The organism is Streptomyces tubbatahanensis (genome assembly GCF_022699385.1).
In the GTDB taxonomy this organism is placed as follows: domain Bacteria; phylum Actinomycetota; class Actinomycetes; order Streptomycetales; family Streptomycetaceae; genus Streptomyces; species Streptomyces diacarni.
The window spans coordinates 5579929-5762500 of the sequence record NZ_CP093846.1; the positions used below are offsets into that span (position 1 = coordinate 5579929).

At 71.5% G+C, this 182572-nt stretch carries 158 protein-coding genes, 3 tRNA genes and 1 pseudogene (2 of these 162 running past the window's edge); 129 read left to right on the forward strand and 33 right to left on the reverse strand.

The genetic code is table 11. The features are described 5' to 3' along the window. Positions 1-866: the 3' portion of an acyl-CoA carboxylase subunit beta gene (locus MMF93_RS24140; RefSeq protein WP_242754730.1), read on the forward strand. Its footprint begins 748 nt before the window's first position; only the last 866 of its 1614 coding nucleotides appear in the window; its start codon lies off the left edge, out of view; the stop codon is at positions 864-866. 11 nt (positions 867-877) lie between these two features. Next, positions 878-1135 carry an acyl-CoA carboxylase epsilon subunit gene (locus MMF93_RS24145; protein ID WP_242754731.1) on the forward strand — a complete coding sequence of 86 codons (258 nt, stop codon included), beginning with the start codon at positions 878-880 and terminating at the stop codon, positions 1133-1135. 137 nt (positions 1136-1272) lie between these two features. Here MMF93_RS24145 and MMF93_RS24150 read toward each other — a convergent pair whose 3' ends face one another. Continuing rightward, the gene (locus MMF93_RS24150; RefSeq protein ID WP_242754732.1) at positions 1273-1497 is read right to left on the reverse strand and encodes a hypothetical protein; all 225 of its coding nucleotides are present in this window, start codon (positions 1495-1497) and stop codon (positions 1273-1275) included. A 559-nt stretch (positions 1498-2056) separates the two neighbouring features. On the opposite strand from MMF93_RS24150, the gene MMF93_RS24155 reads away from it, so the two are divergent. From MMF93_RS24155 to MMF93_RS24215, 13 genes are all read left to right on the forward strand, one after another. Continuing rightward, a complete protein-coding gene (locus tag MMF93_RS24155) occupies positions 2057-6283 on the forward strand; it encodes a sensor histidine kinase (protein ID WP_242754733.1) in 4227 nt (1408 codons plus the stop codon). 9 nt (positions 6284-6292) lie between these two features. Continuing rightward, entirely contained in the window at positions 6293-6706 is a 414-nt protein-coding gene (locus MMF93_RS24160) for a roadblock/LC7 domain-containing protein (RefSeq protein ID WP_181856416.1), read from the forward strand. A gap of 67 nt (positions 6707-6773) precedes the next feature. Beyond that, a complete protein-coding gene (locus tag MMF93_RS24165) occupies positions 6774-7187 on the forward strand; it encodes a DUF742 domain-containing protein (protein ID WP_242754734.1) in 414 nt (137 codons plus the stop codon). Positions 7188-7245: 58 nt separating this feature from the next. Then, entirely contained in the window at positions 7246-7854 is a 609-nt protein-coding gene (locus MMF93_RS24170) for a GTP-binding protein (RefSeq protein ID WP_242754736.1), read from the forward strand. Positions 7855-8207: 353 nt separating this feature from the next. Then, complete coding sequence (locus tag MMF93_RS24175) at positions 8208-11501, forward strand: nitrate- and nitrite sensing domain-containing protein (RefSeq protein WP_242754737.1); 3294 nt, start codon at positions 8208-8210, stop codon at positions 11499-11501. A gap of 10 nt (positions 11502-11511) precedes the next feature. Beyond that, entirely contained in the window at positions 11512-11925 is a 414-nt protein-coding gene (locus tag MMF93_RS24180) for a roadblock/LC7 domain-containing protein (protein WP_037792627.1), read from the forward strand. Between the two features lie 95 nt (positions 11926-12020). After that, a complete protein-coding gene (locus MMF93_RS24185) occupies positions 12021-12860 on the forward strand; it encodes a DUF742 domain-containing protein (RefSeq protein WP_242754738.1) in 840 nt (279 codons plus the stop codon). After that, positions 12841-13437, forward strand: coding sequence for a GTP-binding protein (locus MMF93_RS24190; RefSeq protein ID WP_242754739.1), 597 nt, complete (start codon positions 12841-12843; stop codon positions 13435-13437). Before MMF93_RS24185 ends, MMF93_RS24190 begins: the two co-directional genes overlap by 20 nt. A gap of 156 nt (positions 13438-13593) precedes the next feature. Then, positions 13594-14379 (forward strand): fumarylacetoacetate hydrolase family protein, encoded by a 786-nt coding sequence (locus tag MMF93_RS24195; RefSeq protein WP_242754740.1) that lies wholly within the window; start codon positions 13594-13596, stop codon positions 14377-14379. Next, positions 14369-15898 (forward strand): glutamate--tRNA ligase, encoded by a 1530-nt coding sequence (gene gltX / locus MMF93_RS24200; RefSeq protein WP_242754741.1) that lies wholly within the window; start codon positions 14369-14371, stop codon positions 15896-15898. Before MMF93_RS24195 ends, gltX begins: the two co-directional genes overlap by 11 nt. 179 nt (positions 15899-16077) lie before the next feature. After that, positions 16078-16149 (forward strand) — tRNA-Gln (locus MMF93_RS24205). A 39-nt stretch (positions 16150-16188) separates the two neighbouring features. After that, positions 16189-16261 (forward strand) — tRNA-Glu (locus tag MMF93_RS24210). A 35-nt stretch (positions 16262-16296) separates the two neighbouring features. Continuing rightward, positions 16297-16369, forward strand: a tRNA-Glu gene (locus MMF93_RS24215). Between the two features lie 48 nt (positions 16370-16417). Here MMF93_RS24215 and MMF93_RS24220 read toward each other — a convergent pair. After that, a complete protein-coding gene (locus MMF93_RS24220; protein ID WP_242754742.1) occupies positions 16418-17071 on the reverse strand; it encodes a MerR family transcriptional regulator in 654 nt (217 codons plus the stop codon). A gap of 96 nt (positions 17072-17167) precedes the next feature. Here MMF93_RS24220 and MMF93_RS24225 point away from each other — a divergent pair, with 96 nt between their 5' ends. Then, complete coding sequence (locus MMF93_RS24225; protein WP_242754743.1) at positions 17168-17662, forward strand: DUF4188 domain-containing protein; 495 nt, start codon at positions 17168-17170, stop codon at positions 17660-17662. A 107-nt stretch (positions 17663-17769) separates the two neighbouring features. Here MMF93_RS24225 and ndgR read toward each other — a convergent pair whose 3' ends face one another. Further along, complete coding sequence (gene ndgR / locus MMF93_RS24230; protein WP_114015937.1) at positions 17770-18486, reverse strand: IclR family transcriptional regulator NdgR; 717 nt, start codon at positions 18484-18486, stop codon at positions 17770-17772. Positions 18487-18653: 167 nt separating this feature from the next. Between ndgR and leuC the strand changes: the two genes are divergently transcribed. The 4 genes from leuC (at position 18654) to MMF93_RS24250 (ending at position 22083) form a co-directional block, all read left to right on the forward strand. Beyond that, positions 18654-20078: a 3-isopropylmalate dehydratase large subunit gene (gene leuC / locus MMF93_RS24235; RefSeq protein WP_242754745.1), complete on the forward strand. Its 1425-nt coding sequence runs from the start codon at positions 18654-18656 to the stop codon at positions 20076-20078. A gap of 32 nt (positions 20079-20110) precedes the next feature. After that, positions 20111-20704 (forward strand): 3-isopropylmalate dehydratase small subunit, encoded by a 594-nt coding sequence (leuD, locus tag MMF93_RS24240; protein ID WP_242754747.1) that lies wholly within the window; start codon positions 20111-20113, stop codon positions 20702-20704. 361 nt (positions 20705-21065) lie between these two features. After that, positions 21066-21320 carry an SCO5555 family protein gene (locus tag MMF93_RS24245; protein WP_242754749.1) on the forward strand — a complete coding sequence of 85 codons (255 nt, stop codon included), beginning with the start codon at positions 21066-21068 and terminating at the stop codon, positions 21318-21320. 124 nt (positions 21321-21444) lie between these two features. Beyond that, a complete protein-coding gene (locus tag MMF93_RS24250; protein ID WP_242754750.1) occupies positions 21445-22083 on the forward strand; it encodes an HU family DNA-binding protein in 639 nt (212 codons plus the stop codon). A gap of 456 nt (positions 22084-22539) precedes the next feature. Here the strand turns inward: MMF93_RS24250 and MMF93_RS24255 are convergent, their stop codons facing one another. Beyond that, positions 22540-22743 carry a hypothetical protein gene (locus MMF93_RS24255; protein WP_242754752.1) on the reverse strand — a complete coding sequence of 68 codons (204 nt, stop codon included), beginning with the start codon at positions 22741-22743 and terminating at the stop codon, positions 22540-22542. Between the two features lie 171 nt (positions 22744-22914). Next, the gene (gene cofC, locus MMF93_RS24260; protein WP_242754754.1) at positions 22915-23586 is read right to left on the reverse strand and encodes a 2-phospho-L-lactate guanylyltransferase; all 672 of its coding nucleotides are present in this window, start codon (positions 23584-23586) and stop codon (positions 22915-22917) included. Positions 23587-23857: 271 nt separating this feature from the next. Here cofC and MMF93_RS24265 point away from each other — a divergent pair, with 271 nt between their 5' ends. From MMF93_RS24265 to MMF93_RS24275, 3 genes are all read left to right on the forward strand, one after another. Next, a complete protein-coding gene (locus tag MMF93_RS24265) occupies positions 23858-24712 on the forward strand; it encodes a lysophospholipid acyltransferase family protein (RefSeq protein ID WP_242754756.1) in 855 nt (284 codons plus the stop codon). Next, entirely contained in the window at positions 24709-25773 is a 1065-nt protein-coding gene (locus MMF93_RS24270; protein WP_274709502.1) for an NAD(P)H-dependent glycerol-3-phosphate dehydrogenase, read from the forward strand. Before MMF93_RS24265 ends, MMF93_RS24270 begins: the two co-directional genes overlap by 4 nt. A gap of 111 nt (positions 25774-25884) precedes the next feature. Then, complete coding sequence (locus MMF93_RS24275) at positions 25885-27021, forward strand: D-alanine--D-alanine ligase family protein (protein ID WP_242754759.1); 1137 nt, start codon at positions 25885-25887, stop codon at positions 27019-27021. Between the two features lie 79 nt (positions 27022-27100). Here the strand turns inward: MMF93_RS24275 and MMF93_RS24280 are convergent, their stop codons facing one another. Both MMF93_RS24280 and MMF93_RS24285 read right to left on the reverse strand, forming a co-directional pair. Then, positions 27101-27610, reverse strand: a complete 510-nt coding sequence (locus MMF93_RS24280) for a DUF3515 domain-containing protein (protein ID WP_341483305.1) — start codon at positions 27608-27610, stop codon at positions 27101-27103. 20 nt (positions 27611-27630) lie between these two features. Beyond that, on the reverse strand, positions 27631-27864 hold the full coding sequence (locus MMF93_RS24285; protein ID WP_114015926.1) for an Lrp/AsnC family transcriptional regulator: 234 nt from the start codon (positions 27862-27864) through the stop codon (positions 27631-27633). A 244-nt stretch (positions 27865-28108) separates the two neighbouring features. Here MMF93_RS24285 and MMF93_RS24290 point away from each other — a divergent pair, with 244 nt between their 5' ends. Then, on the forward strand, positions 28109-29158 hold the full coding sequence (locus MMF93_RS24290; protein WP_242754761.1) for a thiamine-phosphate kinase: 1050 nt from the start codon (positions 28109-28111) through the stop codon (positions 29156-29158). 14 nt (positions 29159-29172) lie between these two features. Continuing rightward, a complete protein-coding gene (gene thiD / locus MMF93_RS24295) occupies positions 29173-29988 on the forward strand; it encodes a bifunctional hydroxymethylpyrimidine kinase/phosphomethylpyrimidine kinase (protein WP_242754763.1) in 816 nt (271 codons plus the stop codon). 84 nt (positions 29989-30072) lie between these two features. On the opposite strand, the gene rpmB is transcribed toward thiD, so the two are convergent. After that, a complete protein-coding gene (rpmB, locus tag MMF93_RS24300) occupies positions 30073-30258 on the reverse strand; it encodes a 50S ribosomal protein L28 (protein WP_016470082.1) in 186 nt (61 codons plus the stop codon). 296 nt (positions 30259-30554) lie between these two features. Here rpmB and MMF93_RS24305 point away from each other — a divergent pair, with 296 nt between their 5' ends. The 9 genes from MMF93_RS24305 to mutM all read left to right on the forward strand — a co-directional run bounded on the left by MMF93_RS24305 (position 30555) and on the right by mutM (position 40168). Further along, positions 30555-32219, forward strand: coding sequence for a DAK2 domain-containing protein (locus tag MMF93_RS24305; RefSeq protein WP_242754765.1), 1665 nt, complete (start codon positions 30555-30557; stop codon positions 32217-32219). A gap of 216 nt (positions 32220-32435) precedes the next feature. Continuing rightward, a complete protein-coding gene (recG, locus tag MMF93_RS24310) occupies positions 32436-34631 on the forward strand; it encodes an ATP-dependent DNA helicase RecG (RefSeq protein WP_242757745.1) in 2196 nt (731 codons plus the stop codon). A 158-nt stretch (positions 34632-34789) separates the two neighbouring features. Beyond that, a complete protein-coding gene (rsmD, locus tag MMF93_RS24315) occupies positions 34790-35389 on the forward strand; it encodes a 16S rRNA (guanine(966)-N(2))-methyltransferase RsmD (protein ID WP_242754767.1) in 600 nt (199 codons plus the stop codon). A gap of 53 nt (positions 35390-35442) precedes the next feature. After that, positions 35443-35922, forward strand: a complete 480-nt coding sequence (coaD, locus tag MMF93_RS24320; protein ID WP_242757746.1) for a pantetheine-phosphate adenylyltransferase — start codon at positions 35443-35445, stop codon at positions 35920-35922. A gap of 130 nt (positions 35923-36052) precedes the next feature. Continuing rightward, on the forward strand, positions 36053-37258 hold the full coding sequence (locus MMF93_RS24325) for a cell division initiation protein (RefSeq protein ID WP_242754770.1): 1206 nt from the start codon (positions 36053-36055) through the stop codon (positions 37256-37258). Between the two features lie 222 nt (positions 37259-37480). Further along, positions 37481-38038, forward strand: coding sequence for a YceD family protein (locus tag MMF93_RS24330; RefSeq protein ID WP_242757747.1), 558 nt, complete (start codon positions 37481-37483; stop codon positions 38036-38038). A 2-nt stretch (positions 38039-38040) separates the two neighbouring features. After that, positions 38041-38214: a 50S ribosomal protein L32 gene (gene rpmF / locus MMF93_RS24335; protein WP_016470089.1), complete on the forward strand. Its 174-nt coding sequence runs from the start codon at positions 38041-38043 to the stop codon at positions 38212-38214. A gap of 19 nt (positions 38215-38233) precedes the next feature. Then, positions 38234-39160 carry a ribonuclease III gene (gene rnc / locus MMF93_RS24340; protein WP_242754772.1) on the forward strand — a complete coding sequence of 309 codons (927 nt, stop codon included), beginning with the start codon at positions 38234-38236 and terminating at the stop codon, positions 39158-39160. 138 nt (positions 39161-39298) lie between these two features. Continuing rightward, positions 39299-40168, forward strand: a complete 870-nt coding sequence (mutM, locus tag MMF93_RS24345; protein WP_242754774.1) for a bifunctional DNA-formamidopyrimidine glycosylase/DNA-(apurinic or apyrimidinic site) lyase — start codon at positions 39299-39301, stop codon at positions 40166-40168. Positions 40169-41271: 1103 nt separating this feature from the next. On the opposite strand, the gene MMF93_RS24350 is transcribed toward mutM, so the two are convergent. Both MMF93_RS24350 and MMF93_RS24355 read right to left on the reverse strand, forming a co-directional pair. Further along, complete coding sequence (locus MMF93_RS24350; RefSeq protein ID WP_242754776.1) at positions 41272-41814, reverse strand: GNAT family N-acetyltransferase; 543 nt, start codon at positions 41812-41814, stop codon at positions 41272-41274. Further along, positions 41811-42581, reverse strand: coding sequence for a GntR family transcriptional regulator (locus tag MMF93_RS24355; protein ID WP_242754778.1), 771 nt, complete (start codon positions 42579-42581; stop codon positions 41811-41813). Before MMF93_RS24355 ends, MMF93_RS24350 begins: the two co-directional genes overlap by 4 nt. Positions 42582-42717: 136 nt before the next feature. Here MMF93_RS24355 and MMF93_RS24360 point away from each other — a divergent pair, with 136 nt between their 5' ends. From MMF93_RS24360 to MMF93_RS24405, 10 genes are all read left to right on the forward strand, one after another. Beyond that, a complete protein-coding gene (locus MMF93_RS24360; protein ID WP_242754780.1) occupies positions 42718-43047 on the forward strand; it encodes an SCO3933 family regulatory protein in 330 nt (109 codons plus the stop codon). A gap of 2 nt (positions 43048-43049) precedes the next feature. After that, complete coding sequence (locus MMF93_RS24365; protein WP_242754782.1) at positions 43050-44330, forward strand: FtsK/SpoIIIE domain-containing protein; 1281 nt, start codon at positions 43050-43052, stop codon at positions 44328-44330. An 87-nt stretch (positions 44331-44417) separates the two neighbouring features. Further along, positions 44418-44585, forward strand: a complete 168-nt coding sequence (locus MMF93_RS24370) for a hypothetical protein (protein ID WP_242754784.1) — start codon at positions 44418-44420, stop codon at positions 44583-44585. 68 nt (positions 44586-44653) lie between these two features. Further along, positions 44654-45316, forward strand: a complete 663-nt coding sequence (locus MMF93_RS24375) for a DUF2637 domain-containing protein (RefSeq protein WP_242754786.1) — start codon at positions 44654-44656, stop codon at positions 45314-45316. Between the two features lie 23 nt (positions 45317-45339). Then, entirely contained in the window at positions 45340-45528 is a 189-nt protein-coding gene (locus tag MMF93_RS24380) for a mobile element transfer protein (protein WP_242754788.1), read from the forward strand. Between the two features lie 17 nt (positions 45529-45545). Beyond that, positions 45546-45917: a hypothetical protein gene (locus MMF93_RS24385; RefSeq protein ID WP_242754791.1), complete on the forward strand. Its 372-nt coding sequence runs from the start codon at positions 45546-45548 to the stop codon at positions 45915-45917. Positions 45918-46010: 93 nt separating this feature from the next. Further along, on the forward strand, positions 46011-46199 hold the full coding sequence (locus tag MMF93_RS24390; RefSeq protein WP_242754793.1) for a hypothetical protein: 189 nt from the start codon (positions 46011-46013) through the stop codon (positions 46197-46199). A 4-nt stretch (positions 46200-46203) separates the two neighbouring features. Continuing rightward, positions 46204-47607 (forward strand): replication initiator protein RepSA, encoded by a 1404-nt coding sequence (gene repSA, locus MMF93_RS24395; protein WP_242754795.1) that lies wholly within the window; start codon positions 46204-46206, stop codon positions 47605-47607. 2 nt (positions 47608-47609) lie between these two features. Then, positions 47610-47807, forward strand: a complete 198-nt coding sequence (locus tag MMF93_RS24400; protein ID WP_242754797.1) for a helix-turn-helix domain-containing protein — start codon at positions 47610-47612, stop codon at positions 47805-47807. Further along, complete coding sequence (locus tag MMF93_RS24405) at positions 47807-49045, forward strand: tyrosine-type recombinase/integrase (protein WP_242754800.1); 1239 nt, start codon at positions 47807-47809, stop codon at positions 49043-49045. The genes MMF93_RS24400 and MMF93_RS24405 overlap by 1 nt, the downstream gene beginning before the upstream one ends. A 20-nt stretch (positions 49046-49065) precedes the next feature. Here MMF93_RS24405 and MMF93_RS24410 read toward each other — a convergent pair whose 3' ends face one another. Next, on the reverse strand, positions 49066-49950 hold the full coding sequence (locus tag MMF93_RS24410) for a CAP domain-containing protein (RefSeq protein WP_242754801.1): 885 nt from the start codon (positions 49948-49950) through the stop codon (positions 49066-49068). A gap of 250 nt (positions 49951-50200) precedes the next feature. Here MMF93_RS24410 and MMF93_RS24415 point away from each other — a divergent pair, with 250 nt between their 5' ends. The 4 genes from MMF93_RS24415 to MMF93_RS24430 all read left to right on the forward strand — a co-directional run bounded on the left by MMF93_RS24415 (position 50201) and on the right by MMF93_RS24430 (position 56825). Next, positions 50201-50521 (forward strand): acylphosphatase, encoded by a 321-nt coding sequence (locus MMF93_RS24415; RefSeq protein WP_114024299.1) that lies wholly within the window; start codon positions 50201-50203, stop codon positions 50519-50521. A 311-nt stretch (positions 50522-50832) separates the two neighbouring features. Next, positions 50833-51036, forward strand: a complete 204-nt coding sequence (locus tag MMF93_RS24420) for a hypothetical protein (protein WP_242754802.1) — start codon at positions 50833-50835, stop codon at positions 51034-51036. 358 nt (positions 51037-51394) lie between these two features. After that, a complete protein-coding gene (gene smc, locus MMF93_RS24425) occupies positions 51395-55159 on the forward strand; it encodes a chromosome segregation protein SMC (protein ID WP_242754803.1) in 3765 nt (1254 codons plus the stop codon). Positions 55160-55391: 232 nt separating this feature from the next. Beyond that, the gene (locus MMF93_RS24430; protein ID WP_242754804.1) at positions 55392-56825 is read left to right on the forward strand and encodes a sugar porter family MFS transporter; all 1434 of its coding nucleotides are present in this window, start codon (positions 55392-55394) and stop codon (positions 56823-56825) included. A gap of 121 nt (positions 56826-56946) precedes the next feature. On the opposite strand, the gene MMF93_RS24435 is transcribed toward MMF93_RS24430, so the two are convergent. Then, positions 56947-57963 (reverse strand): LLM class flavin-dependent oxidoreductase, encoded by a 1017-nt coding sequence (locus MMF93_RS24435; protein WP_242754807.1) that lies wholly within the window; start codon positions 57961-57963, stop codon positions 56947-56949. Positions 57964-58068: 105 nt separating this feature from the next. Between MMF93_RS24435 and ftsY the strand changes: the two genes are divergently transcribed. Then, the gene (ftsY, locus tag MMF93_RS24440) at positions 58069-59295 is read left to right on the forward strand and encodes a signal recognition particle-docking protein FtsY (protein WP_242754808.1); all 1227 of its coding nucleotides are present in this window, start codon (positions 58069-58071) and stop codon (positions 59293-59295) included. A gap of 233 nt (positions 59296-59528) precedes the next feature. On the opposite strand, the gene MMF93_RS24445 is transcribed toward ftsY, so the two are convergent. Beyond that, positions 59529-60260, reverse strand: coding sequence for a bifunctional DNA primase/polymerase (locus MMF93_RS24445; protein ID WP_242754809.1), 732 nt, complete (start codon positions 60258-60260; stop codon positions 59529-59531). A 345-nt stretch (positions 60261-60605) separates the two neighbouring features. Between MMF93_RS24445 and MMF93_RS24450 the strand changes: the two genes are divergently transcribed. The 22 genes from MMF93_RS24450 to MMF93_RS24555 all read left to right on the forward strand — a co-directional run bounded on the left by MMF93_RS24450 (position 60606) and on the right by MMF93_RS24555 (position 82776). Further along, positions 60606-62201 (forward strand): NsdA family TPR-like regulatory protein, encoded by a 1596-nt coding sequence (locus tag MMF93_RS24450; RefSeq protein ID WP_242754810.1) that lies wholly within the window; start codon positions 60606-60608, stop codon positions 62199-62201. A gap of 181 nt (positions 62202-62382) precedes the next feature. Beyond that, on the forward strand, positions 62383-63684 hold the full coding sequence (locus MMF93_RS24455; RefSeq protein WP_242754812.1) for an ammonium transporter: 1302 nt from the start codon (positions 62383-62385) through the stop codon (positions 63682-63684). Next, entirely contained in the window at positions 63681-64019 is a 339-nt protein-coding gene (locus tag MMF93_RS24460; RefSeq protein WP_242754813.1) for a P-II family nitrogen regulator, read from the forward strand. The genes MMF93_RS24455 and MMF93_RS24460 overlap by 4 nt, the downstream gene beginning before the upstream one ends. A gap of 197 nt (positions 64020-64216) precedes the next feature. Further along, the gene (ffh, locus tag MMF93_RS24465) at positions 64217-65779 is read left to right on the forward strand and encodes a signal recognition particle protein (RefSeq protein ID WP_114024145.1); all 1563 of its coding nucleotides are present in this window, start codon (positions 64217-64219) and stop codon (positions 65777-65779) included. 47 nt (positions 65780-65826) lie between these two features. Further along, entirely contained in the window at positions 65827-66348 is a 522-nt protein-coding gene (locus MMF93_RS24470; protein WP_242754815.1) for a GNAT family N-acetyltransferase, read from the forward strand. Positions 66349-66522: 174 nt separating this feature from the next. Continuing rightward, positions 66523-67956, forward strand: coding sequence for a proline--tRNA ligase (gene proS / locus MMF93_RS24475; protein WP_242754817.1), 1434 nt, complete (start codon positions 66523-66525; stop codon positions 67954-67956). 253 nt (positions 67957-68209) lie between these two features. Continuing rightward, positions 68210-68884: a hypothetical protein gene (locus MMF93_RS24480; RefSeq protein ID WP_242754818.1), complete on the forward strand. Its 675-nt coding sequence runs from the start codon at positions 68210-68212 to the stop codon at positions 68882-68884. A 366-nt stretch (positions 68885-69250) separates the two neighbouring features. Continuing rightward, a complete protein-coding gene (rpsP, locus tag MMF93_RS24485) occupies positions 69251-69697 on the forward strand; it encodes a 30S ribosomal protein S16 (RefSeq protein WP_114015904.1) in 447 nt (148 codons plus the stop codon). Between the two features lie 2 nt (positions 69698-69699). Beyond that, positions 69700-69939, forward strand: a complete 240-nt coding sequence (locus MMF93_RS24490; protein ID WP_242754819.1) for an RNA-binding protein — start codon at positions 69700-69702, stop codon at positions 69937-69939. 139 nt (positions 69940-70078) lie between these two features. Further along, a complete protein-coding gene (rimM, locus tag MMF93_RS24495; RefSeq protein ID WP_242754822.1) occupies positions 70079-70651 on the forward strand; it encodes a ribosome maturation factor RimM in 573 nt (190 codons plus the stop codon). Beyond that, on the forward strand, positions 70648-71460 hold the full coding sequence (gene trmD, locus MMF93_RS24500; RefSeq protein WP_242754825.1) for a tRNA (guanosine(37)-N1)-methyltransferase TrmD: 813 nt from the start codon (positions 70648-70650) through the stop codon (positions 71458-71460). Before rimM ends, trmD begins: the two co-directional genes overlap by 4 nt. A gap of 188 nt (positions 71461-71648) precedes the next feature. Beyond that, a complete protein-coding gene (gene rplS / locus MMF93_RS24505) occupies positions 71649-71999 on the forward strand; it encodes a 50S ribosomal protein L19 (RefSeq protein WP_242754827.1) in 351 nt (116 codons plus the stop codon). Between the two features lie 44 nt (positions 72000-72043). After that, positions 72044-72760: a signal peptidase I gene (gene lepB, locus MMF93_RS24510; protein ID WP_242754829.1), complete on the forward strand. Its 717-nt coding sequence runs from the start codon at positions 72044-72046 to the stop codon at positions 72758-72760. 478 nt (positions 72761-73238) lie between these two features. Continuing rightward, positions 73239-74228, forward strand: a complete 990-nt coding sequence (gene lepB / locus MMF93_RS24515) for a signal peptidase I (RefSeq protein ID WP_242757748.1) — start codon at positions 73239-73241, stop codon at positions 74226-74228. Next, positions 74113-75324 carry a signal peptidase I gene (lepB, locus tag MMF93_RS24520; protein ID WP_423835509.1) on the forward strand — a complete coding sequence of 404 codons (1212 nt, stop codon included), beginning with the start codon at positions 74113-74115 and terminating at the stop codon, positions 75322-75324. The genes lepB (MMF93_RS24515) and lepB (MMF93_RS24520) overlap by 116 nt, the downstream gene beginning before the upstream one ends. 70 nt (positions 75325-75394) lie before the next feature. Next, positions 75395-76132 (forward strand): signal peptidase I, encoded by a 738-nt coding sequence (lepB, locus tag MMF93_RS24525; protein ID WP_242754831.1) that lies wholly within the window; start codon positions 75395-75397, stop codon positions 76130-76132. A 39-nt stretch (positions 76133-76171) separates the two neighbouring features. Beyond that, positions 76172-76495 (forward strand): DUF2469 domain-containing protein, encoded by a 324-nt coding sequence (locus MMF93_RS24530; RefSeq protein ID WP_114015897.1) that lies wholly within the window; start codon positions 76172-76174, stop codon positions 76493-76495. 746 nt (positions 76496-77241) lie between these two features. Continuing rightward, positions 77242-77598, forward strand: a complete 357-nt coding sequence (locus tag MMF93_RS24535) for a YraN family protein (RefSeq protein WP_242754833.1) — start codon at positions 77242-77244, stop codon at positions 77596-77598. Further along, positions 77598-79214, forward strand: a complete 1617-nt coding sequence (locus MMF93_RS24540) for a YifB family Mg chelatase-like AAA ATPase (protein ID WP_242754835.1) — start codon at positions 77598-77600, stop codon at positions 79212-79214. The genes MMF93_RS24535 and MMF93_RS24540 overlap by 1 nt, the downstream gene beginning before the upstream one ends. A 446-nt stretch (positions 79215-79660) precedes the next feature. Continuing rightward, positions 79661-80812, forward strand: coding sequence for a DNA-processing protein DprA (gene dprA, locus MMF93_RS24545; RefSeq protein ID WP_341483306.1), 1152 nt, complete (start codon positions 79661-79663; stop codon positions 80810-80812). Between the two features lie 299 nt (positions 80813-81111). Beyond that, on the forward strand, positions 81112-81966 hold the full coding sequence (whiG, locus tag MMF93_RS24550; RefSeq protein ID WP_242754837.1) for an RNA polymerase sigma factor WhiG: 855 nt from the start codon (positions 81112-81114) through the stop codon (positions 81964-81966). A 270-nt stretch (positions 81967-82236) separates the two neighbouring features. Then, positions 82237-82776, forward strand: coding sequence for a TetR/AcrR family transcriptional regulator (locus MMF93_RS24555; RefSeq protein WP_242757751.1), 540 nt, complete (start codon positions 82237-82239; stop codon positions 82774-82776). Positions 82777-83416: 640 nt separating this feature from the next. Here MMF93_RS24555 and MMF93_RS24560 read toward each other — a convergent pair. Continuing rightward, positions 83417-84196, reverse strand: a pseudogene (locus MMF93_RS24560) (murein hydrolase activator EnvC family protein); the annotation flags it as partial. 474 nt (positions 84197-84670) lie between these two features. Between MMF93_RS24560 and rpsB the strand changes: the two are divergent. The 9 genes from rpsB (at position 84671) to MMF93_RS24605 (ending at position 95009) form a co-directional block, all read left to right on the forward strand. Further along, entirely contained in the window at positions 84671-85597 is a 927-nt protein-coding gene (gene rpsB, locus MMF93_RS24565) for a 30S ribosomal protein S2 (protein ID WP_242754839.1), read from the forward strand. Positions 85598-85753: 156 nt separating this feature from the next. Then, the gene (gene tsf / locus MMF93_RS24570; RefSeq protein WP_242754841.1) at positions 85754-86590 is read left to right on the forward strand and encodes a translation elongation factor Ts; all 837 of its coding nucleotides are present in this window, start codon (positions 85754-85756) and stop codon (positions 86588-86590) included. Positions 86591-86786: 196 nt separating this feature from the next. Beyond that, positions 86787-87542 (forward strand): UMP kinase, encoded by a 756-nt coding sequence (gene pyrH / locus MMF93_RS24575; RefSeq protein ID WP_242754843.1) that lies wholly within the window; start codon positions 86787-86789, stop codon positions 87540-87542. Positions 87543-87852: 310 nt separating this feature from the next. Beyond that, a complete protein-coding gene (frr, locus tag MMF93_RS24580) occupies positions 87853-88410 on the forward strand; it encodes a ribosome recycling factor (protein WP_114024160.1) in 558 nt (185 codons plus the stop codon). Positions 88411-88450: 40 nt separating this feature from the next. Then, positions 88451-89659, forward strand: a complete 1209-nt coding sequence (locus MMF93_RS24585; protein ID WP_242754845.1) for a phosphatidate cytidylyltransferase — start codon at positions 88451-88453, stop codon at positions 89657-89659. A gap of 37 nt (positions 89660-89696) precedes the next feature. After that, positions 89697-90803: a dual-specificity RNA methyltransferase RlmN gene (gene rlmN / locus MMF93_RS24590; protein WP_242754847.1), complete on the forward strand. Its 1107-nt coding sequence runs from the start codon at positions 89697-89699 to the stop codon at positions 90801-90803. 250 nt (positions 90804-91053) lie between these two features. Then, a complete protein-coding gene (locus MMF93_RS24595; protein ID WP_242754849.1) occupies positions 91054-92130 on the forward strand; it encodes a thiamine ABC transporter substrate-binding protein in 1077 nt (358 codons plus the stop codon). Positions 92131-92186: 56 nt separating this feature from the next. Then, a complete protein-coding gene (locus MMF93_RS24600) occupies positions 92187-93821 on the forward strand; it encodes an ABC transporter permease (protein ID WP_242757752.1) in 1635 nt (544 codons plus the stop codon). Beyond that, complete coding sequence (locus MMF93_RS24605) at positions 93822-95009, forward strand: ABC transporter ATP-binding protein (RefSeq protein ID WP_242754851.1); 1188 nt, start codon at positions 93822-93824, stop codon at positions 95007-95009. A 122-nt stretch (positions 95010-95131) separates the two neighbouring features. Here the strand turns inward: MMF93_RS24605 and MMF93_RS24610 are convergent, their stop codons facing one another. From MMF93_RS24610 to MMF93_RS24625, 4 genes are all read right to left on the reverse strand, one after another. After that, positions 95132-96325, reverse strand: a complete 1194-nt coding sequence (locus MMF93_RS24610) for a hypothetical protein (RefSeq protein ID WP_242754852.1) — start codon at positions 96323-96325, stop codon at positions 95132-95134. After that, positions 96307-97083 (reverse strand): ABC transporter ATP-binding protein, encoded by a 777-nt coding sequence (locus tag MMF93_RS24615; RefSeq protein ID WP_242754853.1) that lies wholly within the window; start codon positions 97081-97083, stop codon positions 96307-96309. The genes MMF93_RS24610 and MMF93_RS24615 overlap by 19 nt, the downstream gene beginning before the upstream one ends. Before the next feature lie 131 nt (positions 97084-97214). Further along, the gene (locus tag MMF93_RS24620; RefSeq protein ID WP_242754854.1) at positions 97215-98621 is read right to left on the reverse strand and encodes an aspartate aminotransferase family protein; all 1407 of its coding nucleotides are present in this window, start codon (positions 98619-98621) and stop codon (positions 97215-97217) included. Beyond that, the gene (locus tag MMF93_RS24625; RefSeq protein ID WP_181856413.1) at positions 98606-99094 is read right to left on the reverse strand and encodes an Lrp/AsnC family transcriptional regulator; all 489 of its coding nucleotides are present in this window, start codon (positions 99092-99094) and stop codon (positions 98606-98608) included. Before MMF93_RS24625 ends, MMF93_RS24620 begins: the two co-directional genes overlap by 16 nt. 171 nt (positions 99095-99265) lie before the next feature. Here MMF93_RS24625 and MMF93_RS24630 point away from each other — a divergent pair, with 171 nt between their 5' ends. After that, positions 99266-100699 (forward strand): gamma-aminobutyraldehyde dehydrogenase, encoded by a 1434-nt coding sequence (locus MMF93_RS24630; RefSeq protein WP_242754855.1) that lies wholly within the window; start codon positions 99266-99268, stop codon positions 100697-100699. A 148-nt stretch (positions 100700-100847) separates the two neighbouring features. Here MMF93_RS24630 and MMF93_RS24635 read toward each other — a convergent pair whose 3' ends face one another. From MMF93_RS24635 to MMF93_RS24645, 3 genes are all read right to left on the reverse strand, one after another. Continuing rightward, a complete protein-coding gene (locus tag MMF93_RS24635) occupies positions 100848-101201 on the reverse strand; it encodes a zinc-ribbon domain-containing protein (protein ID WP_242754856.1) in 354 nt (117 codons plus the stop codon). A gap of 72 nt (positions 101202-101273) precedes the next feature. After that, a complete protein-coding gene (locus tag MMF93_RS24640; RefSeq protein ID WP_242754858.1) occupies positions 101274-101972 on the reverse strand; it encodes a glycerophosphodiester phosphodiesterase in 699 nt (232 codons plus the stop codon). A 23-nt stretch (positions 101973-101995) separates the two neighbouring features. Next, on the reverse strand, positions 101996-103033 hold the full coding sequence (locus MMF93_RS24645) for an adenosine deaminase (RefSeq protein WP_242754860.1): 1038 nt from the start codon (positions 103031-103033) through the stop codon (positions 101996-101998). 180 nt (positions 103034-103213) lie between these two features. Between MMF93_RS24645 and MMF93_RS24650 the strand changes: the two genes are divergently transcribed. From MMF93_RS24650 to MMF93_RS24680, 7 genes are all read left to right on the forward strand, one after another. After that, a complete protein-coding gene (locus MMF93_RS24650; protein WP_242754862.1) occupies positions 103214-103945 on the forward strand; it encodes a DUF4190 domain-containing protein in 732 nt (243 codons plus the stop codon). Positions 103946-104596: 651 nt separating this feature from the next. Continuing rightward, entirely contained in the window at positions 104597-106120 is a 1524-nt protein-coding gene (locus MMF93_RS24655; RefSeq protein ID WP_242754865.1) for a gamma-aminobutyraldehyde dehydrogenase, read from the forward strand. 203 nt (positions 106121-106323) lie between these two features. Next, the gene (locus MMF93_RS24660; protein ID WP_242754867.1) at positions 106324-107565 is read left to right on the forward strand and encodes a polyamine ABC transporter substrate-binding protein; all 1242 of its coding nucleotides are present in this window, start codon (positions 106324-106326) and stop codon (positions 107563-107565) included. Positions 107566-107850: 285 nt separating this feature from the next. Then, a complete protein-coding gene (locus MMF93_RS24665) occupies positions 107851-109149 on the forward strand; it encodes an ABC transporter ATP-binding protein (RefSeq protein ID WP_242754869.1) in 1299 nt (432 codons plus the stop codon). Beyond that, on the forward strand, positions 109146-110117 hold the full coding sequence (locus MMF93_RS24670) for an ABC transporter permease (protein ID WP_423835510.1): 972 nt from the start codon (positions 109146-109148) through the stop codon (positions 110115-110117). Before MMF93_RS24665 ends, MMF93_RS24670 begins: the two co-directional genes overlap by 4 nt. Beyond that, the gene (locus tag MMF93_RS24675; RefSeq protein ID WP_423835511.1) at positions 110117-110992 is read left to right on the forward strand and encodes an ABC transporter permease; all 876 of its coding nucleotides are present in this window, start codon (positions 110117-110119) and stop codon (positions 110990-110992) included. The genes MMF93_RS24670 and MMF93_RS24675 overlap by 1 nt, the downstream gene beginning before the upstream one ends. Positions 110993-111088: 96 nt before the next feature. Beyond that, positions 111089-112513, forward strand: a complete 1425-nt coding sequence (locus MMF93_RS24680) for an NAD(P)/FAD-dependent oxidoreductase (RefSeq protein WP_242754871.1) — start codon at positions 111089-111091, stop codon at positions 112511-112513. Positions 112514-112639: 126 nt separating this feature from the next. On the opposite strand, the gene MMF93_RS24685 is transcribed toward MMF93_RS24680, so the two are convergent. Further along, a complete protein-coding gene (locus tag MMF93_RS24685; RefSeq protein WP_242754873.1) occupies positions 112640-113341 on the reverse strand; it encodes a phosphatase PAP2 family protein in 702 nt (233 codons plus the stop codon). 583 nt (positions 113342-113924) lie between these two features. Next, positions 113925-115274 carry a 4-aminobutyrate--2-oxoglutarate transaminase gene (gabT, locus tag MMF93_RS24690; protein ID WP_242757755.1) on the reverse strand — a complete coding sequence of 450 codons (1350 nt, stop codon included), beginning with the start codon at positions 115272-115274 and terminating at the stop codon, positions 113925-113927. Positions 115275-115834: 560 nt separating this feature from the next. Here gabT and MMF93_RS24695 point away from each other — a divergent pair. From MMF93_RS24695 to MMF93_RS24770, 16 genes are all read left to right on the forward strand, one after another. Beyond that, on the forward strand, positions 115835-117883 hold the full coding sequence (locus MMF93_RS24695) for a type IV secretory system conjugative DNA transfer family protein (protein ID WP_242754875.1): 2049 nt from the start codon (positions 115835-115837) through the stop codon (positions 117881-117883). Positions 117884-118141: 258 nt separating this feature from the next. After that, entirely contained in the window at positions 118142-120322 is a 2181-nt protein-coding gene (locus MMF93_RS24700) for a PucR family transcriptional regulator (protein WP_242754877.1), read from the forward strand. 219 nt (positions 120323-120541) lie between these two features. Beyond that, positions 120542-121996: an aldehyde dehydrogenase family protein gene (locus MMF93_RS24705; protein ID WP_242754879.1), complete on the forward strand. Its 1455-nt coding sequence runs from the start codon at positions 120542-120544 to the stop codon at positions 121994-121996. A 181-nt stretch (positions 121997-122177) separates the two neighbouring features. Continuing rightward, positions 122178-122804, forward strand: a complete 627-nt coding sequence (locus MMF93_RS24710; RefSeq protein ID WP_242754881.1) for a TetR/AcrR family transcriptional regulator — start codon at positions 122178-122180, stop codon at positions 122802-122804. A 188-nt stretch (positions 122805-122992) separates the two neighbouring features. Next, positions 122993-123901: a phosphotriesterase family protein gene (locus MMF93_RS24715; RefSeq protein ID WP_242754883.1), complete on the forward strand. Its 909-nt coding sequence runs from the start codon at positions 122993-122995 to the stop codon at positions 123899-123901. A 112-nt stretch (positions 123902-124013) separates the two neighbouring features. Then, complete coding sequence (locus tag MMF93_RS24720; protein WP_242754885.1) at positions 124014-124781, forward strand: metallophosphoesterase; 768 nt, start codon at positions 124014-124016, stop codon at positions 124779-124781. 141 nt (positions 124782-124922) lie between these two features. After that, the gene (locus MMF93_RS24725) at positions 124923-125069 is read left to right on the forward strand and encodes a hypothetical protein (RefSeq protein ID WP_242754887.1); all 147 of its coding nucleotides are present in this window, start codon (positions 124923-124925) and stop codon (positions 125067-125069) included. A gap of 316 nt (positions 125070-125385) precedes the next feature. Beyond that, positions 125386-126618, forward strand: coding sequence for a sensor histidine kinase (locus MMF93_RS24730; protein WP_242754889.1), 1233 nt, complete (start codon positions 125386-125388; stop codon positions 126616-126618). A 31-nt stretch (positions 126619-126649) separates the two neighbouring features. Next, a complete protein-coding gene (locus MMF93_RS24735) occupies positions 126650-127354 on the forward strand; it encodes a response regulator (protein WP_242754891.1) in 705 nt (234 codons plus the stop codon). A 231-nt stretch (positions 127355-127585) separates the two neighbouring features. After that, positions 127586-129556 carry an acyl-CoA dehydrogenase family protein gene (locus MMF93_RS24740; RefSeq protein WP_242757756.1) on the forward strand — a complete coding sequence of 657 codons (1971 nt, stop codon included), beginning with the start codon at positions 127586-127588 and terminating at the stop codon, positions 129554-129556. A gap of 386 nt (positions 129557-129942) precedes the next feature. Next, positions 129943-131208, forward strand: coding sequence for a 1-deoxy-D-xylulose-5-phosphate reductoisomerase (gene dxr, locus MMF93_RS24745; protein ID WP_242754893.1), 1266 nt, complete (start codon positions 129943-129945; stop codon positions 131206-131208). Continuing rightward, positions 131205-132509: a M50 family metallopeptidase gene (locus MMF93_RS24750; RefSeq protein ID WP_242754895.1), complete on the forward strand. Its 1305-nt coding sequence runs from the start codon at positions 131205-131207 to the stop codon at positions 132507-132509. The genes dxr and MMF93_RS24750 overlap by 4 nt, the downstream gene beginning before the upstream one ends. 170 nt (positions 132510-132679) lie before the next feature. Beyond that, positions 132680-133837 (forward strand): flavodoxin-dependent (E)-4-hydroxy-3-methylbut-2-enyl-diphosphate synthase, encoded by a 1158-nt coding sequence (ispG, locus tag MMF93_RS24755; protein WP_242754897.1) that lies wholly within the window; start codon positions 132680-132682, stop codon positions 133835-133837. A gap of 310 nt (positions 133838-134147) precedes the next feature. Beyond that, positions 134148-134993 carry a GNAT family N-acetyltransferase gene (locus MMF93_RS24760; protein WP_242754899.1) on the forward strand — a complete coding sequence of 282 codons (846 nt, stop codon included), beginning with the start codon at positions 134148-134150 and terminating at the stop codon, positions 134991-134993. A gap of 136 nt (positions 134994-135129) precedes the next feature. Further along, positions 135130-135699, forward strand: coding sequence for a GNAT family N-acetyltransferase (locus MMF93_RS24765; protein ID WP_242754901.1), 570 nt, complete (start codon positions 135130-135132; stop codon positions 135697-135699). Between the two features lie 112 nt (positions 135700-135811). Then, positions 135812-137521 (forward strand): proline--tRNA ligase, encoded by a 1710-nt coding sequence (locus MMF93_RS24770; RefSeq protein WP_242754903.1) that lies wholly within the window; start codon positions 135812-135814, stop codon positions 137519-137521. A gap of 37 nt (positions 137522-137558) precedes the next feature. Here the strand turns inward: MMF93_RS24770 and MMF93_RS24775 are convergent, their stop codons facing one another. From MMF93_RS24775 to MMF93_RS24785, 3 genes are all read right to left on the reverse strand, one after another. Continuing rightward, the gene (locus tag MMF93_RS24775; protein ID WP_242754905.1) at positions 137559-138512 is read right to left on the reverse strand and encodes an aminoglycoside phosphotransferase family protein; all 954 of its coding nucleotides are present in this window, start codon (positions 138510-138512) and stop codon (positions 137559-137561) included. Positions 138513-138607: 95 nt separating this feature from the next. Beyond that, entirely contained in the window at positions 138608-139087 is a 480-nt protein-coding gene (locus MMF93_RS24780; RefSeq protein WP_242754907.1) for a ferritin-like domain-containing protein, read from the reverse strand. After that, entirely contained in the window at positions 139084-139764 is a 681-nt protein-coding gene (locus tag MMF93_RS24785; protein WP_242754908.1) for a hypothetical protein, read from the reverse strand. The genes MMF93_RS24780 and MMF93_RS24785 overlap by 4 nt, the downstream gene beginning before the upstream one ends. Before the next feature lie 386 nt (positions 139765-140150). Between MMF93_RS24785 and rimP the strand changes: the two genes are divergently transcribed. The 9 genes from rimP to MMF93_RS24830 all read left to right on the forward strand — a co-directional run bounded on the left by rimP (position 140151) and on the right by MMF93_RS24830 (position 152546). Continuing rightward, positions 140151-140723 (forward strand): ribosome maturation factor RimP, encoded by a 573-nt coding sequence (rimP, locus tag MMF93_RS24790; protein WP_242754909.1) that lies wholly within the window; start codon positions 140151-140153, stop codon positions 140721-140723. 2 nt (positions 140724-140725) lie between these two features. Then, positions 140726-141748, forward strand: a complete 1023-nt coding sequence (gene nusA / locus MMF93_RS24795; protein ID WP_242754910.1) for a transcription termination factor NusA — start codon at positions 140726-140728, stop codon at positions 141746-141748. A 124-nt stretch (positions 141749-141872) separates the two neighbouring features. Then, entirely contained in the window at positions 141873-142211 is a 339-nt protein-coding gene (locus MMF93_RS24800; protein ID WP_114024198.1) for a YlxR family protein, read from the forward strand. A gap of 101 nt (positions 142212-142312) precedes the next feature. After that, positions 142313-145336 (forward strand): translation initiation factor IF-2, encoded by a 3024-nt coding sequence (gene infB, locus MMF93_RS24805; protein WP_242754911.1) that lies wholly within the window; start codon positions 142313-142315, stop codon positions 145334-145336. Positions 145337-145562: 226 nt separating this feature from the next. Beyond that, positions 145563-145859, forward strand: a complete 297-nt coding sequence (locus MMF93_RS24810) for a DUF503 domain-containing protein (RefSeq protein ID WP_114024200.1) — start codon at positions 145563-145565, stop codon at positions 145857-145859. Positions 145860-146062: 203 nt separating this feature from the next. After that, positions 146063-146539: a 30S ribosome-binding factor RbfA gene (gene rbfA, locus MMF93_RS24815; RefSeq protein ID WP_242754912.1), complete on the forward strand. Its 477-nt coding sequence runs from the start codon at positions 146063-146065 to the stop codon at positions 146537-146539. Positions 146540-146542: 3 nt separating this feature from the next. After that, complete coding sequence (truB, locus tag MMF93_RS24820) at positions 146543-147469, forward strand: tRNA pseudouridine(55) synthase TruB (RefSeq protein WP_242754913.1); 927 nt, start codon at positions 146543-146545, stop codon at positions 147467-147469. Between the two features lie 371 nt (positions 147470-147840). Next, positions 147841-151401, forward strand: coding sequence for a serine protease (locus MMF93_RS24825; RefSeq protein ID WP_242754915.1), 3561 nt, complete (start codon positions 147841-147843; stop codon positions 151399-151401). Between the two features lie 197 nt (positions 151402-151598). After that, positions 151599-152546 carry a bifunctional riboflavin kinase/FAD synthetase gene (locus MMF93_RS24830; protein ID WP_242754917.1) on the forward strand — a complete coding sequence of 316 codons (948 nt, stop codon included), beginning with the start codon at positions 151599-151601 and terminating at the stop codon, positions 152544-152546. A gap of 143 nt (positions 152547-152689) precedes the next feature. Here MMF93_RS24830 and MMF93_RS24835 read toward each other — a convergent pair whose 3' ends face one another. The 3 genes from MMF93_RS24835 to eccE form a co-directional block, all read right to left on the reverse strand. Continuing rightward, positions 152690-156097: an SCO5717 family growth-regulating ATPase gene (locus MMF93_RS24835; protein WP_242754919.1), complete on the reverse strand. Its 3408-nt coding sequence runs from the start codon at positions 156095-156097 to the stop codon at positions 152690-152692. A gap of 113 nt (positions 156098-156210) precedes the next feature. After that, positions 156211-156915 carry a hypothetical protein gene (locus MMF93_RS24840; protein ID WP_242754921.1) on the reverse strand — a complete coding sequence of 235 codons (705 nt, stop codon included), beginning with the start codon at positions 156913-156915 and terminating at the stop codon, positions 156211-156213. Next, positions 156915-158294: a type VII secretion protein EccE gene (gene eccE, locus MMF93_RS24845; RefSeq protein ID WP_242754923.1), complete on the reverse strand. Its 1380-nt coding sequence runs from the start codon at positions 158292-158294 to the stop codon at positions 156915-156917. The genes MMF93_RS24840 and eccE overlap by 1 nt, the downstream gene beginning before the upstream one ends. Positions 158295-158751: 457 nt before the next feature. On the opposite strand from eccE, the gene eccB reads away from it, so the two are divergent. The 7 genes from eccB to MMF93_RS24880 all read left to right on the forward strand — a co-directional run bounded on the left by eccB (position 158752) and on the right by MMF93_RS24880 (position 166167). Next, positions 158752-160278, forward strand: a complete 1527-nt coding sequence (gene eccB / locus MMF93_RS24850; RefSeq protein ID WP_242754925.1) for a type VII secretion protein EccB — start codon at positions 158752-158754, stop codon at positions 160276-160278. A gap of 13 nt (positions 160279-160291) precedes the next feature. Continuing rightward, positions 160292-161566 (forward strand): type VII secretion-associated serine protease mycosin, encoded by a 1275-nt coding sequence (mycP, locus tag MMF93_RS24855; protein ID WP_242754927.1) that lies wholly within the window; start codon positions 160292-160294, stop codon positions 161564-161566. Between the two features lie 226 nt (positions 161567-161792). Continuing rightward, on the forward strand, positions 161793-162269 hold the full coding sequence (locus MMF93_RS24860; RefSeq protein WP_242754929.1) for a hypothetical protein: 477 nt from the start codon (positions 161793-161795) through the stop codon (positions 162267-162269). A gap of 36 nt (positions 162270-162305) precedes the next feature. Then, positions 162306-164066 carry a hypothetical protein gene (locus MMF93_RS24865; RefSeq protein WP_242754931.1) on the forward strand — a complete coding sequence of 587 codons (1761 nt, stop codon included), beginning with the start codon at positions 162306-162308 and terminating at the stop codon, positions 164064-164066. Between the two features lie 4 nt (positions 164067-164070). Continuing rightward, entirely contained in the window at positions 164071-165315 is a 1245-nt protein-coding gene (locus MMF93_RS24870; RefSeq protein ID WP_242754933.1) for a S8 family serine peptidase, read from the forward strand. Between the two features lie 119 nt (positions 165316-165434). After that, positions 165435-165764, forward strand: coding sequence for a WXG100 family type VII secretion target (locus tag MMF93_RS24875; protein ID WP_242754935.1), 330 nt, complete (start codon positions 165435-165437; stop codon positions 165762-165764). Between the two features lie 91 nt (positions 165765-165855). Beyond that, on the forward strand, positions 165856-166167 hold the full coding sequence (locus tag MMF93_RS24880) for a WXG100 family type VII secretion target (protein ID WP_114024212.1): 312 nt from the start codon (positions 165856-165858) through the stop codon (positions 166165-166167). A gap of 117 nt (positions 166168-166284) precedes the next feature. Here MMF93_RS24880 and MMF93_RS24885 read toward each other — a convergent pair whose 3' ends face one another. Together MMF93_RS24885 and eccCa are read right to left on the reverse strand one after the other, a co-directional pair. Continuing rightward, entirely contained in the window at positions 166285-166545 is a 261-nt protein-coding gene (locus MMF93_RS24885) for a DUF397 domain-containing protein (RefSeq protein WP_114015832.1), read from the reverse strand. Positions 166546-166717: 172 nt separating this feature from the next. Continuing rightward, a complete protein-coding gene (gene eccCa, locus MMF93_RS24890; protein WP_242754939.1) occupies positions 166718-170701 on the reverse strand; it encodes a type VII secretion protein EccCa in 3984 nt (1327 codons plus the stop codon). 265 nt (positions 170702-170966) lie between these two features. Between eccCa and eccD the strand changes: the two genes are divergently transcribed. From eccD to MMF93_RS24920, 6 genes are all read left to right on the forward strand, one after another. Then, positions 170967-172493 (forward strand): type VII secretion integral membrane protein EccD, encoded by a 1527-nt coding sequence (gene eccD / locus MMF93_RS24895; RefSeq protein ID WP_242754940.1) that lies wholly within the window; start codon positions 170967-170969, stop codon positions 172491-172493. Between the two features lie 93 nt (positions 172494-172586). After that, positions 172587-172877 carry a 30S ribosomal protein S15 gene (gene rpsO, locus MMF93_RS24900; RefSeq protein ID WP_016470189.1) on the forward strand — a complete coding sequence of 97 codons (291 nt, stop codon included), beginning with the start codon at positions 172587-172589 and terminating at the stop codon, positions 172875-172877. Positions 172878-173185: 308 nt separating this feature from the next. Continuing rightward, on the forward strand, positions 173186-175429 hold the full coding sequence (locus tag MMF93_RS24905) for a polyribonucleotide nucleotidyltransferase (protein WP_242754941.1): 2244 nt from the start codon (positions 173186-173188) through the stop codon (positions 175427-175429). Then, complete coding sequence (locus tag MMF93_RS24910) at positions 175426-176808, forward strand: M16 family metallopeptidase (RefSeq protein ID WP_242754942.1); 1383 nt, start codon at positions 175426-175428, stop codon at positions 176806-176808. Before MMF93_RS24905 ends, MMF93_RS24910 begins: the two co-directional genes overlap by 4 nt. A gap of 44 nt (positions 176809-176852) precedes the next feature. After that, positions 176853-177605, forward strand: a complete 753-nt coding sequence (dapB, locus tag MMF93_RS24915) for a 4-hydroxy-tetrahydrodipicolinate reductase (RefSeq protein ID WP_242754943.1) — start codon at positions 176853-176855, stop codon at positions 177603-177605. 14 nt (positions 177606-177619) lie between these two features. Then, entirely contained in the window at positions 177620-178069 is a 450-nt protein-coding gene (locus tag MMF93_RS24920) for a tetratricopeptide repeat protein (protein WP_242754944.1), read from the forward strand. A 20-nt stretch (positions 178070-178089) separates the two neighbouring features. On the opposite strand, the gene MMF93_RS24925 is transcribed toward MMF93_RS24920, so the two are convergent. Next, complete coding sequence (locus MMF93_RS24925) at positions 178090-178671, reverse strand: hypothetical protein (RefSeq protein ID WP_242754945.1); 582 nt, start codon at positions 178669-178671, stop codon at positions 178090-178092. A 156-nt stretch (positions 178672-178827) separates the two neighbouring features. Further along, positions 178828-179064 (reverse strand): hypothetical protein, encoded by a 237-nt coding sequence (locus MMF93_RS24930; protein ID WP_114024220.1) that lies wholly within the window; start codon positions 179062-179064, stop codon positions 178828-178830. A 278-nt stretch (positions 179065-179342) separates the two neighbouring features. Here MMF93_RS24930 and thyX point away from each other — a divergent pair, with 278 nt between their 5' ends. The 3 genes from thyX to MMF93_RS24945 all read left to right on the forward strand — a co-directional run. Further along, a complete protein-coding gene (gene thyX / locus MMF93_RS24935; protein WP_423835512.1) occupies positions 179343-180080 on the forward strand; it encodes an FAD-dependent thymidylate synthase in 738 nt (245 codons plus the stop codon). Between the two features lie 301 nt (positions 180081-180381). Continuing rightward, positions 180382-181281 carry a 4-hydroxy-tetrahydrodipicolinate synthase gene (dapA, locus tag MMF93_RS24940; RefSeq protein WP_242754946.1) on the forward strand — a complete coding sequence of 300 codons (900 nt, stop codon included), beginning with the start codon at positions 180382-180384 and terminating at the stop codon, positions 181279-181281. A 176-nt stretch (positions 181282-181457) separates the two neighbouring features. After that, positions 181458-182572 carry the 5' portion of a ribonuclease J gene (locus MMF93_RS24945; protein WP_114024223.1) on the forward strand. 571 nt of this gene lie beyond the right edge of the window, so 1115 of the gene's 1686 nt are visible here — the first part of the coding sequence; its start codon is at positions 181458-181460; its stop codon lies off the right edge, out of view.

Below are 182572 nucleotides of genomic sequence, written 5' to 3' on the forward strand. Positions count from 1 at the left end.
CCTACGACGACGAGGAGAGCTGCCTGGAGGAGGTCCGCTACCTCCTCTCCCTGCTGCCGCAGAACAACCGCGAGAACCCGCCCTCCGAGCCCACCGACGACCCGGCCGAGCGGCGCGGCGACGCGCTGCTGGACCTGGTGCCCGCCGACGGCAACCGGCCCTACGACATGCGCAAGGTCATCGAGGAGCTCGTCGACGACGGGGAGTTCCTGGAGGTGCACGAGCGCTGGGCGACCAACATCATCTGCGCTCTGGGGCGGATGGACGGCGAGGTCGTCGGCATCGTCGCCAACCAGCCGCAGTCGCTGGCCGGGGTGCTGGACATCGAGGCCAGCGAGAAGGCCGCCCGCTTCGTGCAGATGTGCGACGCCTTCAACATCCCGATCCTCACGCTGCTGGACGTCCCCGGCTTCCTCCCGGGCGTCGACCAGGAGCACGGCGGCATCATCCGGCACGGCGCCAAGCTGCTGTACGCGTACTGCAACGCGACCGTGCCCCGCATCTCCGTCGTCCTGCGCAAGGCCTACGGCGGCGCCTACATCGTCATGGACAGCCAGTCCGTGGGCGCCGACCTGACCTTCGCCTGGCCGACCAACGAGATCGCGGTGATGGGCGCGGAGGGCGCGGCCAACGTGGTCTTCCGCCGCCAGATCGCCGCCGCCGACGACCCCGAGGCCATGCGCGCCCGGATGGTCAAGGAGTACAAGGCCGAGCTGATGCACCCCTACTACGCCGCGGAGCGCGGCCTGGTGGACGACGTCATCGACCCGGCCGAGACCCGCGAGGTGCTCATCCGGTCCCTCGCGATGCTGCGCAGCAAGCACGCCGACCTGCCGTCGCGCAAGCACGGCAATCCTCCGCAGTGATGGGAGCACAGATGAACGAGACCCCCAAGGAGTCCGCCAGTACGGGCCCGTCGAGCGCCACGGCCGACGGCGTCGTGCGCGTGGAGAAGGGCCAGGCCAACGCGGAGGAGCTGGCCGCGGTCACCGCGCTGCTGCTCGCCCGCGCCGCCGCCACGACGCGGGCCGGTCAGACGCAGGCGCCCGCGCGCCGCGGGCGTCCGACGAAGGCCGGGTGGCGCCGCCTGGAGCGCCAGCACGGCTTCCGCGCCCCGCACAGCTGGCAGGGCTGAGCGCCCGAAGCGCAAGGAGCGGGCGCGCACACGACGCGGCGCCGGCCCGCGGCCCCGAGAACGACCGAGGCGCGTGCCGGAACCCCGGGGACAGGGTTCCGGCACGCGCCTCGGTGTGTGCGGCGGGTGTGCTGCGCTCAGCTCGCCGGCGCGTCCACCAGCGTGGTGCGGCGGGGGTTGGCGGTCTGGCTGGGGAGCGCGTCCTCCGCGTTCTGCGCTGCCTCCCGCGCTGCCTCCTGTGCTGCCTCCCGCACCGCGTCCGCCTCCACCGCACGGGCCGTCAGCTCGTCGGCGTCGTTGAGGTGCGCCAGAGTGGTGCGCCGCGGGTTGGCTATCTTCCCCATGGTCAGTGTGGACTTCACTGGATGCCCTTACCTCGCTCGGCTTGTCATTTCGGTATGAGATGTAAACGCCGAGAGTAGGCCCGCTATTCCCCGCGCGAACGTGACCTAGGCAACGCTTGCCATGTGAGTTTCCTCACGGGCCGGTTACCAAAAGCGACATAAGGAAACGTCGGCCCGGTGATGCAATCGGGCAGAGCGGGCCAACAGGGCAATCCGTGCACAGTGTTGATCTTGCAGTCATGGTGGGCGGGTCGGATGGAGCGGATGTTCGATCGGGAGAAGTCCGGCATTCCGCTTCGCCCTTTCGACGCACCGTGAGGAGGCGGGTGCGAATGGTTACTGATCGCCGGTGGTTATCCACAGCCCTTGTTGCAGATCCGGCACTGTGCTGGAATTCCACGGACCGCCGCAGGACGAAACATGACCGGCGCGCGTCGGACGCAGAAGCGGCGCCGCGCGACGGTGCTGAGGGGACGCGCCGGTCATCACGACCGCCATGGGGGCCTGGGACCCCCACGACTCGATACCGTCCCGCCGTCGCGACGGGGGGACGCCTGGTCCAGAGGTTGCGACGCTAGTGCAGGGACGTTTCAAGAGGGATGGCAGCGCTGAGGGAGCCCCGGAGGCGCGCGGCTCGGCCGACCGCGTCTCCCAGCCTCAGCGCGCCCAGGACGGCGGGCCCCAAGGCCAGGGCGCGCCCTCCGGTCAGCAGGTGAGCGGCGAGAAGGGCGCCGCGGCCGCGCAGGCCGACAAGACCGGCAAGCTCGGGAAGACGGGCAAGGCCGCGAAGAAGGAGAGCGGCAAGAGCGCCGCCTCGGCTTCTTCTCCGGCCTCTGCGGCGTCTTCGGCTTCCCCGGCCCCCGACCCGGGTTCGCGCATGGCGCTGCGCAACTGGCACATCAGCACGCGCCTGGTCTCCCTGCTCGCCCTCCCCGTCATCGCGGCCACCACGCTCGGCGGCCTGCGCATCTCCGACTCGCTCCAGAACGTCGACCAGCTCGACAACATGAAGCGCCTCACCGAGATGACGGAGCAGGCGACCGAGCTCGCCGCCGCCCTCCAGGAGGAGCGCGACCGCTCGGCGGGCCCCCTGGTCAGCACGGGGAACCAGAAGGACGACGTCGTCGTCGGCGCCCGCGAGGACACCGACAAGGCCTTCCAGTCCTTCAAGGAAACCACCGGCGACATCGACGGCAGCGACAAGGTGATGGCGGGCGTCCAGTCCACCGTCTTGGACATCACCCGCCAGCTCACCGCGATCAACACGATCCGCGAGCGCGCCTACGAGAACCCGGAGTACGTCTCCCAGACGGTCAACTCCTACAACCAGCTCATCGAGTCCCTGCTCTCCCTCTCGCAGGACATGGCGCAGGCGACGAGCAACTCGGAGATGATCCGCAGCACCCGCGCCCTGGCCGCGTTCTCCAGCGCCAAGGAGTACGCCTCCATCCAGCGGGCCATCATCTCCGCCGGCCTGGCCCACCAGCCCACCCCCAAGCTGTCCGAGAGCGACCGGCTGTTCGCCAGGACCGCCACCGACAGTGAGGGCGCGGAGCTCGACAGCTTCGGCCAGATCTACGGCTCGGGGGAGACCGACGAGCTCCTCAAGCCGCTCGGCGGCAGCGACGTCAACGTCGTCATGGCGAACAAGTACCGCGACCGGATGCTGCACAGCCCCGACGCGATCAAGAAGCAGCGCCGCACCTACGTCGACTGGATGGACCAGGACGAGTCCAAGATCCAGGCGATGCGCAAGATCGAGCACACCCTGCTGGAGAAGATGGAGCAGCAGGCCCGCGAGCTGCGCTCCGAGGCGCAGCGCGAGGCGCTGATCAGCGGTGCGCTCATCCTGCTCGTGCTGGGCATCTCGCTGGTCGGCGCGTTCGTCGTCGCCCGCTCCATGGTCCGCTCGCTGCGCCGCCTCCAGGACACCGCGCAGGACGTCGCGCGCAAGCGGCTGCCCGAGCTGGTCAAGCAGATGTCCGAGGCCGAGCCGCAGGACGTCGACACCTCCGTCGAGTCCGTGGGCGTGCACAGCCGGGACGAGATCGGCAAGGTGGCCTCCGCGTTCGACGACGTCCACCGCGAGGCCGTCCGCCTCGCCGGCGAGCAGGCGCTGCTGCGGGGCAACGTCAACGCGATGTTCACCAACCTCTCGCGCCGCAGCCAGGGCCTGATCCAGCGCCAGCTCTCGCTCATCTCCGAGCTGGAGTCGCGCGAGGCCGACCCCGACCAGCTCTCCTCGCTCTTCAAGCTCGACCACCTCGCCACCCGCATGCGCCGCAACGGCGAGAACCTGCTGGTCCTCGCGGGCGAGGAGCCCGGAAGGCGCTGGACCCGTCCGGTCCCGCTGGTCGACGTGCTGCGTGCCGCCGCATCCGAGGTGGAGCAGTACGAGCGCATCGAGCTCAACTCCGTGCCGGCGACCGAGGTCACGGGCCGCGTCGTCAACGACCTCGTCCACCTGCTCGCCGAGCTGCTGGAGAACGCCACCTCGTTCTCCTCGCCGCAGACCAAGGTCAAGGTCACCGGACACGCGCTGCCCGACGGCCGGGTCCTCATCGAGATCCACGACACCGGCATCGGGCTCTCGCCCGAGGACCTGTCCGCGATCAACGAGCGGCTGGCCAACCCGCCGACGGTGGACGTCTCCGTCTCCCGCCGCATGGGCCTGTTCGTGGTCGGCCGCCTCTCCCTGCGGCACGGCATCCGCATCCAGCTGCGCCCCTCCGACTCCGGGGGCACGACCGCGCTGGTCATGCTCCCCATCGACGTCGCACAGGGCGCCAAGGGCCGCGCCGGTGCGCCCGGCGGCCAGGGCGGACCGCCGCCCGCGCAGCAGCGCGGCGGCAGCAAGGGCGGCAACCTCGCGGCGGCGCTCCAGCGCGGCCCGCAGGGCGGCACGCCCGGCGCGCCGTCCGCGGGCACCGGCGCGGGAGCCGGCTCGCTGGGCCAGGGCGGCTCGCGGCTGGGCGCCCTGCCCACGCGTGGCCAGAGCGGCGGCGGCGCACGTCCGGCGCTGCCGGGCGGCGGTGCACAGGGCGGCTCCGGCGGCAGCGCCGTGAACTTCTTCGGAGCCCCGCCGAGCCCGGCCCGCCCGGGCGAGGCTCCCGCGGGCCCGAGCGGCTCCGGTGGCGCCCAACCGCCGCTGCCCACCCGCGGCGGCCCCGCGGGGCAGCTCCCCGGTGGGTCGGACACCGCCGGCGGCTCGCAGCAGGGCGGCACAGGCCAGTTCGCGCTGGAGCAGCGGCCATCCGGCCCCCACGACACAGGACAGTTCGCCCAGCCGGGCGGCCCCTCTCAGGGCCCCGGCAGCACGAGCGAGATACCGCGCATCACTCCGGACTCTCCGGCGGGCACCGGCCACTTCGCGCAGCCCGGCGGCCCCGCGCAGCCGGGCGGTCCCGCGCAGCCGGGCGGTCCCGCGCAGGACGAGGGCCCGGGCAGCACGAGCCAGTTCCCGCGCGTCAGCGCCGACGACGCTGCCCGTGCGGGCCGCTTCCCGCAGCAGGGCTCTCCGTCTCAGGGGCCCGGCAGCACGAGCGAGATTCCGCGGATCGCGCCGGACGGCCCGGCGAGCACGGGTCAGTACGCGCAGCCGGACGGTCCCGCGTCCACGGGCCAGTTCCCGCAGCCGGACGCGTCCGGGGGAACGGGTCAGTTCGCGCTGGAGCAGGGGCCGACAGGGCCGACCGACACCGGTGCCTTCCCGCAGCAGGGTTCCCCCTCTCAGGGGCCCGGCAGCACGAGCGAGATTCCGCGGATCGCGCCGGACGGCCCGGCGAACACCGGCCAGTACGCGCAGCCGGCCGACCCCTACTCCACGGGCGGGTTCCCGCAGCAGTCGGGCCCCGCGGACACCGGGCAGTTCCCGCAGCAGTCGGGACCTGCGGACACCGGCCGGTTCGCGCTGCCGCGGCAGCCGGGCGGCCCGGCGGACACGGGCGAGTACCCGCAGGCGCCTTCCCCCTCGGACACCGGCGAGTACACCCGCCCCGACGGGCCAGGCGACACGGGCCAGTTCGCGCGGCCGCAGCCGGCGGACGCGGCCGACGCGTCGCAGGGCCGCCCGAGCTGGGCGCGGCCCGAGCGCGGTCCGCAGGACGCCGAGGCGCCGCGTGGCCACGACGAGCCCGAGCCCACCGGCGAGCACGCACGGCCGCAGCAGCCCGGCACAGGTTTCCCGGACGGCATACCCTCGGGGCCCCCGGCCCCGCAGGACGCGCCGACTCCGATCTTCGCCTCCATGGAGTCCAACTGGTTCCGTGGCGCGGGGGAGCCCACCCCGCAGGCGCCGCCGCACGAGGGTCGTCCGGGCCCGGCGGACGACGGCAGCGGCATGCAGGGCAACGGGCGGCAGCCCGCGCCGGCGTCCGCTCCCCGCCCCGGGCAGCCCGCCTCGGCGGTGCCGCCGCTGCCGCAGCGCCGGTCCACCCCCGGTGCTCCCGCGGGGAGCGACGGGGCGGCCGCCGAGGGCGACTGGGCAGCCTCCCACGGCGCGGCGCCCGACGCCGGCCACTGGGGAGCCTCGCCCAACGACGAGCGCTGGCGGCGTGCCGAGCAGCTGCGTGAGCCCGCCGCCGGCGGTGTCACGACCTCGGGGCTGCCGCGCCGCGTGCCCCGCGCCAACCTGGTGGCGGGTACCGCACAGCAGCAGTCCACCGCACAGTCCGGTCCACAGGTCTCCCGCGCGCCCAACGACGTGCGTGGCCGGCTGACCAATCTCCGCCGTGGCGTCCAGCAGGGCCGACAGGCCGGCACGGACACCCACGGCGCAGGCCCCACCTATCAGCAGGAGCGTTAGTTGAGTCCGATGAGCCAGGCTGCGCAGAATCTGAACTGGTTGATCACCAACTTCGTGGAGAACACCCCCGGGGTGTCGCACACGGTGGTGGTCTCCGCCGACGGCCTGCTTCTGGCCATGTCGGAAGGGTTCCCCCGGGACCGTGCCGACCAGCTGGCGGCGGTCGCCTCGGGGCTGTCCTCGCTGACGTCAGGCGCGTCGCGGATCTTCGAGGGCGGCGTCGTCAATCAGACCGTGGTGGAGATGGAGAGGGGATTCCTCTTCATCATGGCCATCTCGGACGGTTCCTCACTGGCCGTCCTCGCCCACCCGGAAGCGGACATCGGCCTCGTCGGCTACGAGATGGCGCTGTTGGTGGACCGTGCTGGAAGCGTACTCACTCCGGACGTACGCGCGGAACTCCAGGGAAGCATTCTCAACTGATCGTCACGCTCCCCCCACCTGAGCACCACAGTCCGTCCGCCGACCCCATGCCTCGCTCGGAGGAGCCATGACCCCGCCGCCCGCCTCGCACGACCCGTACGGCGCGTACAACGCCCACGCGCCGTACGGTGGTGAGGGCGACCAGCCGCTGGTGCGCCCCTACGCCATGACGGGCGGGCGCACCCGGCCGCGCTATCAGCTCGCCATAGAGGCCCTGGTGAGCAGCAACGCGGACCCGATGCAGCTGCAGGGGCTGCTCCCGGAGCACCAGCGGATCTGCCACCTGTGCCGGGAGGTCAAGTCGGTCGCGGAGGTCTCCGCGCTGCTGACCATCCCGCTGGGGGTGGCCCGGATTCTCGTCGCCGACCTCGCCGAGGCCGGCATGGTGGCCATCCACCAGCCGGGCAGTGCCTCGGACCCGGGCGGTACCCCCGATGTGACGCTGCTGGAAAGGGTGCTCAGTGGACTTCGCAAGCTCTAGCCCGCGCAGGGACCCGGCCGGGCGGCAGCCGGCCCCGCCGGTGGGCCCGATGGGCTCCATGGGTCAGCACGGCCAGCACGGCCAGCAGGGTTTCGGCGCACCCGCGCCCGCGCCCGCGCGTTCGACGACCTCCGCGAAGATCGTGGTGGCCGGCGGCTTCGGCGTGGGCAAGACGACCTTCGTCGGCGCGGTCTCGGAGATCAACCCGCTGCGCACCGAGGCCGTGATGACCTCGGCCTCGGCCGGTATCGACGATCTGACCCACACCGGTGGCAAGACGACCACGACGGTGGCGATGGACTTCGGCCGCATCACGCTCGACGACGACCTGATCCTGTACTTGTTCGGTACGCCGGGTCAGGACCGGTTCTGGTTCATGTGGGACGACCTGGTGCGCGGTGCCATCGGTGCCGTGGTGCTGGTGGACACGCGCCGGCTGGCGGACTGCTTCCCCGCGGTGGACTATTTCGAGAACAGCGGGCTGCCGTTCGTCATCGCGCTCAACGGGTTCGACGGGCACCAGCCCTACTCTCCCGAGGAGGTCCGCGAGGCGCTGCAGATCGGCCCCGACGCGCCGATCATCACCACCGACGCCCGCCACCGCGCCGACGCCAAGAGCGGGCTGATCACACTGGTGGAGCACGCGCTGCTCGCCCGTCTCAAGTAGCGCCGTGGATCCGCGGAACCGGACAGGCGCCACGCTGTGTTTTTCGCCATGTCCGCCAACCGTCGCGGCTTCACGTTCATAACGTTTCGAAAGAGAATCGCGCCCGGGTGAACACGCCGGGCGCGCGGAACGTTTCGCTCTGCGTACGAATCCCGGGCCATTTGGCGCCGCACGGCCCCAATGCCCGTTTTTCCGTCGCCGGCTCCGCGCTGCTCTCCTCGCCTTCCGTAGCCCTCCGTAATCCGCCAGGTGTTTGGACGGGGCGGCTTTGACGTGCTGGAATTCCCTGAACTCAGCAGTAGCGCAGGCGCAGTACGTCCGAAGGCGTCGCGCACCGAGAGGTGAGAAGTCGAGTGAGGCGAACGACCAGGGGTACGCCGGGCCCGGCGCCGGACGGGTCCGAGGGGGGCGGCTCCACGGAGTCGCGGGGCAACTTCACCCCACCGCCGCGCCCCGCCGCGCCCCGCGGGCCGCAGACGCCGCGTCCGGTGCCCGCCACCGGCGGTGGCAGCCGGTGGTCGGCGCGCAACTGGCGCGTGGCCACCCGGCTGAACGCGATCCTGCTCATACCCGTGCTCGTCGCCCTCGTCTTCGGCGGCTTCAAGGTCGAGTCCGACGTCGCCGCGTGGCAGGACGCCAAGGAGGCCCAGCGTACGGCGGAACTCGTCGAGGCGGCAGCCGATTACGGCAACGCCCTCATCGACGAGCGCGACAGGACCGCCGAGCCGCTGCTGAAGGGGAACGGAGACGCCTCCGAGGTCAAGAAGGCCAGGGACGCCACGGACGCGGCCGCCAAGAAGTTCAGGCGCGCCGCCTCGCACCTGCCGGACAACCCCGGCCTCAAGCGCCGGCTCGCCGCGTTCGAGAAGGCCGAGCCGAAGCTTCCCGCCCTGCGCACCGCCGCGTTTTCCGGGGAACTGAGCGGGGTGCAGACGGAGGAGGGCTATGTCGACGTCCAGCATCCGCTGATGGAGTTCGCCAACGAGCTGGGTCTGGGCACCGGCAACGTCACCTCCTACGGCCGCACCGTCTACGCCATCTCGCTGGCCAAGGCCGCCGAGTCACTCCAGCGCTCGCTGGGCACCCACCTGCTCGTCAAGCCGGGGCCGTCGGCCAAGGACAAGCAGGCGCAGCTCACCGCGCTGGCCTCCTACCACTACCTGGAGCGCATCGCCCTGGGCGAGTACACCTCCGGCGGCCGCCCCGAGGACGTGGACCTGCTCAAGGAACAGGTCGCCAAGGCCAAGAAGGCGGGCGGCGCGCGCGTCCAGGCGGCGCGTGAGAAGGCGACCGCGAGCGGGCGGAAGTTCGTGGCGCCGCCCTCCATGGACGCGATGGTCAAGGCCATCGGCTCCGGTGCGAGCGCCCGTGAGCTGCGCGCCAAGGGCATCACCACCGACAGCTGGTTCGCGACCTCCACCGCCACGTTCGACGCCTACCGTGCCGTGGAGTCGAAGCTGACGCGCGACGCGGTCGCGGAGACGGAGAGCATCGCCTCGGACGCCCGCCGAGACGCGCTCATCAACTCCGCGATCGTGCTGGTGGCGCTGTTGCTCGCGTTCGTCGTGGCCGGCCGGATGGCCCGCGCCATGAGCCTGAACATGCGGGCGCTGCGCGCGGCGGCCTTCGACGTGGCCCAGCAGCGGCTGCCGATGCTCGTCGACCAGCTCTCGCGTACCGATCCCGGCCGGGTGGACACGCGGGTGGCGCCCATTCCGCTCACCAGCAGGGACGAGATCGGTGAGGTCGCCCGCGCGTTCGACCAGGTGCACCGCGAGGCCGTGCGGCTCGCGGCCGAACAGGCGATGCTGCGCGGCAACGTCAACGCGATCTTCACGAACCTCTCGCGGCGCAACCAGGGCCTCATCGAGCGCCAGCTGGGCCTGGTCACGGAGATGGAGAACAGCGAGGCCGACCCGGACCAGCTGGAGAAGCTCTTCCGGATGGACCACCTCGCCACCCGCATGCGCCGCAACGGCGAGAACCTGCTGGTGCTGGCGGGTGAGGAGCCGGGCCGCCGCTGGACGGAGCCGGTGCCGCTGGTCGACATCCTGCGCGCGGCCTCCTCCGAGGTCGAGCACTACGAGCGCATCGAGATCACCGGCATCCCGGAGACGGACATCCACGGGCAGGTCGTCAACGACCTGGTGCACCTGCTCGCCGAGCTGCTGGAGAACGCAGCCTCGTTCTCCTCGCCGCAGTCGAAGGTGCGGGTGACCGCGACGCGGCTGCCGGACGGCCGGATGATGGTCGAGATCCACGACAAGGGCATCGGGCTGACGGCCGAGGACTTCGCGGACATCAACCACAAGCTCGCCAACCCGCCCACGGTGGACGCCGCCGTCTCCCAGCGCATGGGCCTGTTCGTGGTCGGCCGGCTCGCCGACCGGCACGGTATCCGCGTCCAGCTGCGGCCCTCGGGCGAGCAGGCGGGCACCACCTCGCTGGTGATGCTGCCGGACGTGATCACCCACGGTGGGGGAGGGGAGGAGCGCCTCGACGAGGGCTTCACCGTCTCCCGGATCGTCCCCGAGCACCAGCACGAGTCCCCGCGGCCGGCGCGCGACGACTCTCGCTCGGCCGCGGACCTGGGCTTCGACGACTCGCGCTACGGCGCCTCGGTCCCGTCCTCGCCGAGGGGCCCCGCGGACGGCCGGCGATCCCCCGCCGCGGAACCCCGGCAGCAACCGCACTTCCCCGGGCAGCAGGACCCGTTCACGGGTCAGGAGGGCGTGCAGGACCCAACGGGTCACGGCGGACAGGCCCATGGCGGGCAGCCGCACGACGCGCAGCACCAGGTGCCGCAGACGCCCGATCCGTTCGGGCTGCCCGGTGGTGGCGGCTACCCGCAGGGCTACGGGCCCTCGGGGGAGATCGCCGCGCAGCAGTACGCGGGCGCCGGACACGACCAGCAGTTCGCTCAGCAGTACGAACAGCCCTACGCTCCCGCACAGGACCAGGACCCCTTCGGCGGCCGGCATGGACGGCCCCAGGCGACCGGCTACCCGCAGACCTTCGACGGGTCGGGTGCGGGGCTCCCCGGCGCCCCGGAGCAGCAGGCCGCCAGTCCCCAACTCGACCCGTACGAAAGCCAGTACGGCTCGCCGCAGCAGGAAGCGGAATCCTCCGTCGGCATGGCCCCAACGGATGCCGAGCGCGTAGGCTTCGACCGTCAGGGTCCCCTCCCGAGCAGCTATCGCACCACCACCGAAGCGGGCCTCCCGCGTCGTGAGCCGGGGCGAGCGCAGCAGGAAGGGGACGCGGGAACGGGAGGCCAGGGCCTGGCGCCAGGCGGACAGGCCCCGTTCGCGGAGCCCGCGCGGCCCTCGTCGCCGGACGGAAGCGGAATGCCCCGGCGGAACGAGAACGACGAACGCTGGGACAGGGCGGGCCAGTTGCGGGACCCGCAGGCCGGTGGGACCACCACCTCCGGGCTGCCGCGGCGGGTGCCCAGGGCCAACCTGGTCGCGGGCGCCGCCGAGGAGAACCAGCGGGGCGGCCCCTCGGTCTCCCGCGCGCCCGAGGACGTACGGGGCAGGCTGAGTAATCTGCACCGCGGCATCCGCCAGGGACGCACGGCGGGGGACCCCGACCAGACCGACCGACAGGGCTTCGGCCCCGGCAGCATTTACGATCAGGAGCGTTAGTGTGAGCCCGATGAGCCAGGCGGCGCAGAACCTGAACTGGTTGATCACCAACTTCGTGGAGAACACCCCCGGGGTGTCCCATACCGTGGTGGTCTCCGCCGACGGACTTCTGCTCGCGATGTCCGAGGGCTTCCCCCGCGACCGCGCCGACCAACTCGCGGCGGTCGCCTCGGGACTGACCTCGCTGACGTCCGGTGCGTCGCGCATCTTCGAGGGCGGCGTGGTCAACCAGACCGTGGTGGAGATGGAGCGCGGCTTCCTGTTCATCATGGCCATCTCCGACGGCTCCTCGCTCGCCGTCCTCGCCCACCCGGAGGCCGACATCGGTCTGGTCGGCTACGAGATGGCCCTGCTGGTCGACCGCGCGGGAGGCGTCCTGACCCCGGATCTGCGGGCGGAACTGCAGGGCAGTCTTCTCAACTAGGGCACAACTGACCCGCGGCCGTGCGCATCGCGTCCGGGCGCCATAAGGTGCCGTGAGCGCAGACGGCCGTATGTCCGTGAGTCGGAGGAGGAAACGTGGCAACGCCCCCAGGAGGTCCGTCGTCGTACGGCAGTGGTCATGCCGACCAGCCGCAGGACGTCCAGTCGGCCGCGGCCCCGGGTGGGGACGCGCCCTTCCTGAACCGTTTCAACTTCCCTTCGGCGCCCAGTGAGCACGTCCAGCGGCCCGCCGGGCCCGGCGGCGCCCAGCCGCAGCACGCGCCGCACCAGGGTCAGCAGCCGCACCAGGGGCAACAGCAGCCGCCCGGGCAGCCGCAGCACGGACAGCCCCCGCACCCCGCGCAGCCCCAGTACGGGCAGCAGCCGTCCCACCAGGCTCAGCCGCCCCAGCAGGCGCAGCCGGACCAGGGGGCGCAGCACCCGCAGCAGCAGCCCCACCCCCAGTCGCCGCACCAGGCTCCGCAGCCCCAGCAGCGGCGACCCCAGCAGTCCCGTATCCAGCCGGTGCAGCCCACGCACGGTGAGATGTCGGCCGCCAACGAGCGTGGCGCCGAACACTCCCCGCCCCCGCAGCAGCCGCTGGTGCGCCCCTACGCCATGACGGGTGGCCGGACCCGTCCCCGCTACCAGCTCGCCATCGAGGCACTGGTGCACACCACGGCGGACCCCGCCCAGCTCCAGGGCCAGCTCCCGGAGCACCAGCGGATCTGCCGCCTGTGCTACGAGATCAAGTCGGTCGCCGAGATCTCCGCACTCCTGACCATCCCGCTCGGCGTCGCCCGGATTCTCGTCGCCGACCTGGCCGAAGCCGGGCTCGTGGCCATCCACCAGCCCGGTGGCGACGAGACCACCGCCGACGGCCAGCCAGACGTGACACTGCTCGAAAGGGTGCTCAGTGGACTTCGGAAGCTCTAGCGCCGGGCCCGTCGGGGATACGACAGCCCGTTCGACGACCTCCGCGAAGATCGTGGTGGCCGGCGGCTTCGGCGTGGGCAAGACGACCTTCGTCGGCGCGGTCTCGGAGATCAACCCGCTGCGCACCGAGGCCGTGATGACCTCAGCCTCGGCCGGTATCGACGACCTCACGCACACGGCCGACAAGACCACCACCACGGTGGCGATGGACTTCGGCCGCATCACGCTCGACCAGGACCTGATCCTGTACCTGTTCGGTACGCCGGGTCAGGACCGGTTCTGGTTCATGTGGGACGACCTGGTGCGCGGTGCCATCGGTGCCGTGGTGCTGGTGGACACGCGCCGGCTGGCGGACTGCTTCCCCGCGGTGGACTACTTCGAGAACAGCGGGCTGCCGTTCGTCATCGCGCTCAACGGGTTCGACGGGCACCAGCCCTACTCTCCCGAGGAGGTCCGCGAGGCGCTGCAGATCGGCCCCGACGCGCCGATCATCACCACCGACGCCCGCCACCGCGCCGACGCCAAGAGCGCACTGATCACGCTGGTGGAACACGCGTTGATGGCGCGGCTGCGCTGAGGAGCGCGCGGCCGGGCCCGTTCCGGGGCGCTTCAAGAAGGCGGTCCCGGGGAGCGAGAGGGGCGGGGCACGGGCCGAAAACACCCGACCTCGCCCTGCGCGGCCGGTGGAATACGCTGGGGTCCCAGCCATTGACACCGGTACCAAAGGACCCCCGTGCGCATCGCAAGATTCTCCCTGGACGGAACCGTGGGTTTCGGCGTCGTGGAGGGCGAGCCCTCGACCCCCGAGGGCCCCGTCCTCGACATCATCAAGGGCCACCCCTTCGCGGAGTTCGAGCGCACGGGACACAAGCTCCCCCTGAACAAGGTCAGGCTGCTCCCGCCGACCCTGCCCAACAAGGTCGTGGCGATCGGGCGGAACTACGCCGAGCACGCCAAGGAGATGGGCAACGAGGTCGACGAGACGCCGGTCACCTTCTTCAAGCCCTCGACCTCCGTCATCGGCCCCGGCGATCCCATCGCCTACCCCTCCTTCTCCTCCGAGCTGCACTACGAGGCGGAGCTCGCCGTCGTCATCGGCCGCATGTGCAAGGACGTGCCCCGCGAACGCGCGCGGGACGTCATCCTCGGCTACACCTGCGCCAACGACGTCACCGCGCGTGACGTTCAGCGCACGGAGAAGCAGTGGGCCCGCGCCAAGGGCTTCGACAGCTCCTGTCCTCTGGGCCCGTGGACGGAGACCGACCTGGACCCGGCCGACGTCGGCATCATGTGCACGGTGGGCGGCGAACAGCGCCAGCTCGGCCGCACCAGCGAGATGGTCAGGTCCGTCGAGGACCTGATCGTGCACATCACGGAGGCGATGACCCTCCTGCCCGGCGACGTCATCCTCACCGGCACCCCCGCGGGTGTCGGGCCCCTGCACGTCGGCGACGAGGTCGCCGTCACCATCGAAGGAATCGGCACTCTCACCAACAAGGTGATCAAGCGTGACTACTGAGTTCTCCGGGAGGGAAGGGACCGCGGGCACGGACGTCCGCGTACGTTTCTGTCCCTCCCCGACCGGCAACCCCCACGTGGGCCTGGTCCGTACCGCCCTGTTCAACTGGGCGTACGCCCGGCACACGGGCGGCACCCTGGTCTTCCGCATCGAGGACACCGACGCGGCCCGCGACTCCGAGGAGTCCTACCAGCAGCTGCTGGACGCGATGCGCTGGCTGGGCCTGGACTGGGACGAGGGCCCTGAGGTCTCAAGGGACGGCTTCGTCGCGGGCGGCGGCCCGCACGGCCCCTACCGCCAGTCCCAGCGGATGGACATCTACGCGGACGTCGCGCGCAAGCTGCTGGACGGCGGTTACGCCTACCCCTGCTACTGCACGGCCGAGGAGCTGGAGCAGCGCCGCGAGCAGGCCCGCAGGGAGGGCCGCCCCTCCGGCTACGACGGCGCGTGCCGCGACCTGAGCGGCGAGCAGATCGCCGCCTACGAGGCCGAGGGCCGCAGCCACGTCGTCCGCTTCCGGATGCCGGGCGAGCCGATCACCTTCACCGACGCGGTACGCGGCGAGATCACCTTCCAGCCGGAGAACGTGACCGACTACGGCATCCTGCGTGCCAACGGCGCCCCTCTCTACACGCTGGTCAACCCGGTCGACGACGCGCTGATGGACATCACGCACGTCTTCCGCGGCGAGGACCTGCTCTCCTCCACTCCGCGCCAGATCGCCCTGTACTGGGCGCTCATGGAGCTGGGCATCGCCAAACGCGTCCCGGAGTTCGCACACCTGCCCTATGTCATGGGTGAGGGCAACAAGAAGCTCTCCAAGCGCGACCCGCAGTCCGCGCTCAACCTCTACCGGGAGCGCGGATTCCTCCCCGAGGGGCTGCTCAACTACCTCTCCCTGCTGGGCTGGTCGATCTCCGAGGACCGGGACATCTTCTCGCGGGACGAGATGGTCGCCGCCTTCGACATCCACGAGGTCAACGCCAACCCGGCGCGCTTCGACCTCAAGAAGTGCGAGGCGATCAACGCCACGCACCTGCGGGAGCTGCCGCTGGGCGACTTCGTCGCGGCCTGCGAGCCGTGGCTGAAGGCCCCCTACGCGCCCTGGCCGGCGCAGAACTTCTCGCAGCAGGCGTTCGAGGAGCTGGCCCCGCTCGCCCAGACGCGGCTCACGGTGCTCTCCGACATCACCGACAACGTCGACTTCCTCTTCCTCGACCAGCCCGTCGAGGACGAGAAGTCCTGGCAGAAGGCGATGAAGGAGGGCTCGGCCGACCTGCTGCGCACGGCGCGCGGCAAGCTGGACATCGCCGACTGGACGTCCGCCGACGCGCTCAAGGAAGCCGTGCTGGCCGCCGGTGAGGAGCACGGCCTCAAGCTGGGCAAGGCCCAGGCGCCCGTCCGCGTGGCCGTCACGGGCCGCACCGTGGGTCTGCCCCTGTTCGAGTCCCTCCAGGTACTGGGCAAGGACCGCACCCTGGAGCGGATCGACGCGGCCCTGGCGAAGCTGGACTCGTAGGCCCTGGACGGAAGACGGTGCTCCGTGGCGGGCTGGGCGGAACTCGTTTTGGAGCACCGTCTTCCATCGGGTAATGTTCTTCCTGTCGCCGAACGGGGCAGGCCGAAAAGGCCGGATCCGGAGGCGGCCACCCGGACAAGATCCCCGCAGTCGGTTGCGGCTCAGGGGTTGCGTTTCGGTGGGCTATGGTGTAATTGGCAGCACGACTGATTCTGGTTCAGTTAGTCTAGGTTCGAGTCCTGGTAGCCCAGCACGATCCGCGCGCAGGTCACGCCCGCCGCGAGATCGAGGCCCCCGTTGTGTAGCGGCCTAGCACGCCGCCCTCTCAAGGCGGTAGCGCCGGTTCGAATCCGGTCGGGGGTACGGATTCCGTCCGACAGGCCGGGATCGCAGGTAGGGCCCCCGTTGTGTAGCGGCCTAGCACGCCGCCCTCTCAAGGCGGTAGCGCCGGTTCGAATCCGGTCGGGGGTACTCGATCACGAAGGCCCCGCACCGGCAGGTGCGGGGCCTTCGGCGTTCTCACCGCTCCTCCGGCCGCCCGCTGCGCCGGGCCGACTCCTCGGCCTGCGCCAGCCGCCGCAGGGCGAGCAGTACGGGCTCGTGCAGCACCGTCAGCGCCACACTCGCCTCCACCTGCTCCTCCTCGCTCGTGAAGTGCTCCAGCATGTCCAGATCCGCCTCGGCGGCGCGCTCCGCGGCCCGGGCGTAGGGCAGCAGTCCTTCCGCGTCGTGCGGGTAGCCGAGGCCGGCCAGCGCCGCGACGGTGCGCACCAGGGCCTGCCCCGGCGGGGAGTCGAGGTGCCCCGACGGCCAGCCGAGCCGCTGGAGCAGCGCTGCGACCTGCGTACGGGCGGCTGCCGTCTCCTCGGCCGTGGCCTCGCGGGTGCGTGCGGGTGCGGGCTGCGGGATGGCCCACACCGCGGCGCCCAGCCTGTCGTGGCGGGTGAGGTCTTCGTCGTCCACGGCGGCGAGCACCTCGCGGGCCGTGGCCACCGGAACGCCGCCCACCTGGATGAGCGCGCGTACCAGCCGCAGCCGGCGCAGATGCGTCCCGTCGTACTCGGCCTGGGTGGCGCTGAGTCGTCGGCCCGGCGGGAGGAGGCCCTCACGCAGATAGAACTTGATCGTCGCGGTGGACACACCGCTGCGGGCGCTGAGTTCGGCCAGCCGCATCGTTTCTCATTTCCCCTGGCGCTCACGTCTGGATAGTGTCACTATCCAAGCATGGGTAGTGACACTATCCAAAGCGTCGGCCCAGGGAGGGGTCTCATGAGTGATGCCGTGCTGCGGGGGCGGATGACGGCCGAGGCCGAGGGAGACGTGGTGGTCTTCCTCATCGGCATGCGGATCAACCGCTTCCGGGCGGTCCGCGCGTGGCTGCCGGTGTTCCGGGCCATGCCGCGCATGCTGCGGGAACTGGCGGCCGAACCGGCCCACGGGTTGCTCGCCCACAGGGTCCTCCTCAGCGGGCCGCGCGAGTTCGCCGTGCTCCAGTACTGGGAGTCCACCGACAGACTGCTGTCCTACGCCTCGGCCGGGGACCTGGAACACCGGCCGGCGTGGGCCGCGTTCAACCGCCGGGCCAGGGCGGCCGACGGCGCGGTCGGCATCTGGCACGAGACGTACGTGGTGCCTGCGGGCTGCCGCGAAGCCGTCTACGTCGACATGCCGCGCTACGGACTGGCGGCGGCGCACCAGGCGGTGCCCGTCAGGAGCGGCCGCGACCGGGCCGCCCAGCGGCTGGGGGCCGGAGCTAAAGCGTGACACACGGCGTCACCGGACGGTCCCGCGGCGCGATCCGGCCGGACCGTCCGGTGACGTCGGCACAGTGTGCGGTCTCGGCCGACGGCGCGGCCGGCCTGCGAGGGGGCTCAGCTCGGGCGGCGCAGGGACTCGCTGAGGCGGGCCGCGGCATCCACGATGGCCTGGGCGTGCATGCGGCCGGGGTGGCGGGTCAGCCGCTCGATCGGGCCGGAGACGGAGACGGCGGCCACGACGCGGTGGGAGGGGCCGCGCACGGGCGCGGAGACGGAGGCGACGCCCGGTTCGCGCTCGCCGATCGACTGGGCCCAGCCCCGGCGCCGTACGCCGGAGAGCGCGGTGGCGGTGAACCGGGCGCCCTGCAACCCGCGGTGCAGCCGCTCGGGCTCTTCCCAGGCCATCAGGATCTGCGCGGCCGAGCCCGCCTTCATCGGCAGGGTGGAGCCGACCGGGACGGTGTCGCGCAGCCCGGAGAGGCGTTCGGCGGCGGCGACGCAGATGCGCATGTCGCCCTGGCGCCGGTAGAGCTGGGCGCTCTCGCCGGTCACGTCCCGTAGGTGGGTGAGCACGGGGCTCGCCGAGGCGAGCAGCCGGTCCTCGCCCGCCGCCGCGGCCAGTTCGCCCAGCCGCGGGCCGAGTATGAAGCGGCCCTGCATGTCGCGGGCCACCATGCGGTGGTGTTCGAGGGCCACCGCCAGCCGGTGCGCCGTGGGGCGCGCGAGCCCGGTCGCGGAGACCAGCCCGGCGAGGGTGGCCGGACCGGACTCCAGAGCGCTCAGTACCAGAGCCGCCTTGTCGAGAACGCCGACGCCGCTAGAGTTGTCCATGCGTCGATACTCGCGTCTCATAGTGTGAAACGCAAGTTCAATTTTCCGGGCGACCCGCCAACCTTGAAGGACGGCCGCCGCTCCTGGGGGTCCCCCCGGCCGAAGGCTGGGGCGGCGGAAAGCATCTCGACATGTGGTCGGCAGCGCTGCCGGCCGGAGGGAAAGCGATGGGACGCACACTCGCGGAGAAAGTCTGGGACGACCACGTCGTCAGGCGCGTGGAAGGCGAGCCGGACCTGCTCTTCATCGATCTCCACCTGCTCCACGAGGTGACCAGCCCGCAGGCCTTCGACGGCCTTCGCAAGGCGGGCCGCGGCGTGCGGCGCACCGACCTGACCCTCGCGACCGAGGACCACAACACCCCGACCCTGGACATCGACAAGCCGATCGCCGACCCGGTCTCACGCACCCAGCTGGAGACGCTGCGCAAGAACTGCGCCGACTTCGGCGTCAGGCTGCACCCGCTGGGCGACGTCGAGCAGGGCGTCGTCCACGTCGTCGGCCCGCAGCTGGGGCTGACGCAGCCGGGCACCACGGTGGTCTGCGGCGACAGCCACACCTCCACCCACGGCGCCTTCGGGGCGCTCGCCTTCGGGATCGGCACCTCGCAGGTCGAGCACGTGCTGGCCACGCAGACGCTGCCGATGGCGCCGTTCAAGACCATGGCGGTCACCGTGAACGGCGAGCTGCCCGAGGACGTCACCGCCAAGGACCTGATCCTGGCGATCATCGCCCGCATCGGCACCGGCGGCGGCCAGGGCTATGTGATCGAGTACCGCGGCGAGGCCATCGAGAAGCTGTCGATGGAGGCCCGGATGACGATCTGCAACATGTCCATCGAGGCGGGCGCCCGCGCCGGAATGATCGCCCCGGACGAGACGACGTACCGCTACGTCGAGGGCCGCGAGCACGCCCCGCAGGGCGAGGAGTGGGAGGCGGCGGTCGCCTACTGGAAGACGCTGCGCACCGACGAGGACGCCGTCTTCGACCACGAGGTGGTCATCGAGGCCTCCGAGCTGGCGCCGTTCGTCACCTGGGGCACCAACCCGGGCCAGGGCGCCCCGCTGTCCCAGGCGGTGCCGGACCCGGCCACCTTCCAGGACGTCAGTGCGAAACTGGCCGCCGAGAAGGCCCTGGAGTACATGGGCCTGAGCGCCGGTCAGCCGCTGCGCGAGGTCACCGTGGACACCGTCTTCGTCGGCTCGTGCACCAACGGCCGCATCGAGGACCTGCGTTCGGCGGCCACCGTGCTGGAGGGCCGCAGCGTGGCGGACGGTGTGCGGATGCTGGTGGTACCCGGGTCCGTCCGGGTGGCGCTGCAGGCCGTCGAGGAGGGGCTGGACAAGGTGTTCACCGCCGCCGGCGCCGAGTGGCGGCACGCAGGATGCTCGATGTGCCTGGGCATGAACCCCGACCAGCTCCAGCCGGGTGAGCGCGCCGCCTCCACCTCGAACCGCAACTTCGAGGGCAGGCAGGGCAAGGGCGGGCGCACCCACCTGGTCTCGCCGCAGGTCGCGGCGGCGACGGCGGTACTGGGCCATCTGGCCTCGCCCGCCGACCTGGCCGACGTCCGCGAACCGGCAACGGTCTGACAAGAGCAAGGCACCCGAGGGAGACGCAACAGATGGAAGCCTTCACCACCCACACAGGCCGGGCCGTACCGCTGCGCCGCAGCAACGTCGACACCGACCAGATCATCCCCGCGCACTGGCTGAAGAAGGTCACCCGCGACGGTTTCGAGGACGGGCTGTTCGAGGCCTGGCGCAAGGACCCGGACTTCGTGCTCAACCAGCCGGCCCACCAGGGCGCCACGGTGCTGGTCGCGGGCTCCGACTTCGGTACCGGATCCTCGCGTGAGCACGCGGTCTGGGCCCTGCAGAACTACGGCTTCAAGGCCGTCATCTCCTCCCGGTTCGCCGACATCTTCCGCGGCAACTCGCTGAAGAACGGCCTGCTCACGGTGGTGCTGCCGCAGGAGACGGTGGACGCGCTGTGGGAGCTGACGGAGGCGGAGCCGACCGCCGAGGTGACCGTCGACCTGGTGAACCGCAAGGTCGTGGCCCCCGGCGTGGAGGCGGACTTCGAGCTCGACGAGAACGCGCGCTGGCGGCTGCTGGAGGGGCTGGACGACATCAGCCTCACCCTGAAGAACGAGGAGGCCATCGCCGAGTTCGAGGCCACCCGCGCCGCCTTCAAGCCCCGGACGCTGGCCGCCTGAGCCCCCTTCACCGCCTGTCAGGACCCCTCCGCGCCCCCGCCGCAATCCGGTGGGGGCGCGGTGCTGTGCGGGCAGGACGCGGGGACGCGGGACTCGGGGACTCGGGGACTCGGGGACGGTGCCGCGGTGCCGCGGTGCCGCGGACAGGAGCACGCGTGCGCCACTGAATGACGTGAATTAGTCTTGACGTCGGCTCCTGTCGCACCAAAGAACAGTGCCGTTCGCGACGCGCCAGCCCGACTCGTCGCGAGGGGGTCAACTCGACTGCTGCCCAGCCGAGTTGCCGTCCACACCTCGTGAGGACCCGCCCGACGTTGACCCGCTGGAAGCGACAACTCACCCCAGATGGCACAATCACCGCATGGAACGCGACGGTCAACTGGAGCTCTACGACCGACTCGCCGCCCGACTCAAGGAGGCGCACTCCCGAGTGCGCTCCCCGCAAATCCCACAGAGCGCACGGGTCGCGCTGACCCGGAAGCTGCTCGTCATCACCGCGGCTTCCAAACACGATCTCGCCGATGCCGAACGGCGTCTGGAGCGTCTGATGGCCGACCTCGACGAGGGACGATTCACCGCAGGGCGGGGGGACGTGTGCGCGGACGGAACTCCGTGACGGGCGAGTTCGTTGCGACACAAGGGTGATTCGCCCGTTTCGTGTTTGATTTGCGGTATATATCTGCCTAACGTGCGAAAAAGCTGAACACATTCGTTCCGGCAATGTCTCCGAAGGGGAAGACGTGAACAAGGCGCAGCTCGTTGAAGCTATCCAAGATGACCTCGGTGGACGCCAGGACGCCGCCAAGGCGGTCGATGTCGTACTGGACGCGATCGTCCGTGCGGTTGTCGCCGGTGAGCGTGTTTCGGTCACCGGCTTCGGCTCCTTTGAGAAGGTCGACCGCCCGGCCCGTTACGCCCGCAACCCGCAGACCGGTGAACGTGTCCGGGTCAAGAAGACCTCGGTGCCGCGCTTCCGCGCAGGTGCCGGTTTCAAGGAACTGGTGAGCGGCGCGAAGAAGCTCCCCAAGAACGATGTCGCGGTCAAGAAGGCCCCCAAGGGCAGCCTCACCGGCGGCACGGCCACCAAGAAGGCCACGGCCAAGAAGGCAGGCGCGAAGAAGGCCACGGCCAAGAAGACCACGGCCAAGAAGGCCCCGGCGGCGAAGAAGACCACCGCCAAGAAGGCCACCCCCGCCAAGAAGGCCCCGGCCAAGAGCACGGCGAAGAAGAGCACCGCGAAGAAGACGCCGGCCAAGGCCCCGGCGAAGACCACGGCCAAGAAGGCCCCGGCGAAGAAGAGCACCGCCAAGAAAGCTCCGGCCCGCAAGACGGCCGCTCGTAAGACCACCGCGAAGAAGACCACCTCGCGCAGGCGGTGAGGGCCACCTCGCGCAGGCGGTAAAGGACGCGGAGGCGGACACCGCACTCCGCCGCCCCGCCCGCAGGCGGGGCGAAACGATCCCTCTCCCGGACCAGGGCCCCGGGAAAGGGACCAGGCGGCACTATGCCGCGTCGGCAACGCCGGGCCGGGCTCCCTCGGGGGAGCCCGGCCCGCGGCCGTTCGGCCCCTCGCACCTTGTCCCGTGCCTGCCCAGCGCGCCGAGTACGCCTTGTCCCCCGAGTCCGACGGCCCCCCCCCGAGTCCGCTGAGCCCGCGGAGCGCGCCGAGTCCGCGGAGCGTTGATCCCGTGGTCCGCGCTGAGTCCGTGGAGCGTTGATCCCGTGGTCCGCGCCGAGTCCGCGGAGCGCGCCGAGTCCGCCGCGCCCGGGGAGACGCCCGGACGGCCGTGCACCGCATCGCCGGTCAGCCGTTCACCGGGTCCCCGGACGACCGTTCACAGGGTCTGCAGCGTCACCAGGGTCACGCGGCGGTCCGTTCCGTCGCCCTCGGTCTCGATCCGCACGCGCTGTCCCGCGCGCAACAGCAGGAGGCCGCCCGCGTCGAACGCGCCCGCGTCGAAGGTGAGCGGGGTGCCGTCGTCGAGCAGCACGCTGCCCGAGCGCGAGTGCGGATCGTAGGTGTACGCCGTGGCCTGCATGGCGGAAGCCTAGGGCCTCTCGGTTGCATCTTGCTGGGCTCGCGGGCCCCGGCACGCACTCTCGCGGCGTTGTCGTCAGTCGCCGCTGCTCCGCAGGGACTCCATCCTCCGCCTTGCGAGAGCACGCACCGGACCCCGCTCCCTGATCCAGCCAGATCCAAACGAAAGACCCTAGCCACAGCGGTCGGCCGCCCGCCTCGCCAGCAGTCCCGCGGTGGAATCGCCGACACCCAGTGCCAGCGCGGCGCGCAGGTCGGCGGGCGTGTCCACGTCCTGGCGCACGCTGCGCACCCGCCGCGCGTCCAGTTCCCGCGCCCCCGACGCCCGGTGCCGGGCTCGTGAGGGGCCCCCGAAAGCGGGGGAAAGCGCGACGCCTGGCAGGGCCGTCAACAGCGTTGTTCCGATTTCCGCGGCGTCGGGCAGAAAAGCGCGGCGGAATTGTGCGGCCGCATTCAGCACGCGCGTCAATTCGGCGGGGCGCAGGGCGGGGAGATCGGCGTTCAGCGCGGCGAGTGCCGTGTGCGGGTGCCGGGCCCGCGCGGCACCCGCTCCGTGGGCGAGGGCGGCGTTGAGGCCGTCCCCCGGTGCGTCCGGCACCCGGTGGGCGCCCAGCGCCTCCAGCGCCCGTGCGGCCAGCGGATCGTCCGTGACAACCACCACATCCCGCACCGCGCGGCAGGTGAGCGCGGCGCGCACCGTGTCCTGGGCGAACGCCAGCGCGAGCTGCGGCAGGGGAACGCCGGGGACGGCGCCCGTCAGCCTGCTCTTGGCCCGAGTCAGAGGCTTCAGCGGTACCACGAGGGTCCAGTCCACGGGCGTCACATGGGGCTGCATCGGCCCCATTCTCGCCTGCCCGCCCGGCCTCGGCGCAGGGGCGGGGTTACCGTGTGCCCCGCGACCGGGCACGGACAGTGTGCTCGACAGCGGGGCGGTTGGTGGCGACACTTGTGCGGTTGTCGATTGGCCCCCCACGTGGATGGGCCCCACAAGGAGCCCCCTGAAGGAGATGGTGTCCGGGTGTCCCGCCTCATCGTGCCCGCACCGGGAGCAACCCCGCGACCACCGGCCACACATGCCGGGAACAACGGGAAGAAGGGGAACGAGGGGGCGCACGATGGCGGGGAGTGACGGCAAACGCAGGAAGATCGGTTTCTGGTACCGGCTCGCCGCTTTCCTGGCGAAGCCGCCGCTGATCCTCCTCTTCAAGCGGGACTGGCGCGGAATGGAGAACATTCCCCGCGACGACGGCTTCATCACCGTCGTGAACCACAACTCGTATCTCGACCCGCTCTCCTACGCCCACTACCAGTACAACACCGGTCGCGTCCCGCGCTTCCTGGCGAAGGTCGGCCTGTTCAAGGGGGGTTTCGTCGGCGCCGTCATGCGGGGTACGGGGCAGATCCCCGTCTACCGCGAGTCCACCGACGCGGTGGGCGCGTTCAGGGCCGCCGTCGAGGCGATCGAGAAGGGGGAGTGCGTGGCCTTCTACCCGGAGGGCACCCTCACCCGCGACCCGCGGATGTGGCCGATGGCCGGCAAGACAGGTGCCGCCCGCGTCGCCCTGCTGACCAGGGCGCCCGTCGTGCCCGTCGCCCAGTGGGGCGCCAACCTGGCGATGCCGCCGTACGCCAGGGAGAAGAAGCTGCGGCTCTTCCCCCGCAAGACCCTCACCGTGCAGGCGGGCCCGCCGATCGACCTGTCCGCCTACTACGACCGGGAGCCCACCGCCGAGGTGCTCCGCGAGGTCACGGACGTCATGATGGACGCCGTCACCGAGCAGCTCGCCGTCGTCCGCGGCGAGGCCGCGCCCGCCGAGCGCTACGACATGCGCAAGGCGGCGGCTTCGCGGCGGGAGCAGCGCTCTGCCGAGGAGAGCGCGGGCGCCGGGGGTCACCAGCACGACGAGCACGAAAAGCCCCGTCCGGCCCCGGCCGCGGCCGAGGCGGCAGAGGGAGAGAAGAACGCGTGAGGGCGAGCGACGAAGACCGGGACCGGGAGCGGGGGGAGGCGCGGGAAGCGGGGGAACGCCCGAGGAAGGCCGCGGTCTTCGGCACGGGTTCCTGGGGCACCGCCTTCGCGGCGGTGCTCGCCGACGCCGGATGCCGGGTCACCCTGTGGGGCCGCAGGCCCGAGGTCGTCGAGGCGATCAACACCACGCGCCGCAACCCCGGCTACCACCCCGAGGTGGAACTCCCCGCAGGGGTGCGGGCCACCACGCAGGCCGCCGAGGCGGCGCGGGACGCCGCTTTCACGGTGTTGTCCGTGCCCTCCCAGACGCTCCGCGCCAACCTGGAGTCCTGGCGGGAGCTGCTGCACCCCGGCACCGTGCTGGTCTCCCTGATGAAGGGCGTCGAGCTGGGCACGGCCAAGCGCATGAGCGAGGTGATCGAGGAGGTGGCCGGGGTGCCGGCCGAGCGGGTCGCCGTGCTGACCGGCCCCAACCTCGCCCGGGAGATCGCCGCCCGCCAGCCCGCCGCCGCGGTGGCCGCCTGCGCGGACGAGGAGGCGGCGCGAGCCGTGCAGAGCGCCTGCCACACCCCCTACTTCCGCCCCTACACCAGCACCGACGTGGTCGGCTGCGAGCTGGGCGGCGCCGTCAAGAACGTCATCGCGCTCGCGGTGGGCATCGCCGACGGCATGGGGCTCGGCGACAACTCCAAGGCGTCGCTGATCACCCGCGGGCTGGCCGAGACCACCCGGCTCGGTCTTGCCATGGGGGCCGAGGCGCACACCTTCGCTGGCCTGGCCGGCATGGGCGACCTGGTCGCCACGTGTTCCTCGCCGCTGTCGCGCAACCACACCTTCGGCACCAACCTCGGCCGGGGCATGACGCTCCAGGAGACGATCGCGGTCACCCAGCAGACGGCGGAGGGCGTCAAGTCCTGCCAGTCGGTGCTCGACCTGGCCAGGCGGCACGGCGTGGAGATGCCGATCACGCAGACCGTCGTGGGGATCGTCCACGAGGGCAAGTCGCCGCACGTGGCCCTGAAGGAACTGATGTCCCGCAGCGCCAAACCCGAGCGGGCCTGAAAGGGTCTCGCGGTACACGGCGCCGCACGCGGGATCCGTGCGCGCCGGGTGCGGGCGCAACGGGGCGTCCGCATCGGCGGCGCGGGCCCGACGCGGTAAAGTCCCAGCGTTATGAGCAGCCAGAGCCCCGCCCCCAAGCCCCGAGTCGCCGTCGTCTTCGGCGGCCGCAACTCAGAGCACCAGATCTCCGTCCTGACGGCCGGTGCGGTGCTGGGCGCCATCGACCGCGACAAGTACGAGGTGCTGCCCATCGGCATCACCGCGGACGGACGCTGGGCGCTGGCCGCCGACGATCCGGCCCGCATGGCGATCGAGGGCCGCAGCCTGCCCAGCGTCGAGCAGCTGGCCGAGTCGGACACCGGCGGCGTGCTGCTGCCGGTCTCGCCCGCGAGCCGCGAGGTCGTCCACACGGAGCCGGGCCAGGTCCCCAAGACGCTCGGTGAGGTCGATGTGGTCTTCCCCGTGCTGCACGGTCCCTACGGTGAGGACGGCACCCTCCAGGGGATGCTGGACCTGGCGGGGGTGCCGTACGTGGGCGCCGGGGTGCTGGCGTCGGCGGTCGGCATGGACAAGGAGTACATGAAGCGGATCTTCACCTCCTTCGGACTGCCGGTCGGCCCGTACGTCACGGTGCGGCCGCGTGAGTGGGAGAGGGATCCGGCGGGGGCGCGCAAGAAGATCGTCGACTTCGCCGCCGAACAGGGCTGGCCGGTCTTCGTCAAGCCCGCGCGTGCCGGCTCCTCGATGGGCATCACCAAGGTCGGTGGCCTGGGCGAGCTGGACGAGGCGGTGGAGGTCGCGCGGCGCCACGACCCGAAGATCATCGTCGAGTCGCTGCTGCGCGGCCGGGAGATCGAGTGCGGCGTCCTGGAGTTCGAGGACGGTCCGCGCGCCAGTGTCCCCGCGGAGATCCCGCCGGTCAGCGCGCACGACTTCTACGACTTCGAGGCCAAGTACATCGACTCGGCCTCCGGCATCGTGCCCGCGCCGCTGACCGAGGCGCAGACGGCGCGGGTGCGCGAGCTGGCCGTGGCGGCCTTCGAGGCGGCCTCCTGCGAGGGGCTGGTGCGGGCCGACTTCTTCCTGTGCGAGGACGGCGAGTTCGTCATCAACGAGATCAACACGATGCCGGGCTTCACGCCGATCTCCATGTATCCGCGCATGTGGCAGGAGACCGGCGTCGGCTATCCGGAGCTGGTGGACCGGCTCATCCAGGCGGCGCTCACCCGCCCGACCGGCCTGCGCTGAGCCGCTCCGGGGCCCGCGCGCCCGGCGGCGGCGGTTCTCGCGCGCGCCCGTGCGGCGGCAGGGGAGCGCGCGCGGGCGCTCAGCTCTTCTTCTTCGGGACCGAACGCTTGACCGCTTCGCTGAGGTCGGCCAAGGGGCTCACTTCGGGGGCGTAGTCGTCGGGAACGGTCAGTTCGATGTAGACGGCCCGCTCCGTGGTGGTGAAGCGGTAGCCGTCGTCCCGCTTCTCCATCATCCAGGACACCCCGTTCACCTCCGCCGCCTCGGTGGTGGGGTTGTACTCTTCGTTGCCTGGCGTGAGCCTGGCGGGCCGTGGCACCCCGCAGCGCAACGCGAGGGCGGGATCCCCCCAGACGGCCGTGTAGTCCGAGGCGGGTTCGGCCTCGCCGCGCTGCTGCCCGACGACCTTCTCGGGCAGCGCGTCGTGCAGCGTCCGGCACGCCTGCGCGGCCTTGCCCGAGGGGCTGGGGGGTGTGGGTCCGGCGTCACCGGTGACCGAACAGGCGGAGGCGGCCACGGCGGCCAGGCCGCACGCGGCGATGTAACGGACGGGAACGGAACGAGGGCAGGCCCGGCGTCGAATCCTCACCGGGCGAGCATACGGGGGGCTCAGAGGTGGACGATGGGGCAGGTCAGGGTGCGGGTGATGCCTTCCACTTGCTGGACCTTGGCGACCACCATGCGGCCGAGATCGTCCATCGTGTCGGCCTGGGCACGCAGGATCACATCGTATGGACCCGTTACATCCTCGGCCTGGATCACGCCCGGGATCTTGGAGACGATCTCCGCGACGGTCGAAGCCTTGCCAACTTCGGTCTGAATCAAGACGTACGCCTGTACCACGGAACCTCCCAGGGGGCCGCGAGGATCATGCGGGGCGAGAGAGAGACGCCACCGTACCGCGTCGCCCCGGCCATCGGGAGACCACCGGGCCGCCCCCGTGGCGGCGAGGCGGCGCCCAGCGGCGGTGCGGCACACCGCGCCGACGGCGTACGAGGGGGGCGCGGGCGGGGGACCTCCGCGCACGGCACACCATCCGCGCACGACCGGCGCGCGAGCAACGACGGAAGCGAGAAGGGGCACGACAATGCGTGATCTGAACGGTGGTACCGCGCCAGGGCCTTCACCCTCCGGTGCCCAGGCCCCCCACGGCCCGGTGCGGGAGCGGGCCAAGGGGACGGTGGGGGAGCTGGGGGAGTTCGGGCTGATCCGGGAGCTGACCTCCCGGCTGACGTCCACGACCGCCGTACGGATCGGCCCGGGCGACGACGCGGCGGTGGTGGCCGCGCCGGACAGGCGTGTCGTCGCCACCACGGACGTCCTCCTGGAAGGGCGCCACTTCCGCCGCGACTGGTCGACGGCCTACGACGTGGGGCGCAAGGCCGCGGCACAGAACATGGCGGACATCGCGGCCATGGGCGCCTACCCCACGGCCCTGCTGCTCGGTCTCGTCGTCCCCGTCGACCTGCCGGCGAACTGGCCGACCGAGATGATGGACGGCATCCGGGACGAGGCACAGGTCGCCTCCGCCGCGGTGGTCGGCGGCGACGTGGTGCGCGGCGACAGCGTCGTCCTCTCCATCACCGCGCTCGGCGACCTGCGCAACACCGACCCCGTCACCCGCTCAGGCGCCGGCGCCGGCGATGTCGTGGCCGTCACCGGATGGCTGGGCTGGTCGGCGGCCGGGCACGCCGTCCTCACCCGCGGCTTCCGCTCCCCGCGCGCCTTCGTCGAGGCCCACCGGCGCCCCGAACCCCCCTACCACGCGGGCCCCGCCGCCGCCGGACTCGGTGCCACCGCCATGATCGACGTCAGTGACGGGCTGGTGGCCGACCTCGGGCACATCGCGGAGGCCAGCAAGGTCCGCATCGACATCCGCTCCGCCGACCTCGACATCCCCGCGCAGATGTCCGACATCGGCCAGGCCGTCGGCGTCGACCCGCTCCAGTGGGTGCTCACCGGCGGTGAGGACCACGCCATCGTCGCCACCTTCCCCCGCGAACAGAAGCTCCCCGCCCGCTGGCGCGTCATCGGCGAGGTCCTCGCCCCCTCCGCGCTGCCCCACGTGACGGTCGACGGCGCGCCCTGGACCAGGACGGGCGGCTGGGACCACTTCTCGGACGACATCGACGGCTGAGTACCGTCGGTGCCATGGACGATGTGCATTCCCGCCCCGGCAGGCCGCCGCTGGTACTGACCGTCGCGGGATCCGACTCCGGCGGTGGCGCCGGTATCCAGGCCGACCTGAAGACCATGCTCGCGCTGGGCACCCACGGCATGAGCGTGATCGCCGCCGTCACCGCGCAGAACTCGCTGGGGGTGCAGGGCTATTGGGAACTGCCCGTCGAGGCCGTCCGCGCGCAGTACCGCAGCGTCGTGGACGACATCGGGGTGCAGGCCGTCAAGACGGGCATGCTCGCCTCGGCGGCTTTGGTCGAGACCGTCGCCGAACTCCTGTCCGGTACGGAGGCCCCCGTCGTCGTCGATCCGGTGGGGGTCTCCAAGCACGGGGACTCGCTGCTGGCCGGCGACGCCGTCGACTCGATGCGCTCCAAACTGCTGCCCCTCGCCACCGTCGTCACCCCCAACCTGGACGAAGTGGCCCAGCTCACCGGCGTCCAGGTCACCGGCGAGGACGGCATGCGGGAGGCCGCGGCCGCGGTGCTCGCCCACGGGCCGCGCTGGGCGCTGATCAAGGGCGGGCACCTGCCGGGCGAGGCCGTCGACCTGCTCACCGACGGCACGCGGGAACACTGGCTGCGCGCCCCCCGCCGGGAGAACCGGCACACCCACGGCACCGGCTGCACCCTGGCCAGCGCCCTGGCCGCGTCGCTGGCCAAGGGGCTGGACGTGCCGGCTGCCGCGCGCGCCGCGAAGGAGTACACGACGGGCGCCATCGAGGCGGGCTTCCCGCTCGGCTCGGGGCTGGGCCCCGTGCACCACGGCTGGCGGCTGGCGGAGCGCTGAGAGCACACGCAGAAAACCGGCCCGCTCACAGCGGGCCGGTTCTTCGTTCTGCTCGGCGTGGGCCGCGCGGTTACGTCGGTGACGTCAGCGCGAGACCTTGCCGGCCTTGATGCACGAGGTGCAGGCGTTGAGGCGCTTCGGCGTCCCGCCGACCACGGCACGCACGCGCTGGATGTTGGGGTTCCAGCGACGGCGGGTGCGGCGGTGCGAGTGGGAGATGTTGTTGCCGAACTCCGGCCCCTTGCCGCAGACGTCGCAGTTCGCAGCCACGGGTCACTCCAAAGACTTCAGATACACGTACGGTGAATCCCGGCCGCGCGGGACCACGAGTGACCGGGCGCGCCAGGGAGATCGTCGCCGACCGGAACAAACCATCCGGATCAGGCAACCGGAGCAGCATACAACGGCCGGTCTCGAACAGGGAAACCGGACCCCTCCACCCCGGCCCCGACCTGGGATTCCGTGGGGGGCCGCACTAGCCTTCCCCCACAACAGCCTCCCCGAGCGCCCCGCCGTCCGCACAGGCGCCCAGGGGGCCCGCGCTCCCCACGAGGAGGTCAGGTCACGTGCCGCAACCGCTCGACGCCGCCGCGGTACGCCGGTGGTGCGCCCTCGGCCGGGAGTCACTGCGCGCCCACTGCGCGCGCATGGACGCCATCAACGTCTTCCCGGTCGCCGACGGCGACACCGGCACCAACCTGTGCCTCACCTTCGAGGCCGCGACGGAGGCGGTCTGGGTCACGGAGGCGGTCCCCGCAGCCCAGGCGTCCCCCGCAGCCCAAGCGTCCCCCGCAGCGGGGGACGAGGAGCACGGTGGCCGGATGCTGCGCGCGATGGCGCACGCCGCGCTGCTCGGCGCCAGGGGCAACTCGGGCACCATCCTCGCCGAGTACCTGCGGGGCATGGCACGGGGCCGTACCGAGGGCGGCAGTCTCGCCGCGGTGCTGCGCGGCGCCGCCCGGGCCGCGCACGCCGCCGTCGCCCACCCCGTGGCGGGCACGATGCTGACGGTGGCCGCGGCCGCCGCGGACGCGGCCGAGGCGGGCGGCGATCCGGCCGCCGCCGCGAACGAGGCGCTGAGCGCCACCCCGGGGCAACTGGCCGCGCTGGCCGAAGCGGGCGTCGTGGACGCCGGCGCGCTCGGCCTCACCGCCCTGCTGGGGGCCCTGTGGGCGGCGTTGGGGGAGCAGGCGCCCCCACTGCCCGAGCCCAGCGAGCCATCCGGGGCGTCTGTGGCGTCCGGGCCCGCGGCGCCGGGGGCGCCCTGCGGCCCGGCCCGCGGCGAGCCCGCACCCTCCCGCTCCGAGTTCGAGGTGATGTACCTCCTCGAAGCGGACGACCCCGCCTGTCTCGACGCGCTGCGCCGCCGCCTCGACCCGCTCGGTGACTCCCTGGTCATCGGCGGCGGTGAGGGCCTGTGGAGCGTCCACGTCCACGTCGCCGACGCCGGGGCGGCCGTGGAGGCGGGGCTGGCCGCCGGACGCCCGTACCGCATCCGCATCGCCCACCTGCCCGCGCCGCCGGACGCACCGCGAAGCGACCGGGCGGCGGGCCCGGTGCCCGGCACGGCGCCCGCGCGGCGTGCCGTCGTCGCCGTCGTACCCGGGCAGGGACTGGCGGCGCTGTGCCGCGACGCGGGCGCGAGCGCGCTGCCGGCGCCCGAGGCCGCCCACGAGGAGGCGCTGCTCGCGGCGGTGCGGGCCACGGGCGCCGGCGAGGTGGCGCTGCTGCCCAACGGTGGCGAACTCCACACCGTCGCGGCCCGCGCTGCCGACGCCGCCCGCACCGAGGGCATCCGGTGCGCCGTCATCCCCACCCGCGCCGCCGTGCAGGGACTCGCCGCGCTCGCCGTGCACCAGCCGGACCGCCGCTTCGACGAGGACGTCGTCGCGATGACCTCGGCGGCCGGCGCGACGCGGTACGGCGAGGTGACCCTCGCCACCCGGCAGGCGTGGACCTCGGCCGGCGTCTGCCAGGCCGGCGACGTGCTCGGGCTCGTCGAGGGCGATGTCGCCCTCATCGGAGGCGGCACCGCGCAGGTCGCCAAGGACGTGCTCGCCCGGATGCTGGCGCCGGGGGGAGAGCTGGTCACCCTGGTGCTCGGCGCGGACGCGCCGCAGGGCCTGGCCACTCAGCTGGAGGCCTACGTACGCGCCGGGCACCTGGCCGTCGACACCGTCGTCTACGAGGGAAGGCAGCACGACGCCCCGCTGCTCATCGGCGTCGAGTAGGCGCTGCTCGGCGGAGTCGAGCACGCGCGCGGTGCCGTGACAGGCGCGGTCCCGGCCCGTCACGGCCCGGCCGCGACGCCTCCGCTCCTGGCGAGTGACACGGACGTTGTCACACCTGTCCGCCAAGATGGTGCCGTGCCCTCGATCGAAACGACGCGAAGCGAACCGCTCCGGGAGCCGCTCAAAGCACTGCTCGGCGGCAACACCGCCAAGGCCATGGCGGACCACCTCGGCCTGCACACGGTCGGCGATCTGCTGCACCACTACCCGCGCAGATACGCCGAGCGCGGAGAGCTGACCCGGCTGTCCGACCTGCCGCTGGACGAGCACGTCACGGTCGTCGCCCGCGTCCACGACGCGCGGGTGCACAAGTTCAACCGGGGCAAGGGCCAGCGCCTGGAGGTCACGCTGACCGACGGCAGCGGCCGGCTCCAGCTCGTCTTCTTCGGCCGCTCGGTCCACTACCACCAGCGGGAGCTGCTGCCCGGCAAGCGCGGCATGTTCGCGGGCAAGGTCGGGGTCTTCAACCGCAAGCTCCAGCTCTCCCACCCGGATTACAAACTGCTGGACGAGGAGAGCGGCCAGGAGACGGTGGAGCGGTTCGCGAACGCGCTGCTTCCCCTCTACCCGGCGTGCCGGCAGCTGACGTCCTGGAGCATCGAGCAGTCGGTCGCCACGCTGCTGACGGCGCTGGAGGCCACCGGCTGGCACGGGCTGACCGATCCGCTGCCCGAAGCGCTCCGCACCCAGCGCGGACTCCTCCCGCTGCCCGAGGCGTTCGAGAAGGTGCACCGCCCGCGCACCAAGGCCGACATCGGCCAGGCACGCGCCCGCCTCAAGTGGGACGAGGCGTTCGTCCTCCAGGTCGCCCTCGCCCGGCGCCGCGCCAAGGAGACGGAGCTGCCCGCCGTGCCCCGCCGCCCCACCCCCGGCGGGCTGCTGGAGGCGTTCGACGCGCGGCTGCCGTTCACCCTCACCGAGGGGCAGCAGCAGGTCAGCCGCGAAATCTTCGCCGACCTGGCCACCGAGCACCCGATGCACCGGCTCCTGCAGGGCGAGGTCGGCTCCGGCAAGACGCTGGTGGCGCTGCGGGCCATGCTCGCCACCGTCGACGCGGGCGGTCAGGCGGCGATGCTCGCCCCCACCGAGGTCCTCGCCCAGCAGCACCACAGGTCCGTCACCGAGATGATGGGCGAGCTCGCCGAGGGCGGCATGCTGGGCGGCGCCGAGCAGGGCACGAAGGTGGTGCTGCTGACCGGCTCCATGGGCGCGGCCGCCAGGCGGAAGGCGCTCCTGGACCTGGCCACAGGTGAGGCCGGGATCGTGGTGGGCACCCACGCGCTGATCGAGGACAAGGTCACCTTCGAGGACCTGGGCCTGGTCGTGGTGGACGAGCAGCACAGGTTCGGTGTCGAGCAGCGCGACGCCCTGCGCGCCAAGGGCAAGCAGCCGCCGCACCTGCTGGTGATGACGGCGACGCCCATCCCCAGGACCGTGGCCATGACCGTCTTCGGCGACCTGGAGACCTCCGTCCTCGATCAGCTTCCGGCCGGACGCTCCCCGATCGCCACCCACGTCGTCCCCGCCAAGGACAAACCGCACTTCCTCTCGCGCGCCTGGGAGCGGGTGCGGGAGGAGGCCGAGGCCGGGCACCAGGCGTACGTCGTCTGCCCCCGCATCGGTGACGACGAGGAGGGCAAGGACGGCAGGGCGCCGGGCACACGCAAGAAGCGCGCCGCCGAACCGGAAGAGGTCGAGGACCCCGAGGCGGGGGAGGAGGGGGACGGCGAGGAGAAGCGGCCCCCGCTCGCCGTCCTCGACATCGCCGCGCAGCTCGCCACCGGGCCGCTGGCCGGACTGCGCGTGGAGGCGCTGCACGGACGGATGCAGCCCGAGGCGAAGGACGACGTGATGCGGCGGTTCGCCGCCGGTGAGGTCGACGTGCTGGTGGCCACGACCGTCATCGAGGTCGGTGTGAACGTGCCAGGCGCCACCGGCATGGTCATCATGGACGCCGACCGTTTCGGCGTCTCGCAGCTTCACCAGCTGCGCGGCCGCGTCGGACGCGGCGCGGCCCCCGGCCTGTGCCTGCTCGTCACCGACATGCCGCCCGAGAGCCCCGCGCGCACCCGGCTGGACTCCGTCGCCGCCACCCTCGACGGCTTCGAGCTCTCCCGCATCGACCTCGAACAGCGCCGGGAGGGCGACGTGCTGGGGCAGGCGCAGTCCGGGGTGCGCTCCTCGCTGCGGATGCTCGCCGTGATCGACGACGAGGACGTCATCGCCGAGGCGCGCGACGAGGCGGCGCAGCTGGTCGCCGACGATCCCGGCCTGGAGCGCCATCCGGAGCTGCGTACGGCACTGGCCGCCCTGCTGGACGCCGAACGTGAGGAGTACCTGGACAAGGGCTGAGCGCCCCGCGGGGATCCTGGGCACGGGAGGTGCGGCCGTCCGGCCGGCCGTCGCGGCTCTCGCGGGCGCCGGAGCGCCTCCTCGTGCCGCGCCCGCCCGGTGCCGCGCGTGGGATCCTGGAGCCGAAGAGGACCCCACCAGCGAAGGACCCGTCACCCATGACCCGCGTCATCGCCGGAGCCGCCGGCGGCCGACGGCTGACCGTGCCGCCGGGCACGGGCACCCGCCCGACCTCGGACCGGGCCCGTGAGGGCCTGTTCTCCAGCTGGGAGGCCCAGTTGGGCGGCGCCGCCGCGTGGCGGGGGCTGCGGATGCTGGACCTGTACGCGGGCTCCGGCGCGGTCGGTCTGGAAGCGCTCTCGCGCGGTGCGGCGCACACGCTGCTGGTCGAGCCGGACGCCAGGGCGGTGCGCACGATCAGGCAGAACGTGCGCACGGTCGGGCTGCCGGGGGCCGAGGTGCGGCAGAGCAAGGCGGCCAGGACCGTGGCCCAGGAGCCGCCCGAGCACCCGTACGACCTGGTGTTCCTCGATCCGCCGTACGCGGTGACGGACGACGCTCTGGGGGAGATACTGCTCACACTCCGGGACGGGCACTGGCTGGCCGAGGACGCGCTGGCCACCGTGGAGCGCAGCACCAGGGGCGGCGAATTCCGCTGGCCGGAGGGTTTCGAGGGGCTGCGGTCCCGTCGTTACGGCGAGGGAACGCTTTGGTACGGTCGCGCCGCCGCGCGGGAAGTTACCCGCGCGTCATGCTGAGACCACCTGAAGCGGGACATGGGGCCCGCTGTGAGGAGAGCGAGGAAGTGCCCGTGCGCCGCGCCGTCTGTCCGGGGTCCTTCGACCCGATCACCAATGGCCACCTCGACATCATCGAGCGCGCTTCCCGGCTGTACGACACGGTCCACGTGGCCGTGATGATCAACAAGTCGAAGCAGGGCCTCTTCACCGTCGAGGAGCGGATCGACCTGATCCAGCGGGTCACCGAGAGCTTCGGGAACGTGCGGGTGGAGGCGTTCCACGGGCTTCTCGTCGACTTCTGCAAGGACCGGGACATCCCCGCCATCGTCAAGGGGCTGCGCGCGGTCAGCGACTTCGACTACGAGTTGCAGATGGCCCAGATGAACAACGGCCTCTCCGGCGTCGAGACGCTCTTCGTGCCGACCAACCCGACCTACAGCTTCCTCTCCTCCAGCCTGGTCAAGGAGGTCGCCGCCTGGGGTGGCGACGTCTCACACCTGGTGCCCGAGACCGTCAACGCGGTGCTGGCCGAGCGGCTGAGCAAGCGCTGAGGTCCCTTCCCCGGGGGACGGAACCCGGGGAGCCCGTGGGAACCCGTGGGAGCCCGTGGGAGCCCGTGGGAACCCGTGGAACCCGTGAAAGGGTGACGAGTCGGCGCTGACGGGCCGTACAGTCACCACCGTGGACGTACAGCAGAAACTCGACGAGATCGTCGCGACCGTCGACGGCGCGCGCTCGATGCCCATGTCCGCCTCGTGCGTGGTCAACCGCGCCGAACTCCTCTCCTTGCTTCAGGAGGTGCGCCAGGCGCTGCCGGACTCGCTCGCCGAGGCCCGCGAGGTGCTCGGCGGCCGTGAGCAGGTGGTGGCCGATGCCCGGCAGGAAGCGCAGCACATCATCGAGACGGCTCAGGCCGAGCGCGCCTCGCTGGTGACCGGAACCGAGGTCGCCCGCCACGCCCAGCAGGAGGCGGACCGCATCCTGGCCGAGGCGCGCCGGGAGGCCGAGGAGATCCGCGTCGAGGCGGACGACTACGTCGACAGCAAGCTCGCCAACTTCGAAGTGGTGCTCTCCAAGACGATCGGCTCGGTCGACCGCGGCCGGGAGAAGCTGCTGGGCAGCGGCCCCGGCGCCGAGGAGTGGAGCGACCAGTACGCGCAGGACGCTCCCGAGCGCACCGCCGACCCGCGTGAGCTGCAACGCCGTGCCGACGACTACGTGCAGGCCCGGCTCGGTTCGGTCTCGGCGGTGCTCGGCAAGACCCTGGAGGCCGTCGGCCGCGGCCGCCTCAAGCTGCGCGGCCACGAGCCCGTCGACGAACTGGCCGCCCACATGGCGGCGCAGGACGGAGCCGAGGGCTACGCGGCGCACACCAGCGACTCCGACTACCTGGCGGGCCTCGCCCACGCCGACCCGGTCGCCGCCGGGGGGCCCGCGCAGGGGGGCGCCCCGCTGCCCGGCCAGGACCCGGCGCAGCACATGCACGAGGCGCAGCAGATGCAGCAGATGCAGGGGGCGCAGGAGATGCAGCCGCCGCAGCCCGCGCACCTGCCGCCGCAGCCGCAGTCCCCGCCGCCCGCCGCGGACCCGTACTACGCCCAGCAGCCGCAGCCGTCGCCCTATGACGGTGGCGTACCGCACCACGACCCCTACGCCGCGTACGCCCAGCACAACGCGTACTACCCGCAGCAGCAGGATCCCTACGGCTACGGACAGCAGCCGGACCCCTACTACGCGCAGCAGGCCCAGCAGCCCGCCTACCCGGCGCAGGCACAGCAGACGCATCCGCAGCAGGCGCAGCTGGACGAGACCAGCCTGTTCGACACGAGCATGATCGACATCGAGCAGGTCAGGGCGTACGAGCAGCGGCACGGGCACGGCGGCTGATCCTGCCGCGCCGGTGCGGCACCGGCCCGTGACCGGCGGCGCCGGCGGAGTCAGGGCGCCGATTGGGTCATGGGGGAGCCGTCACGTATCCTGTCTCTTCGGTCGTGAGTACTCGCGCGGCCGCAGCCCCACCGTAGAAAGCAGGACGCCCTGAACACCCCCCTCGACGCCCGCTCCCCCCTCGTGTTCGACACACGCGAGCTGGGGCGACGTCCTGGTGCGATGAAGCGGCTGACCCGCGAGGTGGAGTCTCCCCGTGACCTGGGGGTCGAGTTCGTCAAGGTGCCGGACGGCGCCACGATCGAGCTCGATCTGAGGCTGGAGTCGGTCATGGAGGGGGTCCTCGTCACGGGTACCGCCCGTGCGCCGCTGACAGGGGAGTGCGTAAGGTGTCTGGAGCCGCTCGACCAACGCGTCGAAGCGGACTTCCAGGAGATGTTCTCCTATCCCGACGCCGACGAACGGGGCCGCCCTGTGGCGGAACCCGGCGAGGGCGAGGACGACGAGGAGACGTATCTCCTCGAGGGCGACCTGTTCGACCTCGAACCCGTGCTGCGTGACGCGGTGGTGCTCGCACTGCCGCTGCAGCCGGTGTGCCGCGCGGACTGCCCCGGCCTGTGCCCCGACTGCGGGGCCAAGCTGGCGGACGAGCCCGACCACCGGCACGACGATGCCGTCGACATCCGGTGGGCGGCACTGCAGGATCTCGCCGAGACCATGAAGGACGGCGAGCAGGACAACGAGCCCCGCACCGACGGGGATGACTCACAGGAGAAGTAGCCGTGGCTGTTCCGAAGCGGAAGATGTCGCGCAGCAACACGCGCCACCGCCGGTCGCAGTGGAAGGCTGCGGTCCCGACCCTGGTGAAGTGCGAGCGCTGCCGCGAGCCCAAGCAGCAGCACATCGCGTGCCCGAGCTGCGGCACCTACAACAAGCGTCAGGTCCTCGAGGTCTGATCGGCGGGTGACAGGCTTCATGTCCAACGCCGGTACTCCGAAGAACGCCGCTCCCGGCAAGGGAGGGGATTCCGCGGAGCTGGTGGACGCGGCCTCGTCCCACGCGGTTCTGGAAGGGCGGCTCGGCTACAAGCTGGAGTCCGCCCTTCTGGTGCGTGCGCTGACGCACCGCTCTTTCGCGTACGAGAACGGCGGGCTGCCCACCAACGAGCGCCTGGAGTTCCTCGGTGACTCGGTCCTCGGACTGGTCGTCACCGACACGCTCTACCGCATGCACCCGGACCTGCCGGAGGGCCAGCTCGCGAAGCTGCGTGCCGCGGTGGTCAACTCGCGGGCCCTGGCGGGCGTCGCCCGGGGTCTCGACCTCGGCGCCTTCATCCGTCTCGGCCGGGGCGAGGAGGGGACCGGCGGCCGCGACAAGGCCTCGATCCTCGCCGACACCCTGGAGGCGGTCATCGGTGCCGTCTACCTCGACCAGGAGCTGGAGGCGGCCTCCGAACTGGTGCACCGCCTCTTCGACCCGCTGATCGAGCGCTCCTCGAACCTGGGCGCCGGACTGGACTGGAAGACCAGCCTCCAGGAGCTGACGGCCGCCGAGGGCCTCGGCGTCCCCGAGTACCTGGTCTCCGAGACGGGCCCCGACCACGAGAAGACCTTCACGGCTGCTGCCCGCGTCGGTGGTGTCGCGTACGGCACCGGCACAGGACGCAGCAAGAAGGAAGCCGAGCAGCAGGCCGCGGAGGCGGCCTGGCGCGCCATCTCGGCCCGCAGCGAGACCGGCGAGAGCGCGGCCGTCGCCGGCGCCGCCAAACCGGTGAAGAGCACCGCGGACTCGGCGAAGGGCGCGGGCCCGTCCGCCGTGGGGCAGGCGGCGCAGGCCGATGGCAGCCCCGCGCCTGAGGGCCGGCGCGGCGAACCGAGCGAGGACACCACCGCGCCCCGCTGAGCCCGCCGCGCGCCCTCGCCCGGGCCGCGGACCGCGCCGCGAACCGTTTCACACGGCCGCTCCCGACCGGGGGCGGCCGTGCGGTGTCGCCGCCCCCGCCACGGCGGGGCCCCACCGCCCGTACCGCCTGGAGGAGCCGTGCCCGAACTGCCGGAAGTCGAGGTCGTCCGCCGCGGCCTGGAGCGCTGGGTCAGCGGCCGTACGGTCACGGCCGCCGAGGTCCTCCACCCGCGCGCCATCCGGCGCCACGTCGCCGGACCGCTGGACTTCGCCGGCCGGCTCGCCGGCCGCCGCATCGGTGCGGCCATGCGGCGCGGGAAGTACCTGTGGCTGCCCGTCGACGACGGGGCGCACGCCGTCCTCGCGCACCTCGGGATGAGCGGCCAGCTCCTCGTCCAGCCCGCCGCCGCCCCCGACGAGCGGCACCTGCGGGTCAGGTTCACGTTCGAGGACGCGGACGGGGGCGAGCTGCGCTTCGTCGACCAGCGCACCTTCGGCGGGCTCTCGCTGCACCCGGCGTCCGAGGACGGCCTCCCGGACGTGATAGCGCACATCGCCCGCGATCCGCTCGATCCGGAGTTCGACCAAGACGCCTTCCACGCCGCCCTGCGCCGCCGCCGTACGACGATCAAGCGAGCGCTGCTCGACCAGTCCCTGATCAGCGGCGTCGGCAACATCTACGCCGACGAGGCGCTGTGGCGCGCACGACTGCACTACGACCGGCCCACCGCCACCCTGACGCGGACGCAGACCACCGAACTGGTGGCGCACGTCCACGACGTCATGACGGCCGCGCTGGCCGCGGGCGGCACCAGCTTCGACAGCCTCTACGTGAACGTCAACGGCCAGTCCGGCTACTTCGAGCGCTCCCTGGACGCCTACGGACGCCAGGACGAGCCGTGCCGCCGCTGCGGCACCCCGATGCGCCGCAGCGCGTGGATGAACCGCTCCAGCTACTTCTGCCCGCGCTGCCAGCGGGCCCCGCGCCCGCGCCCGGCGCGCGCGTAGCCGCCCAGGTCTGCCCGCGCGTAGCCGCCCGGGTCTGCCCGCGCGTAGCCGCCCCGGGCCGGGTCAGAAGCCGAAGAAGTGACTGCCCGGTCCGCTGACCTGGAACGTTGTGAGCGGACACTCTCGTGACCTGCGGTTGAGCTGTCGGTAGTTGTCATCGCTGGTCACCTTCGAGCGCCCTCCCACGGCCCCGTGACGGCCCGAGGGGGGCGCTTCCTCGTGAGGTCGGGGGAGAGAGTTTGAGGTCTGGTGATCTGTGGGGCGAGAGCATGAAAGGGGGCCATTACACTTGTGCCAATGGAGAGGGCTACCGCCCTCACCGTGCGAAGCAGGCACTCGGCCCCCTTTCTTGCTCTCGGAGGGGCCCCGCAGGTCGGCAGACCTTAAAGTCTCGGAGCCGACCGCCCCACCTCTCACCCCACCTCCCCGCCGCTTCGCCTTCCGCGCGCTTCGGCGGTCCGCCCCGCGGGCCGGTGGCGTCTCCTCGTCGAACCTGGCTGTCGGCGTCTTGGGTGCCTCGCCGGCTCGGAGCTGCCGGTGTGCTTGCCCGTTGATGGTGGGGCGTCGGTGCTCGGTGGGGGTGGGTCTCAGCGCTCGTTCCGGCGCGATGCTTTCACGGCGTGCCAAAGCGTGAAGCGGGCTACCTCGTGGCATCTCCTGGATGGCGCGGGGCCGGGGCCGGGGCGGCGCGGGCCGAAGGCAGGAGCAGAGCCCCGAGCCCCGAGCTCCGCGCGGGCCCGCGGTGCGGGCCTGCGGGGTGTAGCCCGTAGCGGCGGCTGGAACAGTCGATTGGTTCGCCGGCGCCGGATGCTCGAAGGGCAAGAGCCCCCACCCCTGGCCGCGCATCGGGAAGCCGTACCGGCTCACGGAGGGCGAAGCCCTACCGGCCTTGTGTCCGTGTCTCTGGCCGGGCTCCATGGGGCGCGGTGCGCTCGGTGCGTCCTGGACGGCTACTGCCCGCTTGCCGGGCCTACCGCCCCCACGCTCCCGCCTGCGGGAGGGTCCCCGAAGGGGCCTCCCCCTCCCCACCCTCGCGAGCGGAGCGAGCCTTGATGAAGTAGGGAAGGTTCTAACAGCACTTCCGGGCTGTGCTGTTGAACGGGCTACGCTTCCTCAACTCGTAGGTCCCTGGCCGTGGTCAAGCCGGCCCGTCGCTGGAACAGGGCTCCCGACTCGCGCCACTCGCGGGCTTCCGTACGGATGTGTTCGAAACCGATCCTGCGGTAGTAGGCCTTCAATCCGTCGTTGTCTCGCCAGCAGTCCAGTCGCACCCACTTCTTGCCTTCTGCTGCGGCACGTCGGCTCACCCAGTCGATGACAGCTTCCGCCAAACCAGCGCCTGCACGGGAGCGTGCCGTGATCAGCTTGTAGAAGTGGAGTCCTGACGCAAGGTCGTCGTCCTCGTTCCAGAAGTCGAGATCGGGCCCGCCCAGAGAGACCGTCGCGATCGGCGTGTTTCCGTCGTAGACAAGCCAGGTAGTTCCGTCCTCGACGCCTTGGCGGATCTTCGCGTAGGCCCGTTCCGCCCACTCTGGTAGCCACTGCCTGATCCCACGCGACGCCAACCAGCGTTCCGCGTCGTGGCGAAGCTCCATGACATCGGCCAAGTCATCGGTTGTTGCCCGGCGGATGGGATAGGTCTTCATGCGGCCGGCACCTCGTAGACAAGGGTGTGTCGGTCTCCCGGGGCAATCGTGACCATCATCCGAAGTGGGCGGTCATCCTCCCCGTACCCGATGCGGGTGTGCTCGATCACTGCTGTGCCTTGGGGCAACCCAAGACGCTCCGCTTCGTCGTGCATGGGCATCCGACTCTTGATGCGGTCGAGGTAGCGCTTCTGGGGGTACCCCGAGGCGGCGAGTATCCCGCCCTTTGCGGAAACGTCTCCCTCTTCCATCAGCGGGGTGCCTTCCGCTACGTCGTGCGGGAAGTAGCTGGTGGAGAGCTGATACGGCACTTCATCTACGTAGCGGGTGCGCTGGCGCACGACCACGAACTCGTTCGCATCCACTTCTAGGCCGGCCGCTACCTCTGGGGGCGGCTTCCTCATCGAGACCTCAACGTCCTGGCGGGGCTTTCTGCCTTGATCTACCACGGCGCGTGACCAGGCATCCAGGGCCTCTGAGCCTTCGTCACTGCGCCCGCTGCTGTGTTCGAAGCGGTGGAGAGACCACTCCAGAGGGGAGTACAGCCGCACATACCGGCTTCGGCCAGTGCTGTAGATCAACCCTTCTTGAGTGAGCTGCGCCAGGGCCTTCCGGACGGTGTCGCGACTGACGCCGTGCTTCTTGACCAAATCTTCCTCGCGGGGAAGCGGTTGATCCGGGGCGTACTGGTTGTCCTTGATCTCCTTACGCAGCAGGTCAGCGACCTGCGCATAGAGGCTTCGCGCACTACTCCTAGCTGCTGGCATCTCCGAGCCCTCCAATTGTGTACGGACACAACGTACCAACCCCCTTGACGAACGACAGGCCTCAGCCCTAGCTTCTTTGTGTACGTACACAACCCACACCACGCACATAGCGGGGTGTACGGACCAAGGAGTAGTCATGGCTGTGTTCAAGATCGACCTTTCGACCGCCACCGTGTTCGTGGCGACCGCGCCCGAGCCGAAGATGGTGAACAAGAAGACCGGTGAGCGGGCCACTGACCGGGACACCGGTGCTGGCCTCTCGACGGTGGGTCTTCTCGTCTCGGATGAGGGGGAGGGGAACCTCTACCAGGTGACCGTTCCGGAGACGGGTCTCCAGGAAGGGCTTGTGCCGGGCACGCCGGTGTCGGTCGTGGGGCTTAAGGCTCGTGACTGGGAGAACGAGTTCAACGGGCAGAAGCGGCACGGCATCGCTTTCCGTGCGGTCGCGATCTCGGCGGGTGCCTGATCGTGTCGGACCTGACGACGGTCACCGAGGTGGCGACACTGGCCGCCGGCGCCGGTGGACTCGGCTACGCGAAGGCCCGTGCGCCGCGCGTGTACTGGTCGCTGGTCGGGCTCCCGGTCACCTGGGGCCGTTTCTCGCTGACGTACCGGTCCACGATGGAGGTCTGCGGGCTGACGGTGCAGCCGTCGGGGATGCGGGCGTTCATGACGCGGAACATGGCGCGTCGGGAGGTGCGTCCGGTGCCCGCGAAGGTGCGGCGGGTCTCGCCTACCTCGACCGGATTGCGGGTCTCGCTGCGGCTCCCGGCTGGTCTGGAACCGGCGGATGTGGCGGCGGCCACTGAGCGGCTGCGGCATGCGTGGGGTGTGCGCTCGGTGACGGTGGTGGAGGCTCGCCCGGGTGTGGTGGAGCTGCGGATGACGGGTTATGACGTGTTGGCCCGGGTCCGGATGCCGCGCCGGCGGAAGCAGTCGGGGCCGATGGTGGTTCCGGTCGCGCTGCGGGAGGACGGCACGGTCTTCTGCCGCGACTTTCGGCAGGTGCCGCACGCGCTGACGCTGGGTGCGAATCAGTCGGGTAAGTCGGTGTATCAGCGCAACCTGATAGCCGGTCTCGCCCGGCTGCCGGTCGGGCTGATCGGTATCGACTGCAAACGCGGTGTCGAACAGACCCGATACGCACCCCGCCTCTCCGCGTTGGCGGCGACGCCGCAGATCGCTTCGGAACTGCTGGATGTGCTGGTCGGGGAGATGGAAGAGCGCTTCGACCTGCTGAGCGCGCACGGCGTCTCGGATGTGTGGGAGCTTCCTGCATCGGTGCGGCCGGTGCCGCTGGTGGTGCTGATCGATGAGGTGGCGGAACTGTTCCTCGTCTCCGCGAAGAAGGATGAGGAACGCCGGGATCGGATGGTGCAGCACCTGGTGCGGCTGGCGCAGATGGCCCGCGCGGTCGGTATCTACCTGGAGGCGTGCGGGCAGCGCTTCGGCTCCGAGCTGGGCAAGGGCGCCACAATGCTCCGTGCACAGCTCACCGGCCGCGTGGTGCACCGCGTCAACGATCTCCAGACCGCCGAGATGGGGCTCAAGGACATTGCCCCCGACGCCTTGCAGGCCGTCACAAGGATCGCACCGAACCGGCCCGGGGTGGCTGTTGCAGGCGACACCTCCGGCGGCTGGTCCCTCATCCGCACCCCGGAAATGAGCAGTGAGGAAGCGGTCGCGATCTGCCGCGAGTTCGCTCGCCTGACCCCGGAACCGGCCTTCCTCAAGCCCTTCCGGCCGTAGTTCCCGCCCCCTCGCTTCACGGTCGGCGTGACCGCCTTCGCGCCAGGTCCCTACCCCGTTCATGCCACAAACCGGAAGGACCCTGCCATGCCCGCACGTCCGCGCTCCGCTGCCAAGCCGAAGAAGTGCCAGCCCTGCAAGGGCACCGGCGAGATCACCGAGACCGTCCGCGTCGGCGCCCGCAAGGGCCGCGCCACCGACGACAAGCAGTCCGCCTTGTGCACCGAGTGCTGGGGCAGCGGCGAAGCCCAGTGACCCACCCCCCGGGGCGAGCCAACGCAACACCAGCCCGCCCCGGCTCACCTGGAAGGGAGGTGAAAGAGATGATCCGTTCGGTCCGTCTGGACGCCGTACTGGTACAGGCCGTGATCGCCGGTGCGCTCTCCTTCGCCCACCTGCACGACCTGGCCGCCGCTGCCGGACAGGACGGATGGAAAGCCTGGGCCTACCCCGTCTCAGTCGATCTGCTACTCGTGGCCGCATGGCGCCGGCTGCGCCTGGGCGGTGACCGCACGGCCGCGTGGTGCTGGTTCCTCGTCGCCCTGGTCGCCTCCCTCGGAGCCAACATCGCCACCGCCGGACTCCTCGACCTGGGCGCGGTACCCGCATGGCTACGGATCCTGGTCGCCGGCTGGCCCGCGCTGGCCTTCCTCGGCGGAACCCTCCTCGCCCACAGCCCCACCCCACACCAGCCCGAACCGGCTCACGAGCCGGCGCCTGCGACGCCGGAACCCGAACCGGTCCCTGCCCCGGCCGTTGCCGAGTCGGAACCGTTCGAGGCGCCTGAGCTGGGACCCGCGGGGCCTGCTCCCGCCCCGGCGGTGGAGTCCTCTCCGGCTGTTCCGCCGGCGCTGATCGACCACGCGCGCAAGCTCGACGCCGATCACCGCACCACCACCGGCACGCCGATCGACACCGCCACCCTGCGCTCCCGCCTCGGCATCCCGGAAACCCTCGCGTCCGCGATCGTCACCCAACTCGCCTGACACCTCGAAAGGGAGGCTCCCTCATGGCTCGCCCGAACCGCTTCTACGACGTGCGCCGTATCGGCCCCGTGCAGGTCGGCTCCTACTACGACGGCCGGGGCCGTACCAAGCACACCGCCGCCTGCACCGCCCCCGGCTGCGGCTTCTCCGCCGACTACACCGACCGCCCGGCCGCCGAACTCGCCGCCCGCACCCACCGCTGCAACCCCTGAGATGAGGTGAATCTGTCATGCACCTGCCTGACGAACAGCTCCGCGCCGGCCACATCCCCACCGAGCTCTACCAGCAGATCCCCGCCGGAGCCGACCCCCGCAAGGTCGTCATCGTGCAGGAAGCCCCCCGCAACTACCGGGGCCCGATCCTGCTCACGCTGACGATCACCGCCGGGAGCGTGGTGGTGCTGCTCGTGGCCGCGTTCGTGGTGCAGATCATCGCCGCCTCCTTCGTCGCGGTCCTGTCCGCGAGCGGCGGCCTCAGCTACACCCTCAACCGCGCCAACAAGACCAAAGGGCCCAAGGGACGGCCGGTCACCGCACGACCCTCCCGCGGGCACTCCAAGCGTTCCCCGCGCCCGAAGCGGGCCCGGTCCTACCGCAAGTAAGACGGCCTCCGGGGCGGCCTCAACCGCCAAGTATCCGCCGCCCCGGACGCCTACCGCCCTTCCAGACCACTGATCCGAAAGGACACCACCATCATGACCCAGCCCACCCCTGCCCACACCCGCCGCTGCCGGGACTGCGACGGCTTCCCCGTCGTCCACATCGACACCGGCACCCAGCACCCGGACGGCACCCGACTCACGATCCCGGTCGTCTGCCGCGCCTGCGACGGCACCGGCCGCCGCCGGGTCACCGTCCGGTCGTCGACCCGGGCTGGTCGGTGATCGCATGAACGTGACCACCTCCCCGGCGGTCGTCGCCCCGGCCACCCTCGCCGACGCGCTGAGGGTGGCCGGGGCCCCCGGCTTCGACCGCTGGCAAGACCAGATCCGCCGCACCGGCGGCTGCACCGACCCCATCCACCTGACCGGCAGCACCGTCACCCGCGACCGCACCACCGGCGAGATTCTCCACTCCTACAGCACCGAGCATGAGCCCGGCGGCCGGCTACGCATCGCGTGCGGCAACCGCCGCGCCTCCCGCTGCCCGGCCTGCGCCTGGACCTACGCCGGCGACACCTTCCACCTCATCCGCGCCGGCCTGACCGGCGACCCGAGCAAGGACACCCCCGAAACCGTCCGCGACCACCCGCGGGTCTTCACAACCCTCACGGCTCCCTCGTTCGGTCCGGTCCACAACCGACCCGGCAAGCGCCCCTGCCGCTGCGGCAACCATCACCCCGAAGACGCCCCGACCCTGGGGACCCCACTGGACCCCGACGCCTACGACTACGCGCACGCGGTGCTGTGGAACAACCACGCCTCCGAGCTGTGGCAGCGCTTCACGATCTACCTGCGCCGCGAGATCGCCAAGCGCGCCGGGCTGACACAGAAGGCCGCGCGGGAACAGTCCCGGGTCTCCTTCGGCAAGGTCGCTGAGTACCAGAAGCGCGGGGCCGTCCACTTCCACGCCGTCATCCGCCTCGACGGGCCGGACGGACCCGACACCCCGCCCCCGCACTGGGCCACCCTCTACCTCCTCGACAACGCCATCCGAGCCGCCGCCGCCCGCGTCGTGGTCACCGTCGACCCCAACGAGGAATACGGCTACCTCGACGGCTGGTCGCTGCGCTGGGGCCAACAGATCGACGTGCAGCCCATCGGCGCCTTCGGCCACGGCGAAGACCTCACCGAGGCGGCCGTGGCCTCCTACGTGGCCAAATACGCCACCAAAGCCGCCGAGACCACCGGCACCGTGGACCGCCGCATCGGCAACAAGGAAGCCTTGGCTCTGCTCGGGGTCCCCGATCACCCGGCCCGGCTGATCGCCGCATGCCTCGATCTGCACGCCGCCTACCCCGACCGCCGGCTTCGGGACTGGGCCCACATGCTCGGCTTCCGCGGCCACTTCTCCACCAAATCCCGCCGCTACTCCACCACCCTCGGCGCCCTCCGACAGACCCGAGCCGACTACCGCGCCGCCCAACAACGCGAAGCCCTCGGCCTCCCCGACCCCGACGACGCACCAGCAGAGGCGACCACACTCACGCTCGCCCACTGGGCCTACGCCGGGCACGGCCACACCCCCGGCGAATCCTGGCTCGCCGCCACCATCGCCCGCGATCTCAGCGCCCAACGAGAGACAGCACGGCATGAGCAAGCCCACCTAACCGACGACGCACAGGAGTGGTGACCATGGCGACCGCGACGCTCCCCCGCCGCTACCTGAGCCCCGAAGACCTCGCTGACCTCTTCGGCGTCCCCCTCGAAACCGTCTACCAATGGCGCCGCAAGCGCACCGGCCCGCCCGGCTTCCGCATCGGCCGCCACCTGCGCTACGACCCCGAAGACGTACGCACCTGGGTCGCCTCCCGCGTCGGGGAGGTCGCCTGATGGCCGGCCACATCCAAGACCGCTGGTACAAGACCACCACCGGTCCGGACGGCAAGTCCGTCAAGGTCAAGACCGATCGCTTCGGCGTCGGCATGCGCTACCGCGCCCGATACGTGGGGCCGGACGGGACGGAGAAGAGTAAGAGCTTCGCGGACAAGCAGAAGCGCAAGGCCGAGACATGGCTGTCGAACGTCGAAGCGGACATGTCGCGCGGGGACTACATCGCACCCGAAGCAGGCAGGGTCACCTTTGAGCAGTACGCCACCGAATGGATGCGTACGCAGATGACGGACCCCGCGACGCGTGAGTCCGTCGAGATGCGGCTACGGCTGCATGCGATCCCGCACATCGGCAAACGTCCCATGGGTTCCTTCAACCCGACGCACCTGCGGCTCTGGATCCGCGCCCTGGAGGACGCCGGCCTGTCGGCTGCCTACCGTCGTGGCATCTTCGCTCACGTCTCCACAGTGTTCACAGCGGCAGTGGAAGACCGGATCATCAGGACCAACCCGTGCAGTGCTCGATCGGTCAAGGCGCCGCGACTCGATCCACGCAAGATCAAGCCGTGGACGGCCGAACGCGTCAAGGCCGTCCGGGCAGAGCTTCCCGAGCGCTACCGCGTTCTCGTGGACGCCGCTGCCGGGTGTGGTCTTCGGCAGGGTGAGGCGTTCGGCCTGGCTGTCGAGGACGTGGACTTCTTGGGCGGGGTCGTGCATGTCGTGCGGCAGGTGAAGCTACTGCGAAACCGTCCGGTGTTCGCCCCGCCCAAGGGCGGCAAGGAGCGGGACGTGCCTCTGCCCGAGTCGATCGGCTTCGCTTTAGCCGCGCATCTGACGACGTTTCCGGCCGCTGAGGTCACCTTGCCGTGGAAGACGGTGGACGGCCCTCCGGTCACGGCAACCTTGATCTTCCGGAGTCCTGAGGGGCTGTCGCTCAACCGCAACCGTTTCAACGATCGTCAGTGGCGCCCTGCCGTGCGCGCTGTCGGCATCGACTCTGGCCGGGACAACGGCATGCACGCGCTTCGCCACTTCTACGCGTCCGTGCTCCTGGACGCGGGGGAGAGCATCAAAGCTCTGAGTGAGTACTTGGGCCACCATGACCCCGGCTTCACGCTGCGGACCTACACGCACATGATGCCGTCGAGCGAGACGCGGACGCGGGCCGCTGTGGATGCGGTCTTCCGAGATGAAGGAGCTTCGGATGACGGCCCGGACACGGCCCTGAGCGGGGTGTAGGTCGCTGACCTGTGATTATCTCAGAAGCCGAAGTCCTGGGTCCACCAGGGGCCGCCCTCGGCGAAGTGCGCACCGACGCCCAGCGTGCGGTAGTCGCAGTTGAGGATGTTCGCGCGGTGGCCCGGGCTGCTCATCCAGGAGTCCATTACGGAGCGCGCGTTCGCCTGACCGCGTGCGATGTTCTCACCGCCCAGGTCGGTGACGCCCGCGGCCTCCGCGCGGTCCCAGGGGCTCTTGCCGTCGGGCGAGGTGTGCGAGAAGAAGCCGCGCCGTGCCATGTCGGCGCTGTAGCCGCCGGCGAGCGCGGCCAGGTCTCCGTCGGCCCGCACGGGCCGGCAGCCGGCCTTGGCGCGCTCCTGGTTCACCAGGGTGAGCACCTCCTGCTCGGCGGCGGACTCCTGGTCGGCCGCCGCCGTGCTCCCGCCCGCCGACCCGCTCCGCGCCGGGTCGCGGTCCCGCCCGTCGCGGGAGCCGCGCTCCTCGTCGCCGTCGGGTGCTGACGTGGGGCGGGAGGGGGAGGCCTCGGAGGGCGAGGACGAGGGTTCGTTCTTTCGCGAGTGCCGGCTTCCGGGAGCGGTCGTGCGCCGGTCGTCGCCTCCCGGGGCCGCGGTGGCGGTCGCTTCGGCCGGGGCGCCGGATGTCGTGGGAGGCCCGGTCTCCTCGGGCTCCTCCTGGGCTCGGACGCGGTGATCCCCGGGCCCGTCGGGGCTGCCGGGCGCGGGTATCAGGCCCGACGCCACGGCGACCGCCCCCATCGCCAGGGCCGCGGAGGCACCCAGCAGCCCCGTCTGCACCGGGGCTCCGGTACGCCCGGGGCGCCTGCCGTGCCGCTGCCGGGTCGCGCTCCGGGCGGGGTCGTCCTTGGGTGCGGGCGGGGTGGGGGTAGCGCGTCGATGGCGGCCCATCTGTGCTGTCCTCACGTTGCTCGGCGGTCACTGCGGCTCACTGTCTCCTCTCCCCTCGCCCGAAGTGTGCGGGGCGTGTGAAGAGAGTTGCCGGGCAATGTACGGCATCCGCACGGGGGTGGATGTGTCCGCTCGGGAATTGTCCGGATAGCGTGCACCCATGGTTGCCATCAACCCGACCGACGACAGCCCGGACGGACGGCTGCACGAACCGGAGAGCGAGCCCGCGCGGGCGGCGGAGCGTGACCGGATGTCAGAGCAGGTGCCCGAGCAGCCGGGCGGGGCGCGTCCGCACGATCCCGCGCGCCTGACCGCGTGGGTGCGCGGCGAGGTGCAGGGTGTGGGCTTCCGCTGGTTCACCCGCGCGGCGGCACTGCGCATCGGGCGGCTCGTCGGCTTCGCCCTCAACCTGGGCGACGGGCGGGTCCAGATCGTGGCGGAGGGCACCCGCGCCGACTGCGAGCAGTTGCTGGAGTGGCTGCGGGGCGGTGACACGCCCGGCCACGTGGACGGTGTGACCGAGATCTGGGACACACCCCGCGGGGGGTACCGCGGCTTCGCGATCCGGTGATCCACAACGGTTGCCATTCGGGCTGTGGCGTGCAAAGCTTCCGCAACGAGTCAGCGCGGTGGATCTTCCTCCCAGCCCCCGAGGGCAGCCTGCTCCGGCGCCGGACGCCGTCGAGTCGAGGCACACCCGGGGGCGCCACGTGTGATCGTGTTGACCGTCAAACCTTTTGGTGAGACCCTGGAATCCCCGCGCACCTGAGCTGTTTGATCGAAGATTCTTCAGTAAAAGTCCAGAGCAGACCCTCAACGGTGCGATTCCCTCACGACCCACCAGACTCACGGTCGGTCACTCAGTGTGGAGGACCATCCATCATGGCAAAGGCGCTTCTCGGTCACGTCGGCGGCTTCGACCCCCGAGTGCAAGCCGAGATGCGACGGCTGCAGCAGCGTGTCCAGGACCTCGAATCCGAACTTGTACGGATGCAGGCCGAGAACGACGCTCTGTCCGCCGCCGCTCGGCATGACTCGGTGTTCGAAGACATCGACGTGACGACGGCCGAGCCCGCGCTCACCTGACCCAGCCCCCGGGCAGGACAGGCCGAGCAGGACGGCCGCGCTCGACAATCTGTAAGGGACGCTTCGGCGTCCCTTTGTTCTTCCCGCACCCTGCTGGGCGTCGTCGCCGCAGAGCGGCGTCATCGGCGTCGGTTGTCTTCGTCGCCGCGCTGCTGTCCGGGCGCGGCGCGAGCCTGCTGGGACTGCCTCGTGCTGTCCTGCTGCCGAGTGGCGGTCCCGGTGCACTTCGTTACGTCTGGTGTGCCCTGGCGCCTCCACGGCGAAACCCGGCGGCGCGACCCCGGCGCCGGAACCTTCCCGCCCCCTTCGGTGCGGTGGGCGCGACATCCCCGTACCAACCTCGGTAGGGTCCGGACGCGTGCACCTCAAGAGCCTGACACTGCGGGGATTCAAGTCCTTCGCCTCCGCCACGACGCTGCGCTTCGAGCCCGGCATCACCTGCGTCGTCGGCCCCAACGGCTCCGGCAAGTCCAACGTCGTCGACGCCCTCTCGTGGGTGATGGGCGAACAGGGCGCCAAGTCGCTGCGCGGCGGCAAGATGGAGGACGTCATCTTCGCCGGGACCACGGGACGTCCGCCGCTGGGCCGGGCCGAGGTCTCGCTGACGATCGACAACGCCGACGGCGCACTGCCCATCGAGTACGCCGAGGTCACCATCACGCGGATCATGTTCCGCAACGGCGGCAGCGAGTACCAGATCAACGGCGACACCTGCCGGCTGCTCGACATCCAGGAGCTGCTCTCCGACTCCGGCATCGGCCGCGAGATGCACGTCATCGTCGGCCAGGGCCAGCTCGACGGCGTCCTGCACGCCGACCCGACGGGGCGCCGCGCCTTCATCGAGGAGGCGGCCGGAGTCCTCAAGCACCGCAAGCGCAAGGAGAAGGCGCTGCGGAAACTGGACGCCATGCAGGCCAACCTGGCCCGCGTCCAGGACCTCACCGACGAGCTGCGCCGCCAGCTCAAGCCCCTCGGCCGCCAGGCCGCCGCCGCCCGCAAGGCGCAGGTCATCCAGGCCGAGTTGCGGGACGCCCGGCTCCGCCTGCTGGCCGACGATCTCGTCTCGCTGCGGGAGGCGCTGCGCACCGAGGTCGCCGACGAGGCGGAGCTCAAGCAGCGCAAACAGGCGGCGGAGGCCGAGCTGAAGGAGGCACTGCGCCGGGAGGCCGAACTCGAACAGCAGGTCCGCACCCTGACGCCCCGCCTGGAGCGCGCCCAGCAGACCTGGTACGAACTCTCGCAGCTGGCCGAACGTGTGCGCGGCACCATCGGCCTGGCCGACCAGCGCGTCCAGCACGCGGCCTCTCCCCAGCCCGAGGAGCGCAGGGGGCGCGACCCGGAGGAGATGGAGCGCGAGGCGGCCCGCGTCCGCGAGCAGGAGGCGGAGCTGGAGGCCGCGCTGGAGGCCGCGACGACGGCGCTGGAGGAGACCGTCGCCCACCGGGCCGAGCTGGAACGGCGGCTGGCCGACGAGGAGCGCCGGCTGCGCGACGAGGCCCGGGCGCTGGCCGACCGGCGCGAAGGGCTCGAACGCCTGCGCGGCAAGACGAGCACGGCGCGCAGCCGCATGGCCTCGGCGCAGGCCGAGATCGACCGCCTCGCCACCTCCAGGGACGAGGCACTGCGGCGCGCCGAGGCGGCCCAACAGGAGTACGAGACGCTGCGCGGCGAGGTGGCCGGGCTCGACCAGGGCGACGAGGAACTGGCCGAACGCCACGAGGAGGCCAAGCGTGAACTGGCCGAGGCGGAGGCCTCCTTCAACGCCGCACGGGACGCACTGAACGAGGCCGAGCGCGAACGTGCCGCCGTCTCCGCGCGCCACGACACCCTGGCCCTCAACCTGCGCCGCAAGGACGGTACGGCCGCGCTGCTCGCCGCCAAGGACCGCCTCACGGGGCTGCTCGGCCCGGCGGCCGAACTGCTGACCGTGACCCCGGGCCACGAGCTGCCCATAGCGGCGGCGTTGGGTTCGGCCGCCGACGCGGTCGCGGTGACGGACGTGCGGACGGCGGCCGAGGCGCTGCGACTGCTGCGCAAGGAGGACGGCGGCCGCGCCTCCCTGATCGTGGCCAACGAGGAGTGCGAGCGGGCGGACGCGACAACGCCCCCGCCCGGCAACGGCACCGTGCCCTCTCCCTCTCCCTCTCCCTCTCCCTCTCCCTCGCCGCCGTCCGGCGCCGGGGCCGTGCCCTCCCGCTCCACCGCCGCGACTGCGCTGGTGGCCGCGCCGGAACAACTCCGTCCCGCTGTCGAACACCTGCTCGCTCGCACCGTCGTCGTCGACACCCTGGAGACGGCCGAGGAGGTCGTCAGGGCGCACCCCCGCCTCACGGCGGTCACCGCGGAGGGCGACATCCTGTCCGCGCACCACGCCGGCGGCGGCTCGGAGGGCGCTCCCTCCCTGCTGGAGGCGCAGGCGGCGGTGGACGAGGCGGCGTCCCGCCTCACCGAGCTGGAGACCCGCTGCGAGCGCCTCACACTGGAGCAGGCCGAGGCCAAGGAAGCGCGCCGCACCCGGGCCGCGGCCCTCGACGACCTCGCGGCCCGCAGGTCCTCCGCGGAGCGCGAGAAGTCCCGGGTCGCCGGGCGGGTGGGAACCCTGTCGGGACAGGCGCGCGCCGCGCAGGGCGAGGCGGAGCGTGCCGAGGCGGCGGTCGCCAAGGCCGAGGAGGCCCTGACGCGGGCCGGGCAGGAGGCCGAGGAGCTGGCCGCACGGCTCGCTGTCGCCGAGGAGGCCCATGAGGCCGAGGCCTCGGACGATCCGGACACCTCCGTGCGGGACCGGCTCGCGGCCGACGGCGCCAACGCGCGCCAGACGGAGATGGAGGCCCGGCTCCAGGTCCGCACGCACGAGGAGCGGGTCAAGGGGCTCGCGGGGCGCGCGGACTCCCTCGACCGGGGCGCCCGCGCCGAGCGCGAGGCCAGAGCGCGTGCGCGGGAGCGCAGGGAGCGGCTGCGCCACGAGGCCGAGGTGGCCGAGGCCGTCGCCGACGGGGCCCGGCAGCTGCTCGCGCACGTCGAGGCTTCGCTGGAGCGGGCGCGCGAGGAGCGCGAGGCGGTCGAGCGGGCCAAGGCCGAGCGCGAGCAGGCTCTGGGTGAGGAGCGCAGCCAGGGCCGCGGTCTCAAGGACGAGCTGGACAAGCTGACCGACTCGGTGCACAAGGGCGAGGTCCTCGGCGCCGAGAAGCGCATGCGCATCGAGCAGTTGGAGAAGAAGGCCCTGGAGGAACTGGGCGTCGAGCCGGAGGGGCTGGTACGGGACTACGGCCCCGACCAGCTGGTCCCGCCCACTTCACCCGCCGAAGCCACCGAAGCAGCCGGAACCACCGAAGCCACCGAAGCCACCGAGGACAGCGGGGAGGCCGAGGACAGCGGGGAGGCCGAGGACGGCGGGGCGGTCGCCGAGGGCGGTGCGCGAAACGTCACCGGTGCGGCGCGGCGCCAGGCAACGCGGGGCGGGGAGGCGGTGCCGTTCGTCCGCGCGGAGCAGGAGAAGCGGCTCAAGGCGGCCGAGCGGGCGTACCAGAAACTCGGCAAGATCAACCCGCTGGCGCTGGAGGAGTTCGCCGCGCTGGAGGAGCGGCACCAGTTCCTGAGCGCGCAGCTGGAGGATCTGAAGAAGACGCGCGCCGACCTGCTGCGGGTCGTCAAGGAGGTGGACGAGCGCGTCGAGCAGGTCTTCACGGAGGCGTACCACGACACGGCTCGCGAGTTCGAGGGCGTCTTCTCGCGGCTGTTCCCCGGCGGCGAGGGGCGGCTGGTGCTCACCGACCCCGACGACATGCTGGCCACCGGCGTGGACGTGGAGGCCAGGCCGCCCGGCAAGAAGGTCAAGCGGCTGTCGCTGCTGTCGGGCGGCGAGCGGTCGCTGACGGCGGTCGCGCTGCTGGTGTCGATCTTCAAGGCGCGGCCGAGCCCCTTCTACGTCATGGACGAGGTCGAGGCGGCGCTCGACGACACCAACCTCCAGCGGCTCATCCGGATCATGGAGGAGCTCAAGGACAGCTCCCAGCTGATCGTGATCACCCATCAGAAGCGCACGATGGAGGTCGCCGACGCGCTCTACGGCGTCTCCATGCAGGGCGACGGCGTCTCAAAGGTCATCAGCCAGCGCCTCAGCTGAGACGGCACCCTCCTTCGGTAAGCCCTCTTGCTTCACAAACCGAACACTGCCTCCCCTCACGTGTGCGTAGGGTCGCAGAAGCCGACCTATTGACTTCATGAATTGAAGATTTACAGTCTTGAGGTGCCCCCGTGAGCTCGAAGACGGCGAGGCACGCCACGCGCCCGTCTTCGACCTTTGGACGGAGGCGTCCCCTCCCGGCACCGTGGCCGGGGTACCTCAGGAGAACAACGTGACCAGCACACCGCAGGCAGCGCCGCGCACGCGGCCCGGCTCCGGGGGGCACACGGCCCCGCTCGGCCGTGTCGTCTTCATCACCGCGGCGGCCGCCATGGGCGGCTTCCTCTTCGGCTACGACAGCTCAGTGATCAACGGAGCGGTGGAGGCGGTCAGGGACCGTTTCGACGTCGGTTCAGCGCTGCTGGCACAGGTCATCGCGGCGGCCCTGATCGGCAGCGCCATCGGCGCCGCCATAGCCGGACGCATAGCCGACCGGATCGGCCGCATCCCCGTCATGCGGCTGGCCGCCGTCCTGTTCACCGTCAGCGCCGTCGGCTCGGCCCTCCCGTTCGCGCTGTGGGATCTGGCACTGTGGCGGGTGCTGGGCGGCATCGCCATCGGCATGGCGTCCGTCATCGGCCCCGCCTACATCGCGGAGGTCTCGCCCCCCGCCTACCGCGGCCGGCTCGCCTCCTTCCAGCAGGGTGCCATCGTGCTGGGCATCGCCCTCTCCCAGCTCGTCAACTGGGGCATCCTCACCGTCGCCGACGGGGACCAGCGCGGCACCCTGGCGGGCCTGGAGGCCTGGCAGTGGATGCTCGGCATCATGGTGATCCCCGCGCTCGCCTACTTCCTGCTCTCCTTCCGCATCCCCGAGTCCCCCCGCTTTCTGATCTCCGCGGGACGCGAGAGCGAGGCCCGCCGCGTGCTGGCCGGCGTCGAGGGCGAGCGCACCGATCTGGACCAGCGCATCGACGAGATCGAGACGGCGATGCGCAGCGAGCACCGGTCCTCCTTCCGCGACCTGCTCGGCGGGCGCTTCGGGCTGCTGCCCATCGTGTGGGTCGGCATCGGGCTGTCGGTCTTCCAGCAGCTCGTCGGCATCAACGTCGTCTTCTACTACTCCTCGACGCTGTGGCAGTCGGTGGGCATCGACCCCAGCAGCTCGTTCTTCTACTCCTTCACGACCTCGATCGTGAACATCGTCGGCACCGTCATCGCGATGGTCTTCGTCGACCGGATCGGCCGCAAACCGCTGGCGCTGATCGGCTCGGTGGGCATGACGCTCTCGCTGGCGGCGGTCGCCTGGGCGTTCTCCTACAAGACCGGCTCCGGAGACGACGTCTCGCTGCCCGACACGCAGGGCGTGGTCGCCCTGGTCGGCGCGCACACCTTCACGCTGTTCTTCGCGCTCTCGTGGGGCGTGGTCGTCTGGGTGCTGCTCGGTGAGATCTTCCCCAACAGGATCCGCGCCGCCGCGCTGGGCATCGCCGCCTCCGCCCAGTGGATCGCCAACTGGGCGATCACGGCCAGCTTCCCGAGCCTGTCGGAGTGGAACCTGTCCGTCACCTACGTCGTGTACACGGTCTTCGCCCTGCTCTCCATCCCGTTCATCCTCTTGTGGGTGCGCGAGACCAAGGGCAAGGCGTTGGAGGAGATGGGCTAAGTCCCCGCCGCCCACTCCTCGTACGGCGCTGCCCCGGCCCCCTCGCCAGGGACCGGGGCAGCGGACTGTCCGGCTCCGGTGAAAGGGCGCCCGGCGCTGTGACCGTCCGGCTCGCCAGGCGCTACTCCTCGATCTCCGCGAGCCGGGGGATGACCTCCTCGGCCAGCAGGCGCAGCGAGCGCCGGCCCTCCTCGATCGGCATGCCCCCGCACAGCGGGTGCAGCAGCAGCTGCCGGGCCCCCGCCGGCTGACCGGCGACCAGCGCGAGGCACTGCTCCGGCGTGAGGAAGCGGTAGACGCCCTCAGCGCGCAGGTCTTCCACCGTGGCCGCCCGCGCCGTCATCAGCGAGTGCACGTCCGCGGTCTGCCATGAGGCGTACCGGCGCGCTTCGTGGAGGAAGTGCCCGCCCAGCTCGGCCCAGGCACGGTCGGGGTCGTCGGTCAGATGTACGGCAGGCAGCTCGGGCGGTGGCAGCAGGCACAGCGGGGCGTTCCCGGCCTCGGCGCAGCGCTCCTCGTAGTAGCGCGCCAGCTCGGGCAGGTGCGCGGGCAGGAACAACGGCAGCCCCAGCCGTGCGGCGCGCCGCGCCGCCGGACGCGAGCTGCCGCCGACGAACAGCGGCGGGTGCGGACGGGTGTGCGGGCGCGGGGTGACCCGCACGGTGCGGTCGCGGTAGGTGAACGGCTCGCCCGTCCAGGCGGCCAGCAGCGTCTCCAGCGCCTCGTCCTGGAGCGCGCCGCGCCGCGCGAAGTCCACCCCGAGCGCCTCGTACTCCTCTTTGCGGTAGCCGATCCCCGCCACGGTGATCAGGCGCCCGCCGCTCGCCAGGTCGAGGACGGCGAGGTCCTCGGCGAGCCGCAGCGGGTCGTACAGCGGCGCCAGGATCGCGCAGGCCGTCACCAGGGTGGTGCGGGTCCGCCCCAGCAGCGCGCCCGCCAGCGCCAGCGGAGCGGGGAGCCAGCCGTCGGGCGAGCCGTGATGTTCCTCGACGATGAGAGACGTCACACCGTGTGCGTCGGCGTAGGCCGCCATCTCCAGCGCCGCCTGGTAGCGGTCGCCCAGCGACGGTCCGGATCCCGCGCCCGAACACGCGTCGGGCTGGACGAGATTGAAGCGGATGGTGGTCGTCACGGTCACGTGGGACTCCCCAGCAGACGGCACGGTGCGTGACGGAAGGTAACCCAGCGCGCGCGAGGAGGGAATGACCGTGAAGCGTTGACGGTGGCGGATACTGGAGCCGCTATGGAAATCGTCATCCTTGTCGTAGTCATCGCTGTGGTCGCTCTCGTCGCGATCAGTGGGCTCGTGGTGACCGGCCGGCGCAAGAAGGCGGCCGAGACCGAGGAGCCCCGCACCCCCGAGAGCACGACCGAAGCGCCCACACGTACCGCCGAGCCGACGGTGGGGGAGGAGGCGGAAGCCCCGCCCGAAGGCGCCCGCCGTCCCGTCGAGGAGGTCGGCCTCCCCGAAGCGGAGGAGGCGGAGGCACCCGCCACCCCCGAGGCCGCCGAGGCCGCACCCGAGGTGGAGACCCCCGCGCCGACCGCGGGCCGCCTCGTGCGGCTGCGCGCCCGGCTGTCCCGCTCCCAGAACTCCCTGGGCAAGGGGCTGCTGACCCTGCTGTCCAGGGAGCATCTGGACGAGGAGACCTGGGAGGAGGTCGAGGACACCCTGCTGACCGCCGACGTCGGCGTCGGCCCCACCCAGGAGCTTGTCGAACGGCTGCGCGAGCGCGTCAAGGTGCTCGGCACCCGCACCCCCGATGAGCTGCGCACCCTGCTGCGCGAGGAACTGCTCACCCTCGTCGGCCCCGACCTCGACCGCACCGTCCACACCGACACCCAGGGGGCCGTCGACCGCCCCGGCGTCGTCCTCGTCGTCGGCGTCAACGGAACCGGCAAGACCACCACCACGGGCAAGCTCGCCCGGGTGCTGGTCGCGGACGGCAAGTCCGTGGTGCTGGGCGCAGCCGACACCTTCCGTGCGGCAGCCGCCGACCAGCTGGAGACCTGGGGCACCCGGGTGGGCGCCCGCACGGTCCGCGGCCCCGAGGGCGGAGACCCGGCCTCGGTCGCCTTCGACGCCGTCAAACAGGGCACCGAGGCGAGCGCCGACGTGGTGCTGATCGACACGGCGGGCCGGCTGCACACCAAGACCGGGCTCATGGACGAGCTCGGCAAGGTCAAGCGCGTCGTGGAGAAGCAGGGCCCCGTCGACGAGGTGCTGCTGGTGCTGGACGCCACGACCGGCCAGAACGGGCTGGTGCAGGCCCGGGTCTTCGCCGAGGTCGTCGACATCACCGGCATCGTCCTGACCAAGCTGGACGGCACCGCCAAGGGCGGCATCGTCATCGCCGTGCAGCGCGAGCTGGGCGTCCCGGTCAAGCTCGTGGGGCTGGGCGAGGGCGCCGACGACCTGGCGCCGTTCGAGCCCGACGCGTTCGTCGACGCCCTGGTCGAGGAAGCCTGAGCCGGCGCCCAGGGCCTGGGCGGCGCCCGGGCCTGAGCCGGCGCCCCGGGCCTGGGCGGCGCCCGGGCCTGAGCCGGCGCCCCGGGCCTGGGCGGCGCCCGGGCCTGGGCCGGCGCCCCGGGGCTGGGCCGATGCTCTGGGTCTGGGTCGGCTGCTGGGGATGAGGCATCCGCTGCGGTGGGAGGTGGGGGGCTGCCCCCCACACCCTCAAAGGGGCCTTCGGGCGGCGCCGGCTACCGCGCCGCGGGGCCGCCCCCGACCGTACGCGGGCGCACGACCGCCGAGCGATGGCAGACGTAGGCCAGCGTTCCCAGCAGCAGCCGCGCCTGCGGCGGGCGCCCGGCCGTCTCCAGGGTGGGCGGGCGCAGCCAGCCGACCGGGCCGTGGGCGGCCAGGTCCGAGGGGGGCGCGGTGATGTGCTCCCCCTCGCCCCTGCCGCGCAGGTCGAGGTCCGCGTCGTCCCAGCCCATCCGGTAGAGCAGATCGGGCAGCTCGGCCGCCGCGCCGGGGGCGACCAGGAACCAGGCCCTGTCGTGCGGCGTCACCGCCACGGGGCCCAGTGGCACCCCCATGCGCTCCAGCCGCACCAGCGCGCACCGGCCGGCGGCCAGCCCCACCTCGAGTACGTCGAAGGCGCGGCCTGTCGGCAGCAGCGTGGCGGCGCCGGGCACCTGGGACCAGGCGCGTGTGGCCTCGTCGAGGGTGGCGCCCGCCGGCACCTCCAGCGTCGCGTCGAGGGGGTGGTCGCCGGGTGCCGGGCACGCGGCGGCGCCGCACGAACAGGTGACGCGGTCTCCCGACCGCGCGGCCCGGGCGCCCGGGACGACGTCCCAGCCCCACAGGCTCGTGTACTCCGCCACGGTGGTGCACACCTGGGCGCGCTCGCGCCTGCGTGCACCGGGCCGCAGTTCGCGGATCTCGCGGATGCCGCTGAGACCGCCGATGGCGCCGATCGTGAAGCCCATGCTCACTCCAACGGGTCCCGAATGCTGATGGTTACGAATGCGTTGCACACAGTGACGATCGGAATGCCGGAACGGGGCGGGGAGTTGGGGCCGTCTCTCCGTGGGCTGATGCCCGGTGTCAAGTCAAGCGCTTACTGACGCTGAAGGGTTCATTCGAAGGGGTGGCGAATGGTGGCGATTCTGCAATTACACTCGCCAGGCTCGTGATCGTAGGATTACTTTCGGTACACACAGTGGAGAGAGCGCGGCAGCGGACTATGCCTGGGGCATGGCGCGGCCGAGGGTGCGGTGGGGCGCGCGGGGGAGCGCGGGCCGCCCCCGGCCGGTGTCCGTCGCCGATGCGGGATGGGGGCGTTACCAGTGGCTGAGCGAGGCCGGACGAGCAAGAGCCCGAACGAGCGCCTGGGCTCGTGGTTCGTGCGCAGTGGCTGGTCGAAAGGGGAGCTGGCGCGCCAGGTCAACCGCCGGGCACGGCAGTTGGGCGCGCACCACATCAGTACCGACACCTCGCGGGTGCGCCGCTGGCTGGACGGCGAGCAGCCCCGCGAACCCATCCCCCGCATCCTCTCGGACCTGTTCTCCGAACGCTTCGGCTGCGTCGTCGCCGTCGAGGACCTGGGTCTGCGGCCCGCCCGGCGGTCCCCCGCCGCCTCCGGTATCGACCTGCCCTGGACGGGACCTCAGACCGTCGCGATGATCAGCGACTTCACCCGCAGCGACCTGATGCTGGGCCAGCGCGGCTTCCTGGGCACCTCGCTGGCCGTCTCCGCGGGGCCCGCCCTCATCGAGCCCATGCAACGCTGGCTGGTCCCCGGACCGCAGGCCGACGCGCCGGCGCTCCCGGGGCAGGCTTCCGGGCACGCCTCCGCGCAGGCCTTCGGGCAGGCCTGTGCGGACGGCCACGGGCGGCCCGGCGGCACGGCCGTTCCCGGGCCCAGGCGGGCGGCCGCGGCGCAGCGCCGTCCGCAGCGGCTCTCGGGCCCCGAGCTGGAGCTGCTGGAGCAGACGACGGAGATGTTCCGCGCCTGGGACGCCCAGTGTGGGGGAGGGCTCCGCCGCAAGGCCGTCGTCGGCCAGCTCCACGAGGTCACCGACCTCCTCCAGGAACGCCACCCCGAGCCGGTCAGGCGCCGCCTCTTCCGGGTCACGGCCGAACTGTCCGAGCTGGCGGGCTGGATGAGCTACGACGTCGGCCTCCAGCCCACCGCGCAGAAGTACTTCGTGCTCGCCCTGCACGCCGCCAAGGAGGCCGGCGACCGGCCGCTCGGCTCCTTCATCCTCAGCAAGATGGCCCGCCAGATGATCCACCTGGGCCGCCCCGAGGACGCCCTGGAGCTGACCCACCTCGCCCAGTACGGCAGCAGGGAAGGCTCCACCCCCCGCACCCAGGCCATGCTGCACGCCATGGAGGCCCGCGCCTACGCGAACATGGGCCAGCCGGGCAAGTGCAAGCGCGCCGTGCGGATGGCCGACGAGACCTTCGCCGACATCGACTGCCGCGACGCCGACCCCGACTGGATCCGCTTCTTCTCCGAGGCCGAGCTGTGCGCGGAGAACGCGCACTCCTACCGGGACCTGGCCTACTCCTCCGGGCGCAGCCCCAGCTACGCGTCGCTGGCCCGCCCCGCGATGGAGCGTGCCGTCGCACTGTTCGCGCGCGAGGCGCGGGAGGCCGAGGGAGGGGGCCACCAGCGCTCCTACGCGCTCAACCTGATCGGGATGGCCAGCGTGCACCTTCTCCAGAACGAGCCCGAAGGGTGCGTCGCCCGCGCCAGCGAGGCCCTCGGACTGGCCAAGCGGCTGCGTTCCGAGCGGGTCAACAACCGGCTGCGGCGCACCACCGCCGGTGCCGTCCGCGAGTTCGGCGGGATCGCGGATGTCGTGCATCTGAGCGAGCGGCTGCGCGTGGAGCTCGCCGAGAACGAGGCCGTGGCCGGCTGACGCGGACGTGCGCTTCATCTCCTCGTAACACCGGCAAGCCGGTTTTCACGGTCGTGCAACACCGCGTGGCGGCGGCGGAAACCGGGCGGGGGAAATCTGGCGGACACGCCCGCCCTCCCGCGGCCTTCGGACGGGCGGCGCCCACCGCCCCCAGGGGCCACGACCCGAGGAGACGTTCGCATTGAACGGTGCGGATACCGCTTTCGTCCTGGTCAGCGCGTTCTTCGTGATGCTGATGACGCCTGGCCTCGCCTTCTTCTACGGCGGCATGGTCCGGGTCAAGAGCGCCCTGAACATGCTGATGATGTCCTTCATCTCGCTGGCGGTCGTCAGCGTGCTGTGGGTGCTGTTCGGCTACTCGCTCACCTTCGGCCCCGACACCGGCGGCCTGATCGGCAACCTCGACCACGCCGGGCTCAGCGGGCTCTCGCCCGACTCCCTGACCGAGCAGGGCGGCATCCCCCTGCTCGCCTTCGTCCTGTTCCAGATGATGTTCGCCGTCCTCGCCCCGGCGCTGATGAGCGGCGCCCTCGCCGACCGCGTGACGTTCGGCGCCTGGGCGGTCTTCCTCGCCCTGTGGGCGACGCTCGTCTACTTCCCCGTCGCGCACTGGGTGTGGGCCGAGGGCGGCTGGCTCCGCGAGCTGGAGGTCATCGACTTCGCCGGGGGCACCGCCGTCCACATCAACGCCGGCATCGGCGCGCTGGCCGCCGTCCTGGTCGTCGGAAAACGCATCGGCTTCACGAAGGACCCGATGCGCCCGCACAGCCTGCCGCTGGTCGTGCTGGGCGCCGCCCTGCTCTGGTTCGGCTGGTTCGGCTTCAACGCCGGCTCCGCACTCGCCGCCGACGGCACGGCCGCCACCATGGCGCTCAACACCCAGATCGCCACCGGCGCCGCCCTCGCGGGATGGCTGGCCTACGAGCGCCTGCGCCACGGGGCCTTCACCACGCTGGGCGCGGCCTCCGGGGCGATCGCCGGGCTGGTGGCGATCACCCCGGCAGGGGCCTCGGTCAACGCGATGGGCGCGCTGGTCATCGGCGCGGTGGCCGGCGCCGTCTGCTCCTGGGCGGTCGGCCTGAAGTACAAGCTCGGGTACGACGACTCGCTCGACGTCGTCGGCGTCCACCTCGTCGGCGGGCTGGTCGGCACCCTGCTGGTCGGGTTCCTCGCCGTGGACGGGGTCGGCGGGCCCGTCCAGTTCGGCAAGCAGGCCCTCGGTGCCTTCTCGGTGCTGGCCTTCTCCTTCGTCGCCTCGTGGCTGCTGGCCAAACTGGTGCAGGTCACGATCGGCTTCCGTGCCGACCCCGAGGACGAGACGGCCGGCGTCGACCAGGCGTTCCACGCGGAGACGGCGTACGACTTCACCGCCGTCGGCGGCTCCGCGGGGCGCGACCCCGGCGGACCGCCCGCGCCGCCCGGCACGGCCGCCGCACCCGAGACCGCCCCTCGCCCCAGCCGCGCGACCAAGGTGGACGCATGAAGCTCCTCACCGCCGTGATCAAGCCCGCCCAGCTCGACGAGGTGAAGGAGGCGCTGCGCGCCTTCGGCGTCCAGGGCCTCACCGTCACCGAAACCGGAGGGTACGGCCGCCAGCGAGGGCACACCGAGGTCTACCGCGGCGCCGCCTACACGGTCGACCTGGTCCCCAAGGTGCGCGTCGAGGTGCTGGCCCCGGACGAGGACGCCGGGCAGCTCGTCGACGTCGTCGTCAAGGCGGCGCACACCGGGAAGATCGGCGACGGCAAGGTCTGGGTCGTGCCCGTGGAGACCGCGGTCCGCGTCAGGACGGGCGAGCGGGGCCCGGACGCGCTGTGAGCGGTTCGGGGGCGGGGTGACAGTCCCCGAAGCGGGGCGCGGAAGCCTCCTGGGGGCGGCCGGCGGCAGGGGCCGGAGGCCGCCTCGCGGTGACGCCGTGCCCCGTCCGATCCGGACTGGCGGGGACCCGTCGGCGGGAGGGCGGCTACCCTTGCCAGTGATTGACTCCGCCACCGACCCGAGGACCGACGAGCGCTGTGTTCGATACCCTTTCCGACCGCCTGAGTGCGACGTTCAAGAACCTCCGGGGCAAAGGGCGCCTCAGCGAGGCGGACATCGACGCCACCGCGCGTGAGATCCGCATCGCCCTGCTCGAGGCGGACGTCGCGCTGCCGGTTGTCCGCGCCTTCATCAAGCAGGTCAAGGAGCGCGCCGCGGGGGCCGAGGTCTCCCAGGCGCTGAACCCTGCCCAGCAGGTCATCAAGATCGTCAACGAGGAGCTGGTCGGCATCCTCGGCGGCGAGACGAGGCGCCTGCGGTTCGCCAAGAACCCGCCGACCGTCATCATGCTCGCCGGCCTCCAGGGCGCGGGTAAGACCACGCTGGCGGGCAAGCTGGGCCGCTGGCTCCAGCAGCAGGGCCACACGCCGGTCCTGGTCGCGGCCGACCTCCAGCGCCCCAACGCGGTCAACCAGCTCTCGGTCGTCGCCGAGCGCGCCGGGGTGGCCGTCTTCGCGCCGGAGCCGGGCAACGGGGTCGGCGATCCGGTCAAGGTCGCCCAGGACTCGATCACCTACGCGCGTGACAAGCAGCACGACGTGGTCATCGTCGACACCGCGGGGCGTCTGGGCATCGACCAGGAGCTGATGCGGCAGGCCGCCGACATCCGCGACGCCGTCAGCCCCGACGAGGTCCTCTTCGTCGTCGACGCCATGATCGGCCAGGACGCGGTCACCACGGCGGAGGCCTTCCAGGAGGGCGTCGGCTTCGACGGGGTCGTGCTCTCCAAGCTGGACGGCGACGCGCGCGGTGGTGCGGCGCTCTCCGTGGCCCAGGTCACCGGCAAGCAGATCATGTTCGCCTCCAACGGCGAGAAGCTGGACGACTTCGACGCCTTCCACCCGGACCGGATGGCGTCCCGCATCCTCGGCATGGGCGACATGCTCACGCTGATCGAGAAGGCGGAGCAGACCTTCAGCCAGCAAGAGGCCGAGAAGATGGCCGCCAAGCTGGCGAAGGGGCCCAAGGAGTTCACGTTCGACGACTTCCTGGCCCAGATGGAGCAGGTCCGCAAGATGGGCTCGCTCTCCAAGCTGCTCGGCATGATGCCGGGCATGGGCCAGATGAAGGAGCAGATCAACAACCTGGACGAGCGCGAGGTCGACCGCACGGCCGCCATCATCAAGTCGATGACGCCGGCGGAGCGCGCCGAGCCCACGCTCATCAACGGCTCCCGCCGGGCCCGTATCGCCCGGGGCTCCGGGGTCGACGTCAGCGCCGTCAAGAACCTGGTCGAGCGCTTCTTCGACGCCCGCAAGATGATGTCCAAGATGGCGCAGGGCGGCGGCATGCCGGGGATGCCAGGGATGCCGGGGATGCCCGGGGCCGGGGGCGGCAAGAAGAAGGGCAAGCAGCAGAAGAAGGCCAAGGGCAAGCGCCAGTCGGGCAACCCGATGAAGCGCAAGCAGGAGGAGCAGGCCGCGGCCGCCCGCCGGGCCGAGGGCGAGCAGGGCGGTGCCTTCGGCATCCCCGGCGCGGGCCAGGACCCGGGCGACTTCGAACTTCCTCAGGAGTTCAAGGACATGCTGCCCCCGAAGTGACCTCCCCTGACGCGAGCCTGCCGCGGCAAAGGCGGATGATGTCGTCCATGCGCGTATACATCCGCCCCCCGCGGCCGGCCGACGAACAGCTCTACAGTGAGGCCGTCGTGCGGTCGGCAGACCACCTCAGCCCGTGGAACCCCGTCGAGCCCGACGGCCTCCCCGACCTGCTGCGCCGCCAGGGCCCCGCGCTGCGTACGTTCCTGATCCTCGACCGCGAGGACGAGGGCCTGGTCGGCCGGGTGAACGTCGCCAACATCGTCAGAGCGCGTTTCCGCAACGGTTCCCTCGGCTACGACAGCTACCTGCCCTACGCCGGGACGGGACGGATGACCGAGGGGCTGCGGCTGGTGGTCGACCGCTGCTTCCAGCCCGGGCCCGACGGGCTCGGGCTGCACCGGCTGGAGATCAGCGTCCAGCCGGAGAACGAGCGGTCACTGGCGATGGCCAAGCGGCTCGGCTTCCGCCACGAGGGCTACTCGCCGCGCATGCTCTTCATCAACGACGCCTGGCGGGACCACGAGCGCTTCGCGCTGACGTCGGAGGAGTGGCCTGGGCCGACCGCCTGACCCACCGCGCCGCGCCTGACGAGGCCGCGGGGCAGTCCCTGTCTCCTCTCCGGAGCCTCCGCGCTGCCCGCTTCCTGCCGCCTCTCCGAAGCCCCACGCTCCCCGCGTGCGCCCCGCCCGTCCGCGCACAAAATGCCGCAGCGCACGAGGGCCCGGCGCCCTACGATGCCCGCCATGGCGACATCACCCGTCCTCACCCCCAGGGCCGAGGACTTCCCGCGCTGGTATCAGGAACTGGTGAACAAGGCGGAGCTCGCGGAGAACGGGCCAGTGCGCGGCACGATGGTGATCCGACCGTACGGCTACGGCATCTGGGAGCGCATGCAGGCGGACATGGACGCGCGCATCAAGCGCACGGGTGTCCAGAACGCCTACTTCCCCCTGCTGATCCCGCAGTCCTACATGACCAGGGAAGCCGAGCACGTCGAAGGCTTCTCACCCGAACTGGCCGTCGTCACCCACGGCGGAGGCAAGCGGCTGGAGGAGCCCGCCGTGGTGCGGCCGACCTCCGAGACGATCGTCAACGACTACTTCGCGAAGTGGGTGCGCAGCTACCGCGACCTGCCCCTGCTGATCAACCAGTGGGCCAACGTCGTCCGCTGGGAGATGCGGCCCCGGCTCTTCCTGCGCACCTCCGAGTTCCTGTGGCAGGAGGGGCACACCGCGCACGCCACCTTCGACCAGGCGCGCGACTTCGCCGCCGGCATCCACCGTGACGTCTACCAGGACTTCATGACCCAGATCCTGGCCATCGACGTGGTGCCCGGACGCAAGACGGCACGTGAACGCTTCTCCGGGGCGCTGAACACCCTCACGCTGGAGGCGATGATGGGCGACGGCAAGGCCCTCCAGATGGCCACCAGCCACGAGTTGGGGCAGAACTTCTCCCGCGCCTTCGGCACCAGGTTCCTCACCAGGGAGGGCACGCGCGAGCACGCCTGGCAGACCTCCTGGGGCAGCACCACGCGCATGGTGGGCGCGATGGTGATGGCACACGGCGACGACCACGGACTCCGCCTGCCGCCCCGGCTGGCCCCCGTGCAGGTGGTGGTCCTCGCGGTCAAGGGCGAGGACGCCGTGCTGACCCGGGCGCGCGCCCTGGCCGAGGAACTGGGCACCGCGGGACTGCGGGTGCGGATCGACGACCGTACGGACGTCCCCTTCGGGCGGCGCGCGGTCGACTGGGAGCTCAAGGGCGTGCCCGTACGGATCGAGATCGGCCCGCGCGACCTGGCGGGGGACGCCCCCGGCGGGGGTGGAACCGCCACGCTGGTGCGGCGCGTGCCGCGTACCAAGGAGCAGGTCCCGCTCGCCACCCTGGCCACCACCCTCCCCGGCCTGCTGGAGGACGATCAGGCCCTCCTGTTGAACCAGACGCGCGAGCGGCGCGTACAGCACACAGAAAACGTCCGTACCATCGGCGAGGCCGTGGAAGCCGCCACAGCCGGAGGGTGGGCACGCCTGCCGTGGTCCGCGCTCGGTCCCCAGGGCGAGGCGGCGCTGGCCGAGCACGCGGTGACGGTGCGCTGCCTGGTCGCCGAGGACGGCTCGGTGCCGCGGACGGAGGACGAGCCGGGCACGGTCGCGCTGGTGGCACGCGCGTACTGAGGTCTCGGTACGGGCACGCGCGTGCTGAGGTGCCGGTGCGGGCACGTGCGTGCAGAGGTGCTGGTGCGGGCACGCGCGTGCTGAGGCGCCGGTGCGGGCACGGGCGCGCACGCCGACGTGTCCGTACCGACGTTGCCCCTGCCGGTGATACGTCCCGGCTTGCGGCGGGTGCGCGGCTTGGCCGCAGATCGGGGCACCCGCCCCGCTCCTGCCGCAAGGGCGGCGACTGACTGGTACGTGCAAAATATTTGCGATGCCCCGGAATCGGAACACCAGGGCCCTTCCGCTCGTTGAGCACGACGTGAGCACGACACCACCAGTTCTCGCCGCCGAGCTGGCAGCCGCCTGGGCCGACATTCAACGGCACCACCCCGAGCTGCCGGACTTGGCCGCGCCCGAATCACTCATCGGAGAGTCCTCGTCCGCATGCGGTACCGGCCTCTCCTTCGAACGGCTGCTGCACGAGGCAGTCCACGGCATCGCCGCGGCCCGCGGTGTCCGTGACACCTCACGCGCGGGCCGGTATCACAACCGCCGCTTCCTGGCGATCGCCGAGGAGCTCGGGCTCGACCACCCCGAAGAGCCGCATCCCAGCAGCGGCTTCTCCCTCGTGATCCTCACGCCCGACACCCGGCGGCGCTACCGGCCCACCATCGAGCGGCTCCAGCGGGCCCTGAAGGCCTACAGCGCGGCCACCGAGACCGACACCGGGCGCAGTTTCCGCGGCCCCGCCGCGCGCCACGGCTCGTCGGGTGGCGGGGTGCGCGTGAAGGCGGTGTGCGACTGCGGCCGCAACGTCCGGGTCGTTCCCTCGGTCCTCGCGCAGGCCCCCATCATGTGCGGAGCCTGTGGCAAGCAGTTCCGCATCCCCGCCGACGCGGTGCCCGCCGAGATGGCCGCGAGCGCGGAGCCCATCCCCGTCGGCTGACCCGCGCCCGCACCGGCACCCGCCGCCTCCGGGCGTCCGCCGCCTCCGGGTGCCCGGCGAGCCGAGCAGCGCCGTACCGGGCGCGTCCCGGACCTCGCCTCCCCGCCGCCCGCTTCCGGCGGGCGCGCGGCCGCGGGTCCCGGGGCACTGGGCGGACGGCGAGGGGCTGCGGTGCCTCTGGGTGCCGGCGGACGAGGGCGGTTTCCGGCGCGGCCGCGCGGTGTGGCATCATGGTCGGCTGAACTCGACAGTCGCACAGGACCCCTCTCTCCTCCGGCTGACGCGTCCATCGGACACCCGGCGCCACAACCCCACGTGGCATCCCCGACGTGTCCACCCACGTCAAGACCAGGAGACACCACACCCGTGGCAGTCAAGATCAAGCTGAAGCGTCTGGGCAAGATCCGTTCGCCTCACTACCGCATCATCGTCGCCGACTCCCGCACCCGCCGTGACGGCCGGGCCATCGAGGAGATCGGCCTGTACCACCCGGTGCAGAACCCCTCGCGCATCGAGGTCGACTCGGAGCGCGTGCAGTACTGGCTCGGCGTCGGCGCCCAGCCGACCGAGCCCGTCGAGGCGATCCTCAAGGTCACCGGCGACTGGCAGAAGTACAAGGGCCTGCCCGCGCCGGAGCCGATGAAGGTCCCGGAGCCGAAGGCCGACAAGCGTGCCCTCTTCGAGGCCGCCGCCAAGGAGTCCGCCGACGAGCCGCAGGGTGAGGCCATCACCCCGAAGGCCAAGAAGGCGGACAAGGCCGAGAAGAAGGCGGACGCCGAGGCGTCGGCCGCCACCGAGTCGACCGAGGCCTGAGGATGCTCGAGGAGGCCCTCGAGCACCTGGTGAAGGGCATCGTCGACCACCCCGACGAGGTGGGGATCGCATCCCGCAACCTCCGTCGCGGACGCGTGTTGGAGGTCCGGGTGCACCCCGATGACCTCGGCAAGGTGATCGGCCGCAACGGTCGCACCGCGCGCGCTCTGCGCACCGTCGTGGGAGCTCTCGGCGGCCGCGGAATCCGCGTCGACCTCGTCGACGTGGACCAGGTCCGCTGAAGAGCGGTATGCAGCACCGGCACGGGCCGGGGACGGCGACCACGCCGTCCCCGGCCCGTTGTCGCGTCGCCGCCTCCTCCGCCCCTTCCACCACCCCCAGTCCTTACGTACGGATGAGCACCGAGCACGGAGAGGCACAGTGCAGCTAGTCGTCGCGCGGATCGGCCGCGCCCACGGCATCAAGGGCGAGGTCACGGTCGAGGTCAGGACCGACGAGCCGGAGCTCCGGCTCGCGCCGGGGGCGGTACTGGCCACGGACCCGGCCTCCACCGGGCCGCTGACCATCGCCGCCGGGCGGGTGCACAGCGGACGGCTGCTGCTGCGCTTCGAGGGCGTCCGTGACCGCAACGCCGCCGAAGCCCTGCGCAACACCCTGCTCGTCGCCGAGATCGACCCCGCGGAGCGTCCGGAGGACCCGGAGGAGTTCTACGACCACCAGCTGGAGGATCTGGAGGTGGTCACCGTCGACGGAACCCTCGTCGGACGCATCGAGAGCGTCGCGCACCTGCCGGCCCAGGACCTGCTCGTGATCCGGGGCGCGGACGGCGGGGAAGTACTGGTCCCGTTCGTCAGCGAGATCGTTCCCGAGATCGATCTGGACGCTCAGCGCGCCGTCATCGACCCACCGCCCGGCCTCCTCGACGAGGGGGAGCCGCAGGCGGGCTCACCTGAGGAAGAAGAGGCCCAGGCCGACCCGGGGAACCCGCGGTGAGGCTCGACGTCGTCTCGATCTTCCCCGAGTACCTGGAGCCGCTGAACGTCTCCCTGGTGGGCAAGGCCCGCAGCCGCGGTGTGCTGGACGTCCGCGTCCACGACCTGCGGGATTGGACGCACGACCGGCATCACACCGTCGACGACACCCCCTACGGCGGCGGTCCCGGCATGGTGATGAAGCCGGAGCCGTGGGGCGAGGCCCTCGACCACGTGCTGGCGAGCGGCGAGCCGGAGCATGGGCGGCCCGTCCTCGTCGTGCCCACCCCCAGCGGCAGACCGTTCACGCAGGAACTGGCGGTCGAACTGTCCGACGAGCCCTGGCTGGTCTTCACGCCCGCCAGGTACGAGGGAATCGACCGCCGCGTCATCGAGGAGTACGGGGAGCGGCTCGACGTACGGGAGGTCTCCATCGGCGACTACGTGCTCGCCGGCGGGGAGGCTCCGGTGCTCGTCATGGTCGAGGCGATCGCCAGGCTGCTGCCCGGCGTGCTGGGCAACGCGGCCTCGCACCAGGACGACTCCTTCGCGCCCGGGGCCATGGCCGACCTGCTGGAGGGCCCCGTCTACACCAAGCCGCCCGAGTGGCGCGGACGCGGCATCCCGGAGGTGCTGCTGAGCGGCCACCACGGCCGGATCGCCCGCTGGCGCCGCGACCAGGCCTTCGCCCGCACCACCGACCACCGGCCCGACCTGATCGAGCGCTGCGACCCGGACACGCTGGACAAGCACGACCGTGCGGCGCTGGAGGGACTGGGCTGGCACCGGGACGGGGACGACGGCCACTGGCAGCGCCCGGCGGACGAGTAGCCTCCGCTCTCCTCCCGCCCGACCGATTTGGGGCGGAGGGGTGGCCCGTGGAAGAATGGGCAGCTGCCTGTCATCCGGCGCGCGACCCTGCCACAGGGGGACCGACGCCCGCCGCGAGTGGCGGCTCTCCGACCAGATCACGATATGCCGCTGATGACCTGTGGCATCAGCGAAGAAAGCAGACGGACATGTCCCATCTTCTCGACAGCGTCGACGCCGCGTCCCTGCGCGACGACGTCCCGGCCTTCCGCCCGGGCGACACGGTCAACGTGCACGTGCGCGTCATCGAGGGCAACCGCTCCCGTGTCCAGCAGTTCAAGGGCGTCTGCATCCGCCGCCAGGGCGCCGGCGTGCGGGAGACCTTCACCGTCCGCAAGGTCAGCTTCAGCGTGGGCGTCGAGCGCACCTTCCCTGTGCACACCCCGATCGTCGAGAAGATCGAGGTCGTGACCCGCGGTGACGTCCGCCGCGCCAAGCTGTACTACCTGCGTGACCTGCGCGGCAAGGCCGCGAAGATCAAGGAGAAGCGCGAGAGCTGATCTCGCGTCCTCGGTGTTCGGGGCGCCGGTTAGGCTTCCGCCCGATGGACACCGAGGAACAGCACGACGAACCGGAGCGCGATCGCTCCTCCGCTTCCGAAGAGGAAGCCGGGGGTCGGTCGCGTTTCGCGCGTCCAGCCCTGTACGCGGGGCTCGTGCTGGGGGCACTCTTGCTGACGAACGCTTTCGTCATGCAGCCTTTCCTGATCCCGAGTTCCTCGATGGACCCCACCCTGCGCGTCGGGGACCGGGTGCTGGTGAACAAACTGGCCTACCGCTTCGGTGACGGTCCACAGCGCGGGGACGTCATCGTCTTCGACGGCACCGAATCGTTCTCCACGGACGCGGACCCCGACGCCAACGCCGTCACGACCGCACTGCGCAAGGCGGGCGCGGCGACTGGGTTGGTGCCGCCCGCCGAGACCGACTACGTCAAGCGCGTCATCGGGGTCGGCGGAGACCTGGTGCGCTGCTGCGACAGGCGGGGGAGGATCGAGGTGAACGGTCGGCCCGTGAGCGAGGACTATCTGCACCCCGGCGACGCGCCCTCCACGGTGCCCTTCGAAACACGGGTACCGGAGGGGCGCCTGTGGGTGATGGGTGACCACCGCGACAAGTCCAGCGATTCCCGCGACCATCTCGGTGACCCCGGCGGCGGCACCGTCCCCGTCGACCGCGTGATCGGACGGGCGGACGGGATCGGCTGGCCGCTCGGCCGCATCGGCTCCCTCCCCGCGGGCGCGGACGGTGACGATGACTGACCCCGAGGGCAGGTACGGACACCAGCACCCCCACGGGGCAGGGCAACGACCGCAGGGCCCGTGGCCCCCGCCGCAGAACCCCCGGCAGGCCTCCGGACACCCGTCCGACCCCTCGTACGGTGGTGCGGGCCCGTACGGCGACGCGGCCGTGCCGTACCAGCACCCGGGCGCGGCACCGTACGACCCCTCCGGCGCCGCCGAGCCGTACGACCCCTCCGGCACCGTCGGCCCGTACGACCCCTCCGGTGCCGCGGCGCCCTACGGCTACCCCGGCGCCGCCGAGCCGTACGCCCCTTCCGGTACGGCGGCCGGGCCGTACGACAGCACCACCGGCCCGGCCGAGCCGTGCGCCCCCTCCGGTGCGGCGGCCGGGCCGTACGACAGCACCACCGGCCCGGCCGAGCCGTACGATCCCTCCGGTGCCGCCTTCGTGCCCGAAGGGGGCGAGGAGTGGGACCGGGAGGAGGAGTCGGCGCCGCTGCGGCGCCCCGGCCAGGGGCGGGCGGACCGCAGACGGGCCGCGAAACGCATCAAGCGCCGCCGGAGGCTCTCGGCCACGAAGGAGGTCCCGATTCTCGTCGGGGTCGCCGTGCTGATCGCTCTGGTGCTCAAGACCTTCCTCGTGCAGGCTTTCGTGATCCCTTCGGGTTCCATGGAGCAGACCATCCGGATCGGTGACCGAGTCCTGGTCGACAAGCTCACTCCCTGGTTCGGAGCGGAGCCGCACCGCGGTGACGTCGTCGTCTTCGAGGACCCGGGCGGCTGGCTCAAGGACGAGAAGAAGGAGAAGAAAGACGCTCCTCCGGGGATCAAGCAGGGCAAGGAGTTGCTGACCTTCATCGGGCTGCTGCCCTCCGACGACGAGCAGGACCTGATCAAGCGCGTCGTCGGCGTCGGCGGTGACACCGTACGCTGCTGTGACAAGCAGGGCCGCGTGACGGTGAACGGCACGCCCCTGGACGAGCCGTACATCCATCCGGGCAACAAACCCTCGAAGATGGAGTTCGAGGTGACCGTGCCTGTCGGACGTGTGTTCGTGATGGGGGATCATCGGGGCAACTCCGCCGACTCCCGTTACCACTTGCGAGACCCCGACAAGGGAACGATCGGGGTGGAGCGGATCGTTGGAAGAGCGGTCGTCATCGCCTGGCCGTTCGACCACTGGAGACGGCTCGAAGAGCCCAAGACCTACGCTTCGGTGCCCGACGCGGGCGGTACTTCGGCGGCGCCGCCCGGGGGCCGTGAGAATCGAGTGGCGCAACTCCCGTTCTCTGCGGAACTTCCGCTCGTTATGGGAGTGGTGGGCTTGTCCCGATTGCGGAACAGGCGAATGCGCAGTGTGAGGAGTGGATGTGGGGGACTTGGCGGTCGGCGCACGGTCCGGTTCCGGGTATCCGGAGGACGAACGTCCTGGTACGGACGGCAGGACGGGCGACGCAGGACCACCGGCCGTGGGAAGAGAGAGTGACGGCGTGACCGCCGAGACCGACGGGATGGCAGCGGGCTCCGGAGCGGGCGAAGACGGGCCGCACGGCTTTTCCCCGCCCCCCGGCCACCAGCTGCCGGAAGCGGAGCGAGCAGCTCAGAGCAAGCGAGACGAGCACACGGACCGGGCCGACCACATGGACGACAGCGGCGGGCCGCACCAAGGCGCCGAGTGGAGCGAAGCGGACGGCGAGGAGAAGGACGGCGGCAGTGGCCGCAAGGGCCGTAAGGACGCCGCCAAGCAGCAGCGTTCCTTCTGGAAAGAACTCCCGATGCTCATCGGCATCGCGCTGGTTCTCGCCCTGGTCATCAAGACCTTCCTGGTCCAGGCCTTCTCCATTCCCTCGGCTTCCATGCAGGACACCCTCCGGATCGGTGACCGAGTCCTGGTCGACAAGCTCACTCCGTGGTTCGGGGCGACGCCCGAGCGCGGCGAAGTCGTCGTCTTCCACGACCCGGGCGGCTGGCTGCCCGAGGCCCAGGTGGAGGAGAACTTCGTCCAGACGGCGCTCAGCTTCATCGGCCTGATGCCCTCCGCGAACGAGAAGGACCTGATCAAGCGGGTCATCGCGGTAGGCGGCGACACGGTCTCGTGCAAGAAGGGCGGCAAGGTCCACGTCAACGGAAAGGCCCTGAACGAGACCTCGTACATCTACCCAGGCAACAGCCCGTGCGACGACAAGCCGTTCGGCCCCCTCAAGGTGCCCGACGGCAAGCTGTGGGTGATGGGCGACCACCGTCAGGACTCCCTCGACTCCCGCTACCACCAAAACCAGCCGGGTGGTGGCTTCGTCCCCGAGGGGCAGGTCGTCGGGCGGGCCATCGTGAAGGCGTGGCCGATCGACCGGTGGGGCACGCTGCCCGTCCCCGACACCTTCGGCCAGCAGGGCATCGAGGCACGCGCGCTGAACGCCGCTCCCGGTGCTGTCGGGCTCGCCGGAGCGGTCCCGCTGGTGCTCTGGCGCCGCAGGCGGCGGCTGGTCCTGACGGCCAAGCCGGCCGGAGCCGCCAGGCACGCCGGGGCTGCCGGGCCCACCGGGCCCACGTCGGCCACCGGAGCGACGGAGGGCGAGGGCTGACGTATCCCGTACTCCTGGGTAGGGTGCCGCGCAGATTCGAGGCTGCCGCGGAGAACCCGGGAGAACGCACGTGAGCAACGCAAGCCATACCGATGAGGGCCGCGGCCGACTGGGCAACCGACTGTCCGGAGTGGCCGTGGCCCTCGGCTGCGTGCTCTTCCTCGGGGGCTTCGTCTGGGGTGCACTGCTGTACCAGCCGTACACGGTGCCGACCGACTCCATGGACCCCACGGTGCAGGCCGGGTCCCGAGTGCTGGCGGAGCGGGTGGACGGAGACGAGGTGCACCGCGGCGACGTCGTCGTCTTCCAGGACTCTGTCTGGGGCGCTGTCCCCATGGTCAAGCGGGTCGTGGGCGTCGGAGGCGACAAGGTGGCCTGCTGCGACCGGCAGGGACGGCTCACCGTCAACGGCGACAGCGTCGAGGAGCCCTATCTGCGCAGCCAGGGCCGCGACTCGCAGCGGCCCTTCGAGTCCACCACGGTGCCCGAAGGAAAGCTGTTCCTGCTCGGCGACAACCGGTCGGCCTCCCTCGACTCGCGTGTGCATCTGCAGGACGGCGAGCACGGCGCGGTGCCCCGCTCCGCCGTCAAGGCGCGCGTGGACGCCATAGCGTGGCCCGTCGGCGGGCTCGGCATGCTGCCCGAGGCGCGTGGATTCGCCGACATGCCCGGCGGCACCTCCAGCAGCGGCCCCCTGCCGACGGCGCTGATCGCCGTCGTGGTGGGCGCGGTCCTGGTGCTGGGCGGAGCCGCCTGGGGGCCGATCGCGCGCCGCCGCGCGATGTCGGCCCGCCGCCGCTCGGGGTGACGCACAATAGGGGGACGCACGGCTGAAGGGGAACATGCCATGAGCGCCGAGGACCTCGAGAAGTACGAGACCGAGATGGAGCTGAAGCTCTACAGGGAGTACAGGGACGTCGTCGGTCTGTTCAAATACGTGATCGAGACCGACCGGCGCTTCTACCTCACCAACGACTACGAGATGCAGGTCCACTCGGTGCAGGGCGAGGTCTTCTTCGAGGTCTCGATGGCGGACGCCTGGGTGTGGGACATGTACCGGCCGGCCCGGTTCGTCAAACAGGTACGGGTGCTCACGTTCAAGGACGTCAACATCGAGGAGCTGAACAAGAGCGAGCTCGACCTGCCGGAGGATTCGGACTTCAAGGGCTGATCCTGGCACATCGCCCAAAATGTGGTTCCTGCGATTCCTGTCATCCCTGTGCTTCCTGTACCTCTTGTGGGTGACGGAGTTGTCCACAATCATCCGGCGCTCCACAGAAACAGAGCAAGATCCACACGCTGCCTCCGGTACCGCCACAGTCGGTGCCGGAGGTGGTTCATGTGAACACCAGCGAAGTGCGGCGCGGTTGGGCCGCAGGCCCGAACGCGTGGAAAACGGACAGTCCCGGCTCTGCCGGAAGGAGCGACCGGGGTGCGGGCGGGCGCGCCCCCGACGGGCGCACCCGTGATGGGCGCACCCCCGATGGCCGAGGTGGCCCGGGCGCGAGTGGGCGCGGCCCCGACAAGCAAGGCGACGGCGAGGTCACGGACCGGCCCAGCGGCCCGGGCGCCGACAGGCGCTGCCTCGCCGGGCGGGGCGATCGTGACGTTGGCGGAGGACCGAGTGCTGACAGGCCGCTCGGTTCGGGCGCCCATGGGGGAGGTCTCGTCGGGCGGGTGTCCGGCGGTCGGGGGCTCGGCGATCGGGACGTGCGGGGCTGCGACGTCGGCGGGCACTCCGCCGACAAACGGGACACCGAGGGGCGGGAGCCCAGCGATCCCCGCTTGGCCGGACGGAGCACCGGGGCGCCGGGTGCCGGGGCGCGGGGCGGCCGCGTGCAGCCGGGTGCGGGCTCGCGCGCCGCGCGAACCGGCCGCGCGGCGGGCGCTCCGGGCCCGGCCCGGGCCAGGAGCGCCTTGGGGCGGTACGGAGAGGACCTCGCGGCGCGACGGCTGCGCGAAGCGGGGATGACGGTCCTGGAGCGCAACTGGCGCTGCGCCGAAGGCGAGATCGACCTGATCGCGCGCGACGCCGATGCCGTGGTGATCTGCGAGGTCAAGACCCGCAGGGCCGTTCCTTTCCAGCACCCCATGGGCGGCCTGCCACCGGCCAAGACGGCCCGCCTGCGCCGCCTGGCGGCGCGCTGGCTCACCGAGCGCTGGATCGCCCGTTATGGGCAACCGCCCGTGGGCGGCGTCCGTATCGATCTCGTCGGCATCGTCCTTCCCGACCGTGGGGCACCCGTGCTCCAGCACGTCCGGGGGGTGGGTTGATGGGATTCGCTCGAACGTGCGGGGTGGCGCTGGTCGGCGTCGAGGGAGTGCTGGTCGAGGTCCAGGCCGACTTGGAGCCCGGGGTCGCCGCCTTCACCCTCGTGGGCCTCCCGGACAAGAGCCTGACCGAGAGCCGGGACCGGGTGCGTGCAGCCGTGGTCAACACCGGTGTGCCCTGGCCGCAGAAGAAGCTCACCGTGGGCCTCAGTCCCGCTTCGGTCCCCAAAGGCGGCAGCGGCTTCGACATCGCGGTCGCATGTGCCGTTCTGGCGGCGGCAGAACGCGTCGACCCCCGCCAGATCGCCGACGTCGTGATGATCGGCGAACTGGGCCTTGACGGCCGCGTACTGCCGGTGCGGGGCGTCCTGCCCGCCGTTCTGGCGGCCGCCGACGCGGGGTACCGGCAGGTGGTCGTTCCCGAACAGACCGCGGCCGAGGCCTCGCTCGTCCCGGACGTCTCCGTGGTGGGCGTACGCAGCCTGGGCCAGCTCATCGCGGTGCTCAACGACGAGCCAGTGCCCGAGGAGGAAGAGCGGCCGGACGCGGGCCTGCCCGGATCCGTCCACGCCGGTCTCGCCGGGCTCCCCGCCGCAGCGCCGGGGCTGACCGGCCTGCTGGCCGAGGAGCGCCCTCTCGACCTGGCGGAAGTGACCGGACAACGCCACGCGCGGCGCGCTCTGGAGATCGCCGCCGCAGGACGCCACCACATCTTTTTCAAAGGCCCTCCGGGCGCGGGGAAAACGATGCTGGCCGAGCGCCTACCGGGGTTGCTGCCCCCGCTCAGCCGCAAGGAAGCGCTGGAGGTGACGGCCGTGCACTCGATCGCGGGGGCGCTGCCGCCAGGCCAACCGCTGGTATCCCGGCCGCCCTACTGCGCGCCGCATCACTCGGCGACCATGGCGGCACTGGTCGGCGGTGGCTCCGGTGTGCCACGCCCCGGCGCGGTCTCGCTCGCCCACCACGGCGTTCTCTTTCTGGACGAGGCCGCGGAGTGCAGCGCCCGGGTCCTGGACGCGATGCGCCAGCCGCTGGAGTCCGGGCACGTCCTGGTGGCCCGGGCCGCGGGCATGATGCGGATGCCGGCCCGTTTCCTGCTCGCCCTGGCCGCGAACCCATGCCCGTGCGGACGCCACGGCAGCGCCGGCGGCGCATGTGAGTGCAGGCCCGCTTCGGTGCGCCAGTACCGTGCCAGGCTCTCGGGTCCGCTGCTGGACCGTGTCGATCTGCGGGTCCTCGTCGAACCGCTCGCCCGCTCGGAGCTGATGGCGGCCGTCGGAGGCGGGGAACCCACCGCAGTGGTGGCCGCCCGCGTACTGGAAGCGCGGGGCCGCGCCGCTGCCAGGTACGCCGGCACGCCGTGGAAGACCAACAGCGACGTGCCAGGTCACGAGTTGCGCACCCGCCACCCCGCGCTGCCGGGAGCCCTCAACGAGGCGGAGGACGAGTTGGAGCGCGGCATACTCACCGCTCGCGGCCTCGACCGGGTGTTGCGGGTCGCGTGGACGGTCGCCGACCTGGCGGGCCACGAGAGGCCGACCCGTGACGATGTCAACTACGCACTCGGACTGCGCACCGGGGTGCACCGAGGAGCCCTCGTCCCGGAGGTACCCGCATGACCGGCGGCGGCACCCGACCGACGAAGCCCTCCGGGCCGGGTCCCGACCCGGAGTCCGACGCCCGCCCCCACCGCCCGGGAGCGCACGCCCCGCACGATCCCGGGCGGGCAGGTACCGGTTCGGCGACGGACCGATCTCGTTCGCGGTCGCCATGGCCGTCAGCCAACAGGCCATCGGGTCCTGTGAGCCCCAGCCACGCGCGCACGGGGCTCGGCGCGGGCTCCGAGAGCGCGGCTCGCGCAGGCGGCGCCCCAGACTCCAGTCTTTCCGCGGACCCGGACCCGGACCCGGACCCAGGCCCGCGCTCGGACCCGCGCTCGGGTCCGGACCTGCACTCGCACTCGGACCTGTACCCGGACCCGGACCCGGGCTCGGATCCGGACCAGGTAAGGGACTCGGAGGGAGGAAAGCCGGCGAGCCCCCCGCCACGGGGTGCGGCCCTGCCGGTGAGGACCGACAAGGGGCCCTCCGCATGGTCGGAGCGGCTCGCCCGAGCGGCTCTGACCCGTATCGCCGAGCCGGGGGACGAACACGTGGGGCGGTGGGTCGCGGCCCATGGCGCCTGCGCGGTCGTCGAAGCGGTGCGCGGATCCGGGGCGCCGCTCGACGGGGCCGGTGAGCAGCGCTGGGCAGGGCTGCGGCTGCGCGCCGCCGATGTCCGCCCCGACATCGACCTCGCCGCAATCGAACGGCTCGGTGGCCGGTTCGTCTGCCCCGGCGACCCGGAGTGGCCGAGCCAGCTGGACGACCTGGGCCCTGCGCGACCGCTCGGGCTGTGGATCAACGGAGTTCCGTCACTGCGTGTGTGGGCGCTGCGTTCGGTCGCGGTCGTCGGCGCCCGCGCCTGCACCGAATACGGGGCGCACTGCGCCGCGGTGCTCGCGGCCGGCCTGGCCGAGCGGGGCTGGACGGTCGTCTCCGGGGCCGCCTACGGCATCGACGCGGCCGCGCACCGGGGAGCTCTCGCCCTTCGCGGGCCGACTGCCGGCGTCCTGGCCTGCGGGGCTGACGTCGCCTACCCGCCGGGGAACCAGGAGTTGATCCGGACGCTGGGGGAGCGCGGTCTGCTCGTGGCCGAACTCCCGCCGGGCGCTCATCCGACCCGCAGCAGGTTCGTCCTCCGCAACCGCGTGATCGCTGCCCTCACCAGGGGCACGGTCGTGGTCGAGGCCGCGGTGCGCAGTGGCGCACTGGTCACGGCGCGCCGCGCGATCAGGCTGGGACGCCATGTGATGGGTATGCCGGGCCCGGTCACCTCCGGCCTCTCGCAGGGCGTGCACGAACTCCTGCGCGGTGAGGCCACGGTGGTCACCGACGCCGCCGAAGTGATCGAACTCGTCGGCGCGATGGGAGAGCTCGCTCCGCGGCGCCGGGGAGCTGCCGTACCGCGTGACACACTCAGCCGCAGCGCGTCGCGCGTACTGGAAGCGGTCCCGGGGCGGGGCGCGAGCGACCCCGCCCGGATCGCCCGCTCCGCGGGTGTGCCCGCCCCCGTCGTTCTCGCCCGGCTCCATGAGCTGCGGGCTCTCGGATTCGTCGAACGAGACGGTGACCACTGGAAGTTGGCCCGCCACCGCAAGGGGCACACCATCGAGTGATGAGGCGGTCCTTGACCTGGGGCTATCGGGTGAAAAGCTGAGCCGTGCGCCCTCGCCGGGGCGGCACGGGCCACGCGAGGCTCCGCACCCTGGCCCGTGCCCGGTCATCCGCACCGCACCCGCCGTACGGTCCCGCCGAGACGTCGCGGCAACCAGCACGCCAGCACGGAGGAGGAAGAACGATACGTCGCACGTTGCGATGCCGCGGTCACGTTACGCTCACACCGTCTCTCCGCGAGACGCACGTGTCCGCGCATCAACAGACCACCACTACCCAGCAGAACGGCTCAAGGCGACGTATGCCTCAGCACATCTCCGGGCCCGACCGCACAGCCGCAGCGGCTTCCGCCGTCACCCGCGCCGTGGTCGACGACAACGCGCCCAGGACTGCGCCCAGCTCGCTGGATGAACTCTGGCGGTCCTACAAGGCCACGGCCGACAGCAGGCTGCGTGAACAGCTGATCCTGCACTATTCGCCGCTGGTCAAGTACGTCGCGGGCCGAGTCAGTGTGGGGCTTCCCGCCAACGTGGAGCAGGCCGACTTCGTCTCCTCCGGGGTCTTCGGACTCATCGACGCCATCGAGAAGTTCGACCCCTCCCGCTCCATCAAGTTCGAGACCTACGCCATCACCCGCATCCGCGGAGCGATGATCGACGAGCTGCGGGCGCTCGACTGGATCCCCCGCTCGGTGCGGCAGAAGGCCCGTGCGGTCGAGCGTGCGTACGCCACTCTGGAAGCCAGGCTCCGGCGCAGTCCCTCGGAAGCCGAGGTGGCCGGCGAGATGGGCATCGAGACGGAAGAACTGCACGGCGTCTTCAGTCAGTTGTCGCTCGCCAACGTCGTCGCCCTCGAAGAGCTTCTGCACGTCGGCGGTGACGGGGGTGACCGGCTGAGTCTCGTGGACACGCTCGAGGACACCGCCGCGGACAACCCGGTGGAGGTCGCGGAGGACCGCGAACTGCGCCGCATGCTCGCCAGGGCCATCAACACCCTGCCGGACCGTGAGAAGACCGTGGTCACTCTCTACTACTACGAGGGGCTCACCCTCGCCGAGATCGGCCAGGTGCTCGGCGTCACCGAGAGCAGGGTCAGCCAGATCCACACCAAATCGGTTCTGCAGCTCCGCGCCAAGCTCGCCGACGCCGGGCGCTGACCAAGGCGGCCTGCCACCGTCCGCTGCCGGACGCGGCCCCGTCGGATCGTGGCCACACCGGACCCGTGATCCCGCCGTGACCCCTCGGACCGCGGCCCCGCCGGGCCGGGAGGGGGCGGCATTCGGGAAGGGTGGGCCATCGGGACGAGGCGACGACCGGGAAGGCTCGGCAGGATCGATTCGCCAGGACTCGTGTGAACCGTGGGCGGGGGTCCGTAAGCTGGAGACGTGCCCAGGATTCGAGCGGCCTCCGTGGCCGAGCATCGGAACATGCAGCGTGCGGCCCTGTTGGATGCCGCCCGGTCGCTGCTGTCCGAGGGTGGGACCGAAGCTTTGACCTTTCCCGCCCTCGCCCAGCACACCGGCCTCGCGCGCTCCTCCGTGTACGAGTATTTCCGCTCCCGAGCCGCTGTCGTGGAAGAGCTGTGCGCCGTCGACTTCCCGGTGTGGGCGGCCGAGGTGGAGTCGGCGATGCGGGCCGCGAAGACGCCGGAAGGCCAGGTCGAGGCCTACGTTCGCCGGCAGCTCGCGCTCGTCGGGGACCGCCGCCACCGCGCCGTCGTCGCGATCTCCGCGGGCGAGCTGGATGTGGGAGCCCGCGAGCGGATCAGGGCCGCGCACGGTGGACTGATCTCCATGGTCGTCGAAGCGCTCGGCGACCTCGGTCACGAGCAGCCCCGCCTCGCCGCGATGCTTCTCCAGGGAGTCGTGGACGCCGGGGTACGCCGCATCGAGCTGGGTGCCGCCGAAGCGCCCGAGCAGATCGCCGAAGCCGCCGTCTCCATGGCGCTGAACGGCGTGCGAGGCTGACCCCGCTTTTCAGGCTGTTCCGGCTGTCGAGACCGTCGAGTCTGTTGCCGTTGTCGCGGCTGCCGTGCTGCTCGAGGCCGGCGAGGCGGCCCGCTGCCGGTGGCGTCGGCATGGTGACCCTCGCCGCCTCCGTGAGAGCCGGCGTTCGTGCCAGGTCGTCTGGGGCCCGCGTAGGGCCGGTCGGGGCCCGTGACTGGTCGGCACCCTCCGGACTCGCGCCGTGCTTGGGCGACGGCCGGAGCACGCGGGCCGGCGGGTGCGGTTCCGATGCGTGTGCCTCGGGGTCCGCCGGGCGACGTGTCTTCGCGCCGCCTCGGGCTCCCTGTGCGCCCCGCTGTCCGGTCCGGCTCCGCAGCTGTCGGTGGGCCCAGAGCGCGCAGACGGTCAGCGCGCCTGCCGCGCTCCAGGCGGCGAGGTCTCCCGTGCCGCTGAGGGCGGCTGGAGACGCGGCTCTGTGCGCTGCGGCGATGCCCCTGCCCGACGTCCGTTCCCGACCTGTCGTCGCTTCGGGGACCGGTACTGAGAAGATCGGGAGCAGCCGGGATCGGCCGCCCAGCAGGGATGCGGGCAGCAGGGAGAGCGGATCGAGGTAGCGGTCGCCGCGCAGGAGCCCCCAGTGCAGACACGTACGGGGACAGTGCTGCCCCCGTACGACCGTCCCGACCTTCTCGCCGGCCTCCACCCGGTCGCCCTTGTGAACGGAGGGCCGCACGGACTGGTAGGTGGTCCGCAGCGGTGGCCGGCCCGTTCCCGACAGCTCGATGGAGACGACTCCGCTCCCCGCGACCTTCCCCGCGAAGGAGACCTTGCCCGCGGCCACGGCCCGCACCGGTTGGCCCGGGCGGGCCGCGAGATCCACCCCCCGGTGGCCGGGGGCCCACCGTTGGGGCGGCGGGTCCCAGCCGCGGTCCACGCGTGGCCGCCGGGCGCCGTCCACCCCGTCGACCGGCCAGTTCCGGCCGACGGGACGGCTGACGGGACGGCCGAGAGGCCGGGGGACGGTCCGGTGCGCGGTGGCCCGGCCGTCTGCGGGCTTCGAATGAACTCCCGCACCCGCGGGCGTGGGGTGGACATCGGGTGCGGGAGGCTTGGAGGACCACGGCGTACGGGGCGGGGCAGCGGCGGCGCCCACCGCCGGCCACGTCCCCAGCCACACCAGCGTCAGCGCGCCGAGGACGGCCGCGGACCGCAGCGGTCCGCTGCCTAGCGGGGCGAACCGGGAGCGCGCCCTCAGTGCGGTCCGGCAGGCGAGGACGGCCCGGACGATCATCGGAGCAGCCCGTACCTCTCCGCTCGGCAGTCGCTCAGGTCGCTCAGGTCGCTCACGCCGCTCAGGTCGCTCACGCCGGGCAGGTCGCGCAGACCGCTCAGGCCGCGTGCTGGTGCGTGCCCCCTCGGCCGGGGGCCTGTGCCGTGTCATGCGGAAACCGTCGCGCGGATCGTCGGCCTTCGGGGATCATGACCTGGATCTGTGGACAACCGGCAGGTTGTGGACAACTCCGTCACTCGTGTGAGCGGATGAGACGGTGAGAGCGGGGGTCCGTGTGAGCGGGTGGGGCCGTCGGGAGCGGCTGTTTCCACCGTTCTCAGCCGGCGTGGGCGTCAACGGCCGGCCCGCTGACCTCGCAACACCTGCCCCCGCATCTGTCCCTTCCGCCCCCGGGCCCTCTCGGCCCCCGCCCGGCGCGGCCCACCTCCGCGGTCCCGTACACTGCTGATGCGGCCCGGGTGACCGGGCTGACTTCGCACGCCCCGCCACCCTCACCCGGTGGCCGCGCATCTCGGTCCCAGGAGCGGTCGTCACTCGGCCCCTCAGGGCGGCGCGCAGGGGCGTCAGGCAAGCGGAGGCGTCCGCCTCCGCTGACGACAACCGAGTAACCCAAGGAGAACGGCCATGGCCGTCGTCACGATGCGGGAGCTGCTGGAGAGCGGCGTCCACTTCGGGCACCAGACCCGCCGCTGGAACCCGAAGATGAAGCGCTTCATCTTCACCGAGCGCAACGGCATCTACATCATCGACCTGCTCCAGTCGCTGTCGTACATCGACCGCGCCTACGAGTTCGTCAAGGAGACCGTCGCGCACGGCGGCTCCATCATGTTCGTCGGCACCAAGAAGCAGGCCCAGGAGGCCATCGCCGAGCAGGCCACCCGCGTGGGCATGCCCTACGTGAACCAGCGCTGGCTCGGCGGCATGCTGACCAACTTCTCGACCGTCTACAAGCGGCTGCAGCGCCTCAAGGAGCTGGAGCAGATCGACTTCGAGGACGTGGCCGCCTCCGGCCTCACCAAGAAGGAGCTTCTGGTCCTCTCCCGTGAGAAGGCGAAGCTGGAGAAGACCCTCGGCGGCATCCGCGAGATGCAGAAGGTCCCCAGCGCCGTCTGGATCGTGGACACCAAGAAGGAGCACATCGCCGTCGGTGAGGCGCGCAAGCTCAACATTCCGGTGGTCGCGATCCTCGACACCAACTGTGACCCGGACGAGGTCGACTACAAGATCCCGGGCAACGACGACGCGATCCGCTCCGTCACCCTGCTGACCCGTGTGATCGCCGACGCGGTCGCCGAGGGCCTCATCGCCCGTTCGTCCGGCGGTTCCGCCGAGGGCAAGGGCGAGAAGGCCGCCGGTGAGCCGCTCGCCGAGTGGGAGCGCGACCTCCTGGAGGGCGAGAAGGCCGCCGAGAAGCCGGCCGCCGAGGCCGAGGCGGCTGAGGCCGAGAAGCCCGCCGAGGAGCAGCCGGCCGCCGCCGAGGCACAGCCCGCCGCCGAGGCCGAGCAGGCCGCCGAGGGCGAGCAGCCGGCGGGCGCTGCCGAGCAGGGCTGACCGACCGGTCCACGTGAACCGCGTGGGCCCTCGGGGTTCGTGGTGAGACGGCGGGGGCCGGGCGCCCCCGCCGTCCAGCCGTGACCTGGGCCGCGTTCACGTGATCACATCCATCCTCATCGACTTTTCGACTTTCCGGGAAGAGATTCACAGACCATGGCGAACTACACCGCCGCCGACGTCAAGAAGCTCCGGGAGCTGACCGGCGCCGGCATGATGGACTGCAAGAAGGCGCTGGACGAGGCCGAGGGCAGCGTCGACAAGGCCGTCGAGGTCCTTCGCGTCAAGGGCCAGAAGGGCGTCGCCAAGCGCGAGAGCCGCACCGCGGAGAACGGCGCGGTCGTCGCCCTCATCGCCGACGACAACACCGCAGGCGTGCTGGTCGAGCTGAAGTGCGAGACGGACTTCGTCGCCAAGGGTGACAAGTTCGTGGCCGTCGCCGAGTCCATCGCCAAGCACGTCGAGGCCACCTCCCCGGCCGACATCGACGCGCTGCTCGCCTCCGAGATCGAGGCCGGCAAGACCGTCCAGGCCTACGTCGACGAGGCCAACGCGACGCTCGGCGAGAAGATCGTGCTGGACCGCTTCGCGCAGTTCTCCGGTGCCTTCGTCGGCACCTACCTGCACCGCACGAGCCCGGACCTGCCCCCGCAGGTCGGCGTGCTGGTCGAGCTGGACTCGGCGAACGCCGACATCGCCAAGGACGTCGCGCAGCACATCGCCGCCTTCTCCCCGGCCTACCTGACCCGCGAGGACATCCCGGAGGAGACGGTCGCCAACGAGCGCCGCATCGCCGAGGAGACCGCCCGCGAGGAGGGCAAGCCCGAGCAGGCTCTGCCGAAGATCATCGAGGGCCGGGTCAACGGCTTCTTCAAGGAGAACACCCTCCTCGACCAGCCCTTCGCCAAGGACAACAAGAAGTCCGTGCAGAAGGTCCTGGAGGAGGCCGGTGTGTCGCTGAAGCGCTTCGCCCGCTTCCGCGTCGGCGCCTGAGGGCGCGGTCCTGACGTATCGCGCAGGCCGGTTCCGCCGGCGCGTGCCCCGTACAGACCGGGCACCGCACACGGAACCGGCACGGGCCCGATAAGGTCGGGCACAGGGCAGTTGTGACGAGGAGGCCATTGCCGCAGAGGGAACCGCGAGGGTCCGACGGCAGTGGCCTCTTTCGTATGTGCACGAGGAGATCTCCATGACTAGCAATGACACCGGCAACGACAGTGACAGCCGCCGGCGCTTCCTGCTGAAGCTCTCCGGCGAGGCGTTCGCCGGGGGCGGTGGCCTCGGTGTCGACCCCGACGTCGTGCACAAGGTGGCACGGGAGATCGCCTCGGTCTGCCGGGACGGCGCAGAGATCGCCGTCGTCATCGGTGGCGGCAACTTCTTCCGCGGCGCCGAGTTGCAGCAGCGCGGTATGGACCGGGCCCGCTCCGACTACATGGGCATGCTGGGCACGGTCATGAACTGCCTCGCACTCCAGGACTTCCTGGAGAAGGAGGGCATCGACTCGCGCGTCCAGACCGCCATCACCATGGGACAGGTCGCCGAGCCCTACATCCCGCTGCGCGCCGTCCGGCACCTGGAGAAGGGCCGGGTCGTGATCTTCGGCGCCGGTATGGGCATGCCGTACTTCTCCACCGACACCACCGCGGCCCAGCGTGCGCTGGAGATCAACGCCGAGGTGATGCTGATGGGCAAGAACGGCGTGGACGGCGTCTACGACTCCGACCCGCGGAGCAACCCCGCGGCGGTGAAATTCGACGCGCTCGAGTACGGCGAGGTCATCACCCGCGATCTCAAGGTCGCCGATGCGACGGCGATCACGCTCTGCCGGGACAACAAGCTGCCCATCCTCGTCTTCGAACTGCTTGCCGAAGGCAATATCGCCCGCGCGGTCAAGGGTGAGAAGATCGGCACCCTGGTGAGCAACCAGGGCACGCGGGCCTGACCGGCTCAGCCGCCTGCCCGGTCCCGTCGGTGGGCCGGGCGTCGTGCGGTCCGTACGGGCCGGTGGCGTCCCAACGTGTCGGCCACACAGCGACGCGGGCCTGTGGCGTCGCGCCACGGGTCTCGCACCGCCGCGGTATGGCAACACGGCGGTACGGGAACGGCCCGGTACGGGGATGGACAACAGCCTGCCGGTCGGACACCGTGCAGGAATCAGTGCACTGCGGGGGCCGGGGCGGCCCGCGGGGCGGCCGACAGCTCACAGCCCCGGATGAAGCAGTCAGGCTCATTCATCGAACCAGGAGCACGTGGTGATCGAAGAGACCCTCCTCGAAGCCGAGGAAAAGATGGAGAAGGCGGTCGTCGTCGCCAAGGAGGACTTCGCCGCTATCCGCACCGGCCGTGCGCACCCGGCGATGTTCAACAAGATCGTGGCGGAGTACTACGGCACGCTCACGCCGATCAACCAGCTGGCGTCGTTCTCCGTTCCGGAGCCCCGGATGGCGGTGGTGACTCCGTTCGACAAGAGCTCGCTGCGCAACGTCGAACAGGCCATCCGCGACTCGGACCTGGGCGTCAACCCCTCGAACGACGGCCATATCATCCGGGTGACGTTCCCCGAGCTGACCGAGGAGCGGCGCCGGGAGTACATCAAGGTCGCGAAGAACAAGAGCGAGGACGCCAAGATCTCCATTCGCAGCGTGCGGCGCAAGGCGAAGGAGACCATGGACAAGGCGGTCAAGGACGGCGAGGTCGGCGAGGACGAAGGCCGCAGGGGCGAGAAGGAACTCGACGACACCACGGCCAAGTACGTCGCACAGGTGGACGAGCTGCTCAAGCACAAGGAGGCCGAGCTGCTCGAAGTCTGAGGTCCCCAGTCTCAAGGTCCGAGGTCGAAGGCTGCTATCTGTGAACGACTCATCCTGGGGAGCGCCGCAACCACACGCGGGGTACCGGGGCCCTGGCGAGCAGGGGCCCGTCGCCCCGTCGGCGCTGCCCCGCCCGGGCGATGGTCACCTCTCCACGCGCGACGTGAGCGTCCCCGTGCACGATGTCGGGGGTGACGCGTCGCAGACTCGGCGTATGCCCATTGTGTCCGACCCCGGGGACCCCGGTGACGAGAAAGGCGGCCCCTCCGGCCGCCCGGAACATCCAGGCGTCCCAGGCCCCGGTCCCGCCGACTCCACGGGCGGCGCGCTCTCCCCCGATCAGGACCGTCCGCACGCGCAGCCGAACCGTCCGCACGAGCAGCAGGACGCCCCGACAGGCGCCACCCCCGCGCCGGCCGCGGGGGAGGGCAAAAAGCGTGCCGGACGGGACCTGCGGGCCGCCATAGGGGTCGGTCTCGGGCTCGGCGTGGTGATCCTGGCCTCGCTCTTCTTCTACAAGCCGGTCTTCCTGGGCGTCATCGTCGTCGCCGTGGTGGTCGGGCTGTGGGAGCTGACCTCGCGGCTCAAGGAGCGCAAGGACATCAGCGCCCCTCTGGTGCCTCTGGTGGTGGGTGGGGCCGCCATGACCGTCGCCGGGTACCTGCGGGGCGCGGAGGGGGCCTGGGTGGCGATGGCCCTCACGGCTCTCGCGGTGCTCGTGTGGCGCATGGCCCAGCCACCGGCCGACTATCTGCGGGATGTGACGGCAGGCCTTTTCGCGGCCTTCTACGTCCCGTTCCTCGCCACCTTCGTCGCCCTCATGCTGGCGGCCGACGACGGGCCGTGGCGGGTGCTGACGTTCCTGATCCTCACCGTCGTCAGCGACACCGGTGCCTACGCTGTTGGCTGGCGTTTCGGACGGCACAAGCTGGCGCCCCGCATCAGCCCGGGGAAGACCAGGGAGGGCCTGATCGGCGCGGTGTCGTTCGCCATGGTGGCGGGGGCGCTGTGCACCCAGTTCCTGATCGACGGCGGCAGCTGGTGGCAGGGGCTGCTGCTGGGCCTGGCCGTCGCGGTCAGCGCCACCCTGGGCGACCTGGGCGAGTCGATGATCAAGCGCGATCTGGGCATCAAGGACATGGGCACCCTGCTGCCGGGACACGGCGGCATCATGGACCGCCTCGACTCCCTGCTGCCGACGGCCCCCGTCGTCTGGCTGCTCCTGGTGATCTTCGTCGGGGCAGGCTGAGAGAGCACCGCCGCGGGTCTGCGACACTGGGAAGGTCATGCCTAAACCCGGAGAACTCACGTTCGTCGCGCCGCGCGGAGCCAAGAGGCCGCCGCGGCACCTCGCCGACCTCAGCCCCGCCGAACGGCGCGATGCCGTTGCCGCGGCGGGGGAGAAGCCGTTTCGCGCCAAGCAGCTCTCGCAGCACTACTTCGCGCGGCTGGAGCACCGTCCCGAGCAGTGGACGGACATCCCCGCCGCCGCTCGCGAGAAGCTGGCCGCCGAGCTGCTGCCCGAACTGATGAGCGTGGTGCGGCACATCAGCTGCGACGACGACGCGACCCGTAAGACGCTGTGGAAGCTGCATGACGGGACGCTGGTGGAGTCCGTGCTGATGCGGTATCCGGACCGGGTCACCATGTGCATCAGCTCACAGGCCGGCTGCGGCATGAACTGCCCGTTCTGCGCGACAGGCCAGGCCGGGCTGGACCGCAATCTGTCCACCGCCGAGATCGTCCACCAGATCGTCGACGGGATGCGCGCGCTGCGGGACGGCGAGGTGCCCGGTGGTCCGGCGCGGCTGTCCAACATCGTCTTCATGGGCATGGGCGAGCCGCTCGCGAACTACAAGCGGGTCGTCGGGGCGATCCGCAGGCTGACCGATCCGGAGCCCGACGGGCTGGGGATCTCGCAGCGGGGTATCACCGTCTCCACCGTGGGCCTGGTGCCGGCCATGCTGCGTTTCGCCGACGAGGGCTTCAAGTGCCGCCTGGCGGTCTCGCTGCACGCCCCGGACGACGAGCTGCGCGACACCCTCGTGCCCGTCAACACCCGCTGGAAGGTCAGGGAGGTGCTGGACGCGGCCTGGGAGTACGCGGCCAAGTCCGGGCGCCGGGTCTCCATCGAGTACGCCCTGATCAAGGACATCAACGACCAGGCCTGGCGTGCTGACCTGCTGGGCAGGCTGCTGAAGGGCAAGCGGGTGCACGTCAACCTCATCCCGCTCAATCCGACGCCCGGATCCAAGTGGACCGCCTCCCGCCCCGAGGACGAGGCCGAGTTCGTGCGGACGCTCGCTTCGCACGGTGTAGCGGTGACCGTTCGGGACACCCGGGGGCAGGAGATCGACGGGGCGTGCGGCCAGCTCGCGGCAACGGAACGCTGACGACCGCCTGGTCGGGCCCGACTGGTACTGTTCGAAGGAGTGTGCCCGAACGGCACCTCGTCGGCCGGCCGACACCGGACGCGAACGCACGCTGATACCGGCTCGCCACCGACCAGCCGGTAGCGGCACCCACAACCGAACAGCCGACAGGGGAGCGCTCACAGCGCTGAGAGTGCGGCCGTGCGTCCCGTACGTGCCGCAGACCCTCGAACCTCGCCCGGGTCATGCCGGGTAGGAAGTCGATGCCTTGATGAACACGCACGTGCGGCGCGCTGCCGCTGCCACCACAGCCGTCCTCACCCTCGCCCTTCTCGCCACCGCTTGCGGCGGCTCGGGGGGCGGCGGGGACTCCAAAACGGTCACGCTCGTCACGCATGACTCCTTCGCCGCCTCCAAGTCCGTCCTGCGGGACTTCACCAAGAAGACCGGCTACAAGGTCAAGGTGCTCCGTGGCGGTGACGCCGGAGCCGCCGTCAACCAGGCCGTCCTCAACAAGGGCAACCCGCAGGGAGACGTCTTCTTCGGCGTCGACAACACCCTGCTGTCCCGTCCCCTCGACCGTGGCGTCTTCACGCCGTACGAGGCCAAGGGGCTGGACAAGGTCCCCGAGCGGCTCCAGGCCGACCGCGACAAGCACCGGGTCACGCCCGTCGACACCGGCGAGGTGTGCGTCAACTACGACCGTTCCTGGTTCGCGGACAAGAAGCTCGAACCTCCGCGCACCTTGGACGATCTGACCAAGCCCCGTTACAAGGACCTCCTGGTGACCGAGGACGCCGCCACCTCCTCGCCCGGTCTGGCTTTCGTCCTGGCGAGCGTCGCCGAGTACGGCGAGAAGGGCTGGCAGGACTACTGGAAGAAGCTGCGGGCCAACGGTGTGGAGGTCGTCGACGGCTGGGAACAGGCCTACAACGACCGTTTCACCGGGTCACGCGGCGGCAAGGGCAAGGGCGACAAGCCTCTCGTCGTCTCCTACGCCTCCAGCCCGCCCGTCGAGGTGCTGGGTGACAAGAATCCGCCCGCGCAGGCGCCCACGGGCGTCGCCAAGGGAACGTGCTTCCGGCAGACCGAGTACGCCGGGCTGCTCGACGGGGCGCAGAACAGCAAGGGCGGCAAGGCCCTGCTCGACTTCCTGCTCAGCAAGCGGTTCCAGGAGGACCTGCCGCTGCAGATGTTCGTCAGCCCGGTCCGTGAGGACGCACAGTTGCCTGAGCTGTTCACCAAGTACGGCCAGACCGTCGAGGATCCGGCCACCCTGCCTCCCGAGAAGATCACCAAGAACCGTGAGCGGTGGATCAAGACGTGGACCTCGCTCGCCGTGAAATAGCCCCCCGGGGCCGCACCCGTGCCGGGGGCCGGGGCACCTCGGTGCGGCTCGGGCTGATGGCCGTGCCGGTGGCCTTCTTCGCCGTCTTCTTCGGGTACCCCGTCGCCGCCATCGTCGGGCGCGGGCTGCGCGCGGGCGGTCAGTGGCACCTGGAGCGGATCGCTCAGGTGATCGGTGACGCGGGCACCCTGCAGGTGCTGTGGTTCACCGTGTGGCAGGCGGCGGCCTCCACGGCTCTCACACTCGCTCTGGCGCTGCCCGCAGCCTGGGTCTTCGCCCGGCTCGACTTCCCCGGCAAGCGGCTGCTGCGCGCCGTGGTGACCGTGCCGTTCGTCCTGCCGACCGTGGTCATCGGCTCCGCCATCCTCGCCCTCGCCGGGCGCGGAGGGGTCCTCGACGCGTGGTTCGGACTGCGCCTGGACACCAGCGTGTGGGCCATCCTGCTGGCACACGTGGTCCTCAACTACGCCGTCGTCGTCCGTACGGTCGGCGGTTTCTGGTCGCAGCTGGACCCGCGCCAAGAGGAGGCGGCACGGATGCTGGGCGCGGGACGGTTCACCGCTTGGCGGCGCATCACCCTGCCCGCTCTGGCGCCGTCCGTCGGCGCCGCAGCCCTCATCGTCTTCCTGTTCACCTTCACCAGCTTCGGCGTCATCCAGGTGCTCGGCGGACCGCGTTTCGCCACGCTGGAGGTGGAGATCTACCGCCAGACCGCCTCCCTGCTGGACCTGCCGACGGCCGCCGTGCTCACCCTGCTCCAGTTCGTCGCTGTGGCGGCACTGCTGGCGGTGCACGCCTGGTCGCTGCGGAAGCGGGAGACAGCGCTCCGTCTCCTGCCTGCCGAACACACCGCACGGCGCCCGGCGGGGATCGGCCAGTGGACGGTGCTGTGCTGCGTACTGGCCACGATTGTCGTGCTGACTGTCGTGCCGCTGCTCGTCCTTCTCCAGCGTGCGTTCGACGGGCCGGACGGATACGGGCTCTCCTCCTTCCGCGACCTGGCCGGAGAGTCGGACAGCGCCACCTTCGTCGTCGCCCCCGTCGAAGCGATCGGCAACTCCCTCGCGTACGCGGCGGTGGCGACTGTCCTCGCCCTGGTGGTCGGCGGACTGGCCGCCGCGGCCCTCACCGTCACCCGCACGAACGGCAGCGCTCCCCGCGCCGGCCGACTGGTGCGCGGATTCGACGCCCTGCTGATGCTGCCGCTGGGTACGTCCGCCGTCACCGTCGGGTTCGGTTTCCTGATCGCACTGGATGAGCCCCCGCTGGATCTGCGCTCGACGTGGATCCTGGTGCCCCTGGCACAGGCACTGGTGGGCGTGCCGTTCGTCATCCGCACCATGCTGCCCGTCCTGCGCGCCGTGGACGTCCGTCTGCGCGAGGCCGCCGCCGTACTGGGAGCCTCCCCCCTGCGTGCCTGGAGGGAGGTCGACTTCCCACTGGTGCGCCGGGCCCTCCTGGTGGCGGCGGGCTTCGCTTTCGCGGTCTCCCTGGGCGAGTTCGGCGCCACCGTCTTCATCGCGCGCCCGGACACGCCGACACTGCCGGTGGCCGTGGCCCGGATGCTGGGCCGCGCGGGGGAGTCCAACTACGGCCAGGCGATGGCCCTGAGCACCATCCTGATGCTCGTCTGCACGGCCGTCCTCTTCGCGCTGGAGCGCGTGAGGACCGACAGCCAGGGAGAGTTCTGAATGCTGCGACTGGACGGCGTGACCGTACGGTTCGGAACGCACACGGCACTGGACGCGGTCGACCTGGAGGTCGTTGAGCACGAGACGGTGTGCGTGCTGGGCCCCAGCGGCAGCGGTAAATCCACCCTCCTGCGCGTCGTCGCCGGACTCCAACGAGCCGACGAGGGGCGCGTACTGCTCTCCGGGCGCGACCAGAGCGCCGTACCGCCGCACAAGCGGGGCGTCGGCCTGATGTTCCAGGACCACCAGCTCTTCCCTCAGCGGGACGTGGCCGGAAACGTCGCCTTCGGACCGCGCATGCACCGCACGGGCCGCGCCGAGACCGAACGCAGGGTCGCCGAACTGCTGGAGCTCGTCGGGCTGCCCGGGGCGGGACGGCGCAGTGTGACAGCACTGTCCGGCGGCGAGCAGCAGCGCGTGGCACTGGCCCGCGCGCTGGCGCCCGAGCCCCGGGTGCTGATGCTGGACGAGCCGCTCGGGCAGCTCGACCGCGGGCTGCGCGAGCGGCTCGTCGTCGAGCTGAGGGCCCTCTTCAAACGGCTGGGCACCACGGTGCTCGCCGTCACGCACGACCACGGCGAGGCCTTCGCGCTCGCCGACCGGGTGGTGGTCATGAGGGAGGGCCGTATCGCACAGACCGGCACGCCGCTGGAGGTCTGGCAGCGCCCCGCCTCCCCGTTCGTCGCCCGCTTTCTCGGCTTCGACAACCTCGTCCCCGCCACCGTGGTCGGTCAGGCGGCCGACACCGCCTGGGGGAAACTTCCGGTCCCCGAGGGCACTCCGCAGGGCGCCACCCAACTGCTCGTGCGCCCGGGAGGGGTCTGGCTGCGGGCTCCGCAGGAGGGGCTGCGCTGCACCGTGGAGGCGCGTACGTTCCGTGGCGGGGACGCGTCCACGGTCACCGTGCTGCTGCGCCCACACGACGGGCCGCCCGTGGAGGCCGCCTGCACCCTGCGCGACGCCCCCGAGGAGGGCGCGGAAGTGGGCGCCGTCTTCGACCCAGGAGAGATGGTCGCCCTCACCGGACCGGACGAAGGGAGCGTCGGACCGGATGGAGAGGACTCCGGAACGGACGAGGACAGCAGCCTCCGAACGGACGCAAGGGACGCCGAAAACGATGACGGCAGCCCTCGACCCGGTCGCTCTCCAGGCGAACCGTTCAGGGCGGACGTGTCCAAGGACGCGTGACCAGCGCCGGCGCATACGGAGAGCGTCGTCGCGGCACGGGCGCAGGGGACGAGGCACGTACACGTGGAGAGTTGGAGTCCACATGCTGACGCGTGGGTTCCGAAAGCAGCGCGGCCCGAAGGTCAGTGCGAGGGCAGCGGAGCCAGTAGGCCCGCCACCAGCGTCAACGCCGTCACCACCGACGCGACGACCGCCACCCGCACCGCGGCCACCGCGCGCCGCGTCCCGCGAGAGGCGCCGAGCCGTTCGAGAAGTAGTGCCAGCGGCGCCCTGGAACGGCGTGCCCTGGCCATCGCCGCCAGTGCCACGCCGCCCAGGCAGCAGGCGACCAGCACCGCGGCCAGCGTCCCCGCAGGCCCCCAAGCGGGCAGCTCCGTCTCCGCCAGCCGCGCGCGGACGACGACGAGCGCGGCCGCGCCCACCATGCCGAGCGCGGCCAACGGGCGCCCGGCGAGGGCGGACTCGCGCACGAGTGCTTCCCCCGCCAGCAGCCGTACCGCCCCTGGCCGGCCCGCCGTCAGCACTCGTCCGGCCAGGCTGGTCAGCGCCGGTCCTGCCAGCACCAGTCCGAGCGCCGTGAGCAGCCACCCGGCGGCCAGCGGCGAGGAGGCGAGTTCCGCTGCGCCCGGCGACCCCGTACGGGCGGTCTCCGGTGAGTGCCGTGCCGCCCTTACCGCGGAGGCGGCCAGCAGCAGCCCGGCGGCGGCCAGTACGAGACCTGCCACGAGGGCGGCCGTTCCGGTGGAGCGTCGCCCGCTCGTCGCGCGGTCACGGGGCGCGGCGCCGGCGGACGCCGTCCCTGATCCGGCCGTCCGGGCGGCGGCGAGGGCGGCCACCACAGGGACGGCGCTCAGCAGCGTCACCGCCGCCGGCAGCGGGAGGGCCTCCTGCGCGAGCGGCAGTTCGGCGGCGGTGCCGGGGAGGCTCACAGCGGGCGCTCCGTCGTCGGCGCCGCCTTGCCCCCACACCGTGGCCAAGAGCGCCAGCCCACCGCCCACCGCGCAGGGGAGCGCTGACATGCGGGCGAGCAGCAGCGGGAGCCGCACGGGGCCCAGCCCCGCCGCGTCCAGCCCTGAGCGCAGGGGAGCGCTGGGCTCGGCCTCCACGAGGGCGGCCGCGAGGTGGGCGGTGACCGCGAGGGGAATCAGGCACCACAGCAGCCCCGGCAGGGCGGCCGTGGGGTGGGAGGGGCGCTGCACGGCGTAGGAGAGGGCGTTGAGCAGGAGGAGGCCGACGCCTGCTGACGCGCACACGAGCAGCAGTCTCAGCAGCAGTGCCAGGGGTGATGCCCACAGCGTCAGACGGAGAGTGAGCATGCCGCCGCGCCCTCCGGTCTCGCAGGGGCCGGCAGGTCCTCGGCGGGAGGGGTGCGGGAGCGCCGTCCGTCCGCCAGGGTGAAGACGCGGTCGGCGAGGGCGGCGCCGGTCTCATCGGCGGTCCGTGCCGTCGGGGTGAGCGTGAGGTCGTGGGTGGCGAGCACGACGGTGATGCCGTGCGAGCGGGCGGCCGCGCTGAGCGTGCGCAGGACCTGGGCGCGGTCCGTGCGGTGGAGCGGTGCGGTGGGCTCGTCGGCGAAGAGCACGGCGGGGGAGTGGACGAGGGCGCGCGCGACGGCGACGCGCTGCCGCTCTGCCTGCCGCAGCGCGGCCGGTCGTTTGCGGGCGCAGTCGCCCACGTCCAGCCGGTCCAGCCACGCGCAGGCCTGCTTGCGGGCGGCGCGGTAGCCGGTGCCGTGCAGCAGGAGGGGGAGAGCCGCGTTCTCCCAGGCGGTCAGCTCGGCGGCGAGGTGGGGGCTGCTGTCGATCCAGCCGAACCGGTGCAGCCGCAGCCGTTCGCGGGCCGCGCGGCCGAGTGTGTGCACGGGGGAGCTGTTGAACCAGACCTCGCCCGCTTCCGGAAGCGTCTGTCCGGACAGACAGCGCAGCAGAGTGGTTTTTCCGCTGCCCCGAGGGCCGCTGACGGCGACGACCTCTCCCTCCCGGATGCCGAAGGAGACACCCTGCAGGGCGGGTGAACCGTCGTAGGCGTAGTGCAGTCCGCGGGCCCAGAGCACGTCGTCCGGCGGGGCGGCCATGCGGGCACCTCCACTCAACATCGCGATCCTTCATTCCCTCTGGAGGGTGAAACGAGAGGCGGGGGCATCGGTCACTAAAACCGATGCCCCCGCCCTCGTACGGACTGACGCGAGGAGCGGCAGGAGGCGGTTTACAGCTTCGTCCACGCCTCCGTCAGCACGGTCCGCAGGATCTGTTCGGCCTCGTCGAAGACCTTCTGGTCGGAGATCAGCGGCGGTGCCAGCTGGATGACCGGGTCACCCCGGTCGTCGGCGCGGCAGTAGAGGCCGTTCTCGAACAGTGCCTTGGACAGGAAGCCGTAGAGCACCCGCTCGGACTCCTCGTCCGTGAACGTCTCCTTGGTGGCCTTGTCCTTGACGAGTTCGATGCCGTAGAAGAAACCGTTGCCGCGCACGTCGCCGATGATGGGCAGGTCGTGCAGCTTCTGCAGCGTCTGGAAGAACGTCGCCTCGTTGTCGAGCACGTGCTGGTTGAGGCCCTCGCGCTCGAAGATGTCGATGTTGGCCAGGGCGACGGCCGAGGAGACCGGGTGGCCGCCGAAGGTGTAGCCGTGCAGGAAGGTGTTGTCGCCCTGGTAGAACGGCTCGGCGAGGCGGTCGGAGATGATCGCGGCGCCTATCGGGGAGTAGCCGGAGGTCATGCCCTTGGCGCAGGTGATGATGTCGGGCACGTACCCGAACTTGTCGCAGGCGAACATCGTGCCCAGCCGGCCGAAGGCGCAGATGACCTCGTCCGAGACGAGCAGCACGTCGTACTGGTCGCAGATCTCGCGGACCCGCTGGAAGTAGCCGGGCGGCGGCGGGAAGCAGCCACCCGCGTTCTGCACCGGCTCCAGGAAGACCGCGGCGACGGTCTCCGGGCCCTCGAAGAGGATCTGCTGCTCGATCTGGTCGGCGGCCCAGCGGCCGAAGGCCTCCGGGTCGTCGCCGTGGAGCGGGGCGCGGTAGATGTTGGTGTTCGGCACCTTGTGCGCGCCGGGGACCAGCGGCTCGAAGGGCGCCTTGAGCGCCGGCAGACCGGTGATGGACAGGGCGCCCTGCGGCGTGCCGTGGTAGGCGACGGCCCGCGAGATGACCTTGTGCTTCATCGGGTTGCCGGTCAGCTTGTGGTACTGCTTGGCCAGCTTCCAGGCCGTCTCGACGGCCTCGCCGCCGCCGGTGGTGAAGAAGACCTTGTTCAGGTCGCCCGGCGCGTAGTGGGCCAGCCGTTCGGCCAGCTCGACGGCCTTGGGGTGCGCGTAGGACCAGATGGGGAAGAAGGCCAGGTCCTGCGCCTGCTTGTTGGCCGCCTCTGCCAGCTCGGCGCGGCCGTGCCCCGCCTGGACGACGAACAGGCCCGCCAGGCCGTCGAGGTAGCGCTTGCCGTCGGTGTCGTAGATGTAGACGCCCTCACCGCGGGCGATGGTCGGCACCGGTGCGTCCCTGTACGACGACATGCGGGTGAAGTGCATCCACAGGTGGTCGTGCGCGGTGCGGGAGAGGTCCTTGTTCCCCTGGTCGGCCTGACTGTCCTTGCTCACTTTTATCGCGTTCCCCATGTGTAGGTCTGCTTGCGCAGCTTGAGGTAGACGAAGCTCTCCGTGGAGCGCACGCCCGGCATGGTCCGGATGCGTTTGTTGATCAGCTCGAGGAGATGGTCATCGTCGTGGCACACGATCTCGACCAGCAGGTCGTACGAGCCCGCCGCGATCACGACGTAGTCGACCTCGTCGATCTGCGCGAGCGCGTCGGCGACCGGTTCGACGTCACCGTCGACCGTGATGCCGAGCATCGCCTGGCGCATGAAGCCGACGGTCAGCGGATCCGTCACGGCGACGATCTGCATGACGCCCTGCTCCTGGAGCTTCTGGACGCGCTGCCGCACGGCCGCCTCGGACAGGCCTACGGCCTTGCCGATGGCGGCGTACGGACGCCGTCCGTCCTCCTGGAGCTGTTCGATGATCGCCAGGGACACGGCATCCAGGGAGGAGGAGCCGCCTGTCTTCTTCGAGTCGCGAGCCACAGGTGCCACTGTGCATGAGACCTCCTCCGTCCCGCAACCCGTGAGCGATGTAATCCGCAGCGTTCGACGCGAGTGAAAACTGAATCCGTCGTTCGATGAGGTCAGGTGTATCGAAAACGTTGGTCAGCCGGTTAGGCTGGCAGTCTCACCCAATGGACAACGGAGCAGGAGGGGTGCGAAGTGACCACCGAGCTGCGTCGACTGCGCAACTACATCGACGGAGAGTTCAGGGACGCCGCTGACGGCCGGACCACCGAGGTGGTCAACCCGGCGACGGGTGAGGCGTACGCGACGGCGCCGCTGTCCGGCGCCGCCGACGTCGACGCCGCGATGGCTGCCGCCGAGGCCGCCTTCCCGGCCTGGCGCGACGCCACGCCCGGCACCCGCCAGCAGGCGCTCCTCAAGATCGCCGATGCGCTGGAGACGCGCGCCGACGAGCTGCTGGCCGCCGAGTGCGAGAACTGCGGCAAGCCGCTGGAGCTGACCCGGCAGGAGGAGCTGCCGATGATGCTCGACCAGATCCGGTTCTTCGCCGGCGCGGCCCGGATGCTGGACGGCAAGGCCGCCGGCGAGTACATGGAGGGCCTCACCTCCTTCGTGCGGCGCGAGCCGATCGGCGTGTGCGCGCAGGTCGCGCCGTGGAACTACCCGGCCATGATGGCCGTGTGGAAGTTCGCCCCGGCGCTGGCCGCGGGCAACACCGTCGTGCTCAAGCCCTCCGACACCACACCGGCCTCCACGGTCTTCCTGGCCGAGGTGATGGGCGAGATCCTGCCCAAGGGGGTCTTCAACATCGTCTGCGGCGACCGCGACACGGGGCGCCTGCTCGTCGAGCACGACACCCCGGCGATGGCTTCGATCACCGGTTCGGTACGCGCCGGCATGGAGGTGGCCGCCAGCGGGGCCAAGGACCTCAAGCGCGTCCACCTGGAACTGGGCGGCAAGGCCCCCTGCATCGTCTTCGACGACGCCGACATCCCGGCCGCCGTGGAGGGCATCAGAGACGGCGGTTTCTTCAACGCGGGACAGGACTGCACGGCGGCCACCCGCGTGCTCGTCCAGGAGGGCGTGTACGAGGAGTTCGTGCAGGCCCTCGCCAAGGCGGCGGCAGAGGTCAAGACGGGCGACCTCGGCGACGAGGACTGCTTCTACGGCGCACTGAACAACCCCACCCACCTGGAGAAGGTCGCGGGCTTCATCGACCGCCTGCCGGCCCACGCCAAGGTGGAGGCGGGCGGCGAGCGTGTCGGCGACAAGGGCTTCTTCTACGCGCCCACCGTGGTCTCCGGGCTCAAGCAGGACGACGAGATCATCCAGAACGAGGTCTTCGGCCCCGTGATCACCGTCCAGAAGTTCACCGACGAGGCGCAGGCCGTCCAGTGGGCGAACGATGTCGACTACGCGCTGGCGTCGTCCGTGTGGACGACCAACCACGGCACCGCCATGCGGCTCTCCAAGGCGCTCGACTTCGGCTGCGTGTGGATCAACACCCACATCCCGCTCGTCGCCGAGATGCCGCACGGAGGCTTCAAGAAGTCCGGCTACGGCAAGGACCTGTCGATGTACGGACTGGAGGACTACACGCGGGTCAAGCACGTGATGACCGCGCTGTGAGCCACGCCGTCCGCTGAGCCCCGCTCACACACCGGCTCTCACGGGTGCATACGAGGGGCCCGCACCCACCGCGGTGGGTGCGGGCCCCTCGTATGCACCACAGCCGCAGGCGGCGCCCCGTGCGCGCCGCCTGCGGCTCGTCACCGGCTCAGGACTGGTACGGGTTCTGCGGCTGCTGAGCGGCGAAGGGGTTGCCGTCCTGCGCGGTACCCGGCTGCTGCGGGACGCCGTTGCCGCCCTGCGATCCGAACTGGCCGCCGGGCGCGCCACCGTGGGCGAGCATCTGCTCCGCCGACTCCTTGGAGATCTCCGTCCCCGCGCCGCAGAAGGTGCACTGGATCGAGTGTTTCGCGGGTGCGATCGGGAAGAGCGGGATGAAGAACAGCGAGAACTTCGTGACCCGTTTGCGCAGCGGGTGCGCAGCCGGATTGCCGCAGAAGCCGCAGAGCAGGTTCAGCATGGCCAGCTGCACCAGCTTGCTGGTGGTGCCGAAGATGATCACGGTGGGCTCCGATCCCGAGTGCGTAGGCGTCGGAGGGAAGCCAACCATTCCGTCGTGCCCACCGTAAGCCGCTCATGTAACAGCCCTGCTCCAACCGTGCGTCACGGGCGCGTTCACCCGGTCGTGGACGAGCCGCTCGATGTGGTTGGTGGCGATCGCGTCCACACCCATCGTCGCGAGGCGGCGCATGGTGCGCACCCGGTCGGCCGTCCACGCGGACACGAGACGGCCGTCGGCGTGCGCCCGGGCCACCAACGGGGCGGTGAGCAGTCCGAAACCGTAGTTGAGCCAGCGGGGACGCAGCTCTTCCAGCAGCGTCGGGCGCACCGGCGCCGCGCGGTCCCAGCTGAGCGCCACCTCAGCGCCGGGGTCCGCGGCGCGTACCCGCCGCATCGCCACCGGGCCGCCGCAGTAGTACACGCGCTCCGCGGCGTCCGCCTCGCGCACAGCCGCGACAGTGGCCGGCACGGCGGCCGGGTCCGGAAGATCGATCAGCGTGCGGACCGCCCGCGTGGCGGCCAGCGCCTCGGAAAGGGTGGGCACGCCCGCCGCAAGGGAGGCCAGGCGCTGCCGCGTCAGCGCGGCCACCGCGACGTCATGGCCCCACAGCCGCGTCAGTGTGCTGTCGTGCAGCACCACAGGGACGCGGTCGCGGGTGAGCCGTACGTCCAACTCGACGGCGTCGGCGCCCGCCGCCACGGCGGCGCGGAAGGAGGGCAGGGTGTTCTCCCGGGCCGCGAAGGGGGCGCCCCGGTGTGCGACAGCGCTCACTTCGCGCAGCGGATCGGGGACGGTCACTTCGGACGCTGCCAGCCGGCCAGGTAGGTGTCGATCTCCTCGCACAGCCGCGCCTTGCCCGCGGTGTCGAGGAAGGACACCTCGACCGCGTTCCGGGCGAGCGCCGCCAGACCGGGCGCGTCCAGCCCCAGAAGCCGTGCCGCGATGCCGTACTCGGTGTTGAGATCCGTACCGAACATCGGTGGATCGTCGCTGTTGATCGTCACCAGGACGCCCGCCTTGACCATCTCGGCGAGCGGATGGTTCTCCAGTGACTCCACGGCGCGGGTCGCGATGTTGGAGGTGGGGCACACCTCCAGCGGGATCCGGTTCTCCGCCAGGTGCTCCAGCAGCCGGGGATCCCGTACCGCGCTCGTGCCGTGCCCGATGCGCTCGGCGCGCAGTGAGGTCAGCGCGTCCCAGATCGTCTCGGGGCCCGTCGTCTCGCCCGCGTGCGGCACGCTGTGCAGCCCGACGGCCAGCGCGCGGTCGAAGTACGGCTTGAACTGCGGCCTGGGAACACCGATCTCCGGGCCACCGAGACCGAAGGAGATCAGCCCCTCGGGGGTCATCTCGGTGGCGATCCGGGCGGTCTCCTCCGCCGACTCCAGCCCGGCCTCACCGGGGATGTCGAAGGTCCAGCGCAGCACCACGCCGAGTTCGCGCTCCGCCGACCGGCGGGCGTCCTCGATCGCCTCCAGGAAAGCACCGTCCGGAATGCCGCGGCTGACGGAGCTGTAGGGCGTGACGGTCAGCTCCGCGTAGCGGATCGACTGGCGCGCCATGTCGCGCGCGATCTCGTAGGTGAGCAGCCGCACGTCCTCCGCGTCCCTGATGAGGCTCACCACGGCGAGGTACACCTTGATGAAGTGGGCGAAGTCGGTGAAGGTGAAGTACTCCGCGAGCGCTTCAGGATCGGCCGGTACGCCCGCTTCGGGGTGCCGCGCCGCGAGTTCGGCGACGATACGGGGTGAGGCGGAACCGACGTGGTGGACGTGCAGCTCGGCCTTGGGCAGGCCCGCGATGAAGGCGGTCAGGTCGGAAGAATCGGACAACAGGTGCCTCCAGCTCTTGAGGGACCGGATCATCGTAGGCGCCGCCACGCGGCCGTGGGGCCCCAGAGCCGATCAGGCGGCAGAACGTACGTGCGGATACGCGGGGAGCGCCAGTGATCCCTGACCCAGCCGCGGCATAGCATGGAAGCCGCACAAGGGGAGGGCACGAGAGGGGGCACGATGGGCCACGGGGTGGGACAACCGCCGCCTTCCGGAGCGCCGCGTCAGCCGGGCGGAAGCGGCGGCAAGAACCAGGAGAGCGACCAACCGCCCCCGATACCGCTGGCCCCGGACGGCCCCGGCCGCACGTACGGCACGGCCGCTGGCGCCCCGTACGGAGGGGGTCCCCCGTACGGAGGGCAGAGCGGGAACGCCGGAGGGGAAGCGCCGCACGCGTACGGCGGCACACCTTCCGGATACCCGGCGCCCCCGGGACACCCCACGGCCGGCGCGTACGGCGGAGGAACGGGGTACGGCGCGCAGGGTGGCTACGGCGGTCACGGTGCGGCCGCGTACGCCCCCTACGGGTACGGATGGCAGGGACCGCCCCTGCCGGCCGGCAAGTCGATCGCGGCCATGGTGGTCGGCATCGTCAGCGCCGTGCTGATCATCACCTGCTGGGGCAGCTTCCTCAGCGTGATCTCCTCCACCGTGGCGCTCCTCCTGGGGTTCAGCGCCCGTCGGGCAGTGCGCAGGGGAGAGCTGGGCGGCCGGGCGCAGGCGACGGCCGGGTTCGTGCTGGGCATCGTCAGCCTCGCTCTTTCGGTGATCGTCAGCGTGCTTCTGGTGCTCTCTTTGACGGTCTGGGCCGACGAGACCGGCGGCGGCGACTCGGGCCCGGGCGGCAGCGGCGACTCCTACGACGCCAGGGGCGCGGGCGCCGCGCCTGTGGCGCTCTCGCTCGGCGGGTGATCCGGCCGGTGCGGCAAGACTGCTGACCCCCTCCGCTGGGGGGGCGACCGAGCAGACTCTTTGAGGGTGGGCCCGATGGCGTCCTCTTCCCGTCCGCAGGGAGCCGCGTTTGCGCTCCGGAGGGAGCACCGTTTCTGTCCGGACAGGTGCTTGTTCGTGCCAGGAGCGGGTGGATCCGGTTTTCCCGGTCGGGCGCGGGGTGCGGGGCGCGGGGCGCGGGGCGCGGGCGCGGGGCGCCGCGCGTCGGGGCGGGTGCCTGTGGTGGGCGGGTCCTGAGCTGTCGTCGTGTCACGTCGCTCCCCGGTGCGTCCACCGGACGTTCACGCGGTCTGTCGCGTTCACACGGCCTGGCGGGCTCGGCCCCGCCGTCTCGGCGTCTCGGCGTCTCACCGTCTCGCGAGGCCTTGCGGGCAGGGGGTGCCCAGGGGTGCCGATCGCCGGACGGAACAGACAACAGAGTTCAGATTCCGTGGCGTAATCAAAAGATGAGTACGGAATCCCTTGTTGGATGGCCGAACCCCTGCCAGGATCGGCTGCCAACAGTGGTCTGGGCCACGGTCCGGCGTCAGTGGGACGCGGGTCGACGGACGACGCGAGCCGTGCCGTGGGACCACCGCAATACGTCGCACGCCGTAGTGGTCAGGAGTCCCGATGGTGCAGCGCTTCGATGTGTCCGAACGGTTCGCCGCGGGCGCCCAGTACGTGGCCGGACGGCTCTGCTCCGGCACCTCGGGTCGCTCGCAGACGATCGTCGACCCGGCTACGGGAGAGGACGTCCACACGTTCGCACTCGCCGGACCGGCCGACGTCGACGCCGCGGTCCGCGCCGCTCGCGAGGCCTTCCCCGGCTGGGCCGGCGCCACCCCGGCCGAGCGTTCCGACGCCATGCACCGCTGGGCCGCCCGGCTGGCGGAGCTGACCGACGAGTTCGTGTACGCCGAGTCCCGCCAGTGCGGGAAGCCCCTCAAGCTGTCCGCCGAGTTCGACGTTCCCGGCTCCTTCGACAACGTCGCGTTCTTCGCGGGCGCCGCACGTCATCTCGCGGGCGCCGCAGCGGCCGAGTACAGCGGCGAGCACACCTCGGCCATTCGCCGCGAGCCGCTCGGTGTCATCGGCTCCATCGCTCCGTGGAACTATCCGCTCCAGATGGCCGCCTGGAAGGTCCTGCCGGCTGTGGCCGCGGGCAACACCATCGTGCTCAAGCCCTCCGAACTGACCCCTCTCACCTCCCTGATGTTCGCGCAGGCCGCGACGGAGGCAGGCATCCCCGACGGGGTCATCAACATCGTGACCGGCGCGGGCCACGACGCGGGCGAGGCGCTGGTCGCCCACCCCGACGTCGCGATGACCTCCTTCACCGGATCCACCGCCGTCGGCCGCAGGGTCGCCGAGATCGCCACCACGGCTTCGCGGCCCGCCAAGCGTCTGCATCTCGAACTGGGCGGCAAGGCGCCCTTCCTGGTGTTCGACGACGCGGACGTGGAAGCCGCAGCCCACGGGGCCGTCGCGGGTGCGTTGATCAACACAGGCCAGGACTGCACTGCCGCGACCCGCGCCTATGTGCAGCGTCCGCTCTACGACGCGTTCGTCAGCGCCGTCGCCGACCTGATGAGCGGCGTGCGTGTCGGTGATCCGTTCGCCCAGGACACGGACCTCGGTCCGCTGATCTCGCACGCGCAGCGCGACCGGGTCGCCGGCTTCGTGGACCGGGCGCGGGCCTACGCCACCGTCGTCACCGGCGGCCAGGCCCCCGGCGGAGAACTCGCCAAGGGCGCTTACTACCGGCCGACACTCCTGACCTCGGCCCCGCAGGACAGCGAGGTCGTACAGCAGGAGATCTTCGGCCCGGTTCTCGTCGTCCTCCCGTTCGACACCGACGACGAGGGCATCGCGCTGGCCAACGACACCCCCTACGGACTGGCCGCCTCCGCCTGGAGCCGCTCGGTCTTCCGTACCGGACGCGCCGCCCGCGAGATCCAGGCCGGGTGCGTGTGGCTCAACGACCACATCCCGATCATCAGCGAGATGCCGCACGGCGGATACAAGGCCTCCGGGCACGGCAAGGACATGTCCGCCTACTCCTTCGAGGAGTACACCCAGATCAAGCACGTCATGTCGGAGACGACGGGCCTCGTGCGCAAGGACTGGCACCGCACGGTCTTCGGCGACCGCTGAGCCGCGGTGCGCCACCGCCTGGCCGCGGTGCGCCACCGCTGAGCGGGGAGGCCGCCCCTGGCGACCCAGCACCCAGTCCGGTCACCCCCCGTCCCCCCTTCCCCCTACCCTCCCTCACCCACCCACCTACTCACCCACCCACCTACTCACCCACCTCATCCTTCACCCCCTTCCCCTCCCTCCTTCAGGAAGGCGGTCCCCCCATGGACCTGTACGAAGGCCTGCCGGAGCCCGTTGCCAAGGCGTGGGAGCGCGGTCTGACCAGCGGCCGCGCCGCCATGTCGCGGCGCAGACTGCTGCGGGCCGCCTCCCTCGCCGCCGCCGGATCGACCCTGGTCGCCTGCGGCATTCCGCCCGCCGCAGGGAGCAAGGGCGGTGAAGGAGCCGAGGAGCCCCCCGACTACTCCAAGAAAGAGAAGGTCCTCAACTTCGCGAACTGGCCGCTCTACGTCGACGTCGACGAGAGGAACAAGAAGAAGCACCCCACGCTCGACCGCTTCGCGCGCGAGTCCGGCATCAAGGTCAAGTACGTCGAGGACATCAACGACAACAATGAGTTCTACGGAAAGATCAAGCCGCAGCTCGCGGCAGGCCAGAGCACCGGACGCGACCTGATCTGCCTCTCCGACTGGATGGCGGGCCGCCTCATCAGGCAGGGCTACGTGCAGCGGCTCGACCCGGCGAACATGACGCACGCGGTCACCAACCTGGAGGACCGGTTCCGCGCGGCCGCACACGACCCCGGGCGGCAGTACAGCTACCCCTGGGCGGGGACCGCCTGCATCGTGGCCTACAACAAGAAGGCCACCAAGGGCAAAAAGATCACCAGCGTCACGCAGCTGCTGGAGGACGACGCTCTCAAAGGCCGGATATCGATGCTGACGGAGATGACCGACACCGTCGGTCTCACCATGCTCGACATGGGGGCCGACTCCGAGCACTTCACCGAGGACCAGTTCGACGCGGCGATCGCCCGCATCCAGAAGGCCGTGGACCGCAAACAGCTGCGCCGCTTCAGCGGCAACGACTACCTGGACGAGCTGAACTCCGGCGACATCGCCGCCTGCCTGGCCTGGGCCGGCGACATCGTGCAACTGCGGATGGACAACGACGACATCGCCTTCGCGGTGCCCGACCGCGGCTATCTGTTCGGCACCGACGACCTGCTCGTCCCCGCCAAGGCACGCCACCAGAGCAACGCCGAAGCGCTGATCGACTACTACTACCGGCCCGACGTGGCCGCTCAGCTGGCCGCGTGGGTCAACTACATCTGCCCGGTCACCGGGGCCAAGGCCGAGATGGAGAAGATCGACGAGGAGCTGGCGGACGACCCGCTCGTCTTCCCCGACCAGGACATGATCGCCAAGGGCAAGAACTTCCGCCCGATGAGCGCCAAGGAAGAGGCACGGTACGAGGAGAAGTTCTCCAAGCTCATCGGGGCCTGAGCCTGCCGGGACCGGACCCGACGCCCGAGGTCCCCTCCGCTGGCAGAAAGCTCCCGGAAGTCACTTTCGGTTCACAGAGCACCTCCGTCGCCGGGCGTGCCTCCGCCCCACGAAGCGCCTCCGCTCGAAGAAGAGACTCCGCTTGAAGAAGAGACTCCGCAGCGCACGCGCCCAAGTCTCCACCTCCGTCCGTCGGGCAGTCGCCCGGGCCGGGTTCTGACCTTTCCGTTCGCCGCGGAAGGTCCATCGGCCCGCCGGGATCAGCCCCTCCTCCGAGGACCGGCCATGACCATCACTCTTTCCGGTATCAGTAAGACGTTCGGCGACTTCACCGCCGTCCACCCGCTCGACCTCACCATCCCCGAAGGCTCCTTCTTCGCCCTCCTCGGCGCCTCCGGCTGCGGCAAGACCACCACCCTCCGCATGCTCGCCGGTCTGGAGGAGCCGACCGGCGGCACAGTCCTGCTGGGCGACGACGACATCACGCATCTGCCCCCGCACAAGCGTCCCGTCAACACCGTCTTCCAGAACTACGCGCTCTTCCCGCACCTCGACATAGCCGAGAACGTGGCCTTCGGGCTGCGCCGCCGCGGGGTGAAGTCCGTGCGCGAAAAGGTGGCGGAAATACTCGACCTGGTGCAGCTGGGCGACATGGCCCGGCGCACGCCACGGCAGCTCTCCGGCGGCCAGCAACAGCGCGTGGCCCTCGCCCGTGCGCTGATCAACCGGCCGCGCGTCCTGCTCCTCGACGAACCACTGGGGGCGCTCGACCTCAAGCTGCGCCGCCAGATGCAGCTCGAACTCAAGCGCATCCAGACGGAGGTCGGCATCACCTTCGTGCACGTCACCCACGACCAGGAAGAGGCCATGACCATGGCCGACAGCGTCGCCGTGATGTACCGGGGCCGCGTCGAGCAGCTCGGCCCACCCGCCGAGCTGTACGAGAACCCGCGCTCCACCTTCGTCGCCAACTTCCTGGGCACCTCGAACCTGTTCGAAGCCGAGATCCTCTCCCACCAGAGCACCCTCGGTCCGCGCGCCGAGGCGGCCGAGAAGGGGGAGACGCCGGTGGAGGCGGGGACGTCGGCGGAGGGTGAAGCACCGAAGAGAGCCGAGACATCAGCGGGCGCTGGGACAGCTGAGGTGCTGGAGGGAACGTCAGCTGGGGAGGTCCCCGGCGAGACTCAGGTCAAGGTGGCCGGCGCCGACGTCACGCTTCGGCTCCCCACGAGCCGCTGCGCCGTCGAGAGTGCCGAGAGCGCTGAGGGCGTCGAGAAGGGCACGAAGATACTCGTCGGCGTACGGCCGGAGAAGATCGCCCTCCTTCATCCGAGCGAGGCGGAATCCGTCCCAGTGAGCGACAACCAGCTCACCGGCCGCATCAAGGACGCCGGCTACCTCGGAGTGTCCTGGCAGTACCTGGTGGAGACCCCCGCGTGCTCCGACCTCACGGTCTACGAGCAGAACGTGGAGCGCGACGCCAGGCTCACCGCCGGAGCCGACGTCGTGCTGCACTGGCGCCCGGCCCACACCTTCGCCCTGGACGCGGCCCAGGACGCGGCAGCGGGCGAGGAGGTCCTGTGACGGCCCTGGCGCCCCTTGCGGGCACCCCCGAGACGCCGTCGGCGGCGGAGGGCGGCGCGGGCCCGGGCGACGGTGCGGGGCCGGGACCCGGCTCGGGCCGGCGGCCAGGGCGCAGGCTGGCCCCGTACTGGCTGCTGCTGCCCGCCGGGCTGTGGCTCGCCGTCTTCTTCGTCGCGCCGCTCTTCTACCAGGCCTCCACGTCGGTCCAGAGCGGCTCTTTGGAGGAGGGCTTCCGGGTCACCTGGCAGTTCTCCAACTACAGCGACGCGCTGGCCGCCTACGGCGAACACTTCCTCCGTTCGTTCGGCTACGCGGCCACCGCCACGGTCCTCTGCCTGGCGATCGGCTATCCGCTCGCCTACATGATCGCCTTCAGGGCCGGACGGTGGCGCAACCTGGTGCTGGTGATGGTGATCGCGCCGTTCTTCACCAGCTTCCTCATCCGCACCCTGGCGTGGAAGACGATCCTGTCCGACGGCGGCCCCGTCGTCGGCGCCCTCAGCTCCCTCCATGTGCTCGACGTGACGAGCTGGCTGGGGCTGACCGGTGACGAACGGCTGCTCGCCACCCCCCTCGCGGTCGTCTGCGGGCTCACCTACAACTTCCTCCCGTTCATGATCCTGCCGCTCTACAGCTCGCTGGAGCGGATCGACACCTCGCTGCACGAGGCCGCCCGCGACCTGTACGCCACGCCGGCCACCACCTTCAGGAAGGTGACGTTCCCGCTCTCGCTGCCCGGTGTGGTGGCGGGCACCCTGCTCACCTTCATCCCTGCCTCGGGCGACTACATCAACGCCCAGCTCCTGGGCTCTCCGAACGAACAGATGGTCGGCAACGCCATTCAGAAGCAGTTCCTCAACGTCCTGGACTATCCGACGGCGGCAGCGATGTCCTTCCTCCTGATGGCCCTCATCCTGATCATGGTCAGCGTCTACATGCGCAAGGCGGGAACGGAGGAACTGGTCTGATGCCGACGTCCACCGCCCCGCCCGCCCCCGGGGCCGCTGCCCCGTCCCCCTCCGGGTCCGCTGCCTCGCGGCCGCTGGGCGCGCCGCTGCGCTGGCTGCGCCGGAACGCCGTCGTCCTGGCCGGGTGCGCCGCGCTGGCGTACCTGCTGCTGCCGAACCTGGTCGTCCTGCTGTTCTCCTTCAACAAGCCCGCAGGACGGTTCAACTACGCCTGGCAGGCCTTCTCCACGGACGCCTGGACGGACCCGTGCGGGGTCGCCAACCTGTGCGGCTCACTCGGGCTCAGCCTCCGCATCGCGGTGCTCGCCACGCTGATCGCCACCGCGTTCGGTACCTTCGCCGCCTTCGCGCTGGCCCGCTACCGCTTCCGCGGCAAGAGCACCGCCAACGCGCTGATCTTCCTGCCGATGGCCATGCCCGAAGTCGTGATGGCCGCGTCCCTCGGGACCCTGTTCCTCAACATGCGCATCGAGTTCGGCTTCCTGACCATTCTCATCGCGCACGTCATGTTCTGCCTCAGCTTCGTCGTCGTCGCGGTCAAGGCACGGGTGATGAGCATGGACCCGCGGCTTGAGGAAGCCGCACGCGACCTGTACGCCGGTCCCCTCCAGACGTTCTGGCGCGTCACGCTGCCGCTGGCGGCACCCGGAATCGCCGCGGGGGCCATGCTCAGCTTCGCGCTCTCCTTCGACGACTTCATCATCACCCAGTTCAACGCGGGCCCCTCGACGGTCACCTTCCCCATGTTCGTGTGGGGCGCCGCGCAGCGCGGTGTGCCGGTGCAGGTGAACGTCATCGGCTCCGCGATGTTCGTCCTGGCGGTCGCGCTCGTGCTCGGCGGCCAGATCGTGGCGAACCGGCGCAAGAAGTCCTGAGACCGCGCCTCCACGGCGAGCCGAAGCCCGCTCGCCGTGGCGAGCTCCGCAGTCGCTGGGCTCGCACTCGTGTATGAGAACAAGGAGCCGATAACCGTGAGCGATGCCGTGGCCTCTCCAGCTGCCCTCCGCTCTCTCGCCGACGCCCAGCCCGTGCCGTTCTGGCTGGACGACCCCGCACACCGCCCGACCGTGCGCCCCGCCCTCGTGGGTGAGGAACGCTGCGACCTGCTCGTCGTCGGCGGCGGCTACAGCGGTCTGTGGACGGCACTGCTCGCCAAGGAGCGCGACCCGCGGCGCGACGTGGTGCTCGTGGAGAGCGAGGAGGTCGGCTGGGCCGCCTCGGGGCGCAACGGTGGCTTCTGCGCGGCCTCCCTCACCCACGGATTCGGCAACGGGCTCTCCCGGTGGCCCGACGAGATCGCCCAGCTGGAGCGGCTGGGACAGCGCAACCTCGACGCCATCGAGGAAGCCGTCGCGCGCTACGGCCTCGACTGCGACTTCGAACGCACGGGCGAGATCAGCGTGGCCACCGAGCCCCACCAGGTGGCCGAACTGGAGGAGTGGGCACACGAGGCCCGGGAACGCGGCGTGGGGGAGGGGCTGACCTTCCTGGACGAGAGCGCCCTACGCGCCGAAGTCGACTCGCCCACCTTCCTGGCGGGCCTGTGGGACCGCACCGGTGTCGCCATGCTCAACCCCGCGCGCATGGCCTGGGGCCTCAAGCGCGCCTGCGAACAGGCGGGCGTCCGCGTCTACGAACACACGCCCGCCACCCGGCTGGGCACCCGCGGGGCCGAGGTGGCCGTCGCCACCCCCTACGGGCGTGTCCGCGCACGGCACGTCGCTCTCGCCACCAACGCGTTTCCCTCCCTGCTGCGCCGGGTACGGCCTTTCGTCGTCCCCGTCTACGACTACGCCCTGATGACGGAACCGCTCAGCGACGAGCAGCACGCCGCCCTCGGCTGGCACAACCGCCAGGGCCTCGGAGACAGCGCCAACCACTTCCACTACTTCCGCATCACCCCGGACAAGCGCATCCTGTGGGGCGGCTACGACGTGCTGTACCACTACGGGAGCCGCATCTCCCGGGAGTACCACCAGCGCCCCGAGACGTTCGCCAAGCTCGCCCAGCACTTCTTCCGCTGCTTCCCCCAGCTGGAGGGCCTGCGTTTCAGCCACCGTTGGGGCGGCGCCATCGACACCTGTTCACGCTTCTCGCCCTTCTTCGGCACCGCCATGGAGGGGCGCGTCAGCTACGCGCTCGGCTACACGGGGCTCGGTGTCGGCGCTACCCGCTTCGGCGCCGAGGTCATGCTCGACCTGCTCGCCGGCCGGCGCACCGAGCGCACCGCGCTGGACATGGTCCGCAAGAAGCCACTGCCCTTCCCGCCCGAACCGGTGCGCTGGGCCGGCATCGGCATCACCCAGTGGTCGCTGGCCCGCTCGGACGCCCAGGCGGGACGACGCAACCTGTGGCTGAAAGCCATGGACAAGGTCGGCATGGGCTTCGACAGCTGACGCCCGCCGACCACGCAAACGCGGGCCACGCAGGCACCGACCACGCGGGCATCGACCACTCAGGCACCGACCACGCAAGCACCGACCACGCGGGCACCGACCACGCAAGCGCCGGCCAAGGACGGCTCAGGCCGAGGAGTCCGACGGGGGAGGGGAAGAAGCGGCAGGAGGGGATGCACGGCGAGGCGTTCGACGCGACGTACGAGGGGGCCCACGGCGGGCCAGTGCGGCGGCCGAGCAGAGCAGCAGCACGCTGAGGCACCAACTGGCCGCCACGTCCAGCGGCCAGTGGTAGCCCCGCCACACCAGCCCCAGCCCGTTGCCCAGGGAGAGCACCACGACACCCGCCCACGCCACGACCAGGAGCGCGCGGGAGAGCCAAGCGGCCACGAGAAGCAGTGCTCCACCGAGAGCCACCGTGGTGGTGGCGGCATGCCCCGAAGGGTAGAAACCGCCGCCGCCCATGGGCCCTGTGCGGTCCGTCCAGCTCTTCACCCCCGCGACGATCAGCGCCATGACGACCATGGCCGAGGCATAGCAGAGCACCGGCCGCCAGCCCCGGCCGCGGGTGAGCCAGAGCGCGAGAACCATGGCGGCAGCGAGCACCGGCAAAGCCACCGTCATGTTGCCGATGTCCGACAGCAGCTCGGCCGCCGCCCGGGGCGGAGCTGCCGCCCGCATACCGTCACTCAACTCCTCGTCCCAGCGGAACAGCTGCCCGCGGGCGAGTACCTGCCAGGTGCACAGCGCGAAGAGAGCACCGCACAGCAGGCAAGCAATCGACCGCAGCACGGGATGGGCGGAAGGGGAGCGGGTGGCGGCGGTCATCGACGTGTTGGGCCGCCCAGGAACCGGGGGGATTCCGGGGCGGCCGTCTCGACCGGGCTCGCGCAGGTCCCGGGGGGTGTGGGACAAGCCGTCATCCGATCGAGGAGATTCGTGCGCGAGGGCACGACCGGGCCGGTCTCGGGGAAAGACGGGCTCGGGCCAGGGCACCGGGGTGGTTCCTCCCCGTATCCCGGCAACACGGAAGACCGTACGGCAGACGAGCGTGACCCGACAGACGGGACACGCACCGGACATCGGCCCCGCACACATTCTTCACCCGCACCGCTCCCCTGCTGGTCAACGCCCACAACGGGCACGGCGGAACGCTTCGGCGCCTGCCGCTGAGACATCACGTTACTGGGGGCCCGGGTGGCCGGGAACGTGGACACGGGGGGACTCGAGCGCGGCCACGCGGAGGCGCGGGAGAGCGGACGTACGTCCGTACGGACGTACGGACGTACGGCAACGTGGAAGCGGGGGAAAGGGGAAGTACGGGAGAGCGGACGTGCGGGAACGCGGAAGTGCGGGCGCCTGAGCGAGCGCCCGCACTTCCGGTGGGTGGGTCACCGAGCCCCGTCGGCTCTCACAGGCCCGAGAGCGCGTCCTCCAGGACGTCGAGGCCCTCGTTGAGCAGGTCCTCACCGATGACGAGCGGCGGCAGGAAACGCACCACGTTGCCGTACGTACCGGTCGTCAGGACGAGCAGCCCCTGCTGGTGGCACGCCTTGGCGAGCGCCGCGGTGGCCTCCGGGTTGGGCTCCTTGCCGCCGGGCTTCACCAGTTCGATGGCGAGCATCGCACCGCGCCCGCGCACCTCGCCGATGATGCCGGACTGCTCCGCGATCTTTTCCAGGCGCGGCTTCATGATCTCTTCGATGCGGCGGGCCTTGGCAGGCAGATCGAGCTCACGCATCGTCTCGATCGAACCGATCGCCGCCGCGCACGCCACCGGGTTGCCGCCGTAGGTGCCGCCGAGCCCGCCGCTGTGCGCGGAGTCCATGATCTCGGCGCGCCCGGTGACGGCCGCCAGCGGCAGGCCGCCCGCGATGCCCTTGGCCGTGGTGATCAGGTCCGGGACCAGCCCTTCGTCCTCACAGGCGAACCACTGGCCTGTGCGGCAGAAGCCCGACTGGATCTCGTCCGCCACGAAGACGATGCCGTTCTCCCGCGCGTACTGCTGGATGCGCGGAAGGAAACCCTTCGCCGGGACGATGAAGCCGCCCTCGCCCAGTACCGGTTCGATGATGATCGCCGCGACGTTGTCGGCGCCGATCTGCTTGGTGATCTGGTCGATGGCCTGGGCCGCCGCCTCTTCGGCGCAGTTCTCCGGGCCGGTCAGCCAGCGGTAGGGGTAGGCGACCGGGACGCGGTACACCTCGGGCGCGAACGGGCCGAAGCTGTGCTTGTACGGCATGTTCTTGGACGTGAGGGCCATCGTCAGGTTGGTCCGGCCGTGGTAGCCGTGGTCGAAGACGACGACCGCCTGACGCCCGGTGTGCGCACGGGCGACCTTCACGGCGTTCTCGACCGCTTCCGCGCCCGAGTTGAACAGCGCGCTCTTCTTCGCGTGGTCCCCGGGCGTGAGCGCGGCCAGCTCCTCACAGACCCGCACGTACGGCTCGTACGGTGCGACCATCGCACAGGTGTGCGTGAAGGCGTTGAGCTGCTCCGTCGCGCGGCGCACCACCGCTTCCGCGCTGTTGCCGACCGAGGTCACGGCGATGCCGGACCCGAGGTCGATGAACGAGTTCCCGTCCACGTCCTCCAGGACACCGCCGCCCGCACGCCGCGCGAAGACCGGCAGCACCGTCCCGACGCCACTGGCGACCGAGGCCTGCTTGCGCGCCATCAGCTCCTGCGACTTCGGCCCGGGAATGGCGGTGACGACACGCCGCTCCTGGGGGAGGGTGGGCCCTCCGGACAGTTCAGTCATTGCGGTCATAACGCACTCCTCGGGAGAAACGGGGGTCTCGTACCTCGCAGGCTAGGGGCACGTGCGTGACCGACACATGCTCCGCTGCGGAGAAGTGTGTTGCGTCGGTTGGCCACCACGGACATAGGCGGGTGCGGGTGGCGAGCCAGACGCGGCCGCCCCGGGTGACCCCGCGCACCCAACGACCCGCCCTGCTGGTGCGGGCGTGGACCAACTGAGGTGGGCGGCCGCTAGATTGGAGGCAGGAGGGTGTCGGCCCCACCAGGTCGACACGTCGGGGCGTCAGGGAGCTGAGGCAGCACATGGACATGGGGCTTCCCCACCGGAAGCAGGGCTCGGGCAGTCCGGACGGCTCCGCTCACCCATGGCAGGAGCCGTCACCGCGCTACGCGCCGCCCTCCCAAACCGAGTCCCCATCCGCCGGCACCGCGACTCCCCCCGGCGTGCCTCCCGCACGCCCCGCGCCGCCGCCACCCACCGCACCGCCCGCAACGGGCGACGCGGCCGGTGCCAACAGGGGCGCGGCCGGCACACACGGGGTGGAGGCGGTACCACCTCCCATGCCATCGGGCACACCGCAGTCCGCGCCCCCGCTCGCCGACTGGCTTCGGCTGCCCCGCCCTGACGCCCTGCCCGGCGTGTGGCGCTGCGGTTACCAACCGCGCCCACCGGAAGACCCCGACCGCATCCCCGCCCGGCAACTCGTCAGCGGCGCGCTCGTCTCGTTCCTGATGGGCTGGCTGCTGTGGTCGTTGCTGTGGAACGGGTATCTGGGACAGTTCTGGCTCTGGCCTCTCTACGCGATGACGCCGGACTCTGTCGGCTCGGGCCGGAAATACCTCGCGTACAGCTACTACACCCTCGTGGCAATCGCCCTCATCGTGTTCTTCGGCCGTATCGGACGATGGGACGAACTGGTCCGTCGTGGGCTTGCCCGGATGCGGACAGGCGGTGATGACCCGGGCGGCGTCACCCCCGACCGCGTCACCGAACCCGCTCCCACCCCCCCTCCCCACCTGGACCCCGTCGAGTGGCCCGAGCTGCGGTCGGGTGGGGCCGGGGAGGCCGCCGAGCGGCTGGCGGCGGAGTTGCGGGCAGGGAGGATGACGGACGTCGACCACGCCCGCATCGACCGGGCGTGGCAGACGGTGCGCGCGCGCCCGCAGCGCTTGCCGGCGTTCGTGGACGGTGTGGTCAGCGAGGGGGCGGGCGCCTGTCGGCACCCCTCGGGCGCTCGGGATCTCCCTGTGAGGGCCGCGCGGCATGATCTGTCGGTGCGGCAGGTGCGGATCGGCAGGGCCGCCGACACGGAGCGCAATCCGCACGAGTACCGCGGGGCGGGTGTGGCGCTTGACCCCTCGCTGTTGGGGACGTCGGCGCTGGCTGTCGGGCCACCGGGGACGGGCAAGACGACGAAGCTGGCCCGGCCCGTGGTGGAGTCGCTCTGTCTGCAGGCGTTGGCGGGGCAGGCCGCGGTGATCGCGGTGAGCCCCGCGGGCTCCCACTTCGTGCACGACGAATCCTTCGATCTCGTCGTGCGGCTGGGGCACCCGGACTCCACCCACGACCTGGACCCGTACGGGGGCACGACGGACCCGGACGAGGCCGCAGGCATGCTGGCCGAGGCGCTGGTGGGCGACCTGGCTGCGGCGTTGCCCGGCGGGGACAGCCGTCGGGCGGCCACGGCGTTGGCGCAGCTCATCGGCCCGTTCGCGGCGGTGCACCGGCGTTTCCCCGCGGTGCCGGAGCTGCGTGAGTTGCTGGACGGTGCTCCGGGCGCGCTCGACGCGCTGCGGGAGGCCCTGCGCACCCAGGGGCAGAGTGCCCAGTTGCGTGAGCTGGACGCCTTCGAGCGTCAGTCCGGGCGTGCGGGGGACGTGGCCGCGCTGCTTGCCGACCGTATCGCTCTGTTGGACAGGCCGGCCTTCGCGCATTTCTTCCTGCCCGAGGGCAGCCCCAGGGCGGAGGGGCGGCGCCCCTTCTCGCTGCGGGCCCTGGAGCATCCGCTCAGGGTTCGCGTGGATCTGCCCGAGCGCGGGCACGCGGAGGCGTCGCGCATCCTGGCGCGGCTGGTGCTGGCGCAGTTCACCGAGTGTGCCGTGGCGCGGGCCGACCAGTCGCTGTTCACCTGCCTGGTGCTGGACGACGCGGCGCAGACCGTCACGCCTCAGGCGTTGCGCGGGCTTCAGCGGCTGCGCTCGGCGCACGCCGGCGTGCTGCTCACGCTGCGTGCGCTGGACGATGTCCCCGAGCCGCTGCGCGGCCCTTTGCTGGGCGCGGTCGGATGCCGGATGGTGTGTGCGGGGGTCACTCCGTGGGACGCGGAGCGGTTTGCCGAGGTGTGGGGTACGGAGTGGGTGCAGACCCGCACGGTGACCAATCGGCAGCTCGTCTCGGACGAGCCGGTCACGCGGATGCTGCACGCGGTCAGGCGGCTGGCGACAGGGAAGCACGTGACGGCCGAATCGGTCACTGTGCGTAGTGAGCAGCGGGAGCGGTGGTCGGCGTCCGATCTGGCCAACGAGCTGCAGCCCGAGCACGCCGTTCTCTCTTTCACCACGGTGCGCGGTGAGCGCACCCCGCCGATCCTCACCAAGCTGGGGGAGTGACCGGCCGCTGCGGACCTCGAGCCGGGAAAGTGTCGGCAAGAGTCGAGAAACAGCCGAAAAGCAGCCGAAAAGCAGCCGAAGATTGGCTGCAATTGGCTGAAAGGTGCCGAGGGACGAGTCCAGGAGGAGCCAAGGGCTGCTCGGGAGCCGGAGGAAGACGAGGGAACCCGGACCGGGCGCCGGGCTCAAACCCGGCGGACCCCGGCCGATCGAGTGAATGACCGAACGGCGGCGGACGCCTGTACGGTGAAATGCGTTATGCCACCGACTCTTGCCACGCTCGTCCAGAACTCCGCGCTCCGTCTCTCCGTGCTCGCGGGGCACGACCGGCTGGACGCGTCCGTGCGGTGGGCGCACGCCAGTGAGCTCGCGGATCCGACGCCGTACATGGACGGCGGCGAGCTCATACTCTTCACGGGCCTCAAGCTGGACGCGGACGATCCCGAGGTGATGGGCGCCTACGTGCACAAGCTCGTCGGCAAGGGTGTGGTCGGTCTCGGCTTCGCCGCCGGGGTCAACTACGACGGGGTGCCGGGGCCGCTCGTCGAGGCGTGCCGGAGCGCGGATCTGCCGCTGCTCGAAGTGCCGCGGCGCACTCCGTTCATCGCGATCAGCAAGGCCGTCTCGGCGGACATCGCGGCGGAGCAGTACCGGGCCGTGACGGCAGGCTTCGACGCGCAGCGCGAGATGACCAGGGCCGCGCTCTCGCGCGAGGGGCCTTCCGCACTGCTCGCCCGGCTGGCTTCGCAGGTCGACGGGTGGGCGGCGCTCTACGACGCGTCCGGCACCGTCGTCGCGACGGCACCCGCGTGGGCGGTGCGGCGCGCGGCGCGTTTCGTGGGCGACGCCGAACGGCTGCGGGACAGGCCGACGCCGGCCAGCGCGGTCGTCAGCGAGGCGGACAGTGGTGACGACCGCGTCGAACTCCAGTCGGTCGGCAGCGGCAGACGAGCCAAGGCCGTACTGGCGGTGGGGACGGCGGCTCCGTTGGGGACGGCGGAGCGCTACGCCGTGAACTCGGCGATCGCCTTGCTGACGCTCACCATGGAGCGTTCCCGCGCCCTGCAGGAGGCGGAGCAGCGGCTGGGGGCCGCGGTGCTGAAGATGCTGCTCGTGGGCGAGGGTGATCACGCCCGTGCGGTGGCGGGACAGCTCTACGGGGGTTTGCTGGACGCTCCGATGCGGGTGATCGTCGCGGAGCCCGCCTCCGCTGCCGCCGCGCGGTACGCGCAGGAGAGCATCGCGGCGGCCCATTCCGATGCTTCGGACAGCTCGGATTTCTCTGGCCTTTCCGGGCATTACACGCGTCCAGTCGGGGTGCCCCGCGCGGGATCGGGTGCCGCTACCGTCAGCCCGCGCACCTCTGCGGCGACAGCCGCGGTGCAGGCGTCCACCCCCCTTCTCACCGGCTACCTCGCCCGCGCGGGCGAGCCCTGCGGCCTGACCGACCTGGCAGGCTTCTCCGGCGGTGCGCCCACCGTCTCCGGGCCGAGAGAGGCCAAGGCGTCTGCCGGGCCGAGAGAGGCCAAGGTGCCGGCCGCGAAGCGGGTCCCCGCCCCGAAGACGGCTCCTTCCGCCTCCTCCGCGGCCAAGGGGAGGCCCGCGTCCTCGACGGCGGCTCAGTCCGCCAAGGAGTCCCTCGGCAAGAAGTCCGCCGCCAGCGAGACCGCCGCCGAGATGCCCTCTGCTCCCGGTCCCACGCACGCACACGGCCCCACGCACGCACGCGGCCCCGTCGCGGCCACGGCGCCCGCCGTGGTGGTCGCCCCGGGGGGCGGCCCGCAGGCCGACGGCTCCGACGCGGGGCGGCTGGGGCAGATCGTCTGGCCGCTGGAAGAGCTCGCCGACACGATCGAGACGGCGGCCGCACGCAACGGAGAGTCCGTGCTCGTGGTGCCCGACGGGGCGCGGCTGGTGGTGCTGGCGTCGGACGGAGGGGCCGCGGTGGCCGCGTGCGCCGAGTTCGCCGCGACGGCCGATGCCGCCCAGCCGGGGCGGCGGCCCGAGGGGGGAGCCGAGGAGGGGCTGTCGATCGGCGTGTCCGCGCCCGCGGGTCTGCCGGCCGCCGCCGTCGCGTTCAAGCAGGCCGACCAGGCGCTGTCCGTCGCCAGGCGGCGTGGCGTGCCGCTCGTCGAGCACGAGGATGTGGCTGCGGGGTCCGTACTGCCGCTGCTCGCCGACGACGCCGTGCGAGCCTTCGCGGACGGGTTGCTGCGGGCGCTGCGGGAGCACGACGCGAACGGCAGGGGTGATCTGGTCGCCTCGCTGCGGGCCTGGCTCTCGCGGCACGGGCAGTGGGACGCTGCCGCGGCGGAGCTGGGCGTGCACCGGCACACCCTGCGCTATCGCATGCGCCGAGTGGAGGAGATCCTGGCGCGTTCGCTGGATGATCCTGATGTCCGCATGGAGCTGTGGCTGGCTCTCAAAGCCACCAGCTGAGCGGGCTCCGAACCCTCTCCGTCCTCTCCAGGTGAGCGACCTTCGTGCGGGACACCCGGCTCCGCACAAGGCACGCCGTGCGGGACGCTCGGCACTGGGACAATGCGTAGCGCGCCGCCGCACGAGTGCTACGTTCCGGACAAGTAGCGGTCGGGCTCGCACGGCCTACGGTGGACGCGGAAACCGAGCCACTCATCCGCATCCGGAAGGCGATCCGCAGTGACGACAGCGAATTCTCCTCACGCATTCTGGCTCGCCGGCCGCAAGGCCACCGGCGAGCGCACGCTCGATGTCACCTCGCCGTGGGACGGCAGGCACGTCGGCGCCGTCAGCATTCCCACCGCAGAGCAGGTGGAGGAGGCCGTGGCCGCCGCTGTCGCGGTCGCCGACGAGTTCTCCGCGACGCCCGCCCACGTCAGGGCCGCCGCGCTCGACCATGTCACGCGCCGCCTGGAGGAGCGTGCGGACGAGATCGCCGAGTTGATCTCCGCCGAGAACGGCAAGCCGATGAAGTGGGCGCGCGGTGAGGTCGGCCGTTGCGTGTCCGTCTTCCGCTGGGCCGCCGAGGAGGCGCGCCGTTTCAACGGAGGCGAGGCCCAGCGCCTCGACTCGGACGCGGGCGGCACGGGCCGGCTCGCCTTCACGCGCCGCTTCCCCTACGGCCCCGTGCTGGGGATCGCGCCGTTCAACTTCCCGCTGAACCTGTGCGCCCACAAGGTGGCCCCGGCGATCGCCGTCGGCACGCCGATCCTTCTCAAGCCGGCGCCCGCCACGCCGCTGTCGGGTCTGCTGCTGGGTGAGCTGCTGGCCGAGACGGACCTGCCCGCCGGGTCGTGGTCGGTGCTGCCGGTGCCGAACGATCAGATGCCGGGCCTGGTGCAGGACGAGCGGCTGCCGATCATCTCGTTCACGGGTTCCGCGCCGGTCGGCTGGTCCATCCTCGACTCGGCGCCGCGCAAGCGGGTCACGCTGGAGCTGGGCGGCAACGGCGCCGCTGTCGTCCTCGCCGACTACTCCTCCGAGGCCGACCTCGACTGGGCGGCGCAGCGCATCGCCACCTTCTCCAACTACCAGGCGGGGCAGTCCTGCATCTCGGTGCAGCGGGTGGTCGCCGACGCGTCCGTGTACGACCGTCTGGTGCCCAAGGTCGTGGCCGCGGTCGAGGCGCTCAACACCGGCGACCCCGCGGACGAGTCGACGGATGTCGGCCCGCTGGTGAGCGAGGAGGCGGCGCGCCGTGTCGAGTCGTGGGTGGGCGAGGCCGTCTCCCGCGGTGCGAAGGTGCTCACGGGCGGCAAGCGGGACGGTGCCAGCGTCGAGCCGACCGTCCTGGAGAACGTCCCTTCGGACACCCAGATCGGCTGCGAGGAGGTCTTCGGGCCCGTCATGTCGTTCGTGAAGGTGGACGGCGAGAAGGAGGCGTTCGCGGCGGTCAACGACTCCAGGTACGGCCTGCAGGCCGGTCTGTTCACGCATGACGTGCAGGCCGCCTTCCGTGCGCACCGGAACCTGGAGGTCGGCGGCGTCGTCGTGGGGGACGTGCCGTCCTACCGTGCCGACCAGATGCCGTACGGAGGCGTCAAGGACTCCGGTGTGGGCCGTGAGGGTGTGCGCTTCGCGATGGAGGACTACACCTACGAGCGCGTCATGGTGCTCACCGGCCTCGATCTCTGAACACCGGCCGGCTCTTCCGCGCCACTGCCGGGCGCCCACCCCAGGGCGCCCGGCAGTGGCGTACCGGTAGCAGGACCGCTCGCCCCTCCGCGCACTTGTCGCCTTCCCTCCCTCTCCGGTGGGCGGACGCACGGGGCACGTTCCGTACCTACTAGTATGTACGGTGGTCTAGAGTGTCCCCATGAGCGGTACGGACACGGCCAGGAAGCTGATCGAGGCCACCCAGGAACTCCTGTGGGAGCGCGGCTACGTGGGCACCAGCCCGCGCGCCATCCAGCAGCGGGCCGGGGCGGGCCAGGGCAGCATGTACCACCACTTCGGCGGCAAGCCCGACCTGGCACGGGCGGCGGTGCGCAGAAGCGCGGAGGAGCTGCGGACGCTCGCGGACGCGGAACTGGCCCGCGAGGGGAGCGCACGCGCGCGCGTTGCGGGGTATCTGCGGCGGGAACGCGAGGTGCTGCGCGGCTGCCGGCTCGGCGGACTGGCCCAGGACCCGGACGTGGTCGCCGACCCGGAGCTGCGCGCGCCGCTCAGCCAGACCTTCGCCTGGCTGCGGACCCGGCTGGCCGAAGTCCTCGAAGAGGGGCGCGGTAACGGGGAGTTCGGTCCTGCCCTGGACCCAGCAGGGGTGGCCGCCGCGATCGTCGCCGTCGTCCAGGGGGGATACGTGCTCGCGCGTTCGGCCGGCGCACCCGAGCCGTTCCATGAGGCGACGGACGGCCTGCTGGCGCTTCTGGACGCGCACGCGACCGGAACAGGCGCTACTGCGGGCGCTGTCACGGGCGCAGTTACGGGTGCCGCGTCGTGACGCCCGACTGCGGGGCGTCCCAGGGCGGGAGCCGCGAGGACGCAAGCCCGGAGGGTGGGAAACCAGCCGTCCCCGGGGCCACGCCGCCATCCGGTGACGCGGAGGGCACCGCCCCGTCGCCCGGCGACGCGGAGGGCACTGACCCGTCGCGCGGCAGTCGAGAGGGCACCGTCCCGTCACCCGGCAGCGTGGGCACTCCCGCCGTCCGAACCGTCCTCGGGGACCTGCCCGCAGCCGAGCTGGGTGTCTGTGACAGCCACGACCACCTCTTTCTGCGCAGCCCGCGGCTGCCCGGCCAGGAGCTGATGGACGCCGAAGCCGCGGAGCGGCAACTGCGCGAGTTCGCCGCGCACGGTGGGCAGAGCCTCGTGCAGTGGACGCCCTTCGGGATGGGCCGTCACACCGGTGCGCTGGCGGAACTGGCCCGCCGCACAGGTGTCCGGCTGGTCGCGGCGACGGGGCTGCACCAGGCCGTCCACTACGCCGAGGAGCCCCCTGCCGACCTGGCTGAGCTCTTCGTTCAGGAGCTGACCGTGGGGGTGCGCGGGAGCGTCTGCGGCGCGGCACCGAGAGCAGGACTGATCAAGGTCGCAGGGGACTTCCACGGGCTCGGTCCGCACGCGCGGCGGACGCTGACGGCGGCAGCCGAGGCCCACCACGCGACCGGCGCCCCGATCGCCGTGCATCTGGAGCTGGGCACGGGTGCGGCGGAGGTCCTCAGCCTCCTGTGCGAGCGGCTGGACGTGCCGCCGTCCCGTGTGCTGCTGGGGCATCTGGGCCGGTGTCCGGACCTCCGGATGCAGCGGGAGGCGGCGCGCTCCGGGGCCTGGCTGGTGTTCGACGGTCCCTCACGTGCGCATCACGCAACGGACTGGCGGCTGTTCGACAGCCTCGCGGACCTGGCGGAGCGCGGACACGGCGACCGCCTGCTGCTGGGAGGCGACACGGTCACGGCGGCGGCGCGGGCCGAGGGCGGCGTACCGCAGGTGAGTCGCGTGCTGCGGCCGCGTGTGGAGCGCGAATTGGGCGAGGGTCTCGCCCGACGCATCTTCGTCGACAACCCGGCGGAGGCTTTCGCCGTCGACTGGAAGAGCTGAGCCCCACCCTCTGACCGGCACTGGCTGCCGGCGATGCCCCCCCGTCAGACCGGGAACGCACGCATACGGACCCTCACCGACCCGAAACGATCCGACCAGCCGGGAGACCCTCATGCTCGTCTTTGCGCAGATCAGTGACATCCATCTCGGTCAGGACCGGGGGGACGAGGGGGAGCGGGCGCGGGCTCGTGCCGAACGGGTGCTGGCCTGTCTCGCCGGCCTTCCGGGCGAGTTGGACGCCGTGCTGCTCACCGGGGACATCGCCGACCACGGGACGGAGGGCGAGTACCGGCTGGCGGCCAAGCTGTTCGCCGAGCACGGGGTCCTGCCGCTCATCTGTCCGGGCAACCACGACGTGCGCGGCCCGTACCGCTCCGTCCTGCTGGGCGGGGACGGGGCCGACGCCTCGCCCGTCAACCAGGCACACCACCTGCTCGGCGCGACGCTCCTGATGTGCGACTCCAGCGTGCCCGGCAAGGGGCACGGCTACCTCGACGACACGACGCTCGCCTGGCTCGACGCGGAGCTGACCGCGGCGCCGGACGACAAGCCCGCCTTCGTCTGCTTCCACCATCCGCCCGTCCCGCTGCACGGCCAGTACGTCGATCCCATCCGGCAGTTCGGCGAGGAGCGTCTCGCCGAGGTCGTCGGCCGGCACGGCAACGTCGCCGGTCTGTTGTGCGGGCACAGCCACACTCCCGCGGTCACCACGTTCGCCGGGCTGCCGTTGGTGGCCGCACCGGGGGTGGTCTCGACGCTCAGGATGCCCTGGGAGGGTGAGGACGACGGCCCTCTCGACCATGAGCTGCCGCCCCTGATCGCCTTCCACGTGTACGACGACGAGGGAAGGCTCACCACTCACTTCCGCGTCGTACCGTGACCGGCTGCTCCGTCCGGTAAGGGCCCTGGACCGGCCCTCCCTCCCGGCAGCCCGGTTACAGTGCTCGACAGTGCGCAGGGGAACGCAGTTCCGCAGTACTCGCGTGCGAGGTGACCGCATCCACAGGGGAGGTGGGGATCGATGTCCTTGCGTGAACAGTGGCAGCGACGGCACGTCGGCCGCACCCTGACGACCGCCGTGGCGGGCGTCGCCCTGCTGCTGTTGCTCGTGATCCTCGTCCTGATGCTGACCGGTCACTACACGCCGCCGGACGACGCGACACCGTGAAGCGGCGCGTCCGCACACACAGCGCCGAGTGACACGTCCGCACAGCGAACAGCGCCACGTCCCTGGGGCTCTCAGCGGACGCGGCCTCCCCCTGACCGCGGCCTCACTCCCCCCACCCCCGGGACGTGGCGCTCTTCCTGGAACCAGAAGGTACGCGGGTAGCGCCCGTCAGGTCATCACCGTACGGCGGTAAGTGGAACCTGTCCTTCTGCGGTAGCCGGCGCTCAGACGTCGTACCAGCGCGGTATGAGGCGTGCCGCCCACACAGCGCGTCCGGTGGATGTTGGCCGTCCGCGGGGGTGGCTACGCTGCGACGATGCTGAGCACGACGGCCTGGACCCAGCTGCGCCGCGCGGCCGAACGCGTACCGGCGTGGGCCTACGACGGTGCCATCGCGCTCGCCATCACGGCCGTCAGCCTCCTGCTGGGCCACGACCGCACCCCGGTGGGCTGGTCAGGTCTTGACACGGTGGGCACCCTGCTGACCTGTGCGGTGAATCTGCCGCTCGCCTTCCGGCGGCGGAATCCGGTCATTCTGTGCCTCGGTGTCCTCGCGGTCTGGACCGTGTACGTCGCCCTGGACTACTGGCCCGTCGTCAACACCCTGGGACCGCTCCTCGCGCTGTACACCGTCGCCTCCTCCCGCCCGCTGCGGTCGGCGCTCCCGTGCGCGCTGCTGCTGGCCGGGGTGTGGAACTTCGCGGGGACGACGGGCCACGAGAGTGCGTGGGCCACCGTGCTCGGGCAGAGTCTGCTCTACACCAGCGTCATCTGCGGGTTCGGGCACCTCGCGCGCAAGTCGGCACAGCGCAACGTCGAACTGGCGGACCTCACCGGGCAGCTGCGCCGTGAACGGGCCGGGGCCGAGCGCCGTGCCGTCGCCGAGGAGCGGGTCCGCATCGCCCGGGAGCTGCACGACGTGGTGGCGCACCACATGTCGGTGATATCCGTCCAGGCGGGCCTGGCCGGATACGTCTTCGACTCCGATCCGCGGACCGCGCGAGGCGCCCTCGGCACCATCTCCGACACCTCCAAAGAGGCCCTGGCCGAACTGCGGCGACTGCTGGCGGTGTTGCGCGTCGAGGAGGGCGACCGTCTCGACGGCGGTGACGCGCGGCTCGTCGAGCGTGGTGACGCGGACGCCGCGTTCGGCCCCGCGCCCGGGCTCGACCAACTGCCCGAGCTGGCGGAGCGCGTGCGCGGGGCGGGCATCGCCGTGCGCGTCACGGTCACCGGCGAGCCCCGTGATCTGGCGCCCGGTCTCGGCCAGTGCGCCTACCGCGTCGTCCAGGAAGCGCTCACCAACGTCCTCAAACACGCCTACCCCGCCCAGGCTTACGTCACCGTCGGCTACGAGCCCCGCCAGTTGGCCGTGACCGTCACGAACGACGGCCGTCGGACGCCCGTGCCGCCAGGGCTGGGTTCGCCCCCTCCCAGCGGGCACGGCTTGATTGGGATGCGGGAGCGCGCAAGGATCTACGGGGGCCGGTTGGAGGCCGGGCCCCGGGCGAGCGGCGGTTTCGAGGTGCGACTGCTCCTTCCCGCCTGAGAGCCCTGACAGCGCAGGGGGGACGAACACGGTGACGACCAGGGTTCTCGTCGTCGACGACCAGGTGCTCATCCGGGCGGGGGTCGCCGCCCTGCTGCGGGCGGCGCCCGGTATGGAGGTCGTCGGCGAGGCGTCCGACGGGGACGAGGCGGTCAGCTTGGCCGCGGAACACCGTCCGGACGTCATCCTCATGGACATCCGGATGCCCGGCACCAGCGGTATCACCGCCACTGAACGCATCCTGGAGGCGAGCGGCGAGCCTCGCCCCCGCATCCTGGTGCTGACCACGTTCGACCTCGACGAGTACGTCTACGCGGCGCTGCGCGCCGGGGCGTGCGGTTTCCTGCTCAAGGACACCGGGCCGCAGCGACTGCTGGCCGCCGTCGCCGCGGTCGCGGAGGGGGACACGCTCTTCTCCCCGAGCGTCACGCGCCGGCTGATCGAGGCGTACGCGCCGGCCGTGGACCAGAGCGCGCCGCCTCCCGAGACCCTCGAGGCGCTCACCGGCAGGGAGGTGGACGTGCTCCGGCTGGTCGCGGGCGGCCTCTCCAACCCCGAGATCGCCGAAACCCTGGTCATCAGCGAATCCACGGTCAAGACGCATCTCAACCGCACCATGGCCAAGCTCGACCTGGGCAGCCGCGCCCAGGCCGTCGTTCTGGCGTACGAATCCGGTCTGGTCACCCCGGGCGGCGGCCACGCGGGCGGAACCCATCCGGCCGGAGCGGGCGCGTAGCGCAGCCCCTGGTCCGGAGCGGCGCGTGGAGCACCCTTCGGTGAGGCACCCGGAGTGAGGACGGTGGGCCGGTTCCGTCGGCACCGTGTGCGCGGTGGATGGTAGGGGCGGGACGAATCGGGTACACACGACCGAGCAGGATGTGACCGCGTCCGCCCCGAGGGCGCCTGCCGGGCACCACCACCGTCACGGACCGCGAACCGCCTCCCACACTTCTTCGAGGTGAGCGAGATGACCGTCTCCGAACGCGAAGCCCGCGAAGTCGCCGAGGCGGCCAGGGAGAAGGACTGGCGCAAGCCCAGCTTCGCCAAGGAACTGTTCCTCGGCCGCTTCCGCCTCGATCTTCTCCACCCGCACCCGGAACCGGCGGCCGAGGACATCGCGCGGGGCGAGGGATTCCTGGCCAGGCTGCGCGACTTCGTCGAGACGACGGTCGACGGGCCGCTGATCGAACGTGAGTCCAGGATCCCGGACGAGGTGATCACCGGCCTGAAGGAGCTCGGGGCGCTCGGCATGAAGGCCGGCACCGAGTACGGCGGGCTCGGACTGACCCAGGTGTACTACAACAAGGCGCTCGCCCTGGTCAGCTCCGCCAGCCCGGCTGTGGGCGCGCTGCTGTCCGCGCACCAGTCCATCGGCGTACCGCAGCCCGTGAAGATGTTCGGCAGCCAGGAGCAGAAGGACGCCTTCCTGCCGCGCTGCGCCCGCAGCGACATCTCCGCGTTCCTGCTGACCGAACCCGACGTGGGCTCCGACCCCGCACGGCTGGCGACCACCGCCGTCCCCGACACCGGTGGCGCCTCCGGTTCCCAGGAGGCAGGGGGCGAGGAAGGCTACCTGCTCGACGGGGTGAAGCTGTGGACCACCAACGGGGTGATCGCCGACCTCCTCGTCGTCATGGCACGCGTGCCCGAGCCCGCCGCCGACGACCCGCGCCGCGCCGCGGGGCACAGGGGAGGCATCACCGCGTTCGTCGTCGAGGCCGGCTCCGAGGGCATCACCGTGGAGAACCGGAACGCCTTCATGGGGCTGCGCGGCATCGAGAACGGTGTCACGCGCTTCCACCGGGTGCGCGTCCCCGCGGCCAACCGCATCGGCCCCGAGGGTGCGGGGCTCAAGATCGCGCTCACCACGCTCAACACCGGCCGTCTCTCCCTGCCCGCCACCTGCGTCGGTGCGGGCAAATGGTGCCTGCGCGTCGCCCGCCAGTGGTCCCGCGAACGCGTCCAGTGGGGCAGGCCGGTCGCCGAGCACGAGGCCGTCGGCGGCAAGATCTCCTTCATCGCCGCGACGACGTTCGCGCTGGAGGCCGTGCTCGACCTGTCCTCGCAGATGGCCGACGAGGAGCGCAACGACATCCGCATCGAGGCCGCGCTCGCCAAGCTCTACGGCAGCGAGATGGCCTGGAAGATGGCCGACGAGCTGGTCCAGATCCGCGGCGGGCGCGGCTTCGAGACCGCCGCGTCCCTCGCCGCCCGCGGCGAACGCGGTGTCCCCGCCGAACAGCTTCTGCGCGACCTGCGCATCAACCGCATCTTCGAGGGCTCGACGGAGATCATGCACCTGCTGATCGCCCGCGAGGCCGTGGACGCCCACCTGTCGGTCGCCGGCGACCTCATCGACCCGGACAAGACGTTGGCCGACAAGCGCAAGGCAGCCGTCACAGCGGGCACCTTCTACGCCAAGTGGCTGCCCCGCCTCGTCGCGGGCCCGGGCCGGCTGCCAGGCGCCTACGCCGAGTTCGGCACGCTCGCCCCGCATCTGCGCCACGTCGAGCGCACCGCACGCAAGCTCGCCCGCTCCACCTTCTACGCGATGTCGCGCTGGCAGGGCCGGATGGAGACCAAACAGGGCTTCCTCGGGCGCATCGTGGACATCGGTGCCGAGCTGTTCGCGATGAGCGCCGCCTGCGTCCGCGCGGAGAAGCTGCGGCGCGACGGCACCGACGGTGCCGAGGGACAGGCCGCCTACCAGCTCGCGGACGCGTTCTGCCGCCAGTCCCGCATCCGCGTCGACGAGCTGTTCGGCCGCCTGTGGGCCAACACCGACGACCTCGACCGCAAGGTCGTCCGCGAAGTCCTCGGCGGCTCCTACACCTGGCTGGAGGAAGGCGTCATCGACCCCTCGACCGACGGCCCGTGGATCGCGGAGGCGGTCCCTGGGCCGTCCACGAAGGAGAACGTCCACCGACGTATCCGCTGAGCGTGCGCGCCAGGGGGCGTCCTGCACAGCGTGGCCTGCGCAAGGTGGCCTGCGCGGCGGCGCCGGCCCCAGCGGGCCGTACAGATGTTCCCGCAGTCGGGACAGGGCGTCTCCCGACCAGGCGACGGCACAGGGCCGCCGCCTGCCTACGGTCGCGGGCCGGTGCTCCGCCAGCACGCGCTCCACCTGCTCCTCGTAGGGCCCGGGTGTGCGCTCGACGGCACGGCCGCGACCGTACTGGGGCGTGCCGGGCCCTGCGGGCGGGACCGGTGGGGGCGGGGGTGGCGGGCCGCGCGCCCCCGGGTGCGCCTGTCGTCGGGTAAACCGGAGGCGGCGTACCCCGGTGCGCTGTCCTGGCCGGCTCACGGAGCGGACACAATAGGGGCATGACCGACTCCCTCGCTGACCCGCATCTGCGTTACCCCGGCGCCGCACCGGAAGCGGGCACCGCACCGCGCGACATCGTGATCCTCGGCTCGACGGGTTCGATCGGCACCCAGGCCGTCGACGTGGTGCTGAAGAATCCCGGCCGGTTCCGGGTCACCGCGTTGGCCGCGTCCGGCGGCCGGGCGGAGTTGCTGGCCCGGCAGGCGCGCCAACTCGGCGTCCGCACCGTCGCGGTGGCCCGTGAGGAGGCGCTGCCCGTGCTGCGGGAGGCGCTCCGTGCGGCCTACGGGGCGGGGGAGCCGTTGCCCGAGGTGCTGGCGGGTCCCGACGCCGCGACCGAGCTGGCCGCCTCGGACTGTCACACGGTGCTCAACGGCATCACGGGGTCCATCGGTCTGGCGCCGACGCTGGCGGCGCTGGAGGCCGGGCGGGTGCTGGCGCTGGCCAACAAGGAGTCGCTCATCGTCGGGGGTCCCCTGGTGCGGGCGGTCGCCAGGCCGGGGCAGATCGTGCCGGTCGACTCGGAGCACTCGGCGCTGTTCCAGGCGCTGATGGGCGGTAGCCGCGCGGAGGTGCGCAAGCTGCTGGTCACCGCGTCGGGAGGGCCGTTCCGGGGGCGGAGCAGGGCCCAGCTGGCGGACGTGACGCCCGAGGAGGCGATGGCCCATCCGACGTGGGACATGGGCCCGGTCATCACCATCAACTCCGCGACCCTGGTCAACAAGGGCCTCGAGGTCATCGAGGCGCACCTGCTCTACGACATTCCGTTCGCACGCATCCAGGTGGTGGTGCACCCCCAGTCGGCCGTCCACTCGATGGTGGAGTTCACCGACGGTTCGACGCTCGCGCAGTGCGGCCCTCCGGACATGCGGCTGCCGATCGCGCTGGGCCTGGGCTGGCCGGAGCGGGTTCCCGAGGCAGGCCCGGTCTTCTCCTGGACCGAGGCGATGTCCTGGGACTTCTACCCGCTGGACACGCAGGCGTTCCCCGCTGTCCCGCTGGCCTGCCACGTGGGCGCGACGGGTGGCACGGCCCCGGCCGTCTTCAACGCGGCGAACGAGGAGTGCGTCGAGGCGTTTCTCGCGGGAAGGCTGCCGTTCACAGGCATCGTGGATACGGTTGCGGCTGTGGTGGAGGAGCACGGCACCCCGGACGGAACCGGTCTGACCCTTCCCGATGTCCTCGCCGCAGAGACCTGGGCGCGCGCCCGCGCCCGTGAACTGGCGGCACGGCCCGCCACAGCACCAGCGGAGGCTCGCGCATGACGGCGCTCATGACCATCCTCGGCATAGTCGTCTTCGTCGTCGGCCTGCTCTTCTCCATCGCCTGGCACGAGCTGGGGCACTTCTCGACGGCCAAGATGTTCGGCGTCCGGGTTCCGCAGTTCATGGTGGGCTTCGGGCCCACGATCTGGTCCAAGCGCAAGGGCGAGACGGAGTACGGCGTCAAGGCGGTGCCCCTCGGCGGCTACATCCGCATGATCGGCATGTTCCCGCCGGGGGACGACGGGGCGGTGCGCCAGCGCTCCACCTCGCCGTTCCGCGGGATGATCGAGGACGCGCGCGCGGCGGCGTACGAGGAGCTCAAGCCCGGCGACGAGCACCGGATGCTCTACACGCGCAAGCCGTGGAAGCGCGTCGTGGTGATGTTCGCCGGGCCGTTCCAGAACCTGATCCTGGCCGTGGTGATCTTCCTGACGGTGCTGATGACCTTCGGGATCAACACCCAGACGACCACGGTCTCCACGGTGTCCGACTGTGTGATCCCCGCCTCGGCGCAGACGGACAAGTGCCCCGGTTCGGCGAAGGACTCCCCGGCCAAGGCGGCGGGGCTGCGGCCGGGCGACACGATCGTCTCCTTCGACGGCAGGCCCGTCGAGGACTGGGACGGCCTGCAGCAGCGGATCCGGGACACCACGGGCCCCGCCACGCTCACCGTCGAGCGGGACGGCGACCGGCGTACGCTGCGCGCCGACCTGATCGAGAACAAGGTCGCCAAGACCGACGGCAACGGCGGCTACGTGCCCGACGAGTACGTCACGGCGGGCTTCCTCGGCTTCACCCCGGCCAGCGGCGTCGTGCAGCAGTCGTTCCCGCAGGCCGTGGACCGGATGGGCGACATGATGGTCAACGGCGTCCACGCGCTGATCGACCTGCCGGGCAAGGTGCCCGACCTGTGGAACGCGGCGTTCGACGGCGGGGAGCGCAAGCAGGACTCGCCGATGGGCGTGGTGGGTGCCGCCCGGGTGGGTGGCGAGGTCTTCTCGCTCGACATCCCGCCGAGCCAGCGGGTGGCGACGATGCTGCTGCTGGTGGCGGGGTTCAACCTGAGCCTGTTCCTGTTCAACATGCTGCCGCTGCTGCCGCTGGACGGCGGGCACATCGCGGGGGCGCTGTGGGAGTCGCTGCGCAGGAATGTCGCCAGGGTCTTCCGGCGCCCCGACCCGGGTCCGTTCGACGTCGCCAAGCTGATGCCGATCGCCTACGTGGTGGCCGGGGTCTTCCTCTGCTTCACCCTTCTGGTGCTGGTGGCCGACGTGGTGAATCCGGTCAGACTCACCGGATAGCCGGATGTGCGTTCGCCCACCGTGACGCCCGTACGATTCCTGTGCGGGCGTCACCTTATGCGGCTTTTTCCGGGGAACGATGTGCCCGGCGGGTCGCCCGTGCCGTAATCTCGGAGGCCTGGAGCCCGCCGAACCCGGGACTTGAACGACACCGTTGGGGTTGCACGCTGATGACAGCGATTTCGCTCGGAATGCCGGACGTTCCGGCCAAGCTCGCCGACCGCAGGGTCAGCCGGAAGATCCAGGTAGGAACGGTCGCCGTCGGCGGAGACGCGCCCGTGTCCGTGCAGTCCATGACCACGACCCGCACCTCGGACATCGGTTCGACGCTGCAGCAGATCGCGGAGCTGACCGCCTCCGGCTGCCAGATCGTCCGCGTGGCGTGTCCCACTCAGGACGACGCCGACGCGCTGGCCACGATCGCCCGCAAGTCGCAGATCCCCGTGATCGCCGACATCCACTTCCAGCCCAAGTACGTCTTCCAGGCGATCGACGCGGGATGTGCCGCCGTCCGCGTCAACCCCGGCAACATCAAGCAGTTCGACGACAAGGTCAAGGAGATCGCCCACGCCGCCTCCGCGTCGGGCACGCCCATCAGGATCGGCGTCAACGCGGGCTCCCTGGACAAGCGGCTCCTGGAGAAGTACGGCAAGGCCACCCCGGAGGCGCTGGTCGAGTCCGCGCTGTGGGAGTGCTCGCTGTTCGAAGAGCACGGCTTCCGGGACATCAAGATCTCGGTCAAGCACAACGACCCCGTCGTCATGGTCAACGCCTACCGGCTGCTGGCCCAGCGCTGCGACTACCCGCTGCACCTGGGTGTCACCGAGGCGGGTCCGGCCTTCCAGGGCACCATCAAGTCGGCCGTCGCCTTCGGCGCGCTGCTGTCCGAGGGGATCGGCGACACGATCCGCGTCTCCCTCTCGGCACCGCCGGCCGAGGAGGTCAAGGTCGGCATCCAGATCCTGGAGTCCCTGGGGCTGCGCCAGCGCGGCCTGGAGATCGTCTCCTGCCCGTCCTGCGGACGTGCCCAGGTGGACGTCTACAAGCTGGCCGACGAGGTCACCGCCGGTCTTGAGGGCATGGACGTCCCGCTGCGGGTCGCCGTCATGGGCTGTGTCGTCAACGGTCCGGGCGAGGCGCGCGAGGCCGACCTGGGCGTGGCCTCCGGCAACGGCAAGGGGCAGATCTTCGTCAAGGGCGAGGTCATCAAGACGGTCCCCGAGGCGAAGATCGTCGAGACGCTCATCGACGAGGCCATGAAGATCGCCGAGCAGATGGAGAAGGACGGCGTCACCTCCGGCGAGCCCGTGGTGACCACGGCAGGCTGAACGGAGCCCCGGCGTGCCTCCCGCGGGCCGGCTCGTCCGGGCGTGGCCCCGGCGGGCCGGCCCGCGTCGCGCGGGACGGCCTCCTGTGACGGCGGCGTAGACCGTCGTCGGACGGTGGCCGCCCCGAGCCCGCCCCAAACCCGCGCCCGCAGGCTCCGTCCGTCCGCTCCGGCCGCACGACCCGCCCGCACGCTCCCTCGCCGCGCGGCCGGCCACGGCCGTCGTCCGGCGGCGTGATGCTCTGGCCCCGGGTACAGTGCCAGCAGATCGTTCCCCACGCCCACGGGCCGTACGGTGAGGCGCCGAGACGTTGCTGACCACCACCTCCCTCAGGGTCGTCGGACCCGCCGAGCTGCCGGAGGCGCTCCGCGTGCTCCGCCGGGAGCCGGTGAACAACGCCTTCGTCACCGCCCGCGTGCTGGCCTCGGGCCTGGACCCCTGGCGCCTCGGCGGCGAGATGTGGGGCTGGTACCGGGACGGGCGCCTGGAATCCCTCTGCTACAACGGCGCCAACCTCGTTCCGCTGTGCGCGGGCCCCGAGGCGGTCCGCGCGTTCGCCGAGCGGGCGCGCCGCCAGGGCCGCCGCTGCTCGTCCCTCGTCGGCCCTGCGGGCCCCACGCGCGCGCTGTGGGCCGCGCTGGAGCCGTCCTGGGGCCCGGCCCGCGAGGTGCGGGCCAGCCAGCCGCTGATGGTCGCCGACCGGGTGCCGGACCAGGTGGCGCCCGACCCGCTGGTGCGCCGCGTCGCCAAGACCGAGATGGACCTGGTGCTGCCGGCGTGTGTGGCCATGTTCACCGAGGAGGTCGGGGTCTCTCCGCTGGCCGGCGACGGCGGGCTCGTCTACCAGGCACGGGTCGCCGAACTCGTGGGTACCGGACGCTCGTTCGCCCGCATCGAGGACGGCCGCGTGGTCTTCAAGGCCGAGATCGGCGCCGCCACCCCGGAGGCCTGCCAGATCCAGGGCGTGTGGGTGGCGCCGGAACGGCGCGGCGAGGGGCTGTCCGAGACGGGGATGGCCGCCGTCCTCGCCTACGCACTGCGCGACGTCTCCCCGCTGGTGAGCCTGTACGTCAACGACTACAACGCCCCGGCGCGGGCCACCTACCGCCGCGTCGGCTTCCGCGAGATCGGCACCTTCACGAGCGTCCTGTTCTGACCGCCCGGCAGCGGCCGCTGTGCCGAGTACGACCGCTCCGCCGAGCGCGATCCGTCGTCCGGCCCCGGCTCCCGCCCCCGGCCGCCGTTGTGCCGCCTCTTCGCGCGGACACGGTGGAGGAAGTAGCCTCCCCGCCATGCCGCACACAGCCGGGGCGCAGCTCCCGGACCCCCGGGAAGTGGTCACCGGCCCGCTCGACCTCACCGCCCGCGTCGACGAGGCGCTCGCCGTACAGGCCGTCGCCTTCGGCCTGACCGACGACGAGGTGGGCGTGCGCAAGTACATCGTGCAGCGCCACATGACCTCGCCTGGTGCGCGGGCGCTGGGCGCCACCACCGAGGGCGACCGTCTCGTCGGCTTCGTCTACGGCATGCCGAACGACCGCTCGCACTGGTGGTCCACGGTGGTCGATCCGTACCTGCGCCAGGAGGGGAACGAGGGCTGGCTGGAGGACGCCTTCGTCATCACGGAACTGCACGTCCACCCGGCCTTCCAGCACCGGGGAATCGGGCGGAATCTGATCACCCGCCTGACCGACGGTGCTGCCGAACCCCGTTCGCTGCTCTCGGCTCTCGACGTCGACAGCCCGGCCCGCGCCCTCTACCACGGCCTCGGCTACCGCGACCTGGCTCGGCGGGTGCAGTTCCCGAGCGCGCCGCAGCCGTACGCGGTGATGGGGGCACCGCTGCCGCTGCGGGGGCGGTGACGTTCGGTTTCCGTGCGGTCGGTCCGTGCGGATAGGCTCCGCATCAACGAGTTTCGTCGAGTTCCGTCGAGTTCCGTCGATGGCGCCAGTACCGCCCCGAGCAGGAGTCCCCATGGCAGCCCGTGTCCAGCGTTTGTCCCGGTCGATGCTGAAGACGCTGCGTGACGACCCGGCCGACGCCGAGACGCTCAGCCACAAGCTGCTGGTCCGCGCCGGGTACGTCCGCCGCACCGCCGCCGGTATCTGGACGTGGCTGCCGCTGGGCAAGCAGGTGCTGGAGAACGTCACGCGCGTCGTCCGCGAGGAGATGGACGCGATCGGCGGCCAGGAGGTGCTGCTCCCCGCGCTGCTGCCCAAGGAGCCCTACGAGGTCTCGGGCCGCTACGAGGAGTACGGCGACCTGCTCTTCCGCCTCAAGGACCGCAAGGGCGGCGAGTACCTGCTGGGCCCCACCCACGAGGAGATCTTCACGCAGGTCGTCAAGGACCAGTGCACCTCGTACAAGGACCTGCCGGTCACGGTCTACCAGATTCAGACGAAGTACCGCGACGAGGCCCGCCCCCGCTCCGGCATCCTGCGCGGCCGCGAGTTCACCATGAAGGACTCCTACTCCTTCGACGTGTCGGACGAGGCACTGGCCGAGTCCTACGCGGCCCACCGCGTCGCCTACCAGCGCATCTTCGACCGTCTCGGGCTGGACTACCGGATCGTCTCGGCGATCTCCGGTGCCATGGGCGGCTCTGCCTCCGAGGAGTTCCTCGCGCCCGCCGCGGCCGGTGAGGACACGTTCGTGCAGTGCCCGCAGTGCGGTTACGCGGCCAACACCGAGGCCGTCTCCGTCACCGTGCGGCCCGCCTCCACGGAGGGCCACGGGCCGGTGGAGAAGCTGGACACCCCCGACACGCCCACCATCGAGACCCTGGCCGCGCACCTGGGTGTGCCCGCCTCCGCCACGCTGAAGAACCTGCTGGTGAAGGTCGACGGCGAGATCACCGCCGTCGGCGTCCCCGGTGACCGCGAGGTCGACCTGGGCAAGCTCGCCGAGCACCTGGCGCCCGCCGAGGTCGAGGTCGTCACAGCCGAGGACTTCGAAGGCCGTGACGACCTCGTACGCGGCTACATCGGCCCGCAGGGCGGCATGGCGGGCAAGGCCTTCCGCTACCTGGCCGACCCGCGCGTCGCCCCGGGCACCGCGTGGGTCACCGGCGCCAACGAGGAGGGCAAGCACGCCCGCAACGTGGTCTGCGGTCGCGACTTCGAGGTCGACCAGTACCTCGACGTGGTCGTCGTCGAGCCCGGCGACCCCTGCCCGAACTGCGGCGCGGGCATCGAGCTCGACCGCGCCATCGAGATCGGCCACATCTTCCAGCTCGGCCGCAAGTACGCCGACGCGTTCGAGCTGGACGTGCTCGGCCAGAACGGCAAGCCGGTCCGCGTCACGATGGGCTCCTACGGCATCGGCGTCTCCCGCGCGGTCGCCGTGCTCGCCGAGCAGAACGCCGACGAGCAGGGGCTGTGCTGGCCGCGCGAGATCGCCCCCGCCGACGTGCACGTCGTGGCGGCGGGCAAGGCGCAGCAGACCGAGGCGGCGCTCGAGATCGCCGAGCGGCTCGGCGCGGCGGGCGTCCGCGTGCTGGTCGACGACCGCTCCAGCGTCTCTCCCGGGGTGAAGTTCACCGACGCCGAGCTGATCGGCGTACCCACCATCCTGGTCGCCGGGCGCGGCATCAAGGACGGCCTCGTGGAGCTGAAGGACCGGCGTACCGGTGAGCGCGAGGAACTGCCCATCGACGAGGCGGTCGCCCGCCTCGCCCGGGACTGACCCACCTGTGCGGGGCCCCGCCGTGCCGGGGCCCAGGTCACAGCCAGGCGGCGAACTCCAGCAGCATCTCGGCGTCGGGCCCGTTGCCCGCCGCGTGGTGGCGGCAGGCGGACTCCACCGCGCGGTAGAGGGCCCACTGGCGCACGCGCTCGCGCGGTACGTCCAGGGAGTCGGCGAGCTTGTTGACGCGTCTGCGGGTGGCGGCCGCCGAGCCGGTGGACGCCATCAGGTCGTGCAGCCGGTCGCGCACCAGCCGTGCCAGGTCGTAGGCGGGTTCTCCGACGAGCGGGTCAGGGCCCACGGTCAGCCAGCGGGCCCGCTGCTCGGGTGTGGCGGCGGCCAGCACGGCGCCCTGCCGGAAGTCGCCGTGCAGCAGAACCCCGGGCCCGGGCGCCGGCTCGGCCAGCATCGCCTCGCGCGCCTCCAGGGCCGCGGCCACCAGCGGTTCCGCGTCCGGCGGTACGGCGGTACGCATCGCCGCGGCCTCGAACGCCGTGTGTTCGGGCACCGTCTCCAGAAGGTGCCCGGCGGGTGGCGGCACCCACAGGCGCCGGACGACGGAGACGGCCTCCAGTGTGGCCTTGGCCTCCGGCAGCGACCGCAGCGACACCTCGCACCGCAGCCGCTCCAGCAGCAGCACGCCCTCCTCCTCGGCCGCGCGCAGCACCTGCACGGCGCCCAGCCCGTGCCAGGCGGCCAGCGTCTCGCGCTCGCGGGCGGCCCGCACCGGCGCGGACGCGTCCTGCGGGGCGAACAGTTTCAGCGCACCGGGCGTGCCGTCCGCCCCTCTGACGAGCACGACGAGGCTGCTGCGTCCGCCCGGTGTCACCACCCGTTCCGCTTCCAGCCCCCACTGCTCCAGCCACCGCCGAAGCAGCGCGGGCAGTCCCCGCAGCCAGGCCCGCGCGGCCTCGGCCGCCTCCGGGTCCGGTTGCGCCTCCAGGGCACGTACGAGCCGCTGCGGGGGGTCGAGGGGCAGCACGGAAGCCATTCCGGGGCGGACCTTTCGTCAGCGCGACACGACAGTGGGGTCTGGCGGCAGCGGGTTCTACGGGCGGTCGGGGGCGGTCACGGCGGTCACGGCGGTCACAGAGCATCGGGAGTGCCCGAGCCGTTCGGCCCGCCGGAGGGGGAGGCGGGCGCTTCCCCCGCTCCCAGTTCGGTGAGGCCGGGGAAGGCGACGCCGCTGCCCTTCCAGCGCACCGAGCGGACCGCGGCCTCGCGGAGCGCGTCGGCGGCCGCACGCCGCCGCCCTCCCTCGCTTGCCCGCACCAGGTCGGCGTACACCCCCGCGAGGCGGTCCTCCAACTGTGCCGCGAGGCGCACGGCGGCGTCGCTGTCGGGCACGGCGAAGGGCAGCGCGTAGGCGGCGGCGGCCGGCTCCGGGTCGCCGCCCAGCGAGCGGATCGTGCGGCGCAGCGCGTCCCGGCGGGAGCGGTGGGCGTCGTAGCACTCCCGCACCTGGCTCTTGCGGTCGGCAGCTATGCGGCCACCGACGACTCCATAGCCGTAGACGGCGGCGTGTTCGGCACGCAACGCGGCCTGCACGGCGTTCAGTTCCTTCACTCGTCCGTCGCCCCCTCGCCCTTTCCGCCGTCGTCCCGGCCGTCTTGTCCCACTCCGCCCGAAGCCTCGTCGTGCGCGCCCGAGGCCCTGCCGTGCTCCTCGAGGAGGAAGCTGTGCGCCGCACCGCAGGCGGCTATCGAGGCGAGCAGCCGGGCGGTCCGTGGCTCCGCCCCGGCCAGCGCCTTCGTCCGCGCGGCGGAGAGCCGCCGCTCGGCTTCGGCGAGCGCGGCGAGGGCCTTCCTCTCGTCCTCGGGTACCGAGGCGGTGTCCGGGCTGGGCGGCTTGGCCGACGGCTCGGGGCCGGTACCGCTGCCCGGCTGCCGGCCCCGCCCGGGCGCGCCCGAAGGGGAGGGGGAGCCGGTGCCGGACTCGCTGCCGCGCAGCACCCTGGCGTGCCGGGCGACCTCCGCGCGCAGCGGGCGCAGCCGCGCGGCCGTGGCGGGGTGCACCTTCGCGGTGCCGTCGTAGCGGGCCAGCAGGTGCTCGCTGTCGCGGGCCGCGCGGTGGCGCAGGCGCGCGGCCGCTTCCCGGTGCGCCGCGTTGTCCGTCCCGCCCCTCCCGTCCGTACAGCCCGCGGCGAGCGGCGTCGCGAGAGCCGCGCCACCGGCGCCGAGCGCGCCGGTCAGCAGCGACCTGCGGCGCGGTCGGGCCGCTGCCGGTGACGGCGTGAGCGACATGGGCACTCCCTGGAGGTGGACGGCGGCTCGGCTCGGGCGGGACGGGCGGACGGCCCGATGGGCGGGCACGCGCGGGGCGGGTCCTGACCTGGGGGCGCCGTGACGGCACGCCGCTCACCGCCCCGCGAGAGTACCCGGGCTGTTTCCCCGGGCTGCCGCGGGCCACCCCGCCGGGACGCGCGCGCACCCGGACGCCGCACACCGGACACCTGTCGCGGCGCACGTGACGCTGTCGTCGGGGCGGCTCACCGCGGGGCCGTGGTCCCGGCAGCCGCGCGTTCGGCAACCGGGTCCGCGCGGCCCGCCACAGACGATAGGCTTGGGCGGCGACACGCCCCTGTCACGAGGCCCCCTACAACAGCACACGCGGCCGAGGAGTCACCCGGATGAGCACCACCCAGAGCGAGAGGCTGCGCGGACTGCTGGAACCGCTCGTCAGCAAGAGGGGGTTGGATCTCGAAGAGATCGCAGTGACCCCGGCGGGAAAGCGGCGCGTGCTGCGCGTCGTCGTGGACGCTGACGACGGGGTCCAGCTGGACACCTGCGCCGAGCTGAGCCGTGCCTTCTCCGAACTGCTCGACGAGAGCGACGCGATGGGCGGCGCCCCGTACGTGCTGGAGGTCACCTCGCCCGGGGCCGACCGCCCGCTGACCGAGCAGCGGCACTACCGCCGCGCCACCGGGCGGCTCGTCAAGGCGCAGCTGACCCCCGAGGCGGGCGGCGGCGAGGTGATCGCCCGGATCGTCGGTGTCAACGAGGAGGGCGTCGACCTCCAGGTACCGGGGGTCAAGGGGCGCAAGCCGACATCCCGCCGCCTGGCGTTCGAGGAGATCGCCAAGGCGCGGGTCGAGATCGAGTTCAACCGCAAGGCCGCGGACGCCGTCGGCGCAGCGCGGCCCACGTCCGCGGCTGACGGCGCGGAAGCCGCCGAGGACGACGAGAAAGAGGAGGAGGCGTAGCCGTGGACATCGACATGAGTGCCCTGCGTGGGCTGGTCAGGGAGAAGGAGATCTCCCTCGATCTGCTGATCGAGGCGATCGAGTCGGCCCTCCTCATCGCGTACCACCGCACCGAGGGCAGCAGGCGCGACGCCCGCGTCGAGCTGAACCAGAAGAGCGGGCACGTGACGGTCTGGGCGAAGGAGAGCGCCGAGGAGCTCGAAGAGGGCGCCGAGCCGCGGGAGTTCGACGACACTCCCACCGGTTTCGGCCGCATCGCCGCGACGACGGCCAAGCAGGTCATCCTGCAGCGGCTGCGGGACGCCGAGGAGGAGGTCACCTTCGGCGAGTACGCGGGCCGCGAGGGCGACGTCGTGGCGGGCGTCGTGCAGCAGGGCAAGGATCCCAAGAGCGTGCTGGTGGACATCGGCAAGCTGGAGGCGATCCTGCCGCCGCAGGAGCAGGTGCCCGGCGAGGACTACGCGCACGGCACCCGGCTGCGCACCTATGTGGTGCGGGTGGCGAAGGGCGTGCGCGGCCCCTCCGTGACGCTCTCGCGCACCCACCCCAACCTCGTGAAGAAGCTCTTCGAGCTGGAGGTCCCGGAGATCGCGGACGGTTCGGTGGAGATCGCCGCCATCGCCCGCGAGGCCGGCCACCGCACCAAGATCGCCGTGCGGTCGACGCGCTCGGGACTCAATGCCAAGGGCGCCTGCATCGGCCCGATGGGCGGCCGGGTGCGCAACGTCATGGCGGAGCTGCACGGTGAGAAGATCGACATCGTGGACTGGTCGGAGGAGCCGGCGGATCTGGTGGCCAACGCGCTCTCTCCCGCGCGGGTCAGCAAGGTGGAGATCATCGACCTGGCGGCCAGGTCGGCGCGCGTGACCGTGCCGGATTACCAGCTGTCCCTGGCCATCGGCAAGGAGGGGCAGAACGCCCGGCTCGCCGCCCGGCTCACCGGCTGGCGCATCGACATCCGTCCGGACACGGCGGACGCCGCCGGCGCGGCTGACGGCGCCGGCCAGGTGGCCGACCAGGGCTGAGACCGCCGCCTGTGCGCGATCCGGCCACGGAGTGTGGTCGGGTGCTTGCGTTCCGGCTGCGAAAGGGTAACGACGTCCTCACCCCCCACGGGGTTACGGGGCTTCGGGGAGGTAGACTTAACCAGTGTCTGGCCGGACGCGCGGTCGGTCGCGCCCTCAGCGCACCTGCGTGGGCTGCCGGGAGTGCACCGACAAGGGCGCTCTGCTGCGAGTGGTGCTGACCGGGGGCAGCGTGATCCCCGATCTTCGCGGTAGGCTGCCCGGTCGGGGTGCGTATCTGCACCCCGTTCCCTCCTGTCTTGAGCAGGCCGTCCGGCGCCGGGCGTTCAACCGGGCCTTCCGGGGTCCGGGTCCGTTCGACGTCGCACAGCTGCGCGAGCAGGTGGAGCGCACCGCACAAGCACCGAAAGAGACCCGTACGGAGCGTCCGTACCGGGAGAGGTACCTCGCGAGTGGGAAGTAGGTCGAGATTGCGATGAGCACTCGATGAGTACGCGATGAGTACGCCCATGCATCAGTAGCGAAGGTCCGGCGGACGATCTCCCCCGGGCCGTAAGGAGCGAAGTGGCTAAGGTCCGGGTATACGAACTCGCCAAGGAACTTGGAGTCGAGAGCAAGGTCGTCATGGCCAAGCTCCAGGAACTCGGCGAATTCGTCCGTTCGGCGTCCTCGACCATCGAGGCGCCGGTTGTCCGAAAACTGACTGACGCGTTCGACGCGAGCGGTGGCGCGAAGAAGTCCGCCGCGAAGCCCGCGGCGCCCAAGAAGGCCGCCCCCGGGTCGGCCGCGCCCAAGCCGGGCGCGAGCGCACCGAAGCCGGGTGCGCCCAAGCCAGGCCCCAAGCCGGCCCAGCCGGCCCCCGAGGGCCCGGTCACCCCCGCGCCGAGCCCCGCCCAGGGCGAGGCCGCCCCCGCCGAGACCCCGAAGCCGGGCCAGGGCCCCAAGCCCGGGCCCAAGCCGGGTCCGCAGCCCGCCGCACCGGCCAAGCCGGACTTCCAGGCGCCGCCGGCCCCGAGCGGGCCGAAGCCGGGCGGTCCGCGCCCCGGCAACCAGGGCCCCAAGCCGGGCCAGGCACCGAGGCCGGGCGGCCAGGGCCGTCCGCAGGGCGGCGGCCAGGGCGCCAAGCCGGGCCAGGCCCCCAAGCCGGGCGGTCGTCCGGCGGGTCCGCGCCCGGGCAACAACCCCTTCACCTCCGGTGGCTCCACCGGCATGGCGCGCCCGCAGGCGCCCCGTCCGGGGGGCGCGCCCAAGCCGGGCCAGCCCCCGAAGCCTGGTGCCCCCAAGCCGGGTCCCGGTGGTGGCGGCGGCGCCCAGGGTGGCCCGCGTCCGCAGGCCCCGGGTGGCCAGCGTCCTTCGCCGGGCAACATGCCGCGGCCGCAGGCCCCGCAGGGCGGCGGCCCGCGCCCCGGCGGTAACCGTCCGAACCCCGGCATGATGCCGCAGCGTCCGGCCGCGGGTCCGCGTCCCGGTCCGGGCCGTGGCGGTCCGGGCGGCGGTGGCCGTCCGGGCGGTGGCGGCGGTGGCCGTCCGGGCTTCGGTGGTCGCCCCGGTGGCGGCGGCGGTGGCCGTCCGGGTGGCGGCGGCGGTTTCGCCGGTCGCCCGGGTGGCGGCGGCCGTCCCGGCTTCGGCGGTCGTCCGGGCGGTCCCGGTGGCCGTGGCGGCACGCAGGGTGCCTTCGGCCGTCCCGGCGGTCCGGCGCGTCGCGGTCGCAAGTCGAAGCGGCAGAGGCGCCAGGAGTACGAGCAGATGCAGGCGCCGTCCGTCGGCGGTGTGATGCTGCCGCGCGGCAAGGGCGAGACCGTCCGGCTGTCGCGTGGTGCCTCGCTCACGGACTTCGCGGAGAAGATCAACGCCAACCCGGCGTCGCTGGTCCAGGTGATGTTCAACCTGGGCGAGATGGTCACCGCGACCCAGTCCGTCTCCGACGAGACGCTGCAGCTGCTCGGCGACGAGATGAACTACGTCGTCCAGATCGTCAGCCCGGAGGAGGAGGACCGCGAGCTGCTCGAGTCCTTCGACATCGAGTTCGGCGAGGACGAGGGCGGCGAGACGGCGCTCATGCCGCGTCCGCCGGTGGTGACCGTCATGGGTCACGTCGACCACGGTAAGACGCGCCTGCTGGACGCGATCCGCAAGACCAACGTCATCGCGGGCGAGGCCGGCGGCATCACCCAGCACATCGGTGCCTACCAGGCGGCGACGGAGGTGAACGGCGAGGAGCGCCGGATCACCTTCATCGACACCCCGGGTCACGAGGCGTTCACCGCCATGCGTGCCCGTGGTGCCAAGTCGACGGACATCGCGATCCTCGTGGTCGCGGCGAACGACGGCGTGATGCCGCAGACCGTCGAGGCGCTGAACCACGCCAAGGCGGCCGAGGTCCCGATCGTCGTCGCGGTCAACAAGATCGACGTCGAGGGTGCCGACCCGACCAAGGTCCGCGGTCAGCTGACCGAGTACGGGCTGGTGGCCGAGGAGTACGGCGGCGACACGATGTTCGTGGACATCTCCGCGCGCGAGGGTCTGAACATCGAGGAGCTGCTGGAGGCGGTCGTCCTCACGGCTGACGCCTCGCTCGACCTGCGGGCCAACCCCGACCAGGACGCGCAGGGCCTCGCGATCGAGGCCCACCTCGACCGCGGCCGCGGCGCCGTGGCCACCGTGCTGGTCCAGCGCGGCACGCTCAAGGTCGGCGAGACGATGGTGGTGGGCGACGCCTACGGCCGCGTCCGCGCGATGCTCGACGACAAGGGCGAGAACATCAAGGAAGCGGGTCCCTCGACCCCCGTCCTGGTGCTGGGTCTGACCAACGTCCCGGGCGCCGGCGACAACTTCCTGGTGGTGGACGAGGACCGCACGGCACGGCAGATCGCCGAGAAGCGCGCGGCGCGCGAGCGCAACGCCGCCTTCGCCAAGCGGACCCGCCGCGTCTCCCTGGAGGACCTGGACAAGGTGCTCAAGGCGGGCGAGGTGCAGCAGCTCAACCTCATCATCAAGGGCGACGCGTCCGGTTCGGTGGAGGCCCTGGAGTCCTCCCTGCTCCAGCTCGACGTCGGCGAAGAGGTCGACCTGCGCATCCTGCACCGCGGTGTGGGTGCGGTCACCGAGACCGACATCGACCTGGCGACCGGCTCCGACGCCATCGTCATCGGCTTCAACGTCCGCGCCGAGGGGCGTGCGACGCAGATGGCCGAGCGCGAGGGTGTGGACGTCCGCTACTACTCGGTCATCTACCAGGTGATCGAGGAGATCGAGGCGGCCCTCAAGGGCATGCTCAAGCCGGAGTACGAAGAGGTCGAGCTGGGTACGGCGGAGATCCGCGAGATCTTCCGCTCGTCCAAGCTGGGCAACATCGCCGGTGTCCTCATCCGCTCCGGCGAGGTGCGCAGGAACACCAAGGCCCGCGTCGTGCGCGACGGCAAGGTCGTGGCGGAGAACCTCAACATCGAGGGCCTGCGTCGCTTCAAGGACGACGTCACCGAGATCCGCGAAGGGTTCGAGGGCGGTATCAACCTCGGCAACTTCAACGACATCAAGGTCGACGACGTGATCGCCACCTATGAGATGAGGGAGAAGCCGCGCGGCTGATGCTCCCCTCCGCTCGGACCACCACGCTGAGGGGTGGTGGTCGGGCGACGGGCGGGCGAGGAAGAAGCCCCACGGCTGATCTCGTCTCGTGATCCGGGGTCGACCGGCGGAAGGTAATTCCGTCGATCGGCCCCGGCCGTTGCGTGTACGGTGCGAGTGACGCGTACGCCACCGGCTGCCGCCGGCGGCGCCCCAAGTGCCCCACGGGTGGCATGACCCGCACTGTATGTACGTAGGGACGCTGTCCTTCGATCTGCTTCTCGGCGATGTGCACTCGCTCAAGGAGAAGCGCTCCGTCGTCCGCCCCGTCCTCGCCGAGTTGCAGCGCAAGTACGCGGTGAGCGTGGCGGAGACGGGTGAGCAAGGCCTCTACCGCAGGACCCGTATCGGTCTGGCGGCGGTCTCCGGGGACGCGGGGCATCTGACCGACGTGCTCGACCGCTGCGAGCGGCTGGTCGCGGCACGCCCCGAAGTGGAGTTGCTGTCCGTCCGGCGGCGGTTCCACGGCGAAGACGACGAGTAGGCGAGCCGGAAGCGAGATACCCGGGCTTCCGGAGTCGGGGCCCGGGCCGGCACCCGGCCTGACCCGTATACGGACGAACAGCGGGAACCCACGCCCGTACGGGCCCCCGGGCCCACCGAGTGGGAAAGATACGCGGGAACGCGAACAGACGCAGGAAGCCGCCGCGCGTGCGAGCGGGCGGCGCGGAGCAAGGAGACGGACCAGTGGCCGACAACGCACGGGCCCAGAGGCTGGCGGACCTCATCCGTGAGGTGGTCGCGGAGAAGCTGCACCGGGGGATCAAGGACCCGCGGCTCGGCACACATGTGACCGTCACGGACACCCGGGTCACCGGGGACCTGAGGGAAGCGACGGTCTTCTACACCGTTTACGGTGACGACGAGGACCGCAAGGCGGCCGCGGCCGGGCTGGAGAGCGCCAAGGGCGTGCTCCGCACGGCGGTGGGCCGGGCGGCGGGCATCAAGCACACGCCGAGCCTGGCGTTCGTGGCGGACGCGCTGCCGGAGAACGCCAAGACGATCGACGACGCGCTCGCCCGCGCCCGGGCCGCCGACGAGGAGGTGCGCAAGGCCTCCTCCGGCGCCTCGTACGCCGGGGAGGCGGACCCGTACCGCAAGCCGGGCGAGTCCGAGGCCGACGGCCCCCAGGACAGTGGAGACGGCGAGGACGAGAGCGCCTGAACCGTGGCACGCAAGAGAGACAACGGCCCCGGCGGGCTGATCGTCGTCGACAAGCCCGCCGGGTTCACCTCGCACGACGTCGTGGCCAAGCTGCGCGGTATGGCGCGCACCCGGCGCGTCGGTCACGCGGGCACGCTCGACCCGATGGCGACGGGCGTGCTCGTCCTCGGCACCGAGCGGGCGACCCGGCTGCTCGGTCACCTCGCCCTCACCGAGAAGGAGTACGTGGCCACCGTCCGGCTCGGTCAGGAGACGGTGACCGAGGACGCCGAGGGCGAGATCACCGGCGCCCAGGGCGCCAAGGGGCTGGAGCGGGCACGCGTGGACGCCGCCGTGGCCGCGCTGACGGGCCGGATCGAGCAGGTCCCCTCAGCGGTCAGCGCCGTCAAGGTCGACGGCAAGCGTGCCTACGCGCGGGTGCGTGAGGGCGAGGAGGTGGAACTGGCCGCACGGCCGGTCACCGTCTCCTCTTTCCTGGTGCACGACGTGCGCGAGGAGGCGGCCGAGGACGGCACCCCGGTCACCGACCTGCTGGTCTCGGTGGTCTGCTCGTCCGGCACGTATGTGCGGGCGCTCGCCCGGGACCTGGGAGCGGCCCTCGGTACGGGCGGCCATCTGACGGCGCTGCGGCGCACCCGCGTCGGGCCTTACGGGCTGGACGGCGCGCACACGCTGGCACAGCTCCAGGAGCGGGTGGACGCGGAACAGCCGTTGCCTGTCCTCCCGCTGGGGCAGGCCGCGGCGGCGGCGTTCGCACGCTGGGACGTCGACGAGGACCAGGCGCGCCGCATCGGGAACGGCGTACAACTGCGCATGCCGACGGCGCAGTTCGGTCCCGGCCCTGTCGCGGTGTTCGCTCCCCAGGAGCGGTTCGTCGCTCTGGTGGAGCAGCGGGACGGCAAGGCCAGGAGCCTGGCCGTCTTCGTGTGAGGGACGCCTGTGCCCGCCGTCGCCCCGCGCGGCGTCGGCCCCTGCGGCCGTCACCGTCTCGGTCTTCGTGTGGGTGACGGCGCTGCTCCAGTCGGCTGTGCCTTGGCCTTCGTCTCCGTGTGGGTGACGGCGCTGCCCGAGTCGGCCTTGCTCCTGTCTTCGTCTCCGTCTTCGTGTGGGTGAGCGCCCCGTGCAAGACGGATGTCCCCTCGTCTTCGTGTGGGGGACATCGCTTCACCCGGGCGGGCGGGCGCTCGTTGTGAAGCGCGGGCGCGGACGGGGGCGCTTACGTGCAGAACCTGTCGCCGCTGATCAGCGCCGCTCTACGGTCGAGTCTGCGAGGTGGGCGGGGTCAGCGCGGAGGTGCACGGATGTCGGTGGTGTGCGGCAGACCCACGCTGGTGCGCGTGTGCGACCTGGCGGGCCGGGAGCGCGGGGTCGGCTTCCTCGCCGACGAGTCGGGCACGGTCGTCACCAGCCACGAAGCCGTGGACGGCCTGGCCAAGGTCGTCCTCCACGCGGGCACCGGCACCTGCCTGGCAGCGGACGGCGACATCGTCCAGCTGCCCGAGTGGGACCTGGCGCTCGTCCGCACCCAGGGGCTGGACCTCGCGCCGCTGGTGATCGGACGCGAGCGTCCGCACGCGGGCGGCCCGGTCGGCCTGCTCACTCCCGACGGCACCGTCTCCGCCACCCTGGGCGGACCCGCAGGCGCCGTCTACACCTCCACAGTCCGCTACCACCGGCTGGAGCGCCTGCTCAGGCTCGATCTGCCCGAGGCGGACCGCACCCGTCTGCACCTGTCCGGCAGGGCGACGGGCGCCCCCGTCGTGGACACGGCCACCAGCGCCGTCCTCGGCGTCCTGGGCACCGCGCTGCACGCCTCCCCAGAGGTTCCCCACGCGCTGGCGGTGCCGCTGCACGCCGCCGCTGAACTGACGCCAGACGGGCCGCTCGGCCTGCTGCTGCGCCGCAACGCCGCCTGCGCGCCCGGATTCGGACCCGATCTGAACCTGGCCGGGGTGCTGCGGCTGGCGGCGGCCTCGGTGAGCAGGGCGACGGAGCGCTGCGCGCACGCGGTCGCCCGACCCCTGGTGGCCGAGACGCTCGACCAGTTCACGCGGAGTTCCGCCACCGTCGTCGCCCTGACCGGCGATCCCGGCGCGGGACGCACCACGGAGCTGGCGGCTCTCGCCGCCCGCCGTGCGCGCGGCACCGTCCCGGCTCCCAGCGTCTGGCTGCGCGGCGCCGATCTGCGGCCGGACGACGACGGTCTGCGGGACGCCGTCGGCCGCGCACTCGCGGCGGCAGGCCGGGACCTCGCCGCTTCTTCCCCCGGCGTCCGGGCCGGAGCCGAAGACGGCGCGCCCGTCACCGGCGATCCCCGCGACACGGACCCCGACGTGGCGGCCCGCCTGGCACGTGCGACGGGCCGTCCGCTGCTGGTGCTCCTGGACGCGCCGGAAGAGATGCCGCCCGCCCTCGCGGTGAGGCTGCGCCAGTGGGTTCTGCGCACTGCCGGCTGGCTGCGCACGGCCGGCGTGCGGCTCGCCGTGGCCTGCCGCCCCGAACACTGGGAGCAGACGGGCGCGCTGTTCCCTCCGGACATGATCTTCACCGCGCGGGGGACTGCCGGGTACGTCCGGCTGGGCGCGCTGCCGCCGCGGCAGGCCGCCCGCGTCCGGGCCGCCTACGGCTTGCCCGATGCGGCCCTGGCTCCTCGCGACGCGGGGCACCCTCTCGCCATCCGGATGCTCGCCCAGGTACGTGCCGCACAGGGCCTCCGGGGTGACGAGAGCGCCGAGCGACAGGGGGCGCAAGAGGAGTCCACGCCCGCCGAAGGTGCGTTGGTGCCGCCGTCCGCGGGAGGCGCCTGCGAGTCATCCGCGGTCAGCGCTGCCGCGTCGCTGTCGGCCCGCGGAGCACCCCGGCCGGCGCGGCCCGAGATTCTCTCCGCCTTCTTCGACCTGCTCTGTCTGCGCGTCGCACACCGTCTCGCCGCACGGGAGGGAGGCGACGGGACGACGGCCGACGCCGACGGCACTCGCACGGCGGAACGGGTCCCTGCGACGCCACGCCGAGCAGCGCCACTCACCGCGGCACCATGCCCTTCGACCGTCCGCAGGCTGGCCGCGCGGGTGTCGGGCCAGCTGCACGACGCCGCACGGCGCTGCCTGGAAGACGGAGGCGGAGAGCTGAGCCGTGCGCTCTTCGACGCGCTCTTCCCCTGGAGCGGTGGATGGGCCTCCGCCGTGCTCGCGGAGGGCGCCCTCGCGCCGGCGGGCGACGGATACCGCTTCGTGGACGAGGAACTCGCCGACTGGCTCCAGGGCGGCCACTTGCAGCTCGACGCGGCCTTGGAGACGCTCGTGCTCAAGAGGAGGGGCGCTGCCGCGGCGCCGGTGCCACGGCACCGCATCGGGCCCGTTGTCCAGGCGCTCCTGTTGTGCGACCGCAGGGAGGGGCCGGAAGCTCTCGGGCCGCGGCTGCGGCTGCTGGTGGGCGCCCTCACAGCGGGCGGCACGGACACCGACGCGGCGTGGTGGGCCGCGCACCTGCTGGGGCAGACACTGCCACGGGTGCCGGACGCGTACCCGTACGCGCGGGTGCTCAGGGACCTGGCCGAGTACGTGGCCGAACGGGAGCCCGACAGGGCGTCCGATGTCGCGACAGAAGACGCGTTCGGGCCCGGCTTCTGGCGTGCGCTGCCGTTGAGGGCCGACCACAAGGCGGAGCTGCTGCGTCCGCTGCTGCCCGCCGACCCGCCCGCCGATGCTCTGGGGCGGGGCCAGGGCCGCCGCCGGGACCGGTACGTGGACGTACTGGGCGAACTGCTGGCAGCCGAGCCCCGCGCCCTCCAGCCACTGCTGTGCGAGTGGTTCAGCGACCTGCGGCCGCTGCGAAGACGAGCCGACATGCGGGCCGAGCCCCCGCCCACCGTCGCAGGAGCCGCACAGGCACTCCTCCACACCCACCGTGGGCGCGCCGTGGACGACCTGTGCGACGCGCTCGCGGCGGCCGCCCACCCCCGCGCGGACGACCTGCTCGCCGAGCTGGCCGACGACGAGCCCTCCGCGCTGTGCCGAGCGGTGCACCGATGGGCCCGGGATCCGCGCGGCCAACGAGCGGTGACGTCCGCCACCCACGCGCTACGGCTCGCCCGCCGGAACGGCACGGAGGGCGACCGCGAGTCGCTGCGCCGGGCCGCCCGCGCGCTGCTGAGCCGCGCGGAGGTCCGCGATTCCCACGAGATCGCGCTCACCGTCCTCGTCCGTGATCCGCACAGCCGTCCGCGCCACCTGGGGGCCGCGCTGCGGCGTTTCGCCGCGTCGGGAGGCAGCGAACTGGCCGCCGCGCTCAGCGACGCGTGCACGACCCATCCTGAGCAGGTGTTCGCCGCCTTCCACGCGCTCCTGACCGATTCCGCCTCCGCCCCGGCACGCTCCCAGGCCGTACGGTCCCTCGCCTGCCTGCGCACCCCGGCTCTCGCCCGGCGGGCGGCGATGCTCGTACGGCAGCACGCCGCGGTCAGCCCCGGGCTCGCCAGCGAGGACGTGGCCGCCTACGTGGCGATCAGGCTTGGCCACGGCCCCGCCGCCCGCGCGGTGCTGCGCCCCCTGGTGGGAGAGCTGCTGCGCGACCAGGGGCCCGCGTTCCGGACGCGGCTGGCTCGTACGCTCGGGGCCGCCCGCGGCCGCCTCCGCGACGAACTGTTCGACCTGCTGGTGACCGGCGAGTCCGAAACCTCCGTCCTGCAGGCCGCGCTGGAGGCGGTGATGCGGGACAGTCCGGTGCCGGCCCCTCGACAGGGGGACGAGAACCCGGAGGATCAGCTGGTACGGCGGATCGGGCTCCGTATGGGCACCACCGCACAGGGCGCCGCCGCGTTCGACCGGACGTGCGCCCGGCTCGCCCCTGAACGGCCCGAGTGATCCGACGGCGGAACGACCGTGAGACGAGCGGCCCTGCGGACCGCTGACAGCTGCCGCACCGGTTCCCCCGAGAAGGAACTGGAGGTGGGTCCGTGCGGGGCCCAGGCGCACGGCATGGCACCCTTGGACCGGCGAGACCCATCGTCATCACCATCGGCTGAAGACACTGGCGAACCAGGTAGCGACGAGGAGCAGACGTGCAGCGCTGGCGTGGCTTGGAGGACATCCCCGAGGGCTGGGGGCGCAGCGTCGTCACCATCGGCTCGTACGACGGGGTGCACCGGGGGCACCAGCTCATCATCGGGAAGGCGGTGCAGCGCGCCAGGGAGCTGGGGGTGCCCGCTGTCGCCGTCACCTTCGACCCGCATCCCAGCGAGGTGGTGCGGGCGGGAAGCCACCCCCCGCTGCTGGCGCCGCACCACCGTCGTGCGGAACTCCTGGGTGAACTGGGCGTGGACGCCGTCCTCGTGCTGCCCTTCACCGCCGAGTTCTCCAAGCTCTCGCCCGCCGACTTCGTGGTGAAGGTCCTCGTGGACAAACTCCACGCGCGCAGCGTCGTGGAGGGGCCCAACTTCCGTTTCGGCCACAAGGCGGCAGGCACCGTGGCGTCCCTCACCGAGCTGGGGGAGACCTACGACTACGAGGTGATCGTCGTCGACCTCTTCGAGCGTGACCGCAGTGGTGAGGCGTTCTCCTCCACCATGGCGCGGCGGCTGGTCGCCGAGGGCGACGTGCGTGGTGCCGCCGAGGTGCTGGGCCGTCCGCACCGGGTCGAGGGGATCGTGGTGCGTGGAGCGCAGCGCGGCCGGGACCTGGGCTACCCCACGGCGAACCTCGACACGCTTCCGCACACCGCCGTTCCGGCCGACGGCGTGTACGCGGGCTGGCTCACGGTCGAGGGTGAGGTCATGCCCGCGGCGATCTCCGTCGGGACGAACCCGCAGTTCGAGGGCACCGAGCGCACCGTCGAGGCGTACGCGATCGACCGCGTCGACCTGGATCTGTACGGCATGCACGTGGGGGTCGACTTCCTCGACTACATCCGCGGTCAGGGCAGGTTCGACACGCTCGACGCGCTCACGGCACGGATGGCGCAGGACGTGGACGAGGCACGGGTGAAGGTCGCGGCGGCCGACGAGAGCTGAATCCTCCTGCGGGGAGGGGGACGACGGGAGCGGCTTTTTTTGCACGAAGGGGCCTGCGGAGACATCCGCAGGCCCCTTCGTGCGAGGTGGCACCCCGGCCCCGGTCCGGGCTCAGCCGCGACCGGGCCGGGCATGGCCGGTGGCTACTGCTGCCAGCCGCTGCCGGGTTGGGGCTGCCCGGGCCGGCCCGTGCCACCGGGCGGACCGGGATACCCGTAGCCGGGGCCCCCACCGTAGGGGGGTTGCTGCTGAGCGGGCGGCTGGCCGCCGGGCGCGGGAACGCCCGGCTGCCCCACCGGGGCCTGGCCTGGCGCACCGCCCTGGCCGGGCATCGGCGGGGCGAGTTGCGGCGGCGGATTGCCGTCCGCCGTCCACAGCCCCTGCTCGCGCTGAGCACGCACGAAGTCCTCGGCGATCATCGCGGACAGGTTGAAGTACGCCTCCCTCGTGCGCGGCCGCATCATGTTCAGATCGAGCTCGGCACCGGCCGACAGGTGCTCGTCGAACGGGACGGTCACCACGCCGCGGCAGCGCGTCTCGAAGTGGGAGACGATGTCCTCGACCCTGATCATCTTTCCCGTCTCGCGCACCCCGGAGATCACGGTGATGCTCCGCTGCACGAGGTCCGAATAGCCGTGCGCGGCCAGCCAGTCCAGCGTGGTGCTCGCGCTGCTCGCCCCGTCCACGGACGGGGTGGAGATGATGATCAACTGGTCGGCCAGGTCGAGCACTCCCCGCATGGCCGAGTACAGCAGGCCCGTGCCCGAGTCCGTCAGGATGATCGGGTACTGCTTGCCCAGGATGTCGATGACGCGCCGGTAGTCGTCGTCGTTGAACGTCGTCGAGATCGCCGGGTCGACGTCGTTCGCCAGGATCTCCAGACCGGAGGGTGCCTGCGAGGTGAACCTGCGGATGTCCATGTAGCTGTTGATGTACGGGATCGCCGTCACCAGGTCGCGGATCGTCGCGCCCGTCTCACGGCGGACCCGACGGCCCAGCGTGCCCGCGTCCGGGTTCGCGTCGATGGCGATGACCTTGTCCTGGCGCTCGGTGGCGAGCGTGGAGCCCAGAGCCGTTGTCGTCGTCGTCTTGCCGACACCGCCCTTGAGGCTGATCACGGCGATCCGATAGCACGAGAGCACCGGCGTGCGGATCAACTCCAGCTTCCGCTGTCGCTCCGCTTCCTCCTTCTTGGCGCCGAACCGGAAGCGCCCGCCCTTGTTGCCCGACTGCGGACGCGGCTTCTTCTTGCTGTTGATCAGCCGGTCCGAGGACAACTCGACCGCTGCCGTGTACCCCAGCGGCGACCCCGACTGGTCCGTCCGCCGCGGGTCGACAGCGCCCGGATGCGGCTGGACCGGAGCCTGCGACTGAGCCGGTACCTGTCCCTGCGGGTGAGCAGGGTGCTGCGGGTGGGGCTGTGACTGGGGCTGTGCTTGAGGGTTCGGCACTGGATGTGCCGGCGAGGCAGGCGGCTGGGCCTGTTGCTGGTCCTGGCCCTGCCCCGGCAGGTGGGGTTGTTGCTGTTGCTGTTGCTGCGGTGGCTGCTGGTACTGCTGCTGCGGCGGAACCGGCTGTCCGGGGAGATGGCTCTGTCCCGGGGCCGGATACTGTCCGGGCTGACCCTGTGGAGGTACGGGCGGCTGCTGTTGCCCGTACGCCGGCTGACCCGGCTGCGCCTGCTGCTGCTGCGGCGGGTAGCCCGGCTGTCCCTGCGGTTGCCCCGCCGACTGCGCGGGCGGCACCACGACACCACCGGGGGGCTGTTGCTGTGACGCCGGGCCCTGCGGATAGCCGTAGCGGCTCTCCTGACCGTACTGAGGCCCCTGCCGGCCCTGTTGCTGCTCCGGGAGGCCGGGCTGCGGCAGCTGTTGCGGCTGCTGCGGTACGTGAGGTGAGGCGGGGGCGTCATGCCGCGCCGCGTCAGCGGCCGGCGCGGGTGCTGCGGGCTGGAAGTCCGGTGGCAGCGGCGGAAGCGACTGTGCACCACCGGCCGCGCCGCCCGCCGTACCGCCAGGGCCGGCAGCGGGCGAGCTGTCGGCGACGGGGGAGGCGGACCAGGGAGCCGCCCCCTGTGGCGGTGCTGCGGGAGAGAGGGGATGAGGCGGCACCGCGTCCTGCGGTTCCGCGTCCCGCGGCTCGGCGGGTGCCGGCGCGGGCGGAGCGTCGTACCGGCGTTCCGCAGAGGGGGCAGCCAGGTCGAAGTCGTAGGAGGAGGGGGCCGCGTCCTGCGGCTCCCTCCCGCCGTCCACACGCTCCTCGCCCTCAGGGGTGGCCACCTTTGGGGAGTCGTCGGCTGCCACGGAGGCCCCCTCCTGGGTGGCCCCGCTCTGGGCGGTCTCGTCCTGAGCGGCCCCGTCCTGCCTGCGTTCTTCCTGCTCCGCGTAGGCGGCGATCTCCCGGCGCAGTTCGGACGCGGAGAACCGCATGGTCGCGCCGTCTTCATTCTGCGCCCGTGCGGGCGTCTCCTGACGCTCTTCCGGCGCCTCCTGACGCTCCTGCCCCTCCTGACGCTCCTGCCCCTCCTCGGGGCTCGCGCCGGACGCAGCACGCCAACTCGGCGCGACATCGTCCGTTTGGGAGGTGCCGGCCGCCTCACCCTCCTGCGCCGCCTCGGTCTTACCCTGCTCCTGCTGCGCCGCGTACTCGTGTGCGTCGTCGTCGGAGCCGGACGTCAGCGCGACGTCGTCCTGGACAGCGGGGTCCGTGTCGCTGTCGTGCTCGCCTGCTCCTGGCACGGACTGGGAAGTCGACAGCGCCGACATGCCGGGCGAGTCCGCGCCGAAGGAGTCGGGCCCCAGCCCGTCATCTGTCTCGTCCGCCTCGTTCGCCTCGTCCGCCCACTCGTCCGTCTGAGTCGCCCGCGGTGCGTCGGCACCGCTCTCCTCGGTGGCGGCGTCGGCGAACGTCCCGGAGACGTCGGTGAATCCGCCGGAGGCGTCGGCGAACCCGCGGGAGGGAGCCGGGGCGGAGCTCAGCCCGTCCGCCTCGTCGTCACTCGTCCCCGCAGCCTCTTCTCCGCTGTCCCGCACGGAAGCGTCGCTGTCCCGCATGAAAGCGTCGCCGTCTCGCACGGGAGCGTCGGTGTCCCGCATGGAAGCGTCGGCGTCCCGCGCTGAGGCGTCGTTGTCCGCTTCCGGAGCGTTCTGCTCGCCGAACGGCTGGAGCGAGGGAAAGGCGGGGAGTTCGGAGCCGGGAGCCGCACCACCGGTTGTGCCCGCGTCAGGGGCCGTCTCGGGGACGGGCGGCGCGGCAGGCGGAGGCGGTGTGGGCGAACTCGCCCACCAGTCGCCCTGTTCGGCACGCGCACCGGCGGCCTCCGCCCCGCCCGACGGCGCGTCCGCGCTGTCCGTCCCGGCCGCGCTTCCCGAGGGCGCCTCGGGCTCCGGTCGGCCGCCACCCGCGTCCTGCGTGTACCAGGCGGGCGGTGTGTAGTCGATGGTGAACTGTCCCGTCGACTCCACCTCGCTCTCGGCATCCGCTTCCGCGTCGAGCTGATCCGAGCCGGGCATGGTCCCGCGGACGCGGATCTCGTCCCGGTCGCTGCTCACAATGCCTCCTGCTGTGGTCATTCACCCCGGTTTGCCGCGCGCCCGCCCACGCGCGTCCATCCAGCCTAATCATCACAACTACCGCTACGGGAGTGCGGTCCGCGGTCGGACGCTCAGTCGAGCCGCCGCGCCGTCCCCAAAAGCCCCGACTCGGCGTCCGTCGGCTGCGTCAGCGCGTAGCTCCGCTCGCGGCGCGTGCACCACAGCGTGACGCCGTCGCCCAGCGTGGACAGCGCGTCCACGTCCTGCCGCGGAAGCTGCATGATGCGGCCGATCTGCTGGGCCTCGTCCGGCGAGACACGCTGGATCCCGGCCAGCCCCGCGCCCCGGAGCAGGCGAGGGGCCACCGGGCTCAGATACGGCAGCAGCGTCAGCACCGACTGCCATGGCATGGAGGCGACCCGGCCGCGCGGTGGCCGCATCCCGCAGTCGCGCACGACCAGCACCGGGCTGCTCACCGTGGGCCCCATCGGCGGAACGCGGCCGACGTCGTAGAGCGTGATGCACTCCTGCCCCGCGCCCGCCGCCTGCACCAGGTTCGTCCACACGTGGGCGCGGCCCGTCTCCACAGCGATCCGCGCGCCCGTGCCGGCGAGCCGCAGCGCCATCACCTGTGCCGTCCACAGTCCGCCCACCAGCACCACGTCGTACGGCGTCGGATGGTGGAAGCCGACCACCTGGGGGCGGCCCTCCGCATCGTTGCCGACGACCACGCCGTCGTCCCCGATCGGCAGTGACAGTGCGGCCAGATGGTCCGCGGGAACCGCGTGTTCGGTGCGGCGCGGGCCGAGCAGGCCCTGGCCGTGACGGCTCGCCATCAGCGCACCCCTCCCAGCGGAAGCGTCGCGAGGGCGCCGGGAAGCTGCTCGCGGTCGAGCCGCAGCAGGCCCAGGCGGGCCGAACGCGCCGACCGCTCCAGCTGACGGCGGGCCGCGGCCAGCTCGTTGTCTGAACGGCCCGTCAGACGCACGTAACCGCTGATGGTGACCGCGCTGCGCCGTGCCGAGCGGCCCAGCGTCAGGCTGAACGTCGTCGTCAGGGTCGGCACGGACGTCAGCAGCGCCACCAGCCGAGGCAGCGGGGTGGCCGCCCGCCCCAACTCTGGCCAGCGGCCCACCGCGTAGGACGTGTGCCAGCGATCGTCACACCGCCAGGCGCGGGCCGTCTCGGCCGTGCGCCGCGCCGGTGCCGCGTCCGGCCGGCTCGCGCGGGCCGTCGCCACCGGGTTGACGCACGCGGAGGTCGACAGCGCGGCTATCAGCTCCTGCTCGTTGAGCACCGTCGCCACGAAACCCGCGCCCGTGACGCGGCTCGCCAGGTGGTCGGCCGCGCGCACCAGGCAGCGTTGCGCCCCCTCCAGTCCGCCCCCGCGCGCCTCGACCGCCTCCGGTGACAGCTCCGGGTCGAACTTGAGCGCCACCCAGGTCAGCCGCAGGGCGGGCGACCCGGTCTGCTCCTGCAGCGGCCCGTAGCTGCGCCGCGCCACCGACTGGTCCGGCAGGTGGGGCGCGGGAGCCGGCTGGACGTGCTGGACGATCTGCACCGATTCCAGCGCGATCCCGTCGACGTCGAGCGCGTCGTGCATCAGGCCCAGGGGGAGGACACGCGCGCCGAACGCCGGACGCAGCGCACTGGGTGCCGCCTCGATCCGCACGAGCGCCGTCAGGAACGTGCCGTCCCCCAGCATGCCTATGGTGCGCCGCTTCTTGTCGAGATACGCGTACGTGCGCAGCCCCGGTGCTGTCTCCACCAGGGGCAGGAAACCGGCGTCGACGCGCTCGCCCTCCTCGTCCAGCACCATCGCCGCCGTCAACGGCTGGGCCGCAGCGCGCCGTCGAGCGCGCAACGCCAGCACCGTGCTGCCCCAGTCGCGCAGCGAACGCCGGTGACGGCGGATGACGGCCAGCGCCACGAGAACGGCGGCGACCACGACGGCGGGCACGAGCAGCAGCCGGTCGACGGCGGCCGCGATCAGCAGCACGGCGGCGGCGAGCTCCAGCAGTACAAGCTGCTGCAGCTGGAAGGGGCCCAGACGGCTCGTCCGCGACTCGGTGCGCAGTGTCGTCGAGGCGGGGACCCGGGGCCGGGCCTGGGCTGCCCGCGTGGCGGACGCGTCGGCCCCCGGGCGCCGGGAAGCCCCCGGCCCAGGGCGCCCCGCGGTGCTCGCCGCACCCCGCGCCCGCGTAGCAGATCCCATCCCGGAAGGCCCCCTAAAGTCCGAATTGGCCCCACTCGTCGGGGGCGTTGGACGGGCGATCACGATACCGGAGCGGCACGAGTCGATCCCCAACGGGCATAGTAGGGGCCCGGTCCGACAATCGGCAGCGCTGCTGCCGGGCGCCGGCCGGCTCGTGCACCGCGCGGTGCGGAGCCGCGCGGGGTCGCTTGTGCGTGGAGCGACCGTGCGGGGAACGTGTTCCGCGACCGGACGGGCGCGATCCGTCGTCCGCGGTTCGCGATGCGTGTTTCGCGAACGGCGGCGGTTCGCGGTTCGGGTTCGCGGGCGGGCGCGTGCGCGGCGGGAACGGGCCGGGGACGGACCGGTGCGGACCGGATACGGTCCGGCGAGCGGGATGGTTCCGGACCGTCCTGGGCCCGTCAGGGCCTCGGCGGTGCGGGGGACAGCAGGGACTTCCAGGGAGCGTCTTTCACTCATGGCATCACGGCGCGACGAGCTCAACGCCTACACCTTCGCGAAGAAGCGGCTGGTGGCGGCGTTCCTCCAGCCGTCACCGACAGGCACGGAGGAGGGCGCGCCCCGCCCCCTGCGGGGCATTCTGCCCGGCTTCGTCGTCGGCGCCCTCATCCTCGCCGGATTCGGGGCGTGGGGCATGTTCAAACCGAAGGCTCCCGAGGGCTGGGACAAGCCCAAGGAGAAAGTCATCATCGGCTCCGAGTCGACCACCCGTTACGTCGTCCTGGAGACCGACGGCAAAGCGCAGCTCCACCCGGTGCTCAACCTTGCCTCCGCCAAGCTGCTCCTCGACCCCGGCAAGGGAGAGGTCGTCAAAGTCGACGAGAAGGTGCTCGACAACGGCGACATTCCGCACGGCGCCACCCTGGGCATCCCCTACGCCCCCGATCGGCTCCCGGAAGCCAAGGAAGCGGGCCAGAAGAAACGCTGGGCCGTCTGTGAGCGTCCCGGCGAGGGCGGACGTGCCGTACAGAAGGCGGCCTTCGTCCTGGCCGACCGCGACAGCGGCAAGGTCGAGGGCGGCAACCGCCTGCGCGCAGGGGAGCTCATCTACGTGCAGGGCCCCGACGACCGGCTCTACGTCGTCGACAAGAGGGGCACCAAATACCGCGTCCCCGACGACGAGACCCTGCTGCGCGTCCTGGCGGACAACCGCAAACCCCAGCGGGTCTCCCGTCAGTGGCTGGCCACCCTGCACACGGGTGACGACATCGCCTTCCCGCAGATCAGCGGAACCGTCGGAGCGGACGCAGGTGTCCAGGGGCTCGGCTCCCGCACCAACCGCGTCGGCACCGTCATCCAGGCGCCCTCGGGCAACCACTGGCAGCACTACGTCGTGCTCCAGGGCAAGGTCATGCCGATCAGCGACTTCATGGCCCAGCTCCTGCTGTCCTCCAAACAGCTGCTGCCCCTCCAGCAGAACAGCCAGGCCCTCAAGGTGAACGCCAGCGCCTTCTCCCCGACCAAGAAGAAGTACGGCGAGTCCCTGACGTGGCCCGCCCAGAAGGCACACGCCGTCAACTCCGCCAACCCCCAGTCCGACAGCCGCAACGTCGCCTGCAACGTCCTGCGCAAGGTGGACGGCAAGACCGGCAAGACCACTCTGAGCACCTGGTCGGGCACGGAGTTTCCCGCCCAGCTGCCCGCGGGCACCTCCAGCGCCTACGTCACGCCGGGAACCGGCCAGCTCTTCCGCCAGATCAAGGGGCGCAGCACCCGCTCCGGCGGCATGTTCCTGGTCACCGACACCGGACTGCGGTACGCCATGCAGGCCAACGCCGACAGTGCGCACGACGACTCCGGCATCGGCGAGGACAAGAAGAAGAAATCCAAGAAGGAACAGCAACAGCAAGAGGACCAGAACGCGCAGCGCAGACTCGGCTACGAGAAGGTGAAGCCCGCCCTCGTCCCGGCGGAGTGGGCCTCCTTCCTGCCCACCGGACCCCGCCTGTCCACCGGCGACGCGCTCCAGCCGCAGGGTTCCTGAGGAGGGTAGGACGATGCGCAGCTCCATCCGGGCTCTCGCGGCGCTCCGCCGCCTGGCGGCGGCCACCGCGGCCACCGCCCTCACCGCCTCGGGCCTCACCCTCGCGGCAGCCCCGCCCGCCGCCGCGGACACCAGCGCACAGTGCAGCTTCCCCGCCAAGCCGTACAAGGGCCGCCCCTGGGCGCTCCAGAGGGTCCTCCTCAACGAGCTGTGGCAGGACACCGACCAGGGCGCAGGTGTCCGCGTCGCCGTCATCGACACGGGCGTCGACATCAAGAACGAACAGCTGACAGACGCGGTCGACGCGGGAGCCGGCAAGAACTTCCTCCCCAAGAAGCGCAAGAAGGACGAAACAGGCCGCACCACGCCGCGCGGAAAACCCACCACGGACGAGGTCGGGCACGGCACGAAGGTCGCCGGCATCATCGCCGCCCGCCCCGCCGACGGCACCGGCTTCGTCGGGCTGGCCCCCAAGGCGACGATCATCCCCGTCAAGCAGAACGACGCCAACGGCAGCGGCACAGCGGGAAGCCTCGCCAGGTCCATCGACTACGCCGTCGACGCGGACGCCGACATCATCAACATCTCGCAGGACACAGCCGAAGCCCTCCAGGCGGACTCGTCCCTCGAAAAATCCGTCCAGCGCGCACTGGCCGCCGACGTCGTCGTCGTCGCCTCTGCAGGCAACGACGGCCTCGGCGGCAACGTCAAGAAGACCTATCCCGCCTCCTACCCGGGCGTCCTCGCGGTCGCCTCCTCCGACCGCAACAACGAACGCGCCCCCTTCTCGCAGTCCGGAGAGTTCGTCGACGTGGCGGCGCCCGGCGTCGACATCATCTCCACCGTCCCCAAGGGCGGTCACTGCGCAGACAACGGCACCAGCTTCTCCGCCCCCTATGTGGCGGGCGTGGCGGCACTCCTGCGCGCCAAACACGGCAAGGGTGCCGACCGCTGGACCCAGGAGAACATCGTCGCCCAGATCGAGCAGACCGCCGAGCGCTCCATCCCCGGCCACGACCGCCTCGTCGGCTGGGGCGTCGTCGACCCGGTGGCCGCCCTCACCGAGGACAGCAAGCGCATCGACCACCCCGTCGCCGAAGAAGGCGTCGAAACCGACGAGAAACCGGCCCCCGCCGCACTCGAACTCGGCGAAACCGAGCAGGAACGCAACGAGCGCCTCGGCACCTACGTCCTCCTCGGCGGCGGCACCCTCGTCGCGATCGTCGCGGGGTCCTCCCTCGTCTACCGCGACTGGCGCCGCCGCAGGCACCCCACGGGCAGCCGCTGAGGAGCTCCTCACACGTGGGCCGACGCCATGTCGGATGTCGGTGCCCGCTGGTATCAAGAGAGATGTGTCACGCACAAGCAACAGCACTGCTACGACAACTGCCCCGCCTCGGATTTGCAGTTGGGACCCACCTAGGGTGTGGCTACAGTGACACACAGCGCACAGTGGGCAACGGCAGCCGCCACAGCAGGGCCCGCGACGGGTGGACGCGCACGGGGAGGGCGAGATGAGCGAGCCGAAGGGCACGCCCAAAAGTGAACCGAAGGGCAAGAAGCCTGATCTTCTGCGGGGCGAGGAAGTCCTCAAGAAGTTCAAGAAGAAGATCGACGACGCCCTGAAGGAACTGCAGGACTCCGCAGGTGGCCGCATCGCACTGGAAGCCCAACGGCTCACCCCGGCCTCGGTCCACGGAGACGTCGCCTTCCCCGAGGCGACAGGCGTGCTCGCGCAGTACAACAAGGTCCACAACCACCTGACCGAGCTGTCCAGAAAGCTCGACGACCAGATCTTCATGTTCGGCATCGCCGTCTCCGACGCCGACAAGGGCTTCGACCAGATGGACGAGGACGAGAAACGGCGCTTCTGGGCGATCCAGGCGGAGTTGGAAGAAGAGAAGCGGAAGGCCGAGGCGGCCAAGCACGACAAGCATGAGACGAAGAAAGCCGACGCGCCTCGAAACGAACAGTCCCAATCCAAGTACTGAGTATCAGACGTCGGCGACTTTGACGGAGGCATTCCCGTGGGTGGAACAGACGGTGGCGGGGCGCCCAAGCCCGGGGCGCCCGACCTGGACAACCCCAGCGCCGGTGCGAACATCGCGATGCGCGACCTGGCGCGGTACGGGCTGGTCACGTCCCCGTACGCGGTGCTTTACCTTCCCGGGGCGACGACCGACTTCGAGAAGAAGCCCCTCGGTGAGCTGCTCGACATGGTCAGGACCGCGAAGCCGTCCGACCTGGAGACGGTGGCCAACGCCCTCTACAACGCCTCCAAAGCCATCAAGTCGGCCGGCTCGTGGCTGCAGACGGAGGCCGAGCGTGCCGAATGGGAAGGCGAGGCGGAGCGGGCCTGCAAGAAGTGGGCCGTCCAACTGGGCAAGAACACCCAGCACATGGGTGGCTACGCGGAAACGGTCAGCACTGAGCTGTCCGTGATGAGCCTGGGGCTGGCAGGAACCCAGGGCTCGATGCCCAAGGACGAAGAGGTCGAGATCCGCGATGTCGAGGAGATTCCGAAGGACAAGCGGAACGAGGACAACCCCAAGTACAAGCAGTACAAGAAGAACCACAACGCCGCCCTGATCCAGATGAACCGGATCGCGTCGTACTACGACGTCTCGAGCCGGAACATGGCGGTGGCGGAGGGGATGATTCCGCAGTTCGAGCAGATGCCGAACATCGGTGTTCCACCGCCCCGCAACGAGGTGTCGGGCCCGGGAGGTGGTCCGGCCATCCCGCACGAGTCGATGCGGGCGCGCAACGGCGCGGAAACTGTCGTGCCCGGGTCTGCCGTTACCCCGGCGGAGACCGGAGGCGGCGGCAGCGACGGAGGGGTTACTTCCGTGCCGCACGGCGGCATTGCTCCTCCCGTACACAACGTCGTCCACCCTGATGCAGGTGTCTCCACAGCCATCGACACGGTGTCGACGCCCCCTGCGCCGGTTGACCCGGTCCAAGCGCACTCGACTCCGCATGGCCCTTCCGGCCCCGGGCCGACGACCACAGGCCCCGGCCAGCCGCCGACGCTTCCGGGCCCGCTGCCGCAGACGGGCAGGAGCACCGGGCCGGGCATGACCAAGTCGCCTGGCCCGATGCGGCCCTCGCCCGCTCCCATGCGGCCCGGACCAGTACCTCCGCCTCCGACGGGGCGGCAGACGACAGGGCCGACAGGGCGCTCGCCGGTGACCGGGTTGCCCACGAACGCTGCGTCCAGGGACCCGCAGGGCACCGGCGGACGCACCGGCCCGATGGGGCGCCCCGGGATGATGCATCCGGGTATGACGAACCCCAACAACGGAACTTCCAATGCCGGCCGTGGAACCGGCTCGGGGACCGCGCGTGCCTCCCAGCCTGGCGGGATCGTGGGAGGAACGCCGAGCCGTGCCACTCCGCGCCCGACTTCCCCGGGTATCCCGCGCGGAACGGTCGTCGGCACGGAGGGTGGCGCCCCCGCCAGGCGCGCTCCGATGGGAGTACCGCCGATCGGCAGCCGAGCGTCTGAAACGAAATCGAAGAAGGACTCCCAGGGCCGGAGGGTGGCCTCAACCCCCGGAGGCATCGTCGGCACGCCCCGCAAACAGGGATCGGACCGGAGGCGCGGCAGTCGCGAGTTCACTTCGGGAGGCTCCGGGCTGGTTCGGGAGGACGGAGAAGACGCCTCGTCGACGGACGGCATATCCAGGCCTCCGGAGGACAACCGCGCGACGCGTTCGGACGACCCGGCAGCGCGTGAGGCCCCGCCCGCCCGCCGGCCCAACTCCGTGCCCCCGGTGATCGAGTAACAGAATGAGTGATTCCATGACGTTCGGCGGCGAGCGACCCATCCGGTCCGTATGGCAGCGTTCTGTGTCCGGAGCGATGGCAGTCGGCGTCCTCGTCGCTCTGCAATGGGGTGCGGCGTCGGCTGCAGCTGCGCAGGACGTGCGATCACAGCAGTGGTATCTGAGCGCCATGCAGGCCGAGAAGATGTGGAAAGTCAGTACCGGTAAGGGCATCACCGTCGCAGTCGTGGACACTGGAGTTGACCCGTCGACGCGGGCCTTGCAGGGGCAGGTCCTGCCGGGTAAGGATTTCGCCAGCGCACCCGGCGACGAGACGAAGGACGACACCGGCCACGGCACGACTATGGCCGAGTTGATCGCGGGAACGGGGAAAGACGGCTCCCTGAAAGGGCTCGCGCCCGATGCCAAGATCATTCCCTACCGAGCGGGCCTTGAAGGGGTAAAAGGGCGAAAGAAGGGAGCGCTTTCCCACGTACCCCAGGCTATCCGGGCCGCGGCGGACAGCGACGCACAGATCATCAATATGTCCTTTGGCGGCGCACCAGGCACCGATGTCGCGAAAGCCGTCGAATATGCCGCCAAGAAAGGCAAGCTGATGTTCTCGTCTGCCGGGAACGAGGCAGACGAAGGCAACCTGCAGTCCTACCCTGCGGGTTACCCCGATGTCGCCGGGGTTGCAGGGACCGCGAGCGACGGCAAGGTCAGCAAGTTCTCTTCCTACGGTGACGAGGTCACCCTGGCGGCACCGGGCGAAGGGCTGCCCGGCTGGTGTGGAGCGAAGCGGGAGAACTACTGCAAGGTCAAGGGCACAAGTATGGCAAGCGCGATCGCTTCCGCCTCCGCTGCCCTGATCTGGTCCAAGCACCCGGACTGGACCGGAAACCAGGTACTTCGCGTACTGACGAAGACGGCCGGTCTCGCCGGCAACGAGAAGACGCAGAGTAAATACCTCGGCTACGGCGCCGTCCGCCCCCGCCTCAACCTGCTGGAGGGAAAGGGCGACCCCGGCGATCCGGACATCAGTCCTCTCACCAACGAAAAGACGGGCCCTTCGACCGCGAGCGCCAAGCCCAAGTCCTCCGACGGGAAGAACTCGGGGAAAGACGATGCCCCTGGCAAGGTCAAGGTGGCAGACTCGAAGTCGCAGGAAGAGGGCAGTGGTTGGCTACTCCCCGCAGGCGGCATCGCGGCGGGGGTCATCGTCCTCGCGGGGTGCGGCTTCGCCGTCGTACGCCTGAGGCGGAACTGACGCTGCGCCAGTCGGCGTCTCCAGCGAAGCGAGAGAGCTTCATGACAGACAGGCGAAGAGGAAGGGAAGGCGATGGCAGACCAGAAACTCGATGATGCGTCACTCAAGAAGAAGGAAGAGTGGCTCGTCGCCAAGATCGAGAACATCAATGGTCAGGTCCGGGGCTGCAGGGCGTCATCGACGCGATCGAGGGCCAGTGGGAGGGCATCGGCGCCCACGCCTTCGATGTGAAGCAGAACGAGATCAACAATCGGATGAAGCAGCTGAACCGGCTTCTGGCCTACTTCCTGGAGGGAATTGAGGCGGCTCGGAAGCTCTCCGGTGGTAACGAAGACGACATTGCGCAGGCTCTTCGCGGTGTCGATGTCGTCGACAGCGGCTACGGTGTGAACCCCGATGGGCAGCCCGCCTCCAAGCTGGACATGTATTCGCCGCCGGCTCCGAGGTGAACGAGCAGCGCAGCTGAGAACGCTCGTTGGATGAGAGCCGCATAGCGGCGGATCTCGTGTAAGACAAACGTCCTGTCACGGAGGGGAAGTAATGCCTAAGTCCTACAAAGAAGGGCTGACAGTAACCTATGCCAGCTTGGAGGAGGCAGCCAAGGCGATCGAGAAGCTCGGCGGCGACCTGAACGAGGATCTCGGCGAGATCCGTAAGCAGGTCGAAGGGATTTCCTCGGTCTGGGACGGCGAGGCGAAGACCGCCTACCAGGAGACCATGCGGAAGTGGGACCACCAGACGAGCGAGGTCCACCAGGCCCTCCAGCAGATCGCGAAGGTCATTCGCCTGGGTAAGGACGGCTACCAGGCCACGGACCTGAAAGCGGCGAAGTGGTTCCACCCGGCCGGCTGATGACCCGCTGACGGACCGACGTCGAGCGAGTCACCAAGGGGAGGGCGGTGTTGTGTACACCGCCCTCCCCTTACGCATGGGGCCCGTCGGTGGGCCGGGAGGTTCGCCCCCACCCCCTCATTCCGCCACGCCGCCATTCCGCACTGTCGGCTCCAGGTCGAATTCTCCGTCGCGGGCGCCCAGGACGAAGGCGTGCCATTCGGCGGCCGTGTAGCGCAGGACGACGTCGGGTTCCTTGGAGTTGCGCATGGCGACGGCGCCGCCGGCGATGTGGGCGATCTCGACGCGTTCGTCCTCGGGGCTGCCTGGGGCGCTTTCCCAGACGGCGTCGGAGATGTCCAACGCGTACAGCTCTTCCTTTTCCTGCTGAGTACCCACCGGTGGCTCTCCCTTCGCGCGCTTCGTGCGGGTCAAGACTACGTGGCGTGGTGGGTGGCGCACAGGCCGTCCGCCCGAGAGGGCACCTGTTGTCCGGTCACGGACCACCTGTTGTCCGGTCACGGACCGCGCCCGCCCGGACGCGCTCTTCACGAAGCGGGCGCCCCTCTCCCTATTGCTCGTCAGGCAGCCACCCCAGCTGGACCAGCGGGGTTCCGCGCTTGCGGGAGACGAAGAAGCCGCGGCCCGGGGGCATGGGGCGGGGGCGGACGTTGCCGAGGAGGTCGCCCTCGTTGGGGTCGCCGGACAGGAGGACGCCTTGGGCGCCGAGTTCCTTGATGCGGGTCATGAAGGACTCGAACATGGAGCGTGAGGCGCCGGCCGAGCTGCGGGCGATGAGGAAGCGTACGCCGACGTCGCGGGAGAAGGGCAGGTGCTCGGTGAGGACGGACAGCGGGTTGCCGCTGGAGGTGGCGACGAGTTCGTAGTCGTCGACGACGATGAAGATCTGCGGCCCGGTCCACCAGCTGCGGTCCCGCAGCTGCTGCGGTGTCACGTCGGGGGAGGGCGCGCGCCGGTCCATCAGGTGGCGGAGCGCGTTCATGTGCGTCTCCATGGTGTTGGACATGGGCGCGTATTCGAGCAGGTGGGAGTCGGGGATGGCGCCGAGGAGCGAGCGTCGGTAGTCGCCGACGACGATCTTCGCCTCGTCGCCGGAGTAGCGCTGGGTGATCTGCTGGACGAGGAGCCGCAGCAGCGCGGTCTTGCCGGATTCGCTTTCGCCGAAGACGAGGAAGAACGGGTCGGTCTCGAAGTCGACGAAGACGGGTTCCAGGTTGTTCTCGTCGATGGCGAAGGCGACGCCGCGTTCGGGGTGTTCTCCGCCGCCGGGGAGCCGTCCCGCGGGCAGTTCGCGGGGCAGGAGCCGGACGCGGGGGGCCGGGTCGCCCTGCCAGTGTGCGACCACGGAGCGGCACATCTCGGCGCTGGCGTCGGCGAGGTCGTCGTCGGAGCCGATGCCGTCGATGCGGGGGACGGCCGTCATGAAGTGCAGGGCTTCCATGGTCTGGCCGCGTCCGGGGACGCCGGCGGGCACGTTGGCGGCGACCTTGCGGTTGAACTCGGAGTCCATGGTGTCGCCGAGCCGCAGCTCGAGGCGGTTCATCAGCAGGTCCTTGAGCGCTGCCCGTACCTCCATGTTGCGGGAGGCGGTGATGACCAGGTGGATGCCGTAGCCCAGGCCTCGGGCCGCGATGTCACCGATGACGTCGGTGAGGCCTTCGTAGTCGTTGCGGAAGTTGCCCCAGCCGTCGATGACGAGGAAGACGTCGCCCCAGGCCTGGTCGGTGATCTGGCCGCGGGAGCGGCGCCTGCGGTAGGTGGCGATGGAGTCGATGCTGTGGGCGCGGAAGTACTCTTCGCGGCGGTTGAGGATGCCGTAGACCTCGGCGATCGTGCGGCGGACCCGTTCGGGGTCGAGGCGGGAGGCGGTGCCGCCGACGTGGGGGAGGTCGGCGACCGCGGACATGCCGCCGCCACCGAAGTCGAGTCCGTAGAACTGGACCTCTGCGGGGGTGTGGGTGAGGGCGAACGACGAGATGAGGGTCCGTACGAGGGTGGACTTGCCGGACTGGGGGCCGCCGACGACGAGCATGTGGCCCGCGGCGCCGGAGAAGTCGAGGTACAGCGGGTCGCGGCGCTGCTCGAAGGGCTTGTCGACGAGGCCGACGGGGACGACGAGCTGCCCGAGGCGCGGGTAGTCGGGGACGGTCAGGCCGCGGCCTTCGACGGGGGCGAGCCCGGGGAGGAGCTCGTCGAGGGGGGAGGCGCTGTCGAGCGGGGGCAGCCACACCTGGTGGGCGGGTGTGCCCTGGCCTTCGAGGCGCCGTACGACGACGTCGAGGACGGTGTCGGCCAGCGCGTCGTCGTCGGCGCCGCCGACGGGCTGGGCGGGCACGGGGGCGACGTCGACGGTGTCGGGGTCGGGGCGCTGTACCGGCACCTCGGCGGCGGTGAACAGCACGGGGCGCCGGTTTCCGGCGACGGGCCCGGCGGTGGCTTCGCCGTCGCTGCCCGCGCGGTAGACGCCGGAGACGTAGGCGGCCTTGAAGCGGGTCATCTCGTCGGTGCCGAACTTCAGGTAGCCGGATCCGGGGACGGACGGCAGGTGGTAGGCGTCGGGGACGCCGAGTGCGGCGCGGGATTCTGCGGCGGAGAAGGTGCGCAGGCCGACGCGGTAGGACAGGTAGGTTTCCAGGCCGCGCAGCCTGCCCTCCTCCAGGCGCTGCGAGGCGAGCAGCAGGTGGACACCCAGGGAGCGGCCGATGCGGCCGATCTGGATGAACATGTCGATGAAGTCGGGCTTGGCGGTGAGCAGCTCGCTGAACTCGTCGATGACGAGGACGAGTGAGGGGACGGGGGAGAGGGGTGCGCCGGCGGCGCGGGCCTTCTCGTAGTCGTGGATGTTGGCGTAGTTGCCGGCGTCGCGGAGCATCTCCTGGCGCCGGTTGAGCTCGCCGCGGATGGAGTCGCCCATGCGGTCGACGAGGGTGAGGTCGTCGGCGAGGTTGGTGATGACGGCGGCGACGTGGGGCATGTGTGCCATGCCGGCGAAGGTGGCGCCGCCCTTGAAGTCGGCGAGGACGAAGTTCAGGGTCTCGGAGGAGTGGGTGACCGCGAGGCCGAGCACGAGGGTGCGCAGGAGCTCCGACTTGCCTGAGCCGGTGGCGCCGACGCACAGGCCGTGCGGGCCCATGCCGTCCTGCGCGGCCTCCTTGAGGTCGAGCATGACCGGCTGCCCGTCCTCGCCGACGCCGATGGGCACGCGGAGCCGTTCGGCCTGGGAGCGGGGCCGCCAGGTGCGGGAGACGTCGACGGAGGCGGCGTCGCCGAGGGAGAGCAGGTCGGTGAACTCCAGCTTGGCCAGCAGCGGTTCGTCGCCGTCGTCGCCGGAGCCGGCGCGCAGCGGGGCGAGCTGCCGGGCCACCGCCTCGGCGGCCGGGTAGGAGAGCGTGTCGGGGGTGCCGTCGTAGACGAGTCCGTGGCCTGACTCCAGGCGCAGGGCGCGCGGCTGGACGACGACGGAGAGGCCGCCGCGCGCCACGTCGATGTCGCCGGGGACGATCTCGACGATGGTGACGCCCTGGAGGCCTTCGGGCGCGGCCAGCAGCGAGTTGGGCAGGACGGCCGTCCCGTCCAGTACGACGACGAGGTGCGGGGCTTCGAGCACGGGGTCGGCGGCGCCGTTGAACCGGGGCCGTCCCTCCAGGCGCGCGGCCAGCAGCTCCTCCAAGTGGAGGGTGTCGGAGACGATCAGCCGGCGGGTGCCGGCGCCGTCGGCGGTGTCCTTGGCCTGCGCGTGCGGCAGCCACTTGGCCCAGTCCCAGGAGGCGTAGGACTCGCGTCCTGCGGCGACCGCGATCACGAGCTCCTCGGGGGAGTGCAGGGCGGCCAGTGAGCAGAGCATGGCGCGCGCGGCCCCGTAGAGGGTGTCGGGGTCTCCGCTGAGCGTCACGTGGTAGAAGGCCCGCAGCGAGACCGCCATGGGCAGGTTCTCGAGGGTGGCGTGGGTGTTGAGGAACTGGTGCATGGCGCCGACGGTCAGTGGCTCCAGCTCGTCCACGGGCGCGGTTTCGGGGGCGGCGAGGGGGGTGGCCAGCTGCTGGGCGCCGAGGCCGACGCGCACCTGGCCGAAGTCGCCGTCGGAGGGGCGCCGCTCCCACACCCTGCTGCCCTCGGCCACCAGCGACCACAGCTGGTCGGGTTCGGGGTGCAGGTAGAACTGGGCGTCGCGCTGCTTGAGGGCCGTCTTGCGCACGGTGCGGCGGGTCTGCGCCAGGTACTTGAGGTAGTCGCGGCGCGACTGCGCCATCTCGCCCTGGGTGCCGCGTCGCATCCTGATGACCATGGCGATGACCATGGCGAGCGTCGAGAACAGCATCAGGACACCCATGATCTTCATCATGGGGTGGGAGTTCATGCCGGGCATGAGGAAGTAGACGCTGGACCCGCCCATGCCGAGCATCGGCAGGAGCTGCAGCCACATGCCCTCCTGCTGGCCGCGCGGCAGTTCGGGCGGCGGCTGCAACTCCAGCTGCTCGCCCGGTACTTCCGGAGGCAGTGCCCGAGGCGGACGCTTGACGACGATCTGGGTCACTCGCGCACCAATTTCCCTTGCGTTCCTGGGTGTCCCTTGTGGCGGAAGGGACTTTCCCGGTGCGGCGCCCCCCGGCGATGGTCCCCCCTCCGCGCCTGGCGATCCTAATGGCAGAGTGAGTTGACCGGGACCGGTAGGGTGGCGCGCGCTGCCGCCGCGACCGCAGCAGTCGCTCACACAGGCGTTCGCAGCCCGACACACCCGCACACGCAGGTGCTCAGCAGCGCGGGCAGGTGCCCAGCAGGCTTTCGAGGGGGACACACAGGTGAGTACGACGGCTTCCGCCGCCGCCACCGGGCCCGGCGGGCAGCCGGGCGCCGGGGGTGCCAGGGGAGCGGCAGGACCGCGCGGGCGGGCAGCCGGGGCAGGCCTGGACACCGGCTTCTGCCGGGTGACCATCGTCGCGCCCGACAGCCGGATCGACGTCGCGCTTCCCGAGGACATCGCGGTCGCCGACCTCTACCCCGAGATCCTCAGGCTGTCGGGGCAGAGCCCGGCCGAGGGCGCCCCCGTCGGGTACCACCTGGTGCGCCGCGACGGCACCGTGCTGGACAGCTCCCGCTCGCTGACGGCCCAGCGCATCCTCGACGGCGAGGTTCTCAGCCTGCGCCCGTTCGCCGAGTCGCTGCCGCCCGCCGTCTTCGACGACGTCTCCGACGCCGTCGCCTCCGCGGTCACCAAGGACCGCAAGCTGTGGGGCGACGGGATGATGCGCGCGGCCGGGCTGATCGGCGGCGGTGTGCTGCTGGCACTGACGGCGGTGGTGCTGTGGTTCTCCGACCCGGTGGGCCACGACATGCACGGCCTCGCGGGGATCCTCGCGGCCGTCGCGGGTGTGCTGCTGCTGGCGCTGTCCGCCGTGCGGGCCCGGGTCTACGGCGACCGGCCCACCGCCGTCACCCTGGGGCTCGGCGCGATGCCGCACCTGATGGTCGCGGGCAGCGGTCTGCTGCCCCTGGACGAGGGGCAGGGGGTGGGCAGGCTCCAGTTCCTGCTCGGCTGCGTGAGCGTCCTGCTGGCGGCCGCCGTCCTGGTCGCGCTGACACCCAACGGCGACGGGCCGTTCGTCGCCGCCGCCTTCACCGCGACCCTCGGCACCGTGATCACCTTCATCGCGATCGTGACCGACATCCGTCCGGTGGAGACCGCCGCCGTCTGCGCCCCGGTGGCCGTCGGCGTGCTGGCGTTCCTGCCGGGCCTCTCGACCCGCTTCGCCCGCCTGCCCATCGGGTACGAGACCACCCGCACCGAGATGAGCGACTACGACGCCGACCCGGACGCGGCGCCGCAGACCCAGGGCCCGATCGACGCCGAGCGCATCGCGGCCCAGGCGCGGCGCGGCCACGAGCTGCTGGTCGGCCTGGTCGGCGGCTGCGCGGCCGTCGTCACCGTCTCCTGCGCGGTGCTCGGCTTCTCCGACTCGGGGTGGGGGCAGCTGCTCGTCCTGGCGACGGGCGTCGCGATGCTGCTGCGGGCCCGGCTCTTCCGCTACACCTCGCAGGTCGCCAGCTCGCTGGTGGCGGGCCTCGCCGCGCTGGTGCTGCTGGGCGTGGGGCTGGCGGGCGACTTCCCCGCGGGCGGCGACGCCCTGCGCACCGTGTGGCTGAGCGCCGCGCTGGCCGTGGGCGCCGTGCTGGTGATCGCCATCGGGCTGACCGTCCCGAACAAGGGCGTGACCCCCTTCTGGGGGCGGTTCGTGGAGATACTGGAGACCTTCGTGCTGCTCACGCTGGTGCCGCTGTGCCTGGCGGTGATGGACGTCTACTCGGCCGCCCGGAGTCTCACCAGCTAGCCACTGGTACCCTGTACCGGCCTGTCGAGTATCGAAGAATTCCCTGTGACACAGACCAGGGGCGCTCGGCGGCCACGACCCCTAGGAGTACGAGTGTCGTCTCTCGACGCCGCGACGAAGAAGCAGATCATCTCCGAGTTCGCCACCAAGGAGGGTGACACCGGCTCCCCCGAGGTCCAGGTGGCGCTGCTCTCCCGTCGTATCAGCGACCTGACGGAGCACCTGAAGACCCACAAGCACGACCACCACTCGCGCCGTGGTCTGCTGCTGCTGGTCGGCCAGCGCCGCCGCCTGCTGCAGTACCTGGCCAAGAAGGACATCCAGCGGTTCCGTGCGCTGGTCGAGCGCCTCGGCATCCGCCGCGGCGCGGCGGGCGCCCGCTAGCAGCTGAGGAAGGGAGCGGTTCCCGTTCGGGGGCCGCTCCCTTCGACGTATCGGAGCACAGCCGTCTCTCATGGCACGGCGAGGCTTTGTAGTCTTGTCACGCGAGACATCGCACAACGACAGTACGAAACAGTACGAGGCAGGAGCGCACCCCGACGCCGGTCCTCGGTAGTGGCCCCCGGACCCGTGGAGACCCACGGCGGCTCCGGGAGCTTCGATCGAAGACCGGCCCGCACCGGGAGCGCTCCGTCGAGCACACACGGTCCGCTGCGAGACGTGCGGCGGACGACGACGAGGAGATATTCCTGGTGGAGAACGAGACCCACTACGCCGAGGCCGTGATCGACAACGGCGCCTTCGGCACCCGCACCATCCGCTTCGAGACGGGCCGCCTGGCCAAGCAGGCCGCGGGTTCCGCCGTCGCCTACCTGGACGACGACACCATGGTGCTGTCGGCCACCACGGCCTCGAAGCAGCCCAAGGACCAGCTGGACTTCTTCCCCCTGACGGTCGACGTCGAGGAGCGGATGTACTCGGCCGGCAAGATCCCCGGCTCCTTCTTCCGCCGAGAGGGCCGGCCCTCCGAGGACGCCATCCTCACCTGCCGGCTGATCGACCGCCCGCTGCGCCCCTCCTTCAAGAAGGGCCTGCGCAACGAGATCCAGATCGTCGAGACGGTCATGGCGCTCAACCCCGACCACGCCTACGACGTGGTCGCCATCAACGCCGCCTCCTGCTCCACGCAGCTGTCCGGCCTGCCCTTCTCGGGGCCGATCGGCGGCACCCGTGTCGCGCTGATCCGCGGCCAGTGGGTGGCCTTCCCGACCCACTCCGAGCTGGAGGAGGCCGTCTTTGACATGGTCGTCGCCGGCCGTGTGCTGCCCGACGGCGACGTCGCGGTGATGATGGTCGAGGCCGAGGCCACGGAGAAGACCGTCGAGCTGGTCAAGGGCGGCGCCGAGGCGCCGACCGAGGAGGTCGTCGCCGCGGGTCTGGAGGCCGCCAAGCCCTTCATCAAGGTGCTGTGCCGGGCCCAGTCCGACCTCGCAGCGAAGGCCGCCAAGCCGGTCGCCGAGTTCCCGATCTTCCTGGACTACCAGGACGACGTCCTGGAGGCGCTGACCGCCGCCGTCCGTGACGAGCTGGCCCAGGCGCTGACCATCGGCGGCAAGCAGGAGCGCGAGAGCGAGCTGGACCGCGTCAAGGCGGTGGCCGCCGAGAAGCTGCTCCCGCAGTTCGAGGGGCGCGAGAAGGAGATCTCGGCCGCCTACCGTGCGCTGACCAAGACCCTGGTGCGCGAGCGCGTCATCAAGGAGAAGAAGCGCATCGACGGCCGCGGTGTCACCGACATCCGCACCCTGGCCGCCGAGGTCGAGGCCATCCCGCGGGTGCACGGCTCGGCGCTGTTCGAGCGCGGCGAGACCCAGATCCTGGGCGTCACCACGCTGAACATGCTGCGCATGGAGCAGCAGCTGGACACCCTCTCGCCGGTGACCCGCAAGCGCTACATGCACAACTACAACTTCCCGCCCTACTCCACCGGTGAGACGGGCCGCGTCGGCTCGCCGAAGCGCCGCGAGATCGGTCACGGCGCGCTCGCCGAGCGTGCGCTGGTGCCGGTGCTGCCGACCCGCGAGGAGTTCCCCTACGCGATCCGTCAGGTGTCCGAGGCGCTGGGCTCCAACGGTTCGACGTCCATGGGCTCGGTCTGCGCCTCCACCATGTCGCTGCTGAACGCCGGTGTGCCCCTCAAGGCCCCGGTCGCCGGTATCGCCATGGGTCTGATCTCGCAGGACATCGAGGGCGAGACCCACTACGTGACGCTGACCGACATCCTCGGTGCCGAGGACGCCTTCGGCGACATGGACTTCAAGGTCGCCGGCACCAAGCAGTTCGTCACCGCGCTGCAGCTCGACACCAAGCTGGACGGCATCCCGGCCTCCGTGCTGGCCGCGGCCCTCAAGCAGGCCCGCGACGCGCGGCTGCACATCCTCGACGTGATGAACGAGGCCATCGACGTTCCGGACGAGATGTCCCCGAACGCGCCGCGGATCATCACCGTCAAGATCCCGGTGGACAAGATCGGCGAGGTCATCGGCCCGAAGGGCAAGATGATCAACCAGATCCAGGAGGACACCGGCGCCGACATCACCATCGAGGACGACGGCACCATCTACATCGGTGCCGCCGACGGCCCGGCCGCCGAGGCGGCGCGCTCCACCATCAACGGCATCGCCAACCCGACGATGCCCGAGGTCGGCGAGCGCTACCTGGGCACGGTCGTCAAGACGACCACCTTCGGCGCCTTCGTCTCGCTGCTGCCCGGCAAGGACGGTCTGCTGCACATCTCGCAGATCCGCAAGCTGGCCGGCGGCAAGCGCGTGGAGAACGTCGAGGACGTCCTCGGCGTGGGCCAGAAGGTCCAGGTCGAGATCGCCGAGATCGACCAGCGCGGCAAGCTCTCCCTCATCCCCGTCCTGGACGAGGCCGAGTCCGAGAGCGGCTCCGCTTCGGGGGACGCGGAGAAGTCCGAGGACGAGTCCGCGAAGTGACCCGTACGTCCCGTACGACGGCCCGCCCCGCCTCTGCGGCAGGGCGGGCCGTCGCCCGTACCACCACCCTGATCAAGGGCGAGAACGGCGCGGGCACCGTCCGCAAGACCGTGCTGCCCGGCGGGCTCCGGGTGATCACCGAGTCCGTACCGACCGTGCGCTCCGTCACCCTCGGCATCTGGGCGCACGTCGGCTCCCGCGACGAGACCCCGGCGCTGGGTGGCGCCACGCACTATCTGGAGCACCTGCTCTTCAAGGGCACCGAGCGGCGCAGCGCGCTGGAGATCTCCGCGGCACTCGACGCGGTGGGCGGTGAGATGAACGCCTTCACCACGAAGGAGTTCACCTGCTACTACGCGCGTGTCCTGGACGCCGACCTGCCGCTGGCCGTCGACGTCCTCTCCGACATGCTGACCTCCTCCGTCATCGATCCCGCCGAGGTCGAATCGGAGCGCGGCGTGATCCTCGAGGAGATCGCCATGACGGAGGACGACGCCGGGGACTGCGTCCACGACCTGTTCGCCCACACCATGTTCGGCGACACCCCGCTGGGACGCCCCGTGCTGGGCACCGTGGACACCGTCAACGCGTTGACCCGGGACCAGGTGGCGCGCTTCTACAAGAAGCACTACGACCCGACGCGGCTGGTCGTCGCCGCGGCGGGCAACCTCGACCACGCGCAGCTCGTCAAGCGGGTGCGCGCCGCGTTCGAGCGTGCGGGCGCGCTCGAACGCACGCAGAGCGAGCAGCCGGTCGGGCCCCGCTCGGGCAGCCGCTCCCTGCGCGGTGGCGGGCGGGTCGACTTCGTCGACCGGGCCACCGAGCAGGCCCACGTGGTGCTCGGGCTGCCCGGCGTCTCACGGCACGACGAGCGCCGCTGGCCCCTCGCGGTGCTGAGCACCGCGCTGGGCGGAGGCATGAGCTCCCGGCTCTTCCAGGAGATCCGCGAGAAGCGCGGCCTGGCCTACAGCACCTACGCCTACACGTCCGGCTACGCGGACTGCGGCCTGTTCGGCGTCTACGCCGGCTGCCGTCCTGGGCAGGTGTCCGACGTGCTGAAGATCTGCCGTGACGAGCTCGACCAGGTCGCGCGTGACGGGCTGAGCGACGACGAGTTGCGGCGCGCCATCGGGCAGCTGTCGGGCTCCACGGTGCTCGGTCTGGAGGACACCGGCGCGCTGATGCACCGCCTGGGCAAGAGCGAGCTGTGCTGGGGGGAGCAGATGTCCGTGGACGGCATGCTCGCGAAGATCGACGCCGTCACGCCCGACGACGTCCGCGAGGTCGCCCGCGAGGTGCTGACCCGGCGTCCCTCGCTGTCGGTCATCGGGCAGCTCACCGACCGCCAGGCCGCCCGGCTGCACGAGACCGTCGCCTGACGCCCGCCCCACCTCTCCCACCCACCACGTAAGGAACGAGCACAATGAGCAAGCTGCGCGTAGCCGTCCTCGGCGCAGGCGGCCGGATGGGCTCCGAGGCCGTGCGAGCGGTCGAGGGCGCCGACGACATGGAGCTGGTGGCGGCCCTGGGCAGCGGAGACGCGCGCAGCGCGCTGACCGACGCGGGCACACAGGTGGCCGTGGACCTCACCCGCCCTGACGCCGTCATGGGCAACCTGGAGTACTGCCTGGCCCATGGCATCCACGCCGTCGTCGGCACCACGGGGTGGACGGACGAGCGGCTGACGGCGGTGCGCGCCCAGCTCGCCGACTCGCCCGGCACCGGCGTGCTCATCGCCCCGAACTTCGGCATCGGTGCCGTGCTGACGATGCGCTTCGCCCAGCAGGCGGCCCGCTTCTTCGAGTCCGTCGAGGTCGTCGAGCTGCACCACCCCGGTAAGGCCGACGCGCCCAGCGGCACGGCCGTGCGGACCGCACAGCTGATCGGGCAGGCCCGCGAGTCCGCCGGGCTGCCGGCCCAGCCCGACGCCACCACCCAGTCGCTGGAGGGTGCGCGGGGCGCCGACGTGGACGGCGTACCGGTGCACGCGGTGCGGCTGCGCGGTCTGGTCGCCCACCAGGAGGTCCTCTTCGGCGACGAGGCGGAGACGCTCACCATCCGCCACGACTCCCTGCACCGCAGCTCGTTCATGCCCGGCGTTCTGCTCGGCATCCGCAAGGTGCCCGCCAGCCCGGGGCTGACCTTCGGCCTCGAACACTTCCTCGACCTGGACTGACGGGGTACGGCACCGTGCGCGCGAAGCTCACCTACTTTCTGCTGGCCGCCGTCCTGGTCGTCTACTTCGTCCTGGTCGGCAGCCGGGGCGTGCTCCTGATCGAGCAGGGCACCGCCGTCACCGTGCCCTTCGGCGTCGCGGTGCTCGTACTGCCGTTCATCGGTGCGTGGTTCCTGTGGCACACCACGCGCTTCGCCCGCCGCGCCGGACGGCTCGCACGGGAGCTCGAAGCCGAGGGCGGACTCCCCGTCGACGAACTGGAGCGCACGCCGTCCGGCCGCATCGACCGGGCCTCGGCCGACGCGGTCTTCGCCCGCCGCCGGGCCGAGACGGAAGAGCACCCGGGGGACTGGCGCTCGTGGTTCCGGCTGGCCGTCGCCTACCACGACGCCCGCGACACCCCCAGGGCCAGGAAAGCCATGCAGCACGCCATCACCCTGCACGAGGCCGAACCACGCGGCTGACAGATCGCCGCGCCGCCGCGTCAGCCGCGGGACTCCGCCGCCCAGCTCTCTATGACGTCCGCGGCCCGTTCGAAGCCGGGGCGGCGCGGGAGGAAGTCGGCGTTGTGGTCGGTCAGCAGTATCCGCCGGTTCTCGGCCTCCGACCCCGCGCCGCCGTTGCCGGGCCGAGCCCCCGGATACAGCACCAGGGCCTGGCCCTGCACCGTCCGCGGCATCCCCAGCCATCTGACGGGCCGCTGCACCGTGCGCACCACCCCGACCTCGGCCCAGCGCAGCGTCGTCGTACGCAGGAGCCCCGCCTGGCGCAGGCCGTGGGAACTGACCCACACGCCCGCCCGGAGCAGCCGGACGGCCAGCACGATCACCAGCACGCCGCAGCCCGCGCAGACCGCCGCACTGGGCAGCGAACCGGCGAGGGCGATGACCAGCGCCGAGAAGAGGACGTACGAAGCGAGCAGCAGGAGCAGCGCTCCACCGCCCACCCGCCACGGGCCGGGGCGGTAGGGCCGCCGCCACAGGTCGCGGTCGGCCTCGGCGAGCGTCACCGACTGCGCCGCCTGGACGCGGTCCTCACGGTCGGCCGTCACAAAGGGCAGGGGCACGGCAGGGTCCTCGCTCGCTCACGACAGGGGGCGGCTCGGGGCCGTCCCACGGCTGGGCTGCCGCCGCGGGCGGGCGCGGCGGTGTGAGCGGTGACATTAGCGAGGGCGGGCGCGGGCGGCCACCCCCGGGTGCCCTTGCCCAGGGTGGCCGCGAGGTCAGCGGCCTTCGGCCGCCGCCGGGTGGTCCCGGTCGGGGACCTGGTTGTCGGTGAGCGCGGGTCCGCCGAGCAGGACGGAACCCACGAGACCGGCGACGATCGTCACTCCGACCAGGGCGCTGCCCGCGACCTGGCGGAAACTGCGGCGGGCACGGGGCGGCGGGGTGACATTGCTGCGGAACCGGTCGGCCTGAGCTATGAAGGCGAACGGGACTGTCTCTCCGCGGCGGGACATGACGGGGCGCTCCTGCATGATCGTTCTGGGCGGTGGGTTGCTTGTACACGGGTAACGTCCGGGGCGGCTTCCGAGTGCCCGCCGCCGCCGGACCCATGTGAAAAATATCAACCGCGGGGCGAAGGATTGTCACCGGGGGTGCCGTTTCCTGGTCCCGAGTCTCGTTTGTCCGGTTAAGGATCGCCATAACGGCCTATCGGACCGGGGGGGCCGAGACTGCCAGCCCGCCCCCGTAGGCTGTTCCCGCCCCGGAAGACGTACGTGGAAGGACCCCGCAGGTGACCGACACCTCCGCCCCGCTCGCCCCGAGTTTCCGCAGCGACATGACGGTCGAGCTGGTCAAGCACAGCGCCGCCGACACCGACGTGCTGTGGGCCGCCCGGGTCTCCACCGCGGGGGAGCAGTCCCTGGACGAGCTGACCAAGGACCCGGAGCGCTCCAAAGGCCTGATCAACTTCCTGATGCGTGACCGGCACGGCAGCCCCTTCGAGCACAACTCGATGACCTTCTTCATCAGCGCCCCCCTCTTCGTCTTCCGCGAGTTCCACCGGCACCGCGTCGGCTGGTCCTACAACGAGGAGTCGGGCCGCTATCGGCAGCTCCAGCCCGTCTTCTACGTACCAGGCGCCTCCCGCAAGCTCGTCCAGCAGGGCCGCCCGGGAAAGTACGAGTTCGTCGAGGGCACGCCCGAGCAGCACGCGCTGACGGGCCGCGCCATGGAGGGCGTGTACCGCAGGGCGTACGAGACGTACCTGGAGATGCTGGAGGCCGGCGTCGCCCGCGAGGTCGCCCGCGCCGTCCTGCCCGTGGGCCTCTACTCGTCCATGTACGCGACGTGCAACGCCCGCTCGCTGATGCACTTCCTCGGGCTGCGCACCCAGCACGAACAGGCCAAGGTGCCCAGCTTTCCGCAGCGGGAGATCGAGATGGTGGGGGAGGCGATGGAGGAGCAGTGGTCCAAGCTGATGCCGCTGACCCACGCCGCCTTCAACGCCAACGGACGCGTCGCCCCCTGAGCGGGAGCGGGCCGCCGTGCCACCGCACACCGGCCGGGCCGCCCCCGGCGACCCCTTCCGCCTCGGGCGGCCGTCTGACCGCCCCTCCCGCCGGGCGGTCACCCGGCTGCGCTGCACGCCCTCCGGACGGAGGCCCCGAGGAGGTGTCCGTATTGCGGCGGTTCGAGATGTTCATCTAGGGTGATTGTGCGGTCCCGGCACTGCCTGAACCCCCGAGCAGGCAGTGCCGGGACCCTCTTCCCCGCCGGATCGGACGCCCCGAGGCGGCGCGGCGGGGCCCGCTGCGAGTAGCGTGGAGCCCATGGCTCCGACCTCCACACCGCAGACGCCCTTCGGGCGGGTCCTGACCGCGATGGTCACGCCGTTCACCGCGGACGGTGCGCTCGACCTCGACGGCGCGCAGCAGCTCGCTGCCCACCTGGTGGACGCCGGCAACGACGGTCTCGTCGTCAGCGGCACCACCGGTGAATCCCCGACCACCTCCGATGCGGAGAAAGCCCAGCTCGTCAAGGCGGTCGTGGAGGCCGTGGGCGACCGCGCCCACGTGGTCGCGGGAGCCGGAACGAACGACACGGCGCACAGCATCGAGCTGGCCACCGCCGCGCAGAAGGCAGGCGCCCACGGGCTCCTCGCGGTGACGCCCTACTACAGCAAGCCCCCGCAGGAGGGCCTGTACCGGCACTTCACCGCTATCGCCGACGCGACGGAGCTTCCGGTGATGCTCTACGACATCCCCGGCCGCAGCGGCGTTCCGATCAACACCGAGACGCTCGTCCGGCTCGCCGAGCACCCCCGCATCGTCGCGAACAAGGACGCCAAGGGCGACCTCGGCCGCGCCAGCTGGGCCATCGCCACCAGCGGCCTCGCCTGGTACAGCGGGGACGACATGCTCAACCTCCCGCTGCTGTCCGTCGGCGCCATCGGTTTCGTCTCCGTCGTCGGCCACGTCGTCACCCCGGAGCTGCGCGCACTGCTCGAGGCGCACCTGAGCGGCGACGTCGCCAAGGCCACCGAGATCCACCAGAAGCTGCTCCCGGTCTTCACCGGCATGTTCCGCACCCAGGGCGTCATCACGACCAAGGCCGCGCTCGCCCGCCTGGGCCATCCGGCCGGACCGCTGCGCCTCCCGCTGGTCGAACTCGCTCCGGAGGAGCTGGACCAGCTCACGCACGATCTCGCCCACAGCGGGGTACACCTGTAGCCCTCGGATAGCCCTCGAACTTCCCACAACTGCATACCGCCGGACACCGGCACAGTGCACGACCCAACGGAACACGCACGTCACGTACGCACGCCCCGCGCGTGCCCGTACGCATCATGAATACCGCGCGCCACGTACCCAGGCGGGTGCGTGGCGCGCGTGGTAAGGAGAGTCTTTTGAGTCATCCGCATCCTGAGCTCGGTCCGCCTCCGCAGCTCCCCAAGGGCGGCCTCCGCGTCACCCCCCTGGGCGGCCTCGGCGAGATCGGCCGCAACATGACCGTCTTCGAATACGGCGGCAGGCTCCTGATCGTCGACTGCGGCGTCCTCTTCCCCGAGGAGGAGCAGCCCGGCATCGACCTGATCCTTCCCGACTTCACCACGATCAGGGACCGCCTCGACGACATCGACGGCATCGTCCTCACCCACGGGCACGAGGACCACATCGGCGGTGTCCCCTATCTCCTCCGCGAGAAGCCGGACATCCCCCTGATCGGCTCCAAGCTCACCCTCGCCCTCATCGAGGCCAAGCTCCAGGAGCACCGCATCCGGCCCTACACGCTGGAAGTGGAGGAAGGCCACCGCGAACGCATCGGCCCCTTCGACTGCGAGTTCCTCGCCGTCAACCACTCCATCCCCGACGCCCTCGCCGTCGCCGTGCGCACCCCGGCAGGCATGGTCGTGCACACCGGCGACTTCAAGATGGACCAGCTCCCGCTGGACGGCCGCCTCACCGACCTGCGGGCCTTCGCGCGCCTCGGCGAAGAGGGCATCGACCTGCTGCTCAGCGACTCGACCAACGCCGAGGTCCCCGGCTTCGTCCCGCCCGAGCGCGAGATCTCCTCGGTGCTGCGCCAGGTCTTCTCCAGCGCGCAGAAGCGCATCATCGTGGCGAGCTTCGCCAGCCACGTGCACCGCATCCAGCAGATCCTTGACGCCGCACACGAGCACGGCCGCCGCGTCGCCTTCGTGGGCCGCTCCATGGTCCGCAACATGGGCATCGCCCGCGACCTGGGCTACCTCAACGTCCCCGCCGGACTCGTCGTGGACGTCAAGACTCTCGACGATCTGCCCGACGACGAGGTCGTCCTGGTCTGCACCGGCTCCCAGGGCGAGCCCATGGCGGCCCTCTCCCGGATGGCCAACCGCGATCACCAGATCCGCATCGTCCAGGGCGACACCGTGATCCTCGCGTCGTCCCTCATCCCGGGCAACGAGAACGCCGTCTACCGCGTCATCAACGGCCTCACCCGCTGGGGCGCCAACGTCGTCCACAAGGGCAACGCCAAGGT

What these genes read in the sequence shown, in the direction of transcription:
- MMF93_RS24145 (WP_242754731.1), top strand. Translation starts at nt 878, where the DNA reads ATGAACGAGACCCCCAAGGAGTCCGCCAGTACGGGCCCGTCGAGCGCC.
- MMF93_RS24160 (WP_181856416.1), top strand. Translation starts at nt 6,293, where the DNA reads ATGAGCCAGGCTGCGCAGAATCTGAACTGGTTGATCACCAACTTCGTG.
- MMF93_RS24165 (WP_242754734.1), top strand. Translation starts at nt 6,774, where the DNA reads ATGACCCCGCCGCCCGCCTCGCACGACCCGTACGGCGCGTACAACGCC.
- MMF93_RS24170 (WP_242754736.1), top strand. Translation starts at nt 7,246, where the DNA reads ATGGGTCAGCACGGCCAGCACGGCCAGCAGGGTTTCGGCGCACCCGCG.
- MMF93_RS24180 (WP_037792627.1), top strand. Translation starts at nt 11,512, where the DNA reads ATGAGCCAGGCGGCGCAGAACCTGAACTGGTTGATCACCAACTTCGTG.
- MMF93_RS24220 (WP_242754742.1), bottom strand. Translation starts at nt 17,071, where the DNA reads ATGCGGCTGGCCGAACTCAGCGCCCGCAGCGGTGTGTCCACCGCGACG.
- MMF93_RS24225 (WP_242754743.1), top strand. Translation starts at nt 17,168, where the DNA reads ATGAGTGATGCCGTGCTGCGGGGGCGGATGACGGCCGAGGCCGAGGGA.
- ndgR (WP_114015937.1), bottom strand. Translation starts at nt 18,486, where the DNA reads ATGGACAACTCTAGCGGCGTCGGCGTTCTCGACAAGGCGGCTCTGGTA.
- leuC (WP_242754745.1), top strand. Translation starts at nt 18,654, where the DNA reads ATGGGACGCACACTCGCGGAGAAAGTCTGGGACGACCACGTCGTCAGG.
- leuD (WP_242754747.1), top strand. Translation starts at nt 20,111, where the DNA reads ATGGAAGCCTTCACCACCCACACAGGCCGGGCCGTACCGCTGCGCCGC.
- MMF93_RS24245 (WP_242754749.1), top strand. Translation starts at nt 21,066, where the DNA reads ATGGAACGCGACGGTCAACTGGAGCTCTACGACCGACTCGCCGCCCGA.
- MMF93_RS24255 (WP_242754752.1), bottom strand. Translation starts at nt 22,743, where the DNA reads ATGCAGGCCACGGCGTACACCTACGATCCGCACTCGCGCTCGGGCAGC.
- cofC (WP_242754754.1), bottom strand. Translation starts at nt 23,586, where the DNA reads ATGGGGCCGATGCAGCCCCATGTGACGCCCGTGGACTGGACCCTCGTG.
- MMF93_RS24265 (WP_242754756.1), top strand. Translation starts at nt 23,858, where the DNA reads ATGGCGGGGAGTGACGGCAAACGCAGGAAGATCGGTTTCTGGTACCGG.
- MMF93_RS24275 (WP_242754759.1), top strand. Translation starts at nt 25,885, where the DNA reads ATGAGCAGCCAGAGCCCCGCCCCCAAGCCCCGAGTCGCCGTCGTCTTC.
- MMF93_RS24290 (WP_242754761.1), top strand. Translation starts at nt 28,109, where the DNA reads ATGCGTGATCTGAACGGTGGTACCGCGCCAGGGCCTTCACCCTCCGGT.
- thiD (WP_242754763.1), top strand. Translation starts at nt 29,173, where the DNA reads ATGGACGATGTGCATTCCCGCCCCGGCAGGCCGCCGCTGGTACTGACC.
- recG (WP_242757745.1), top strand. Translation starts at nt 32,436, where the DNA reads ATGGCGGACCACCTCGGCCTGCACACGGTCGGCGATCTGCTGCACCAC.
- rsmD (WP_242754767.1), top strand. Translation starts at nt 34,790, where the DNA reads ATGACCCGCGTCATCGCCGGAGCCGCCGGCGGCCGACGGCTGACCGTG.
- MMF93_RS24330 (WP_242757747.1), top strand. Translation starts at nt 37,481, where the DNA reads ATGAAGCGGCTGACCCGCGAGGTGGAGTCTCCCCGTGACCTGGGGGTC.
- rnc (WP_242754772.1), top strand. Translation starts at nt 38,234, where the DNA reads ATGTCCAACGCCGGTACTCCGAAGAACGCCGCTCCCGGCAAGGGAGGG.
- MMF93_RS24350 (WP_242754776.1), bottom strand. Translation starts at nt 41,814, where the DNA reads ATGAAGACCTATCCCATCCGCCGGGCAACAACCGATGACTTGGCCGAT.
- MMF93_RS24355 (WP_242754778.1), bottom strand. Translation starts at nt 42,581, where the DNA reads ATGCCAGCAGCTAGGAGTAGTGCGCGAAGCCTCTATGCGCAGGTCGCT.
- MMF93_RS24360 (WP_242754780.1), top strand. Translation starts at nt 42,718, where the DNA reads ATGGCTGTGTTCAAGATCGACCTTTCGACCGCCACCGTGTTCGTGGCG.
- MMF93_RS24370 (WP_242754784.1), top strand. Translation starts at nt 44,418, where the DNA reads ATGCCCGCACGTCCGCGCTCCGCTGCCAAGCCGAAGAAGTGCCAGCCC.
- MMF93_RS24375 (WP_242754786.1), top strand. Translation starts at nt 44,654, where the DNA reads ATGATCCGTTCGGTCCGTCTGGACGCCGTACTGGTACAGGCCGTGATC.
- MMF93_RS24380 (WP_242754788.1), top strand. Translation starts at nt 45,340, where the DNA reads ATGGCTCGCCCGAACCGCTTCTACGACGTGCGCCGTATCGGCCCCGTG.
- MMF93_RS24385 (WP_242754791.1), top strand. Translation starts at nt 45,546, where the DNA reads ATGCACCTGCCTGACGAACAGCTCCGCGCCGGCCACATCCCCACCGAG.
- MMF93_RS24390 (WP_242754793.1), top strand. Translation starts at nt 46,011, where the DNA reads ATGACCCAGCCCACCCCTGCCCACACCCGCCGCTGCCGGGACTGCGAC.
- repSA (WP_242754795.1), top strand. Translation starts at nt 46,204, where the DNA reads ATGAACGTGACCACCTCCCCGGCGGTCGTCGCCCCGGCCACCCTCGCC.
- MMF93_RS24400 (WP_242754797.1), top strand. Translation starts at nt 47,610, where the DNA reads ATGGCGACCGCGACGCTCCCCCGCCGCTACCTGAGCCCCGAAGACCTC.
- MMF93_RS24405 (WP_242754800.1), top strand. Translation starts at nt 47,807, where the DNA reads ATGGCCGGCCACATCCAAGACCGCTGGTACAAGACCACCACCGGTCCG.
- MMF93_RS24410 (WP_242754801.1), bottom strand. Translation starts at nt 49,950, where the DNA reads ATGGGCCGCCATCGACGCGCTACCCCCACCCCGCCCGCACCCAAGGAC.
- MMF93_RS24415 (WP_114024299.1), top strand. Translation starts at nt 50,201, where the DNA reads ATGTCAGAGCAGGTGCCCGAGCAGCCGGGCGGGGCGCGTCCGCACGAT.
- MMF93_RS24420 (WP_242754802.1), top strand. Translation starts at nt 50,833, where the DNA reads ATGGCAAAGGCGCTTCTCGGTCACGTCGGCGGCTTCGACCCCCGAGTG.
- ftsY (WP_242754808.1), top strand. Translation starts at nt 58,069, where the DNA reads ATGGAAATCGTCATCCTTGTCGTAGTCATCGCTGTGGTCGCTCTCGTC.
- MMF93_RS24445 (WP_242754809.1), bottom strand. Translation starts at nt 60,260, where the DNA reads ATGGGCTTCACGATCGGCGCCATCGGCGGTCTCAGCGGCATCCGCGAG.
- MMF93_RS24450 (WP_242754810.1), top strand. Translation starts at nt 60,606, where the DNA reads ATGGGGGCGTTACCAGTGGCTGAGCGAGGCCGGACGAGCAAGAGCCCG.
- MMF93_RS24460 (WP_242754813.1), top strand. Translation starts at nt 63,681, where the DNA reads ATGAAGCTCCTCACCGCCGTGATCAAGCCCGCCCAGCTCGACGAGGTG.
- MMF93_RS24470 (WP_242754815.1), top strand. Translation starts at nt 65,827, where the DNA reads ATGCGCGTATACATCCGCCCCCCGCGGCCGGCCGACGAACAGCTCTAC.
- proS (WP_242754817.1), top strand. Translation starts at nt 66,523, where the DNA reads ATGGCGACATCACCCGTCCTCACCCCCAGGGCCGAGGACTTCCCGCGC.
- MMF93_RS24480 (WP_242754818.1), top strand. Translation starts at nt 68,210, where the DNA reads ATGCCCCGGAATCGGAACACCAGGGCCCTTCCGCTCGTTGAGCACGAC.
- MMF93_RS24490 (WP_242754819.1), top strand. Translation starts at nt 69,700, where the DNA reads ATGCTCGAGGAGGCCCTCGAGCACCTGGTGAAGGGCATCGTCGACCAC.
- rplS (WP_242754827.1), top strand. Translation starts at nt 71,649, where the DNA reads ATGTCCCATCTTCTCGACAGCGTCGACGCCGCGTCCCTGCGCGACGAC.
- lepB (WP_242754829.1), top strand. Translation starts at nt 72,044, where the DNA reads ATGGACACCGAGGAACAGCACGACGAACCGGAGCGCGATCGCTCCTCC.
- MMF93_RS24530 (WP_114015897.1), top strand. Translation starts at nt 76,172, where the DNA reads ATGAGCGCCGAGGACCTCGAGAAGTACGAGACCGAGATGGAGCTGAAG.
- MMF93_RS24540 (WP_242754835.1), top strand. Translation starts at nt 77,598, where the DNA reads ATGGGATTCGCTCGAACGTGCGGGGTGGCGCTGGTCGGCGTCGAGGGA.
- whiG (WP_242754837.1), top strand. Translation starts at nt 81,112, where the DNA reads ATGCCTCAGCACATCTCCGGGCCCGACCGCACAGCCGCAGCGGCTTCC.
- MMF93_RS24555 (WP_242757751.1), top strand. Translation starts at nt 82,237, where the DNA reads ATGCAGCGTGCGGCCCTGTTGGATGCCGCCCGGTCGCTGCTGTCCGAG.
- rpsB (WP_242754839.1), top strand. Translation starts at nt 84,671, where the DNA reads ATGGCCGTCGTCACGATGCGGGAGCTGCTGGAGAGCGGCGTCCACTTC.
- tsf (WP_242754841.1), top strand. Translation starts at nt 85,754, where the DNA reads ATGGCGAACTACACCGCCGCCGACGTCAAGAAGCTCCGGGAGCTGACC.
- pyrH (WP_242754843.1), top strand. Translation starts at nt 86,787, where the DNA reads ATGACTAGCAATGACACCGGCAACGACAGTGACAGCCGCCGGCGCTTC.
- rlmN (WP_242754847.1), top strand. Translation starts at nt 89,697, where the DNA reads ATGCCTAAACCCGGAGAACTCACGTTCGTCGCGCCGCGCGGAGCCAAG.
- MMF93_RS24595 (WP_242754849.1), top strand. Translation starts at nt 91,054, where the DNA reads ATGAACACGCACGTGCGGCGCGCTGCCGCTGCCACCACAGCCGTCCTC.
- MMF93_RS24600 (WP_242757752.1), top strand. Translation starts at nt 92,187, where the DNA reads ATGGCCGTGCCGGTGGCCTTCTTCGCCGTCTTCTTCGGGTACCCCGTC.
- MMF93_RS24605 (WP_242754851.1), top strand. Translation starts at nt 93,822, where the DNA reads ATGCTGCGACTGGACGGCGTGACCGTACGGTTCGGAACGCACACGGCA.
- MMF93_RS24610 (WP_242754852.1), bottom strand. Translation starts at nt 96,325, where the DNA reads ATGCTCACTCTCCGTCTGACGCTGTGGGCATCACCCCTGGCACTGCTG.
- MMF93_RS24615 (WP_242754853.1), bottom strand. Translation starts at nt 97,083, where the DNA reads ATGGCCGCCCCGCCGGACGACGTGCTCTGGGCCCGCGGACTGCACTAC.
- MMF93_RS24620 (WP_242754854.1), bottom strand. Translation starts at nt 98,621, where the DNA reads ATGGGGAACGCGATAAAAGTGAGCAAGGACAGTCAGGCCGACCAGGGG.
- MMF93_RS24650 (WP_242754862.1), top strand. Translation starts at nt 103,214, where the DNA reads ATGGGCCACGGGGTGGGACAACCGCCGCCTTCCGGAGCGCCGCGTCAG.
- MMF93_RS24655 (WP_242754865.1), top strand. Translation starts at nt 104,597, where the DNA reads ATGGTGCAGCGCTTCGATGTGTCCGAACGGTTCGCCGCGGGCGCCCAG.
- MMF93_RS24660 (WP_242754867.1), top strand. Translation starts at nt 106,324, where the DNA reads ATGGACCTGTACGAAGGCCTGCCGGAGCCCGTTGCCAAGGCGTGGGAG.
- MMF93_RS24665 (WP_242754869.1), top strand. Translation starts at nt 107,851, where the DNA reads ATGACCATCACTCTTTCCGGTATCAGTAAGACGTTCGGCGACTTCACC.
- MMF93_RS24675 (WP_423835511.1), top strand. Translation starts at nt 110,117, where the DNA reads ATGCCGACGTCCACCGCCCCGCCCGCCCCCGGGGCCGCTGCCCCGTCC.
- MMF93_RS24685 (WP_242754873.1), bottom strand. Translation starts at nt 113,341, where the DNA reads ATGACCGCCGCCACCCGCTCCCCTTCCGCCCATCCCGTGCTGCGGTCG.
- gabT (WP_242757755.1), bottom strand. Translation starts at nt 115,274, where the DNA reads ATGACTGAACTGTCCGGAGGGCCCACCCTCCCCCAGGAGCGGCGTGTC.
- MMF93_RS24695 (WP_242754875.1), top strand. Translation starts at nt 115,835, where the DNA reads ATGCCATCGGGCACACCGCAGTCCGCGCCCCCGCTCGCCGACTGGCTT.
- MMF93_RS24700 (WP_242754877.1), top strand. Translation starts at nt 118,142, where the DNA reads ATGCCACCGACTCTTGCCACGCTCGTCCAGAACTCCGCGCTCCGTCTC.
- MMF93_RS24710 (WP_242754881.1), top strand. Translation starts at nt 122,178, where the DNA reads ATGAGCGGTACGGACACGGCCAGGAAGCTGATCGAGGCCACCCAGGAA.
- MMF93_RS24720 (WP_242754885.1), top strand. Translation starts at nt 124,014, where the DNA reads ATGCTCGTCTTTGCGCAGATCAGTGACATCCATCTCGGTCAGGACCGG.
- MMF93_RS24725 (WP_242754887.1), top strand. Translation starts at nt 124,923, where the DNA reads ATGTCCTTGCGTGAACAGTGGCAGCGACGGCACGTCGGCCGCACCCTG.
- MMF93_RS24730 (WP_242754889.1), top strand. Translation starts at nt 125,386, where the DNA reads ATGCTGAGCACGACGGCCTGGACCCAGCTGCGCCGCGCGGCCGAACGC.
- MMF93_RS24740 (WP_242757756.1), top strand. Translation starts at nt 127,586, where the DNA reads ATGACCGTCTCCGAACGCGAAGCCCGCGAAGTCGCCGAGGCGGCCAGG.
- dxr (WP_242754893.1), top strand. Translation starts at nt 129,943, where the DNA reads ATGACCGACTCCCTCGCTGACCCGCATCTGCGTTACCCCGGCGCCGCA.
- MMF93_RS24750 (WP_242754895.1), top strand. Translation starts at nt 131,205, where the DNA reads ATGACGGCGCTCATGACCATCCTCGGCATAGTCGTCTTCGTCGTCGGC.
- ispG (WP_242754897.1), top strand. Translation starts at nt 132,680, where the DNA reads ATGACAGCGATTTCGCTCGGAATGCCGGACGTTCCGGCCAAGCTCGCC.
- MMF93_RS24765 (WP_242754901.1), top strand. Translation starts at nt 135,130, where the DNA reads ATGCCGCACACAGCCGGGGCGCAGCTCCCGGACCCCCGGGAAGTGGTC.
- MMF93_RS24770 (WP_242754903.1), top strand. Translation starts at nt 135,812, where the DNA reads ATGGCAGCCCGTGTCCAGCGTTTGTCCCGGTCGATGCTGAAGACGCTG.
- MMF93_RS24775 (WP_242754905.1), bottom strand. Translation starts at nt 138,512, where the DNA reads ATGGCTTCCGTGCTGCCCCTCGACCCCCCGCAGCGGCTCGTACGTGCC.
- MMF93_RS24785 (WP_242754908.1), bottom strand. Translation starts at nt 139,764, where the DNA reads ATGTCGCTCACGCCGTCACCGGCAGCGGCCCGACCGCGCCGCAGGTCG.
- rimP (WP_242754909.1), top strand. Translation starts at nt 140,151, where the DNA reads ATGAGCACCACCCAGAGCGAGAGGCTGCGCGGACTGCTGGAACCGCTC.
- MMF93_RS24810 (WP_114024200.1), top strand. Translation starts at nt 145,563, where the DNA reads ATGTACGTAGGGACGCTGTCCTTCGATCTGCTTCTCGGCGATGTGCAC.
- MMF93_RS24825 (WP_242754915.1), top strand. Translation starts at nt 147,841, where the DNA reads ATGTCGGTGGTGTGCGGCAGACCCACGCTGGTGCGCGTGTGCGACCTG.
- MMF93_RS24840 (WP_242754921.1), bottom strand. Translation starts at nt 156,915, where the DNA reads ATGGCGAGCCGTCACGGCCAGGGCCTGCTCGGCCCGCGCCGCACCGAA.
- eccE (WP_242754923.1), bottom strand. Translation starts at nt 158,294, where the DNA reads ATGGGATCTGCTACGCGGGCGCGGGGTGCGGCGAGCACCGCGGGGCGC.
- eccB (WP_242754925.1), top strand. Translation starts at nt 158,752, where the DNA reads ATGGCATCACGGCGCGACGAGCTCAACGCCTACACCTTCGCGAAGAAG.
- mycP (WP_242754927.1), top strand. Translation starts at nt 160,292, where the DNA reads ATGCGCAGCTCCATCCGGGCTCTCGCGGCGCTCCGCCGCCTGGCGGCG.
- MMF93_RS24860 (WP_242754929.1), top strand. Translation starts at nt 161,793, where the DNA reads ATGAGCGAGCCGAAGGGCACGCCCAAAAGTGAACCGAAGGGCAAGAAG.
- MMF93_RS24870 (WP_242754933.1), top strand. Translation starts at nt 164,071, where the DNA reads ATGAGTGATTCCATGACGTTCGGCGGCGAGCGACCCATCCGGTCCGTA.
- MMF93_RS24880 (WP_114024212.1), top strand. Translation starts at nt 165,856, where the DNA reads ATGCCTAAGTCCTACAAAGAAGGGCTGACAGTAACCTATGCCAGCTTG.
- dapB (WP_242754943.1), top strand. Translation starts at nt 176,853, where the DNA reads ATGAGCAAGCTGCGCGTAGCCGTCCTCGGCGCAGGCGGCCGGATGGGC.
- MMF93_RS24930 (WP_114024220.1), bottom strand. Translation starts at nt 179,064, where the DNA reads ATGTCCCGCCGCGGAGAGACAGTCCCGTTCGCCTTCATAGCTCAGGCC.
- dapA (WP_242754946.1), top strand. Translation starts at nt 180,382, where the DNA reads ATGGCTCCGACCTCCACACCGCAGACGCCCTTCGGGCGGGTCCTGACC.